The organism is Burkholderia sp. JKS000303, assembly GCF_002563755.1.
In the GTDB taxonomy this organism is placed as follows: Bacteria; Pseudomonadota; Gammaproteobacteria; order Burkholderiales; family Burkholderiaceae; genus Burkholderia; species Burkholderia anthina_B.
The window spans coordinates 1,780,017-2,002,830 of record NZ_PDBZ01000001.1; the positions used below are offsets into that span (position 1 = coordinate 1,780,017).

The 222,814-nt window shown below is 67.3% G+C and carries 213 protein-coding genes, 1 tRNA gene and 2 pseudogenes (1 of these 216 running past the window's edge); 114 read left to right on the forward strand and 102 right to left on the reverse strand.

Annotated elements, in window-relative coordinates:
* From BX604_RS08625 to BX604_RS39475, 11 genes are all read right to left on the reverse strand, one after another.
* Positions 1 to 154, reverse strand: the 5' end (the start) of a protein-coding gene (locus BX604_RS08625; RefSeq protein ID WP_098550375.1) for an NAD(P)/FAD-dependent oxidoreductase. It extends 1,148 nt beyond the left edge of the window; the window shows 154 of its 1,302 coding nt (coding positions 1–154); it begins with the start codon at positions 152 to 154; the stop codon falls past the left edge of the window.
* A 25-nt stretch (positions 155 to 179) separates the two neighbouring features.
* Positions 180 to 1,484 carry an NAD(P)/FAD-dependent oxidoreductase gene (locus BX604_RS08630; RefSeq protein WP_098552769.1) on the reverse strand — a complete coding sequence of 435 codons (1,305 nt, stop codon included), beginning with the start codon at positions 1,482 to 1,484 and terminating at the stop codon, positions 180 to 182.
* Positions 1,485 to 1,596: 112 nt separating this feature from the next.
* Positions 1,597 to 3,171, reverse strand: a complete 1,575-nt coding sequence (locus tag BX604_RS08635) for a DUF3138 family protein (RefSeq protein WP_098550376.1) — start codon at positions 3,169 to 3,171, stop codon at positions 1,597 to 1,599.
* Between the two features lie 101 nt (positions 3,172 to 3,272).
* Positions 3,273 to 4,112, reverse strand: a complete 840-nt coding sequence (locus BX604_RS08640) for an ABC transporter permease subunit (RefSeq protein ID WP_098550377.1) — start codon at positions 4,110 to 4,112, stop codon at positions 3,273 to 3,275.
* Complete coding sequence (locus BX604_RS08645) at positions 4,109 to 5,095, reverse strand: ABC transporter permease subunit (RefSeq protein WP_098552773.1); 987 nt, start codon at positions 5,093 to 5,095, stop codon at positions 4,109 to 4,111. The genes BX604_RS08640 and BX604_RS08645 overlap by 4 nt, the downstream gene beginning before the upstream one ends.
* 10 nt (positions 5,096 to 5,105) lie before the next feature.
* Complete coding sequence (locus BX604_RS08650; protein WP_098550378.1) at positions 5,106 to 6,260, reverse strand: ABC transporter ATP-binding protein; 1,155 nt, start codon at positions 6,258 to 6,260, stop codon at positions 5,106 to 5,108.
* A 190-nt stretch (positions 6,261 to 6,450) separates the two neighbouring features.
* On the reverse strand, positions 6,451 to 7,566 hold the full coding sequence (locus tag BX604_RS08655; RefSeq protein ID WP_098550379.1) for a polyamine ABC transporter substrate-binding protein: 1,116 nt from the start codon (positions 7,564 to 7,566) through the stop codon (positions 6,451 to 6,453).
* A gap of 62 nt (positions 7,567 to 7,628) precedes the next feature.
* Entirely contained in the window at positions 7,629 to 9,056 is a 1,428-nt protein-coding gene (locus BX604_RS08660; protein WP_098550380.1) for an aspartate aminotransferase family protein, read from the reverse strand.
* Between the two features lie 37 nt (positions 9,057 to 9,093).
* Positions 9,094 to 10,431, reverse strand: coding sequence for a glutamine synthetase family protein (locus BX604_RS08665; protein WP_098550381.1), 1,338 nt, complete (start codon positions 10,429 to 10,431; stop codon positions 9,094 to 9,096).
* A gap of 29 nt (positions 10,432 to 10,460) precedes the next feature.
* A complete protein-coding gene (locus BX604_RS08670; RefSeq protein ID WP_098550382.1) occupies positions 10,461 to 11,246 on the reverse strand; it encodes a gamma-glutamyl-gamma-aminobutyrate hydrolase family protein in 786 nt (261 codons plus the stop codon).
* A 282-nt stretch (positions 11,247 to 11,528) separates the two neighbouring features.
* Positions 11,529 to 11,711, reverse strand: a complete 183-nt coding sequence (locus tag BX604_RS39475) for a hypothetical protein (protein ID WP_006488040.1) — start codon at positions 11,709 to 11,711, stop codon at positions 11,529 to 11,531.
* Positions 11,712 to 12,167: 456 nt separating this feature from the next.
* On the opposite strand from BX604_RS39475, the gene BX604_RS08680 reads away from it, so the two are divergent.
* The gene (locus BX604_RS08680; protein ID WP_098552776.1) at positions 12,168 to 12,719 is read left to right on the forward strand and encodes a cupin domain-containing protein; all 552 of its coding nucleotides are present in this window, start codon (positions 12,168 to 12,170) and stop codon (positions 12,717 to 12,719) included.
* 86 nt (positions 12,720 to 12,805) lie between these two features.
* On the forward strand, positions 12,806 to 14,296 hold the full coding sequence (locus BX604_RS08685; protein WP_098550383.1) for an aldehyde dehydrogenase: 1,491 nt from the start codon (positions 12,806 to 12,808) through the stop codon (positions 14,294 to 14,296).
* Positions 14,297 to 14,341: 45 nt separating this feature from the next.
* Here BX604_RS08685 and BX604_RS08690 read toward each other — a convergent pair whose 3' ends face one another.
* Both BX604_RS08690 and BX604_RS08700 read right to left on the reverse strand, forming a co-directional pair.
* Positions 14,342 to 14,542, reverse strand: coding sequence for a heavy-metal-associated domain-containing protein (locus BX604_RS08690; RefSeq protein ID WP_044849094.1), 201 nt, complete (start codon positions 14,540 to 14,542; stop codon positions 14,342 to 14,344).
* 169 nt (positions 14,543 to 14,711) lie between these two features.
* Positions 14,712 to 15,572: an alpha/beta fold hydrolase gene (locus BX604_RS08700; RefSeq protein WP_098550385.1), complete on the reverse strand. Its 861-nt coding sequence runs from the start codon at positions 15,570 to 15,572 to the stop codon at positions 14,712 to 14,714.
* 350 nt (positions 15,573 to 15,922) lie between these two features.
* On the opposite strand from BX604_RS08700, the gene BX604_RS08705 reads away from it, so the two are divergent.
* The 10 genes from BX604_RS08705 (at position 15,923) to BX604_RS08750 (ending at position 25,071) form a co-directional block, all read left to right on the forward strand.
* Positions 15,923 to 17,119 carry an acetyl-CoA C-acetyltransferase gene (locus tag BX604_RS08705; protein WP_098550386.1) on the forward strand — a complete coding sequence of 399 codons (1,197 nt, stop codon included), beginning with the start codon at positions 15,923 to 15,925 and terminating at the stop codon, positions 17,117 to 17,119.
* A gap of 77 nt (positions 17,120 to 17,196) precedes the next feature.
* The gene (locus tag BX604_RS08710) at positions 17,197 to 18,087 is read left to right on the forward strand and encodes an MBL fold metallo-hydrolase (RefSeq protein ID WP_098550387.1); all 891 of its coding nucleotides are present in this window, start codon (positions 17,197 to 17,199) and stop codon (positions 18,085 to 18,087) included.
* A 114-nt stretch (positions 18,088 to 18,201) separates the two neighbouring features.
* On the forward strand, positions 18,202 to 19,113 hold the full coding sequence (locus BX604_RS08715) for a LysR substrate-binding domain-containing protein (protein WP_098550388.1): 912 nt from the start codon (positions 18,202 to 18,204) through the stop codon (positions 19,111 to 19,113).
* A gap of 348 nt (positions 19,114 to 19,461) precedes the next feature.
* Complete coding sequence (locus BX604_RS08720; protein WP_098550389.1) at positions 19,462 to 20,139, forward strand: 3-oxoacid CoA-transferase subunit A; 678 nt, start codon at positions 19,462 to 19,464, stop codon at positions 20,137 to 20,139.
* Positions 20,140 to 20,162: 23 nt separating this feature from the next.
* Positions 20,163 to 20,825, forward strand: coding sequence for a 3-oxoacid CoA-transferase subunit B (locus BX604_RS08725; protein WP_098550390.1), 663 nt, complete (start codon positions 20,163 to 20,165; stop codon positions 20,823 to 20,825).
* A gap of 61 nt (positions 20,826 to 20,886) precedes the next feature.
* Positions 20,887 to 22,176 carry an MFS transporter gene (locus tag BX604_RS08730; RefSeq protein WP_098550391.1) on the forward strand — a complete coding sequence of 430 codons (1,290 nt, stop codon included), beginning with the start codon at positions 20,887 to 20,889 and terminating at the stop codon, positions 22,174 to 22,176.
* Positions 22,177 to 22,229: 53 nt separating this feature from the next.
* Positions 22,230 to 22,568, forward strand: a complete 339-nt coding sequence (locus tag BX604_RS08735; RefSeq protein ID WP_096508908.1) for a 4-methylmuconolactone methylisomerase — start codon at positions 22,230 to 22,232, stop codon at positions 22,566 to 22,568.
* Positions 22,565 to 23,440 carry an acyl-CoA thioesterase domain-containing protein gene (locus BX604_RS08740; protein WP_098550392.1) on the forward strand — a complete coding sequence of 292 codons (876 nt, stop codon included), beginning with the start codon at positions 22,565 to 22,567 and terminating at the stop codon, positions 23,438 to 23,440. The genes BX604_RS08735 and BX604_RS08740 overlap by 4 nt, the downstream gene beginning before the upstream one ends.
* A gap of 46 nt (positions 23,441 to 23,486) precedes the next feature.
* On the forward strand, positions 23,487 to 23,762 hold the full coding sequence (gene catC / locus BX604_RS08745; protein WP_098550393.1) for a muconolactone Delta-isomerase: 276 nt from the start codon (positions 23,487 to 23,489) through the stop codon (positions 23,760 to 23,762).
* A 58-nt stretch (positions 23,763 to 23,820) separates the two neighbouring features.
* Entirely contained in the window at positions 23,821 to 25,071 is a 1,251-nt protein-coding gene (locus BX604_RS08750) for an acetyl-CoA hydrolase/transferase family protein (RefSeq protein ID WP_098550394.1), read from the forward strand.
* A gap of 336 nt (positions 25,072 to 25,407) precedes the next feature.
* Here the strand turns inward: BX604_RS08750 and BX604_RS08755 are convergent, their stop codons facing one another.
* The 9 genes from BX604_RS08755 to BX604_RS08795 form a co-directional block, all read right to left on the reverse strand.
* Positions 25,408 to 25,626, reverse strand: a complete 219-nt coding sequence (locus BX604_RS08755; protein WP_096508904.1) for a hypothetical protein — start codon at positions 25,624 to 25,626, stop codon at positions 25,408 to 25,410.
* Positions 25,626 to 26,111 (reverse strand): hypothetical protein, encoded by a 486-nt coding sequence (locus tag BX604_RS08760; protein WP_098550395.1) that lies wholly within the window; start codon positions 26,109 to 26,111, stop codon positions 25,626 to 25,628. The genes BX604_RS08755 and BX604_RS08760 overlap by 1 nt, the downstream gene beginning before the upstream one ends.
* A gap of 89 nt (positions 26,112 to 26,200) precedes the next feature.
* Positions 26,201 to 26,521: a helix-turn-helix domain-containing protein gene (locus tag BX604_RS08765; RefSeq protein WP_098550396.1), complete on the reverse strand. Its 321-nt coding sequence runs from the start codon at positions 26,519 to 26,521 to the stop codon at positions 26,201 to 26,203.
* Entirely contained in the window at positions 26,514 to 26,879 is a 366-nt protein-coding gene (locus tag BX604_RS08770) for a type II toxin-antitoxin system RelE/ParE family toxin (protein WP_098550397.1), read from the reverse strand. The genes BX604_RS08765 and BX604_RS08770 overlap by 8 nt, the downstream gene beginning before the upstream one ends.
* Positions 26,880 to 27,009: 130 nt before the next feature.
* Positions 27,010 to 28,827, reverse strand: coding sequence for a glutamine--fructose-6-phosphate transaminase (isomerizing) (gene glmS, locus BX604_RS08775; protein WP_098550398.1), 1,818 nt, complete (start codon positions 28,825 to 28,827; stop codon positions 27,010 to 27,012).
* A gap of 54 nt (positions 28,828 to 28,881) precedes the next feature.
* Positions 28,882 to 30,243, reverse strand: a complete 1,362-nt coding sequence (gene glmU, locus BX604_RS08780) for a bifunctional UDP-N-acetylglucosamine diphosphorylase/glucosamine-1-phosphate N-acetyltransferase GlmU (protein WP_098550399.1) — start codon at positions 30,241 to 30,243, stop codon at positions 28,882 to 28,884.
* Positions 30,244 to 30,378: 135 nt separating this feature from the next.
* Positions 30,379 to 31,374: a tRNA 2-thiocytidine(32) synthetase TtcA gene (ttcA, locus tag BX604_RS08785; protein ID WP_098550400.1), complete on the reverse strand. Its 996-nt coding sequence runs from the start codon at positions 31,372 to 31,374 to the stop codon at positions 30,379 to 30,381.
* Positions 31,371 to 31,775: a dihydroneopterin aldolase gene (locus tag BX604_RS08790; RefSeq protein ID WP_098550401.1), complete on the reverse strand. Its 405-nt coding sequence runs from the start codon at positions 31,773 to 31,775 to the stop codon at positions 31,371 to 31,373. Before BX604_RS08790 ends, ttcA begins: the two co-directional genes overlap by 4 nt.
* Before the next feature lie 78 nt (positions 31,776 to 31,853).
* Complete coding sequence (locus BX604_RS08795; RefSeq protein WP_098550402.1) at positions 31,854 to 32,597, reverse strand: SDR family oxidoreductase; 744 nt, start codon at positions 32,595 to 32,597, stop codon at positions 31,854 to 31,856.
* A 13-nt stretch (positions 32,598 to 32,610) separates the two neighbouring features.
* Between BX604_RS08795 and BX604_RS08800 the strand changes: the two genes are divergently transcribed.
* Both BX604_RS08800 and BX604_RS08805 read left to right on the forward strand, forming a co-directional pair.
* Positions 32,611 to 33,801: a class I SAM-dependent methyltransferase gene (locus tag BX604_RS08800; protein ID WP_098550403.1), complete on the forward strand. Its 1,191-nt coding sequence runs from the start codon at positions 32,611 to 32,613 to the stop codon at positions 33,799 to 33,801.
* 13 nt (positions 33,802 to 33,814) lie between these two features.
* Positions 33,815 to 34,009 (forward strand): DUF2905 domain-containing protein, encoded by a 195-nt coding sequence (locus BX604_RS08805; protein ID WP_098550404.1) that lies wholly within the window; start codon positions 33,815 to 33,817, stop codon positions 34,007 to 34,009.
* Positions 34,010 to 34,062: 53 nt separating this feature from the next.
* On the opposite strand, the gene BX604_RS08810 is transcribed toward BX604_RS08805, so the two are convergent.
* From BX604_RS08810 to BX604_RS08835, 5 genes are all read right to left on the reverse strand, one after another.
* The gene (locus BX604_RS08810; protein ID WP_060110715.1) at positions 34,063 to 34,284 is read right to left on the reverse strand and encodes a hypothetical protein; all 222 of its coding nucleotides are present in this window, start codon (positions 34,282 to 34,284) and stop codon (positions 34,063 to 34,065) included.
* 98 nt (positions 34,285 to 34,382) lie between these two features.
* Complete coding sequence (locus tag BX604_RS08815) at positions 34,383 to 35,291, reverse strand: carbohydrate kinase family protein (RefSeq protein ID WP_098550405.1); 909 nt, start codon at positions 35,289 to 35,291, stop codon at positions 34,383 to 34,385.
* Positions 35,288 to 36,571: an AGE family epimerase/isomerase gene (locus tag BX604_RS08820; protein WP_098550406.1), complete on the reverse strand. Its 1,284-nt coding sequence runs from the start codon at positions 36,569 to 36,571 to the stop codon at positions 35,288 to 35,290. The genes BX604_RS08815 and BX604_RS08820 overlap by 4 nt, the downstream gene beginning before the upstream one ends.
* Positions 36,568 to 37,587, reverse strand: coding sequence for a LacI family DNA-binding transcriptional regulator (locus BX604_RS08825; protein ID WP_098550407.1), 1,020 nt, complete (start codon positions 37,585 to 37,587; stop codon positions 36,568 to 36,570). The genes BX604_RS08820 and BX604_RS08825 overlap by 4 nt, the downstream gene beginning before the upstream one ends.
* Positions 37,588 to 37,940: 353 nt before the next feature.
* A complete protein-coding gene (locus tag BX604_RS08835) occupies positions 37,941 to 38,984 on the reverse strand; it encodes a bile acid:sodium symporter family protein (protein WP_098552779.1) in 1,044 nt (347 codons plus the stop codon).
* 346 nt (positions 38,985 to 39,330) lie between these two features.
* Here BX604_RS08835 and BX604_RS08840 point away from each other — a divergent pair, with 346 nt between their 5' ends.
* From BX604_RS08840 to BX604_RS08850, 3 genes are all read left to right on the forward strand, one after another.
* Positions 39,331 to 39,816 (forward strand): peptide-binding protein, encoded by a 486-nt coding sequence (locus tag BX604_RS08840; protein WP_098550409.1) that lies wholly within the window; start codon positions 39,331 to 39,333, stop codon positions 39,814 to 39,816.
* A gap of 345 nt (positions 39,817 to 40,161) precedes the next feature.
* Entirely contained in the window at positions 40,162 to 41,238 is a 1,077-nt protein-coding gene (locus BX604_RS08845; RefSeq protein WP_098550410.1) for a porin, read from the forward strand.
* Between the two features lie 167 nt (positions 41,239 to 41,405).
* Entirely contained in the window at positions 41,406 to 42,368 is a 963-nt protein-coding gene (locus BX604_RS08850) for a LysR family transcriptional regulator (RefSeq protein WP_098550411.1), read from the forward strand.
* A 114-nt stretch (positions 42,369 to 42,482) separates the two neighbouring features.
* On the opposite strand, the gene BX604_RS08855 is transcribed toward BX604_RS08850, so the two are convergent.
* The gene (locus BX604_RS08855) at positions 42,483 to 43,442 is read right to left on the reverse strand and encodes an NAD(P)H-dependent flavin oxidoreductase (RefSeq protein WP_098550412.1); all 960 of its coding nucleotides are present in this window, start codon (positions 43,440 to 43,442) and stop codon (positions 42,483 to 42,485) included.
* 278 nt (positions 43,443 to 43,720) lie between these two features.
* Here BX604_RS08855 and BX604_RS08860 point away from each other — a divergent pair, with 278 nt between their 5' ends.
* On the forward strand, positions 43,721 to 44,617 hold the full coding sequence (locus BX604_RS08860; protein ID WP_098550413.1) for an alpha/beta fold hydrolase: 897 nt from the start codon (positions 43,721 to 43,723) through the stop codon (positions 44,615 to 44,617).
* Between the two features lie 38 nt (positions 44,618 to 44,655).
* On the opposite strand, the gene BX604_RS08865 is transcribed toward BX604_RS08860, so the two are convergent.
* On the reverse strand, positions 44,656 to 45,147 hold the full coding sequence (locus BX604_RS08865) for an Lrp/AsnC family transcriptional regulator (RefSeq protein WP_098550414.1): 492 nt from the start codon (positions 45,145 to 45,147) through the stop codon (positions 44,656 to 44,658).
* Positions 45,148 to 45,260: 113 nt separating this feature from the next.
* On the opposite strand from BX604_RS08865, the gene BX604_RS08870 reads away from it, so the two are divergent.
* Positions 45,261 to 46,163 (forward strand): DMT family transporter, encoded by a 903-nt coding sequence (locus BX604_RS08870; RefSeq protein ID WP_098550415.1) that lies wholly within the window; start codon positions 45,261 to 45,263, stop codon positions 46,161 to 46,163.
* A 283-nt stretch (positions 46,164 to 46,446) separates the two neighbouring features.
* Here the strand turns inward: BX604_RS08870 and BX604_RS08875 are convergent, their stop codons facing one another.
* From BX604_RS08875 to BX604_RS08895, 5 genes are read right to left on the reverse strand one after another with little or no spacing between them, the layout of a single operon-like run.
* Positions 46,447 to 46,653: a DUF1289 domain-containing protein gene (locus BX604_RS08875; RefSeq protein WP_098550416.1), complete on the reverse strand. Its 207-nt coding sequence runs from the start codon at positions 46,651 to 46,653 to the stop codon at positions 46,447 to 46,449.
* Positions 46,650 to 47,156 (reverse strand): YbaK/EbsC family protein, encoded by a 507-nt coding sequence (locus BX604_RS08880; RefSeq protein WP_098550417.1) that lies wholly within the window; start codon positions 47,154 to 47,156, stop codon positions 46,650 to 46,652. The genes BX604_RS08875 and BX604_RS08880 overlap by 4 nt, the downstream gene beginning before the upstream one ends.
* Positions 47,157 to 47,180: 24 nt before the next feature.
* On the reverse strand, positions 47,181 to 48,113 hold the full coding sequence (locus tag BX604_RS08885; protein WP_098550418.1) for a hydroxymethylglutaryl-CoA lyase: 933 nt from the start codon (positions 48,111 to 48,113) through the stop codon (positions 47,181 to 47,183).
* Between the two features lie 29 nt (positions 48,114 to 48,142).
* The gene (locus tag BX604_RS08890; protein ID WP_098550419.1) at positions 48,143 to 49,084 is read right to left on the reverse strand and encodes a 2-hydroxyacid dehydrogenase; all 942 of its coding nucleotides are present in this window, start codon (positions 49,082 to 49,084) and stop codon (positions 48,143 to 48,145) included.
* 4 nt (positions 49,085 to 49,088) lie between these two features.
* Positions 49,089 to 49,526, reverse strand: a complete 438-nt coding sequence (locus BX604_RS08895; RefSeq protein WP_175721280.1) for a VOC family protein — start codon at positions 49,524 to 49,526, stop codon at positions 49,089 to 49,091.
* 245 nt (positions 49,527 to 49,771) lie between these two features.
* On the opposite strand from BX604_RS08895, the gene BX604_RS08900 reads away from it, so the two are divergent.
* On the forward strand, positions 49,772 to 50,395 hold the full coding sequence (locus tag BX604_RS08900) for an RBBP9/YdeN family alpha/beta hydrolase (protein WP_098550420.1): 624 nt from the start codon (positions 49,772 to 49,774) through the stop codon (positions 50,393 to 50,395).
* 54 nt (positions 50,396 to 50,449) lie between these two features.
* On the opposite strand, the gene BX604_RS08905 is transcribed toward BX604_RS08900, so the two are convergent.
* From BX604_RS08905 to BX604_RS08915, 3 genes are all read right to left on the reverse strand, one after another.
* Positions 50,450 to 52,570 carry a phosphocholine-specific phospholipase C gene (locus tag BX604_RS08905; protein WP_098550421.1) on the reverse strand — a complete coding sequence of 707 codons (2,121 nt, stop codon included), beginning with the start codon at positions 52,568 to 52,570 and terminating at the stop codon, positions 50,450 to 50,452.
* A gap of 49 nt (positions 52,571 to 52,619) precedes the next feature.
* The gene (locus BX604_RS08910; RefSeq protein ID WP_098550422.1) at positions 52,620 to 52,901 is read right to left on the reverse strand and encodes a hypothetical protein; all 282 of its coding nucleotides are present in this window, start codon (positions 52,899 to 52,901) and stop codon (positions 52,620 to 52,622) included.
* A 221-nt stretch (positions 52,902 to 53,122) separates the two neighbouring features.
* Positions 53,123 to 54,043 carry a LysR substrate-binding domain-containing protein gene (locus BX604_RS08915; protein ID WP_098550423.1) on the reverse strand — a complete coding sequence of 307 codons (921 nt, stop codon included), beginning with the start codon at positions 54,041 to 54,043 and terminating at the stop codon, positions 53,123 to 53,125.
* A 112-nt stretch (positions 54,044 to 54,155) separates the two neighbouring features.
* Between BX604_RS08915 and BX604_RS08920 the strand changes: the two genes are divergently transcribed.
* A complete protein-coding gene (locus BX604_RS08920; protein WP_098550424.1) occupies positions 54,156 to 54,794 on the forward strand; it encodes a glutathione S-transferase family protein in 639 nt (212 codons plus the stop codon).
* Positions 54,795 to 54,868: 74 nt separating this feature from the next.
* Here the strand turns inward: BX604_RS08920 and BX604_RS08925 are convergent, their stop codons facing one another.
* Positions 54,869 to 56,146: an MFS transporter gene (locus BX604_RS08925; RefSeq protein WP_098550425.1), complete on the reverse strand. Its 1,278-nt coding sequence runs from the start codon at positions 56,144 to 56,146 to the stop codon at positions 54,869 to 54,871.
* A gap of 106 nt (positions 56,147 to 56,252) precedes the next feature.
* Between BX604_RS08925 and BX604_RS08930 the strand changes: the two genes are divergently transcribed.
* The 3 genes from BX604_RS08930 (at position 56,253) to BX604_RS08940 (ending at position 57,986) form a co-directional block, all read left to right on the forward strand.
* On the forward strand, positions 56,253 to 57,284 hold the full coding sequence (locus tag BX604_RS08930) for a LysR substrate-binding domain-containing protein (RefSeq protein WP_098550426.1): 1,032 nt from the start codon (positions 56,253 to 56,255) through the stop codon (positions 57,282 to 57,284).
* A gap of 112 nt (positions 57,285 to 57,396) precedes the next feature.
* A complete protein-coding gene (locus BX604_RS08935) occupies positions 57,397 to 57,606 on the forward strand; it encodes a hypothetical protein (protein WP_098550427.1) in 210 nt (69 codons plus the stop codon).
* A complete protein-coding gene (locus tag BX604_RS08940) occupies positions 57,606 to 57,986 on the forward strand; it encodes a type II toxin-antitoxin system VapC family toxin (RefSeq protein ID WP_098550428.1) in 381 nt (126 codons plus the stop codon). The genes BX604_RS08935 and BX604_RS08940 overlap by 1 nt, the downstream gene beginning before the upstream one ends.
* Positions 57,987 to 58,041: 55 nt before the next feature.
* Here BX604_RS08940 and dapA read toward each other — a convergent pair whose 3' ends face one another.
* Entirely contained in the window at positions 58,042 to 58,935 is an 894-nt protein-coding gene (gene dapA / locus BX604_RS08945; protein ID WP_098550429.1) for a 4-hydroxy-tetrahydrodipicolinate synthase, read from the reverse strand.
* Here dapA and BX604_RS39480 point away from each other — a divergent pair.
* The 3 genes from BX604_RS39480 to BX604_RS08960 all read left to right on the forward strand — a co-directional run bounded on the left by BX604_RS39480 (position 58,934) and on the right by BX604_RS08960 (position 61,557).
* On the forward strand, positions 58,934 to 59,056 hold the full coding sequence (locus tag BX604_RS39480) for a hypothetical protein (RefSeq protein WP_257146286.1): 123 nt from the start codon (positions 58,934 to 58,936) through the stop codon (positions 59,054 to 59,056). The two genes, dapA and BX604_RS39480, sit on opposite strands and share 2 nt — an antisense overlap.
* A gap of 339 nt (positions 59,057 to 59,395) precedes the next feature.
* Positions 59,396 to 60,415, forward strand: coding sequence for a sulfate ABC transporter substrate-binding protein (locus BX604_RS08955; RefSeq protein WP_098550430.1), 1,020 nt, complete (start codon positions 59,396 to 59,398; stop codon positions 60,413 to 60,415).
* Between the two features lie 173 nt (positions 60,416 to 60,588).
* A complete protein-coding gene (locus BX604_RS08960) occupies positions 60,589 to 61,557 on the forward strand; it encodes an ion channel (protein WP_098550431.1) in 969 nt (322 codons plus the stop codon).
* Between the two features lie 74 nt (positions 61,558 to 61,631).
* Here BX604_RS08960 and BX604_RS08965 read toward each other — a convergent pair whose 3' ends face one another.
* Positions 61,632 to 62,246, reverse strand: a complete 615-nt coding sequence (locus BX604_RS08965) for a glutathione S-transferase family protein (RefSeq protein ID WP_096508290.1) — start codon at positions 62,244 to 62,246, stop codon at positions 61,632 to 61,634.
* 446 nt (positions 62,247 to 62,692) lie between these two features.
* Here BX604_RS08965 and BX604_RS08970 point away from each other — a divergent pair, with 446 nt between their 5' ends.
* Together BX604_RS08970 and BX604_RS08975 are read left to right on the forward strand one after the other, a co-directional pair.
* On the forward strand, positions 62,693 to 63,250 hold the full coding sequence (locus tag BX604_RS08970; protein ID WP_098550432.1) for a sugar O-acetyltransferase: 558 nt from the start codon (positions 62,693 to 62,695) through the stop codon (positions 63,248 to 63,250).
* Between the two features lie 1,799 nt (positions 63,251 to 65,049).
* Entirely contained in the window at positions 65,050 to 68,622 is a 3,573-nt protein-coding gene (locus BX604_RS08975) for an indolepyruvate ferredoxin oxidoreductase family protein (protein WP_098550433.1), read from the forward strand.
* Between the two features lie 90 nt (positions 68,623 to 68,712).
* Here BX604_RS08975 and BX604_RS08980 read toward each other — a convergent pair whose 3' ends face one another.
* Complete coding sequence (locus BX604_RS08980; protein ID WP_098550434.1) at positions 68,713 to 70,380, reverse strand: Na+/H+ antiporter; 1,668 nt, start codon at positions 70,378 to 70,380, stop codon at positions 68,713 to 68,715.
* Between the two features lie 289 nt (positions 70,381 to 70,669).
* Between BX604_RS08980 and BX604_RS08985 the strand changes: the two genes are divergently transcribed.
* The 4 genes from BX604_RS08985 (at position 70,670) to BX604_RS09000 (ending at position 73,717) form a co-directional block, all read left to right on the forward strand.
* On the forward strand, positions 70,670 to 71,956 hold the full coding sequence (locus BX604_RS08985; protein ID WP_098550435.1) for a sensor domain-containing phosphodiesterase: 1,287 nt from the start codon (positions 70,670 to 70,672) through the stop codon (positions 71,954 to 71,956).
* A gap of 156 nt (positions 71,957 to 72,112) precedes the next feature.
* The gene (locus BX604_RS08990; RefSeq protein ID WP_098552784.1) at positions 72,113 to 72,496 is read left to right on the forward strand and encodes a hypothetical protein; all 384 of its coding nucleotides are present in this window, start codon (positions 72,113 to 72,115) and stop codon (positions 72,494 to 72,496) included.
* The gene (locus BX604_RS08995) at positions 72,493 to 72,897 is read left to right on the forward strand and encodes a hypothetical protein (protein ID WP_098550436.1); all 405 of its coding nucleotides are present in this window, start codon (positions 72,493 to 72,495) and stop codon (positions 72,895 to 72,897) included. The genes BX604_RS08990 and BX604_RS08995 overlap by 4 nt, the downstream gene beginning before the upstream one ends.
* A gap of 94 nt (positions 72,898 to 72,991) precedes the next feature.
* Positions 72,992 to 73,717, forward strand: a complete 726-nt coding sequence (locus BX604_RS09000; RefSeq protein WP_098550437.1) for a copper homeostasis protein CutC — start codon at positions 72,992 to 72,994, stop codon at positions 73,715 to 73,717.
* A 115-nt stretch (positions 73,718 to 73,832) separates the two neighbouring features.
* Here the strand turns inward: BX604_RS09000 and bioB are convergent, their stop codons facing one another.
* The 9 genes from bioB to aceK form a co-directional block, all read right to left on the reverse strand.
* On the reverse strand, positions 73,833 to 74,852 hold the full coding sequence (bioB, locus tag BX604_RS09005; RefSeq protein ID WP_098550438.1) for a biotin synthase BioB: 1,020 nt from the start codon (positions 74,850 to 74,852) through the stop codon (positions 73,833 to 73,835).
* Positions 74,853 to 74,897: 45 nt separating this feature from the next.
* Positions 74,898 to 75,617 carry a dethiobiotin synthase gene (gene bioD, locus BX604_RS09010; RefSeq protein ID WP_098550439.1) on the reverse strand — a complete coding sequence of 240 codons (720 nt, stop codon included), beginning with the start codon at positions 75,615 to 75,617 and terminating at the stop codon, positions 74,898 to 74,900.
* Positions 75,614 to 76,888, reverse strand: coding sequence for an 8-amino-7-oxononanoate synthase (gene bioF, locus BX604_RS09015; RefSeq protein WP_257146287.1), 1,275 nt, complete (start codon positions 76,886 to 76,888; stop codon positions 75,614 to 75,616). Before bioF ends, bioD begins: the two co-directional genes overlap by 4 nt.
* Entirely contained in the window at positions 76,885 to 78,228 is a 1,344-nt protein-coding gene (gene bioA, locus BX604_RS09020; RefSeq protein ID WP_098550440.1) for an adenosylmethionine--8-amino-7-oxononanoate transaminase, read from the reverse strand. Before bioA ends, bioF begins: the two co-directional genes overlap by 4 nt.
* A gap of 537 nt (positions 78,229 to 78,765) precedes the next feature.
* On the reverse strand, positions 78,766 to 80,043 hold the full coding sequence (locus BX604_RS09030) for a dienelactone hydrolase family protein (RefSeq protein ID WP_098550442.1): 1,278 nt from the start codon (positions 80,041 to 80,043) through the stop codon (positions 78,766 to 78,768).
* A 107-nt stretch (positions 80,044 to 80,150) separates the two neighbouring features.
* Positions 80,151 to 80,588, reverse strand: coding sequence for a YchJ family protein (locus BX604_RS09035; protein WP_098550443.1), 438 nt, complete (start codon positions 80,586 to 80,588; stop codon positions 80,151 to 80,153).
* 39 nt (positions 80,589 to 80,627) lie between these two features.
* A complete protein-coding gene (locus BX604_RS09040) occupies positions 80,628 to 81,305 on the reverse strand; it encodes an SDR family oxidoreductase (RefSeq protein ID WP_098550444.1) in 678 nt (225 codons plus the stop codon).
* A 102-nt stretch (positions 81,306 to 81,407) separates the two neighbouring features.
* Complete coding sequence (gene can / locus BX604_RS09045) at positions 81,408 to 82,175, reverse strand: carbonate dehydratase (RefSeq protein WP_098550445.1); 768 nt, start codon at positions 82,173 to 82,175, stop codon at positions 81,408 to 81,410.
* A gap of 57 nt (positions 82,176 to 82,232) precedes the next feature.
* A complete protein-coding gene (aceK, locus tag BX604_RS09050) occupies positions 82,233 to 84,050 on the reverse strand; it encodes a bifunctional isocitrate dehydrogenase kinase/phosphatase (protein ID WP_098550446.1) in 1,818 nt (605 codons plus the stop codon).
* 315 nt (positions 84,051 to 84,365) lie between these two features.
* Between aceK and BX604_RS09060 the strand changes: the two genes are divergently transcribed.
* Entirely contained in the window at positions 84,366 to 85,445 is a 1,080-nt protein-coding gene (locus tag BX604_RS09060; protein WP_098550448.1) for an MBL fold metallo-hydrolase, read from the forward strand.
* A 15-nt stretch (positions 85,446 to 85,460) separates the two neighbouring features.
* Here BX604_RS09060 and BX604_RS09065 read toward each other — a convergent pair whose 3' ends face one another.
* The 6 genes from BX604_RS09065 to argS all read right to left on the reverse strand — a co-directional run bounded on the left by BX604_RS09065 (position 85,461) and on the right by argS (position 93,556).
* Positions 85,461 to 87,089, reverse strand: coding sequence for an ABC-F family ATP-binding cassette domain-containing protein (locus BX604_RS09065; RefSeq protein ID WP_098550449.1), 1,629 nt, complete (start codon positions 87,087 to 87,089; stop codon positions 85,461 to 85,463).
* 190 nt (positions 87,090 to 87,279) lie between these two features.
* Positions 87,280 to 88,875 (reverse strand): ABC transporter substrate-binding protein, encoded by a 1,596-nt coding sequence (locus BX604_RS09070; protein WP_098550450.1) that lies wholly within the window; start codon positions 88,873 to 88,875, stop codon positions 87,280 to 87,282.
* Between the two features lie 415 nt (positions 88,876 to 89,290).
* The gene (locus BX604_RS09075; RefSeq protein WP_098550451.1) at positions 89,291 to 90,064 is read right to left on the reverse strand and encodes an SDR family oxidoreductase; all 774 of its coding nucleotides are present in this window, start codon (positions 90,062 to 90,064) and stop codon (positions 89,291 to 89,293) included.
* Positions 90,065 to 90,083: 19 nt separating this feature from the next.
* Entirely contained in the window at positions 90,084 to 90,725 is a 642-nt protein-coding gene (locus BX604_RS09080; protein ID WP_098550452.1) for a thiol:disulfide interchange protein DsbA/DsbL, read from the reverse strand.
* Between the two features lie 69 nt (positions 90,726 to 90,794).
* On the reverse strand, positions 90,795 to 91,694 hold the full coding sequence (locus BX604_RS09085) for an SPOR domain-containing protein (RefSeq protein WP_098550453.1): 900 nt from the start codon (positions 91,692 to 91,694) through the stop codon (positions 90,795 to 90,797).
* Positions 91,695 to 91,774: 80 nt separating this feature from the next.
* Positions 91,775 to 93,556 (reverse strand): arginine--tRNA ligase, encoded by a 1,782-nt coding sequence (gene argS, locus BX604_RS09090; RefSeq protein ID WP_098550454.1) that lies wholly within the window; start codon positions 93,554 to 93,556, stop codon positions 91,775 to 91,777.
* Positions 93,557 to 93,757: 201 nt separating this feature from the next.
* Between argS and BX604_RS09095 the strand changes: the two genes are divergently transcribed.
* Positions 93,758 to 94,081, forward strand: coding sequence for a DUF1840 domain-containing protein (locus tag BX604_RS09095; protein WP_098550455.1), 324 nt, complete (start codon positions 93,758 to 93,760; stop codon positions 94,079 to 94,081).
* Between the two features lie 104 nt (positions 94,082 to 94,185).
* Here the strand turns inward: BX604_RS09095 and metH are convergent, their stop codons facing one another.
* The 5 genes from metH to BX604_RS09125 form a co-directional block, all read right to left on the reverse strand.
* Complete coding sequence (gene metH, locus BX604_RS09100) at positions 94,186 to 96,903, reverse strand: methionine synthase (RefSeq protein ID WP_175801546.1); 2,718 nt, start codon at positions 96,901 to 96,903, stop codon at positions 94,186 to 94,188.
* 46 nt (positions 96,904 to 96,949) lie between these two features.
* Positions 96,950 to 98,017: a homocysteine S-methyltransferase family protein gene (locus tag BX604_RS09105; protein ID WP_098550456.1), complete on the reverse strand. Its 1,068-nt coding sequence runs from the start codon at positions 98,015 to 98,017 to the stop codon at positions 96,950 to 96,952.
* A gap of 305 nt (positions 98,018 to 98,322) precedes the next feature.
* Positions 98,323 to 98,580 carry a BTH_I0359 family protein gene (locus BX604_RS09110; protein ID WP_006477667.1) on the reverse strand — a complete coding sequence of 86 codons (258 nt, stop codon included), beginning with the start codon at positions 98,578 to 98,580 and terminating at the stop codon, positions 98,323 to 98,325.
* A gap of 243 nt (positions 98,581 to 98,823) precedes the next feature.
* The gene (locus tag BX604_RS09120; RefSeq protein WP_098550458.1) at positions 98,824 to 100,089 is read right to left on the reverse strand and encodes a DUF3108 domain-containing protein; all 1,266 of its coding nucleotides are present in this window, start codon (positions 100,087 to 100,089) and stop codon (positions 98,824 to 98,826) included.
* A 135-nt stretch (positions 100,090 to 100,224) separates the two neighbouring features.
* The gene (locus BX604_RS09125; protein ID WP_098550459.1) at positions 100,225 to 101,088 is read right to left on the reverse strand and encodes an IclR family transcriptional regulator; all 864 of its coding nucleotides are present in this window, start codon (positions 101,086 to 101,088) and stop codon (positions 100,225 to 100,227) included.
* A 127-nt stretch (positions 101,089 to 101,215) separates the two neighbouring features.
* Between BX604_RS09125 and BX604_RS09130 the strand changes: the two genes are divergently transcribed.
* From BX604_RS09130 to rfaE2, 6 genes are all read left to right on the forward strand, one after another.
* Positions 101,216 to 102,208, forward strand: coding sequence for a fumarylacetoacetate hydrolase family protein (locus BX604_RS09130; protein ID WP_098550460.1), 993 nt, complete (start codon positions 101,216 to 101,218; stop codon positions 102,206 to 102,208).
* A gap of 127 nt (positions 102,209 to 102,335) precedes the next feature.
* Positions 102,336 to 103,163, forward strand: coding sequence for an enoyl-CoA hydratase/isomerase family protein (locus tag BX604_RS09135; RefSeq protein WP_096509057.1), 828 nt, complete (start codon positions 102,336 to 102,338; stop codon positions 103,161 to 103,163).
* A gap of 92 nt (positions 103,164 to 103,255) precedes the next feature.
* Entirely contained in the window at positions 103,256 to 104,023 is a 768-nt protein-coding gene (locus tag BX604_RS09140) for a PhaM family polyhydroxyalkanoate granule multifunctional regulatory protein (RefSeq protein ID WP_098550461.1), read from the forward strand.
* Between the two features lie 24 nt (positions 104,024 to 104,047).
* Complete coding sequence (locus BX604_RS09145; RefSeq protein WP_098550462.1) at positions 104,048 to 105,274, forward strand: patatin-like phospholipase family protein; 1,227 nt, start codon at positions 104,048 to 104,050, stop codon at positions 105,272 to 105,274.
* Between the two features lie 484 nt (positions 105,275 to 105,758).
* A complete protein-coding gene (locus BX604_RS09150; RefSeq protein WP_047899142.1) occupies positions 105,759 to 106,637 on the forward strand; it encodes a diiron oxygenase in 879 nt (292 codons plus the stop codon).
* 155 nt (positions 106,638 to 106,792) lie between these two features.
* A complete protein-coding gene (gene rfaE2 / locus BX604_RS09155) occupies positions 106,793 to 107,278 on the forward strand; it encodes a D-glycero-beta-D-manno-heptose 1-phosphate adenylyltransferase (RefSeq protein WP_098550463.1) in 486 nt (161 codons plus the stop codon).
* A 16-nt stretch (positions 107,279 to 107,294) separates the two neighbouring features.
* Here the strand turns inward: rfaE2 and BX604_RS09160 are convergent, their stop codons facing one another.
* The 3 genes from BX604_RS09160 to BX604_RS09170 form a co-directional block, all read right to left on the reverse strand.
* Positions 107,295 to 107,537: a hypothetical protein gene (locus tag BX604_RS09160; RefSeq protein WP_098550464.1), complete on the reverse strand. Its 243-nt coding sequence runs from the start codon at positions 107,535 to 107,537 to the stop codon at positions 107,295 to 107,297.
* A gap of 245 nt (positions 107,538 to 107,782) precedes the next feature.
* Entirely contained in the window at positions 107,783 to 108,571 is a 789-nt protein-coding gene (locus BX604_RS09165) for a type III pantothenate kinase (protein WP_098550465.1), read from the reverse strand.
* A complete protein-coding gene (locus BX604_RS09170; RefSeq protein WP_098550466.1) occupies positions 108,568 to 109,488 on the reverse strand; it encodes a biotin--[acetyl-CoA-carboxylase] ligase in 921 nt (306 codons plus the stop codon). Before BX604_RS09170 ends, BX604_RS09165 begins: the two co-directional genes overlap by 4 nt.
* Before the next feature lie 493 nt (positions 109,489 to 109,981).
* On the opposite strand from BX604_RS09170, the gene BX604_RS09175 reads away from it, so the two are divergent.
* From BX604_RS09175 to BX604_RS09185, 3 genes are all read left to right on the forward strand, one after another.
* Complete coding sequence (locus BX604_RS09175; protein WP_098550467.1) at positions 109,982 to 110,536, forward strand: hypothetical protein; 555 nt, start codon at positions 109,982 to 109,984, stop codon at positions 110,534 to 110,536.
* Positions 110,523 to 111,197: a M35 family metallo-endopeptidase gene (locus BX604_RS09180; RefSeq protein ID WP_179894789.1), complete on the forward strand. Its 675-nt coding sequence runs from the start codon at positions 110,523 to 110,525 to the stop codon at positions 111,195 to 111,197. Before BX604_RS09175 ends, BX604_RS09180 begins: the two co-directional genes overlap by 14 nt.
* Before the next feature lie 82 nt (positions 111,198 to 111,279).
* On the forward strand, positions 111,280 to 111,618 hold the full coding sequence (locus BX604_RS09185; RefSeq protein WP_179894790.1) for an OmpA family protein: 339 nt from the start codon (positions 111,280 to 111,282) through the stop codon (positions 111,616 to 111,618).
* Positions 111,619 to 111,685: 67 nt separating this feature from the next.
* On the opposite strand, the gene BX604_RS09190 is transcribed toward BX604_RS09185, so the two are convergent.
* The 3 genes from BX604_RS09190 to BX604_RS09200 form a co-directional block, all read right to left on the reverse strand.
* A complete protein-coding gene (locus tag BX604_RS09190; protein WP_098550470.1) occupies positions 111,686 to 112,231 on the reverse strand; it encodes a hypothetical protein in 546 nt (181 codons plus the stop codon).
* Positions 112,232 to 112,442: 211 nt separating this feature from the next.
* A complete protein-coding gene (locus tag BX604_RS09195; RefSeq protein ID WP_098552790.1) occupies positions 112,443 to 113,288 on the reverse strand; it encodes a tetratricopeptide repeat protein in 846 nt (281 codons plus the stop codon).
* 14 nt (positions 113,289 to 113,302) lie between these two features.
* On the reverse strand, positions 113,303 to 115,378 hold the full coding sequence (locus BX604_RS09200) for a bifunctional 2',3'-cyclic-nucleotide 2'-phosphodiesterase/3'-nucleotidase (protein ID WP_098550471.1): 2,076 nt from the start codon (positions 115,376 to 115,378) through the stop codon (positions 113,303 to 113,305).
* A 272-nt stretch (positions 115,379 to 115,650) separates the two neighbouring features.
* Between BX604_RS09200 and BX604_RS09205 the strand changes: the two genes are divergently transcribed.
* The 10 genes from BX604_RS09205 to BX604_RS09255 all read left to right on the forward strand — a co-directional run bounded on the left by BX604_RS09205 (position 115,651) and on the right by BX604_RS09255 (position 124,737).
* Positions 115,651 to 116,775 carry an MlaE family ABC transporter permease gene (locus BX604_RS09205; protein ID WP_098550472.1) on the forward strand — a complete coding sequence of 375 codons (1,125 nt, stop codon included), beginning with the start codon at positions 115,651 to 115,653 and terminating at the stop codon, positions 116,773 to 116,775.
* Positions 116,772 to 117,731 (forward strand): ABC transporter ATP-binding protein, encoded by a 960-nt coding sequence (locus tag BX604_RS09210; RefSeq protein WP_244109085.1) that lies wholly within the window; start codon positions 116,772 to 116,774, stop codon positions 117,729 to 117,731. Before BX604_RS09205 ends, BX604_RS09210 begins: the two co-directional genes overlap by 4 nt.
* A gap of 24 nt (positions 117,732 to 117,755) precedes the next feature.
* The gene (locus BX604_RS09215) at positions 117,756 to 118,685 is read left to right on the forward strand and encodes an MlaD family protein (protein WP_098550473.1); all 930 of its coding nucleotides are present in this window, start codon (positions 117,756 to 117,758) and stop codon (positions 118,683 to 118,685) included.
* Positions 118,686 to 118,723: 38 nt separating this feature from the next.
* The gene (locus tag BX604_RS09220; protein WP_098552793.1) at positions 118,724 to 119,338 is read left to right on the forward strand and encodes an ABC-type transport auxiliary lipoprotein family protein; all 615 of its coding nucleotides are present in this window, start codon (positions 118,724 to 118,726) and stop codon (positions 119,336 to 119,338) included.
* 19 nt (positions 119,339 to 119,357) lie between these two features.
* Positions 119,358 to 120,518 carry a VanZ family protein gene (locus tag BX604_RS09225; protein ID WP_098550474.1) on the forward strand — a complete coding sequence of 387 codons (1,161 nt, stop codon included), beginning with the start codon at positions 119,358 to 119,360 and terminating at the stop codon, positions 120,516 to 120,518.
* A gap of 147 nt (positions 120,519 to 120,665) precedes the next feature.
* A complete protein-coding gene (locus tag BX604_RS09230) occupies positions 120,666 to 120,986 on the forward strand; it encodes a (2Fe-2S) ferredoxin domain-containing protein (protein ID WP_098550475.1) in 321 nt (106 codons plus the stop codon).
* A 13-nt stretch (positions 120,987 to 120,999) separates the two neighbouring features.
* Positions 121,000 to 121,644 carry an alpha/beta hydrolase gene (locus tag BX604_RS09235; protein WP_098550476.1) on the forward strand — a complete coding sequence of 215 codons (645 nt, stop codon included), beginning with the start codon at positions 121,000 to 121,002 and terminating at the stop codon, positions 121,642 to 121,644.
* A 499-nt stretch (positions 121,645 to 122,143) separates the two neighbouring features.
* A complete protein-coding gene (locus BX604_RS09245; protein WP_098550478.1) occupies positions 122,144 to 123,454 on the forward strand; it encodes a D-alanyl-D-alanine carboxypeptidase family protein in 1,311 nt (436 codons plus the stop codon).
* 48 nt (positions 123,455 to 123,502) lie between these two features.
* On the forward strand, positions 123,503 to 124,429 hold the full coding sequence (locus BX604_RS09250) for a D-amino acid aminotransferase (protein WP_098550479.1): 927 nt from the start codon (positions 123,503 to 123,505) through the stop codon (positions 124,427 to 124,429).
* Positions 124,429 to 124,737, forward strand: coding sequence for an HP0495 family protein (locus BX604_RS09255; protein WP_098550480.1), 309 nt, complete (start codon positions 124,429 to 124,431; stop codon positions 124,735 to 124,737). Before BX604_RS09250 ends, BX604_RS09255 begins: the two co-directional genes overlap by 1 nt.
* On the opposite strand, the gene BX604_RS09260 is transcribed toward BX604_RS09255, so the two are convergent.
* On the reverse strand, positions 124,721 to 125,707 hold the full coding sequence (locus BX604_RS09260; RefSeq protein ID WP_098550481.1) for a transcriptional regulator GcvA: 987 nt from the start codon (positions 125,705 to 125,707) through the stop codon (positions 124,721 to 124,723). The two genes, BX604_RS09255 and BX604_RS09260, sit on opposite strands and share 17 nt — an antisense overlap.
* 102 nt (positions 125,708 to 125,809) lie before the next feature.
* Here BX604_RS09260 and BX604_RS09265 point away from each other — a divergent pair, with 102 nt between their 5' ends.
* From BX604_RS09265 to BX604_RS09290, 6 genes are all read left to right on the forward strand, one after another.
* On the forward strand, positions 125,810 to 126,136 hold the full coding sequence (locus BX604_RS09265; protein ID WP_098552795.1) for a DUF2917 domain-containing protein: 327 nt from the start codon (positions 125,810 to 125,812) through the stop codon (positions 126,134 to 126,136).
* A gap of 83 nt (positions 126,137 to 126,219) precedes the next feature.
* Positions 126,220 to 126,975 carry a lipoyl(octanoyl) transferase LipB gene (gene lipB / locus BX604_RS09270; RefSeq protein ID WP_098550482.1) on the forward strand — a complete coding sequence of 252 codons (756 nt, stop codon included), beginning with the start codon at positions 126,220 to 126,222 and terminating at the stop codon, positions 126,973 to 126,975.
* Positions 126,968 to 127,960 (forward strand): lipoyl synthase, encoded by a 993-nt coding sequence (gene lipA / locus BX604_RS09275; protein ID WP_059451537.1) that lies wholly within the window; start codon positions 126,968 to 126,970, stop codon positions 127,958 to 127,960. The genes lipB and lipA overlap by 8 nt, the downstream gene beginning before the upstream one ends.
* Positions 127,961 to 128,217: 257 nt before the next feature.
* Positions 128,218 to 129,234, forward strand: coding sequence for a taurine ABC transporter substrate-binding protein (gene tauA / locus BX604_RS09280; RefSeq protein WP_098550483.1), 1,017 nt, complete (start codon positions 128,218 to 128,220; stop codon positions 129,232 to 129,234).
* A gap of 48 nt (positions 129,235 to 129,282) precedes the next feature.
* Complete coding sequence (locus BX604_RS09285; protein WP_098550484.1) at positions 129,283 to 130,080, forward strand: taurine ABC transporter ATP-binding protein; 798 nt, start codon at positions 129,283 to 129,285, stop codon at positions 130,078 to 130,080.
* Entirely contained in the window at positions 130,080 to 131,045 is a 966-nt protein-coding gene (locus tag BX604_RS09290) for an ABC transporter permease subunit (protein ID WP_098550485.1), read from the forward strand. Before BX604_RS09285 ends, BX604_RS09290 begins: the two co-directional genes overlap by 1 nt.
* 53 nt (positions 131,046 to 131,098) lie before the next feature.
* On the opposite strand, the gene ggt is transcribed toward BX604_RS09290, so the two are convergent.
* Both ggt and BX604_RS09300 read right to left on the reverse strand, forming a co-directional pair.
* Positions 131,099 to 132,982 carry a gamma-glutamyltransferase gene (gene ggt, locus BX604_RS09295; protein WP_098550486.1) on the reverse strand — a complete coding sequence of 628 codons (1,884 nt, stop codon included), beginning with the start codon at positions 132,980 to 132,982 and terminating at the stop codon, positions 131,099 to 131,101.
* A gap of 70 nt (positions 132,983 to 133,052) precedes the next feature.
* The gene (locus tag BX604_RS09300) at positions 133,053 to 134,015 is read right to left on the reverse strand and encodes a LysR family transcriptional regulator (protein WP_098550487.1); all 963 of its coding nucleotides are present in this window, start codon (positions 134,013 to 134,015) and stop codon (positions 133,053 to 133,055) included.
* 270 nt (positions 134,016 to 134,285) lie between these two features.
* Here BX604_RS09300 and BX604_RS09305 point away from each other — a divergent pair, with 270 nt between their 5' ends.
* From BX604_RS09305 to BX604_RS09335, 7 genes are all read left to right on the forward strand, one after another.
* Positions 134,286 to 136,418, forward strand: a complete 2,133-nt coding sequence (locus BX604_RS09305; RefSeq protein ID WP_098550488.1) for a 3-hydroxyacyl-CoA dehydrogenase NAD-binding domain-containing protein — start codon at positions 134,286 to 134,288, stop codon at positions 136,416 to 136,418.
* Positions 136,419 to 136,447: 29 nt separating this feature from the next.
* Positions 136,448 to 137,653 (forward strand): acyl-CoA dehydrogenase family protein, encoded by a 1,206-nt coding sequence (locus BX604_RS09310; protein ID WP_098550489.1) that lies wholly within the window; start codon positions 136,448 to 136,450, stop codon positions 137,651 to 137,653.
* Positions 137,654 to 137,667: 14 nt separating this feature from the next.
* A complete protein-coding gene (locus BX604_RS09315; protein WP_098550490.1) occupies positions 137,668 to 138,804 on the forward strand; it encodes an acyl-CoA dehydrogenase family protein in 1,137 nt (378 codons plus the stop codon).
* A 30-nt stretch (positions 138,805 to 138,834) separates the two neighbouring features.
* On the forward strand, positions 138,835 to 140,040 hold the full coding sequence (locus BX604_RS09320; protein ID WP_098552796.1) for a CaiB/BaiF CoA transferase family protein: 1,206 nt from the start codon (positions 138,835 to 138,837) through the stop codon (positions 140,038 to 140,040).
* 364 nt (positions 140,041 to 140,404) lie between these two features.
* Entirely contained in the window at positions 140,405 to 141,694 is a 1,290-nt protein-coding gene (locus tag BX604_RS09325; protein WP_098550491.1) for a dicarboxylate/amino acid:cation symporter, read from the forward strand.
* Positions 141,695 to 141,698: 4 nt separating this feature from the next.
* Entirely contained in the window at positions 141,699 to 143,720 is a 2,022-nt protein-coding gene (locus BX604_RS09330) for a sensor histidine kinase (RefSeq protein ID WP_098550492.1), read from the forward strand.
* A gap of 89 nt (positions 143,721 to 143,809) precedes the next feature.
* Positions 143,810 to 145,165 carry a sigma-54-dependent transcriptional regulator gene (locus BX604_RS09335; RefSeq protein ID WP_098550493.1) on the forward strand — a complete coding sequence of 452 codons (1,356 nt, stop codon included), beginning with the start codon at positions 143,810 to 143,812 and terminating at the stop codon, positions 145,163 to 145,165.
* 94 nt (positions 145,166 to 145,259) lie between these two features.
* Here the strand turns inward: BX604_RS09335 and BX604_RS09340 are convergent, their stop codons facing one another.
* Entirely contained in the window at positions 145,260 to 145,796 is a 537-nt protein-coding gene (locus BX604_RS09340; RefSeq protein ID WP_098550494.1) for a peroxiredoxin family protein, read from the reverse strand.
* Between the two features lie 163 nt (positions 145,797 to 145,959).
* Here BX604_RS09340 and BX604_RS09345 point away from each other — a divergent pair, with 163 nt between their 5' ends.
* Positions 145,960 to 146,532: a hypothetical protein gene (locus tag BX604_RS09345; RefSeq protein WP_098550495.1), complete on the forward strand. Its 573-nt coding sequence runs from the start codon at positions 145,960 to 145,962 to the stop codon at positions 146,530 to 146,532.
* Between the two features lie 333 nt (positions 146,533 to 146,865).
* On the opposite strand, the pseudogene BX604_RS09350 reads toward BX604_RS09345, so the two are convergent.
* The 3 genes and pseudogenes from BX604_RS09350 to BX604_RS09355 form a co-directional block, all read right to left on the reverse strand.
* Positions 146,866 to 148,002 (reverse strand): annotated as a pseudogene (locus BX604_RS09350) (YifB family Mg chelatase-like AAA ATPase); the annotation flags it as partial.
* 89 nt (positions 148,003 to 148,091) lie between these two features.
* Positions 148,092 to 148,497, reverse strand: a pseudogene (locus BX604_RS39975) (magnesium chelatase domain-containing protein); the annotation flags it as partial.
* 315 nt (positions 148,498 to 148,812) lie between these two features.
* On the reverse strand, positions 148,813 to 149,064 hold the full coding sequence (locus BX604_RS09355; protein WP_006489451.1) for an accessory factor UbiK family protein: 252 nt from the start codon (positions 149,062 to 149,064) through the stop codon (positions 148,813 to 148,815).
* Positions 149,065 to 149,421: 357 nt separating this feature from the next.
* Here BX604_RS09355 and BX604_RS09360 point away from each other — a divergent pair, with 357 nt between their 5' ends.
* The 7 genes from BX604_RS09360 (at position 149,422) to ptsP (BX604_RS09390) (ending at position 156,821) form a co-directional block, all read left to right on the forward strand.
* Positions 149,422 to 149,760, forward strand: coding sequence for a P-II family nitrogen regulator (locus tag BX604_RS09360; RefSeq protein ID WP_098550497.1), 339 nt, complete (start codon positions 149,422 to 149,424; stop codon positions 149,758 to 149,760).
* 33 nt (positions 149,761 to 149,793) lie between these two features.
* Entirely contained in the window at positions 149,794 to 151,287 is a 1,494-nt protein-coding gene (locus tag BX604_RS09365; RefSeq protein ID WP_098550498.1) for an ammonium transporter, read from the forward strand.
* Positions 151,288 to 151,530: 243 nt separating this feature from the next.
* Positions 151,531 to 152,820, forward strand: a complete 1,290-nt coding sequence (gshA, locus tag BX604_RS09370; protein ID WP_098550499.1) for a glutamate--cysteine ligase — start codon at positions 151,531 to 151,533, stop codon at positions 152,818 to 152,820.
* Between the two features lie 25 nt (positions 152,821 to 152,845).
* Positions 152,846 to 153,802 (forward strand): glutathione synthase, encoded by a 957-nt coding sequence (gshB, locus tag BX604_RS09375; RefSeq protein ID WP_098550500.1) that lies wholly within the window; start codon positions 152,846 to 152,848, stop codon positions 153,800 to 153,802.
* A 231-nt stretch (positions 153,803 to 154,033) separates the two neighbouring features.
* On the forward strand, positions 154,034 to 154,504 hold the full coding sequence (locus BX604_RS09380) for a PTS sugar transporter subunit IIA (protein WP_098550501.1): 471 nt from the start codon (positions 154,034 to 154,036) through the stop codon (positions 154,502 to 154,504).
* A gap of 74 nt (positions 154,505 to 154,578) precedes the next feature.
* The gene (locus BX604_RS09385; RefSeq protein ID WP_006477716.1) at positions 154,579 to 154,848 is read left to right on the forward strand and encodes an HPr family phosphocarrier protein; all 270 of its coding nucleotides are present in this window, start codon (positions 154,579 to 154,581) and stop codon (positions 154,846 to 154,848) included.
* A gap of 200 nt (positions 154,849 to 155,048) precedes the next feature.
* A complete protein-coding gene (gene ptsP, locus BX604_RS09390) occupies positions 155,049 to 156,821 on the forward strand; it encodes a phosphoenolpyruvate--protein phosphotransferase (protein ID WP_098552797.1) in 1,773 nt (590 codons plus the stop codon).
* Between the two features lie 94 nt (positions 156,822 to 156,915).
* Here ptsP (BX604_RS09390) and BX604_RS09395 read toward each other — a convergent pair whose 3' ends face one another.
* The 3 genes from BX604_RS09395 to gpmA form a co-directional block, all read right to left on the reverse strand.
* Complete coding sequence (locus tag BX604_RS09395) at positions 156,916 to 157,668, reverse strand: HesA/MoeB/ThiF family protein (protein ID WP_098550502.1); 753 nt, start codon at positions 157,666 to 157,668, stop codon at positions 156,916 to 156,918.
* Between the two features lie 103 nt (positions 157,669 to 157,771).
* Entirely contained in the window at positions 157,772 to 159,313 is a 1,542-nt protein-coding gene (locus tag BX604_RS09400; protein ID WP_098550503.1) for a S41 family peptidase, read from the reverse strand.
* Positions 159,314 to 159,573: 260 nt separating this feature from the next.
* Positions 159,574 to 160,320, reverse strand: coding sequence for a 2,3-diphosphoglycerate-dependent phosphoglycerate mutase (gene gpmA, locus BX604_RS09405; protein WP_021164239.1), 747 nt, complete (start codon positions 160,318 to 160,320; stop codon positions 159,574 to 159,576).
* A 137-nt stretch (positions 160,321 to 160,457) separates the two neighbouring features.
* On the opposite strand from gpmA, the gene BX604_RS09410 reads away from it, so the two are divergent.
* From BX604_RS09410 to BX604_RS09430, 5 genes are all read left to right on the forward strand, one after another.
* Positions 160,458 to 160,880, forward strand: coding sequence for a rhodanese-like domain-containing protein (locus tag BX604_RS09410; RefSeq protein WP_098550504.1), 423 nt, complete (start codon positions 160,458 to 160,460; stop codon positions 160,878 to 160,880).
* Positions 160,877 to 161,137, forward strand: coding sequence for a glutaredoxin 3 (grxC, locus tag BX604_RS09415; protein ID WP_012364773.1), 261 nt, complete (start codon positions 160,877 to 160,879; stop codon positions 161,135 to 161,137). Before BX604_RS09410 ends, grxC begins: the two co-directional genes overlap by 4 nt.
* 106 nt (positions 161,138 to 161,243) lie before the next feature.
* Complete coding sequence (gene secB, locus BX604_RS09420) at positions 161,244 to 161,723, forward strand: protein-export chaperone SecB (RefSeq protein ID WP_098550505.1); 480 nt, start codon at positions 161,244 to 161,246, stop codon at positions 161,721 to 161,723.
* A gap of 26 nt (positions 161,724 to 161,749) precedes the next feature.
* Entirely contained in the window at positions 161,750 to 162,748 is a 999-nt protein-coding gene (locus BX604_RS09425) for an NAD(P)H-dependent glycerol-3-phosphate dehydrogenase (protein ID WP_098550506.1), read from the forward strand.
* 93 nt (positions 162,749 to 162,841) lie between these two features.
* Positions 162,842 to 163,366 (forward strand): O-acetyl-ADP-ribose deacetylase, encoded by a 525-nt coding sequence (locus BX604_RS09430; protein WP_098550507.1) that lies wholly within the window; start codon positions 162,842 to 162,844, stop codon positions 163,364 to 163,366.
* Positions 163,367 to 163,691: 325 nt separating this feature from the next.
* Here the strand turns inward: BX604_RS09430 and trmL are convergent, their stop codons facing one another.
* The gene (trmL, locus tag BX604_RS09435) at positions 163,692 to 164,162 is read right to left on the reverse strand and encodes a tRNA (uridine(34)/cytosine(34)/5-carboxymethylaminomethyluridine(34)-2'-O)-methyltransferase TrmL (protein ID WP_098550508.1); all 471 of its coding nucleotides are present in this window, start codon (positions 164,160 to 164,162) and stop codon (positions 163,692 to 163,694) included.
* Positions 164,163 to 164,270: 108 nt separating this feature from the next.
* Positions 164,271 to 165,050 carry a ComF family protein gene (locus tag BX604_RS09440; protein WP_098550509.1) on the reverse strand — a complete coding sequence of 260 codons (780 nt, stop codon included), beginning with the start codon at positions 165,048 to 165,050 and terminating at the stop codon, positions 164,271 to 164,273.
* A gap of 82 nt (positions 165,051 to 165,132) precedes the next feature.
* On the opposite strand from BX604_RS09440, the gene BX604_RS09445 reads away from it, so the two are divergent.
* The 8 genes from BX604_RS09445 to BX604_RS09480 all read left to right on the forward strand — a co-directional run bounded on the left by BX604_RS09445 (position 165,133) and on the right by BX604_RS09480 (position 172,191).
* Positions 165,133 to 166,098 carry a methyltransferase domain-containing protein gene (locus BX604_RS09445; RefSeq protein WP_098550510.1) on the forward strand — a complete coding sequence of 322 codons (966 nt, stop codon included), beginning with the start codon at positions 165,133 to 165,135 and terminating at the stop codon, positions 166,096 to 166,098.
* Between the two features lie 195 nt (positions 166,099 to 166,293).
* Positions 166,294 to 166,818 carry a DUF2244 domain-containing protein gene (locus BX604_RS09450; RefSeq protein ID WP_098550511.1) on the forward strand — a complete coding sequence of 175 codons (525 nt, stop codon included), beginning with the start codon at positions 166,294 to 166,296 and terminating at the stop codon, positions 166,816 to 166,818.
* Positions 166,819 to 166,875: 57 nt separating this feature from the next.
* Positions 166,876 to 168,462: a cytochrome c oxidase subunit II gene (gene coxB / locus BX604_RS09455; RefSeq protein ID WP_098550512.1), complete on the forward strand. Its 1,587-nt coding sequence runs from the start codon at positions 166,876 to 166,878 to the stop codon at positions 168,460 to 168,462.
* A 43-nt stretch (positions 168,463 to 168,505) separates the two neighbouring features.
* Positions 168,506 to 170,113 carry a cytochrome c oxidase subunit I gene (ctaD, locus tag BX604_RS09460; RefSeq protein WP_098550513.1) on the forward strand — a complete coding sequence of 536 codons (1,608 nt, stop codon included), beginning with the start codon at positions 168,506 to 168,508 and terminating at the stop codon, positions 170,111 to 170,113.
* An 80-nt stretch (positions 170,114 to 170,193) separates the two neighbouring features.
* A complete protein-coding gene (locus tag BX604_RS38930) occupies positions 170,194 to 170,334 on the forward strand; it encodes a cytochrome oxidase small assembly protein (RefSeq protein WP_027789063.1) in 141 nt (46 codons plus the stop codon).
* A gap of 35 nt (positions 170,335 to 170,369) precedes the next feature.
* Positions 170,370 to 170,978 carry a cytochrome c oxidase assembly protein gene (locus BX604_RS09470; protein WP_098550514.1) on the forward strand — a complete coding sequence of 203 codons (609 nt, stop codon included), beginning with the start codon at positions 170,370 to 170,372 and terminating at the stop codon, positions 170,976 to 170,978.
* 16 nt (positions 170,979 to 170,994) lie between these two features.
* Complete coding sequence (locus tag BX604_RS09475; protein ID WP_098550515.1) at positions 170,995 to 171,195, forward strand: DUF2970 domain-containing protein; 201 nt, start codon at positions 170,995 to 170,997, stop codon at positions 171,193 to 171,195.
* A 138-nt stretch (positions 171,196 to 171,333) separates the two neighbouring features.
* Positions 171,334 to 172,191 (forward strand): cytochrome c oxidase subunit 3, encoded by an 858-nt coding sequence (locus BX604_RS09480; protein WP_098550516.1) that lies wholly within the window; start codon positions 171,334 to 171,336, stop codon positions 172,189 to 172,191.
* Between the two features lie 177 nt (positions 172,192 to 172,368).
* Here the strand turns inward: BX604_RS09480 and BX604_RS09485 are convergent, their stop codons facing one another.
* Positions 172,369 to 172,578, reverse strand: coding sequence for a twin transmembrane helix small protein (locus BX604_RS09485; protein ID WP_098550517.1), 210 nt, complete (start codon positions 172,576 to 172,578; stop codon positions 172,369 to 172,371).
* Between the two features lie 84 nt (positions 172,579 to 172,662).
* Here BX604_RS09485 and BX604_RS09490 point away from each other — a divergent pair, with 84 nt between their 5' ends.
* The 5 genes from BX604_RS09490 to BX604_RS09510 are packed head-to-tail and all read left to right on the forward strand — an operon-like array spanning position 172,663 to position 176,745.
* A complete protein-coding gene (locus tag BX604_RS09490) occupies positions 172,663 to 173,373 on the forward strand; it encodes an SURF1 family protein (RefSeq protein ID WP_244109089.1) in 711 nt (236 codons plus the stop codon).
* 60 nt (positions 173,374 to 173,433) lie between these two features.
* Complete coding sequence (locus BX604_RS09495; protein WP_098550519.1) at positions 173,434 to 174,060, forward strand: SCO family protein; 627 nt, start codon at positions 173,434 to 173,436, stop codon at positions 174,058 to 174,060.
* Between the two features lie 25 nt (positions 174,061 to 174,085).
* The gene (locus BX604_RS09500) at positions 174,086 to 175,198 is read left to right on the forward strand and encodes a COX15/CtaA family protein (protein WP_098550520.1); all 1,113 of its coding nucleotides are present in this window, start codon (positions 174,086 to 174,088) and stop codon (positions 175,196 to 175,198) included.
* Between the two features lie 8 nt (positions 175,199 to 175,206).
* Positions 175,207 to 176,109 (forward strand): heme o synthase, encoded by a 903-nt coding sequence (gene cyoE / locus BX604_RS09505; protein ID WP_098550521.1) that lies wholly within the window; start codon positions 175,207 to 175,209, stop codon positions 176,107 to 176,109.
* 18 nt (positions 176,110 to 176,127) lie between these two features.
* Positions 176,128 to 176,745, forward strand: coding sequence for an SCO family protein (locus BX604_RS09510; protein WP_098550522.1), 618 nt, complete (start codon positions 176,128 to 176,130; stop codon positions 176,743 to 176,745).
* 160 nt (positions 176,746 to 176,905) lie between these two features.
* Here BX604_RS09510 and BX604_RS09515 read toward each other — a convergent pair whose 3' ends face one another.
* Positions 176,906 to 177,196, reverse strand: coding sequence for a YciI family protein (locus BX604_RS09515; protein WP_039321616.1), 291 nt, complete (start codon positions 177,194 to 177,196; stop codon positions 176,906 to 176,908).
* Between the two features lie 211 nt (positions 177,197 to 177,407).
* Between BX604_RS09515 and BX604_RS09520 the strand changes: the two genes are divergently transcribed.
* Positions 177,408 to 179,045 (forward strand): methyl-accepting chemotaxis protein, encoded by a 1,638-nt coding sequence (locus BX604_RS09520; RefSeq protein WP_098552800.1) that lies wholly within the window; start codon positions 177,408 to 177,410, stop codon positions 179,043 to 179,045.
* Positions 179,046 to 179,322: 277 nt separating this feature from the next.
* Complete coding sequence (locus tag BX604_RS09525; protein ID WP_098550523.1) at positions 179,323 to 180,138, forward strand: MetQ/NlpA family ABC transporter substrate-binding protein; 816 nt, start codon at positions 179,323 to 179,325, stop codon at positions 180,136 to 180,138.
* Between the two features lie 106 nt (positions 180,139 to 180,244).
* Here BX604_RS09525 and BX604_RS09530 read toward each other — a convergent pair whose 3' ends face one another.
* Positions 180,245 to 180,553 carry a VF_A0006 family four-cysteine protein gene (locus tag BX604_RS09530; RefSeq protein WP_098550524.1) on the reverse strand — a complete coding sequence of 103 codons (309 nt, stop codon included), beginning with the start codon at positions 180,551 to 180,553 and terminating at the stop codon, positions 180,245 to 180,247.
* A gap of 333 nt (positions 180,554 to 180,886) precedes the next feature.
* Between BX604_RS09530 and BX604_RS09535 the strand changes: the two genes are divergently transcribed.
* From BX604_RS09535 to nagE, 11 genes are all read left to right on the forward strand, one after another.
* A complete protein-coding gene (locus BX604_RS09535) occupies positions 180,887 to 181,852 on the forward strand; it encodes an ABC transporter substrate-binding protein (protein ID WP_098550525.1) in 966 nt (321 codons plus the stop codon).
* Positions 181,853 to 181,988: 136 nt separating this feature from the next.
* On the forward strand, positions 181,989 to 182,885 hold the full coding sequence (locus BX604_RS09540) for an ABC transporter permease (protein ID WP_096507390.1): 897 nt from the start codon (positions 181,989 to 181,991) through the stop codon (positions 182,883 to 182,885).
* A gap of 1 nt (position 182,886) precedes the next feature.
* Positions 182,887 to 183,681, forward strand: coding sequence for an ABC transporter ATP-binding protein (locus BX604_RS09545; RefSeq protein WP_098550526.1), 795 nt, complete (start codon positions 182,887 to 182,889; stop codon positions 183,679 to 183,681).
* A 286-nt stretch (positions 183,682 to 183,967) separates the two neighbouring features.
* Positions 183,968 to 184,675, forward strand: coding sequence for a translesion DNA synthesis-associated protein ImuA (gene imuA, locus BX604_RS09550; RefSeq protein WP_098550527.1), 708 nt, complete (start codon positions 183,968 to 183,970; stop codon positions 184,673 to 184,675).
* Positions 184,608 to 186,095, forward strand: coding sequence for a Y-family DNA polymerase (locus tag BX604_RS09555; RefSeq protein ID WP_098550528.1), 1,488 nt, complete (start codon positions 184,608 to 184,610; stop codon positions 186,093 to 186,095). The genes imuA and BX604_RS09555 overlap by 68 nt, the downstream gene beginning before the upstream one ends.
* 6 nt (positions 186,096 to 186,101) lie before the next feature.
* Positions 186,102 to 189,320, forward strand: coding sequence for an error-prone DNA polymerase (locus BX604_RS09560; protein WP_098550529.1), 3,219 nt, complete (start codon positions 186,102 to 186,104; stop codon positions 189,318 to 189,320).
* Between the two features lie 318 nt (positions 189,321 to 189,638).
* Entirely contained in the window at positions 189,639 to 190,373 is a 735-nt protein-coding gene (locus BX604_RS09565; protein ID WP_098550530.1) for a GntR family transcriptional regulator, read from the forward strand.
* 97 nt (positions 190,374 to 190,470) lie between these two features.
* The gene (gene nagA, locus BX604_RS09570) at positions 190,471 to 191,574 is read left to right on the forward strand and encodes an N-acetylglucosamine-6-phosphate deacetylase (RefSeq protein WP_098550531.1); all 1,104 of its coding nucleotides are present in this window, start codon (positions 190,471 to 190,473) and stop codon (positions 191,572 to 191,574) included.
* Entirely contained in the window at positions 191,567 to 192,574 is a 1,008-nt protein-coding gene (locus tag BX604_RS09575) for an SIS domain-containing protein (RefSeq protein ID WP_098550532.1), read from the forward strand. Before nagA ends, BX604_RS09575 begins: the two co-directional genes overlap by 8 nt.
* Positions 192,575 to 192,589: 15 nt before the next feature.
* Positions 192,590 to 195,172 carry a phosphoenolpyruvate--protein phosphotransferase gene (gene ptsP / locus BX604_RS09580; protein ID WP_098550533.1) on the forward strand — a complete coding sequence of 861 codons (2,583 nt, stop codon included), beginning with the start codon at positions 192,590 to 192,592 and terminating at the stop codon, positions 195,170 to 195,172.
* An 87-nt stretch (positions 195,173 to 195,259) separates the two neighbouring features.
* Positions 195,260 to 197,023 carry an N-acetylglucosamine-specific PTS transporter subunit IIBC gene (gene nagE, locus BX604_RS09585; RefSeq protein WP_098550534.1) on the forward strand — a complete coding sequence of 588 codons (1,764 nt, stop codon included), beginning with the start codon at positions 195,260 to 195,262 and terminating at the stop codon, positions 197,021 to 197,023.
* A 191-nt stretch (positions 197,024 to 197,214) separates the two neighbouring features.
* On the opposite strand, the gene cydX is transcribed toward nagE, so the two are convergent.
* The 5 genes from cydX to rpoH all read right to left on the reverse strand — a co-directional run bounded on the left by cydX (position 197,215) and on the right by rpoH (position 201,671).
* Positions 197,215 to 197,337, reverse strand: coding sequence for a cytochrome bd-I oxidase subunit CydX (gene cydX / locus BX604_RS09590; protein ID WP_098550535.1), 123 nt, complete (start codon positions 197,335 to 197,337; stop codon positions 197,215 to 197,217).
* Positions 197,338 to 197,391: 54 nt separating this feature from the next.
* Entirely contained in the window at positions 197,392 to 198,528 is a 1,137-nt protein-coding gene (gene cydB, locus BX604_RS09595; RefSeq protein WP_098550536.1) for a cytochrome d ubiquinol oxidase subunit II, read from the reverse strand.
* A gap of 31 nt (positions 198,529 to 198,559) precedes the next feature.
* A complete protein-coding gene (locus BX604_RS09600; protein WP_098550537.1) occupies positions 198,560 to 200,137 on the reverse strand; it encodes a cytochrome ubiquinol oxidase subunit I in 1,578 nt (525 codons plus the stop codon).
* The gene (gene cydP, locus BX604_RS09605; protein ID WP_098550538.1) at positions 200,127 to 200,405 is read right to left on the reverse strand and encodes a cytochrome oxidase putative small subunit CydP; all 279 of its coding nucleotides are present in this window, start codon (positions 200,403 to 200,405) and stop codon (positions 200,127 to 200,129) included. Before cydP ends, BX604_RS09600 begins: the two co-directional genes overlap by 11 nt.
* Before the next feature lie 330 nt (positions 200,406 to 200,735).
* Positions 200,736 to 201,671: an RNA polymerase sigma factor RpoH gene (gene rpoH / locus BX604_RS09610; RefSeq protein ID WP_098550539.1), complete on the reverse strand. Its 936-nt coding sequence runs from the start codon at positions 201,669 to 201,671 to the stop codon at positions 200,736 to 200,738.
* Positions 201,672 to 202,031: 360 nt separating this feature from the next.
* Here rpoH and BX604_RS09615 point away from each other — a divergent pair, with 360 nt between their 5' ends.
* Both BX604_RS09615 and BX604_RS09620 read left to right on the forward strand, forming a co-directional pair.
* Positions 202,032 to 202,601: an acyloxyacyl hydrolase gene (locus BX604_RS09615; protein WP_098550540.1), complete on the forward strand. Its 570-nt coding sequence runs from the start codon at positions 202,032 to 202,034 to the stop codon at positions 202,599 to 202,601.
* Positions 202,602 to 202,647: 46 nt separating this feature from the next.
* On the forward strand, positions 202,648 to 203,031 hold the full coding sequence (locus BX604_RS09620; RefSeq protein WP_098550541.1) for a nuclear transport factor 2 family protein: 384 nt from the start codon (positions 202,648 to 202,650) through the stop codon (positions 203,029 to 203,031).
* A 143-nt stretch (positions 203,032 to 203,174) separates the two neighbouring features.
* Here the strand turns inward: BX604_RS09620 and leuA are convergent, their stop codons facing one another.
* Both leuA and ybiB read right to left on the reverse strand, forming a co-directional pair.
* Positions 203,175 to 204,821 (reverse strand): 2-isopropylmalate synthase, encoded by a 1,647-nt coding sequence (gene leuA, locus BX604_RS09625; protein ID WP_098550542.1) that lies wholly within the window; start codon positions 204,819 to 204,821, stop codon positions 203,175 to 203,177.
* Between the two features lie 381 nt (positions 204,822 to 205,202).
* The gene (gene ybiB / locus BX604_RS09630; protein ID WP_098550543.1) at positions 205,203 to 206,177 is read right to left on the reverse strand and encodes a DNA-binding protein YbiB; all 975 of its coding nucleotides are present in this window, start codon (positions 206,175 to 206,177) and stop codon (positions 205,203 to 205,205) included.
* A 200-nt stretch (positions 206,178 to 206,377) separates the two neighbouring features.
* Here ybiB and maiA point away from each other — a divergent pair, with 200 nt between their 5' ends.
* Entirely contained in the window at positions 206,378 to 207,022 is a 645-nt protein-coding gene (gene maiA, locus BX604_RS09635; RefSeq protein WP_098550544.1) for a maleylacetoacetate isomerase, read from the forward strand.
* Between the two features lie 79 nt (positions 207,023 to 207,101).
* Here the strand turns inward: maiA and ftsY are convergent, their stop codons facing one another.
* Positions 207,102 to 208,247, reverse strand: a complete 1,146-nt coding sequence (gene ftsY / locus BX604_RS09640) for a signal recognition particle-docking protein FtsY (protein WP_098550545.1) — start codon at positions 208,245 to 208,247, stop codon at positions 207,102 to 207,104.
* A gap of 201 nt (positions 208,248 to 208,448) precedes the next feature.
* Here ftsY and rsmD point away from each other — a divergent pair, with 201 nt between their 5' ends.
* From rsmD to BX604_RS09655, 3 genes are all read left to right on the forward strand, one after another.
* Positions 208,449 to 209,063, forward strand: coding sequence for a 16S rRNA (guanine(966)-N(2))-methyltransferase RsmD (gene rsmD, locus BX604_RS09645; protein WP_098550546.1), 615 nt, complete (start codon positions 208,449 to 208,451; stop codon positions 209,061 to 209,063).
* Positions 209,064 to 209,174: 111 nt separating this feature from the next.
* On the forward strand, positions 209,175 to 209,672 hold the full coding sequence (coaD, locus tag BX604_RS09650) for a pantetheine-phosphate adenylyltransferase (protein ID WP_014895999.1): 498 nt from the start codon (positions 209,175 to 209,177) through the stop codon (positions 209,670 to 209,672).
* Positions 209,673 to 209,731: 59 nt separating this feature from the next.
* The gene (locus tag BX604_RS09655) at positions 209,732 to 209,998 is read left to right on the forward strand and encodes a YfhL family 4Fe-4S dicluster ferredoxin (RefSeq protein ID WP_098550547.1); all 267 of its coding nucleotides are present in this window, start codon (positions 209,732 to 209,734) and stop codon (positions 209,996 to 209,998) included.
* 91 nt (positions 209,999 to 210,089) lie between these two features.
* On the opposite strand, the gene hisC is transcribed toward BX604_RS09655, so the two are convergent.
* From hisC to BX604_RS09695, 8 genes are all read right to left on the reverse strand, one after another.
* Positions 210,090 to 211,157, reverse strand: coding sequence for a histidinol-phosphate transaminase (hisC, locus tag BX604_RS09660; protein ID WP_098550548.1), 1,068 nt, complete (start codon positions 211,155 to 211,157; stop codon positions 210,090 to 210,092).
* 129 nt (positions 211,158 to 211,286) lie between these two features.
* On the reverse strand, positions 211,287 to 211,886 hold the full coding sequence (gene pth, locus BX604_RS09665) for an aminoacyl-tRNA hydrolase (protein ID WP_096507367.1): 600 nt from the start codon (positions 211,884 to 211,886) through the stop codon (positions 211,287 to 211,289).
* Between the two features lie 120 nt (positions 211,887 to 212,006).
* The gene (locus tag BX604_RS09670) at positions 212,007 to 212,612 is read right to left on the reverse strand and encodes a 50S ribosomal protein L25/general stress protein Ctc (protein WP_098550549.1); all 606 of its coding nucleotides are present in this window, start codon (positions 212,610 to 212,612) and stop codon (positions 212,007 to 212,009) included.
* A 163-nt stretch (positions 212,613 to 212,775) separates the two neighbouring features.
* Positions 212,776 to 213,738: a ribose-phosphate pyrophosphokinase gene (locus tag BX604_RS09675; protein ID WP_059233164.1), complete on the reverse strand. Its 963-nt coding sequence runs from the start codon at positions 213,736 to 213,738 to the stop codon at positions 212,776 to 212,778.
* Positions 213,739 to 213,782: 44 nt separating this feature from the next.
* A tRNA-Gln gene (locus BX604_RS09680) sits at positions 213,783 to 213,859 on the reverse strand.
* 53 nt (positions 213,860 to 213,912) lie between these two features.
* Complete coding sequence (ispE, locus tag BX604_RS09685; RefSeq protein WP_098550550.1) at positions 213,913 to 214,794, reverse strand: 4-(cytidine 5'-diphospho)-2-C-methyl-D-erythritol kinase; 882 nt, start codon at positions 214,792 to 214,794, stop codon at positions 213,913 to 213,915.
* A 27-nt stretch (positions 214,795 to 214,821) separates the two neighbouring features.
* Entirely contained in the window at positions 214,822 to 215,442 is a 621-nt protein-coding gene (gene lolB / locus BX604_RS09690) for a lipoprotein insertase outer membrane protein LolB (protein ID WP_098550551.1), read from the reverse strand.
* Positions 215,442 to 217,265, reverse strand: coding sequence for a tetratricopeptide repeat protein (locus BX604_RS09695; protein ID WP_098550552.1), 1,824 nt, complete (start codon positions 217,263 to 217,265; stop codon positions 215,442 to 215,444). The genes lolB and BX604_RS09695 overlap by 1 nt, the downstream gene beginning before the upstream one ends.
* Positions 217,266 to 217,351: 86 nt before the next feature.
* Here BX604_RS09695 and mutM point away from each other — a divergent pair, with 86 nt between their 5' ends.
* A complete protein-coding gene (gene mutM / locus BX604_RS09700; protein ID WP_098550553.1) occupies positions 217,352 to 218,179 on the forward strand; it encodes a bifunctional DNA-formamidopyrimidine glycosylase/DNA-(apurinic or apyrimidinic site) lyase in 828 nt (275 codons plus the stop codon).
* Between the two features lie 36 nt (positions 218,180 to 218,215).
* Complete coding sequence (gene mutY / locus BX604_RS09705; protein ID WP_098550554.1) at positions 218,216 to 219,316, forward strand: A/G-specific adenine glycosylase; 1,101 nt, start codon at positions 218,216 to 218,218, stop codon at positions 219,314 to 219,316.
* 111 nt (positions 219,317 to 219,427) lie between these two features.
* Here mutY and BX604_RS09710 read toward each other — a convergent pair whose 3' ends face one another.
* The 4 genes from BX604_RS09710 to BX604_RS09725 all read right to left on the reverse strand — a co-directional run bounded on the left by BX604_RS09710 (position 219,428) and on the right by BX604_RS09725 (position 222,685).
* The gene (locus BX604_RS09710) at positions 219,428 to 220,063 is read right to left on the reverse strand and encodes an LON peptidase substrate-binding domain-containing protein (protein ID WP_098550555.1); all 636 of its coding nucleotides are present in this window, start codon (positions 220,061 to 220,063) and stop codon (positions 219,428 to 219,430) included.
* A gap of 27 nt (positions 220,064 to 220,090) precedes the next feature.
* Positions 220,091 to 220,999 carry an RNase adapter RapZ gene (rapZ, locus tag BX604_RS09715; protein WP_096507360.1) on the reverse strand — a complete coding sequence of 303 codons (909 nt, stop codon included), beginning with the start codon at positions 220,997 to 220,999 and terminating at the stop codon, positions 220,091 to 220,093.
* Positions 221,000 to 221,074: 75 nt separating this feature from the next.
* Positions 221,075 to 222,043 carry an HPr(Ser) kinase/phosphatase gene (gene hprK, locus BX604_RS09720; protein ID WP_006483133.1) on the reverse strand — a complete coding sequence of 323 codons (969 nt, stop codon included), beginning with the start codon at positions 222,041 to 222,043 and terminating at the stop codon, positions 221,075 to 221,077.
* Positions 222,044 to 222,172: 129 nt separating this feature from the next.
* Complete coding sequence (locus BX604_RS09725) at positions 222,173 to 222,685, reverse strand: PTS sugar transporter subunit IIA (protein WP_059451610.1); 513 nt, start codon at positions 222,683 to 222,685, stop codon at positions 222,173 to 222,175.
* Positions 222,686 to 222,814: the final 129 nt, after the last annotated feature.

The window sequence follows — 222,814 nt, forward strand, 5'->3', positions numbered from 1 at the left end:
CGAGGTTGAGCGCGGCGGACAAGCCGGTGAGGCCAGCGCCGATCACGCACACGTCGGCGTCGGTTGCGCCGGCGAGCGGCGCATGGCGGGTCGTATCGTTGACGGTCGCCGCGTAGTACGACGCGACGTGCGGCTGGTTGGCGAATGTCTGCATGATCGGGAAAACAGAGAAAGAGGGCTCAGAACAGCTCGCGCACGCGGTGATACAGCATCCCGAGTTCGAGCGCGGGTTGTCGCCACGCGTCGCCGCCGGGAAAGCGCCGGTGGCGCAGCCGGGCGAACAGGTCGAACGCATGCGTGTCGCCGGCGATCGCGCCGGCGACCGTGCGGCCGGCGATGCCGGTCAGCGCGACGCCGTGTCCGCTGAAGCCCTGGACGTAGAAGAAGTTGGCGTCGAGCGCACCGAAGTCCGGCGCGCGATTGCGCGTGACGTCGACGAAGCCGCCCCATGCGTGGTCGACCCGCACGTCGGCGAGTTGCGGGAACACGCCGACCATGCGCTGCCGGATCGTTTCGGCGAGCGTGTCGGGCGACGCGCCGGCGGAGTTCGCGCGGCCGCCGAACAGCATCCGGTGGTCGGCGGACAGCCGGAAGTAGTCGAGAAAGAAGTTGTTGTCGCACACCGCTTCGCGCTGCGCGATCAGCGCGTCGGCGCGGGCGCGGCCGAGCGGTTCGGTCGCGATGATGTACGACGCGATCGGCGCGATGCGCGCGGCGGTCGCGGCCGGCAGCACGCCGCCCGGGCCCGCGTTGCAGCACGATACGACGAAGCGGCAGCGCACTTCGCCCGACGGCGTGCGCACGACGGGGCGCGTGCCGCGCACGACGTCGAGCGCGGGCGTGTGAGCGTAGAGTGCGACGCCTTCGCGGCGCGCGGCATCGGCAAGGCCGAGGCAATACTTGAGCGGATGCAGGTGGCCCGACAGCGGATCGTAGACGCCTGCCAGATAGCGCGTCGACGCGATGCGCGCGCGGATTTCGGCGGTGTCGAGCCACGATAGCGACGGATGACCCCAGCGCGACGTCGCCGCGTCCATCCAGGTGCGCAGATCGTCGATCCGGCGCGGCTTGGTCGCGACCGTCAGGTAGCCGCGCGTGAAGTCGCAGTCGATGCCGTAGCGCGCGATGCGCTCGGCGATCAGCGCGACGCCGTCGAGCGACAGCGACCAGGCGGCGCGCGCGCCGTTCGCGCCGAGCTGCCGTTCGATCACCTCGTCCTTCGCGAACCCCGTGATCGCCTGGCCGCCGTTGCGGCCCGATGCGCCCCAGCCGGGCCGGTGCGCGTCGATCACGGCGACCGACAGCCCGCGCGAGCGGCATTCGAGCGCCGTCGACAGGCCCGCGAAGCCCGCGCCGATCACGCACACATCGACGTCGATCGTCTCGTCGAGCACAGGATCGTCGACCAGCGCTCGCGTGGCCGTCGCTTCGTAGTACGAGTCGCGCGCGAGCGCGTCGGCGCGGCGGGTGAAAGACTGCGTCATCAAACCGACTCCCTCGAAGACGGCCGGCGCCGGTGCGCGATGCACCGCCATCCGGCCGGATGAAACGGCGCGGGACACCGTGCGTGCGGCACGGCGTCCCGCGCGGCCAGCGTCAGAACGAATAGATGAACTGCGTCGCGAGCAGGTCGTTGGACTTGCTGTACGAACCGTCGTCGCGCAGGAACACCTTGTTGTTCGCCCAGTCGTGCCGGTATTCGACCTTCACTGTGATCTGCTGGGTCGGATAGAACAGTAGGTCGAGCGCGACGTCCTGACGGATCGCGCCCTTGCAGTCGAAGCCCAGGCCGCCGTTCGCCTTCGACGTCGCGAGGCAGTTCGCATCGACGCCGAAGCCGTTGTACGGATCCATCCCGTTGCCGTTCAGCGCGATGCCGCCACCGCCGCCGCCGTTCTTGCTGTTGACCAGCGCATCGTAGCGCAGCGTCACACCCATGCGACCGACCACCGGCGCGTTGAACTTGCGGTGCGCGAGCAGCGACAGACCGTACCATTGCGCCAGGCCGCCGTTGTACGCCGCATGCTGCTGCTGGCCATAATCAAGCTCTGCGTTGTACTGAATATCGGCCAGCGTGTAAGTTGCGTCGGCTTCCGCGAAGAAGAACGTGCCGTATGCGTTCGGTGCCGCGCCGCCCGGGCCATAGTGTACGTTGCCCTGGTCGTCGATCGCGCTCGACAGCGTCTGCCGGCCGATGTTGAACGACGCGCCGAGGTCGAGCGCGCTGGACCACGTATAGTCGGCGCGCGCGGTGAAGGTCGGCACCTTGTTGCTGGTCGTGATCGGATCGCCGAGCGCGTTGGTGCCCGTCTGCGTGACCGAGCCGTACGTGCGGTACTGCTCGTTGCCGACGAAGAACTTCCACGCCCAGTTGCCCTTCGTGTAGTTCGCGCCCGCACCGATGTAGCTGCCCGGATCCGAGAAGTCGTACAGCAGGTTGTGCGTGAGCGTGAGCATCTGGTTCGACTGCTGCACCTCGTAGCCGCCGAAGCTCGGGATCAGGCCGGCGACGAGCGTCGTTTCGGCGGTGATCGGCACGTTGACGACCGCGGTGTTCAGCAGGTTGTCGGTGATCGAGCCGCGCGAGTTCTGCAGCAGCGTGATGCCGTTGCCGCGGTTCGGCATCAGCGTGATTTCGGCCGACGGCGCCATCGGGCCGACGCCGAAGGTCTTCTTGATGTCGAGGTAGAGATCGCCGAACGTGCTGTTGAAATAGTTGTACGCGTTCTCGTGGTTCGCGAACAGGAACGACGACGTGCCGGCCGCGCGGTTGTAGATGTAGGTCGGGTCGATGTAGCCCGTCACCGACAGGCCCGCGAGCGGTCCGGTGTTGGCCGCGTCCGTCAGCGAATCGACCTTCAGCTGCTGGTTCGCGATCTGCTGCTTCATGTCGCTGACTTCGTCGTTGGTCAGCGTGGCTTGCGCACGGCCGTAGTCAGGCGACGACGGATCGGTGGCCACGACGGCCGGCTTCGCCGCGGCACTCGTGCCGGCCTGCGCGAGCGGGGCGCCGCCCGGCTTCGCGGTGAGCTGCGCCTGCATGGCCTTCATCTGCTTCTGCAGTGCCGCGACCTGCGCCTGCAGCGCCTTGATCTCGGCGGATGTCGAGTCGGCCAGCGCGATGCCCGGTAACGCGCCGGCCACCAGCAGGCAGATCAGTTTCTTCTTCATTGCGAATTCTCCTTGTCGTGCGCCTGTCAATGTGCGGTTCGGTGGCGCGCCGCATCCCGCGGCGCGCCGGTCTTGTTGTCAATGGATAGGAAAGAGGGGATTCAGGCCGCCGCGAACGCCGCCTTCAGGTCGGCCACACGACGCCGCTCGCGCGCGATCATGGCCTGGTTCACGACGATCACGCCGATCGTCACGGCCGAGATGAACAGCGTCGCCAGTGCGTTCATCTCCGGGTTCAGCCCGAGCCGCACGCGCGAGAACACCACCAGCGGCAGCGTCGTCGACCCCGGCCCGGAGAGAAACGCCGACAGCACCAGATCGTCGATCGACAGCGTGAACGACAGCAGCCACCCCGACAGCAGCGCCTGCGAGATCAGCGGCAGCGTCACCACGAAGAACACCTTCAGCGGCGTCGCGCCCAGATCCAGCGCGGCCTCTTCGAGCGACTTGTTCATCTCCTTCACGCGCGACTGCACGATGATCGCCACGTACGACACGCAGAGCATCACGTGACCGATCCAGATCGTCACCATCCCGCGACCCTTCGGCCAGCCGAACATCTGCTCCAGCGCCACGAACAGCAGCAGCAGCGAGATCCCCTGGATCACCTCCGGAATCACCAGCGGCGCGTTGATCATCCCCGTGTACAGCGTGAAGCCCCTGAAGCGGCCGAAGCGCGCGAGCACGAAACCGGCCCACGTGCCGATCACGACCGATGCGGTCGCGGTCAGCAGGCCGATCTTCAGCGACAGCCACGCCGCGGTCAGCAGCTCGTCGTCCTGCCACAGCGCCGCGTACCACTTCAGCGAGAAGCCCGACCACACCGTCACCAGCTTCGACTCGTTGAACGAGTACACGATCAGGCTGATGATCGGGATGTACAGGAACAGAAAGCCGAAGGCGAGAACGCCCGTCGACAGCGGTTTGCTCGGCTTGATCATTTCGCTTCCTCCAGTTCCTTGACCTGGTAGTACTGGAACAGCGCCATCGGCACCAGCAGCAGCAGCACCATCGCGACCGTCACCGCGGACGCCATCGGCCAGTCCATGTTGTTGAAGAACTCGTCCCACATCACGCGGCCGATCATCAGCGTGTCGGCGCCGCCCAGCAGCTCCGGAATCACGTACTCGCCGACCGCCGGAATGAACACCAGCAGGCTGCCGGCGATGATCCCGTTCTTCGACAGCGGCAGCGTGATGCGCGTGAACGCGACCCACGGCTTCGCGCCGAGGTCGTACGCGGCCTCGAGCAGCGTCAGGTCCATCTTCACGAGGTGTGCGTAGAGCGGCATCACCATGAACGGCAGGTACGAATAGACCATGCCGATATAGACGCCCGCATCGCTGTGATACAGCCGCAGCGGCGTGTGGATGATGCCCAGCGCGATCAGCGCGTGGTTCAGCAGGCCGTCATCCTTCAGGATGCCGATCCATGCGTACACGCGGATCAGGAACGACGTCCAGAACGGCAGCATCACGGCCATCATCAGCACGTTGCGTCGCGCCGGCTCGGCGCGCGCGATGTAGTACGCCATCGGGTAGCCGATCAGCAAGCAGAGCAGCGTCGACACGGCGGCCATCTTCAGCGAGCTGAGGTAGGTCGCGATATACAGGTCGTCCTGCAGCAGGAACGCGTAGTGTCCGAGTTGCAGCGCGAAGTGCACGACGCCGTCCTTGAACTCGACGAGCGACGTGTACGGCGGGATCCCCATCACCTGGTCGGCGAAGCTGATCTTGAACACCAGCACGAACGGCAGCGCGAAGAAGACCGTGAGCCACAGGAACGGCACGCCGATCGCGACGCTGCGGCCCGACGGCAGGAAGCGCGACAGCAGCGCGAAGCGGCCCGGGCGAGCGCGGCCCGAGCCGGCGCTTGCGGCGCCGGTCGACACCGGCGCGGACGGAGTGGAAGCGGAGGTTCTCATCATGTCGTCCTCACTGCGTCAGCACGACGCCGCTGGCCGGCGACCACGACACGAACACGTCGTCGTTCCACGACGGCGCGCTGTCATGCATCAGGTGCGAGCTGGACAGGTTCGACACGACCGTCTTGCCGCTCGGCAAGCGCACGTGATACAGCGAGTAGCTGCCCATGTACGCGATGTCGGTCACCACGCCGCGCGCCCAGTTGTGCTGCGAGCCGGGCTTGTCGCGCGACACCTGCACGCGCTCCGGGCGCACCGAGATGCCGACCGGCATCCCGAGCGGGCCGGACACGCCGTGGCTCACGTACATCCTTGCTTCGAGATCGTCGCTCTCGACGAAGATGTGGTCGGGCTCGTCCTCGACCACGCGCCCTTCGAACAGGTTCGTCGAGCCGATGAACTCGGCCGAGAAGCGGCTGTTCGGGTATTCGTACACTTCGCCGGGCGAGCCGATCTGCACGATCTTGCCCTCGCTCATCACCGCGAGGCGGCTCGCCATCGTCATCGCCTCTTCCTGGTCGTGCGTGACCATCACGCAGGTCACGTCGACCTTCTCGATGATGTTCACGAGTTCGAGCTGGGTCTTCTGGCGGATCTTCTTGTCGAGCGCGGACATCGGCTCGTCGAGCAGCAGCAGCTTCGGGCGTTTCACGAGCGAACGGGCGAGCGCGACGCGCTGCTGCTGGCCGCCCGACAGCTGATGCGGCTTGCGCTTCGCGTACTTGCTCATCTGCACGAGCGCGAGCGCATCGGCCACGCGCTCCTTGATCTCGTTCTTCGGCGTGCCTTCCTGCTTCAGCCCGAACGCGACGTTCGACTCGACCGACATGTGCGGGAACAGCGCGTACGACTGGAACATCATGTTCACCGGGCGGCGGTACGGCGGCAGCGACGCGAGATCTTCACCGTCGACGAAGATCTTGCCGGAGGTGGCCGTCTCGAGCCCGGCGAGCATGCGGAGCAGCGTCGACTTGCCGCAGCCGGAGCTGCCGAGCAGCGCGAACAGTTCGTTCTTCGCGATCGTCAGGTTCACGTTGTCGACGGCCGTGCTGTCGCCGAATTTCTTCACGACGTTTTCGATGCGCACGAACGCGTCGTTCGTCGAACGGGCCGCGGCGGCCGGTTGGGTATGGCGTGCGGCAGCGGAAGAGGGTATCGATTGCATGGGAGTCACCATTCGTTCTTCACGGATTGCAGGCGTGAGCGTCCCCGCACGAGGCGCGCAACGCGACTCGCGGACAACGGCTCGTGCCGGATGGAACAGGGGTGCGCGGTGTGCGCGGGCGGACCTTCGTCCGCGGATCCCGGGCGGGCAGGCGTTCAGCCGATGCCTGCGCCGCCGTGACGGGTTGCGATCAGTGGCCGGTCTTCAGTTGCGCCCACAGACGGTTCTGGAGGCGCAGGATGTCGGCCGGCATCGGCTTCATCAGCACCATCTTCTTCAGCACGTCTTCAGGCGGGTAGACCGTCTGGTCCTGTGCGACGGCCGGCGTGACGAACTGGTGCGCGGCCTTGTTCGCGGTCGGGTAGAACACCGTGTTGGTGATCGCCGCGTTGACCTTCGGATCGGACACGTAGTTGATCCACTTCATCGCGGCCTCGGGGTGCGGTGCATCCTTCGGGATCACCATCACGTCGAACCACAGCAGACCGCCTTCCTTCGGGTTCGAGAACTTGATGTCGTACGAGCGCTTCGCTTCGGCCGAGCGGCGATGCGCGATACCGACGTCGCCCGACCAGCCGAGCGCGACGCACACGTCGTTGTTCGCGAGGTCGTTGATGTAGCCGGACGAGTTGAATTGGGTGATGTACGGGCGGACTTTCTTCAGGACTTCGAAGGCAGCCTGGTAGTCGGCGGGGTTGGTGCTGTTCGGGTTCTTGCCCATGTATTGCAGCGTCGCGGCGAACACGTCGACGGCCTGGTCGAGGAACGACACGCCGCAGCCTTTCAGCTTTTCCATGTTGGCAGGGTCGAACACCAGCGCCCAGCTGTCGACCGGCGCCTTGTCGCCGAGCGCCTTCTTCACGGCCTGCGCGTTGTAGCCGATGCCGTCCGTGCCGTACGCCCAGGGCACCCCGTACTGGTTGCCCGGATCCGCGTCGCCGATCATCTTCATCAGCAGCGGATCGAGGTTCGCGAGGTTCGGGATCTTCGATTTGTCGAGCTTCTGGTACACGCCTGCCTGGATCTGCTTGGCCATGTAGTTCGAGGTCGGCACGACGATGTCGTAGCCCGAGCTGCCTGCCAGCAGCTTCGCCTGCAGCGTGTCGTCGCTGTCGTAGTTGTCGTACTTGACGTGGATGCCCGTCTGTTTCTGGAAGTTCGGGATCGTGTCCGGTGCGATGTAATCGGACCAGTTGTAGACGTTCAGGTCTTCGGCGTGTGCCGACGGACTGGCGACCGACGTGAACGCAGCCACTGCGGCAAGGGCCGCAACGGAACAGGCTTGGCGAAGAAAGCAGGCACGCATGGTGGAATTCCCTTGGGTTATGGTGGCGTGCGGCGCCCGCCGCACGCCCGTAGGCAAAGCCGTTACGAAAGGCCCAGTTGCTGGGCGGTCGCATCGACGGCCTTCTTCGCCTTCGATACGAGTTCATCGATTTCCTGACGCGAGACCACGAGCGGCGGCGACAGCAGCATCCGGTCGCCGGTCGCACGCATGATCAGGTTCCCGTTGAAACAGAAGTCGCGGCAGATCGTGCCGACGTCGCCGCCGTTCTTGAAGCGACGGCGTTCGGCCGGCGATTCGGCGAGCTGCAGGCTTGCGACCATCCCGTGGCCGTGCACTTCGCCGACGATCGGATGGCGCGCGAAGGTCTCGCGCATCAGCGCCTGGAAGTACGGGCCCGTGTCGGTCTTCACGCGCTCGACGATCCCTTCGTCACGCAGCAGCTTCAGGTTCGCGACCGCGACGGCCGCGGCAACCGGGTGGCCCGAGTACGTGAGGCCGTGATTGAATTCGCCGTTGTCGATGATCGGGCGCGCGATGCGCTCGTGAATGCCGACCGCGCCCATCGGCACGTAGCCCGACGTCAGGCCCTTGGCCATCGTGATCAGGTCCGGTTCGAAGCCGAAATGCTGGTGTGCGAACCATTCGCCGGTGCGGCCGAACCCGCCGATCACTTCGTCCGCGACCAGCAGGATGTCGTACTTGCGGCAGATCCGCTGGATTTCCGGCCAGTACGTCGACGGCGGGAAGATCACGCCGCCCGCTCCCTGGAACGGCTCGCCGATGAACGCGGCGACGTTCTCCGCGCCCAGTTCGAGAATCTTCGCTTCGAGCTGCTGCGCGCGTGCCAGGCCGAATGCTTCGGGCGTCTCGCCGGCCTGCGCTTCGCCGAAGAAATACGGCTGGTCGATGTGCACGATGTGCTCGACCTTCGACGGCATCTGCTCGTGCATGTAGCCCATCCCGCCGAGCGTGCCGCCGGCGATCGTCGAGCCGTGGTAGCCGTTCTTGCGCGAGATCACGTATTTCTTCTGCGGCTTGCCCTGCACGCGCCAGTACTGGTGCACGAGACGCAGCACGGTGTCGTTGCCTTCCGAGCCGCTGTTGCAATAGAAGAAGTGGTTGAAGCCGGCGGGTGTGACTTCGGCGAGCATCGCCGACAGCTCGATCACCGGCGGGTGCGTGGTCTTGAAGAACGTGTTGTAGAACGGCAGTTCCTGGATCTGGCGATACGCGGCGTCGGCGAGTTCCTTGCGGCCGTAGCCGACGTTCACGCACCAGAGTCCGGCCATCCCGTCGATGACCTTGTTGCCGTCCGAGTCCCACAGATAGACGCCGTCGGCCTTCACGATCACGCGGCTGCCCGCGCGGTTCAGTGCGCCCATGTCGGAAAACGGGTGGATGTGGTGCGCGGCGTCGAGCGCGCGGTATTCGGCGGTCGAGCGTGCCTGCGTCGTGCGGGCCGCGGGTGCGGCGGGCTGGATCCACGCGGATTCGTTGCGGTAAGTCATGTTTCCTCCGTATTTCGGTAGTGCGTTGTGCGCGCGCTTAGACGTGCAGCAGCAGATGACGGCGTTCCCACGAGCTGATCACGCGGAAGAACGCTTCGTATTCGGTTTCCTTCAGCGCGAAATACGCCTTCAGGAACTTGTGGCCGAGAATCTCGCCGAGCGGCTCGCACGCGGCCATCAGCGTGAGGCCTTCCTCGAGGTTGCGCGGCAGCTGGTAGGGCAGCTCGTAGCCGTCGCTGACGAGCGGCTCGGTCGGCTCCAGACGCTGCGTCATGCCGAGATAGCCGGCCGCGAGCGTGGCCGCCAGCGCGAGGTACGGGTTGCAGTCGACGCCCGGGATCCGGTTCTCGATGCGGCGTGCGGCCGGCCCCGAGTGCGGGATGCGGAAGCCGACCGTGCGGTTGTCGTAGCCCCACTGCACGTTGATCGGCGCGGCCATGAAGCGCGACAGCCGGCGGTACGAGTTGATGTACGGCGCGAAGATCGGCATCAGTGCAGGCGTGTACTTCTGCAGGCCGGCGAGGTAGTTGTAGAACAGCGACGTCGCGCCGCCCGTTTCCGGCGACGTGAACAGGTTGCGGCCCGTTTCCTCGTCGACGATGCTCTGGTGCACGTGCATCGCGGAGCCCGGCTCGTTTTCCATCGGCTTGGCCATGAACGTCGCGTACATGTTGTGACGCAGCGCTGCTTCACGCACCGTGCGCTTGAACAGGAACACCTGGTCGGCCAGCGACAGCGCGTCGCCGTGCATGAAGTTGATCTCCATCTGCGCGGCACCGACTTCGTGGATCAGCGTGTCGATGTCGAGGTTCTGCGCGTCGCAGTACTCGTAGATGTCCTCGAACAGCGGGTCGAACTCGTTGACGGCCTCGATCGAATACGACTGGCGGCCCGTCTCGGGGCGGCCCGTGCGGCCGACCGGCGGACGCAGCGGCAGATCCGGGTCCTTGTTCATGTCGACCAGGTAGAACTCGAGTTCCGGCGCGACGACCGGCTTCCAGCCCTTCGCCTTGTACAGGTCGAGCACGCGGCGCAGCACGTAGCGCGGCGAGATCTCGACCGGCGAGCCGTCGAAGTGCACGCAATCGTGGATCACCTGCGCGGTCGGGTCGACGGCCCACGGGATCAGGCGGATGGTCGACGTGTCGGGCACGCACACCATGTCGGGATCGGTCACGCCGGTGAGCGAGCCGTCTTCCGGATACTCGCCGGTGACGGTCTGCACCATCACGGCTTGCGGCAGCCGCATCGATTCGCCGGACGTGAACTTGTTTCGCGGCGTGATCTTGCCGCGCGCGATGCCGGCCATGTCGGGAATGATCGCTTCGATCTCGGTGATCCGGTGTTGCTTCAGAAAGTCTTCGATGTCTTGCATGTCTGTTCTCGTTATGTGGGTCGGTGCGCTCAGGCGAGCGCGGCGGCGGCCGTGGCGCGCGTGCGGGCATCGCGGCGGGCGCGGCAGGCGTCGCCGAAGGCGCGGAAGATCGCGCTCGACAGCGGGTCCTGTGCATGCCGCCATTCCGGATGCCATTGCACGGCGAGGGCGAACGCCGGGGCATCGACGACGCTGACGGCTTCGATCAGGCCGTCCGGCGCGACGGCCTCGACGGCGAGGCCGGAGCCGAGTTGCGCGATGCCCTGCTTGTGCAGCGAGTTCACGTGCACGTCGTCGCGGCCGCCGGCGAGCGTGTGCAGCACGCCGCCGGGCGTCAGCCGCACCGCGTGCGCGGGGCCGTATTGCGTGTCCATCGGTGCGTCGTCGTCCTCGCGGTGATCGGCGAGGCCCGGCACGTCGTGCACGCGCTGATGCAGCGTGCCGCCGCAGACGACATTCAGCTCCTGGAAGCCGCGGCACACGGCAAGCACGGGCACGCCGGCGGCGATCGCCGCGCGCAGCAGCGGCAGCGTGGTCGCATCGCGTGCGGGGTCGTGCTTCGTGCCGGGCGCGCTCGGCTCGCCGCCGTACAGGTGCGGCTCGACGTTCGAATAGCTGCCGGTAAACAGCAGCCCGTCGACCGTCTCGAGCACGTCGTCGACCGACTGGCGATCGCCGAGCGCGGGCAACACCATGGCGAGCGCCTGCGCGCCGTCGACGATCGCGGCGACGTACTTGTCGCCGACCGTATGCGACGCGTGTGCACCGATCTGCGTGAGGTCGGCAGTGATGCCGACGAGGGGTTTCCTTTCCATGACGTCAATCAGTTGTCCATAGGGCTGTCGCGTGCATCGTGCGGAAGACGGCAAAACGCAGGCGCGACTTGACCCCGCAGCCTGGCGAGAAGCGCAAGGCCGCTGATGAATGGGCGCAACGGGACGGTGTGGCGATCCGCGCTGCGCGCGACGGTCAGGCTGTCGTTCGTTTCATTGCGCGCGCCGCGGCGACGCATGCGCGAACGCGTTCCGTCAACGCGCGGACGATGCGCACCGACGAACGGGCAACGGAAACGAACGACGAGAAAAGGGGGAGAGGCGCTATGGCAGCAGCGACGCGACTTCGTCGGTATCGACGGCCACGAATGCGCGTGCGGAAACGGCGTTGTGACGCCGAACGGAACGACGGGACAGGATGGTGTAGATCGACAGGTGCAGCAGGCGAGGACTATGCCAGCCGCAACTGCCATCGGAAGCGGGAACAGCGCTGCGCAAACTTCGCACATCGCCTCGATCCCACCTCACCAGAGGGCCACGGACTCTCACGATTACACTCGACTGGTTTGTTGAAAGTATTGAACACCTGATCGTTTCAGCGCGCTGGGCGTTTAAAATAATCGAGGCGCCAGATCTGCGTCACTTACATTGATCGGCATCAATTGGTGCGTTGCGATAACGTTTTCTGCTGCCGATGAATGGTCAAAACGCTGACCTGAGAGCCAGCATATACGAGCCAAAAACGGCGTCAAATGTTTTTTGAGACTCGCGTGTCAGGGCTTTCCCGAGCACTGCGAACAAAATATTCGTAAATGGAATGACGCATCGGGTGTTCATTATTTCGAACACCTTGCAGGGTTTTCCCTTCTGATGCGCGGGATAAAGTGATTAGAATATTCAACGGCTGCCTAATGCGTCGTTTCACTTTTTCACCGCACTACTATCGTGTCCGAAACCGAATCGATGTCCACCGAAGTCGCCGAGCGCCTGCGTTTCGTGCGCAACAAGCATGGCCTGTCGCAGCGTGAACTCGCGAAGCGGGCCGGCGTGACCAACGGCACGATCTCGCTGATCGAACAGGGCCGCGTGAGCCCGTCGGTCGGCTCGCTGAAGAAGCTGCTCGAATGCATCCCGATGAGTCTGGCGGAGTTCTTCACGTTCGAGCTGGTCGAATCGCGCTCGATCGTGTCGCGCCGCGACGAGATGCCGAACCTCGGCAACGACGCGCTCGCCTTCCATCTCGTCGGCGCGGGCGTGAAGGATCGCAACATGTGCATCATGCGCGAGGTCTATCAGCCGCTTGCCGATACCGGCCCCGAGATGCTCGTGCATGCGGGGCATGAGGGCGGCGTCGTCGTATCGGGCCGGCTCGAGCTGACCGTCGACGGCGCAACGTGGCTGCTCGACCCCGGAGACGGCTACTACTTCGAAAGCCGTTTGCCACACCGTTTTCGCAATCCCAGCGCGGAACAGCTCTGCGAGGTCGTGTCGGCCAATTCGCCGGCGACCTTCTGACCGCGCATCCCCGCATTCGCCGCCGGCCGTGTTGCCGTTGCGCGGCATGCCGCAGCGCGAATGACACAACCATTGAGGCATCCTGAATGAACAAGTTGACTTTGGCTGACTGGCAGGACAAGGCGGCGTCGCTCGAGATCGAGGGGCGTGCATTCATCGACGGCGCGTCGCGTGACGCGCACGGCGGCAAGACGTTCGACTGCGTGAGCCCGATCGACGGCCGCGTGCTCGCGAAGGTGGCCGATTGCGGCGAAGCCGATGTGAACGCGGCCGTCGCCGCCGCGCGCCGTGCATTCGATGCGGGCGTGTGGGCCGGGCTCAACCCGCGCGCGCGCAAGGCCGTGCTGCTGCGCTGGGCCGCGCTGATGCGCGAGCATCTCGACGAACTGTCGCTGCTCGAAACGCTCGACGCGGGCAAGCCGATCGGCGACACCACGACGGTCGACGTGCCGGGCGCCGCGTATTGCGTCGAGTGGTTCGCCGAGGCGATCGACAAGGTCGGCGGCGAAGTCGCGCCGGCCGATCATCATCTGGTGGGGCTCGTCACGCGCGAGCCGGTCGGCGTGGTGGCGGCCGTCGTGCCGTGGAACTTCCCGATCCTGATGGCCGCGTGGAAGTTCGGCCCGGCGCTGGCGGCCGGCAACAGCGTCGTGCTGAAGCCGTCCGAGAAATCGCCACTGACCGCGATCCGCGTCGCGCAGCTCGCGTACGAGGCCGGCATCCCGGCCGGCGTGTTCAACGTCGTGCCCGGTGCGGGCGAGCCGGGCAAGCTGCTCGCGCTGCATCGCGACGTCGACTGCATCGCGTTCACCGGTTCCACCGCGGTCGGCAAGCTGATCATGCAGTATGCCGCGCAGTCGAACCTGAAGCGCGCATGGCTCGAACTCGGCGGCAAGTCGCCGAACATCGTGCTGCCCGATTGCCCGGATCTCGACCGCGCCGCACAGACCGCGGCCGGCGCGATCTTCTACAACATGGGTGAGATGTGCACGGCCGGTTCGCGCCTGCTCGTGCATCGCGACATCAAGGATGCGTTCATCGAGAAGCTGGTCGCGGCCGCACGTGCGTACGTGCCCGGCAATCCGCTCGATCCGTCGGTGTCGATGGGCGCGATCGTCGACGGGATCCAGCTCGAGCGCGTGCTCGGCTATATCGACGCGGGGCGTGGCGAAGGCAGGCTGGTCACGGGTGGCACGCGCGTGAAGCAGGAGACGGGCGGCTTCTACGTCGAGCCGACGGTGTTCGAGGTGAAGCCCGATGCGAAGATCGCGCGCGAGGAGATTTTCGGGCCGGTGCTGTCGGTGATCGTGTTCGACGACCTCGACGAAGCGGTGCGGATCGCGAACGATACCGAGTACGGGCTGGCGGCGGCCGTGTGGACGTCGAACCTGACGACCGCGCACGAGGTGTCGCGCCGGCTGCGCGCGGGCACGGTGTGGGTGAACTGCTACGACGAGGGGGGCGACATGAACTTCCCGTTCGGCGGCTACAAGCAGTCGGGCAACGGCCGCGACAAGTCGCTGCACGCGCTCGAGAAGTACACCGAGCTGAAGTCGACGCTGATCCGGCTGCGCTGAGGCAGCGTGCGGGCGCGGCGCCGGCCGGCGATGCGCCCGCGTGCGTCAGGCGGTGCGCAGCGCCGGGTGGAAGCCCGCGGCCTCGATGATCGACTGCACGCGCTCGGCGCCTTGTGCCGATTCGACCTTGACGGTCTTCGCGGCAACGTCGATATCGAGCTTCGCGGCGGGGTCGGCGGCCGTCACGGCGCGCGTGATCGCGTTGGCGCAGCCGCCGCAGGTCATGTCCTGGACTTCGAATTCCATCGTGTTCTCCTGAGTTGACGATTGACGAACAGACCCAGCATGAAGCTTGCCATGGTGGGAAGGTCAAGCGCATTCGTGCCGGTTCGGACGGCTGCGCGGTGAAGGGGGACGTATTGTCCGACGCACGATGTTTCGACATGCGTGCTCCCGTACCCGGCCCGGCGGCACGTCAGGCGCAGTGCTGAACGAGCCCGCACCTGTTACGGTCATCGGCCATGAACGCTCGATACATCCCGGCGCCGTCGCTGCCGAACGAGTCGAACTGCCGGATGAGCGTTGCGACCCATTTCGGGCTCTGTATATGCATGAAGTGACCGGACCCGACGTGAATGGACTGGACGCCGGGTGCCAGGCGGGCGAGCCGATCGATTTCGGCCGGTGGGCGCAATCGGTCGAATGTGCCCGCGACGAGTACGCTCGGTGCCGGAAGCCTTGCGATGTCGTCGTCGAGATTCATGTTGGCCAGCATTGCGAAGATGCCGGCAAAACTCGCGGGATCGCCGGTCAGCCATCGATTCCGAAACGTCCGGTATCGCGCTGTGTCGGTCTGTAGCTGGACAGGCCAGGTCAGTTCGAGCAGTGCGGGAAGCAGATCGCGCAGCCCTTCCTTCCGGAGCGCACCGGCGCGAGCGAGGGTGTGTTCCCGTGTGTCGGGCGCGACGCCGCAAGCAGGTGCCATTGCGATCAGCGAGCGAACCCGATGCGGATAGCGGGACGCGAAGCGGATGGCTATGCCGGCGCCGACGGCCACGCCTGCCAGCACTACCGGCTCGGCGATTCCTGTCGCGTCGAGAAGGGCGACCAGATCATCGACATGCGTATCGATGTCGGGGGCTTCCAGCAGTTTCTCCGACAGGCCGGCGCCACGCGTGTCGTAGCGCAGTAACGTCCGGTCGGCGGGAAGGAGCGACCAGACGAGATCCCAGCTTTCCAGTGCGCCGCCCATCTCGTGAATCAACACGATGGGCCGGAAATCGCCTTCGCGAAGTTCGTATCTGAGAACGGTTCCGTTGACTTCGAGCCAGTCCAAGAGAGGTCTCCCAGGTTTTGTCAGTCGATAACGCGCGGACGCGGCGGCGGCTTGCGCCTTGTCACGCTGCCGGTATGTTGGGCAGCGCCGGCGCGATTGACAATCGACGTTTCCAAAAGGGGACTTTGCCGAAAACTAAAGGTCCGCGAGACGTGACGGGGTCGACCGGTAGGGCGGCAACCGGTCCGCCGACCGGCGAGCGGATGCGCGGCAAGGTCGATGCGTGGCGAGGTTCGAATGCCGGCCGTCTTAAAGCCGCCGAAAGGGCGCTTTTGCAAAGCAAAATTGGCCTGGCGGATCATCCCGGTCATGCTGGGGACCCGAAGAAATCGACCGGACCGGATTTGCCGATGCGCGACGCCCTGATTGTTTCCCCCCTTCGAACGCCGATAGGCAAGTTCGGCGGCGCGCTTGCGCCGCTTACCGCGGACGTGTTGGCCGCAGAAGTCATCAAGGCGCTGGTGGCCCGCACCGGGATCAGCCCTGACACGCTGGACGAGGTGATCGTGTCGCAGTCGTACGCGTCCAGCGAAGCGCCGTGCATGGGCCGCTATGCGGCGCTGCTGGCCGGATTGCCCGTCACGGTGCCCGGGTATACCGTTGACCGCCGCTGCGGGTCCGGCCTTCAGGCGCTGATCAATGCCGCCACGGCCGTGCAGACCGGTATCGCGGATGCCGTGCTTGCGGCGGGGGTGGAAAGCATGAGCAACATCGAGTACTACACGACCGACATGCGCTGGGGCGCGCGCAGCTGGTCGGTGACACTGCACGACCGGCTCGAGCGCGGGCGGGAGCGCTCGCAACCGGCGTCCCGATTCGGGCGCATTTCGGGCATGCCTGAGACCGCCGAAAATCTGGCCGTTGACTACGGCATCACCCGTGAAGATTCGGACAAGCTCGCGGTACTCAGTCATCAGCGTGCGGCTGCAGCCTGGCGCGATGGACGTTTCGATGCCGAGGTGATCGCCGTCGACGTGAAAAGGAAAGGGGGCGTCGAGCGGGTCCGGCAGGACGAAGGCGTGCGTGCCGATGTATCGATGGAGCGCCTGCAGGCGCTGAAGCCTTTGCTGCCGGGTGGCGTCACGACCGCCGGCAACGCCAGTCAGCAGAACGATGCGGCGGCCGGGTGTCTGGTCGTCAGCGAAGACTATGCAAGACGTAACGGCCTCCGGCCGCTTGCCCGGCTGGCGGGCTGGGCGGCCGCGGGTTGCGATCCCGCACGCATGGGGATCGGCCCCGTGCCGGCCGTCGGGAAGCTCCTCGGGAGATTGCGGCTCACATTGGGCGACGTCGACCTGATCGAGGTGAACGAGGCCTTCGCCGCGCAGGTGCTCGCCGTCCTGCGTCAATGGCGCATCGACGACCTTTCGAATATCAACGTCAACGGCTCGGGCATTTCTCTCGGTCACCCGATTGGCGCGACCGGCCTGCGTATCATGACGACGCTGCTGCACGAAATGTCGCGGCGCGGCAGTCGATACGGGCTGGAGACGATGTGCGTGGGCGGTGGCCAGGGCGTGGCGGCGCTGTTCGAGCGCGTCGAGTGATTTGAGCGTGCACGGCCTGCCGGGCGCGTGACCCATACGACAGACAATTCGCAGCAGCGAATCAAGGAGACAGGAATATGATGCAGTCCCGCATGATTGGCGACCTGAAAGTCACGCGTATTCTCGAATACGCCGGCCCGACTCACGATCCGGCATTCCTGTTTCCCGATATCGACCGTTCGGTGCTGGACGATCACGCCGCACTGATGTCGCCCAATCACTGGATCGCGCACATGAACAAGCTGATCGTGACCATTCAGTTCTGGGTCGTTCATGCCGGCGGCAATATCATCGTCATCGATACGGGCGTAGGCAATTTCAAGCCCCGGCCCGGAATCGCGCGAATGAACATGCTCAATACGCTGGTCAAGGAGTGGATGGTCGCGGCGGGTGCGCCGCCGGAAAAGGTCACTCATGTGGTGATGACGCACCTGCATGCGGACCACGTCGGCTGGAACACCACGTGGCAGGATAACCGGTGGGTGCCTACGTTTCCGAACGCACGCTATTACCTGCCGAAGGACGACTTCGTCTTCTGCGACGAAGGGCGCAACAAGGAACCGGGTGTCGTCGATGTATTTGGCGAGTCGTTCTTCGATAGCGTGATGCCGGTCGTCAATGAAGGGCTCTCGGAAATGATCGATCCGGCTCGCGAGATTGCGGATTGCCTGATCGTCGAGCCGGCGCCGGGGCACAGCCCGGGACAAGTCGCGTTCCGCGTGCGCTCGCGCGGCGAAGAGGGCATTTTTTGCGGCGACATTTTTCATAGTCCGCTGCAGATCGTGCGTCCCGATGTGAATTCCGGATATTGCATCTGGCCTGACATTGCGCGCCAGACTCGCCTCGCATGTCTGAACCGTGCCGCCGACCGGGAAGCGCTTCTGCTGCCCGTCCACTTCGGCGAACCGCATTGCGGCTATATTCGCCGCGAGGGGCAGGGGTTCCGGTTCGAACCGGCGGCCTGGTGATTCCGGCTCGTGCGTGGCGTCGCACGCGGCCGGTGGCAACGTCGTGCGCAATGCGCGGTGCCTTCGGTGTCCCGTTATGATGACGGCTCCGGAAGCTGAAACCGAGACACAAAGATGGCCGTATCGTTTGATATCACCGATTTCCGCCTGTTCGTCAATGTTGCGGAAACCCGCAGCCTGACACGCGGCGCGGAGCGGTCGTTCTTGTCGGTGCCCGCGGTCAGCAATCGGATCAAGAATCTCGAGGACACGCTCGGCATTCGCCTGCTCGAACGTTCGCCGCAAGGCGTTGCGCTCACCGATGCCGGCCAGGTTTACCTGCAGCATGCGCGCGTCGTGCTCTCCGAGCTGGAGAAGCTGACAGGCGACCTGCAGCGGTTCGCGCCGGGGCTGACGGGCCATCTTCGGCTCGTCGCGAATACGACGGCCGTCACCGAATATCTGCCGCCGGTCATCGGCGATTACCTGAAGGCTCATCCGGATATCCATATCGACGTACGCGAGCGTCTGAGCGATGAGATCGTGCGCATCGTGCGCGAGGGCGCTGCCGATCTCGGCATCATTTCCGGCAACGTGACGACCGACGGTTTGCAGACCGTACCGTTCGTGTCCAGCACGCTGGTCCTGATTGCCCCGTTGGGGCATCCACTTCTGGAGAACACGGAAGTATCGTTCGAGGAAGCGCTCGCTTATTCGTTCGTTGCGCTGATGGAAGGAAGCGCAATCCAGATATTCCTGAACCGGGCTGCGTCGGTGGCGCACAAGCCGATGACGATACGCGTCCATGTCGCGAGCTACGATGCAATCTGTCGTATGGTCGGCGCGGGAGCGGGAATCGCGATCGTTCCGCAGGCCGCCTTTGTGCGACTGAAAGGAGACCAGCCGATTGGCTCGTGTGTGTTGCGCGATCCATGGGCGCTGCGAACGTTTCAGGTGTGCGCCCGCGATCTCGACGGCCTGTCGGCTTTCGCGCGCGAGTTCGCGCATCGCCTGATCGAACGCTACTCCGCGAACGGCTCCGTCTGACGGCATACGCGAGAGCCGCGCGTCGTCGTCGACGCGTGTCTTGCGGGACCGGTGCAGGGTACCTATCTTTCCGGCAGCGAGGCCGGGAAGGGCCTGCAGCAATCCGGAAAACGTCCGGTTTTCCACGCATTCCAAACATGGCCTGAATCCGTCGCTCGCATGCGTTGGCGAGCGGCGGACAGCGCATTTCCCGCCCCTCGGATTGATCCGGCGGAGGGTCTTAACCACAGCTTAATGGTGCTTGTGGAACCCCAAATTGTGAGTGGATAAAGCGCGTGGCACGCTACGTGGGTCGAGCGTCGCGAATTACCGTAGCGCTCCTGCCACAGGCCGAGAGAATCGACGGACATGATCAACAAGATATGCAGCACGGCATTGGACGCCGTTCATGATGTACCCGACGGCGCGACGATCGCGGTCGGCGGCTTCGGCGGGGCCGGCATGCCCGACGAACTGATCGATGCGTTGATCGAGCAGGGCGCGAAGGAACTCGTGGTGGTCAGCAACAACGCAGGCAATGGCGATTCCGGGCTGGCGGCATTGCTGAAGGCGCGCCGCGTCCGCAGGTTGCTGTGCTCGTTTCCCCGTCAGAAAGACGCCTACGTTTTCGAGGAGTTGTACCGCGCCGCACGCATCGAACTGGAGGTCGTTCCGCAAGGCAATCTTGCGGAACGCCTGCGGGCCGCCGGTTGCGGAATCGGTGCGTTTTATACGCCGACCGGTTTCGGAACGATGCTGGCAGAGAACAAGGAAACGCGCCGGATCAACGATCGCGACTTCGTTCTCGAATATCCGATTCACGTCGATTTCGCGCTGATCAACGGGAAGGCCGCCGACCGGTGGGGCAACCTGGTCTACAACAAGACGGCTCGCAACTTCGCTCCCGTGATGGCAATGGCGGCGAAGACCACGATTGCCGCGGTGGAGCAGGTGCGCGGACTCGGCGAACTGGATCCGGAAACGATTGTCACGCCCGGCATCTTTGTCAGCCGCGTAGTGGTTCGCGGCGACGGCCACACGCATTGAACGTAGCGAAGACGGAGAACGAAATGAATCGAGAAGCGCGGAATCTGCTGGCCGCTCGCGTCGCGCGCGACATTCCCGACGGCGCTTACGTGAACCTCGGCATCGGCCTTCCGACGCTCGTCGCCAATCATCTCGGGCGCGACAAGGAGGTGATCCTGCATAGCGAGAACGGGGTTCTAGGTCAGTGGGCCGCGGCAGAGCCGGGACAGGAAGACTGGGACCTGATCAATGCCGGCAAGGAAGCGATCAGGCTCGGACGTGGTGCGGCGTTCTTTCACCACGCCGATTCTTTCGGGATGATGCGTGGCGGCCATCTGGATTTTTGCGTGCTGGGTGCTTTTCAGGTGTCGGCAAATGGCGATCTCGCGAATTGGCACACCGGTGAAGAGGACTCCATTCCGGCCGTTGGCGGTGCAATGGATCTGGCGATCGGCGCCAAGCGGGTCTTCGTGATGATGGACCACCTGACCAAAGACGGAAAAAGCAAACTGCTGCCCCGCTGCACGTATCCGCTGACGGGTCTGGGTTGCGTGAGCCGGGTCTATACCGATCTCGCCACACTCGAGATTCGCGAGGACAGCGTATTCGTGATCGAAATCGTCGACGGCCAGACGCCGTTGACCCTTCAGGCGGCGACTGGAATCCCGCTCGATTTCTCGTTATTGGACGCGTCGCAGCCTGCATAGGATAGGACGACCTCTGCCGGAGACGGCGCAGAAAATATAACGACTGCAATGGAGACGGAAAATGTTTGAATGGTACAGACGCGGTACGCCGCAGCAGAAGAAGACATTCTGGGCATGTTATTCAGGATGGGCGCTGGACTCGTTCGACATGCAGATGTTCAGCTTTCTGTTGCCTGCGCTGATGGCGACGTGGGCGCTGAGCAAGGGCCAGGTCGGACTCATCGGCACCGTGGCGCTGGTGGTCACGGCTATCGGTGGATGGGTCGCCGGCATCATGAGCGATCGCTACGGGCGGGTCCGTGTACTGATTTTCACGATCCTCTGGTTCACGTTCTTTGGCGTGCTGGCCGGCTTCGCCCAGTCATACGAGCAATTGCTGGTCGCTCGCACGCTTCAGGGGCTTGGATTCGGCGGCGAGTGGGCCGTAGGGGCCGCGTTGATGGCCGAAGCGTCCAGCCCGCAGTACCGCAGCAAGGCGATGGGCTTCGTGCAATCCGGGTTTGCGCTCGGCTGGGCGCTTGCCGTTCTGGTCGCCACGATCCTGCTGACGCATCTGCCGAAAGAGATGGCCTGGCGCGTCGCGTTCTGGAGCGGTGTCATTCCTGCAAGTGTCGTGCTGTTTATCCGGCGCAACGTAAAGGAGTCGGAACTGTTCGAGCAATCCAGGCATACCACGGCTCCGCGCGCTTCGCTGTCTTCGGCGTTCGATCCGCAGTATCTGCGGTCGACCATTCTGGCCAGTCTGCTGGTGATCGGGCTGCAGGCCGGATGCTACGCGATCCTGGTCTGGCTGCCCTCGTTGCTGATCGAGCGCCATGTTGCACCGGGGTCGCTCATCACGACCATTCTGATCATGGCGTTTGGTTCCTTCTGCGGATTTGCGGTGTCGGCATATCTCGCGGACAAGGTAGGGCGGCGTCCCACGCTGATCGTGCTGTCGCTTGGCAGCTGGATCGTGACGGTCTGCTATATGTTCGTGGCGCTTAGCCCGGCGCTCGCCAGCATCATGGGATTCTGGGTCGGGTTTCTGTCCATCGGTATGTTTGCCGCACTCGGGCCGTATTTGAGCGAACTGTTCCCGACGAATGTTCGAACCACTTGCATGGGCTTCGCATACAACGTCGGCAAGTCCGTGGGCGCGAGTGCGGTGGCGGGCGTCGGCATCCTGTCGGCGCGCACCGGATTGGCCACGGCCATCGGCCTGTTCTGCCTCGGGTCATACGCGATCTCGGTGCTCGCGATCCTGATGTTGCCCGAGACTCGCGGCGTCAAGCTCGACGAACTGGACACGAGCCTGAGCGGCGCCGGTGTCGCACGGCAGGCCGGCGCCATGGCCCACGGCGGTGACTGATGTCATCGACGCGGTGTGCTTGCGGCATACCTGTTTTCAAAGAGGGAAAAGAAATGATCCGGATGCTCTATCTGCTCGTCAAACCCGAAGGCATGTCGAACGAGCAATTCAGGCGCGAGTGCGCGCGGCACGATGAAATGTCCCGCGACGTACCCGGCCTGTTGAAATACGAGGTGCGGTACGTGGCCGAACAGCCTGCCGATACGCATGTGCCGTTCTTCGACATCGGTCACGTCGACGCCATCGGCGAATGCTGGTTCGAGAACGACGCCGCCTACCGGCAATATCTCGATTCGGATATTCGCCGGGCCTGGTTTGAGCACGGGAAGACCTTTATCGGCAAGCTCAAGCCGTTTCGCACCGAACCGGTCCTGCCGCAGCCGGACGAATGATTCGCGGGCACAGCGTCATGCACGAATCATGCGATCACCCGTTTGCCTCGTCGGGATATGACGATCTGACGATCCTGCTGCCCGTGTCCAGCACAGGTGAGCGTTCTTATCGAAGCTGCTTCGTTCATTTCGAGTCCCGCCCGATGTTCGGCGCCGGCCTGATGGCGGGTCAGGGAGTATGGGCCGCGGCCCAGTCGATCGGGAGTCGTCGTGTACGCGCGCTGGAACTGAGCATCTCGGGAGAGCCTCGTTCGGGCGAGGGGCTGGAGTACGCGGTCGAGTCTGCCGGCGCGAAGGCCGGCAACGTGTGTCGGGACGTCTATGCCGTGCAAGGGCTGGATATGCTGGGCCGCATGCAGGTGATTTTCGCGGAGACGGAAGCATGCGCGGCGGCATGCGGGACGGCCTATGCGGAAGACGCGTCGAGCGATGCGGCGGTTGCAGGGCCGTCGCCGATGGACGCCACGCGCCGCGGTGAACGCCACATGCCGTTCGCGGAAATCCGTGAATGGATCGCGACCCTGCCGGAGCCCGGCGAGGCTGGCAATGTCCGACTGCGTGTCTGGTGTCGGCTCAGGCATCCATTGCCGGCTGGGGGCGCGTGGTGTGCGGCTGCATTGACGTATATCGCGGTCAGCCATACACCCGTCGCCGTCGAGACCGGCCGGACGCCGGCCGAAGCCGTGAGCTTCGAACCCGGTTCGGGCGAATTCTCGATGCGGTTTCACCGTGGTTCGTTCGACGTTAACGACTGGATGTTGCTCGATAGTGCGATCACGCGTTCGATGACCCGAAGGTATTCGGTGGAAACGAACATCTTTTCGCGTAGCGGCGTGCTTGTCGCGACCAGTTTGGGGAAGAACTCGCGCTGATGTCGATGCTGGCGAATTTCAGATTCATTCGAACAGGAGACGAAAAATGCTGTTTTGCGTAGAAATGCAGGTCAACATTCCAGCCACGCTCGATGCGAACCGCGTGGAGGAGATCAAGGTGGCGGAGAAGGCGAAAGCAATCGAGATTCAGAAATCGGGCAAGTGGCCGCACCTGTGGCGGGTCGTCGGCCGGTATTCCAATATCAGCATCTTTGATGTCGAGGGTAACGACGAGCTGCATCAGTTGCTGTCTTCGCTGCCGCTGTTTCCGTATATGACGATTCAGGTGACGCCGCTGGCGCGTCATCCGTCGGCCATCTAGGGCCTGTTACGGGCGCACGGCGTTGCCGTGTGCCTGCCGCTTTTCGGCCGAAGGTTCGATGACACATTATCTGGTTCAGGAGTCGTTCGATCTCGCGACATGGGTGCGGGAAGGCGACACGGTGTTGTGGGGGCAGGCCAACGCGGAACCATTACCGCTTACGCGTGCGTTGATGGCGCAGCGAGAACGGATCGGGCGATTCCGCGTGGTATTGGGAATCGCGTCGAGCGACGCGTGCCGCGCGGAGCATGCCGATTATGTCGAATTCGTCAGCTATGGCGGATCAGGGGCGAATCGTGCGTTGGCCAATGCCGGGGTGCTTGACGTGCTTCCATGTCATTACTCTCAACTGCCTGCATTGCTGCGGGACGGTGCGTTGCGCGTCGACGTGTTGCTGCTGCAGGTGGCGGGACCTGACGAGGCGGGGCGCTACAGCCTCAGTCTCGCTCATGAATATTTGCTGCCCGCTCTCGACAGTGCACGAGTCGTGATCGCCGAAGTTAACCGGCAGGCGCCATGGGTCTACGGCGAGCGGTCGCTGGCGCTCGACCGGTTCGACGCGGTCCTGCTGTCTGATCGACCGGTGCTGGAGCAGGCACGCACTGCGCCCACATCCTGCGATGAACGGATTGCCCGGCACGTGGCCCGATACATCGAGGATGGCGCGACCCTGCAGACGGGCATCGGTTCGATTCCCGATGCCGTGCTTGGCAGCCTGACCGCGCATCGCGACCTCGGCGTGCACTCCGGGAGCATTGGCGATGGCGTGGCCAGACTGATGAATTGCGGTGTGATTTCCAATGCGCGCAAGTCGATTGACAGAGGCAAGACTGTTGCGGGGGTCCTGATAGGAAGCGATGTCCTGCATCGCTTTGCTCATCGCAATCCCAATTTGCTGATGCGCTCGACGGACTACGTCCATCATCCGGACGTGTTGTCCCGCATCGATCGATTCGTCGCGATCAATTCCGCGATTGAAGTCGACTTGACGGGGCAGGTGAACGCCGAGGTCGCGAATGGCACCTATCTTGGCGCAGTGGGCGGCGCGGGTGATTTCTTGCGCGGCGCCGCCCGCTCACGAGGCGGGGTGCCGATTATCGCATTGCCGTCCATGAGTAAGGCGCGGAGCCGAATCGTTGCGCAACTGAACGGTCCGGTCAGCACCTCACGGAGTGACGTTGGCCTGATTGTGACGGAGTTCGGGGCGGCCGACTTGCGCGGACTGAGTTTGAAACAGCGTGTCAGCCGAATGGTCGATATTGCTCATCCCGACGTTAGGGATGAGCTCGCTTGCGCGGGACGGATATGATTGGTCTTCCTGAACGGCCCCGGATTGGTGGAGGCTCCAACTTTTGAGAGAAGGGAGCCATGAACATGGGTGGTCAAAGAGCGCAGATGGGCTGCACCCATGCCTCCATAACGTTCCAGTAGGTCGGTACGGTGATAGGCCGCTTCAACCGGATTCCAGCCAGATCGGACGAAGCACGCTGAGCTTGCCCCGAAAAACGAGTCTCTTGCCGGGTGATTAAACTCAAGCAAGGAGGGTCAAGGCGATGAAGGGTGATGCAAGGCGGCGGGCAGCGGAGCGCCGCCGCGACAACGTGAAAAGGCGGGAAGGGCGGCGCCGGCCCGCGCCGCGCGAGGTTCAGCGGTGGTTGTCGATCCACGCGCGGGCCCATTCGAGCCCCGCTTCGCGTGCGTCGTCCTCGGTGTCGAACACGCCGAGCACGCCCGACGCTTCGACGAGCCGGTTGTTCTGCGTGATCGTGCCGCTCGCCGCGAAGCGTTCGGGTTGCAGGATCTCGTCCTGCTGCAGGATCGCGTGGCCCCAGATCTGGTAGCCGAGATAGGTCTGCGCTTCCATTATCGAGTCACCTCCGCGGAACGGTTGCCCGTGCCGACCCGCAGCACGTTGCCGTCCGGCGTGTATTGCCGCGGGATATTGGAGAAATTGAGTGCGTGCGGCGTGTCGGGCGTGGCGGGCTGCATCACCGTGAGCCGGCCCGGTGTGGGCTGCGCGACCGGACGCGGCGCGCTTGGCGCTTCCACCGTGGCGGCGGGCGGGTGATGTGGCACGACTTTGACGGCCTGCGCGACGCGGCGCTTGTGCGGTTTCACGACGGCTTTCGGCTGCACGCTCGCGTGTTTTTCCGCGGCCTTGCTGCCGGCATGCGCGTCGGCGCCCGTGTGCGCGGCCGGCGTACGGGCGTCCGGCGTACGGGCATCCGGCGTGTGCGGTGCCGGCAGCCGTGCCTCGGGCGGGTTCCAGACCTCGACGTAGTGCTCGGCGGCCCAGCCCGTCGACGCGAACGTCAGCGCCAGCAATCCGCATCCAAACAGTCTTACCATTGTCTCTCCGTCATATTCCTTGCGGCTCGCACGCGTTGCGATGCCCGGTGCGGGGCGCGGCCGCTCATGCGCATTCGGGGAATGCCGGCTCAGGAGAACACCTCGAGCCCGTGTTTCTCGACGATCTGCAGCATGCGCGCGGCGATGCCGCTCGGCCGCTTGTCGCCCTGTTCCCATTGGCGGATCGTCGAAGTCGTGGTGTTCAGGTAGAGCGCGAACACGCTCTGACTGACGTTGACCGACTTGCGGATCCGGGCGATCGCTTCCGGATCGAACTGCGGCGCGGCTTCGATGCAGAGCTCGTCGTACTCGCGCATCGTCTTCTTGTCGATCAGTTGCGCGCGATAAAGGCCCGACGCGGCGCTGTGGATCGCCTCCGTCGCGTCGCTCTTGAATCGACTCTTAGCCATTGCAAATCTCCACCCACTCTTTCAGGGTAACCAGCGTCGCGATGTCGCTGTCGGTGTGTCGGCCGACATCCGCGGCGAGCTTTCTGAAGACACGCAGTTCACGGGCGTCGATGTTGTCGCGGTCGCATTTCGCGAACAGGAACACGAACACCCACGTGTCCCCGATCCTGCCCAGCACGATTGCGCGCTGGCGATTCCCGTCGAGGCGCTTCTTCCAGACGTTGCCGCCGAGATCGACGCCCTGGCCGCGGGCCAGCTCCCGCACCGCGCGGCAGAGTTCGCCATCGGCGATTCCCGCTTTTCCGGCTGCCTTGTGAAACCACTTCGTCTTGAAGACGCGTCGTACGGAAGCAGACATGTCGAGCCAGTCGAGTTAGCACAGGATTATATACCACTACGTGGTATATATTTCGACCTGGCCAAACGGCCGGCTGCACACCGATACGACGTTCGGACGGGCCGGCGACGGCCCGTCCGGCCAGGCAGCCTTACTCCACCGTCACCGACTTCGCGAGATTCCGCGGCTTGTCGACGTCGGTGCCGCGCGCGCACGCCGTGTGATACGCGAGCAGTTGCAGCGGCACGACGTGCAGGATCGGCGACAGTTGCCCGTAGTGCTCCGGCATCCGGATCACGTGCAGGCCGTCGTCGTTGACGATCTGCGTGTCGGCGTCGGCAAACACGTACAGCTCGCCGCCGCGCGCGCGTACTTCCTGCATGTTCGACTTCAGCTTCTCGAGCAGCGTGTCGTTCGGCGCGACCGTGACGACCGGCATCGCTTCCGTGACGAGCGCGAGCGGCCCGTGCTTCAGTTCGCCGGCCGGATACGCTTCGGCGTGGATGTACGAGATTTCCTTCAGCTTCAGCGCGCCTTCGAGCGCGATCGGGTAGTGCAGCCCGCGGCCGAGGAACAGCGCGTTTTCCTTGCGCGCGAACTCCTCCGACCACGCGATGATCTGCGGCTCGAGCGCGAGCACGCTGTTCAGCGCGGCAGGCAGGTGGCGCAACTGCTTCAGGAATTCCGCTTCCTGCGCGGCATCGACGTGCCCGCGCAGCTTGCCGAGCGTCGCGGCCAGCACGAACAGTGCGACGAGCTGCGTCGTGAACGCCTTCGTCGACGCGACGCCGATCTCGGTGCCCGCGTGCGTGAGGAACTGCATCTCGGTGAGACGCACCATCGCGCTCGTCGCGACGTTGCAGACCGCGAGCGTATGCGTGTGGCCGAGCGACTGCGCGTGCTTGAGCGCGGCGAGCGTGTCGGCCGTCTCGCCCGACTGCGAGATCACCAGCACGAGCTGGCGCGGATTCGGCACCGATTCGCGGTAACGATATTCGCTCGCGATCTCGACCTGGGTCGGGATCTTCGCGATCGATTCGAGCCAGTACTTCGCGGTGAGGCCCGAGTAGTAGCTCGTGCCGCACGCGAGGATCAGCAGGCTGTCGATGTTCGCGAACGCGGCGGGGGCCGCCTCGCCGAACAGCGTTGCGTCGAACGCTTCGGTTTGCGGCACCGTGTCGCCGATCGCGCGCGGCTGCTCGAAGATTTCCTTCTGCATGAAGTGGCGATACGGGCCCAGTTCGACTGCGCCGCCGTATGCGCTGACGACGCGAATCTCGCGCTGCGCGAGCGCGCCGTGGCGGTCGACGATCTTCACGCCGTCGAGCGACAACTCGCACACGTCGCCTTCCTCGAGGAACGTGAAGCGGTCGGTGCTGCCGGCCAGTGCGAGCGCGTCGGACGCGAGGAAGTTCTCGCCGTCGCCGTGGCCGACCACGAGCGGCGAACCCTGGCGCGCGCCGACGACCGTGTGCGGCTGGTCCTTGTGGATCACGGCGATCGCATACGCGCCGTGCAGCTGGCCCACCGCTTCGCGCACCGCGTCGAACAGGTTGCCGCGATACAGGCTGTGCACGAGGTGGGCGATCACTTCGGTGTCGGTCTGCGACACGAATTCGTAGCCCTTCGCGCGCAGCGCTTCGCGCAGCGATTCGAAGTTCTCGATGATGCCGTTGTGGACGAGCGCGAGCGCGTTCGACGAGAAGATCGGGTGCGCGTTGTGCGTGACGGGCGCGCCGTGCGTCGCCCAGCGCGTGTGCGCGACGCCCGTCGTGCCTTCGAGGTGCGATTCGCGCACCTGCGCGTCGAGATCGGCGACGCGCGCGACGCTGCGCGCGCGCTTCGGTGCGCCCGGCTCGAGCACGGCGACGCCGCACGAGTCGTAGCCACGGTATTCGAGGCGCCGCAATCCTTCGATCAGCACCGGAACGATATTACGCTGCGCAACTGCGCCGACAATGCCGCACATGAATGGTCAATCCTGTAAGTCGACGCGGACGCCGCTCGGGCGTCCGCAAAAGGTTCAGCTCTTCTTCTTGACCGGGCGGACGTAGCCGCTCTTCGCGGTCTGCGTCTTCTCGTTCAATGCGAGAACGCCGTCGGCGACGTCCTTCCAGATCGTCGTGCCGGCCGCGATCGTCACGCCGCGGCCGACGCGCACCGGCGCGACGAGCTGCGTGTCCGAGCCGACGAACACGTCGTCCTCGATCACGGTGCGGAACTTGTTCGCGCCGTCGTAGTTGCAGGTGATCGTGCCCGCGCCGATGTTCACGCGCGCGCCGATGTCGGCGTCGCCGATGTAGGTGAGGTGGTTCGCCTTCGAGCCGTGGCCGATCACCGCGTTCTTCACCTCGACGAAGTTGCCGACGTGCGCTTCGTCCGCGAGCTGCGCACCCGGGCGCAGCCGTGCGTACGGGCCGATCACGGTGTTCGCGCCGAGCTCGGCGCCGTCGATGTGCGTGAACGCGTCGATGCGCGTGCCCGCGCCGATCGACGCGTTGCGGATCACGCAGTTCGCGCCGATCGTCACGTTGTCGGCGAGCGTCACGTTGCCTTCGAACACGCAGTTCACGTCGATCGACACGTCGCGGCCGCAGCGCAGTGCGCCGCGCACGTCGATGCGGGCGGGATCGGCGAGCGTGACGCCGTCGACCAGCAGCGCATCGGCGACGTTGCGCTGGTGGATGCGCTCGAGCTCCGCGAGCTGCGCCTTGCTGTTCACGCCGAGCGTTTCCCACGCTTCGTCGGGCTGCGACGTGACGATCTCGAAGCCGGCCTCGATCGCCAGTTCGACGACGTCGGTCAGGTAGTACTCGCCCTGCGCGTTCTCGTTCTTCAGCGCGCCGAGCCACATCGACAGCTGGGCCGTCGGCGTGACGATGATGCCGGTGTTGATCTCGGCGATCTTCAACTGCTCGGGCGATGCGTCCTTCTGTTCGACGATGCGCGTGACGAAGCCGGACGCGTCGCGCACGATGCGGCCGTAACCGGTCGGATCGTCGAGCGTGACGGTCAGAATCCCGTAGCGGCCCTCGCGCGCGGCGTCGATGAGGCGCTGCAGCGTGGATGCGCGGGTGAGCGGCACGTCGCCGTACAGCACGAGCGTCGGTTGCGCGGGATCGAGCAGCGGCAGCGCCTGGCGCACCGCGTGGCCGGTGCCGAGCTGTTCGGCCTGCACCGCGAACTGGACGTCGGGCGCGGCGACCGCGGCCTGGACCTGCTCGGCGCCATGACCGACGACGACGACGAGCCGCGACGGCTGCAGCGTGCGCGCGGTGGCGATGACGTGGGAGAGGAGCGGCCTGCCGGCCAGGGGATGAAGCACTTTCGGCAGCGCGGAACGCATGCGCTTGCCGGTGCCTGCCGCCAAAATCACGATATTCATGGCGCCAGCTTGTCAGAGGAGTTCGAAGCCGTCCATTTTAGCATGCGGCCCCTGTCGTACCGGGCCTGTCGCGGCGGGGCGACAGCGCCGGAACGGGGCCTTGCGCGCCCCTTCCGGCGGGTGTTCGGGCCCTGCTTACAGGTCGTCGAACTGGACGATCGAGATCGGTTTCGCGGCGCCCGGCGCGGCGGTGTCGTCGCCCGACGCGCACGGTTCCTCGTCGAACGCGATGTCGCCCTGCGGATCGGCCTGGCCGGTCGCGCGCAGCGACGCGAACGGGAACTGGGTCGTATCCATCAGGTGCGACGGCACGACGTTCGACAGCGCGCTGAACATGTTGTCGACGCGGCCCGGGAAGCGCTTGTCCCATTCGCGGATCAGCGCCTTCATTTCCGCGCGCTTCAGGTTCGGCTGGCTGCCGCACAGGTTGCACGGAATGATCGGAAATTCGCGCAACTCCGCGTATTTCTCGAGATCGGTTTCCTTCACGTACGCAAGCGGGCGGATCACGATGTTCTTGCCGTCGTCCGACTGCAGCTTCGGCGGCATCCCCTTCAGCTTGCCGCCGTAGAACATGTTCAGCAGCAAGGTTTGCAGGATGTCGTCGCGGTGGTGGCCGAGCGCGATCTTGGTCGCGCCGAGCTCGCCGGCCACGCGATACAGGATCCCGCGGCGCAGCCGCGAGCACAGCGAGCAGGTGGTCTTGCCTTCGGGCACGAGCCGCTTGACGATGCTGTAGGTGTCCTGGTTCTCGATGTGGAACGGCACGCCGACCTGCGTCAGGTACTCGGGCAGCACGTGCTCGGGGAAGCCCGGTTGCTTCTGGTCGAGGTTGACCGCGACGATGTCGAAGTCGATCGGCGCGCGCTCGCGCAGGCGCAGCAGCACGTCGAGCATCGCGTAGCTGTCCTTGCCGCCCGACAGGCACACCATCACCTTGTCGCCCTGCTCGATCATGTTGTAGTCGCCGATCGCCTGGCCGACCTGGCGCACGATCCGCTTGAACAGCTTGTTGTTCTCGTACGCTTCCTTCTGCTCGCGGCGCGTCAGCGCGGGGCGGCCGGTATCGGCGACGGTGGCTTCGATGGCGGCGCCTTCGGCCGCCGTGTCATTCATGTGGGGGGCGTTCATGCGCGCTCCTCGTCCTTGATGCGAAAGACTTCGACGCCGACGGCGTCGCAGTCCGGATAGGCGTCCGGTTTCTCGGTACAGACGCGTACCGCGCGCACGGTGTCGTGCGCCAGCAGGTGCGCGGCGATCGCGTCGCACAGCGTTTCCTGCAGATGGATGTGGCCGCGCGCCACGCACCGCGTGACGCTCTGCTTCATCAGGTCGTAGTCGACGACTTCGTGCAGCCGGTCGTCGACGGGGGTGGACAGCGCGAGCGGCACGAACAGGTCGATGTTGATGACGACGCGCTGCTCGCCGCGCTTCTCGTGTTCGAAGGCACCGATGTTGATGTGCACCTCGTAGTCGCGCAGGTAGAGCCTGCGGCAATCCGCGAGGCGGGGGTGCAGGAGAGCGGAAAACATGGTCGTCCCAGTCAAATTGGCGTGCGCGCACGCAAAGCGGCGCGGGCGGCGGTGATCAGGCCGCGCGATCCGCGCGGTTCATTCATTCGGGCCGGCGGCGGGCGGCACGAGGTGCTCGCCGCCGTCGACGGTCAGCGTCGCGCCCGTCACGCCGGGCGCGCTCGCGAGATAGCAGGCGGCCGCCGCGATGTCGTTCGCGTGCGGTGCGTGGCCGCGCACGAGCGCCGCGACCCGCACCTTCGGCGCGAGCGCCAGCGCCAGCGCGGACGTCGCGCGGTTCAGCGCGGCCTGCATCAGCGCGTGCGACAGCTGCGCCGGTGCCGGTTGAAACAGGGCCTGATCCAGTACGTGGATCGCGCATGCACGCAGCGCTTCGTCGTCGCGCGCGGCGTCGGGCGTCGCATCGGCGAGCGCGCGGGCCAGCGCGAGCGGCGCCGTCACGTTGCGCGCGAGCGCGCCGGCGAGCGACGCGCCGTCCACCGTGTGCGCGTCGTCGGTGCCGGCGCACGCGCTCACGAAAACGGCGCACGCGGGCCGGCCCAGCGCCGCGCGGCATGCCGCGACGAGCGCGGTCGCATCGGCTTCCAGGGCCAGATCGGCGTCGAGCACGACGGCGCGGCGGCCCAGCGCGGCGACGTCGGCGACGAGGGCGTCGGCGGCCGCACGCGGCGTGCCGGGGCTGCGCTGCAGTGCGACGTCCCAGCCGCGCCGGGCGAATTCCGTCGCGAGTGCCCGACCGATCGACGCGGCGTCGGCCGCGCTGCCCAGTGCGCCTGCGACGAGCGCGATGCGCGGGGGCGACGTATCGGCTGAAACGGTCATTTACAATGCCGGGATGAACCCGAAAGCTCACGAACCCGCTAGTTTACCTGCTCCCGGCCCTGACGCGCTTGCGCAGTCCGAAACCCTTGCCGCGCAATTGCGCGACGAGATCGCGGCGGCAGGCGGCTGGCTGCCGTTCGACCGCTTCATGGAGCGCGCGCTGTACGCGCCCGGCCTCGGCTATTACAGCGGCGGCGCGCGCAAGTTCGGGCGCCGCGCCGACGACGGCAGCGACTTCGTGACGGCCCCCGAGCTGTCGCCGCTGTTCGCGCAGACGCTCGCGAATCCCGTCGCGCAGGCGCTCGCGGCGAGCGGCACGCGCAGCGTGATGGAATTCGGCGCGGGCACCGGCAAGCTCGCGGCCGGCCTGCTGGCGGCGCTCGACGCGCTCGGCGTCGAGCTCGACGAATACCGGATCGTCGACCTGTCGGGCGAGCTGCGCGAGCGGCAGCGCGACACGATCGCGGCCGCTGCCCCGGCGCTGGCGGACAAGGTGCGCTGGCTCGACGCGCTGCCCGAGCGTTTCGACGGCGTCGTGGTCGGCAACGAGGTGCTCGACGCGATGCCGGTGCGGCTGTTCGTGAAGGCGGGCGGTGCGTGGCTCGAGCGCGGCGTCGCGCTCGACGCGCAGCGCGCGTTCGCGTTCGACGACCGGCCCGCCGGGCCAGCCGGCCTGCCGACGGTGCTCGCGACGCTCGACGTCGACGATGGCTACGTGACCGAGACGCACGAAGCCGCGCTGGCGTTCACGCGCACCGTGTGCACGATGCTCGCGCGCGGCGCGGTGCTGCTCGTCGACTACGGCTTTCCCGCGCACGAGTACTACCACCCGCAGCGCGACCGCGGCACGCTCATGTGCCACTACCGGCACCATGCGCACGACGACCCGTTCCTGTACCCGGGCCTGCAGGACATCACCGCGCACGTCGAATTCACCGGCATCTACGATGCGGGCGTCGGCACCGGCGCGGATCTGCTCGGCTACACGTCGCAGGCGCGCTTCCTGCTGAACGCGGGCATCACCGACGCGCTGGCCGCGATCGACCCGTCCGACATCGCCAGCTTCCTGCCGGCCGCGAACGCGGTGCAGAAGCTGATCTCGGAGGCCGAGATGGGCGAGCTGTTCAAGGTGATCGCGTTCTCGCGCGGAATCGACGGCACGCCCGACGCGTTCGCGCGCGGCGACCGCTCGCACGCGCTCTGACGGGGAGCCCCGCATGCTGCGCTGGCTGATGATGTCGTTCGTCGCGGTGATGATCCTGACGCGCTGCTGGCCGTGGCTCGGCAAGCTCGGCATCGGGCGGATGCCGGGCGACGTCACGCTGACGCTCGGCGGGCGGCGTTACCCGTTCCCGTTCATGTCCACGCTGGTGCTGACGATGCTGGTGTCGATGGTGGCGCGGCTGCTCTGAGCCGCGCGGCGCGTCGCTGGCAGGCCGCGGCGCGCGCGTGACGGTTCTGCGCGTTACAGTTCGATTTCGCCGAGGATCCGGTGCGCGAGCGCCTTCGCCTCGTCGAACGCCTCTTCCTCGCTCGGACTCGTGGTGTGGACGTCGTAGCGCATGTTCTCCGTCTCGTCGCCGTCGTCCCGGGCGAGGATCACATAGCCCTGGAACTGCCCGTTGCCCGCGTGCTGCGTATGCGCCTTGGCCGTGTAGATACCCTTGGTGAACGTGTTCGTGTCCATCGTGCCTCTCCCGCAAAAGGACACTTCATCGTAGCACTGCGGCGCAGCATGTACAGCACCGCTAATCGGCGACCGATCAGCGCGCCGTCATCATTCCGTCACCGTTCGAGCAGCGCGACGACTTCGTCGAGCGTCGGCGCGTGCGCGCCCGTGTGCCGGCACGCGGCAGCGCCCGCGGCGAGCGCGAACGCGAGATGCTCGGGCCACGCGCGGTGCGGCGCGGCCATCAGGCTGAACAGCATCCCGCCGATCGACGCGTCGCCGGCGCCAACGGTGTCGACTACCTCGACGCGCGGCGGGCTGGCCTCGTGCACGCCGCCGTCCGCGTGGAGCGTCGCCGCCTGTGCGCCGCGCGTGACGAACACGGCTGCCCGCGGGTTCAGCGCGCGCACGGCGTCGACCGCGTCCGGGCCGTCGCCGCCGAACAGGTGGCGCAGGTCCTCGTCGGACACCTTGATCAGGTCGGCGAGGCTCGCCATCTTCTCGAGCGTCGGCCGGTACGCTGCCGTCATCAGGTTCCGGTAGTTCGGATCGAAGCTGATCTTCACGCCACGCCCGTGCAAGTCCTCCGCGAGCGCGACGAGCGTGCCCGCGAGCGGCTCGCGCACGAGGCTGATGCAGCCGAAATGCGCCCATTTCACGTGCTCGGTCCAGCCGGCCGGCAGCCGCGCCGGGTCGAACGCGAGGTCCGCGCTCGCGTCGCCGATGAAGAAGTACGCGGGTGGCCGCGTCTCGTGGACGATCGCGAGCAGCGGTGCGCGCGGCACGCGCTGCAGGAAGCGCAGGTCGAGCCCGGCCGCTTCGCTGGTGCGCCACAGCACGTCGGAGAAGCAGTCCTCGCCGATCGCGCCCGCGAGCGCGCTCGGCAGGCCGAGTCGCGCGACCGCGCGCGCGACGTTCCAGCCGGCGCCGCCCGGCACCGACGTCCACTGCGCGTCGCCCGCACGCACCATGTCGGTCAGGATGTCGCCCGCCGACACGAAAGCCGGAAATGCGCCGCCGCTCATTGCGTCGACTCGCTGCGCGCCGCCAGGCGCGCGAGGGTCGCGAGCACGTCGTAGCACGCGCCCATCGTGTGATAGTCGGTCTTGCCGGCCGGGCTCTTCTCGTCGCTGTACTTGCGGTTGTCGCACGTGAGGATGCGGTACCACGCGCCGTAGCGGTGATCGACGAAATGCGCCCAGCTGTAGCGCCAGATCTCGTCGTACCAGTCCCAGAAGCGTTCGCTGCCGGTGCGCGCGCCGAGCATCGCGGCGGCCGCGAAGGTTTCCGCCTGCACCCAGAAATACTTGTTGTGGTCGCAGACGGTGAAATCCGGGCCGAAGCCGTAGCAGAGGCCGCCGTGATCGGCGTCCCACGCGTGCGTGAGCGCCGCGTCGAACAGCTCGGCCGCGCGCGGCACGAGCCAGTCGAGCGGGCGGTGCCGCTCGAGGATCAGCAGCAGCTTCGCCCATTCGGTCTGGTGGCCGGGCTGGAAGCCCCACGGACGGAAGATGTTCGAGCTGTCTTCCTTGTTGTAGTCCCAGTCGATCGACCAGTCCGCGTGGTAGTGCTCCCACACGAGGCCGCCGGACAGCGCGGCCTGGCGCTGCGTGATGTGGGTCGCGAGTTTTTCCGCGCGGTCGAGGTAGGTGACGTGCCCGGTCGCCTCGTAGGCTGCGAGCAGCGCTTCCGTCATGTGCATGTTCGCGTTCTGGCCGCGGTACGACGACACGATCCAGTTCGGCGTCGCGTCGTCCGCGTAGAGGCCCGCGGCCGCATCCCAGAAGCGGTGTTCGGCGAGTTCGTAGGTCGACGCGATCAGCGCGCGCGCCTCGTCGATGCCGGCCATCGTCGCGTGCGCGGCGGCCAGCAACACGAACGCGAGCCCGTAGCAGTGACGCGTGCCGTCGAGCGTCGCGCGCTTCGCGCCGTCGCGCCAGTCGAGCTCCCAGTCGTAGCCCTGCAGCGCGTCGTCCCAGTGCGCGTCGCGCAAAAAGCGCAGGCCGTGGCGCGCGTAGTCGAGATGGCGCGGATCGCCGAAATGCCGGTACGCCATCGCGTAGTTGAAGACGAACCGGCAGCTGCTGACCAGATGTCGCGACGTGCGGTTGTAGATGCTGCCGTCGTCGCGGAAGTAGTGGTAGAAGCCGCCCGTCGGGTCGAACGCGTTCGGCGCGTAGAAGCGCAGCGTGTCCTCGACGTGCGACAGCAGGAACGACGGATCGCGGAAGTTCTCGACGAACGGCGCCGCTTGCGCGTGGCTGGCCGGCGTGGCCAGGCAGGATTGGACCGGGGGCATGTTCATGATTCGGTGACCGTGGCGGTATCGAGCGCCGGTGAGCTGGCGGGCTGACTGCTGGCCCGCACGATCAGCTCGACGGGCAGGGAGATCTCGGTGCGCTCGGGCGACTCGGCGAGCAGCAATTCGACACCGCGGCGGCCGAGCGCTTCCTTGTCGACGGCGAGCGTCGTGAGCGGCGGATTCGCATGCGCGGCGGCCGGGATGTCGTCGAAGCCGACGATCGCGATGTCTTCCGGAATCCGCACGCCGCGCGCGACGCACACGCGCTGGGCGGCCAGCGCGGCCGCGTCGTTGTACGCGAATACGGCGTCGGGGCGCAGGCCCGGCGCGTCGAGCAGTTGCTGCATCGCGCGGGCGGCGCCCGTGTCGGGGTCGAGCCCGGCGTCGATCGTCACTTCGTAGGCCGGGTCGAACAGCCGGCCGGCCTCGAAGAACGCGCGCCGGTAGCCGATCGCGCGCTGCGCGAGGCTGTAGTGCGCGCCCGGGCCGCCGATGAACGCGATCCGCGAGCGGCCGGTGGCGAGCAGGTGGCGCATCGCGAGCGCCGCGCCTGTCGCGTTGTCGATGTTCACCGAGCGCAGGCCGGGCGCCCACAGATCGATCAGCACGAGCGGGCGGCCGGTCGCGGCGAGCGCCTCGATCGTCTCGGGCTCGATGAAGCCGGCCACCGCGATCGCGTCGGGCGCGTGCGGGCGCATCTGGCGCAGCACGTCGTCGTTCGGGCCGACCGTGAGCAGCGTCGGCACGATGCCGCGCTCGCGGCACGCGTCCTCGACGCCGTGCAGCACGTGCGAGAAGAACGGGCTGGCGGGAAAGCGGTTGTGCTGACGGTGCAGCAGGAAGGTGAGCCGGCGAATCCGGGGCCGCAGCTGGGCCGGGTCGTAGCCGAGCCGTTGCGCGATCTCGACGATGCGCGCCCGCGTGGCCTCGGACAGGCCCGGCTGGTTTTTCAGCGCGCGGGAGACGGTGCCGATCGAGACCTCTGCCGCCCGCGCTACGTCGCGAATGGTGGTGCCCATCGTTCGGGGTCCGGTTTGTTTAGGGTGACGGCGATTGTATAGTAAAAAACATCGCGTAATTCGGGCCGGATAACCGGGGAATACCCGGAAATAGCGGGTTTTTAAGCGCTAATCTGCGAAAACGCCGTTACTAAAAATACTAAACAAAACGCGAAAAAGGCAAGGTGATCGCGACGAAGCGGCGGGCGGGGGAGTGGCGGGACGTTGGCGGGGCTGGGGGATGGGGATGGCCGACATGGATCGGCGCACCAGGCCGTCGTCAGACCGCGTGAGGGACGGTGGAGAGGCGGAAAGGCGAGGGCCGGAGGACCAAAAAGGGCGCGGCCAGCCACAGCCGCCACGCCTTCATCCGATCAGCGCTTGCCCGCGTTCAGCGCCCCGCCCCCGCGGGCGGCGCCGGCCGCGCCCTCGCGGCCGTCCTGCTCGCCGCTCAGGTCGCGCGCCCCCCAGCGCTGCGCGAGTGCCGCGCACACCATCAGCTGGATCTGGTGGAACAGCATCAGCGGCAGCACGATCGCGCCGACCGCCTGTGCCGAGAAGATCACCTTCGCCATCGGCACGCCGGCCGCGAGGCTCTTCTTCGACCCGCAGAAGATGATCGTGATCTGGTCGGCGCGGTTGAAGCCGAGCCGCTTGCTGACGAACATGGTCAGCACCAGCGCGATCGCGAGCAGCACGATGTTGACGACCAGCAGGCCGCCGAGCGCGCGTGCCGGAATCTGGTGCCACAACCCCTGGTTCACGGCCTCGCTGAATGCGACATAGACGACGAGCAGGATCGAACCCTGGTCGACGAAGCGCAGCACGCCGCGATTGCGCTCGATCCAGCCGCCGATCACGGGCCGCAGCAACTGGCCGGCGATGAACGGCACGAGCAGCTGCATCACGATGCTGCCGACGGTGCTCCACGGCGACGCGGCCGCGCCCGACTGCGACGTGATCATCAGCCCGACGAGCGCCGGCGTCACGAAGATGCCGAGCAGGCTCGACGCGGACGCGGCGCACACGGCGGCCGGCACGTTGCCCTTCGCGATAGACGTGAACGCGATCGACGACTGGACCGTCGACGGCAGCGTGCACAGGAACAGCACGCCGGCGTACAGCGTCGGCGTGACGAGCGGCTGCAGCACGGGTTTCAGCACGAGGCCAAGTATCGGGAACAGCGCGAACGTGCTGAGCAGCACGACCGCATGCAGCCGCCAATGCGTCGCGCCCGCGACGACGGCTTCGCGCGACAGCTTCGCGCCGTGCAGGAAGAACAGCAGGCCGACGGCGATGTTGGTCGCCCAGTTGAACGCATGGGCGGCCGGGCCGCGGCACGGCAGCAGGCTCGCGAGCACGACGGTGCCGACGAGCGCGAGCGTGAAATTGTCGGGAAGGAAACGGGGACGGGCCATCTGGAACTCGATTCGGAAACGGTGCGCGCGCACCGCGCGCGCGAACGTCGCCATTGTCCCGGCGGATCATTCAATAAACAAATTCATTGTGTGAATTGATTCATGAGTCAGGTGCATATCTGGGCGCCCGTTCGCACAGGCCGTCGGTGCGCACAACGGCAGAAGAATGTTCTGTCGCGATCGGCCCGGGAAGTGAAAAAACCTAGCAGTAACATGGTGTTACACCGATGCCCGCGACATAACACTTTTTGGCTCGACACCGTTTCGGGCCGCTCATAAATTACTGCTGAAAGGCTTGCGTTGGCCGGGAACAGCCGACAGCGCACCGCAACAGGCACTGAATGTGATGATGGAACGGGTGAAACTGAAGGTCGGACGATGGGTGGCAGGTGCGCTGTGCGCGCTGCTGATGCCGCTCGCGCTCGCACAGCCGCCGCACGGCGGCGGTCGCGGGTTTGGCGGCCACGGTTTCGGCGGCGGCGACATGCACGCGTACGGCCAGTCGGCCGGCGGTGCACAGGTCTGGCGCCGCGCGGTGCCGCCGGGCGGCGCCCGCGCCGGCAGCGTGAACGGCTACGGTTCGCGCTGGGGCCTGCGCCCGACGCCGTCCTACGGCCACTACGCCGCACAAAGCCCGTATCGCCCGATCAGCGCCGATTCGCGCCAGATGCCGCGCCCGCCGGGCGGCGGCAACGTACCGCTGCGCGCCGGCTCGATCCGCGCCGACGTCGCACGCTACAACGAGGAGCGCGGCGGCCGTCCGATGCCGCCGCCCCGCTCGCAGGAAGAGCCTGCGCACTCGCCGTTGTTCTCCCCGTTCTACCGAAACTGAGCGCCCCGCGCGCTCGTCCCTCCGCCGGCTGATGCGAATTCGCCACAGTCGCGCATAGATTTCCGCTGATTTTCCCGCCGCATTGCGCTATCTTTCGCGCCCGGCCCGCGCACGCCAGGCGGCCGTCCCGTCGCGTGCCCGCCCCGCGCGGGGCCGCTGCGTCGCGTCGGGTCATGCAGGAATTCCGCGAAGTTAATGCTGCCGCTATACCCGCAATAAGTGTGCGCAATTTTGACCGGACCAATGATCCGTAAAGATGGCTGCGCCCCATACGACGCAAGCACTCGGCTCCAAAAAACAACGCTCGCGCCACTTATCGACAATTCGACAAAACCTGGAGATCCCATGAAAGCATTCGCTCGCCGTGCATCGCGCACGTCCGTCAAGCTGATCGCCGCGGCCGCCTGCGTGGCGGCAACCGCACCCGTTTACGCGCAGTCGAGCGTGTCGCTCTACGGTCAGGTCGACGAATGGGTCGGTGCGACCAAGTTCCCGGGCGGCGATCGTGCCTGGAACGTGGGCGGCGGCGGGATGTCGACGTCGTACTGGGGCATGCACGGTGCCGAGGATCTGGGCGGCGGCTACAAGGCGATCTTCACGCTGGAGAGCTTCTTCCGCGCGCAGAACGGCCAGTACGGCCGCTTCCAGGGCGACACGTTCTTCGCGCGCAACGCGTACGTCGGCATCGATTCGCCGTACGGCACGGTGAAGGCCGGCCGCCTGACGACGCAGCTGTTCCTGTCGACGATCCTGTTCAACCCGTTCTACGATTCGTACACCTTCTCGCCGATGGTGTACCACGTGTTCCTCGGCCTCGGGACGTACCCGACCTATCCGAGCGATCAGGGCGCGGTCGGCGATTCGGGCTGGAACAACGCGCTGTCGTACACGTCGCCTTCGTTCGGCGGCCTGAATTTCGGTGCGATGTACGCGCTCGGCAACACGGCCGGCGACAACCGCTCGAAGAAGTGGAGCGCGCAGTTCAACTACGCGAACGGCGCGTTCGCGGCGACTGCCGTCTACCAGTACGTGAACTTCAACAACGGCCCGCAGGATCTGAGCGCGCTCGTGGCCGGCATGAAGAGCCAGGGCATCGGCCTGGTCGGCGCGACCTACGACCTGAAGTACGTGAAGCTGTTCGGCCAGTACATGTATACGAAGAATGACCAGATCGCGGGCAGCTGGCACGTGAACACCGCGCAGGGCGGCGTGTCGGTGCCGTTCGGCGTCGGCAACGCGATGGCGTCGTACGCGTATTCGCGCGACGCCGGCGGCCTCGACCAGACGCGCCAGACCTGGGCCGTCGGTTACGACTATCCGCTGTCCAAGCGCACGGACGTCTACGCCGCCTACATGAACGACCACATCAGCGGCCTGTCGAGCGGCAACACGTTCGGCGCCGGCATCCGCGCGAAGTTCTGACGATTCGTCCGCCGTGCGCGCGCCTCGCGCGTTCGGTCCGACGGTACGCTGCCCGAAACGGCGCCGCTATCCGCGGCGCCGTTTTGCCTTTGTTGACCTTTTTATTTCCTCGCCTTTGTTACCCTATCTCGTAATTGGATGATTCCCCGGAATTGCGAGCTAGTTCGATGGATACCCTCGTCAGCATGAATGTGTTTCGCTACGTCGTCGAAGTGGGCAGCTTCGTCGGCGCGGCCGAGCGCATGCAGATGTCGGCCGCGATGGCGAGCAAGCACGTGATGCATCTCGAGCAGCAGCTCGGCGCGCGGCTGCTGCATCGTACGACACGACGTGTCGCGCCGACCGAGGCGGGACGCGAATACTATGAGCGCCTCGTGCAGGCGCTGTCTGAACTCGACGAAGCCGGACAGGCAGTCGGCGCCGCGAGCGTCGTGCCGCAGGGCCGATTGCGGGTGACGTCGTTGTCCGCGTTCGGCTTGCGACACGTGATGCAGGCGGTCACCGATTACGCGGGCCGCTTCCCCGACGTGACCGTCGACATGACGCTGTCCGATCGCGTGGTCGACCTCATCGAGGAGGGCTACGACGTCGCGGTCCGCGCGGCGCCGAACGGCCTGAAGTCGTCGTCGCTGGTCGCGCGGCAGATCGCGACCGCGCACATCCTGCTGGTCGCGTCGCCCGAGTATCTCGAGAAGCACGGCACGCCTCAGACGATTGCCGATCTCGCGCACCACAATTACCTGCGTCGCGATTCGAATTCGACGATGCTCGATTCGCTCGTGATCGACGCGGCTGCCGCGTCGCGCGTGAACCTGAACGGCAACCTGATCGTGAACCATCTCGAAGGGCTGCGCGCGGCCGTGCTCGCGGGCGCGGGCATCGCGCTGCTCGGCACCGAGGTGGTCGGCGACGACATCGAGTCGGGCCGGCTCGTGCCGGTGCTGCTCGACGCCGTGCCGCCGCACGAGGCGCCGATCTATGCGGTGTACGCGAGCCGCCGTCACGTGTCCGCGAAGGTGCGTTCGTTCGTCGACTTCCTCGCCGCGCGTTTCGAAGGGCAGTCGCTGTGCCCGTCGATCGAGTCGCGCCTGCGCGTGCTGCCGATCACGCGGATCAAGCGCGCGGGCTGACTGGCGCCGGCCGCCTGCGAGCGGACATGAAAAAAGCGCGAGCCGTTTCGGTTCGCGCTTTTTTGTTGGGTCGGGCCGCGTGCGCGGCGGTGGCGCAACCCGCCGCCGCTTGCGTCAGCGCGGGATCCCGAGCCGCGCCTTCGCGTCGTCGTATTCGCGCTTGAGCCGCTCGACGAGCGCGCCGACGCTCGGCAGGTCGTCCATCAGGCCGACGCCCTGGCCGGCACCCCAGATGTCCTTCCACGCCTTGGCCTTGTCGCCGCCGAAATTCATCTTCGACTTGTCCGATTCCGGCAGCGCTTCCGGATCGAGACCGGCCTTTTCGATGCTCTCGCGGATGTAGTTGCCGTGCACGCCGGTGAAGAGGTTCGTATAGATGATGTCGGACGATTTCGCGTTGACGATCGCGTGCTTGTAGTCCTCGACCGCGTGCGCTTCCTGCGTCGCGATGAAGCGCGTGCCCATGTACGCGAGGTCGGCGCCCATCGCTTGCGCGGCGAGGATCGAGCCGCCGTTCGCGATCGAGCCGGACAGCACGATCGGGCCGTCGAACATCTTGCGCACTTCGCCGACGAGTGCGAACGGCGAGGTCGTGCCCGCGTGGCCGCCGGCGCCGGCCGCCACCAGGATCAGCCCGTCGACGCCCGCTTCGAGCGCCTTCTGCGCGTGGCGCAGGTTGATCACGTCGTGCAGCACGATGCCGCCGTAGCTGTGCACCGCGTCGACGATCTCGCGCGCCGGCGCGCGCAGGCTCGTGATGAAGATCGGCACCTTGTGCTCGACGCACACGCGCACGTCATGCTCGAGCCGCACGTTGGACTGGTGGACGATCTGGTTGACCGCGATCGGACCGATCACCGCATCCGGGTGCTTCGCCTGGTGGTCGGCGAGCTCGGACTGGATCTGCGTGAGCCACTCGTCCAGCAGTTCGGCGGGACGGGCGTTGAGCGCGGGGAACGAACCGACGATGCCCGCCTTGCACTGCGCGAGCACGAGTTCGGGGTAGCTGACGATGAACATCGGCGATGCGATGACGGGCAGCGTCAGGTTCTGCAGGACGGCGGGCAATGCCATGGAATGTCTCCAGTCTCGAGGGGCGGCCGGACGTGGCGCGGTCGCGCCGACGCCGGCTTCATGCTTGGCGATCGAACGGTATATCGAGTGTAGCGGTACGACGGTGCGTTCATATTAATACGAACGGTCGTGCGATTCTACGCGAGCTTAACAAAATGCGCGGTAGGGCGACAATCGAGGGAGTGTTCTCTTTCTAGGTTTTAGGGCATCTACCGCGCGCTGAACCGGGCCGGGCGCTCCTACAATAATCGCCATAACAGACCAACGAGAAACAAACCATGTCGTTTGAGGCGTTTGCACCGTTTCGCGTGACGGTGCAGGACACCGACATCTTCGGTGTCAAAGGAGGCGCGGGGCCGCCGCTTCTGTTGCTGCACGGCCATCCGCAGACCCACATGATCTGGCATCGCGTCGCCGCGACGCTGGCCAACCATTTCACGGTGATCGCCACCGACCTGCGCGGCTACGGCGCGTCGGGCAAGCCGCCGAGCGACGCGCGGCATGCGCCGTATTCGAAACGCGCGATGGCGGCCGACCAGGTCGCCGTGATGCGGCATTTCGGTTTCGGGCAATTCCACGTGTGCGCGCACGATCGCGGCGCGCGCGTGGCGCACCGGCTCGCGCTCGATCACCCGGCGGCCGTCGAGCGGATGATGCTGCTCGACATCGCGCCGACGCTCGCGATGTACGAGAAAACCGACCGTGCGTTCGCGACCGCGTATTTCCACTGGTTCTTCCTGATCCAGCCGGAGCCGCTGCCCGAATCGCTGATCGAAGGCCGCACCGATGCGTACATCGAGCGCGTGATGGGCAACCGTTCGGCCGGGCTCGCGCCGTTCGCGCCGGAGGCGCTCGCCGCTTATCGCGCCGCGCTCGCGCAACCGGGCGCCGTGCATGCGATGTGCGAGGACTACCGCGCGTCGGCGACGATCGATCTCGAACACGATCGCGCGGATCTCGAGCGCGGCAACAAGATCGCGTGTCCGCTGCGCGTGCTGTGGGGCGCGAACGGGATCGTCGGGCGGTGCTTCGATCCGCTCGACGAATGGCGGCGGGTCGCGCGCGACGTCAGCGGCCGCGTGCTCGAGTGCGGGCACTACATTCCGGAAGAGGCGCCGGTCGCGCTGATCGACGAACTGCTCGCGTTCTTCGAGGCGCGCGACGCGGCCGCGTAAGCGGCGTCGGCGAAGCCCCGGCGGCGCGCACCCGGCGTTCAGCGGTGCGCGGTGTCGTCTTCGGCGAGCGGCGGCAGGCGGCGCGGCACGGGCGTCGATTTCACGATCGCCGTGCTCGTTTCCGCCCGTTCCGTCACCTTCGCGAGGATGTCGTCGAGGTGCGCGATCGTGCGCAGGTAGAGCCGGCAGATGAAACAGTCGTCGCCGGTCACCTTGTCGCATTCGACGAATTCCGGAATCCGGCGCAACACCTCCTCGACCAGGTGCAGCTGCCCCGGCAGCGGCTTCACGCGGACGATCGCCTGCAGCGTGTAGCCGAGCGCGCGCGGGTCGAGCTCGACGGTGAAGCCCGCGATCACGCCTTGCGCTTCGAGCCGCCGCACGCGCTCGGCGGTGGCGGGCGCCGATAACCCGATCTGCCGCGCCAGTTCGCTGGTTGCGATGCGAGCGTCTTCGGCGAGGGCGGCGAGGATCGCGCGGTCGGTTGCGTCGAGCGACGCGACGGCGGGCGGGGAAAGGCGTTTCGGCATGATCGCTTTGCTTTTGAAGGTGAATCGGTTGTTTCGCTTCAGTTTAGCCGTGGAAGCGCGGAAGGCAAGTTTCTAGAATCGAAGTCATCCTCTCTCGTCCAACGGAGTCCATGATGGCCTCGAACGAAACCCGCCGCGGCGCCGCCGAGATGGTCGTCGCGATGCTGATGTCCGGCACGATCGGCTGGCTCGTGATGTCGTCGCAGCAGCCGCTCACCAATGTCGTGTTCTTCCGCTGCCTGTTCGGGGCGGCGACGCTCGCGATCGTCTGCGCGGCGCTCGGCTTCCTGCGCCGCTCGCTGTTCTCGCCGCGCATGCTCGCGCTCGCGATGCTCGGCAGCGTCGCGATCGTCGCGAACTGGCTGCTGCTGTTCGCCGCGTATTCGCGCGCGTCGATCTCGATGGCGACCGCCGTCTACAACACGCAGCCGTTCATGCTCGTCGCGCTCGGCGCGATCGTGTTCCGCGAACGGATCAGCGCGTCGACGATCACGTGGCTCGCGCTCGCCTTCGTCGGGCTCGTGGGCGTGGTGCGCGTCGAGCCGGCCGTGCTCGCGGTGCCCGGCGAATACCTCGAAGGCGTCGCGCTGTCGCTCGGCGCGGCGTTCCTGTACGCGGTGTCGTCGATCGTCACGAAGCATCTGAAGGGCACGCCGCCGCATCTGCTCGCGCTGTTGCAGGCCGGCCTCGGCATCGTGCTGCTCGCGCCGTTCGCGCATTTCGGCACGTTGCCCGCCACGCCCGCGCAGTGGCTCGATCTCGTCGTGCTCGGGGTCGTCAACACGGGGCTGATGTATGTGCTGCTCTACGGCGCGATCCAGAAGCTGCCGGTCGTGATGACCGGCGCGCTGTCGTTCATCTATCCGGTCGTCGCGATCATCGTCGATCGTGTCGCGTTCGGGCAGACGCTCGCGTGGACGCAGGTGCTCGGCGCGCTCCTGATCCTGCTCGCGGCGGCCGGCGTGAACCTCGGCTGGCGCATCGTGCCCGCGCGTCGCGCGGCGGTCCGCAACTGATACGCGTGTGTGGTTCGGTTTGCCGCTACGGCTCACCGCTGCGGGGCACCGCTACGGCCCGTCGGCACGGTGTGTCGGGGCTGCGGCCGGGTATGGCGATTGCGCGCGCAGGGGGGCTGCGCGCGTGCGTGAAAAATGCCGTAAGAAGTTGTAGGGAAACACCCGATGCGACGCTGCAGCGTCGCTCGTATGATGCGGGCTGTGACGTTGATCACGTTCACAGGATTCCGATCTCGATGCCGTTCGCCCGTGAGGCTGAACGGCTTTTTTTTATGCGTCGCTTTTATGCGCCGCTTCTCGCGAGCAGGCGCCGCCGCGCATCGAGACGCGCGAGCAGCACGCGCCTCGCGTCGTCGTCCGACGCTCGCCACCCCTTGATTTCGCCGCGCGTGCGCAGGCAGCCCGCGCACCAGTCGGTACGCGGGTCGATCCTGCATACGTCCGTGCACGGCGAGGCGACCGTGCCGACCGTTACCGGTGCGTCGCTCATGCGTCGTTGCGCAGCGCGACGTCCGCGACCGGCGCGCCTGTCAGCGACACCAGTTCGGCCGGCGACAGGTTGAACACCGCATGCGGATGGCCGGCGGCCGCCCACAGGCTGTCGAGCTCGAGCAGGTCGGCGTCGATCAGCATGACCGGTTCGACCAGATGGCCGATCGGGCACACGCCGCCGATCGCATAGCCGGTGTTGTCGCGCACGAACTTCGCATCCGCGCGGCCGACGGCGCCGACCTGCGCGGCGACTTTCTTCTCGTCGACACGGTTCACCCCGCTCGCGACGACGAGCACCGGCGCACCGTCCGACTCGCGGCGAAACAGGATCGACTTCGCGATCTGCGCGACCGAGCAGCCGAGCCCGGCTGCGGCCTCGGCCGAGGTCTTGCCGGTTTCGGCGAGCATCACGATGCCTTTCGCATGGCCGCGCTCGCGCAGCAGCAGCGCGACGCGTCGCGCGGAATCGGGGAGGGAGTCGAATGAAGCAGGTGTCGTCATGGGATCAATCCGTGAAAGTCGGAGTCAGACGCAGCTCGCCGCGTCGGCCGCGCTCTGGGCCTTGGCGAGCAGCGCGCGACCGGCGCGCGACACGTTCGCGCGGCCGATCGCGTTCGAGATGAAGTCGCCGGCGGCGACGACTTGCGCGAGATCGATGCCGGTATCGATGCCGAGGCCCTGCATCAGGTACAGCACGTCCTCGGTCGCGACGTTGCCGGTCGCGCCCTTCGCGTACGGGCAGCCGCCGAGGCCGGCCACCGATGCGTGGAAGATTTCGATCCCTTCGAACAGCGCCGCATAGATGTTCGCGAGCGCCTGGCCGTAGGTGTCGTGGAAGTGGCCCGACAGGCGTTCGCGCGGGAACACGCGCGTGACGGCGGACAGCACTTCGCGCGTGCGCTTCGGTGTGCCGACGCCGATCGTGTCGGCGATGTCGATCTCGTCGCAGCCGAGCGCGGCGAACCGTTCGACGACGTCGACCACCGATGCGATCGGCACCTCGCCCTGGTACGGGCAGCCGAGCGTGCACGACACGCTGCCGCGCAGCCGCACGCCGGCATCCTTCGCGGCTTTCGCAACCGGCTCGAAGCGCGCGATGCTCTCGGCGATGCTGCAGTTGATGTTCCGCTGCGAGAACGCTTCGCTCGCCGCGCCGAAGATCACCACTTCGTCCGCGCGGGCGGCGATCGCATTCTCGAAGCCCTTCAGGTTCGGCGTGAGCACCGAATACACGGTGCCCGCGCGGCGCTCGATGCCGGCCATCACGTCGGCGCCGTCGGCCATCTGCGGCACCCATTTGGGCGACACGAACGACGCGGCCTCGATATTGCGGAAGCCCGCATGCGACAGGCGGTCGACGAGCGCGATCTTCACATCGGTCGGCACGAAGGTCTTTTCGTTCTGCAGCCCGTCGCGCGGGCCGACTTCGACGATCTTGACGGCGGTGGGGAACGTCATGGTTGTCTCCGGTTCTATGTAGGACGAATTCAGTAGCCGCGCGCGTAGTCGACGACACCGCCGACGCGCTCGCCGCGCGCCAGTGCGCGGATCTTGCCGGCGATCTGCTCGACGGCTTCGTCGCGCAGCGTCTCGGCCGAGCTGTGCGGAGTGATCGTGATGCGCGGCGCGTGCCAGAACGGATGATCGACCGGCAGCGGCTCGTGCTGGAACACGTCGAGCGTCGCGGCGGCGATCTGGCCGCTCGCGAGCGCGTCGAGCAGGTCGGCTTCGACGAGATGCGCGCCGCGCGCGACGTTCACCACGTACGCGCCCGGGGCGAGCCGCGCGAAGGTGCGCGCTGACAGGATCCCGTCGGTATCGTGCGTGCTCGGCAGCAGGTTCACGAGCACCTTCGCGCCGTCGAGGCACGCGTCGAGCGCGCCGTCGCCGGCGAAGGTTTCGATCCCGTCGAGCTGCTTCGGGCTGCGGCTGTAGCCGCGCACCGGCAGGCCGAGCGCCGCGAGCGCCTGCGCGACCTGCGCGCCGAGCACGCCGAGGCCGAGCACGGCGACGGTGAAGCCCGCCCGCGGATGCGGCGCAAGCGCCTGCCAGCGGCGCTCGCGCTGCAGCGTTTCGTATTCGTCGAAGCGGCGCAGGTAGCGCAGCACGGCATGCGCGACGTATTCGATCATCTGCTGCGCCATGCCGGAATCCTCGAGGCGCACCAGCGGCACGTCGCGCGGCAGCGTGCCGGGATGCTCGCGCTCGAGCGCGAGCAGCGCGTCGACGCCCGCGCCGAGGTTGAAGATCGCGCGCAATCCGTCGCGCGGCGTGAAGAACTCGCGCGGCGCACGCCACACGAGCGCGTAATCGGCGGGGGCCGTGTCGCCCGGCTGCCACGCGCGCAACTCGGCCTCGGGCAACGCGTGCGCGATTGCGTCGCGCCATGCGGCGACTTCCTGGTGCGGTGAATGGAACAGGATCTTCATGCGCTTACTTCGCGAACAGCTGGCCGATGTCGGCGAACGCCTTGAATTCCAGCGCGTTGCCGCACGGGTCGAGGAAGAACATGGTTGCCTGCTCGCCGACCTCGCCCTTGAAGCGGATGTGCGGCTCGATCACGAAGCGCGTGTGCGCGGCCTGCAGTTTCCCGGCGAGCGCATGCCACTCGTCCATCGACAGCACGACGCCGAAATGGCGCACGGGCACGTCGTCGCCATCGACCGGGTTTACCGCGCTGGCGCCGGTTTCGTCCGGCGCGAGGTGCGCGACGAGCTGGTGCCCGAAGAAATCGAAGTCGACCCAGTGCTCGGAGCTACGGCCTTCGGGGCACCCGAGCAGGCCGCCGTAGAAGGCGCGCGCGTCGACGAGGCTCGACACGGGAAAGGCGAGATGGAACGGGCGCAGCGCGCCGGCGGGCGTAGCGGACATCGGGCGTCTCCTGTCGATCGGCACCGGCGCGGCAGCGCCCGGCCCGATCCGATGCATGGCAAGCGGGAAGCCCACATTCTACGGTCTCGCGGCGCGTTGCGCCGTCATCACGCCGCCGGCCCGATCCGCACGGGCCGGGCGCGCGGCGATCGGTGCAAAAGCAAAGCACAAAATATTGGTTCGGCCTCCGTGCGCGGCGCGCCACAATCGAAGCTCGTCTCCAAGCAAAGCAAGCGAGGGCAATCATGCGCGCATGCAGCAAATCGGCGTGGCCGCCGCGGCTCGTGACCGTTCCGGGCCTGCACGGCAGCGAAGGCGCTCACTGGCAGACCTGGCTGGAGCGACAGTTCCCGCGCTCGCTGCGGGTCGAGCAGGCCGACTGGGATGCGCCCGACCTCGCGGGCTGGGCGCAGTCCGTCCGTGCGTTGCTCGAGCGCGAGCGCGGCCCGTTCGTGCTCGCCGCGCACAGCTTCGGCTGCCTCGCGGCCGCGCATGCGCTCGCGCAATGGCCGCACGTGGCCGATGTCGCGGGCATCCTGCTCGTCGCGCCCGCCAGCCCGAAGAAATTCACGTTCGCCGGGCCGTTCGACGCGCGCCGGCTCGCGGTGCCGTCGATCGTGATCGGCAGCGAAACCGACCCGTGGATGCCGCTCGCCGATGCGCGCACGCTCGCGCAGCGGCTCGGCAGCGCGTTCGTGAACCTGGGCGACGCGGGACACATCAATACCGCGGCCGGCTTCGGGCCGTGGCCGCGCGCGAAATACTTCATCGACACGCTGGTGCATTGCGCGGCGCCGCTGCGCTTTCGCGACGCGGACGAGCACTTCGACGCCGCGCTCGTCGATCGCGCACTCGCGTACGCGACCTGACGCCGGCCGGCACACGCCGCGCGGCTCGCACCGCGCAACGGCGTGCCGCCGCGCTTACGACGCGGACACGGGCTGCACCGCGGCCGGATCCGAGTAGCTCGGCCGGCCGTTCTCGACGTGGCCCGCGAAGCGGCGCGAGAACGTGCCGTTCGCGCCGTCGCTCACCGTGACGTCATACCAGTGGTGGCTCGACGCGAGCGCCCATTGCTCGACGTGCTCGTTGCCGCCGTGCAGCGTCACCTGGCGCGCCGGCGCGCCGTACGCGTTGTCGGTCAGCGTCAGCGTGACGTGGCCCGCGCCGTGGTTGCGCAGCTTCAGGTACAGGTTGCCGTTCGCGATGTCGTAGCCGGCCTTCACTTCGGGCTGCGCCTGGTTGCGGCTGCGCGCGGTCGCGGCCGACACGTTGCCCGCGAACATCCGCACGAAACCGTTCGGGCCATACACCGAGAACGCATACACGCCGTTCGTCGCCGTCAGGTCGAAATCCGCATGCAGCACGCGGCGCGCGCCAACCGTGTAGCGCCACGGGCCGTCGGTGCGGTTCGTCGAATACACGTGGAAGTGCGCGCCCTGGTTGCCGCGGTTCGCGAACTCGATGCGCAGCGTGTTGCCGCCGTAGAGGCTCGCGTTCACGTGCAGTTCGTACGGCAGCGCCCGCGCGGGCCGCACGCCGGGCTCCTGCGGCTCGACCGGCGACGGCGTCGCGGGCACGGTCGGCGCGGGCTGCGACGTGCACTGCTGGTCCGCGATCGAGCGGTACTGGCTCGTGTCGGGCAGCGTCGGGAACGTCGCGTCGGACGAGCGGAAGTCGAACGCGGCGGTGAGGTCGCCGCAGACGGTGCGACGCCACGGCGTGATGTTCGGCTCGTCGATGCCGAAGCGCTCGCCGATGAAGCGGATCACCGACGTGTGGTCGAACACCTGCGAGCACACGAAGCCGCCCTTCGACCACGGCGACACGACCGTCATCGGCACGCGCGGCCCGAGGCCGTACGGCAGCCCGTCGGCCGTGTAGCTGCCGCCGCGCCCGGGGTTCACGACCGTGTGCAGCTCGCCGTCGGTCGTCACGGTCGACACGCCCTGCGTGGCCGACGTCGGCGGCTGCGGCGGCACGATGTGATCGAAGAAGCCGTCGTTTTCGTCGTACATGATGAACAGCACCGTCTTCGCCCATACGTCCGGATTCGACGTGAGTGCGTCGAGGATCTGCGACGTGTAGTTCGCGCCGTACGCGGGCGTGTATTTCGGATGCTCGGAGAACGCGGCGGGCGGGCACAGCCACGACACCTGCGGCAGCCGGTCGTTGATCACGTCGTCCTTCAGGTTGTCGAGCGTGCGCACCGTCTGCGCGCGCTGGTACAGCGACGAGCCCGGCTTCGCGTTGATGAAGTTCGCGAAGTTCTGCAGGATGTTCGTGCCGTAGTTGCCGTTGTACGGATCGTTGCCGGTCGTACCCTGCTGGTAGATCTGCCACGACACGCCGTGCGCTTCGAGGCGCTCCGGGAAGGTCGTCCACGACAGCAACTGGTACGCGGGCGGCACGTCGCCGTCGACGTAGTCGCTGTTGTCGAGCAGTGGGCCGCCGAACTTGCCGGTCGGGTCGACGGTGCCCGTCATCAGGTACGAACGGTTCGGGTGCGTCGGCCCCGGCAGCGAGCAGAAGTAGTTGTCGCACACGGTGAACGCATCGGCGAGCGCGTAGTGGAACGGAATGTCCTCACGCACGTGATAGCCCATCGTCATGTCGGTCTTGTTCGCGGGCCACTGATCGTAGCGGCCGGCGTCGATCGCCGCGTGCGTCTTGTACCACGAGTGATCGAGGTCGCCCACGCACTGCGCGCTCGTGGTCAGCGTGTTCAGGCGGAACGGCAGCACGGGCTTGGCCGGGTTCGCTTTCGACGGTTGATACCACACCGGCTGGCCGTTCGGCAGCGGAATCGGGAAGCGGTCGTTGTAGCCGCGCACACCGCGAAGGTGTCCGAAGTAATGGTCGAACGAACGGTTTTCCTGCATGAACACGACGATGTGCTGGACATCGCGGATCGTGCCGGTGCCGCGCGCGGCGGGAATTGCGAGCGCGCGGCGGATCGATTCGGGGAAGGCGTTGAGCGCGACGGCGGCGCCCGCTGACTGTGCGACGGTGTGCAGGAAACGGCGGCGGCTGGATGACGTCATGTTATTTCACCTCGGTTCTGCGATCGGGGGACAGGGACGGGAACGCGGATCAGTGCGGCGACGACGCGACGTCAGGCGCGGCCGCGGTCGTCGCGGACTTCGCGTCGTCGTCGTCGTCGGGCGGGTAATGGATGACGGGCGGTGCGAGCGGTGCGGCATCGGACGCGGCGACGTTCGCGCTCGCATCGTTGTTGAATGCGCTGGCGGAGCCGGACGATGCGTGCGCCTGTTGCGGGGCGTCGGTCGCCTGCGCGTCGTGCGATGCGTCGTCACTGCAGGCGGCGGTGACGACAGCGGCACACAGTACGACGACGAGGGCAACGCGATGCATGACTTCTCTCCAGGCAGGCTGACGGGAAACGTTTTCGAGTATGCCGATGCCGTGCGACGTTTCAGTGAATCGTTTGCGACCTCGATGTGATCGCAAAATGCTTTCGCAAACCTGACTAATTGCTTTCGTGTGGAGCGGCTTGCATCGCGGCGAGCCGTCGCGGCGCGATCCGCCGATCACGCTCGACAAGACGACCATGCCGACGCGCGCCTGAGCGTGCGTCAGCGGCGCGGCGTCCTGCGTCGCACTTCGCTGCGCAGCCAGTCGAGCCACGTTCGGATCGCGGCATCGTGCGGATGATCGGGGCGCCACACCACGTAGTGCGCATACACGTCGGTCACGCGCACCGTCGATACGCGCACGAGCGTGCCGGCCGCGAGTTCGGGCTCGATCAGCGAGCGGCGTGCGAGCGCGACGCCGCGTCCTTTCAGCGTCGCGTCGATCAGCGCATTCGCATCAGTGAAGTGCGGCGCGCGCGAGGATTCGGTGAGGTCGAGCCGCGCGGCCTGGAGCCACGGCTCCCACGGCTGCGCGGGATGGCGCAGCAGCGTCGCGCGCACGAGATCGGCCGGCGTGCGCGGCGCGATGCCGTCGCGATTGCGGTACGCGGGGCTCGCGACCGGAAAGACCGTCTCGTTCATCAGTTTCTCGGCGACGACACCCGGCCACGTGCCGGGCCCGTAGCGCAGCGCGACGTCGATGCGATCGCGCTTGCGCAGCGGCGCGAGTGCCGCGTCCGGATGCAGCGCGATCGCGATGTGCGGATGCGCGGCCATGAAACGCGGCAGGCGCGGCGCGAGCCAGCGCTCGGCGACGCTCGGCAGCACGCTCACGTTCAGCGTGACGTCGCAGGTGCGCGGGCGATGGCGCCCGGCGAGTGCCGGCTCGAATGCACGTTCGAGCACGCTCAGGCCCTGGCGCACCTGCAGCACGAGTGCGTGCGCGGCATGGGTCGGCGTCGCGCCGCTACGTTCGCGCGTGAACAGCAGATAGCCGAGCTGCGCTTCGAGCGTGCGGATGTGCTGGCTGATCGCGCCTTGCGTGAGCGCGAGTTCGTCGGCGGCACGCGTGAAGCTCTGCAGCCGCACGGCGGCTTCGAACGCGCGCAGCGTCTGCAGCGGGGGGAGATGGAGGCGTCGCATCACGCATTAGTATCACTCATGCCCGAGCACGACAATTCATCGTTTGCGGCGGCGGGCCCTGCGTTCCTACACTCGGTTCCGTCTTTCAACAGGCCCGCCGGGCAACACCGTCATGAACGCATATCGTCTCTATCTTTCGCCGGGCGCATGTTCGCTCGCCGCCCACATCGCGCTCGAGGAAACCGGCGCACCGTTCGACGTCGAGGTCGTGTCCGTGCGCGAGCAGCAGAATCTCGACGCGCGCTATCTCGCGATCAACCCGAAGGCGCGCGTGCCCGTGCTCGCGATTCCCGGCGAGCCGCGCGTGCTGACCGAAACGCCCGCGATCCTCACGTATCTCGCGCGCCGCTATCCGGACGCGCGACTGCTGCCGCTCGACGATCCGCTGCGCGAGGCGCGCTGTCACGAATGGCTCGCATGGCTGGTCGGCTGGGTGCACGGCGTCGGCTACGGCACGCTGTGGCGGCCCGGGCGCTTCATCGGCGAGCCGGCGCTGCACGGCGCGATCAGCGAACACGGGCGCGCGCTGATCGATGCGGCGAACGCGTCGATCGAAGCGGTGCTCGCCGACGGTCGCGCGTGGGCCGAGCCGGGCGGCCATTCGATCGTCGATCCGTTCCTGCTCGTGCTGTATCGCTGGGGCGTTGCGATCGGGCTCGACATGACGAAGCATCCCGCGTGGAGCGCGCATGCGCAGCGCGAGGCCGAACGGCCGGCCGCGCGGCGCGCGCTGGTGCGGGAGGCGGTGTGACGGAGTGACCGGGTGACGATGCGCGAGCGTCGCGGCCAGCAACGGCCGCGACGTTCGCGCCCGTCGGGCATTCGCTATCGCGCAAACAGCGGATAGGTCGCGCCCGCGATCAACGCAGCCGCGAGCCACACCACGCTCCACGAACTCACGGCGAGCAGCGGCGGAATCGCGAGCGGCGTCGCGAACAGCCCGAGATACACGATCGTGTTCGCCATGCCGAGCGCGGTGCCCGCCTGGTCGGCGCCCGCGAGCGTCGCGAGTTCGGTGTACGCGACGCCGTGCCACGCCGACACGCAGATGCCGGCGAACACGAGAATCGCGACGATCGCGGCGAGCGGCACGTGCGGGCTGCCGGCGGTGGCGGCTGCGAGCAGCGCGAACGAGCCGGCCGCCACGCATACCGACCCGCGCAGGTACGCGCGCCGGTTGCCGTGCCGGTCGGTATGGCGGCCGCTCCATACGCGCATCGCCATCGCGCCGAGTTGCAGCGTGACCATCGCCGTGCTGATGCCCGCGAGGCCGAGCCGGCCGAAATCGTGCAGGAACACGGTCGCGAACGTGAGCACCGCGAACTGCGGCGCGCAGAGCGCACCGATGCCGAGCACGATGCGCCAGACGGCGCCGCTTGCGAGCGGATTGCGCGCGTGCCGCGCCGGCGGTTGCAGTGCGCCAGGGCAGTTCGTCGCGACGCGCACGGGCTGCGCTGCGGCCGGCGCGTCAGGCGGCTCGTGCAGCCAGCGCCACGTCAGCGCGGCCGATCCGGCGCACAGCAGCATCAGCGCGCCATACACCGCGGCGAAGCCCGCATGCGACGCGAGCGACGGCAGCAGCGCCGCGCCGACGCCGCCGCCGAGCGGCACGGCCGTCTGGCGGATGCTCATTGCGAGCCCGCGTTCGCGCTCGCCGAACCAGCGCATCACCGCGCGTCCGCTCGACCCGTTCACGCTGCCGCCGAGCAGGCCGACGCAGCACATTGCGGCGACGATGTGCATGAGCGGCGGCACCGCGTGCGCGGTCGGGACGATCGTGGCGACCATCAGTGCCAGCATCGCGGCGGTTGCGACGAGGCCGGTGAGCAGCACGCGGCGGTCGCCGAAGCGGTCGGCAGCCATGCCCCACGGCAGCTCGGACAGCGCGACGCCGAAGCCGAGCGCACCCAGCACGAGGCCGAGCGCACCGTTGTCGAGGTGATAGGCCGAGCGCATCCAGACGGCGGTGGTCGGGATGCCGGCCGCGGCGGCGGAAAAGCTCATGTTCGCGGCGACGCCGGCTGCGAGCACGCGCCAGCGATGGGCCGGCCCGCGCGCGTCGCGCGTGGCCGGGGACGGAGAGGCGAGGCAGGAGGTATCCATGGCGACGGAGTCCGGTGGAAATTGACATCGCCAGTGTGGCGACCTACATTCATCCTGAAAATCGGAAAGTTTTTGATGAATCGTTCGATAAAACAGGATGGTTGAGATGTCCGGACACGACAATGACCCGGGCGCGGCGGCCGACGCCGCGCTGGCCCGGCCGAACTTCGACGTGGCCGCGTTGCGCAGCCTCGTCGCCGGCGTGGATCTCGGCAGCTTCGCGAAGGCGGCCGATCGCGTCGCGCGTTCGTCGTCGGCGGTGAGCGCGCAGATCCGCAAGCTCGAGGAACAGGCCGGCACGCCGCTGTTCGTGAAGGCCGGGCGCGGGCTCGCGCTGACCGACGCCGGCGATGCGATGCTGCGCTACGCGCGGCGGATGATCGAGCTGAACGACGAGGCGGCCGCGGCCGTGCGCGGCGTGAATCTCGACGGCTGGGTGCGGGTCGGCCTGCAGGAGGATTTCGGCGAGGCGATCCTGCCCGACGTGCTCGGGCGTTTCGCGCGTGCGCATCCGAAGGTGAGGATCGAGGCACGCGTCGCACGCAATGCCGACCTGCTCGACCGGCTGGATGCGAACCAGCTCGATCTCGCGTTGGTGTGGGGCGATCCGGCATCGGCGGCGCTGATCTCGCGGGCCGGCATCGACAGCGACGTGATCGCGCAGGTGCCGATGCAGTGGATCGCGGCGGTGGGCGCGGGCGGTTTCGGTGTGCCGGACGGCGGTGGGCAGACCGAGGCTGCGGACGACTGCGACGCGGACATGCGTGCCGTGCGTGCGTCGGGCGAGCCGCTGCCGCTCGTCGTGTTCGACCGGCCGTGCCGCTTCTTCGGCGCCGCGACCGATGCGCTCGACCGCGCGGGCGTGCCGTGGCGCGTCGCGTTCACGACGCCGAGCCTGGCCGGGCTGTGGGCCGCGGCGGCGGCGGGCCTCGGGCTGACGGTGCGCTCGCACTACGGATTGCCGGCGTCGGTGCGGGTGCTCGACGCGGCGTCGTTCGGGCTGCCGGCGCTGCCGAGCCTGCCGCTGATGCTGCTGCGGCGCACGTCGTCGGTCACGCCGAGCGTCGAGCGGCTCGCGCGGATCGTCGCGCAGGCGGTGCGGGAGGCGACGGAGGAGGCGGTGGCGCTCGCGGCGTGACGGAACGGCCAGGCGTAGCAGCCGGTTGCGCGGGCATTCCTCTCCCGATTGGCCGAATGGAGCGATCGCGCGAACCCGACTACAGTGATGGTCACCTGAAACGGAGGTCATCATGCAAAACGCCAGGCTGTTTGAAGGTGCCGCGATCGATCCATCGCATCGCGGCGACGCGTCGATTCCCGCTGACGGGGCGACCCCCGATCGGCTCGGGCCTGCGAAGTCACCCGTTCGGTTCGGCGTCCTGCAAGGGCAGGCCCGCATCGCAGACGACTTCGACGCCCCGCTGCCGGACTATCTGCTCGACGCTTTCGAAGGGCGCTGATGCGACTGTTGCTCGATACGCACATCTTTTTGTGGATCGTGACCAACGACCGGAGGCTCAGCGCACGGGCGCGCAAGCTGATCTCGGGCGCCGACGAGCGCTTCGTCAGCAGCGCGAGCATCTGGGAGGCCGCCATCAAGGCCGGCCTGGGGAAGCTCGACATCGACGTGGGCAGGTTGGTCCGCTCGATGGGCCCAAGCGGGATTCGCGAACTGCCGGTCAGCGCCGTGCATGGGGCGGTGGTGCGCGATTTGCCGCACCACCATCGCGACCCGTTCGATCGCTTGCTGGTCGCGCAGGCTCGGCATGAACCGCTGCAACTCGTGACGGCCGACGCCCAGCTTGCGCGCTACGGCCTGTCTGTCGTTCTGACGGTTTGAAACAATCTGGCGACAAGGATTCGCCCGTTGCCCGAGCCGCGCGTCGCGTCGCTGCCTATGCTGCCGCGGCGTCCAGCGCGATTTCGCCGAGCGCGGCAAGCACGGCGGTCAGCCTCTCCCGCAACGCGTCGCTCGCCGGCACGAACGGCAGCCGCAAGCCATCCTCGCACCACCCCTGCGCCGCCAGCACCGCCTTCACCGGCGCCGGATTCGGCTCCGCGAACAGCGCGGCAACCAGCGGCTGCAGTGCGACCGACAACCGTCGCGCATCGGCGAGCCGGCCGTCGCGCAGCAGCGCATGGATATGCACATGCCATTCGGGCAGCACGTGCGCGCTGCTTGCGATCGCACCGTGCGCGCCGGCGCACAGTGCCGCGAAGTTCTGGTTGTCGTCGCCGGAGAAGATCGCGAGCGGCGTGTCGTGCACGAGTCGGCTCATCCGGTCGAGCGTGCCGCCGCATTCCTTGATGCCCGCGACCCGCGGATCGCGCGCGAGCGCCTGCAGCGTCTCGAGTTCGACGTTCACGCCCGTGCGGTACGGGATGTTGTAGACGAGGACGGGCAGATCGGCCGCGTCGACGATCGCCTCGACGTGGCGGCGGATGCCATCCTGGGTCGGCCGCACGTAGACGGGCGGCGTGACGAGCAGCCCGTCGGGCCGCAGCGCAGCCAACTCGCGCGCACGGGCGGCCGCGAAGTGCGTCGCGCTTGCGGTGAGCCCGACGACGATCGGGCACCCGGGCACCGCATCGCGCAGCGTCGCGAACACGGCGTCCTGTTCGCGTGCGTCGAGCAGCACGCCTTCACCGGTCGTCGCGCCCGCGACGAAGCCCGCGATGCCCGCCGCCGCATAGTGACGGGCGAGTCGCGCAAGTGCGCCGTGATCGACTTCGCCGTGGTGGAACGGCGTGATGATCGGGAGCCAGATACCTTCGAAACGTGTGTGCATGCAAAACCTCATGGTGGAAACGGAGTGGGAAAAAACCGTTCCGCCGGCGGAGTGCCGGATCGAGGCGTGCGAGCAAGGAAAAAGAAACGACCTGCGGGCATCCCGTCCGGCATTCGCCTGACGGGACGCGACGTCCCCGTCAGTCGAGGCGTCGTTTTTTGAGTTTCAGCCCGGCCGCGCGCGCACCTGCCGCGATGGCGGCAAGAATCGGGAGCGAGCGCAGGGCAGCGGACATGAATGAACCGGGAAACCGGGAAAAGGGCTGAGCGGCGATCTTAACACCGGATCCGGCGCATACGCGAGCGGTGCGCGCCGTTTAGCAGGATTCGAGATTTGCTTTGCATGACAGATTGGAAAGCGCGTCGCGCCCGGCCGCTAGAATGCCCGCTTACGTTTCGATGACAGCGCGTACGCGTGCCGTCACGCACATTCACCACCACTGGAAACGGGGCATATCACGATGGCAAGCATCAAGGGGATCGGCCGCTGGCTGCATACGGGCACGGCGGCGGCGCTGGTCGTGGCGGCGACGGCCGCGCACGCGGACACGTCGATCCTGAACGTGTCGTACGACGTGACGCGCGAGCTGTACAAGGACATCAACACGAGCTTCGCCGCCGCCTACAAGCAGCAGACCGGCGAAACGGTGACGATCAAGCAGTCGCACGGCGCGTCGAGCGCGCAGGCGTTGTCGGTGCTGCAGGGGTTGCAGGCCGACGTCGTGACGATGAACCAGCCGAACGACATCGACCTGCTCGCCGAGCGCGGTCAACTGCTGCCGAAGGACTGGCGCGCGCGCTTCCCCGACAACAGCTCGCCGTACTCGACGACGATGGTGTTCCTCGTGCGCAAGGGCAACCCGAAGGCGATCAAGGACTGGAGCGATCTGGCGAAGCCGGGCGTGCAGGTGATCATCGCGAACCCGAAGACGTCGGGTAACGGCCGCTACGCGTATCTCGCCGCATGGGGCTACCAGAAGCAGAAGGGCGCGACCGACCAGCAGGCGCTCGACTTCGAGAAGGCGATCTTCCGCAACGTGCCGGTGCTCGACTCCGGCGGCCGCGGCGCGACGACGACGTTCACGCAGCGCGGCATCGGCGACGTGCTCGTCACGTTCGAAAACGAAGTCGCGCTGATGGACTCGGGCGCGTCGGGCGCGGAATTCGACGCGGTGTATCCGTCGGCGAGCATTCTCGCGGAGCCGCCGGTGGCCGTGGTCGACAAGGTCGTCGACAAGAAAGGCACGCGCAAGGTTGCGCAGGCGTATCTCGACTATCTGTACACGCCGCAGGCGCAGGAGATCATCGCGCAGCACCATCTGCGCCCGCGCGACGCGAACGTCCTGAAGAAGCATGCGGCCGAGTTCAAGCCGCTGAAGACGTTCAGCGTCGAGCAAGTTTTCGGAAGCTGGGCGAACGCGCAGAAGACCCACTTCGCCGACGGCGGCACGTTCGACCGCGTGATCGTCGACCGGAAGTAAGCCGGCGCGGCGCCTGCCGCGCGCGTGCGACCAGGACGACTGCGAAGCCGGCCGCTCATGCGGCCGGCTTTTTTTCGGGGTGGCGCGGCGGATCATGGCTACGCATCGGCGCGCATTCCCGGCCGCCGTCGCGCGTGCTACGCTCATCGCCTTCCTGCTTCAGGCATCGCGCGATGAACCTCGATCCGTCTTCCCCGGCATCCCGCGGCCGTGGCCGCAAGATCTGGTCGGGCACGCGCCCCGTGATCGCATACGGGATGCCGCCGCTCGGCTGGCGCGACCTCTATCACCGGGCGCTGACGGTGAGCTGGCCCGTGTTCTTCCTGTCGCTCGCGATGCTGTTCCTGCTGCTCAACGGCGGCTTCGCGACGCTCTACCTGCTCGGCCATGCGCCGATCGCGAACCAGTCGCCGGCCGGATTCGGCGGCGCGTTCTTCTTCAGTGTCGAGACACTCGCCACCGTCGGCTATGGCGACATGCATCCGCAGACCGTCTATGCGCACCTCGTCGCGACATTCGAGATCTTCATCGGGATGTCGGGCATCGCGCTGGCGACCGGCCTCGTGTTCGCGCGGTTTTCGCGGCCGCAGGCGAAGATCCTGTTCGCGCGCTACGCGATCGTGCGGCCGCTGAACGGGCGGATGACGCTGATGGTGCGCGCCGCGAATGCGCGCCAGAACGTGATTGCCGAAGCGCAGGCGAAGCTGCGGCTGATGCGCGTCGAAGGCACGCACGAGGGCTATACGCTGCGCAAGATCCACGACCTGCCGCTCGTGCGCAGCGAGCATCCGATCTTCCTGCTCGGCTGGAACCTGATGCATGTGATCGACGAAGCGAGCCCGCTGTTCGACGAGACGCCCGAATCGCTCGCCGCGCGCGACGCGTCGCTGCTGATCACGATCGAGGGTTCCGACGAGACGACCGCGCAGGTCATGCAGGCGCGCTACTCATGGGCGCATGCGGACATCCGCTGGCGTCACCGTTATGTCGACCTGATGCACGACGAAGGCGGCATCACGCACATCGACTACACGCATTTTCACGAGGTCGTGCCGGTCGATACCGATACCGACGAACGCGGTTCGCCGGGCGCGGTGATCGACGCCGGCGCAGCGGCGCAGGCGCCCGGGCCGGCTGCATGACGCGGGTGGCCGGCACGGCCGGGCGCCGGCAGTCGGGTGCGGTTGCCGCCCCCGGATGCCGCGTCGCTCACGCGTCACGCATGCAGCAGGCGCGCCGCTTCGCGTTGTTCGACGGCGACCGCGCGGCGATAGCCGTCGCGGTCCTCGGCGCGCGCGACATAGTCGCCGAGCACGCCTTCGTGCGGCAGCAGGTGCGCGTCGAACGCGATCTTCAGCGTGCTGGCGAGCAGCAGGTCGGCCGCGGTGAAGCGGTCGCCGACGAGCCAGCGGCTATGGGCAAGCGCCTGCGAGAGCGCACGCTGCACGCGCGTGATGTTGCCCCAGCCGAACGCGACCGGGTTGCCCGACGCGCCGGTGAATTTCTCGGCCATCGCAGGCTCGAGGCAGGTGGGCGTGAAGAACATCCACTGCAGGAAGCGGCCGCGCAGCGGATCGTCGGGCGCAATGCCGAGCCTCGCGCCCGGACAGCAATCGGCGAGATAGAGCAGCACGGCGCCGGATTCGGCGAACGGTTCGCCGCCGTCGTCGAGCGCGGGCAGCTTGGCCATCGGATTGACCTGGACGAATGCGTCGCTGCCCTGTTCGTGCGACCGCAGGTCGATCGGCACGAGCTCGTAGACGGCGCCGATTTCCTCCAGCATCCACAGCGCCCGGAATGCCCGGGTTTTCGGCCAGTAGTAGAGCTTCATCGCGCCTCCGCGTCTGATGTGCGTGTCGGTTCGGTGGATGCTCAAGCGTACCCGAGCGGGCGAGGTTCGGACAGAGGGGCGAGCGGCAGGGTGACGGCGCGGCGGTGCATAGGGATCGACGGTGAATCTCGCGCAAAGCCAGTCTGCACGGTAGGTCATAGTGAAACTAGTTATAAATTAACTAGTATTAAATTATCTGCTTGAGGCTTGCGCCAAGCGGGGCATCCCTACACTGTTTCGCCGACGTTGCCGTGGTGTCGCAACCCGTCGCGCGAGCATTCGGCGATGCCTGTCGATCTGCTGCGAAACGCGGAAGCCGGGCCGCCGTATCCAGGGCTGCCCGATCATGGAAGTCGAACTCGAAGCGAGGCGATCGCACCCGGTGAATCAGGCGCTCCGATCATGCGCCGAATGCCGGTTCGATTGCGTACGGACAGGGGGCACGAATGGCGAACGACGATCGCACCAGAATCATTCCCCGAAGAACGCCGGAGTCGGCGGCGATGCGTGCCGACCTCGAGCGGACGATGGCCATTACCGCGCGGCTCAACCGTCTGACCTTCGACGATGCGGACGAAGTCCGTCGATTGTTCGGTGAACTGATCGGCAAACCGATGGACGACGGATTTCTTTTGATCCCGCCGTTCTACGCGACAGGCGGCGCCGATACCCGGATTGGCCGCAATGTCTTCGTCAACCAGAACTGCACGTTCTACGATCTCGGCGGCCTCGACATCGGCGACGACGTGATGATCGGGCCGAACGTCAGTCTCATCACGTCGGGGCATCCGGTCGAACCTTCGCGCCGGCGCGACTTCGTCGTGGCCCGGCCGATCGTGATCGGCAGAAACGCGTGGATCGGCGCAGGGGCGACGATCGTCGGCGGCGTGACGGTCGGCGAGAATTCGGTGGTCGCCGCGGGCTCCGTCGTGACCCGCGACGTTCCGCCGGACACGCTCGTCGGCGGAAACCCGGCGCGGGTCATCCGGTCGATTGCGGAGTGAGAGCGTTCGAGGTGACCGGCGCGCTGGATCGGCCGTTGCAGGGCGGATGTGGACAACCCGCCTCTTCGCTCACTCGAAATGCTGTGAATCCGAATGGTGAGCGCCGGCCCGGAGGCCGAATCGGCGGGGCTTTCCGGCATTGGGTGAGCATCATGGGCAGACGCGGGAATCGACCCGGCCGATGTGTCGGCGGCGAATCTTCACGCAATTGCGGGTGTGGATAACCCGGCATCGAAACCACTCGGTACGCTGTGCGTTCGACAGGTGAGGGTAACCGAATGCGGCAGGATACGAGGCAACGGGTGTGGATAACCGGCACGCACAACGACGAAAAATGCTGTGCTTTCGGATGGTGAGTGCTGACGTCCGATTGCCTGAGGGGCTTGTCCGGCGCGGATTTCCGCGCCTTCCGCGTGAATTCGGAGCGTCGCGCATTCTAACGGCTCGTGCGGATTCGCGATAGGTTCGGGTGGGTGTCGCGGTGTGGATATCCGGCCCCGGAAGCGACTCGACGCGCTGTGTATTTCAGCGGTGAGCGTAAGCGCCTGATCGAACCACGCGCCCGCTTCCTGTACGTTGGCATGGCCCGACGCGTCGCGCATTCTAACCGCACTCGCGCATGCGTGTTCCGTTCCGATGGGGATATCCGGCTTCCCAGGCGACTCGTCACGCTGTGCATTTCATGGGTGAAGGTGAGTGCGCGTTCGGCCGGGAGCCAGTACCAGCGCGGCTGACGGCGAGATTCGCGACGCGTCGGGTCGCGCGTCGCTCGGGCCTGTCCACGCTCGAATCAGCATCCTTGTTCGATCGAACGCTTGATGCTCACCATTGGAATGCACAGCATTTCGAGTTGCTGAGGATCGGCCGGCTCATCCCCCTCGATTGGCTCGCGCGTGCGACCCAATGCCAACGCTCACCATTCGGATTCACAGCGTTTCGAGTTGTCGTGGGTTGGGCTATCCACAACCCGATCGGCATCGTCCCGAGATCGTGCGCAGGCGCTCACCATCGAAATTCACAGTGTTTTGAGTGGCTCTGGGTCGAGCTATCCACAACCGGATCGGTGCCGCTTTGCATGCGGGTGTCGACAGCTCGCCACTGAAATTCACGGCATTTCCGGCGTTTGCGGGCAGGAGATGTCGGGTCCGGGCGGCATACGCATGGTGGACAAGGGGCGCTCCCGATATGTGCCGAATGGTGAGAACGCCCGTCGTATCGACGAAACGGGAATGAATCGATGTGGATATCTCTCGCCGACATCCAGTCGTCGCGCTGTGAATTTCAACGGTGAGCCTCGCCCCCGAGCGAACTGCGTACCGATTGCGGTGTGGAAATCCCGGTCCCGACGCCAGTCGAAACCCTGTGCAACCGAAAGGTGAGGGTGCGCATCCGATTGCCCGGGCAGTCCGCAGATGTGGACATCCCGCATCTCCGACCAGTCGGAACGCTGTGCATTTCATCGGTGAGCGCACCCGTCATCAGTCGCTCAAACCCTTGCCACACGGGGCGCGAGCGCCCGTCACCCGGCGCGCCGCCCGCTCGCTGCGCATCCTCGCCGTTTCACGACCATTCATCCGAGCGCCCCGACACGCCATCAACCGCCCGCCAGCACCCCGCGCGAAAACTCTCTCAAATCCCGCCCAAAACCTGCGCAGTTTTTCTCGCTATCGCCCCGCCCGAGCAAGATGAGAAAAAACTTTCTCGCCTCTCCGCGAAAAAATAGAGCTATCCAGCTGCCACGGCCGGCGTCGCCCGACGCCCCCGCGCAGCCCAGAACAGCACAATCCGGAGACATCCCCATGACCGCTCGCCTGCCCGTCGATGGCACGCCCGCACTATCCGACTACCGTCTGACCGACAACCTGACCGCCACGCGCGGCCGGATCTTCCTGACCGGCACGCAGGCACTGGTTCGCCTGTTGCTGATGCAGCGCGCGTCCGACACCGCGCAAGGGCTGAACACGGCCGGCTTCGTCAGCGGCTATCGCGGCTCGCCGCTCGGGATGGTCGACCAGCAGCTGTGGAAGGCGAAGAAACTGCTCGACGGCAGCGGCGTGCGCTTCCTGCCCGCGATCAACGAGGAACTCGGCGGCACCGCGGTGCTCGGCACGCAGCGCGTCGAGGCCGACCCGGAGCGCACCGTCGATGGCGTGTACGCGATGTGGTACGGCAAGGGCCCGGGCGTCGACCGCGCGGGCGATGCGCTCAAGCACGGCAACGCCTACGGTTCGTCGCCGCACGGCGGCGTGCTGGTGGTGGCGGGCGACGACCACGGCTGCGTGTCGTCATCGATGCCGCACCAGAGCGACTTCGCGATGATGGCGTGGCACATGCCGGTCGTGAACCCGTCGAACATCGCCGACATGCTCGAATTCGGCCTGTACGGCTGGGCGCTGTCGCGCTACTCGGGCGCATGGGTCGGCTTCAAGGCGATCTCGGAGACGGTCGAATCGGGTTCGACCGTCGATCTCGACGCGCTGCAGACGCAGTGGCCGGCGCCCGCGGGCTTCACGCCGCCGGCGGGTGGCCTGCACAACCGCTGGCCGGACCTGCCGAGCCTCACGATCGAGGCGCGCCTCGCCGCGAAGCTCGACGCGGTGCGCCATTTCGCGCGCACCCACAGCATCGACAAGTGGATCGCGCCGGGCGCGCAGGCGAACGTCGGCATCGTCACCTGCGGCAAGGCGCACCTCGACCTGATGGAAGCGCTGCGCCGCCTGGATCTGACGGTCGCCGATCTCGACGCGGCCGGCGTGCGGATCTACAAGGTCGGCCTGTCGTATCCGCTCGAGATGACGCGCATCGAGACCTTCGTCGACGGGCTTGCCGAAGTGCTGGTGATCGAGGAGAAGGGCCCCGTCATCGAGCAGCAGATCAAGGACTACCTGTACAACCGCGCGGACGGCGCGCGCCCGCGCGTGCTCGGCAAGCACGATGCGGCTGGCGCGTGTCTGCTGTCCGAGCTTGGCGAACTGCGCCCGTCGCGGATCCTGCCGGTGTTCGCCGACTGGCTCGCGCGCCACAAGCCGGCGCTCGATCGCCGCGAGCGCGTCGTCGATCTCGTCGCGCCGCAGATCCTGTCGAACGAGGCCGATGCGGTGAAGCGCACGCCGTATTTCTGCTCGGGCTGCCCGCACAACACGTCGACGAAGGTGCCGGAAGGCTCGATCGCGCAGGCCGGCATCGGCTGCCATTTCATGGCGTCGTGGATGGAGCGCGACACGACCGGCCTGATCCAGATGGGCGGCGAAGGCGTCGACTGGGCCGCGCACGCGATGTTCACCAACACGAAGCACGTGTTCCAGAACCTCGGCGACGGCACTTACTTCCACTCGGGCATTCTCGCGATCCGCCAGGCAGTCGCCGCGAAAGCGAACATCACGTACAAGATCCTCTACAACGATGCGGTCGCGATGACGGGCGGCCAGCCGGTCGACGGCAGCATCTCGGTGCCGCAGATCGCGCGGCAGGTCGAGGCGGAAGGCGTGTCGCGCTTCGTGGTCGTGTCCGACGAACCGGAGAAGTACGACGGCCACCACGGCCAGTTCCCGACCGGCACGACGTTCCATCACCGCAGCGAGCTCGACACCGTGCAGCGCGAACTGCGCGACACGCCGGGCGTCACCGTGCTGATCTACGACCAGACCTGCGCGGCCGAGAAGCGTCGCCGCCGCAAGAAAGGCGAATTCCCCGACCCGGACAAGCGCCTGTTCATCAACGACGCGGTGTGCGAAGGCTGCGGTGACTGCGGCGTGCAGTCGAACTGCCTGTCGGTCGAGCCGCTCGAGACGCCGCTCGGCCGCAAGCGCCGCATCGACCAGTCGTCGTGCAACAAGGACTACTCGTGCGTGAACGGCTTCTGCCCGAGCTTCGTGACGGTCGAAGGCGCGGCACTGAAGAAGGCCGCGGGCGCGGCATTCGACGAGGCGGCGCTCGCCGCGCGCGTCGACGCGCTGGCGGTGCCGGCGACGCATCTCGACGCGGCGCCGTACGACATGCTCGTGACGGGCGTGGGCGGCACGGGCGTCGTGACGGTCGGCGCGCTGATCAGCATGGCCGCGCACCTCGAAGGCAAGAGCGCGTCGGTGCTCGACTTCATGGGCTTCGCGCAGAAGGGCGGCTCGGTGCTGTCGTTCGTGCGGATCGCGTCGAGCGACCGGTGGCTGAACCAGGTGCGCATCGACACGCAGCAGGCCGACGTGCTGCTCGCGTGCGACATGGTGGTCGGCGCGAGCGCCGAGGCGCTGCAGACGGTGCGCCACCAGCGTTCGCGGATCGTCGTCAATACGCACCGGATTCCGAATGCGTCGTTCGTGCAGAACCCCGACGCGAACCTGCATGCGGACGCGCTGCTCGAAAAGATGCATCACGCGGCCGGCGACGGCTACCTGTCGAGCTGCGACGCGCAGGCGCTCGCCGCGAAATTCCTCGGCGACCCGATCGGCGCGAACATCCTGATGCTCGGCTACGCATGGCAGCTCGGCCTCGTGCCGGTGTCGCTCGCGGCGATGATGCGCGCGATCGAGCTGAACAACGTCGCGGTGCCGATGAACAAGCTCGCGTTCTCGATCGGCCGGATGGCGGCCGGCGACGCGGCCGGTCTCGACGCATTGTGGAATGCGCGTCACGCGGTGGCCGCGCAGGCCGCACCGCAGACGCTCGCCGAGCTGATCGCCGATCGCGAGGCGCGTCTCGATGCCTACGGCGGCGCGCGTTACGTCGAACGCTACCGGGCGCTCGTGAACGCGGCGCGTGCGAAAGGCGACGACGCGCTGACGCGTGCGGTCGCGACGACGTTCTATCGGCTGCTCGCGGTGAAGGACGAATACGAGGTCGCGCGACTGTACGCGGATGGCACGTTCCGCACCGCGCTCGAAGCGCAGTTCGAAGGCGTGCCGGGGCAGGACTATCGCGTGAAGTTCAACCTCGCACCGCCGACCGTCGCGAAGGCGGGCAGCGACGGCAGCGTGCCGAAGAAACGCGTGTTCGGCCAGTGGATGTGGCCGGTGCTCGGCACGCTCGCGCGCGTGCGCAACCTGCGCGGCACGTGGCTCGATCCGTTCGGCCGCACGGTCGAGCGCAGGATGGAGCGTGCGCTCGCGGACGACTACGAGACGACGCTCGCGCGCGCGCTCGCCGTGACGAATGCCGGCAATGCGGCGCAGGTCGCGCAACTGGCCGACCTGCCCGCCCGCGTGCGCGGCTTCGGTCACGTGAAGGTGCGCAATCTCGCCGGCGTGAAGCGCGCGGAGCGCGAACTCGCGCTGCAGCTCGGCATCGACGCGGCGACCAGCGCGGCCGTGCAGCACGCCGTCGACGAGCTGAAGGGCGCCGGGATGCTGAAGGGGATTCCGGTCGTCGTCGCGAAGTAACGCGAACGAGCGGTCGATGTGAAAACGGCGACGCTCGCGCGTCGCCGTTTTTTTATGGCCGGCCGGGCAACGGCACCGCGTGCGCCGGGTTCAGACGATGCCTTTCTTGCGCGTCGACAGCGCGGTTTCCGACAGGTCGATCTCGCGGATCAGCTTGGTCAGCGTCTCGTCCGAAATCTTGCTTTCGCTGCGCAGCCGGTACAGCACCGAACGTTCCGCGCGCACGGCGGCGATGCGCATCTGCAGTTCCATCGTTTCGGCCTGCTTCGCTTCCGCGCGCGGCGTCGGACTGTCCTCGGCGAGTGCGGCGAGGCGGCGGCGGTACTGGTCCATCACGCGTGCGGAGATGTCCGCGCAGCGGGCGGCGCCCGATTCGTCGAGATCGACCGAGATCGCGTCGTGCGACGAATCGATCGCGCGGATCGCGGCCTGCGCGGCGGCCGCGCGGGCGGTGCGCTCCTCGTCGGCGAGCGGGTTGCGCGTCGAGCGCACGCCGCGCAGCAGCAGCGGCAGGCCGATCACCGCGACGATCAGCGAACCGAGAATCACGGCCGACGCGATGAAGATCGCGGTGTCGCGCCCGGGTAGCGGCGCGCCGTCGGACAGCGCGACGGGAATCGACAGCACGCCCGCGAGCGTGACCGCGCCGCGCACGCCGCCGACCGTCATCACCGCGATCGTGCGGATGCCGGCCATCGTGCCCGCGAGGCCCTGGCGTGCGGCGCGACGGCTCGCGATCCAGCGCAGCAGCCACACCCACGTGAAGCGGATCGCATACAGCGCGAGCATCATCGCGCACACGTTGAAGATCATCCGGCCGACGAGCGCGTCGCTCGTGTGGTGCGCATCGACCAGCGCACGGCCGATGATGTGCGGCAACTGCAGCCCCAGCATGATGAACACCATGCCGTTGAACACGAACTCGATCATCGCCCACGTACTTTCGGCGCGCACGCGCGACGCGACCGTGCTTTTACGCGAGAAGCTCGTGTAGTTCATCATCATCCCGGCCGACACCGCCGCGAGCACGCCCGACAGGTCGAGGTGCTCGGCGAACAGATAGGCGGCGAACGGCACGAGCAGCGTCATCACGATGCCCGGGGCCGGATCGCCTTCCTGCTCGGCGTTCAGGAAGCGCGTCGACAGCGCGCTGAACACCCACGACACGACCGCGCCCGTCGCGAGCCCGCCGGCCGCGACGATCACGAACGTGACCGACGCTTCGCGCAGCGAGAACATGCCGGTGAGCGCGGCCGCGACCGCGAACTTCAGCGCGACGAGGCCGGACGCGTCGTTCATCAGCGCCTCGCCTTCGAGGATGTGCATCAGCTGCGGCGGGATGCGGCCTTTGCCGGCGATCCCCGACAGCGCGACCGCATCGGTCGGCGACAGCACGGCCGCGAGCGCGAACGCGATCGGCAGCGGCAACTCGGGTATCAGCCAGTGCGCGAAGTAGCCCACTGCGAGTACCGTCATGAACACGAGCCCGAACGCGAGCATCAGGATCGCGCGGCGCTGCAGGTACAGCTCGCGCTTCGGAATCCGCCAGCCGTCCGCGAACAGCAGCGGCGGGATGAACAGCAGCATGAAGATTTCGGGATCGAACGTGACGTGCAGGTTGAGCTTCGGCCACGCGAGCATTGCGCCGAACGCGATCTGCATCAGCGGCAGCGGGAGCCGCAACGGCAGCAGGCGCGTGATTGCACCGGACAGCGCGACGGTGAGCAGCAGGATCAGGACGGTGAAGACGATTTCCATCGATACGGCAAGTGTGGGAATGAAACGATCGTACGGAGTGTAGCGTGACAGCGTGACAGGTGCGCTCGAGTGCCCGGTGCGCGTGCACGAAAACGGTGCATCGCGGGTGCGCCACGATGGTGCGACGGGGCCGCACACGAGCGCGGCGCCCGTATTCACGGCTTGCACGGAGCTTGCTTGATGCTTGTCTGCCGTCCGGCACGGGCCGGGCAACCGAGGGCTACACCATGACATTGCGCGCGCCGTTTCGAACGCCTGCCGCATTCGACTGCATCACGAGGAGGAAGGTATGACGATCGAGCAACAGGAGCGTCCGGCCGCCGCGTCGCCGTACCGTTTCGAGCTGGAGATGAGTTCCGGCCTCGAACGTCTGGCGACGCAGTATCGCGACCTGACGCTCACGACTGTGTTCCAGCCGATCTTCAGCCTGTCGCACCAGCGCGCGGTGGGCTACGAGGCGCTGTTGCGCGCGCATGACGGGCTCGATCGCGCGGTGTCGCCGCTCGACGTGTTCGGCGAGGCCGCGCGCCGGGGCGAGCTGCTGCAGTTCGACCGGCTCGCGCAGGCGCTGCATCTCGAGAACTTCGGGCTGCTCGGCGCGGAGCGCGAGTGGCTGTTCCTCAACGTGCATCCGGAGGTGCTGACCGATCCGTTCCAGGCCGCCGCGCTGCTCGCGAACCTGAAGCGGCTCGGCATGCCGCCGCGCCGCGTCGTGCTCGAAGTGCTCGAACAGCGCGCGGACGACGTCGAGCGGCTTGCCGACGCCGTGCGCGAATTCCGCGCGCAGGGCTTCCTGATCGCGCTCGACGATTTCGGCGCGGGGCACTCGAACCTCGAGCGGATCTGGCAACTGAATCCGGACATCGTGAAGCTCGACCGCATCATGCTGTCCCACGCGGCGCACCGCACCGGGCTCACCGCGATCCTGCACGGGCTCGTCACGCTGCTGCACGAGGCCGGCAAGCTCGTGCTCGTCGAAGGGATCGAGACCGAGCACGACGCGCAGATCGCGCTGTCGTGCGAGGCCGATTTCGTGCAGGGCTATTACTTCGGCCGTCCGGCGCCCGGGCTGCCCGACAGCGCGGCCGCGACCGGCTGCATCGGCGAGCTGACCGAGCGCTTCCGTCTGCAGACCGATGCGCGCGAGCGGCGCGACGCGCAGCGGCTCGCGCCGTACCTGCGCGCGTTCGAGCGCGCGGCCGAGCGGCTGGCGGCCGGCGAACCGCTCGACGAGGTGTGCTGGAATTTCCTCGCGCTCGACGATGCGGCACGCTGCTTCCTGCTCGACGCGCGGGGCCGCCAGTCGGGCCGCAACGTCGTGCTGCGCGCGGACCGCGCGCTCGCCGAGGCGCGCTTTTCGCCGCTCGCGGATGCGCAGGGGGCGAACTGGCTGCGCCGGCCGTATTTCCGCACGGCGATCGCCGAGCCGGGGCGCGTGCAGGTGACGCGCCCGTACCTGTCGATCAACGAGGCGCAGCCGTGCGTGACGCTGTCGGTGGCCGTGCGCATCGGCGATGCGCAGCACGTGCTGTGCGGCGATATCGACTGGGGCGACGACGCAGCGGACGCCGGCTAGCGCCGCGCGTACCGCCGGCGGTGAGCGGGGCGAGCGGCGCGTACCGGCCGTTGCGTTCGCCGCGCGCTTCCCAGACAATGGCCCGACCGCGGCCATCGTGACCGCGAGCGCGCCGTCCCGGGGGCCACCATGGCGGCGAATAACAAGGAAAACACAATGAAAAGACCGATTTCGCTGACCATTCTCGCGTGGATCATCATCGTGACCAACGCGATCACGTGCATCTATACGCCTTTCACGATCGGCATGCCGACCACCCAGGCGCTGCTGTCGCACTACCTGCTGCCCGTCTGGGCGACGCTCGGCATCAGCGTGATTCTCGAAGTCGTGAACATCGTGATCGGCATCGCGATCCTCAAGGGCCGCGAATGGTCGCGCAAGACCTACATCGCGGTATCCGTGTTCAGCTTCGCGTTCTCGTTCGTCAACATGCCGGCGTCGATGTACGCGGTGCTGATTCCGGGCGTCCTGCTGTTCGCGCTGTTCGTCTACCTGATGTTCCGGCGCCCCGCGACCGCGTATTTCCAGGCGAACGCATGACTGTCGTGCGCAACGCGCTGGCGATCGTGCTGTTCACGATCGCGGGCATGTGCGTGATCACCGCGCAGACACTGGCGTTCCTGAAGCTCGGTCATGCGGGGGCGATGCTCGTGTTCGTCACCGTGCTGTGCGTGTTGTCGGCCGTGCTCCTGGCCGTGGGCGCGTTTGCCGGCGCGTTCCGGCCACGCGCGCGCGGCGCGGGCATCGCGCTTCTCATCGCGACCGCGACCACCGCGTTCGGGATGATCGGCTGGGTGACGCTGCTGTTGGCGCCGGGACTCGTCGAGGTGATGCAGCAGCAGGGCGTGGACGTGAACGCGCGGATGTTCCGGTTCGCGCCCGGCGCCGTGATGACCGGCCTGTCCGCGCTCGTCGGCGTGTGGCTCGCGCGGCGCGGCTGACGACGTGACTCACGGCGCGGCGGCCGGCACGCTGGCGTCCGTCACGCGGCTCGGCTAGGATGCGCGAATTGTCCTGACGATTCGCGGGCCGCCCATGAACCGAAACGCCGCCTCTTCCGTCCTCCTCGAAGTGATCGCCACGACCGTCGGCGATGCGAAGGCCGCCGCCCGCGCGGGCGCAGACCGGCTCGAACTCGTCACCGCGATCAGCGAAGGCGGGCTCACGCCGAGCGTCGGCCTGATCGAGGCCGTCGTGGCCGCCGTGCCGATTCCCGTCAACGTGATCGTGCGCCCGCACAGCCGCGCGTTCGTCTACGACGCCGACGACCTGCGCGTGATCGAGCGCGACGTTCGTGCGGCCGTTGCTGCTGGCGCGAACGGTGTCGTGTTCGGCGCGCTCGATGCGCGCGGCGACGTCGATCTCGACGCGCTCGCGCGCATCGCCGCCGCCGCGAACGGGCGCGACCTGACGTTCCATCGCGCGTTCGACGTGTCGCGCGATCTGAATGCCGCGTTCGACGCGCTGCTGCGCGTGCCGGCCGTCACGTCGGTGCTGACCTCCGGCGGCCATCCGTCGGTGCTCGACGCGGCCGCGACGATTACGCGCCTGGTGCGGCAGGCCGCCGGCTCGACGTGCACGGTGCTGGCCGGCTCGGGGCTCACGGTCGATGCGGTCGGCGATTTCGTGCACGCCACCGGCGTACGCGCGGTGCATTTCGGCTCGGGCGTGCGGCCGCGCGGCGAGGTGCTGGCGCCCGTCGACGCGCAGCAGGTCGCGCGCGTGCGGGCCGCACTCGACGGCGCGGCGGCGCACGTGTGACGCGCACGCGCGCGGCCCGCGCAACGTGCCGCGCAACCCGGTTCAGACGGCCGGATGAAAAAAAGCCGGGGCATGCCCCGGCTTTTTCGTCTGCGCGCCAAACGCGATACCGTGCTTACGCGTTCTCCGCCAGCCCGTCCGCCTGGCTCGAGCGGATGCCGAGGCGTTCGAACAGCGCGCGGTCGCGCTGCGTCTGCGGGTTGCTCGTCGTCAGCAGCTGATCGCCGTAGAACATCGAGTTCGCACCCGCGAGGAAGCACATCGCCTGCATCGCGTCGTCGAGCTGCTCGCGGCCGGCCGACAGGCGCACGACGGCCTTCGGCATCGTGATGCGCGCAACCGCGATCGTGCGCACGAACTCGAACGGGTCGAGCGGCGCGGTGCCTTCGAGCGGCGTGCCTTCGATCGCGACGAGGTTGTTGATCGGCACCGATTCCGGGTACGGGTTCAGGTTCGCGAGCTGCGAGATCAGGCCCGCGCGTTCGCGGCGCGATTCGCCCATCCCGATGATGCCGCCGCAGCACACGTTGATGCCCGCATCGCGCACGCGGTCGAGCGTGTCGAGGCGATCCTGGTACGTGCGCGTCGAGATCACCTGACCGTAGAACTCCGGCGACGTGTCGAGGTTGTGGTTGTAGTAGTCGAGGCCGGCGTTCGCGAGCTGCTGCGCCTGCTCATCCTCGAGCATGCCGAGCGTCATGCAGGTTTCGAGGCCCAGCTCCTTCACGCCGCGCACCATCTCGGTCAGCGCCGGCATGTGACGCTCCTTCGGATTACGCCACGCCGCACCCATGCAGAAGCGGCTCGCGCCGTTCGCCTTGGCCGCGCGCGCGGCGTCGAGCACCGTATCGACGTCCATCAGCTTCTCGGCCTTCAGGCCCGTGTCGTGATGCGACGACTGCGAGCAGTAGCCGCAATCTTCCTCGCAGCCGCCCGTCTTGATCGACAGCAGCGTCGACAGCTGCACCGCGTTCGCGTCGAAGTGCTCGCGGTGCACCTGCTGCGCGCGGAACATCAGGTCGTTGAACGGCAGCGCGAACAGCGCGACGACGTCCGCGACGCGCCAGCGCTGCGACGTCGGTGCGGCCACGGGGATCGCGTCGGGTTGCACGGCGGCGGTCTGGGCTTGGGTCATGGTGGTTTTCCTGTCGTGGATTCGTGGATTCGGGGATGGGGGGCGTCAATGCTGCGCGTGGCGCAGCGTATCGACGAGCGCGGCGATGTCGAGCATCGCCGCGGCGGATTCGGGGGCGGCCGGGCTCATGTGCGGAATGCGGCCGAGCAGCGGCGCGCGGTGCTCGCGCGCGAGCCAGTCGCGGATCGTCGCGACGTTCTCGTCGGCGTACGACATGGCCGGATCGACGTGGTTCGCGACCCAGCCCGCGAGCGTGAGGCCGCGCTGGCGAATCGCGTCGGCGGTCAGCAGCGCGTGGCTGATGCAGCCGAGCCGCACGCCGACGACGAGCACGACGGGCAGGCCGAGCGCGACCGCGAGATCGGCCGTGTCCTGCGTATCGTTGAGCGGCACGCGAAAGCCGCCGACGCCTTCGACGACGACGATATCCGCGCGCGTCAGCGCTTCGCGGTGGCTCGCGACGATCGTGCCGATGTCGAGCGTCACGCCTTCCTGCGCGGCGACGATGTGCGGGGCCGCGGGCGCCTTCAGCAGGAACGGCGTGCGCAGTTCGGGCGGCAGCACGACGTTCGCGGCCGCATCGAGCTGGTCCGCGTCTTCGTTGCGCCACACGCCGTCGCGTTCATATGCGCCGGCCGCGACGGGTTTCAGCGCGGCCGCGCGCAAGCCGTGGCGCGCGAAGCCATGCAGCAATGCGGCCGAGACGAAGGTCTTGCCGATCTCGGTGTCGGTGCCGGTGACGAACAGGGAAAGGGGGGCGTTCATGCTGCCTGCTCGCTGGCTTCGGTGAGCGCGATTGCAAGCCGCGCGAGATCGTCGAACGAATGCGCGGCCGACAGCGAGATGCGCAGGCGCGACGTGCCGGCCGGCACCGTCGGCGGCCGGATCGCGGGCACCCACAGGCCGTGCGCGTCGAGCGAGCGCATCGCGGCGAGCGTCGCGTCGTTGCTGCCGATCACGAGCGGCTGCACGGCGGTGTGCGAATCGACCGGCTGCCAGCGCGTCGTGCGCAGCAGCACGCGCGTGCGCTCGATCAGCGCGGCCAGGTGCGCGCGCCGCGCGTCGCCTTCGTCGCCGCCGATCACCTTCAGGCTTGCCGATACCGCATGCGCGACGGCCGGCGGCGCGGCCGTCGTGAAGATGTAGCTGCGCGCGCGCTGGATCATCCATTCGATCACCGTCTCGTGCGCGATGACGAACGCGCCCGCGACGCCGGCGGCCTTGCCGAGCGTGCCGACGTACACGAGGTTCGGCGAGCGCAGCGCGGCGGCCGCGAGCGCGCCGCGCCCCTGCGGGCCGAGCACGCCGAAGCCGTGCGCGTCGTCGACGACGAGCCACGCGCCGTGGCGCTCCGCCAGCGCGACGAGTTCGGCGAGCGGCGCGATGTCGCCGTCCATGCTGAACACGGTATCGCTGACGATCAGTTTCGTTTCCGCATCGGACGCGTCGAGCAGTGTGGCGAGCGCGGCGGTGTCCGCATGCGGGTAGACCTGCACGTTCGCACGTGACAGCCGGATACCGTCGATCAGCGATGCATGGTTCAGCGCGTCGGAGAAGATCGTCGCGTCCTTGGCCGTCAGCGCGGTCATCGCGGCGAGGTTCGCCATGTAGCCGGTGCTGAAGTACAGCGCGCGCGGCGCATCGGAGAAGCCGCCCGCGAAGCCGGCGAGCTCGTCCTCGAGCGTCGCGTGCGCGCGCGAATGGCCGCCGAGCAGATGCGAGCCGCCGCTGCCGGAGCCGTAGCGCTGCGCGCCTTCGGCGAACGCGGCGACGAGCGCCGGGTGCGCGGCGAGGCCGAGGTAGTCGTTGCTCGCGAAGCCGATGATGTCGCGGCCGTCGACGCGCATGTGCGCGTCGCACGCGGTGTCGGCGGTGCGTCGCACGCGGCGCAGCCCTTGCGTGTCCAGTTCGGCGAGGCCGCGCTGCAGCGTGTCGAGCAGGGGGGGCGTTGCCTCCCGCCGGGCCGCCCCAAGGGAGGCAGCCGCCCCCTCGGGGGGCAGCGAACGAAGTGAGCGTGGGGGCTGTTGTGTCGTCATGTTGCCTCCGCGAGCGTCGCGTCGAGCGTGTCGCGCGTGCGTTGCGCGAGCCACGCGATGTCGTCGTCGCTCATCACGTACGGCGGCATCAGGTACACGGTCGTGCCGATCGGGCGCAGCAGCAGTTCGCGTTCGAGCGCCCGTTCGAAGAAGCGCCGCGAGAAGCCGCGTGCCGCATCGCCGTCGAGCGCGACGTCGAACGCGAACAGCGTGCCGCGTTCGCGCAGGTGGCGTACCTGCGGGTGCGCGTCGAGCGGCGCGAGTGCGGCGCGCAGCGCCGCCGATTTGCGCGTGTTGGCCGCGAGCACGTCGTCGCGGGCGAACAGGTCGAGCGTTGCGACCGCCGCGCGGCACGCGAGCGGGTTGCCGGTGTACGAATGCGAGTGCAGGAAGCCGCGCGTCATGTCGTCGTCGTAGAACGCCGCGTACACGTCGTCGCGCGTGAGCACGAGCGACAGCGGCAGATAACCGCCGCTGATCCCTTTCGACAGGCACAGGAAATCGGGCCAGACGCCGGCCTGCTCGCATGCGAAGAAGGTGCCGGAGCGGCCGCAGCCGACCGCGATCTCGTCGGCGATCAGGTGCACGCCGAATTCGTCGCACAGCGCGCGCAGCCCACGCACGTACGACGGATCGTGCATCGCCATGCCGGCCGCGCACTGCACGAGCGGCTCGACGATCAGCGCGGCGATCCGGTCGGCGCGTTCCGTGAACAGGCGCCGCACGTCGTCGAGCGCGCGGCCCGCCACATCCGCGGCCGTCTCGCCCGGCAGCGCGCCGCGCGCGTCGGGCGACGCGACCACGTGCGCATTGCGGATCAGCGGGTCGTACGCGTCCTTGAACAGCGCGACGTCGGTCACGCCGAGCGCGCCGATGGTCTCGCCGTGATAGCTGTTCGCGACGCACACGAATTCGCGTTTGTCCGCGCGGCCGCGGTTGCGCCACGCGTGGAAGCTCATCTTCAGCGCGATCTCGACCGCCGACGCGCCGTCCGACGCGAAGAACGCATGCCCGAGCGTGCGCGCGGTGAGCGCGTGCAGGCGCTCGGCGAGCTCGATCGCCGGCTCGTGCGTGCAGCCCGCGAGCATCGCGTGCTCGAGCGTGTCGAGCTGGTCCTTCAGCGCTGCGTTGATGTCCGGGTTCGCATGGCCGAACAGGTTCACCCACCACGAGCTGATCGCATCGAAGTAGCGGCGCCCGTCGCGGTCGTATAGCCATACGCCCGCGCCGCGCGCGACGGGAATGAGCGGCAGGCGCTCGTGGTGCTTCATCTGGGTGCAGGGATGCCAGACCGCGCGCAGGCTGCGCGCGACCCAGTCGTCGGTGGCTGGCGTACTCAAGGCAACTCCGGGGGTAAAACGGCGGCGGGTATCGAACGCGATACCGCGCGGCGACAGACGAAAACGCGCTGAGATTAGCGTGTTCCGCGGCCCGTTGCACTACTGGTTACAAACGCCGCAAAGCCTTGCCGGACGGGAGTTCGGCGCAGATCGGAGGCGCTCGGAACGGTACGCGCCAGATATCCCGAAATGACCGCAGATGACGACGTTCGAGTGACACCCCCCGACAGAAAAAAATCGTGAGGCAGGCGGGCGGCCGACGGTGAAAAATGGGGGCGGGAAGGAGAAAAGGGGGGGCGAAACCGCGCGGAATGCGTGCCGCGATGGGCGAATGGTGTGTTGAATCTGGCGCCGCAGCCGTTCGGGAAGGGCGCCGAGGCCGGCCCGCGCAAGTCGTCGCAGGAGGCGCATGGGCGGCTCATATGGCACCGGGCGGGTGCGAGCGTCGTCGCGGGTTGAACGCGAGCGTTCGCGAAACGGAGAAGGGGAAGGCAGACGGAGAAAAGACGCGCGCGGAAGGGCGCCGCGCGTCCCGGATCAGCGCGAAGCCAGCGCGCGCGTATCGGCGTCGTGCTGCGGATTGCCGTCGCCGTTGTCGGCCGTCTGCGTCGCGGTCGCGTTCCACACGACACGCTCGTTGACCGCATACAGCCGGCATGCGCCCGCACCCTGCTTCGCGCAGTTGTCGAGCGCGAGCGCCATCGGGTCGTCGCCGCCTTCGGCCCACGACCAGGCGCCTTCGGCCGACACCGCGAACGCGCGGCTCGGGTGCTGGCTCAGGAAGTGGCGATAGCCATCGCGGCCGGCCTGGTCGAGGAACGGCACCGCGTCGACTGCATCGATCGATGCGTAGCCGGTCGCATTCGGCTCATGCGGGTTGGCGACCGCGTAGCGGACCGAGGTCGGCAGGTTCAGTTCGGCGAGGAACGCATGCACGGCCGGCCACCACACGGGCACGCCGTCGCGGTCGACGATCAGCCGGTGCGCGTCGTCCTTGTAGCGGCCGTAGTCGATGAATTGCGCCTGGGTGCCATGCGACACGTACGCATCGTGCATCTGCGCGACGAGCGCCGGCGTCCACACCGAATCGTTGTCGCCGTACAGCCACAACGAGCGCACGGCCGTATGCGCGCCGTACTGGTCGAACGCGTCGACCAGATTGCGCTGCCAGCCGTCGCAGAGATCCTGGCGCAGCCCGCCGGAGAAGTTGATGATGCCGCGCACGCCGGGCGCCGCTTCGGTGCCGTACGCGACCGACACGAGGCCGCCGTGCGACGTGCCCGCGACGACGATGCGCGACGGGTCGATGTACGACTGGCGAGACATGTAGCGGATCGTCGCGGCGACGTCGGAGGCCTGTGCGAGGCCGTTCTTCTCGACGTTGCAGCCTTCCTGCTGGTACGTGCCGCCCGAACCGGCGAAGCCCTGGCGGTTCGGCGCGATGACCGCATAGCCGCGGCGCACGAATTCGCGCGCGAACGCGACCGGGCGGCTGCGCGGCTGCTGATGCAGATCGCCGGTGTTCTTGCCGTGGTTGAAGACGACGAGCGGGAACGGGCCGGGGCCGTTCGGCTTGAACAGCGTGGCCTCGAGCATCACGGAGCCCGACGCATCGGCCGGAATGCTGATGATCTGTTCGTTGAGGTTCGCGGCGACCTGCGGGAGGCCCGAATCGCCGTAGTCGAAACGCTCGGCATGGGCGAGCGAGCCGTTTGCCGCGGATGCGTCGGCATTTGCGTTCGGCAGCGTACCGGCCTGAGCGGCCGACAGCGCACAGGCCGCCATCCATCCCACCAATACCTTGCTGAACGCCATTCGTAAGCCCTGCCATGCAACATGACCAATCTGACGGTCATCGTAGCCCGACAAATTCGGGTTGTGCAATGCGGGAATTACCCGGCGTCTGACACAGCAACTATTTGTCAGCGTTCACTTACTTCGCCGTCAACGTAGCGCCAGAAACCCTGCTCGTCGCGCTCGAAACGGCTGGTTTCATGAAGCCGGTACGCGCGTCCGCCGACCTTGTAGCGGGCCACGAATTCGACCTCCGCGTGCCGTTCGTCGAGCGGCGCATGACGCTTGACGGCGAGGCCGAGCCAGCGCGGTGCGTCGGGCGCATTGGGGTCGGCATCGAGATCGGCCGGGCAGGTGCGCGCCGCCCAGGTCGCGCGCAGGTAGCCGGTCGCGCCGAGCACGTACGCGCTGTACCGCGAACGCATCAATTCGAGCGCGGTGGGGGCGGTTTCGCCGCCGTCGATGAAGCGGCCGCAGCAGGCCGCATAGCGCGGGGCCGGCGCTTTGCCGGCAGGCGCGGGGGACGCGCCGCCGCACGGGCACGCGTCAGGTCGGTTCAAAGTCATGCGAATCGTGAATTAACGACGCCGGGTTGTGAATCCGGCTTACCAGCTCAGCTCGACGCCGTCGTACTGGAAGAATCGGCCGTTGGCCTGCGATATGTCCGCGCCGGCTTCGGCGATCACGCGGCGCATGCCGGTCACGCTCGTTTCCGGATCGATCGCGGCCTGCGAGCCGCCCATGTCGGTGCGCACCCAGCCCGGATGCAGCGAGATGCACGCGGCGTGGCGCGTCTGCAGCGACGCGATGCGCAGCACGTCGTTCAGCGCCGCCTTGCTCGCGCGATACAGCCAGCCGGTCGTGCCGGTCGCCTCGGCGATGCTGCCCATCCGGCTCGACATGACGGCCAGCACGCCGCGCGCGTCCTCGACGAGCGGCAGCAGGACCGGCAGCAGCTGCATCGGCCCGCGCACGTTCGTATGCATGACCGCGTCGAAATCCTCGGCGGCGATCGTTTCGACGCCTTCGGTGCGCGGCCCGTAGACGCCGGACACGACCACCGCCGCGTCGAGCCGTTCGCCGTCGAGCGTCCAGCCGAGCGCCGCGATCTGCTCGGGCTGCGCGATGTCGAGCGCATGCGCGTGCGCGCCGAGCTCGCGCAGCGCGACGAGCGACGCGTCGTCGCGCGCGGTGGCGATCACGTTCCAGCCGTCGCGCCGGTATTGCCGGACGAATTCGCGTCCGAGGCCGCGCGACGCGCCGACGATCAGTACGGTTTTCATGTTCGCCGCTCCTTTTCGTTGCACCGCCGGGGTGGCGGTACCGGTGTCAGATCAGTTCATGCCCGTGGGGATCGCCGCGCGCCGCGTCGGCATCCGTGCCGGTTACTTCGCGTCATCGCACGGCTTCAGCGTCGCGGCGACCGCCTGCGCGACGCCGTCGAGCCGTGCCGCGTCCGCGGCGACCATGTCGTTGTCGGGCGCATGCTGGCCGCGCGCGGTGAGCGCCGCGACGCAGCGCCGATAGGTCGAATCGAGCGCGTCGAAGCTCGACACGGACATCCCGAGGTTGCGCATGCGCCCGTCGTGCACGCCGTACACGAGCCCGTGCACGGTGAGCGACTGGCCGCGCGCCCATGCGTCGTTGACGATCGTCGTGCGGCACACGTTGACGACCTGCTCGATCGAGTTCAGCTCGATCAGGCGGCGATAGCGCGCTTCGCCGACCGGCCATTCGTCGAGCAGCGCCGCGTGACGCTCGCGCACGTCCTGCACGTGGTGCAGCCAGTTGTCGGCGAGGCCGACGCGCCGGTTGTGCAGCGCCGCGTTCACGCCCGAGCAGCCGTAGTGGCCGACGACCATGATGTGCTTCACGCGCAGGATGTCGACCGCGAACTGGATCACCGACAGGCAGTTCAGGTCGCTGTGCACGACGACGTTCGCGATGTTACGGTGAACGAACACTTCGCCCGGCGGCAGGCCGATGATCTGGTTCGCGGGCACGCGCGAATCCGAGCACCCGATCCACAGATATTCCGGCGCTTGCTGGTCGGCCAGACGCGCGAAGAACTCCGGATCGTCGGCGAGCTGGCGCTTGACCCAGGCGTCGTTGTTGTCGAACAGGTGTGAAAGCGGATTGTCTTGGGTATTCATCGGTGTGGATTCCGTTGGCGGAAATCGGGTCGATAACGGGTTCGAGGTGCTCGGGCGTCAGGCGGCGCGCTGCGCGTCGCCTTCGCCGTCATGGGCGTCGGTCGCGTCGAAGCGCTCGGGGTAGCGCACGCGAAAGCGTATCGACACGTCGTACGGGTAAAAATCGGGCAACTCGCCCTGCAGCAGCTTGTCCTTGCTCGCCTGCCACAGCGCGGGTTCGAAAAAGTCCGCGTGATGCTTCATGAACACCGAGCGCACGCGCGGGTCGCCGAGCAGGAACGGTCCGTAGGTTTCCGGAAAGATGTCGTGCGGGCCGACGGTATACCACGGTTCGCCGGACAGTTCGTCTTCCTCGTTGCGCGGCGGCGGCACGCGCCGCACGTTGCAGTCGGTCAGGTATTCGATTTCGTCGTAATCGTAGAACACCACGCGGCCGTGGCGCGTGACGCCGAAATTCTTGTACAGCATGTCGCCGGGGAAGATGTTGGCCTTCATCAACTCCTTTACCGCGTTGCCGTACTCCTTCACGCCGTGCTCGATGTCCGCATCGGTGCCGTTCTGCAGGAACAGGTTCAGCGGCGTCATCCGGCGCTCGATGTACAGGTGCTTGATCACGAGGTTGCCGTCCTCGTATTCGAGCAGCGACGGCACTTCCTTTTCCAGTTCGCGCACGAGCGCATGGTCGAGCCGCGCGATCGGCAGCGCGACGCTCGAATACTCGAGCGTGTCGGCCATCCGCCCGAGGCGGTCGTGGCGCTTCACGAGCTGGTACTTCTCCATGATCTGCGCGCGCGTCGTTTCCTTCGGCGGCGGGAAGTGATCCTTGATGATCTTGAACACGTACGGGAACGACGGCAGCGTGAACACCAGCATCACGAGGCCCTTGATCCCGGGCGCGATGATGAAGCGGTCGCTCGAATGCGACAGATGGTGCAGCAGGTCGCGGTAGAACAGGTTCTTGCCCTGCTTCTGCAGCCCGACCGACGTGTAGATCTCGGCCTTCGGCTTGCCCGGCATGATCGTGCAGAGGAACTCCACGTACGCGGACGGCACGCCCATGTCGACGAGGAAATACGAGTGCGAGAAGCTGAAGACGATCTGCAACTGGTCGCGGCGCAGCAGCACGGAGTCGAGCGCGAGCACGCCCGGTCGCACGTGGCGGATCGGCACCGCGAACGGCAGCACGCGATCGGCGTTGATGATGCGGCCGACGATGTACGCGCTCTTGTTGCGGAAGAACAGCGACGACAGCACGTGGATCTGGAAATTCGGCGCCGCTTCGAACTGGCCGAATTCGTCGGTGATCGCCTGCATCACGCAGCCGATGTCGCGCGCGAGATCCTCGAACGGCGGCTCCAGCTGGAAGTTCGTGACGATGCGCTCGAGCGTGGCGGCGAGCCCGTCGGTGGCCGGGTAGTACGCGCGATAGGTCGGCTTCGCGGCCGGCTCGTCGTTCTCGAGATACTCGGTCGAGATCGCGGGCCGCACGAAGATGAAATCGTTGCTGAAATACGAGCGGTGCAGGATCTTGCAGCACACCGAATTGAAGAACGTTTCCGCGCATTCGGGCTGCCGGTGCGACGTGAGCAGGCCGATGTAGTGCAGCTTGATCTGCTGCCACACCTCGTCGTCGATGTCTTCCGCGTCGTATTCGTCCTGCAGCACCTCGACGCATTCCTTCACGCGATCGTCGTACGACGTGATCCGCTCGCGCGCCAGCCGCTGCAGCCCGTGCCAGTCGGTGCGCTCGTATAGCGTCTTCGCTTCGACGGCAGCCTCCCGGAAGATCCGGTAGTGGCGGTCGAAGTATTCGAGCATCGTCTGCGCGACGTCGAAACCGATCTGCGACGACAGCAGTTTGGGGAAGTGATTCATTGCGTGCAGGCTCGTTCAAGAGGGGCTGTAAGCAGTCGCCATTTTAGCGCCCAAGTCGGCGATTCCATGACTTTCGCAGTGCGGCACCGATCGTCGCCAATGTGCAGGTTATTCGCCGTTGGGTGCCGTTCGATGCATCTTCGCGTAAAGATACGGGTACGGAACGGATTCTGGCACGAACTTTTTTTGACCGGCGAGCGCACGCCGGGCACGCGTTTCGCGCGACGGCGATAGAATCGACGCGATGCCCGCCGCGGCGCTTTCGCATCCGCACCGGCAACCGTACCGCAACGATAACGACGAGACACCCCACCGATGAACGCCCTGGAACACCAACTCGACTACCCCTTCGCCGACACGCTGCCCGCCGCGGGCGACACGTTCGAGGTCGCGCCCGGCGTGCGCTGGCTGCGCATGCCGCTGCCGTTCTCGCTCGACCACATCAATCTCTGGCTGCTGCGCGACGAGATCGACGGGCAGGCCGGCTGGACGGTCGTCGACTGCGGGATCTCGTCGGACGCGATCCGCACGCACTGGGAACAGATCTTCGACCAGCATCTCGACGGGCTGCCGGTGCTGCGCGTGCTGGTCACGCACTGCCACCCCGATCACTTCGGTCTCGCGAACTGGCTGTGCGAAGGCGGCGACAAGGGCCGCTGGAACGTGCGGCTGTGGATGACGCTCGGCGAATACATGTTCGGCTGCCTGATGGCGGCCGGCAACGGCTCGAACGCGGGCGGCGCGGCCGCGGCCGATCACTTCGCGCGTCACGGGCTGACCGATCCCGCCGCGCTCGACAAGCTGCGCAGCCGCCGCAGCTACTACGCGGATCTCGTGCCGGCCGTGCCGCCGCGCTACCGGCGCCTGCGCGAAGGCGATACGGTGAAGATCGGCGCACGCACGTGGCGCGTCGTCACCGGCTACGGCCATTCGCCTGAGCACTGCGCGCTCCACAGCGAAGCGGACGGCGTGCTGATCTCCGGCGACATGGTGCTGCCGCGTATTTCGACGAACGTGTCCGTGTTCGATCTCGAACCGGAATCGAATCCGCTCGCGCTGTATCTGGAATCGCTCGGCCGTTACGAGACGATGGCGCCCGACACGCTCGTGCTGCCGTCGCACGGCAAGCCGTTCCGCGGCGTGCGTACGCGCATCGCGCAACTGCGCGCCCATCACGACGCGCGGCTCGACGAAGTGCGCGTCGCGTGTGCGGAGAAGCCCGCGAGCGCAGCCGACATCGTGCCGATCATGTTCCGTCGCCGCGAGCTCGACATCCACCAGATGACGTTCGCGCTCGGCGAGGCGCTCGCCCACCTGAACCTGCTGTGGCTTGCGGGCGAGCTCGTGCGCGAGCAGGGCGACGACGGCGTGCTGCGGTTTCGCACCGCGCGCTGAGCGCGCGGCGTCACGTCACGCGACGGGTTCGTAACGCCACCCGTCGCGCTGCCAGTGCATCGTGTGTGTCGGCTCGAGCGCCGCGAGAAACGCGGCGTCGTGCGACGCGGCCACGATCGCACCGGGAAAGCCTGCCAGCGCGGCTTCGATCGCGCGCACCGATTCCAGATCGAGGTGATTGGTCGGCTCGTCGAGCAGCAGCAACTGCGCCGGCGTGCCGCGCCACAACGCACACGCGAGCGCGGCCTTCAGCCGTTCGCCGCCGCTCAGGCGCTGCACCGGCTGCGTCGCGCGCGCGGCGTCGAGCTGCAGCAGCGCGAGCCGGCTGCGCAGGTCGCCTTCGGCGAGCGGCGTATCGCAGCGTCCCAACTGCTCGACGATCGAGCGCTCGGGATCCAGCAGCGCGAGCCGCTGGTCGAGATACGCGGCGCTCACGTGCGTCGTGCAGGTGCCCGAACGCGGCGCGAGTTCGCCGGCGAGCATTCGCAGCAACGTCGATTTTCCGCAGCCGTTCGGGCCCGTCAGCGCGATGCGAACCGGGCCGCTGGCCGACCACGTGATCGCGTCCGCGCACCACGGCAATTGCGCGCGATCGAGCGTAAACAGCTGACGGCGCGCGCTGACCTCGGTGCCTGGTAACGACACGAGCACCGGCGCCTCGGCTTCGACGCGCGCGGCGGCCTCCTGTACGCGCGCGTCGAGCGTCGCCTTGAAGTCGTTCTGATGACGCCGCACCGTCCCCATGATGCCGCGCGCCGCACCCTTGCGGCTCTGACGGGCGCCCGACGACAGGTTGGCCGTCTTCGCCTCGCGCAGCGAACCGGCCGCGTGGCGCTGGATCGTGTCGTGTTCCTGCTCGAGCCGGCGCCGCACGCGTCCGCGCTCGGTGCGGGCATGCTCGAGCGCGGCCTGCGCGGCATCCTGTTCCGCGTCGCGCTGCGCACGATACAGCGCGTAGTTGCCGCCATACGCGCGCGCGCCGTGCGGCGTCAGCTCGACGATGCGCTGCACGTGCGCGAGCAGCGCGCGGTCGTGGCTGACGATGACGACGCCGCCGCGCCAGCCGTCGAGCGCCGCGCGCAGCCATGCACGGCCCGGTGCATCGAGGTGGTTGGTCGGTTCGTCGAGCACCAGCAGTCCGGCGTCCGACAGCAGCGCGCCGATCAGCGCGACACGCGCGAGCTGGCCGCCGCTCAGCGTGTGCGCGGGCGTGTCGGCGCGCACGTCCGGCAGGCCGGCTGCGTCGAGCGCGGCACGCAGACGCTCGGCCAGATCCCAGCGCTCGCCGATCAGGTCGAAGTCGGGTGCATTCGCGTGGCCGTCCGCGACGCGGGCGAGGGCGGCGAGCGGCGCATCGAGCGCGGCGATTTCGGCGACGGTTCGCGTGTCGTTCGGCGCGTCGTCGTGCTGTTGCGCGACGTAGGCGACCGGCGTGTGCCGCTCGATCGTGCCCGTGTGCGGCGTGCGCCGGCCCGCGATCAGTTGCGCGAGCAGGCTCTTGCCGACGCCGTTGCGCCCGACGATGCCCGTGAGCGTGCGGTCGATGGCGAGGTCGAGCGAATCGAACAGCGTGACGCCGTCGTCGAAGCGGAAGGAAACGTGATGAAGCGCGACGAGCGCGCCGGTCGGCGTGGCAGCAGCCATAAGCACCTCCGAAAATGTGTGAAACCCTTCGCGCGGCGTGCGTGGCACGGCGGCGAAAACATTTTTGGGAAGGCTTAGTGGTTCACTTTGGCTGGCGTCCGGTATGAGGAATGAGCGCGCAGTGTAGCAAGCGCGGCGCGCGAGCCGCAAGCGAACGGCGATGAAGCCGTCGCTTGCGCGCTACGCGCGGTTACTGCACGGAGACCGTCGTGAAGTTCTGACGGCCGAACGGGCTGACGTGGTAGCCGCTCACGTTCGAGCGCGTGAGCGCCGCCGCGGTCGGGTAGCCGAGCGGAATCCACAGCGCCTGGTCGTGGATGATCTTCTGCGCCGTTTCGTACAGCTTCGCGCGCTTCGCCTGGTCGGCGGTCGACTTGCCGTCGGCGATCAGCTTGTCGAGCTGCGCGTCGCAGAAGCGCGCGAAGTTGATGCCCGACTTCACCGCGTTGCAGCTGAACAGCGGCGACAGATAGTTGTCCGGATCGCCGTTGTCGCCGGCCCAGCCCATGAACAGCATGTCATGCTGGCCGAGCTTCGCCTGCTTGATCAGCTCGCCCCACTCGATCACCTTCACTTCGGCCTTCACGCCGATCTTCGCGAGGTCGGCCTGCAGCAGTTCCGCGCCGGCCTTCGGGTTCGGGTTCAGCACGCTGCCGGTCGGGCGGGTCCAGATCGTCGTCGGGAAGCCGTTCGGGTAGCCTGCCTGCGCGAGCAGCTGCTTCGCCTTCGCGGGGTCGTACGGATACGGCGCGATGTCCTTCGCGTAGCTCCACGTGTTCGGCGGATACGGGTTGTTCGCGGGCGTCGCGGTATTGTCGAACACCACCTTCAGGTAGGTCGCACGATCGAAGGCGAGGTTCAGCGCCTCGCGCACCTTGTCGTTGTCGAGCGGCTTCTTCTGCGTGTTCAGCGCGACGAACGCGGTCATGAACGCGGGCGTCTGCACGACCTTCAGCGCGCTTTCGCCCTTCGCGGCGAGCACGTCCTGCGGCTTCGGCGACAGCGCGATCTGGCATTCGCCGGCCTTCACCTTCTGCATGCGGACCGACGCGTCGGGCGTGATCGCGTAGATCAGCCGGTCGACCTTCGGCTTCGCGCCCCAGTACGTCGGGTTCACGTCGTAGCGGATCAGCGCGTCCTTCGTGTAGCTCTTCAGCACGAACGGGCCCGTGCCGATCGGCTTCGCGTTCAGGTCGGCCTGCTTGCCGGCCTTCAGCAGCTGGTCCGCGTATTCGGACGAGTAGATGGACGCGAAGCCCATCGTCAGGATCGGCACGAACGTCGCGTTCGGCTCGTTCAGCACGAACTTCACCGTGTTGTCGTCGACCTTCGTGACCGACTTCACGAGCTTCACGAGGCCCATCGACTGCGCGTGCGGGAAACCGCTCGCGCCGGCGACCTTGTGCCACGGGTTCGAATCGTCGAGCATCCGCGTGAACGTGAACACGACGTCGTCCGCGTTCAGCGGGCGGCTCGGCTTGAAGTAGTCGGTGGTCTGGAAGGCGACGTTCGGGCGCAGGTGGAACGTGTACGTCAGGCCGTCGGCGCTGGCGTCCCATTTGTCGGCGAGCGCGGGCACGACTTTCTTCGCGGCTTCGTCGTACGACACGAGCGTGTTGAAGATCACGTCGGCCGACGCGTTGGTCGTCACGAGCGAGTTGTATTGCACGACGTCGAAGCCGTCCGGGCTCGATTCCGTGCAGACGGTGAGCGGCTTCGCGGCGACGAGGCCGGGAGCGGCGAGGGCGGCGGCGACCGCGGCCGCGGCGAACAGCTTGACGTGCATAGGATCTCCCACGTGGCTTGTGTTTTTTGCTGGGTGACGGGATGCGGGCGCGGCCAGGAAGCGAGCGGGGCCGGCGCGGCTGGCGAATAGCATACCGTCAAAGCGCGCGACGCGTGAAAAAAGGCGCCGGAACGCGGTGAGTTGACCGAGAAACGGCTGCGTTCGCTGCGGAATGCATGTTGGGGCGGCGGGATGGCGGCAGATGCGGGTGCGGCGGGGTGGCGAGCGACGGCCGGTCGGTCAACGCGAGGGCATCAGTGGAGACAGGCGGGATCGACGCGGGGGCGGCGAAATTGCCGGGATCGCAGCATCGTCGAGCGACGATTGTGTGTGGCTGGAAGGTGGCACGACGGCGCGGACGAATCCGGCTCGGTGCCGACAACGGCGCACCGGGTGCCCGGTGCGCTCGGGGCGTTCAGTGTGCGCCGGCCTTCGGCTTGCGCGGCGCCTTCTCGAACAGGCGGTCGTAGAGCCAGCGCGGCAGCACGTGCAGCACCTTCGCGACCACGCCCATCTGCCACGGAATCACGCGAAACGCATGCTGCCGTGCGATCGCCTGTGCCGCGCGCGCGGCGAAGCGGTCGGCGTCCATCAGGAACGGCATCCGGTACGGGTTGTGCGCGGTCATCGGCGTGCGGATGTAGCCGGGCGCGATCGTCACGACGCCGACGCCAGCCGGGCGCAGCTCGACGCGCAACGCCTCGAGATACTTGATCGCGGCCGATTTCGACGCGCTGTATGCGCCGGAGCCGGGCAGGCCGCGCACGCCGGCGACGCTCGCGACGCCGACCAGCGTGCCGTGCCGCGCGGCCGTCATCGGGCCGACGAACGGCTCGAACGTCGCGACCATCCCGTAGTAATTGATGTCCATCACGTCGCGGAACGCGGCGAGATCGCCCTGGCCCGTGACGGCGCCCTGGCTGATGCCTGCATTTGCGATCACGACGTCGGGGCAGCCGTGCGCGGCGCTGAACGACGCGGCGGCCGTGGCGAGCGCATCGGCGTCGCGCACGTCGGCGGAATAGACGGAGATCGACAGCTTCGGGAAGCGCCGCGCGAATGCATCGAGCACATCGGTGCGGCGCGCGATGAGGGCGAGCGTGGCGCCCTGGCGGGCGTATTCCTCGGCCATCGCGAGGCCGAGGCCGCTCGACGCGCCGGTGATGAAGACCTTCAGCGGAGTAGTCATGCCGGCGCGCGGGCGGGGATCAGAGCTTCTTGTCCTGAACCTGCTTCACGAGATAGTCGAGCACTTGTGCGGTGCCCGGGATGCTGTTCGTGTAAGCCGGGCCCGTCTTGTACTTGCCCTGGACGACGACCGTCGGCACGCCGTCGATCGCGTAGTTCTTCAGCAGCTCGGCCGATTGCTTCACCTCGCCCTGCACGCTGAACGAGTTGTAGGCATCCATGAACTGCTTCTTGTCGACGCCTTGCGTCGCCAGGAAGTCGGCCTGCGCCTGCGGCGTCAGCAGATAGTTCTTCTGCTTGTGGATCGCGTTGAAGATCGCCGGCGTGACCTTCTCCGAGATGCCGAGCGCCGACACCGCGTAGTACAGCTTCGAGTGCGGGATGAAGTCGTCGCGGAATGCCACCGGCACGCGCTTGAAGTCGATGTTGTTGCCCTGCTTCTTCACCCAGGCCTCGATCGTCGGCTCGAATTCGTAGCAATGCGGGCAGCCGTACCAGAAGAACTCGATCACTTCGACCTTGCCGGCCGGCGCGGACACCGGCTGCGGCGACTTCATCACCTCGAAGTCCTTGCCGGACACGGGGGCGGCGGGCGAAGCCTGGGCGAAGCCGGCAGCAGCCAGGCCCAGGGACAGAAGAAGCGTGCTAAGCAGTTTTTTCATGTTGTGAACGTCGAATCAGTTGCTCGGGTTACGGAACGTAACGGGTTCTGCGTGGGCGCGGCCGGCTGCTTACTGCTTCGAAAAGCGGATCACCGCCGTGTCGACACCTGCATCGGACAGGCGCTGACGGGCCGAGTTCATCTCCTCGAACTTCGAGAACGGGCCGACGCGCACGCGGAAATACGTCACGCCGCTGACATCGCGCTTCGACACCTTCGACTCGAAACCCTGGAAGCCCAGGCGTGCGCGCTGCTGCTCGGCGTCGCCTTCCGTCTTATACGCGCCGACCTGCAGGAAGTAGCCGGTGTTCGCGTCGGCCGCGGTCGGCGGCTTCGCTGCGGCGGCAGCCGTCGTGGACGACGTCGGCTTCGCCGTGTTGGCGGCTTGCTGCTGTTTCTGCGCGGCGGCCTGTTGCGCCTGCTTCTGCGCCGCGAAGCGTGCGAGATCGTCCTCGCCGCCTTGCTGCTGCTGTTGTTGCTGCGCCTGCTGCGTCTTCTTCGGCGGCGGCGGCGTGTTGTCGGCTGGCTTCGGCGCGACGGCGACGCCGTTACCCGACGATGCATTGTTCGACGCGTTCGTGCCGCTCGTGCTGTTCGAGCCGCTGGAGCCGTTCGCGTTGCCCGACGGCGGCACTTCGACGATCTGCGGTTCGGGCAGCAGGCCGCCCTGGGTCTGGTTCGCGGCCTGGCCGGGTGCGGTATTGGGCGGCGCGGGCTGCGCGGCCTGCGGCACCGGCTGGCCGGGTGTCTTGCCCTGCAGGGCGCGGTTCGGGTCGAACTGCTGCGGCTGGCTCGCGCCGTTGTCGGCCGGCGGCGGTGCGACCTTCGACACGAACGGCGACGGCGAACGCGTGATATAGAGCGCCACGACCACTGCGATCGCGAGGCCGACGATCAGGCCCAGCACGATTCCAAGAAATGTTCCTCCGGCTTGTTTCGATTGCTTCGAAGTTCGGCGTGGTTGTGCCATTGCTTGAGTCACCTGCAAAAAGAATCGTGAAAAGGCCGCAGCGGCGCTGCCGCGGCCATTCGCTGCCCGGTTCGGGCCGCTTACATCTTGGCGGGCGCGGACACGCCGAGCACCGCCAGACCATTCTCGAGCACCTGCCGGGTCGCGGCGAGGAGCGCGGCGCGCGCATTGCGCGGCGCTTCGTCGTCGACCAGCACGCGCTCCGCATTGTAGAACGAGTGGAATTCGCCAGCGAGGTCGCGCAGATAGAACGCAACAGCGTGCGGTGCCAGTTCGTTTGCCGCGTGCGTGAGCATGTCCGGATATTCGGCGAGCTTCTGCATCAGCGACACGGCCTGCGGGCTCGTGAGCTGCGTCAGGTCGGCGCCCGGCAACTGCGATGCGTCGACGTTGTAGCGCGACTTCAGTTCGTTGAGCACCGAGCAGATCCGCGCATGCGCGTACTGGACGTAGTAGACCGGGTTTTCGTCGTTCTGTTTCAGCGCGAGGTCGATGTCGAACACGAACTCGGTATCGGCCTTGCGCGAAATCAGGAAGAAGCGCACTGCGTCGCGGCCGCGCGTGATGGTCGCCTCGTCGATCAGGTCCGGGGCCGCTTCCTGGCCCGGCACCGCGCCGCCCGACCATTCGATCAGGTCGCGCACCGTCACGTAGCTGCCCGCCCGCTTCGACAGCTTCACTTCCTGGCCGTCGCGCATCACGGTGACCATCTTGTGCAGCACGTAGTCGGGATAGCCCTTCGGGATGCCGACGTGCAGCCCCTGCAGGCCGGCGCGCACGCGCGCGATCGTGCCGTGGTGGTCCGAGCCCTGGATGTTGATCACCTTCGTGAAGCCGCGCTCCCATTTCGTCACGTGGTACGCGACGTCCGGCACGAAGTACGTGTACGTGCCGTCCGACTTGCGCATCACGCGATCCTTGTCGTCGCCTTCGTCGGTCGTGCGCAGCCACAGCGCGCCGTCCTGCTCGTAGGTCATGCCGGCCTTGATCAGCGCGTCGACCGTCTTCTCGACGCGGCCTTCGCTGTACAGCGACGACTCGAGGTAGTACTGGTCGAACTTCACGCCGAACGCCTGCAGGTCCATGTCCTGCTCGTGACGCAGGTACGCGACCGCGAACTTGCGGATCGCGTCGAGATCCTCGATGTCGCCCGCGCCGGTGACCGGCTCGCCATCCTTCGCGGCGACCGTTTCGCGGTTCAGGTAGTCGTGCGCGATGTCGGCGATGTATTCGCCGTTGTACGCGGCTTCCGGCCAGCCCGCGTCGCCCGGCTTCAGGCCGCGCGCGCGCGCCTGCGTCGAGATCGCGAGGTTGCCGATTTGCACGCCCGCGTCGTTGTAGTAGAACTCGCGGTGCACCGCGTAGCCCTGGCTCGCGATCACGTTCGCGAGCACGTCGCCGAGCGCCGCCTGGCGGCCGTGGCCGACGTGCAGCGGGCCGGTCGGGTTGGCCGACACGAATTCGAGCAACACTTGTTTGCCTTTTTCGCGGTCCGACGTGCCGAATGCGCGGCCCTGGTCGAACACGGCGGCGATCACCGCCTGCTTCGAGGCGGCCGTCAGGCGCAGGTTGATGAAGCCGGGGCCGGCGATTTCGGCCGCCTCGACGAGCCCTTGCGCGGCCGGCTGGGCCGTGAGCGCGGCGACGATCTGTTCGGCGAGCTGGCGCGGGTTCGTGCCGAGCGGCTTGGCGAGCTGCATCGCGACGTTGCACGCGACATCGCCGTGCGCGGCGGCCTTCGGGCGCTCCAGCGTGATGGCGGGGGCGACAAAGGAAGTGTCGGCGCCTTTCAGCGCGTGTGCGACCTGCGTGACGCTATCCGCGAGCAGGGCTTCGAGGGTCTGTTTGTGTGCTGGCAGCATGCTGGTAGAAGGCTTCGTTGGTGGCGGCCGGAAACGCCGGCCTGCCGGCGCGTTTTTCGGGCGCGCGTTTCAGGGATCGCAGAATTTTAACAGGTGCTAATATGCCGATCAGGCGCCCCGCGTCCGCGAAGGCCGGACGCCGGCCTGCCGGCGTTCCCCAACCGCGCCGCGCGGGCACAACAAGATGAAAAGGGATTTGTCATGATTACGTTCAAGAGCAAGGCGGCACAGGATCTCGATGTGCTGAAGGATTTCGCCGTGTACGTGCTGAGCCTCGTCGGCAAGCAGCTGGGCGAACGCGGCGTCATTACGCACGACGAACTGGACGGCGCGATCGCCAAGCTGGAAGGGGCGGTCGCCCAGGCCAAGCAGGAGCGCGCCGAGCACGCCGGCCATTTCCACGAGGACGACGCCGACCACGCGCACCACGAACTGCCGCCGAACCTGGCGCAGCGGGTCGCGCCGTTCCTGATGATGCTGCGCGAAGCGAAGGCCGGCCAGGCCGATGTGCACTGGGGCTTCTGAGCCCCGCTGCCCGCGGGACGCAGGTTCGCACCGCAGAAAAAAGCCCGCTCTCGAGCGGGCTTTTTCTTTTTGTCTGACCAAACGGGCGACGGCCCGGGGAGCGATCAGAGCTGCGGCGCGAGCGCGCGGCGCGCGTCGTCGAGCGACAGCTGCATCCGCTGCGCGTAGTCGTCGAGTTGATCCTGCCCGATTTTCCCGACCGAGAAATACCGGCTGTCCGGGTGCGCCAGATAGAAGCCCGACACGCTCGCCGCCGGCAGCATCGCCAGCGAATCGGTCACGCTCATTCCGATTTCCTCCGCATGCAGCGCGGCGAACATGTCGCGCTTCACGAGGTGGTCGGGGCAGGCCGGGTAGCCCGGCGCCGGGCGGATGCCCGCGTACTTTTCCGCGATCAGCGCGTCGTTGTCGAGCGTCTCGCCGCTCGCGTAACCCCACAGCTCGCGGCGCACGCGCGCGTGCATCGCTTCGGCGAACGCTTCCGCGAAGCGGTCCGCGAGCGCCTTCAGCATGATCGCGCTGTAGTCGTCGTGGTCGGCTTCGAACTGCTTCTCCTTCACGTCGACGCCGAGGCCGGCCGTCACCGCGAACATCCCGATGTAGTCGGCCACCCCCGACTCCTTCGGCGCGATGAAGTCGGCGAGCGAGCGGTTCGGGCGCATCACGCCGTCGACCACCGGACGCACGCTCTGCTGGCGCAGGTTGCGCCACGTGAGCAGCACTTCCGAGCGCGAGTCGTCGGTGTAGATCTCGATGTCGTCGTCGTTGACCGTGTTGGCGGGCAGCAGCGACAGCACGCCGTTCGCGGTCAGCCAGCGGCCCTGGATCAGGCGCGCGAGCATCGACTTCGCGTCGGAGAACACGCGCCGCGCCGATTCGCCGACGATCTCGTCGTTCAGGATCGCCGGGTACGGACCCGCGAGATCCCACGTCTGGAAGAACGGGCCCCAGTCGATGTAGTTCGCGAGCTCGTTCAGGTCGTAGTTCTTGAACACGCGGCGGCCGATGAACTTCGGCTTGACCGGCGTGTAGCCGGCCCAGTCCACCTTGGTCTTGTTCGCGCGCGCGTCGGCGAGCGTGACCATCGGCTGCTGCTTGCGGTTCGCGTGCTGGTCGCGGATGCGTTCGTAGTCGGACTTCAGCTCGTCGAGATACTTCGTCGCGCCTTCGTCCGACAGCAGGTTCGATGCGACCGATACCGAGCGCGAGGCGTCCGGCACGTAGACGACCGGGCCTTCGTAGTGCGGCGCGATCTTCACGGCGGTGTGCACGCGCGAGGTCGTCGCGCCGCCGATCAGCAGCGGGATCTTCTTCACGCGGAAGTAGTCGTCGCGCTGCATTTCGGACGCGACGTAGGCCATTTCCTCGAGGCTCGGCGTGATGAGGCCCGACAGCCCGATGATGTCCGCGCCCTCGACCTTCGCCTTCGCGAGGATCTCGTTGCACGGGACCATCACGCCCATGTTGACGACTTCGAAGTTGTTGCACTGGAGCACGACCGACACGATGTTCTTGCCGATGTCGTGCACGTCGCCCTTCACGGTCGCGATGACGATCTTGCCCTTCGCGCGCACGTCGCCGCCCGCTTCCGCGAGCAGGCGCTTTTCTTCCTCGATGAACGGGATCAGGTGCGCGACGGCCTGCTTCATCACGCGCGCCGACTTCACGACCTGCGGCAGGAACATCTTGCCCTGGCCGAACAGGTCGCCGACGATGTTCATCCCGTCCATCAGCGGGCCTTCGATCACGTTGATCGGCCGGCCGCCGGCCGCGGCGATCTTCGCGCGTACCTCTTCCGTATCCTCGACGATGAAGTTCGTGATGCCGTGCACGAGCGCGTGCGAGAGCCGCTTCTCGACCGGCTGGTTGCGCCACTCGAGGTTCTCTTCCTTCTTCGCGCCGCCCGCCTTGAACTTGTCGGCGATTTCGAGGAGCCGGTCGGTGGAATCGTCGCGGCGGTTCAGGATCACGTCCTCGACGCGCTCGCGCAGTTCCGCGTCGAGATCGGCGTACACGCCGAGCTGGCCCGCGTTGACGATGCCCATGTCCATCCCCGCCTGGATCGCGTGGTACAGGAACACGGTGTGGATCGCCTCGCGCACCGGATCGTTGCCGCGGAACGAGAACGACACGTTCGACACGCCGCCGCTTACCTTCGCGTACGGCAGGTTCTGCTTGATCCAGCGGGTCGCCTCGATGAAGTCGACCGCGTAGTTGTTGTGCTCCTCGATGCCGGTCGCGACCGCGAAGATGTTCGGGTCGAAGATGATGTCTTCCGGCGGGAAGCCGACTTCATTCACGAGGAAGTCGTACGAGCGCTTGCAGATCTCGGTCTTGCGTTCGTAGGTATCGGCCTGGCCCGTTTCGTCGAACGCCATCACGACCGCCGCCGCGCCGTAGCGGCGGATCAGGTTCGCGTGGTGGCGGAACGCGTCCTCGCCTTCCTTCAGCGAGATCGAGTTCACGATCGCCTTGCCCTGCACGCATTTGAGGCCGGCCTCGATCACTTCCCACTTCGACGAGTCGATCATGATCGGCACGCGCGCGATGTCCGGCTCCGACGCGATCAGATTCAGGAAGCGCACCATCGCCGCCTTCGAATCCAGCATCGCCTCGTCCATGTTGATGTCGATCACCTGCGCGCCGTTCTCGACCTGCTGGCGCGCGACGGCGAGCGCCTCGTCGAACTGGCCGTTGAGGATCATCCGCGCGAACGCCTTCGAGCCGGTGACGTTGGTGCGTTCGCCGACGTTGATGAAAAGCGTCCCGGATGTGACGTTGAACGGCTCGAGGCCGGCAAGGCGCATCATGTGATCGGTCATGGCGGTGCGAATTCGTATGAAGTAGGGCGGGCGTTGAGGCGGTCGGTCAGGCGGCGTCGCTGTACTGGCTCGGCCAGCGGCGCGGTTTCACGTCGGCGAGCGCCTTCGCGATCTCGGCGATGTGCTCGGGCGTCGTGCCGCAGCAGCCGCCCGCGAGGTTCACGAGCCCGGCTTGCGCGAATTCCTTCAGGAGGCCCGACGTGACGTCCGGCGTTTCGTCGAAGCCGGTGTCGCTCATCGGGTTCGGCAGGCCCGCGTTCGGGTAGCACGACACGTAGGTGTCGCACAGCTTCGCGAGCTCGGCGATGTACGGGCGCATCAGCGCCGCGCCGAGCGCGCAGTTCAGGCCGAACGTGAGCGGCTTCGCGTGGCGCAGCGAATTCCAGAACGCTTCGACCGTCTGGCCCGACAGGATGCGGCCCGATGCGTCGGTGACGGTGCCCGAGATCATGATCGGCAGGCGTTCGCCGGTGTCCTCGAACAGTTCGTCGAGCGCGAACAGCGCGGCCTTCGCGTTCAGCGTGTCGAAGATCGTCTCGACCAGGAACAGGTCGACGCCGCCGTCGAGCAGCGCCTTCGCCTGCTGGTAGTACGACGTGCGCAATTCGTCGAACGTGACGTTGCGCGCGCCCGGGTCGTTGACGTCCGGCGAGATGCTCGCCGTCTTCGGCGTCGGCCCGATCGCGCCCGCGACGAAGCGCGGCTTGTCGGGCGTCGAGTATTTCGCAGCCGATTCGCGCGCGAGCTTCGCCGATTCGATGTTCATCTCGACGACGAGATCTTCCATCCCGTAGTCGGCCTGGGCCACCGTGGTCGCGCCGAACGTGTTGGTTTCGACGATGTCGGCGCCGGCCGCGAAATACTGGTCGTGGATCTCGCGGATGATCTGCGGCTGCGTGAGCGACAGCAGCTCGTTGTTGCCCTTGATGTCGCGTGCGAAATCCTTGAAGCGCTCGCCGCGATACGCGGCCTCGTCGAGCTTGTAGCGCTGGATCATCGTGCCCATCGCGCCGTCGAGGATCAGGATGCGCGATTTCAGCAGCGCAGGCAGTTCGGCGCCGCGCGTGTAGGGCGCGTCGAGCGGGGCGGAAGCGGCGAGAGGGGTCGCAGACATGGCGGGAGACCGGCGAAGACGGGAAAACCGTCATTGTAGCCGGTGCGCCGGGGCGCCGCCCGGCCTCGCGCGGCGTGGCACGCGGGTTGCGCATGCCGTCGACGCGGATGCGGATGCCGTGGCGGTGGCACGGCGCATGCGCGCGAGCGTGGCCTTTGCAACGAGGCCGCGGCTTCGCCGCGTGCCGGCCGCACCAAACGAAAACCCCCGCCCGGCGAACCGGACGGGGGCGTGGATTGGAGTGCTCGCGGCACCGCGCCAGCGGCGCGGTGAATGGCCCGGCGCCGTGCCGGGCCGCTCAGTGTTCAGTGCAGGACGACCGGCATCATCATCAGGCTGTCGAACTGTCCGAGGAATTCGTCCACTTCGTCGAGCGACGGTTCATCCTCGATCAGCTGTTTCACGTGTGCGCGGAATCGCTCGGCAAGCTCGCCGTCGATGAAGATCTCGCGCTGCGCATTCTTGTCGACGATTTCGTATCCGCCGGCATTCATCAGATGGTGACCGGCCTGCGGCGCAAATTCGACGACGCAGTAGTTGGGGCTGTTGTAGATCATTTGCATGGCGGCACTCCTCTTCGCAGTGGCATCTGGCCTTGTTGTCCCATAAGTGGGGCAGGCCTTGCCGGTTTCAAGGGGCTTGCGCTGCACACCCCGTTCTCCCGTTTGCGTGGGGTGTATCGGTTAGAAGCCGATGTCTATCAAACGTTTCTTATTGTCGTCCGGTGTACTGAAATAGTTGTTAAAGAGTGTCATCGGCCATTTCCGTCAGCGCTTTAATCGGTCGAAATTGCCGATTCATCGCATTCACGGCCCGGCCGTCGATGACGCAGGCGTTGCAGCCGGTGGTGCGGGCGGTTGCCCGGCGGCCGGCGGCGCGGGTTGTGCGTCGGGTTGCGCCGGTTGCGCGGCCGGTGCGGCCGACGCCGGCGCACTCGCAGCGCCGCTCGTTGCGTCGCCATCGGCCCCAGTTCCAGAGGGTACACCCGGCGGTGCCAGCGTGCCGTGCCACAGCAGCTCGATTTGCGCGCCGTTCGGCTCCGTCTGGACGAGCCGCGCGGGCAGCCAGCCGAGCGACGGCGCGAGCCACATGTCGATGCGGCGCGTGTCGCCGTCGCGGCGCGGCAGGCGCATGAAGTGTCGTGCCCTGACGACACCGGTCTGGGTCTGCACGTCCTCGTCGCCGATCACGGTGATCGGCCAGGTTTCGCCGCTGTTGTTGTCGATCACGAAGAACTGCTGCGTGACGCCCGGCTTGTACGCGGACGGATTGCCGCGCACGAGCCCCGACAGCTGCATCAGCATGCTGAAGCGATCCTGCACGCCGTCGGGCAGCGGTGCGTTGTTCGGCGTGCGCGTGAAGACGACCTGATGGATCTCGCGGTTGAAGATCGCGATGTCCTCGGGGCGCCGGCCGCGCTTTTCGACGTAACGGTCGGGCGCGACGCCGAATGCGTCGATCCGGCCTTCGCTGCGATACGTGAACGGGCCGACGAACGGCACCGGCATCGACACCGCGAGGTCGTAGGTGCGTCCGTCGGTGCGCCAGTGGATCGTGCCGACCATGTTCTGCATCCCGTTGTAGAACGTGTCGTACTGCAGGTCGCCCGACGGCGGCGCGGAGAACTTCACGCCGCTCGTGGCGGGCCCCGGCGTCGCGGCGCCGCTCGCACCGCCGGCCGACGCCGCATGCGCGCCCGATGCGCCGGCCGTGCCGCTCGCGGCGGACGCCGCGGCCGGCGGCGGTTCGCCCTGCTCGGCCGTTTGTGTCGACGTGAGGACGGGTTCCCGCGCCGGTGCGGGCTTCGGTGCGGCGGGCGGGCGCTTCGCCGGCGCCGGTTCGGCCGGCTGCGCAGCCGGTTTCGGCGCAGGCTGGCGCTCGATCGGCTGCGGCTTGAGCAGTTCGATCTGCACCGGCACTTCGGCGGGCGCGGGCGGCGTGAAGGATTCGCGATTGCGCGTCAGCCACAATGCCGCGAGCGTGTGCAGCACCAGCACGACGACGAGCGCGACGCCCGCGCGCAGCCAGCGGCGGGGCAGGGCGTGACGAGGACGGGTGTCGGCAGGCGGCATCGGCGAATCGGAACAGGGTTGGGGCGGTCGTCGCGCACCGCGCGCGCTGCGCGGTACAGGAATCGGACCGCCGGATGCCCCGCGCGTTCGCGGCGCATCGCGCGGATTGCGCACGGGTGGCGTGCGCGTCGCGTGTCAGGCGTCGCGCGCGTCCGGACTATAGCCGAGTTCGTACGACAGTTTCTGCGCGCATGCGCGCAGCGCCGTATCCATCTCGCCGCCCCATGCGATGTCGAACGAGCCTTCCTGGCCGAGCGCGACGACGGCGAGCGCGAGTTCGCCGACGGCGTCGAACACGGGCATGCAGAACGCGTGGATGGTCGGCAGCAGCATCCCTTCGACGCGTGCGGCCTGATGCATGCGCACGTCGGCGAGCACCGCATCGACTTCGTCGAGCGTGCGCGGGCCGCCGTGATGCGGCGAGCGGCGCGTATCGGCGAGTTCGCGCTCGAGCATCGCGGCGGTCTTGCTGCGCGGCAGATAGGCGGCGAACAGCAGGCCGGTCGCGGAGCCGAGCAGCGGCATCACGTCGCCGAGCTTGAGCGACGCCTTCGCGGGGTGGCTCGATTCCATCCAGTGCACGATCGTCGGCCCCTGGTTGCCCCACACCGCGATGCCGACCGTCTGGTCGACGCGGTCGCGCAATTCGGTCAGCGCGATCCGCGCGAGCTTCACGCCGTCGACGCGTGCGAGCCGTGCAAGCCCCATCTGCAGCGCGAAGCCGCCGAGTTCGTAGCGGCCCGAGACGGGGTCCTGCGATACGACGCCGAGCCGCGAGAAGCTCACCAGATAGCGGTGCGCCTTCGCAGGGCTCATGCCCGCACGCTGCGCGAGGTCGCGCAGCATCATCGCGCGCGGCTCGCTCGTCAGCACGTCGAGCAGGCGAAAGCCGACCTCGATCGACTGGATGCCGGAGCGGACTTTTTCGCCGTCGCCGGAGCCGGCATCGTCGGTATCGGAGTCAGCGAGATCGTCGTCGGGAAGCGGGCTGGCGGGCATGGGCAACGGGGGCGCGAAAAGGCGGCAAGGGTCGGGACGAAAACGGCATGCACGATCGTGGCGCGCCGCATGGATTCACCATCGTAAAATAGATTCCCTCCATCGTCACTACAACGGCAGATACCCCATGAAACTTGCATCGCTGAAGGACGGCACGCGCGACGGCCAGCTGATCGTCGTGTCGCGCGACCTGCACACCGCGGCGATCGCCGATGCGATCGCGCCGACGCTGCAGCGCGTCCTCGACGACTGGGCGTTCTACGCGCCGCAACTGCGCGACCTGTACGACGCGCTGAACCACGGCCGCGCGCGCAATGCGTTCGCGTTCGACGCGGCGAACTGCATGGCGCCGCTGCCGCGCGCGTTCCAGTGGGCCGACGGCTCCGCCTACGTGAATCACGTCGAGCTCGTGCGCCGCGCCCGCGGTGCCGAGATGCCGCCGGAATTCTGGACCGATCCGCTGATGTACCAGGGCGGCAGCGACGACCTCCTGGGCGCACGCGACGATGTCGTGTGCCCGTCCGAGGAATGGGGCATCGATTTCGAGGCCGAGGTCGCGGTGATCACCGGCGACGTGCGGATGAGCGCGTCGCCCGACGACGCACTCAAGGCCGTGCGGCTCGTCACGCTCGTGAACGACGTGTCGCTGCGCAACCTGATTCCGGCCGAGCTCGCGAAGGGCTTCGGCTTCTTCCAGAGCAAGCCCGCCACCGCGTTCGCGCCGGTCGCGGTCACGCCCGACGAGCTTGGCGAAGCATGGCGCGAAGGCCGCGTGCACCGGCCGATGATCGTCCACTGGAACGGCAAGAAGGTCGGCCAGCCCGACGCCGGCACCGACATGGTGTTCCACTTCGGCCAGCTGATCGCGCACGCGGCGAAGACGCGCAACCTGCGTGCCGGCTCGATCGTCGGCTCGGGCACGGTGTCGAACAAGGACGCGAAGCGCGGCTACTGCTGCATCGCCGAGAAGCGCTGCCTCGAGACGATCGAGCACGGTGCGCCGCAGACCGAATTCATGCGCTACGGCGACACCGTACGCATCGAGATGTTCGATGCGGCGGGCAAGTCGATCTTCGGCGCGATCGAGCAGTCGGTCGCACCGTCCGACGGCGCGGCCTGATGCCCATGCGAAACCCGGCCCCGGCCCGCGCGCCGGGTTTCGCCCGATGTTTGCCCGCGCGGGCTTGGCTACACTCGACTCAGACGTTTCAAACGTTCGACGCATTTCAGGAACCCGGGAGCTGCGCATGGCCGATCTCGCCGCATACGGCGGTTACGAAGCACTGAAAGTGACGCGCCGCGATCATGGCGTGCTCGACATCGTGATGAGCGGGGAGGGCGCGAACCGCAGCGGCCTCGCGACCGCGAACGCGCGCATGCATCGCGAGCTCGCCGACATCTGGCGCGACGTCGATCGCGATCCCGACACGCGCGTCGCGGTGATCCGCGGCGAGGGCAAGGGCTTTTCGGCGGGCGGCGATCTCGCGCTCGTCGAGGCGATGGCGAACGACTTCGACGTGCGTGCCCGCGTGTGGCGCGAGGCGCGCGACCTCGTCTACAACGTGATCAACTGCAGCAAGCCGATCGTGTCGGCGATGCACGGGCCGGCCGTCGGCGCGGGCCTCGTCGCCGGTCTGCTCGCCGATATCTCGATCGCCGCGAAGGATGCGCGCATCATCGACGGCCATACGCGGCTTGGCGTCGCGGCCGGCGATCATGCCGCGATCGTGTGGCCGCTGCTGTGCGGGATGGCGAAGGCGAAGTACTACCTGCTGCTGTGCGAGCCGGTGAGCGGCGAGGAGGCCGAGCGCATCGGCCTCGTGTCGCTCGCGGTCGAGCCGGCCGACCTGCTGCCGAAGGCTTACGAAGTCGCCGAGCGGCTCGCGCACGGTTCGCAGCCGGCGATCCGCTGGACCAAGTACGCGCTGAACAACTGGCTGCGCTCGGCCGGGCCGACGTTCGATACGTCGCTCGCGCTCGAATTCATGGGTTTCTCCGGGCCCGACGTGCAGGAGGGCATCCGCTCGCTGCGCGAACGGCGTCCGCCCGACTTCCGCGGCGACGCACCGTTCTGACGTGCCGTTCGGGTGCGCGCTATGATCGAACCAGAGGCGGTTGCGCGCCGCGCGACGGCCGCCTTGCTCCCCCAGTCAAACAGGATGCCCGTATGACCACCGATGCTTCCGGTTCCAATCCTTTCGCCGGCTTTGCCGGTTTCAAGCCTGCCGACATGCTCGACCGGATGTGGGACATGATGCGGATGTCGCCGTTCGGCGGCGGCATGGCGTCGTTTCCCGGCGCCGCATCGGGGCTGCCGCCGTCGCTGTCGAGCATGTCCGACATGATGGCGCCGCTCACGAGCGTCGAGGAGCTCGACAAGCGGATCACCGATCTGCGTGCGGTCGAGCAATGGCTCAAGCTCAATCTCGGGATGCTGCAGTCCGCGATCCAGGCGCTCGAGGTGCAGCGTGCGACGCTCGCGACGCTGCGCGCGTTCGGTGCATTCGCGCAAACCTCGATGTCGGCGGCTGAAGAAGCCGCCGCCGCGGCCGCGCAGGCGGCGTCCGCGCCGCGCGCCGATGCACGGCCCGCGCCGGATGCGGCTGCGGCGGCTGGCGCCGCGGATGCGTCGCCCGCAGGCGATGCCGCGCAGCAGGCGTTCGATCCGTCCGGCTGGTGGAACCTGCTGCAAGCGCAGTTCAACCAGCTCGCGAGCCTCGCGATGACGCAGCCGGGCGCGCAACCCGCCGCGGCGGGCGAAGCGCCGGCGGCGGCTTCGGCCGCAGGCCCGGCGCAGGCCGAGCCGCCTGCACCGGCCGCGGCGGCTGCGCCGCGCAAGCCCGCGGCGAAGCGCGCGAAGCCGGCCGGCTCGGCCGCGGCACGCGCGGCGGCCGCTTCGTCGCCCGCAACCCGTCCGCCGAAACGCTCGACGTGACGCGAACCCGGTAGCAGGTCGATCATGCGGCTCGCGCTCGTTCTGATGGGAGGAGGCGCACGCGCCGCCTACCAGGTCGGCGTGCTGAAGGCGCTGGCCGAGATTGCGCGCGAGGCCGATCCGCACCGGCATACGCTGCCGTTCGCGGTCGTGTGCGGCTCGTCGGCCGGCGCGATCAACGCGACGTCGATCGCGAGCCACGCGGACGATTTTTCGCACGGCGTGCGCCGTCTGCTCGAATTCTGGGAGCCGCTGCGCGCCGACTACGTGTATCGCACCGACTGGCTCGGCATCGCGCTGGCCGGCGCGCGCTGGCTGGCGGCGATGACCTTCGGCTGGGCGGCGCGCCGTTCGCCGCGCGGGCTGCTCGACAACGCGCCGCTCGCGCACCTGCTGCAGCGCGAACTGAGTTTCCACCGGATCGAGCAGATGCTCGAGAGCCGCCTGCTGCACGCGCTCTCGATCACGGCGCTCAGCTATTCGAGCGGCCGGCACCTGACCTTCTACCAGGCCGCCGAACCGATCCAGGCGTGGCGGCGCGCGCAGCGCACCGCGCGGCTCGTCGACCTGTCGGCGTCGCACCTGCTCGCGTCGTCGGCCATTCCGTTCGTCTTCCCGGCCGTGCCGCTCGTGCTCGACGGACAGATCGAGTATTTCGGCGACGGGTCGATCCGCCAGGTCGCGCCGCTGTCGCCGGCGATCCACTTCGGCGCGGACCGGATCGTCGTGATCGGCGCGGCCGATCCGCGTCCCGAGATTCCCGCCGGGAACGGCTCGGGGCTGGTGCGCGGCTATCCGACGCTCGCGCAGATCGGCCAGCAGGTGCTCGCCAGCGTGTTTCTCGATTCGATCGGCTCGGACATCGAGCGGATCGAGCACATCAACCGGATGATCGAGCACCTGCCGCACCAGGTCGAAGTGGACAGCGGCTGGCGGCACGTCGACGTGCTCGCGATCGCGCCGTCCGAGCGCATCGAGCTGATCGCCGCGAAACACCTGAAGCAGATGCCGGCGACGATGCGCGGGCTGCTCGGCGCGATCGGCGGCAGCCAGCCGGCCGGCGCGTCGTTCGCGAGCTATCTGCTGTTCGAGGAGGCATTTACGCGCGAGCTGATCGAGCTCGGCTATCGCGACGGGCGTGCGCAGCGCGAGACGCTCGCCGGCTGGATCGCGCATGCCGACGGCGGCAGCGCGGCGGCGGCCGGCATGTCGCCGGAAGGCGGTCACGCGGCCGGCGAAATGCGGGTGTGACGCATGCCGAATGCACCCATAGGACGCCATGCTTACAGACGGGTTGCATTTTTGCTACGGTTGCCCGCGACCGATCGCCGCACCGAGGTTGGCGGCGTGCGACCGGGCGGGCGTCTCGGAACGGTCATGCGCGCGTGCTATTATGGCCGCCGCCGTATATACCATATCGAGCAGCCCGCCGGTCCGGCTGCCGCACGGGAACCCGTCCGGGAACCGCGTGGCGCAGGGACGGGCTCGCCAATGAGCCGGCTTGCGCCGGCCCCCACATCAGGCACGCGCGGCCGGTTCCGTTCGAGTGGAGCGGGGCTGCGGCGTGTCACAAGGCGGCAGCGCGGCCGCCCGGCTGCCGGACGCGGAATCCACGTCCGGGGGCGAATTCACGCGTAAAATTAGAGTCTTGGCTGCAAAAAGCGCGCTCGCGCGCCCACGCGGCAACAGTCACGTTTAGAGAAGTCGCATTGCGCAGAACAGGGGTGGGACCATCATGAACACCATGCTTTATCCGGAACTTTACAGGTCGCTCGAAGCTGTCCGCTGGGACATGGAGAAGGACATTCCGTGGGACAAGTTCGACGCTTCACTGCTCACCGACGAGCAGGCGAAGACGATCAAGATGAACGCGATCACCGAATGGTCGGCGCTGCCCGCGACGGAGATGTTCCTGCGCGACAACCAGCATGACAGCGACTTTTCCGCGTTCATGAGCGTCTGGTTTTTCGAAGAGCAGAAGCACTCGCTCGTGCTGATGGAATACCTGCGCCGCTTCCGCCCGGAAATGGTGCCGACCGAGGAAGAACTGCACGCCGTGCGCTTCCAGTTCGATCCGGCGCCGCCGCTCGAGACGCTGATGCTGCACTTCTGCGGTGAAATCCGCCTGAACCACTGGTATCGCTGCGCGGCCGACTGGCACACCGAGCCGGTCATCAAGCAGATCTACGAAACGATCTCGCGCGACGAAGCACGTCACGGCGGCGCGTACCTGCGCTACATGAAGAAGGCGCTGAACAACTGCGGCGACGTCGCGCGTGCGGCGTTCGCGAAGATCGGCGTGCTGATGGCGTCCGCGCGTCGCACCGAGAAGCCGCTGCACCCGACCAACCTGCACGTGAACCAGGCGCTGTTCCCGCGCGACACCGTGCAGTCGCGCCTGCCGGATCCGGAATGGCTCGAGCGCTGGCTGGACGAGCAGATCCGCTTCGACGGCGAGTGGGAAAAGAAGGTCGTCGAACGGATCCTGCACAACCTGTCGATCCTGTTCGAGCGCACCTTCGCGACCGCGCAGGAACTGAACCGCTACCGCAAGGAAGTCACCGGCCGCCTGCAGGCCGAAAGCGGCCCGTCGTCGGCCGCGCAACCGGCCTGAGGCCGACAGGCATCGCACCCGGCGTGACGTCGCGCCGGTCGCGAGTGCCGCGCTGCATCCCTGCATGAAGCCCGCCCGGCCATCCGGCGGGCTTTTTATCTGGCGCGGCCGTGTTTCGTCACGACGCGCATCGCTTACTTCACCCGACCTCCGTCATGTCCGCTACCTTCGAACGCAAGCTGATCACCCGCGACGCCCTCGTTGCCCTGCGCGCGTCGCTGACTTCGCCCGTCGTGTTCACGAACGGCGTGTTCGACATTCTGCATCGCGGCCACGTCACGTATCTGGCCGACGCGAAGGCGCTCGGCGCGTGCCTGATCGTCGGCGTGAACAGCGATGCGTCGGTGCGCATGCTCGGCAAGGGCGACGACCGTCCGATCAACCGAGAGGAAGACCGGATGGCGCTGCTCGCGGCGCTGGAAAGCGTCGACTGGGTCGTGAAGTTCGAGGAGAAGACGCCCGTGTCGCTGATCGACGCCGTTCGTCCGGACATTCTCGTGAAGGGCGGCGACTACGACATGGACGCGCTGCCGGAATCGGCGCTGGTGCGCGGCTGGGGCGGGCGGGCGCTCGCGATTCCGTTCGAGCACGATCGCTCGACCACGGCGCTGCTGAAGAAGGTGCGCGCGCAGCAGTCCTGACGCGGGGGGCGCGCCGTCAGCGCGCGGAGGCCGGGAGCGGCTCGGCCGTGACGGCCGGCGCGGCGATCGGGCCGCCGATCACGGGTTGATTGCTCGCCTGCGCGAGCGGCGTCGCACGCAGCGCGTCTGGCTGCACCTGCCGGGACAGCACGCCCGGTTCGCGCGGGCCCGCGGCCGGCAGCGGCCAGAACATGCCGCGCGCCAGCACGAACGCGAGCAGGTTGGCGAGAAAGAGAACAGCGATCAGCCAGCGCAGCATCGTCGACACTCCTCGTCGTTGGTCAGTCGTTCCACCATTCAGTCCAGTCGGGCCGGCCGTTTGGCCGGCTTTTTCATTGCGGCCGATGGATCGTTCGCAGCGGCCCGGCCGCGTGTGCGTGCGGCCGTCTGCATCCGTCTGCACGGGGGCAGGCCGCGATGCGGGCGGGGCGCGTCGTCATCGCGGCGAAACCCGCAGCACGGGCTTTCGGCCATGCGCGCCGGCGCGATGCCGGTCGCGCTCCGTCAATCCTGCGCCGCCGTTTCCGCGGCAATCAGCGCGAGCCCCGACAGGATCAGCGCGTCGTGCCGCGTATGCGGCAGCGTCAGCGCACGTGCGACGTCGTCGGCCGCACCGCCAGCCAGCACGAGCCGCACCGGAGCCTGCCATGCGTCGGCGAGATCGCGCCACGCGCGCTCGATCAGCCCCGCCTGCGCATACAGGCAGCCGGCCGACAGCGAGCGCGGCGTATCGACCTGGAACGGTTCGGCCTGCGCGCCCGCGAGCAGCCCGCTCGCGATATCGGTGGTGAGCGTCGGCAACTGCGCGGTGTGCGTGCCGAGCGCGCGCATCATCAGCGCCCAGCCCGGTGCGATCAGCCCGCCGGTGAAACGGCCGTCCGCGCGCAGCGCCTCGAGCGTCGTCGCGGTGCCGAACGTCGCAATCAGCACGTGTTCGTCCGGAAATGCCGCGCGCGCGCCGATCAGGCCGGCCCAGCGGTCGCTGCCGAGCTGTTCGGGCGTCGTATAGCCGTTCGTCACGCCACACTGCACGGGGCGCGAGCGTATCGTTGTGCGCGGCAGGCCTGGCCAGCGTGCGTCGAGCAAGGCGTTCAGCCGTGCAGCCACGTCGGCGCCCGCGACGTTGGAGATCCAGACCCCGCGCGGACGCGGCAGGCTCGACCAGTCGGGATCGGCGCCGCCGTCACGCGTATGGCCGAATGCGCCGGTGTCGACGAGCGTGCGCTGCGCGTCGGCGAGCGCCCACTTGATCCGGCTGTTGCCGGCGTCGATCAGCAGATGCGCGTCGCTCATTGCGCTTCGCGCAGCGACACGTCGCCTGCCGCGATCGCCTGCATGCCGTCCGGCGTGTCGAGCAGCAACTGGCCGGTCGCGTCGATGCCCGTCGCGATGCCGCGCACGCGTTCGACGCCCTGTTCGAGCAGCACGACTTCGCGCCCCGCGTACGCGTGCAGCGCATGCCAGCGCGGCAGGAACGGTGCGAGCCCGTCGGTCCCGAATTGCGCGAGCGCGGGTGTCAGCGCGTTCAATGCGGCGGCGAGCGTGTCGGTGAGGTTCGCCGAGGCGCACGCGGCCGACAGCGCGGCCGGCGGCAGCCCGCTCGCGAGCGTCGCTTCGCGCGCGCGCAGCGCATCGACCTGCGCGGCGACGGCTTCCGCGCCGCGCACGTTGATGCCGAAGCCGATCACGACGGCGGTCGCGTCGGCGGTGGTCCAGACGGTTTCGATCAGGATCCCGGCGAGCTTGCCGACGATGCGCGGCGTGCCGTCGTCGGTGGCCGTCAGCAGCAGGTCGTTCGGCCATTTGAGCGCGACGCGCGTGCGGGCGTCGAGCGGCAGCGCCGCGAGCCCTTCCGCGAGCGCGACGCCGATCGCGATGCTCAGGCCGCCGAGCGCGTCGACGGGGCGCGGCACGATGCAGCCGACCGAGCACAGCAGCGCGTTGCCGGGCTGCGCGAACCACGGACGGCCTTGCCGGCCGCGGCCGGCCGTCTGCTCGAACGCAACGCGCACGAGCGGCGCGGGCAGCGCGTTCGCGGTGCGCGGCAGCGCCTTGAGGCGGGTCGCGACGTCGGCGTTGGTCGAGCCGGTGGCGGCGACGATATCGAGCGGCCACGCGCGCGGCGCGGCATCCAGGTGCGCCTCGAGCCGGTTGCGCGCGATGTGCGCGTCGCCGGAATCGGGCGTGTCGGAGGAGGTGGGGGCGTTCATGGCGCCTATTGTAGCGACAGGGGGCGATGGCGCGCGTCGGCAAGTGGGGTAATGGTTATCTCCCCGGGAGGTAGGGGCCGATTGAAGTGCGACGCTTCGCGCGAATGTGCTCGTGCCGAATCGAGAGAAGTCGCATGCAGGTAGTTGTGCGCAAGCAAGGTGGAATCAATGTAGCTCCGAGATTCCGGTTGATCGATCTACGAAACATCGTCGACCGATATCGATCGGATGAGGATTTCGAATTCGTATGATGGATTTCTTTGTGCCGATCGTGCATTTTGGTGCGGTGAGATTTGCGCTGATAGCAACGAGAGGGAATCCGGATGAATGGTCGTGAGCAATGGTTATTCGAGTCTTCGTTGGCTGTTGTCGGCCGGTTGATGGCTAGCGGCGGTCGGTATGCCGCTGGCAGGCCGACCGTCGTCGGATGGGCGGGACCCGGTACTTTCACGGATGAGCGTTGCTCGGGCGCGATGAGCCGAGGTGACGCCGCATGATCCGCTATTTCCTCGCCAAGGGCGATCGGGGCGGCAGCGCGACGATCACCGAGGGACTGGAATGTGTCACGTGCTCCAATCCGCCGCCGCGTGTGCAGATCGCCACGCTCGACATGAAAACTTACTGCACGGCTTGCGAGCAGGTGGGGGTCGTCGCGCCGAGAGGCCCGCGCTTGCCCGGCAGGGCGCCGAATGGTCAGGGATGGGCGTTGAGTGGGGATATCAACGCATGCGGGTGCAGTCCGCCGCCTGTGTTCTATGCCGAGCGGGGCATGAGGATGCGGGTCGGTGACGGGGTGACTGAGCGGAAAGAACTGGGAGACGGTCATTCTCAGTCGCCCGTCGCCGGGGAGGAATGCGACGAGCAGTATGTATTGAAAAACGAGAAGACGGGGCAGCCCTTGGTAAGGGTGCCTTATCGAATATATACCAGTTCCGGTCGGGTCTTCAGCGGTATGACTGATCGTGCCGGGCACACACAGCGCGTAGCGACGCGTCATTCGGAGAAACTGCGAATTGAAATAGTGGAGCATGGCCATGCCGCACGATGACTACGAATACGTGACCGTACATGACTCGGCCATAACGAATACGACGCGTGGTTCGAAGGTTGAGCTTTTACTGGCAGTCGACGGGCCGCCCATCTGTAAAAACATGACCGATGCGGAATTTCGGAAGAAAGTCCTGACGTTGCGCGACGATGCGGTAAAAATAATCACGCAGAGAGTCGACGAACTCGATGTCTGGAGCGAGCCTGCGCGGGCGAGAGTCAGAGAGTGGTTCGGGGTCGCCGACGAGCTCACTCGCGGTGCGCTGACGAACGGATTGGTGGCGTTGATCACAGTCATGAACGGATTGACGGCAAGGAATTTCGTTCGCTCCGATCCCGACCTTGATCGGGCTCTCGGCTGTACGCCAAATACCAAAAATCTAGATGGCGAAGTTGCGCACGTTTGCGGCCCCGATACCGCCACGCACACGATATCGATTTCCCCGAAGTTCTGTGAGCTTCCGGATACGAGTGCGGGTACGTTTTCCTCGATGCAACTGACCATTGTTCACGAGTGTGTGCATTTTCGGGATACATTCGGAGCGATTGACTACAAGAACACCTATGGACAATTTCTCAGCAGGCGGCTCGCCAAAGAGGTCCCGACAATGGCGATCAGGAATGCGGACAATATTGCGTGGTATATCTTGTGCATCGATTAGCCTTGTGGGGCTTTGTGCTTCAGGCGTCGTGTTTGCTTGCAGCTTTTCCTTGCAATACGCAAGTAAGCTCGACCTCGGCGTCATGGCCATTTCGAATGCTGACCGGATTGCGCTCGCCAGCTTGTTGGTGACCGTTCGGAACAGTGCGGCCAACAATGGTCCCGTCGTGATCTACGGATATGCCGACGAGCACGAGCGCGACGCAATTTCGATCGCCCGTACTCGGGCCAATGCTGTCCGAGCGTATCTGCTCGATCTCGGCGTAGCAAAAGATCGGATTCACATGGACTCTAAAATCTGGCGAAGCAACTCCGTTGTTCCGTCGAGTAAACGCAATCAGATAGAGATAGAGTTTATTCCAGCGTGTTCATCGGAAGGTTGCGAGAATCCGTGCGGTACGGTCTTGCCGGAGCAGAAGTAACGACGCACGGTATTCGCATGCGAGATATCCCCGCAGTGGCGTTGCGTCGCGCCAGCGCTCCACCTCCTTAGCGCCGCATCTCAATCCGCTCCAGCGCCTTGATGTCCTCCTCGGACGTCATTTCGCAGGCCAGCAGCGTCTTGCCCTTCAGCGCCGGGCCCTGGCGGGCCGACACGAGGATCAGCGCACCGCCCGGGCTGCGGACCGTCAGCCGGCGCGAATAGCCGAGGGACGACGCGCCCAGCAGGTGGCCCTTCTCGAGGGTGAGCTGGTAGCGCTTCGCGAGCTGGTCGGCGACCTCGCCGTCCACGAGCACGCCGATCCCGGTACTGACGAACACGACCTGCTGCGTCGTGAAGCCGTCGCGGTGGATCGGCTCCGGCAGGCGATAGACCGCAGCGCCCAGCATCGACTCGTCCGGTTTCGGATCGGCTGCCTTGGCGGTGTTGTAGATCGAGTCCATCAGGTCCGACGTGAACGGCGGCTTGCAAAGCGCGGCGTTGAAGATGTCGGGCTGGGTGGGCGGCGCGGCGAGTGCGGTGAGCGGGGCGGCGGTGATGGCAACGGTGATGGCGACGGCAGCGGCACCACGCCAAGAAAGGCGATGGGACATGGATGCAGTTCTCTCAGGTTTTATTGTGAGGCTGCATGTTAATGCATTGCCGCGCGCCGAACGTCGGCATGGAGCGGCACGATGGCGGCAATGCAACCGGCGCGCGGGCCCACGCCCCGCGATCGATTCCGTGGCCGGGTGATCTATGCGCGGGGCGTCGGGGCATGCGCGTCATGCAGCCGGTGTGATGCCGGTGCGTGCGGACGAACCGTTACGGCGCGACGACCGGATGCTTCAGCGCGTGCGCGGTCTCGATCCACTGCGCATGGAACTCGTCAGCGTCGGGCTTGAGCCCGAGCTCGCCGTTGCGATAGGCCATCGCGAGCGTCTGCACAGCTTCCGGCAGCTCGTGCTCGGCGGCGCGGCGATACAGCGCCAGCGCGCGCGCCTCGTCGCGCGGCACGCCGCTGCCGTCGCGATACGCGTTCGCGAGCATGAAGTCCGCGGCCGGGATGTCTGCGCGCGACGCGACGTCGAACCAGTGCGCGGCCTGCACGGGATTGGCGGCGACACCGTAACCGCTGCGATAGATCAGCCCGAGGTAATACGCGGCGGCCGGGTCGCCCCGCGCGGCCGCTTCGCCGAGCAGCGTGCGGGCGCGTGCGTAGTCCTTCGGCATGTCGCTGCTGCCGAGCAGCAACGCCTTGCCGAGCGCGAGCTGCGCACGCCGGGCGGCCGGCGCGTCGGCCTTGCCGTCCGCCGCCGCGGCCGTTTCCAGCCAGCCGCGCCCCTCGTCGCGTAAGCCCGGCTCGTGCGCATCGACGAGTGCGATGCCGAGCGCCGCCTGCGCGTCGCCCGACCCGCGGCGCGCGAGGGTGCGCAACTGCGCGAGCGCGTGCGGCTCGACGGCCTGCGTGACCATTGCCTGCCACTCGTCGAGTTGCGCGGCGCTCGGCGCGGGGCCGGTCGCGCGCCAGCCGGTCGCCACGGCAGCGACCGCGACGGTCACGGCGGTTGCCGCGAGCAGCGCGGCCGGCGGGAGTTTCGCGCGCAGCAGGCGCCGCGCGGCAGCCGCGAAGCCGGCTTCGGCCGGCCGCATCGTCCGGATCGGTTGCATCACGGGTCTCATGGTCATCGCGTCAGGTCGAGCTCGTAGACGGCGAGGTTCTTGCCGGAGCCGTCGTCGGCCGCGACCTGCGTGATGCCGGTCAGGCCGGCTGCCGTGGCGTCGCCAAGCCGGTTCGGCGCCGACGTGAACTGCACGTGCGCGACCGAGCTCGCGAGCTTCGTGAAGCGCCAGCTGCGCTGCGCGCCGTCGGCCGTGCGCGTGATCTTGCCGCGTTGCTTCACGAACGCGATCAGCACGTCGCGGTTCGCGTCGGGCGACGCGAAGATCGTCTTGCTGCCGTCGAGACCCGGGAAGTTGCCGCCGCCGCTCGCGCGGTAGTTGTTGGTCGCGACGATGAACTGCGCGTTCGCGTCGATCGGCGCGCCCTTGTACGTCAGGTTCCTGATCCGGCTGCCGACGGGCTGCGTGACGTCGATCTCGTACGCGAGATCGGCGGACGTGAACATGTCGAAGTTGTAGCCGGGGAAGCTGCTGACGAGCGGCTGCACGGTCGCCTTGGTCGGGTCGATCGTGTTGAAGCGCTTCGCGGCCGTCTCGAGCCAGTTCTTCACGTCGGCGCCGCTCACCTTCACCGCGTACACGGTGTTCGGATACAGGTACAGGTCGGCCGCGTTGTTGATCGCGAGCGCGCCCGGCGCGACGTCGGTGTAGTCGCTGCCGCCGCCGAAGCCGCTCTTGAACGGGGCGCTGACCGACAGCACCGGCAGCGACGCGTATTGCGGCAGGTTCGCCTGCACGTAGGTCCGCACGTAGTCGGCCTGCGCCTCGTTGACGATCTGGATCGCGCCGGGATCGCCGACGTCCGCGAAGTACGAATTCATCCGGTAGTCGGTCGAGCCGATCGGCGTCTTCACGTAGTCGATGGTCGCCTGGTGTTCGGCGGCGATCGCGGCGGACACCGACGGGTCGGCTGCGACGTAGCTCTTGTCGGCGTTCTGGATCGGCCGCGCCTCGACGGTCGTGAGCGACTTGTCGACGCTCCAGGCCTTGCCGTCGAACTTCAGGCCGAGCTTGATCACGCCGAGATGCTTGCCCCAGTAGTTCGCCATCACGGTCGGCACGCCGTTGACGGTGCCCTTCACCTTGTCGACACCCGGCAGGTTGAACTGCGCGACGGTGCTGCTCGCGTCCGGGAACACCTGGTGCGAGTGGCCGATCAGCATCGCGTCGATGCCGGGCACCTTCGACAGCCACCAGCTGCCGTTTTCCATCGTCGGCGAATACGCGGCGTCGTCGAGGCCGCCGTGCGAGATCGCGACGACGAGATCGGCGCCCTTCGCGCGCATCTCCGGAATGTACTTCTCGGCCGCTTCCTTCAGGCCCGTCGTGTAGACCTTGCCGTCGAGCCAGCGCTTGTCCCAGCTCATGATCGCCGGCGGCGTGAAGCCGATGATGCCGACCTTCACCGGCGCGCTGACCGTCGTGCCGTCCGGCGCGACGGCCGTCACCGTGCGGGTCAGGATCGTGTACGGCGTGAACAGCGGCGCGTTGGTCTTCGCGCTGATCACGTTCGAGAGCACCTGCGGGAAGTTCGGGCCCGCGCACTTCTTCTGCTGCGCGGGGGCCGGCAGCCCGTCGACGTCGAATGTGTTGCCGGTCACCTGCGACAGGTACGGCAGCCCGTAGTTGAACTCGTGGTTGCCGATCCCGCCGCCGTCGAACTTCGCGGCGTTCATCACCTTGTAGATCGCGAGCGTCTGGTCGCAGCCGACCGGTTTCACGAGCGCCTGGTAGTCCGACAGCGCGGTGCCCTGGATCGTGTCGCCGTTGTCGAGCAGCAGCGTGTTCGGGTACTGCGCGCGCGCCTGCGCGATCAGCGTCGACACGCGTTCGAAACCGAGCGAGTTGTCCGCGGCGAGCTTGAAATAGTCGTACGACAGCACGTTGGTGTGCAGGTCGGTCGTTTCGAGCAGCGCGAGCGTGGCGGTCGTGCCGGCGGGCGCCTGGGCCTGCGGCTGGGGCGTCGACGACGACGGCGAGGTGACGTCGTCGCCGCCGCAACCGGCGAGGGCGAAGGCAAGGCTGGCGAGCGCGGCGGCGCCGGTCACGCGGCGGCGGGAAAGCGGGGGGAGACGCATCGATTGTCCTGTTCGGTGTTCTGTTCTATGAGTCGCGACGAATCGCGAGGCACGCAGCGAGATGGCGGCGCGGGCGCCGACGGCCTGAGGTGCGGCGCGTGAGAGTATCGAAAGGAAACGTGACGGAAGAATGAAAGGTGGGCGACTGGCGGGCGATGCGGCGGTTCGCGGCCCGCCACACCCGGCTGTGCGCCCCGGCGGAAATCCTCACGTCGCGGCGCCGGGCGGTTCGCTACAATGACCGCTGTCATCCTTTTGCAAACAACCCGCCTTTGGACTTCGAGACTCCTCCCGGCCTGTCGGTCGATGCCGGCGGTCAGGGCCAGACGGTGCGCCTGTACGGCCAATGGACTGCGCTCGCGCTCGCGCGCAATCGCGGCGCGGTCGCGCGCCGCGTCGCGGGCATCGCGCCCGGGCGCGTGAGCGAATGGGATCTGTCCGGTATCGAACGGCTCGACCACGTCGGCGGCCAGGCGCTGTGGCGCGTATGGGGCCGCAAGCTGCCGGCGGGTGTCGCGCTGAGCGCGACGCAGCGCACGATCTTCGAGCGCATCGAGCGCCTCGACAGCCAGCGCGAGGCGCCCGAGCGCATCGTGCGCGTCGATCCCGTCACCCGCCTCGGCCAGACGATCTTCTCGTTCGGCGAACACCTGCAGGGCGGCATCGCGATGTTCGGCCTCGTGATCCTCGACGCGCTGTCGGTGCTGCGCCGCCCGCAGACGATGCCGTGGAAGGAAACGTCGGCGAACATCTACAGCGCCGGCGCGCAGGCGCTGCCGATCACCGCGCTGGTCGCGTTCCTGATCGGCATCGTGCTCAGCTACCTGTCCGCGCAGCAGCTGCAGATGTTCGGCGCGAACCGCTACATCGTGAACATCCTCGGGCTGTCGGTGATCCGCGAGCTTGGGCCGGTGCTGTCGGCGATCCTCGTCGCGGGCCGCTCGGGGTCGGCGATCACCGCGCAGATCGGCGTGATGCGCGTGACCGAGGAGCTCGACGCGATGCGCGTGATGGGCATCCCGCACGGGCTGCGGCTGATCCTGCCGCGCGTGCTCGCGCTGGGCGTCGCGATGCCGCTGCTCGTGATGTGGACCAACATCATCGCGCTGACGGGCGGCGCGCTCGCCGCGAAGATGGTGCTCGGCATCGACGTCAATTACTTCGTGCGCTCGCTGCCGGGCGTCGTGCCGATCGCGAACCTGTACATCGGCGTCGGCAAGGGCGTCGTGTTCGGCATGCTGATCGCGCTGGTCGCGTGCCATTTCGGTTTCCGGATCAAGGCGAACTCGCAGAGCCTCGGCCAGGGGACGACGACGTCGGTCGTCACGTCGATCACGGTCGTGATCCTTGCCGACGCGGTGTTCGCGATCCTGTTCCAGAACGTGGGGCTCGGATGAACGCGTCGAAAGAAACGGCGGCCGATGCCGCGGCGGCCGGTGCCGCACCGGGTGGTGCCGCGGTTGCCCATGCCGCAGCCGTCGGCGCGGGATCGGTCGGCACGCCGCCGGCCGCCGCGGTGCACGGCGACGACCTCGTGATCGAGGTGCACAACCTGACCAAGCGCTACGGGCGCAACGTCATTCACCAGAAGCTCGATTTCGACGTGCGGCGCGGCGAGATCGTGTCGGTCGTCGGCGGTTCGGGCTCGGGCAAGACGACGCTGGTGCGGCAGATCCTCGGCCTCGAGCGACCCACGTCGGGCACGATCAAGGTGTTCGGCGAAGACACGTCGACGATCGACGACGCGAGCGCGCGGATGATGCGCACGCGCTCCGGGATGCTGTTCCAGCAGGGCGCGCTGTTCTCGTCGATGACGGTGTTCGACAACGTCGCGCAGCCGTTGCGCGAGCTCGGCCGCGTGCCGCCCGATTTGCTGCACGACATCGTGATGCTGAAGCTCGAGATGGTCGGGCTGCCGTGCAAGCACGCGTCGAAGATGCCGGCCGCGCTGTCGGGCGGGATGATCAAGCGGGTCGGCATCGCGCGCGCGATCGCGCTCGAACCCGAGCTGCTGTTTCTCGACGAGCCGACCGCAGGGCTCGATCCGCAGGCCTCCGACGAATTCGTCGAGCTGATCGCGACGCTGCACCGCACGCTCGGGCTGACGGTCGTGATGGTGACGCACGATCTCGACACGATGGTCGCGCTGTCGACGCGCGTCGCGGTGCTGGCCGACCGCAAGGTGCTGGTCGCGGCACCCGTCGAGGAGGTCGCGAACGTCGACCATCCGTTCATCCACGAATATTTCCTGGGGCTGCGCGGGCGCCGCGCGCTGCAGGCGCTGCCGCCCGAGCGGCGCGCGAAGCTGCCGAAGGCGGCCCTCGAACCGGCGCTGTCCAGCGTCGAGCTGTAACAGGCAAGGACAAGGAACCCTCTGATGGAAAACAAATCACATGCGTTCTGGGCCGGCCTGTTCACGATCGCGCTGACGCTGGCGATCGCGGGCACCGTGTTCTGGTTCAACGTCGATCGCACCGTGCGCGTGCCGTACGACCTGCTCGCGCGCACCAACGTGACGGGCTTGTTCCCCGATGCGGCGGTGCGCTTTCGCGGCCTCGACGTCGGCAAGGTGCAGTCGATCGGCTTCGATCGCACCCATCCGGGGCAGATCCGGATCCGGATCATGGTCGACCACGATGCGCCGATCACGCAGTCGACCTACGGCAGCCTCGGCTTCCAAGGCGTGACGGGCATCGCGTTCGTGCAGCTCGAGGATACGGGCCGCGACCTGGCACCGCTGCCGTCGTCGTCGAAGGCGATCGCGCAGATCCCGATGCGGCCGAGCCTGTTCGACCAGATCCAGGAGCGCGGCGACGTGCTGTTGCGCCAGCTCGAGCAGGCCGCGAAAAGCGCGAACGCGATGATGTCGCCGGAGATGCGCGAACAGTTGCGCGCGACGGCCGAAAGCCTGCAGCACGCGGCGGACGGCGCGGCGACGCTGTCGAAGCAGCTTGCGCCGGCGGTGGCCGCGCTGCCGGAGACGATGCACGAAGTGAATCGCACGATGGCATCGGCCAACACGCTGCTGCAGCCGAACGGGCCGCTCGTGTCGAACCTGAACAAGGCCGGCACGGCTGCGGAGCAGGTCGGCATCACGCTGAACGATCTGAACGCGCGCGTGCAGTACGACACGCTGCCGCGCTTCAACGCGCTGGCGGGCAGTGTCGGCGACGCGTCGCGGCAATTGAAGGACGTCGCCGGTGAACTTGGCCGCAACCCGAGCAGTCTGTTGTTCGGTTCGCCCGGCTCCGCGCCCGGGCCGGGCGAATCGGGCTTCGTCTGGCCGGGCGCAACGGCCGGGCAGTAACGCCCATCGAAACCGGAAACATCATGCAGGATCACGCCATGCCACGAATTCTTGATCGCGCGCTGCGGCCGGCCGCAGCCGTGCTGACGCTCGCGCTCGTCGCCGGCTGTGCCGGCAACAGTGCCGCGCTGTCGAACGTTCGCTACGACCTCGGCCCGACCTCGCCGGTCGTGACGGCCGGTACCGGCCCCGCGCTGAAGGTGCTCGACGTCGCCGCGCCCGACGGGCTCGACTCGAACAAGTTCGTCTACCGCCTCGCGTATGCGGATGCGCAGCGCATGGCCGTCTACCGCGACAGCCGCTGGACCGCGCCGCCCGCGCAGTTGCTCACACAGCGACTGCGCAGCGCACTGTCGTCGCGCGGCGCGGTGCTCGAAGGCTCCGACGGCGTACGCGCGCCGACGCTGAAGGTCGACCTGAACGAGTTCGAACAGGTGTTCGACGGGCAGTCGCAGAGTCACGGCGCGGTCACCGCGCGCGCGACGCTGATGCAGGACGGCAAGGTACTCGGCCAGCGCACGTTCGTCGCGCGCGCGCCGTCGAGCACGCCCGATGCGGCCGGCGGCGCGCGGGCGCTCGCGGCCGCGAGCGACGAACTCGTGTCGCAGATCGCCGCGTGGGTCGGCGTGCAGGCGTACGCGGGCACGCCGTGACGCGCGACGCGCGGTCGCGATGAACGTGCCGGACACGCCGGACACGCATCGCGCGTCGTCGCTGGCGCGCCAGGCGTTTGCCGCCTATGCGGCGCTCATCGTCTATGCGTCGCTGTATCCGTTCGAAGGCTGGGTGTCGCTCGGCATCGGGCCGTTCGACTACCTGTTCGCACCGATGCAGCGCTATGTGACCGCGTTCGACGTGGTCACCAACGTGCTCGGCTACATGCCGTTCGGCGCACTCGGCGTGCTGGCGCTGCACCCGCGCTGGCGCGGCGTGGCCGCGACGCTGATCGTCAGCGTGCTTGGGGTGCTGCTGTCGGGGTCGATGGAAGCGCTGCAGACCTACCTGCCGACGCGCGTCGCGTCGAATCTCGATCTCGCGGCCAACGCGCTCGGCGCGTTGCTCGGCGCGGCACTCGCGGCGCCTGCCACCGGTGCGCTGCTCGATCGCGGCGCACTGCGCCGGCTGCGGTTCGCGTGGTTCGAAACCGACGGCTCGACGCCGCTGCTGCTCGCGGGGCTGTGGCCGTTCGCGATCCTCTTTCCGTCACCGTTCCTGTTCGGCATCGGCGATTGGCCGGCCGCGCTGTGGGAGCGCGCCGACGGGTCGATGCAGGACGCGCTGCTCGCGTGGCTGCCGGCCGCGTGGCAGGTGAGCCAGTGGCCCGAGCGTGTCGATGGCTGGCTGTCCGATTCCGCATGGGAAGCCGCGCTCGGCGGGTTGATGCTGTTCGCCGCGCTGGCGATCGCGTCGCTCGCGATGCGCGCCGCCGCGCCGCGCGTGCGGCTGCTGATCGTGTTCGTCGTCGCGACGCTGGTGCTGAAGGCGGCCGCGACGTTCATGCAGTCGACCACCGGCCTCGTCGTCGTGTGGGCGACGCCCGGCGCGCGGCTCGGCATCGAGCTCGGCTTCGCGGCGGCGCTGATCGCATTGCGCGTGCCGGCCACGTGGCGCGCCATGCTCGCGGCGCTCGCGCTGCTGGCCGGCGTGGCGTTCGTCAACCTGCTGCCGGTCAATCCGTTCTTCGACTTCACGCTGTCGGGCTGGCGGCAGGGCCGCTACGTGCACTTCAACAGCATCGCGCGCTGGCTCGCGTGGATGTGGCCCTATGCGGCGCTGATCTGGCTCGGCCTGCGTGTCGAGCGCGCGTGGCTGCCTGCTGCGGTGCGGCGCTGACGCGGCGATCCCGGCGGCGCGGCCGCGGCTCGATCGCGGGCAGCGGCGCGCGGCGCTCGTTATAATCGTCCGCATCCCCGATTGCACGGCACCGCGGCAATCGCCCCTCCTTTCGCCCGGCACCGCGCCGGGCCGCACGTCACCATCATGGATTCCTCCTACTACCAGCACCACGTCTTCTTCTGCCTGAACCAGCGCGATCCGGGCGCCGAGCGTCCGAGCTGCGCGCAATGCGATGCGCAGACCATGCAGGAATACGCGAAAAAGCGCGTGAAGGAACTCGGCCTCGCGGGGCCCGGCAAGGTCCGCATCAACAAGGCCGGCTGCCTCGACCGCTGCGAGGAAGGGCCCGTGATGGTCGTGTATCCGGAAGGTACGTGGTACACGTACGTCGACCAGGCCGACATCGACGAGATCGTCGAATCGCACCTGAGCGACGGCAAGGTCGTCGACCGCCTGAAGATCTGAGCGGGCCGGCCGAATGAACGTTCATACGCAGAAGTCGCTGATTGCCGGCCCGGTCGGGCAGATCGAACTCGCGCTCGACGTGCCGGACGCCGTGCGCGAAGGCAGCGCCGCGCCGCGCGGCATCGCGCTCGTCGCGCATCCGCATCCGCTGTTCGGTGGCACGATGGACAACAAGGTCGCGCAAACCCTCGCGCGCACGCTGGTCCAGCTCAATTACGTGGTGTACCGGTCGAACTTCCGCGGCGTCGGCGCGACCGAAGGCGTGCACGACAACGGCATCGGCGAAGCGGACGACCTGCTCGCGGTGCTCGCGCACATGCGCGCGCAGCCGGCTTATGCGGACCTGCCGCTCGTGCTCGCCGGCTTCTCGTTCGGCACCTTCGTGCTGTCGCACGTCGCGAAGCGGTTGCGCGACGCGGGCGAGACGATCGAGCGGATGGTGTTCGTCGGTACGGCCGCGAGCCGCTGGCAAGTCGCCGACGTGCCCGAGAACACGCTCGTGATCCACGGCGAAACCGACGACACGGTGCCGATCGCGTCGGTGTACGACTGGGCGCGGCCGCAGGAACTGCCGGTCGTCGTGATCCCCGGTGCCGAGCATTTCTTCCATCGCAAGCTGCACGTGCTGAAGCGCATCATCGTCGACGCGTGGCGTTGAACGACTGAACCGCTGAGCCGCGGATCCGGGCGTGCGGCACCGGTGCCGCCGCCTGCTCGTCGCGCGGCGCGTTGCCCGACGGATGCACGCCGCACGGCAGCCGGTCGCACCGGCGCGCCGCCACGCGGCGCAACCCGACTTGCACACTGCCTGCGCATGCCTTTCGCACGGCTTCGATCGCCATCGCCGGCCATGAAGCCGCTATCCTCTGGAAGCCGATGCGCGGCCACCCGGCGCACGGTTCGCGAAAGTGCTGTTCGCGGCCACGTATAATGGCCGCATTTCGCGTCGCCCGCGGCCCGGCTGGGCCCATGCGGCGCTCGTTTCGCCGCCTGTCCGCCCGCTCGCGACGGCCGCGAACCGAACGCGTCCGCACGAGTCCAACCGGCGCGTTTCGCGTCGCCCGACGAAGTCGGGCGACTGGCCGAAACGCCCGCCGCCTTGCCGTTCAACCCTGCGCGTTTCGCGCCGCACTTTCTGCCATCAGCCTGAATCGATCATGCGTCTGTCACCCCAAGGCCTCAAGTCCCTCGCTTCTTCCATCGCCTTCGGCACCGCCGCGCGCAACGTCGCGCTGGGCGTGATGCTGCCTGTCGCGCTCGCGTCGACGATCGTCGTCGCCGAGGCGAAGCCGGCCGCCAAGGCCCGGGCCGCGCATGCGGCGCCCGCCGCCGAGCAGTTCACCGGCGCGCCCGCGACCTTCATGCCGGGGGCGGTGCCGCCGCCAGGCGTGAACGCGCACTCGTGGGTGCTTGTCGATGCGACGAGCAACACGGTGCTCGCGTCGGGCAATGCCGATGAACGCGTCGAACCCGCATCGCTGACGAAGCTGATGACGGCCTACCTGGTGTTCGAGGCGCTCGACAAGAAGAAGATCTCGATGGAGCAGATCGTCACGCCGAGCGATGCGGTGCGCCGCGTCGGCCGCGACGAGTCGCGCATGTTCATCGAGGCGAACAAGCCGGTGTCGGTGCACGACCTCGTGTACGGGATGATCATCCAGTCGGGTAACGACGCGGCGATCGCGCTGGCCGAACTGGTCGGCGGCAGCGAAGGGCAGTTCGTCACGATGATGAACGACGAGGCCGCGCGCCTCGGCATGAAGGGCACGCACTTCGCCGACGTGAACGGCATGCCCGACCCGAACCACTACACGACGGCCGGCGACCTCGCGAAGCTGTCCGCCCACCTGATCCGCGATTTCCCGCAGTACTACAGCATCTTCTCGGAGAAGGAATTCAAGTACAACAACATCCGCCAGGGCAACCGCAACCGGCTGCTGTGGCTGGATCCGACGGTCGACGGCCTGAAGACGGGCCACACGCAGGCAGCCGGTTACTGCCTGATCGCATCGGCGAAGCGCGCGATCCCGGGTGTCGACGGCCAGCGCCGTCTCGTGTCGGTGATGATGGGCGAGCAGAAGGAAGGCGAGCGCACGCAGGACAGCATGAAGATGCTGAACTACGGCTATAGCGCGTTCGACGCCGTGCGCCTGTTCAAGGGCGGCCAGGCGATGTCGACGCCGCGCATCTACAAGGGCAAGGAAAACACCGTGCAGGTCGGCGTGAAGAGCGACCAGTGGGCGACGGTGCCGCGCGGCCTCGGCGACAAGGTCAAGACGGAAGTCGACGTGAACGCACCGCTGATCGCGCCGCTCGCGGAAGGCCAGCAGGTCGGCACCGTGAAGATCGTCGCCGACGGCAAGACGCTGTCGGAGTTCCCGGTCGTCGCGCTGCAGGCCGTGCCGGAAGCGGGTATCTTCGGACGTATCTGGGACTCGATCCTGCTGATGTTCAGCAAGAAGAAGTAAGCACGACGGGCCTTTGTTTTTACGACTTCATCCCCATCTGGTATTGCTATGAGCCAAGCCGAATTCGAACCGATCGTCTACCTCAGCGTGTCGTCGCAGGAGGAACTGGTGCCGCTGTCGCAAGCCCGTGTCCCGGTGCTCGACCGCGGGTTCATCTTCGGCGATGGCGTGTATGAAGTCGTGCCCGTCTATGCGCATGCCGGCGCGCACGTGCCGTTCCGGATCGAGCAGCATCTGGAGCGGCTCGCGCGCAGCCTGAAGAAGATCGGCATCGACAGCCCGCACGACGCGGCCGGCTGGCGCGCGCTGATCGAGCGCGTGCTCGCCGCGAACGCGGAAGGCCTCGTCGACAGCAACGCGCTCGTCTACCTGCAGGTGACGCGCGGTGTCGCGAAGCGTGGCCACGCGTTCCCGCCGAATGCGGTGCCGACGGTGTTCGCGATGACGAGTCCGCTGCGCCTGCCGCCGGACGAAGAGCGCGCGCAGGGCGTGCGTTGCGTGACGGCCGAGGACCGCCGCTGGCTGCATTGCGACATCAAGTCGATCTCGCTGCTCGGCAACGTGCTGATGGCGCAGCATGCGGCCGAACGCGATGCGTTCGAGACGATCCAGCTGCGCGACGACAACCTGACCGAAGGCTCGTCGTCGAACGTGTGGATCGTGAAGAACGGCGAACTGATGGCGCCGCCGCGCAGCAACAAGATCCTCGAAGGGATCCGCTACGCGCTGGTCGAGCAGTTGGCGGACGAGTGCGGGATTCCGTTCGTTTCGCGCGAGATCAGCGAGGTCGAGCTGCGCTCGGCCGACGAAATCCTGATCACGTCGGCCACGAAGGAAATTTTGCCCGTCACGTCGCTCGACGACCTGCCCGTGCAGGGCGGCAAGCCGGGCCCCGTGTTCGCGGCGTTGTACGACGCGTACCAGCGTGCGAAGGCGCGCGAGTTTGAACAGTTTGACCTAACCCGGAGAAAGTGATGAGCGAACCGACCAAAACCGTCGAGGTCACCGGCGCGATCGATGCGCGGAAGGAGTCGCTGCTGGAGTTTCCGTGCGATTTCCCGATCAAGATCATGGGCAAGGCGCACCCGGAGTTCAAGGACACGATCTTCAAGGTCGTATCCGTCCACGACAACGAGATCGACGTCGAGAAGATCGAAGAGCGCGCGTCGAGCGGCGGTAACTACACCGGCCTCACGATCACCGTGCGCGCGACGAGCCAGGAACAGCTCGACGACATCTACCGTGCACTGACCGGCCATCCGATGGTCAAGGTCGTGCTGTAACGCCCTTCCATCCTCCTTCCTGCGCGCACTCGGCGGGGGTCTTCCCCGCCGCGCGCCGCGCGTCCAGCTCGTCGCACAGCAGCTTGAACTTGGCGACTTCCTCGAGAATCCACGTCCTGAACGCCTGCACGCGCGGTGTGTTCAGCAGCGGCGGCGGACACACGAAGAAATAGTGCCACGGGCTCGGCCCGTCGATGTCGAACAGGCGCACGAGGCGCCCGTCGAGCAGGTCGTGCACCGCGAGCGAGCGGCGTATCAGCGCGATGCCCTGGCCGTCGATCGCGGCCAGCAACAGGTTCGACGAATCCTGGTACAGAATCCCGCGTTTCGGCTCGGTCAGCGTGTCGAGCCCCGCCGCGTCGAACCACGGCCGCCACAGCTCGTCGTCCGAGCGCAGCAGGTTGTAGTGCACGAGATCGGCGGGCGTCTGCGGCAGCTTGCCGCCGTTCAGCGTTGGCGCGCACGCCGGAAAGAACACCTCTTCGAACAGCGGCTCGACATGCAGCCCCGGATAGCTGCCGAAGCCGAAGCGGATCGCGAGGTCGACGTCGTCGCGCGCGAAATCGGTCAGCGTGTTGGTCGACTGCAGTTCGACGTCGATTTCCGGATGCCGCTCGATGAACGTGCCGATGCGCGGCGTGACGAAGCGCGCGGCGAACGACGACAGCATCGACACCACCAGCCGCCGGTCGCGATCGCTCGCGCGCACTTCGCGCGTCGCGTCGGAGAGCATCATCAGCGCGGTGCGCACCTGCTGCGCGTAGCGCATGCCGGCGCCCGTCAGGCACAGCCGCTTGCCGTTGCGCGTGAACAGCTGAACGCCCAGTTCCTCTTCGAGCGCACGTACCTGGTGGCTGACCGCGCCGTGCGTGACGAACAGTTCGTCGGCGGCGCGCGAGAAATTCTCGTGACGGGCGGCGGCTTCGAACGCGCGAATCGCATTCAGTGCAGGGAGCTGGCGGAGGTCCATTTGCTAATTTTCCTCACATCGACGTGAAAATTGGTCGTTTGGTCGGGCGCCTTTAAGTGACTACGATTGTAGCCATCGAAGCACTTCTTGGCGGAGTCGATCATGCAAGAAATTTCCTCAAGCATCACGTTCGAAATCCCTGCAGGCGAAACCGTACCGATGCGGGTACAACGCAGCACGCGCCTGACGGTTCACTGCGGCCCTGTCTGGGCGACGCGCAGCAACGACGTCGAAGACTACTTCCTGGTCGACGGCGAGACGCTCAAGCTGCGCCGCGGCGAGCGGCTGTGGCTCAGCGCGGACAGCCCGCACAGCGCACACGTGGCGTTTTCGGTGTCGCGGCCGCCCGCGGAAGTCGCGCGCGGCGTGCTCGGGCGGCTGCGCAATCGCGTGAACGTGCTGCTTCACGGCGGCTGGCGCACCGTCTGACGGACCTTTCGTCCGACGGATACTCGCGATCAGTCCCCTTCCAAGGCCGGCGAGACGCATGGGTTTTCGGTAAACTACCGCCCATGTCCGTCTCGCCGGTTTCCATCGTGTCCACGCCTGTTGCCGTTTCCGAATCGCCCGCCGGGTCCCCGGTGCAGCCCGTGTCGCCGGTCACCGTGCGCTGGCGGGGCAGCGAGGCCTACGAGACGAGCTTCGATGCGATGCGCGCGTTCACCGACACGCGCACGGCCGACACCGGCGACGAAATCTGGGTCGTCGAGCATCCGCCCGTCTACACGCTCGGCCAGGCCGGCGACCCGGCCCACCTGCTGGTGGCCGACAGCGGCGTGCCGCTCGTGAAGGTCGACCGCGGCGGACAAATCACCTACCACGGCCCCGGCCAGATCGTCGTCTACCTGCTGCTGGACCTGCGCCGGCGCAAGCTGATGGTGCGCACGCTCGTGACGAAAATCGAGGAGGCCGTGATCGAAACCCTCGCGGCGTATAATCTCGCTTCGGTCCGCAAGGCGGGCGCGCCGGGAATCTACGTGGCATCCGGCGTGCACGAAGGCGCGAAAATCGCGGCCCTCGGCCTGAAGATCCGCAACGGCTGCAGTTATCACGGGCTGAGCCTGAACGTGAAAATGGATCTGCGCCCGTTTCTTGCGATCAACCCGTGCGGCTATGCCGGACTGGAAACCGTCGACATGGCGAGCCTCGAGGTTGCCGCCGACTGGAACGACGTCGCCCACACGCTGGTGGGTCGTCTGATTGCCAACCTCGATGGCGTATCCGCGGCCGCCGACAAGCCGCAGGCACTGGAACATTCGAATGACTGACGTTACCGCTTCCCCCGCACCGGCCGATTCGGCCGCGACCCCGGCCTACGACCCGACCGCCAAGCAGAAGGCGCAGGCGAAGACGGCGCGCATCCCGATCAAGGTCATTCCGATCGAGAAGCTGAAGAAGCCGGAGTGGATCCGCGTGAAGGCGGCCACCGGTAGCTCGCGCTTCAACGAGATCAAGACGATCCTGCGCGAGCACAACCTGCACACCGTGTGCGAGGAAGCGAGCTGCCCGAACATCGGCGAATGCTTCGGCAAGGGCACCGCGACGTTCATGATCATGGGCGACAAGTGCACGCGCCGCTGCCCGTTCTGCGACGTCGGCCACGGCCGTCCCGATCCGCTCGACGCCGACGAACCGAAGAACCTCGCGCGCACGATCGCGGCGCTGAAGCTCAAGTACGTGGTGATCACGAGCGTCGACCGCGACGACCTGCGCGACGGTGGCGCGGCTCACTTCGTCGAGTGCATCCGCGAAGTGCGCGAGCAGTCGCCGGAAACGCGTATCGAAATCCTGACGCCGGACTTCCGCGGCCGCCTCGACCGCGCGATCTCGATCCTGAACGCGGCGCCGCCCGACGTGATGAACCACAACCTCGAAACGGTGCCGCGCCTGTACAAGGAAGCGCGCCCGGGTTCGGACTACGCGCACTCGCTGAAGCTCCTGAAGGACTTCAAGGCGCTGCATCCGGACGTCGCGACGAAGTCGGGCCTGATGGTCGGCCTCGGCGAGACCGAAGAGGAAATCCTGCAGGTGATGCGCGACCTGCGCGCGCACGACGTCGACATGCTGACGATCGGCCAGTACCTGCAGCCGTCGGAGCACCACCTGCCGGTGCGTGCGTACGTGCATCCGGACACGTTCAAGATGTACGAGGAAGAGGCGTACAAGATGGGCTTCACGCACGCGGCCGTCGGCGCGATGGTGCGGTCGAGCTATCACGCCGATCTGCAGGCGCATGGGGCCGGGGTGGTCTGAGCACCGCATTCGCCTTCATCTGCCGAAGTCCCGCAGTCGAAAAAAGCCCGCAGCGATGCGGGCTTTTTCGTTGGCGCAGCGAGTGCGTGCGTATCCGCATGGCAATCGCCATCCGACCGGACGCGCGATCCAATCGAGCGCGAAAAGCAAAGCTGAAACGGCGTCGATAGCTTCGCAGGATAAGTTCGCTCCCGTCGCGCATAAAGCTCGTAAAGTCGGCTCTCCCGCAGCAATGCCCGCATTCGAAGGAGAGCCGCATGTCCCGTTTCAACTTCATCCGCCGCGCCGTCGTCGCGCTGACCGCCTTTGCCGCGTTCGGCGCGGCGCACGCCGAATCGCGCGAAGTCGTGATCGCGTACCAGGACATGGTCGTGCCGTGGCGCTACGCGCAGGCGAGCGGTGAAGTCGAAAAGGCGACCGGCTACAAGGTCACGTTCCGCAAGCTCGACAGCGGTGCCGACGTGATTCGCGCGCTCGCATCGGGCTCCGTGCAGCTCGGCGAAGCCGGCTCCAGCCCGATTGCGGCCGGCCTGTCGCAGGGGCTCGACATCTCGCTGTTCTGGGTGCTCGACAACATCAACGACGCCGAGGCGCTCGTCGCGCGCAACGGCTCGGGCGTGACCAGCATCGCCGCGCTGAAGGGCAGGAAGATCGGCGTGCCGTTCGTGTCGACGTCGCATTTCCATACGCTCGTCGCGCTGCAGGCCGCGGGCGTCAATCCGAACGACGTGAAGATCGTCAACCTGCGTCCGCCTGAAGTCGCGGCGGCCTGGGCGCGCGGCGACATCGACGCGACCTACATCTGGGATCCGGTGCTCGCGAAGGTCAAGCAGTCGGGCACGGTGCTGACAACGTCGGGCCAGGTCGCGAAGGAAAGCGGCAAGGCGACCTTCGACGGCTTCGTCGTGAGCCGCAAGTTCGCACGCGAGAACCCGGCGTTCGTCGCGGGCTTCGTGAAGGTGCTCGCCTCCGCCGACGCCGATTACCGTGCGCACGCGGCGGCGTGGAAGGTCGGCTCGCCGCAGGTCGCGGCGGTCGCGAAGGTATCGGGCGCGAACGCGCAGGACGTGCCGGCGAGCCTCGCGCTCTACGCATTCCCGACGCCGGCCGAGCAGGCATCGCCGACGTGGCTCGGCGGCGGCGCGCAGTCGGGCGCCGCGAAGTCGCTCGCGGCCACCGCCGCGTTCCTGAAATCGCAAGGCACGATCCAGACGGTGCTCGCCGACTACTCGGTCGGCGTCGATCCGCAGTTCGTGCAGAAGGCCGCGCACTGAGCGCGGCCACCCGGACCACTCAGGAAACGCATCGCGGAGCCCACGATCATGAGCACGCTGGAAGTCCGTCAGGTATCGGTCGATTACCCGGGCGAGCGCGGTCGGCCGACGACGCAGGCGCTCGCGCGCGTCGACCTGCGCATCGATGCCGGTGAATTCGTCGTCGCGCTCGGCGCGTCCGGGTGCGGGAAGACGACGCTGCTGAACTGCATGGCCGGCTTCGTCGCGCCGACGACGGGCGACGTGCGCGTCGACGGCGTGCCGGTCACGGGCCCCGGCGCCGATCGCGGCGTCGTGTTCCAGAAATATGCGCTGCTGCCGTGGCTCGACGTGCTCGAGAACGTCGCGCTCGGGCTGCGCTTCGCGCGCGTGTCGAAGGCCGAACGCGACGCACGGGCGCGCGAGATGCTCGCGCTCGTCGGCCTCGAGCGCCATGCGCATGCGCGCGTGTACGAACTGTCCGGCGGGATGCAGCAGCGCGTCGGCATCGCGCGGGCGCTCGCGAGCGATCCGCGCGTGCTGCTGATGGACGAGCCGATGGGCGCGCTCGACGCGATGACGCGCGGCACGATGCAGGCGCTCGTGCTCGACGTGTGGGCGCGCACCGGCAAGACGGTGTTCTTCATCACGCACGACGTCGAAGAGGCGTTGTTCCTCGCGACGCGTCTCGTCGTGATGACGCCCGGCCCCGGGCGCATCGCGGAGACGTTCGAGCTGCCGTTCGCGCGGCGCTACGTCGAATCGCGCGATGCGCGCGCGGTGAAGTCGTCGCCGGATTTCATCGCGTGGCGCGAGCGGCTGATCGCGTATCTGCATCGCGACGAGCCGGTCGGGGAGACTGCGTGATGCACGAGTTCGCGCGGCAGGGCGCGTCCGTCGGGCGCGGCCGGATCAGTACTTTGCACAGGCAGGACGACATGAGCACGCAGGATTCGTGGGCGGCCGATCGAACGGCCGCGGGGTTCGGAGAAGGTGAGCGCGGCACGCAGCGGCGCGATGCAACGCGTTCGGTGCGTGCGTCGCATCGCTACCGGTTGCCGGGGCAGGGGAAGACGGCCGCCTTGAGCGCGGCGACGGTCGCGGCGCTGGTCGTGCTGTGGTGGGTCGCGACGCATCTGCAGTGGCTGCCGCCGCTGTTCCTGCCCGCGCCGGAAGCGGTGTGGGCGGCGTTCGTCGACGCGTGGCACGGCCGCATCCAGGGCGGCCTGCCGTTGTCCGAGCATCTGATGTGGAGCGCCGCGCGCGTGTTCGGCGCGTTCGCGCTCGCGACCGCGATCGGCGTGCCGGCCGGCATCCTGATGGGCGTGAGCCGCATCGCGCGCGGGGTGCTCGATCCGCTGCTGGAGTTCTACCGGCCGCTGCCGCCGCTCGCGTACCTGCCGCTCGTGGTGATCTGGTTCGGCATCGACGAAACGGCGAAGCTGGTCGTGATCTTCCTCGCGTGCTTCGCGCCGATCGCGATGGCGGCGCGCGCCGGCGTGCGCGCGGCGACGGTCGAGCAGATCAACGCCGCGTATTCGCTCGGCGGCAGCTTCGCGCAGATCGTGCGCCACGTCGTGCTGCCGGCCGCGCTGCCGGAAATCCTCACCGGGCTGCGGATTGCGATCGGCTTCGGCTGGACGACGCTCGTCGCGGCCGAGATGGTCGCCGCGACGGCCGGGCTCGGGCAGATGGTGCTCAATGCATCGAGCTTCCTGCGCACCGATATCGTCGTGATGGGAATCCTGATCATCGGCGCGATCGCGTGGCTGTTCGATCTCGCGATGCGCTGGGTCGAGCGGCGGGTGGTGCCGTGGAAGGGGCGTGGGTGATGCAGAAGCGGGGCGGCGCATGCGCGCCGTCTCGGCCAGCCCGGCCTGTCACCTCAATCCCCCATCGCCACGCCTTCGCGCCGCGGGTCCGCACCACCGAACCACACCGTCTGCCCCTGCACGTTCAACCGCTGAATCCCCTGCAGTCCCGAGTTCATCTCGACGAGCTGCACGTCATGCCCGCGGCCCTTCAGCCCGTCGATGAGCGCATCCGATACGCGTCCGCGCTCGAGCTGCGTCGGCCCGTTCATCGACCCGAAGTTCGGCAGCGCGATCGCCTGCTGCATCGTCATCCCCCAGTCGAGCACGCCGATCAGCGCCTTCGCGACGTGGTTGATGATCGCGGGGCCGCCGGCTGAACCGACGATCATCGTCACCTGCTTCGTCTTCTGGTCGAACACCAGTTCCGGCGACATCGCCGAGCGCGGCCGCTTGCCGGGCTGCACGCGGTTCGCGACCGGCCGGCCGTTCTCGCTCGACACGAACGAGAAATCGGTGAGCTGGTTGTTCAGCAGGAAGCCGCGCACCATCAGCCGCGAACCGAACGCGTCTTCGATGCTGGTCGTCATCGACAGCGCCTGGCCGTAGCGATCGACGATCGCGATGTCGGACGTCGACGGCAATTCGGGGCTGTGGTCGTCGGCCATCGCGAGCGTCGCGCCCTGCGGCGTGCCGGCCTGCGCGATGCCCATGCTGTTGTCGCCGATCAGGCGCGCGCGTTGCGCGAGATAGGTCTTGTCGGTGAGGCTCGCCCAGTTGCCGCCCGGCAGCGGCACGAAATCGGGATCGGCGACGTAGCGCGCGCGGTCCGCATACGCGAGGCGGCCGGCCTCGCTGAACAGGTGCGCGGCGAACGGCGTCGGCTCGTAGCCGAGCTCGGTGCGGACCGGCTTCTGCACACCGATCTGCTGCCAGTCGGGCATCGCCTGGAGGATGCCGAGCATCTGCGCGATCGCGAGGCCGCCCGACGACGGCGGCGGCATCCCGCAGACGACCGAGCGCCGGTAATCGGTACACAGCGGCGCACGCACCTTCGTCTTGTAGCGCGCGAGATCCTGCAGCGACAGCAGGCCCGGATTGGTCGGATGCTTGCGCACTTTCGCGACGATGTCGCGCGCGATCGCGCCGGTGTAGAACGCATTCGCGCCGCGGTCGGCGACCTGGCGCAGCACGGTCGCGAGCGCGGGGTTCTTCAGCACCGTGCCGGCCGCCTTCGGCGTGCCGTCCTTGTTGTAGAAGTACGCACGCGCGGCCGGATCGTTCATCAGGTACTTGTCGTTCGCGATCAGCATCGCCAGGCGCGGGCTGATGGTGAAGCCGTGCTCGGCGAGCCGGATCGCGGGCTGGAACAGCCGGCGCCACGGCAGCTTGCCGTGCGCGCGGTGCGCGGCGTCGAGCATGCGCAGCACGCCCGGCGTGCCGACCGAACGCCCGCCGACGACACCTTCGTAGAACCCCATCGGCTGGCCGGTCGGGCCGTAGAACAGGCGATCGGTCGCGGCGGCCGGCGCGGTTTCGCGGCCGTCGTACGCCTGCGTCGCACGGCCGTCGAAGTACAGCATGAACGCGCCGCCGCCGAGCCCCGACGATTGCGGTTCGACGAGCGCGAGCACCATCTGGGTTGCGATCGCCGCGTCGATCGCGGTGCCGCCGGCCTTCAGCATGTCGTAGCCGGCCTGCGTCGCGAGCGGGTTCGCGGCCGCGATCATGAAGTGCTGCGAGGTCCAGCCCGGCTTGTCGGTCCAGCCGGACGACAGTTCGGGCGCGTGAACGCCGGGCAGCGGCACCGCGGCGCCCGACGCGGCGGCAACCGGGACGACGGCGCCCGACGGTGCGGACGGCGACGTGCAGCCGGCGTTGAACGTGACGAGCGCGACGAGCGCGAGCGCGGCGACGAGCGTCGGGGGACGCGAATGCGGACGAATCCGGTCGAACATGGAACCCTCGGCAACGGTGAATTCGAAGGCGGCGGCGTGTGCGCGGCACGCGCTCCGCACGGGCGGCGGGCTATTGTCGCCGCGCGGCCGGCGGATTGTCACCCGACAGGAAACCCTGACGGATCCCGCCGGGCCCGCCCCGGCCGGTCTTTCCGGCCTGTTCGAGGATGAACTCTATGAACGTCGAGGTCGCGCGCGTGTGGTGCCGGTTCGGCATGTACAGCATGTACATGTGCGTGCCGAAGATGCTGAGACGGTATGCGTCGAGCGACGTGACGACCGCGCCGCGCCGGATGTCGTCCTGCATCACGTAGTCGGGCACGATGCCGACGCCGATCCCGGCGAGGATCGCCTGACGCAGGAACAGGAAGTTCTCCGAAATCAGCGTGGGCTCGAGCAGCACCTCGTGGCGCTCATCGCCGAGATACGCGGCGATCCGCAGATGCCGCCCCAGCACCGTCGCGGTGACGACCGGCGAGGCAGCCAGCGCGTCGAGGCTCGCGGGCATCCCGTGCGCGGCTGCGAACGCGGGCGACGCGCACGCGATGTAGCGCACCGTGCCCATGTCGCGCGCGACGAGATTCTGCGGCGGCTCCGACATCACGCGGACCGCGATGTCGACTTCGTCGCGCATCAGGTCCTCCACGCGATTCTCGAACACCACGTCGAGCACGATGCCCGGATGCAGCCGCTTGAACGCGAGCAGCCATTCGGACATCACCATCTGCCCATAGCCGCTCGGCACCGACAGCCGCACGCGGCCCTGCAGGTCCTGGCCGAGCGTCGTCACCGATTCCTGCGCGGCGAGCAGTTCGTTGCGGATGCGCCGGCCGTGCTCGTACAGCTTCAGCCCGATCTCGGTCGGCTCGATGCGCCGCGTCGTGCGCCGCACGAGCTGCTGGCCGATCGAGCGCTCGAGCTGGTTCAGCCGGTAGCTGACGTTCGCGCGGCTCATCTTGAGTCGCTGCGCGGCCTTGCTCAGGTTGCCCGCGTCGAGGATCTCGACGAGCAGCGTCAGCGCGTTCAGGTCCATGCGGGTGTCTCCTGATCCGTCCCGTTTAACGATCCAACACGATCTGAAACGGTCCGAAAGCATTCAGTGTCAAGTCGGACTTGACAGCTTGTAAAGGCGTGCGGGAATTGTCAATAAATCTCGATCAATCGAGAATCGAGTCATGCCCGGCGTATCGCCGGATCTTGGCCCGCTTCGTGCGGGACCGGGGCAGGTGCCCCGGCGCCGTGCGCGTGGCCGCGAGGTCCGTACCCGGCGCCGGCGCACCCGCCGCCGCGTCAAGGAGACACGATGAACTCACCCGCTTTCCCCGCAACTCCGGCCGGCACCGTCACGCGCGAACGGCGCGACAAGGTGCTCGTCGTCACGATCGACCATCCGCCCGTCAATGCGCTGTCCGCCGATGTGCGGCGCGGCCTCGCCGACGCGCTCGACGCCGCGCAGGCCGACGACGCGATCCGCACGGTGCTGATCGTCGGCGCCGGCCGCAACTTCATCGCGGGCGCCGACATCCGCGAATTCGGCAAGCCGCCGGTGCCGCCGTCGCTGCCCGACGTGTGCGAGCGGATCGAGTCGAGCGCGAAGCCGGTCGTGGTCGCGCTGCACGGCGCGACGCTCGGCGGCGGCCTCGAGGTCGCGCTCGCCGCGCATTACCGGCTCGCGGTGCCCGGCGCGAAGCTCGGGTTGCCCGAAGTCACGCTCGGCCTGCTGCCCGGCGCGGGCGGCACGCAGCGCGCGCCGCGCCTGATCGGCGCGACGGCCGCGCTCGACCTGATGCTGACGGGGCGCCACGCGAGCGCCGACGAAGCGCTCGCGCTCGGCCTCGTCGATCGCGTCGCGCACAGCGACGACACGCTTGCCGAAGGGCTCGCCTACGCGCAGGAACTCGTGTCGCTCGGCGCACCGGTGCGGCGCACGCGCGACGCGCAGGGTCTTGCCGATCGCGTGGCCGCGCAGGCCGCGATCGACGCGGCGCGCGCCGAACTGCCGAAGAAGTCGCGCGGGTTGTTCTCGCCGGCAAAGATCGTCGACGCGGTCGAGGCCGCGCTCACGCAGCCGTTCGACGCCGGGATGAAGCTCGAACGCAGCCTGTTCCTGCAATGCATCGACAGCCCGCAGCGCGCGGGCCTCGTGCACGCATTCTTCGCGGAACGCGAAGCCGCGAAGGCGCCCGAGGCGCGCCGCGCGAGCGCGCGTCCGGTCGAGCGGATCGGCGTGGTCGGCGGCGGCACGATGGGCGCGGGCATCGCGGTCGCGGCACTCGACGCCGGGCTGCCGGTGACGATGATCGAACGCGACGAAGCGTCGCTCGCGCGCGGCCGTGCGCATGTCGAGAAGGTGTACGACGGCCTCGTCGCGAAGGGGCGCATGACGCCGGCCGCACACGCGGCGCGGCTCGCGCGCTTCAAGGGCAGCACGTCGTACGACGCGCTCGCGCAGGCCGACGTCGTGATCGAGGCCGTGTTCGAGGACATGGCCGTGAAGCAGGCCGTGTTCGCCGAACTCGCGCGCGTGTGCAAGCCGGGCGCGGTGCTCGCGACCAACACGTCGTATCTCGACATCGACGAACTGGCGGCCGGCACCGACCGGCCCGGCGACGTGATCGGCCTGCACTTCTTCTCGCCGGTCAACGTGATGAAGCTGCTCGAAATCGTCGTGCCGGCGCGCGTGAGTGCGGACGTCGTCGCGACCGCGTTCGCGCTCGCGAAGCAACTGAAGAAGACGCCGGTGCGCGCAGGCGTGTGCGACGGCTTCATTGGCAACCGGATCCTCGCCGTCTACCGCACCGCGGCCGACTACCTGATGGAAGACGGCGCGTCGCCGTACCAGATCGATCGCGCGGTGCGCGCATTCGGCTTTCCGATGGGGCCGTTCCAGGTCGTCGACCTCGCGGGCGGCGACATCGGCTGGGCGACCCGCAAGCGCCGCGCGGCGACGCGCGATCCGCGCGCGCGCTACGTCGAGATATCCGACCGGCTGTGCGAGCGCGGCTGGTTCGGGCAGAAGACCGCGCGCGGCTATTACCTGTACCCGGACGGCGCGCGGGTCGGCACGCCGGATCCGGAAGTCGACGCGATCGTCGCCGACGAGCGCGCGAAGAAGGGCGTCACGCCGCGCGAATTCAGCGACGAAGAGATCCTGCGCCGCTACCTCGCCGCGATGATCAACGAAGGCGCGAACGTCGTGTACGAAAAGATCGCGCTGCGCCCGCTCGACGTCGACGCGGTGTTCCTGTACGGCTACGGCTTCCCGCGCTATCGCGGCGGCCCGATGCACTACGCGGACACCGTCGGCCTCGCGAACGTGCTCGCCGACATCCGCGCGTTCGCGCAGGAGGATCCGCTGTTCTGGAAGCCTTCGCCGCTCATCGTCGAACTGGTCGAGCGCGGCGCGGATTTCGCGAGCCTGAACCGCGTCGACTGAACGCCAACCGCATTCGCAACGGACTCACGATGGACCTCAATTTCACTCCCGAAGAGGAAGCGTTTCGCACCGACGTGCAGCGCTTCCTGCAAGCCGAACTGCCCGAGCGCACTGCGCGCAAGGTGAAGGGCGGCCTGCATCTGACGCGCGACGACATGCGCGAATGGCACGCGATCCTCAACGCACGCGGCTGGCTCGCGAGCCACTGGCCGCGCGAATACGGCGGCCCCGGCTGGAGCGTCGCGCAGAAGTTCCTGTTCGACAACGAATGTGCGCTTGCGGGCGCGCCGCGCATCGTCCCGTTCGGCCTGAACATGCTCGGGCCCGTGCTGATCAAGTACGGCAACGACGCGCAGAAGCGTCACTGGCTGCCGCGCATTCTCGACGGCACCGACTGGTGGTGCCAGGGATACTCGGAGCCGGGCGCCGGTTCCGATCTCGCATCGGTGAAGACGAGCGCGGTGCGCAATGGCGACCATTACGTCGTGAACGGCCAGAAGACGTGGACCACGCTCGGCCACTACGCGAACATGATCTTCTGCCTCGTGCGCACCGCGACCGACGTGCGCAAGCAGGAAGGCATCAGCTTCCTGCTGATCGACATGAACACGCCGGGCGTCGAAGTGCGCCCGATCATCACGCTCGACGGCGAACACGAGGTGAACGAAGTGTTCTTCACCGACGTGCGCGTGCCGGTGGAAAACCGGGTCGGCGAAGAGAACCGCGGCTGGACCTACGCAAAATACCTGCTCACGTACGAGCGCACCAACATCGCCGGGATCGGCTTCTCGACGGCCGCGCTCGACCGGCTGCGCGCGGTCGCCGCGAAGGTGACGAAGAACGGCCGGCCGCTCGCGGACGATCCGTTCTTCGCGGCGCGCGTCGCGCGCGTCGAGATCGAGCTGGAGAACATGCGCACGACCAACCTGCGCGTGCTGGCGGCGGTCGCGGGCGGCGGCGTGCCGGGCGCGGAAAGCTCGATGCTGAAGATCCGCGGCACGCAGATCCGCCAGGAGATCACCGCGCTGATGCGCCGCGCGATGGGGCCGTACGCGCAGCCGTTCGTCGACGATGCGCTCGATGCCGACCATGCGGACGGCCGCGGCGAGCCGGTCGGCCCGGACGAGGCCGCGAGCGCCGCGCAGCAGTACTTCAACAACCGCAAGCTGTCGATCTTCGGCGGCTCGAACGAGATCCAGAAGAACATCATCGCGAAGATGATGCTCGGGCTGTAACGAGGGACGCGACGATGGATTTCCAGCACACAGAAGACCGCCGGATGCTGGCGGACACGTTGAACCGCTTCATCGCCGAACAGTACGCATTCCCGGTGCGCGATCGCATCGCGCAGTCGGCCGAAGGCTTCGATCGCATGATGTGGCAGCGCTTTGCCGAGCTCGGCGCGGTCGGCGCGCTGTTTCCCGAAGCCGACGGCGGCTTCGGCGGCGCGGGCTTCGACATCGCCGTGGTGTTCGAATGCCTCGGGCGCGGGCTCGTGGTCGAACCGTTCCTCGGCGCGCTGCTCGCGGGCCGGGCGCTGTCGCTCGCCGGCGGCGCCGCGCATGCGGACAAGCTCGCGGCGCTGATCGACGGCAGCGCGAGCGCCGCGTTCGCGCACGACGAACCGGGCTCGCACTACGAACTGACCACCGTGCGCACGCGCGCCGAGCGCACGGCCGACGGCTGGGTGCTGACGGGCGCGAAGGGCGTCGTCGACCAGGCCGCGCAGGCGGCGTTCTTCGTCGTCAGCGCGCGCGTGTCCGGCCACGACGACGACGCGGCCGGCATCGGCCTGTTCGTCGTGCCTGCCGACGCGCCGGGCGTGTCGCTGCGCGACTACCGGAAGATCGACGGCGGCCGCGCGGCGGAAGTGCGCTTCGAGCGCGTCGCGCTGCCGGCCGATGCCGTGCTCGGCGAGCACGACGGAGAGGCCGGCGCTGCGCTGCTGGAACGCGTGCTCGGCTACGGGCTGCTCGCGCTGTCGGCGGAGGCGCTCGGCGCGATGGACGTCGCGAAGGAGGCGACGCTCGAGTATCTGCGCACGCGCAAACAGTTCGGTGTCCCGATCGGCAGCTTCCAGGCGTTGCAGCACCGGATGGCCGACCTGCTGCTCGAAATCGAGCAGGCGCGCTCGGCCGTGATCAATGCGGCCGCGCAGCTCGATGCGCCGCGCGCGGTGCGCGAGCGCGCGCTCGCGGCGGCCAAGTTCAGCATCGGCCGGATCGGCACGCTGGTCGCCGAGGAGAGCATCCAGTTGCACGGCGGGATCGGCATGACGTGGGAGCTGCCGCTGTCGCACTACGCGAAGCGGCTCGTGATGATCGATCACCAGCTCGGCGACGAGGATCATCATCTCGCGCGCTATATCGCGCTGTCGAAACAGTAAGCGCACGCCACGCGAATGGAGGCGACAGGCATGACGAACGAACCGCGCGCGTTACCGCTGGCCGGTGTGAAGGTGCTGGATTTCTCGCGCGTGCTCGCGGGACCGTGGAGCGCGATGGTGCTCGCCGATTTCGGTGCGGAAGTGATCAAGGTCGAGCATCCGGCGCGCGGCGACGACACGCGCGACTGGGGGCTGCGCGTCGGCAATACCGAGACGACGTACTTCAACAGCGTGAACCGCAGCAAGCGGTCGATCTGCGTCGACCTCCAGACCGAAGCAGGGCAGCGCATCGCGCGCGAGCTGGCCGCGCAGGCCGACGTGCTGATCCACAACTTCAAGTCCGGCGGCGCGGAAAAGCTCGGGCTCGGCTACGACGCGCTGGCCGAGCTGAATCCACGGCTCGTCCATTGCGCGATCTCGGGCTACGACCGTTCGGGCCCGGAGGCCGCGCGGCCCGGTTACGACCTCGTCGTGCAGGGCGAGGCCGGGCTGATGGCGCTGAACGGCGAGGCCGGCCAGCCGCCGCTGAAGTTCGGTGTCGCGGCGGTCGACCTGTTCACCGGCATGTATTCGGCGCAGGCGGTTCTCGCCGCGCTGTACGAACGTCATGCGACGGGGCGCGGGCGTCGCATCGAGATGGCGCTGTTCGACTGCGGGCTGATGATTACCGCGTACTACGGACTCGACGCGCTGCTCACGGGTGAGGATCCGCCGCGCTACGGCAACGCGCATCCGTCGATCGTCCCGTACGGCGTGTTCGACGCGGCCGACGGTCCGCTCGTGATCACGGTCGGCAACAACACGCAGTTCACGCGCTTCTGCGACGTGATCGAGCGGCCCGACCTCGCAGCCGACGCGCGCTTCAAGACCAACCTCGGCCGCTCGCAGAACCGCGCCGACCTGCTGCCGGAGATTCGCGGCGAACTCGCGCGCCGGCCGCGCGCGACGCTGCTTGCGGCGCTCGCCGAAGCGGGCATTCCGTGCGGCGAAGTGCTCGGGCTGCACGACGCGCTGACGTCGGAACGCGCGACGCGCGCGGGGCTCGTCACGCGGCAGCCGCATCCGGTCGCGGGCGGCGTCGACGTGCTGGCGCCGCCGTATCGCTTCGACGGCGCGCGGTTGCCGGTGCGGAGTGCGCCGCCGGTGCTCGGCGCCGATACGGACGACGTGCTGGGCGACTGGCTCGGGCTGTCGGCGGACGAGCTGGCGCGGCTGCATGCGGACCGGATCGTGTAGATCGACCGGGCCGTTCGTCTGAGGAAAGCATGAATCCGTCCGGATCACCGGACGGATGTTTTCCGGAAATCCGGAATCCCGGATTTTCTTGCCTGCCGCATTATGAGAAATTCAATAAAAACAATGGCTTGATGGCTTCCGGAGACCTGGCATCGACCTTGCAATATGAAAAGCACGGCCATCCCCCGGCCTGACTATTAAACCAAGGAGACAATCGATGACCACTGCCTTCCTCCCCCTCCGGACGTCCTGAGGCATCGCTTGTTGCGGCACGGCAGCCGCGCGGGCGGGTGCTTCTTCCCCGACATTCGTCCGCGCGCGTGACGCCGTTTCCACCGGCTCATCTACTTCAGCAGGAACCATCGTGAAGAAGAAACCCATCTACAAAGTGCTCTATGTGCAGGTGATCTTCGCCATCATCGTCGGCGTGATCCTTGGCCACTACTACCCGTCGATCGCCACCGACATGAAGCCGCTCGGCGACGGCTTCATCAAGCTGATCAAGATGGTGATCGGCCCGATCATCTTCTGTACGGTCGTCACCGGCATCGCCGGCATGGAGGACATGAAGAAGGTCGGTCGCGTCGGCGGCAAGGCGCTGCTGTACTTCGAGATCGTGTCGACCTTCGCGCTGCTGCTCGGCCTCGCGGCCACGCACATCCTGCGTCCGGGCGTCGGCTTCAACATCGACCCGGCGACGCTCGACAGCAAGGCCGTCGCGTCGTACGCGGCGAAGGCGCACGGGCAGTCGACGGTCGACTTCCTGATGCACATCATCCCGAACACGATGGTCGATGCGTTCGCACAGGGCGAAATCCTGCAGATCCTGCTGATCGCGATGCTGTTCGGCAGCGTGCTCGCGCACCTCGGCGAGCGCGGCAAGGTCGTCACCGACTTCATCGACGGCCTCACGCGCGTGCTGTTCGGCATCGTGCACATCGTCACGAAGCTGGCGCCGATCGGTGCATTCGGCGCGATGGCGTTCACGATCGGCAAGTACGGCGTCGGCTCGCTGGTGCCGCTGCTCAAGCTGATCGGCACGTTCTATCTGACGTCGGTGGTGTTCGTGCTGGTGGTGCTCGGTACGATCGCGCGCTTCACGGGCTTCTCGATCATCCGCTTCGTGTCGTACATCAAGGAAGAGATGCTGATCGTGCTCGGCACGAGCTCGTCGGAAGCCGCGCTGCCGCAGCTGATGGAAAAACTCGAGAAGGCCGGCTGCTCGCGTTCGGTCGTCGGCCTCGTCGTGCCGACCGGCTACTCGTTCAACCTCGACGGCACCAACATCTACATGACGATGGCCGTGCTGTTCATCGCGCAGGCGACCAACATCGAACTGACGTGGATGCAGCAGCTTACGCTGCTCGCGGTTGCGATGCTGACGTCGAAGGGCGCGAGCGGCGTCACGGGCGCGGGCTTCATCACGCTCGCCGCGACGCTCGCCGTCGTGCCGACGATCCCGCTGTCGGGCATGGTGCTGATCCTCGGCATCGACCGCTTCATGAGCGAATGCCGCGCGCTGACCAACATCGTCGGTAACGGTGTCGCAACCGTCGTCGTGTCGGCGTGGGAGAAGGAGCTCGACCGCAACAAGCTGCGCCAGGCGCTCAAGGGCGGTGGCGAGGTCACGACGACCGAGACGGCCGGCGTCTGACATCATGAAGGAGCAGGCGGCGGCACCGCCCGCCGGCGGCGCGCCGCGCGGCGGCCAGAGCGGCGATGCGGAGCCCTATGACACAATAGGTGATCCGCATCGCCAGGAAGTCTCGTCCGTGAAGCGCCGTCTGCTCATCCTCGTCATGCTTGCCGCCGCGCTCGCCGCGGCGTGCGCGCTGACGTGGACCATCACGTGGCGGCGCGGCGTCGCGGAGCTGCAGCGCAACGCCGCGGTGCGCGTCGATCGCACCACCAACGCGCTCAAGAGCACGCTCGATCGCTACGAATCGCTGCCTTATCTGCTCGGCAGCCATCCGTACGTGCAGGATCTCCTCGCCGAGCCGAAGCGCGCCGATTTCACCGCGCGCGCGAACCGCTATCTCGAAGACCTCAACGAACACGCGCACGCGACCGTCACCTACGTGATCGGCGCGGACGGCCTGTGCGTGGCCGCCAGCAACTGGCGCGCGCCCGACAGCTTCGTCGGGATCGAATATCGTTTCCGTCCTTATTTCATCGACGCGATGAACGGCCAGGTCGGCCGCTTCTTCGGCATCGGCACGATCTCGCGCGATCCGGGCTACTACATCTCGCAGCCGGTGTGGCGCGACGGGCGGATCGCGGGCGTGGTCGTCGTGAAGCTCAATCTCGAATGGTTCCAGGGCGCCGATGCGTCCGAGCCGCTCGTTGTCGCGGACGATCACGGCGTCGTGTTCCTGTCGTCCGTGCCTGCATGGAAATACCACACGCTGCATCCGTTGACGGGGCCGGTCGCCGCGTCGATCTACGAGACGCGCCAGTACGCGCAGCAGCCCGTCACGCCGCTGCCGCTGCGCGTCGAGCAGGTGCTCGGCCCCGATGCGGAGATCGTGCGGTTCGGCCCGGGCCTCGGTGCGCCACGTTTCCTCGCGTCGAAGCGGCGTATCGGCGAGCCCGACTGGCTGCTCGTCACGCTCGCGCCGATCGCACCGGTGGACGCCGACGCGCGCAACGCGACGATCGTCACGGGCTTCGGCTTCGTGTCGGTCGCATTGCTCGCGTTCTACTGGCGGATGCGCCGCGCGCGCGTGCGCGAGATGATCCGCGGCCGTGCGCTGCTGCAGCAGGCGTATGCGCAGTTGAACCGGCGCGTCGAGGAGCGCACGGCCGACCTGTCGGAAGCGAACGAGCAATTGCAGAAGGAAGTCGGCGACCGGATCCGCGCGGAACAGGAGTTGCGCGCCGCGCACGACGAACTGATCCAGGCGAGCAAGCTCGCCGCGCTCGGCCAGATGGCCGCCGGCATCACGCACGAACTGAACCAGCCGCTCGCGGCGCTGCGCAGCTTCTCGGACAACACGCGCGTGCTGCTCGATCGCGGCGAGCAGGCGGCCGCGCGCGAGAACCTCGAGGCGATCGCCGCGCTGACCGAGCGGATGGGCAAGATCACCAATCAACTGAAGCTGTTCGTCGGCCGCGCGAAGCCGCGCAACGAGCAGGCGCTCGTCGTGCGCGCGCTGCGCAGCGTGCTGTCGCTGCTCGGCGAGCGCCTGCGCGGCGTCGCGCTCACGCTGACGTTGCAGGATGCGACGGTGTCGCCCGCGCAGGATGCGCCGCTCGACCTGGCGCAAGACTATCCGCAGCTCGTCGCCCGCTGCGAGGACCTGCGCCTCGAACAGGTGCTGATCAACCTGCTCGGCAACGCGCTCGACGCGGTGGCGAGCGCGGGTGTGACGACCCCGGCACCGGCGATCGAGGTGACGATCGCGGTGTCGGTCGCGACGCTGTCGATCGAGGTGCGCGACAACGGCCCCGGCATCGCGCCCGAACTGCTGCCGCGCCTGTTCGAACCCTTCTTCACGACGAAGGAAATGGGGCGCGGGCTCGGGCTCGGCCTCGCGATTTCGTCGTCGATCGCGAGCGACGCGGGCGGTACGCTGACCGCGCGCAATGCGCCGTCCGGCGGCGCGCTGTTCGTCTTGACGCTGCGGCGCGCGCGCACGCATCATCCGGACTCCGTGTCCGAGCCGGCGGGCTCGCACTAGGGCCCGCCGCAGACCCGGTCGCACGACCGCATCAACGAGAGCCGCGCGCGCAACCCCGCCGCGTAGCCCGTCAGGAGCAAGTGACTACGATGGCCAACCGGCTGCAAGTGATCTATATCGAAGACGACGCGCTCGTTCGCCGGGCGAGCGTGCAAAGCCTCCAGCTCGCGGGGTTCGACGTCATCGGGTTCGAATCGGCCGAAGCGGCCGACAAGGCAATCGTCTCTGAAAACGCCGGCGTGATCGTCAGCGACATCCGCTTGCCCGGCGCGAGCGGACTCGACCTGCTCGCGCAGTGTCGCGAGCGCGTGCCGGACGTGCCGGTGATCCTCGTCACCGGCCACGGCGACATCTCGATGGCCGTGCAGGCGATGCGCGACGGCGCGTACGACTTCATCGAAAAGCCGTTCGCGGCCGAGCGCCTGATCGAGACGGTGCGCCGCGCGCTGGAGCGGCGCGAGCTCGTGCTCGAGAACCATGCGTTGCGGCGCGAACTGGCCGGGCAGAACATCGTTGCACCGCGCATCATCGGCCGGAGCCCCGCGATCGAACAGGTCCGCAAGCTGATCGCGAACGTTGCGCCGACCGACGCGTCGGTGCTGATCAACGGCGACACCGGCGCCGGCAAGGAACTGATCGCGCGCAGCCTGCACGAGCTGTCGCCGCGCCGCGACAAGCCGTTCATCGCGGTGAACTGCGGCGCGCTGCCCGAGCCGATGTTCGAGTCGGAAATGTTCGGCTACGAGCCCGGTGCATTCACGGGCGCGGCGAAGCGCCGTGTCGGCAAGCTCGAATACGCATCCGGCGGCACGCTGTTCCTCGACGAAATCGAAAGCATGCCGCTCGCGCTGCAGGTGAAGCTGCTGCGCGTGCTGCAGGACGGCGTGCTCGAGCGGCTCGGCTCGAACCAGCCGATCCGCGTGAACTGCCGCGTCGTCGCGGCCGCGAAAGGCGACATGAGCGAGCTCGTCGCGGCCGGCACGTTCCGGCGCGACCTGCTGTACCGGCTCAACGTCGTGACGATCGCGCTGCCGCCGCTCGCCGAGCGCCGCGAGGACATCGTGCCGTTGTTCGAGCACTTCATGCTCGACGCGGCCGTGCGTTACGGGCGGCCCGCACCGGTGCTGACCGACCGGCAGCGCGCGAGCCTGATGCAGCGCGACTGGCCCGGCAACGTGCGGGAGCTGCGCAACGCGGCCGACCGCTTCGTGCTCGGCGTCGCCGACATGCCGCAGGACGCCGGCGCGAACGGCGACGACGCGGAGAGCGACCAGACGCTGAAGGAGCGCATCGAACAGTTCGAGCGTGCGGTGATTGCCGAGGCGTTGAACCAGACGGGCGGCGCGGTCGCCGCGACGGCCGACCGGCTGCATGTCGGCAAGGCGACGCTGTACGAGAAGATGAAGCGCTACGGGTTGTCGGCGAAAGGCGAAACCGAGCGCTGAAAAAGATACGGACCGCAGAACCGGGCTGTCCGGTCGTGCGGTCCGTTCGACGGAGCAGGGCGCGGTGGGCCCTGCGAGCCGTGTCGGGCGGCGCTCAGGCCGCGTTGCTGTCGAGCGCCTTCTTGAGCAGCGCGTCGAGTTCCGCGAATTGCGGTGCGCCGACGTAGCGCTTCAGGATCTTGCCGTCCTTGTCGACGACGAAGGTCGTCGGCGTGAGCTGCACGTTGCCGAACTGCTTCGCGACGCTGCCGTCGTCGAGTGCGACCTTGAACGGCAACTGGCGCGTCTGCGCATAGTTCGCGACGTACATCGGCGAGTCGTAATTCATCGCGACCGCGACGAATTCCAGCCCCTGGCCCTTGAAGCGATTATAGGTATCGACCATCTGCGGCATTTCCTGCATGCAGGTCGCGCAGCTCGTCGCCCAGAAGTTCACGAGGTAGACCTTGCCCTTCAGGTCGCCGGCCGTCGACACCTTCTGGCCAGACAGCAGCGTGAACGTGGCGTCCGGCGCGGTGGACTTGCCGTTGAACGCGAGGAAGCCGGCAACGGCGATGGCCGCGACGATGACGGCCGCGACGATATAGCGGACGGGGCCGGTGCGGCGCTGGGCGGGAGGCGTGGTGTTCATCTGCGGTGCTCTCGGAGTCGGTCGATGACGCGGGTCGATGCAAAGGACGTCGAAATTCGGCGCTTATTTTAGCGCGAATGCGGCCCGTGCATCGGTGGCCGCCACACATCCCGACCGTCAGGTTCAGCGGATAATGGGCGTTTTGCCTGTCCCCATCACTGCCATGCCGAAGGAAGTCCTCGAATCGTTGCGTCCCCTTTTTCGTCCGCTGCGACACTTCGCCGCGCTCGCGTGCGTGAGCGCGGCGCTGGCTGCGTGCTCGCCGTCATATGACTGGCGTACGCTGCACAACGATGCCGGCTACACGATCGACTTGCCGGCGAAGCCGACCGTCGAGAACCAGCCGGTGGCGGTGGGCGGCGCGTCGATGCCGATGCGGATGCAGGCCTCGCACGTCGACGGCGCCGTGTTCGCGGTTGGCACGCTGACGCTGCCGGACGACCGCGACGAGACGCGCCGCGCGGCGCTCGACTTCCTGCAGGCGGGGCTGTCGCGCAATCTCGAAGGCACGCCGCAGACCGCATCGGTGCCCGTGCCGCTCGCGGCCGGCGGCACGGTGAACGGGCTCGAGCTGCGCATTGCCGGCGCAGCCAGCGGCGGCGACCATACGCGCAAGACGATCATCGCGCGGTTCGTCGCGCGCGGCCGTCACGCGTACCAGGCCGTCGTGATCGCCGACGGGCCACTCGCGCAGGAGCAGCTCGACCAGTTTTTCGGCTCGTTCAAACTCGACTGATACCGGCCGGCGAGGGCGCTCAGACACTCTGTGACAATTGAAAGTTCATTCGCAGCTTTCGACGCTAATCGCCGGATTTTGCGGGGATTTTTCGGCTATCCACAGCGCATGTGGATAACTTTGTTGAAAAGTCTGCCGAATTCGCCGCAAAGCCATGCCGGACGGCCTTTCGGTACATTTGACAGCTCGCGCACCGTTTGAGAAAGACCAATAAAAACAAAGGGATAGTAATTCCGCAACGAGAGGGCGCCCGCGCGAGTCAATCCGGGGCCGGATTCGTGGAATTGTGCATAAGTCAAGTCTTGACAGTCTAATTTTGTCCTCCGAGGGCGTTTACAGTGCCGTAAGCGCGCGCCGGTAGCGGATCGCTTCGGCGATCTGCGCGGCTGTCGGCACCGGGTCGCCGGCCAGGTCGGCGATCGTCCGCGCGACTTTCAGCACGCGGTAATACGCGCGTGCCGACCAGCCGAAGCGCTCGCCGGCCTCGCGCAGCAGCCGCTCGCCGTCGTCGGTCGGTCGGCACAGATCATCGGTCTCGCGGCCGCTCAGCATGTGATTCGTCTTGCCCTGCCGCTGGAGTTGCAGCGCACGCGCCTGCGCGACCCGCGCCGCCACCGCGGCGCTCGGCTCGCCGGGCGCCGACGCGCGCGTCGCCAGCTCGGCCGGCGACAGCGCGGGCAGGTCGATCTGGATGTCGATGCGGTCGACGAGCGGCCCCGACAGCTTGCGCAGGTAGCGCGCGGCGACGTCCGGCGAGCAGCGGCAGCGTCCGGACGGATCGCCGTGCCAGCCGCACGGGCAGGGGTTCATCGCGGCGATCAGCTGGCACGCGGCGGGGAAGTCGGCTTGCTGCGCCGCGCGCGAGATCGTGATGCGGCCGGCCTCCAGCGGCTCGCGCAGCATTTCGAGCACGTGCCGGTCGAATTCCGGTAGTTCGTCGAGGAACAGCACGCCGAGGTGCGCGAGCGTGATCTCACCCGGTTGCGGCGGGTTGCGGCCGCCGACCAGCGCGGCGGCGCTCGACGAGTGATGCGGTGCGCGGAACGGCCGCCGGCGCCACTGCGCGGGCGAGAAGCCAAGGCGGCTCGCCGAGAGGAGCGCGGCCGAGGTCAGCGCCTCGTCGTCGGTCAGCGGCGGCAGGAGGCCCGGCAGCCGTGCGGCCAGCATCGACTTGCCGGCCCCCGGCGGCCCGACCATCAGCATGTGATGGCCGCCCGCGGCCGCGACTTCCAGCGCGCGGCGGGCGCCGCGCTGGCCGACCACATCGGCGAGATCAGGGGCGGCCGGCATCGGCAGGCCGTCGAGGCACGGCGCCGCGACTGGCGTGAGCCGCCCGTCAGGCGCACCGGCGAGGTGCGCGCACAGCGCGGGCAGGTCCGGCGCACCGAACACGGTGACGCCCGGCACGAGCGCGGCCTCGGCGGCGCTGGCGAGCGGCAGGTACAGCTCGGGGGCGCTCGACGGGGTGGCGTCGCTCGAACCCGGACCAGGCCACCCGCCACCGTTGCCCGAATCGGAAAGTGTGCCGGCGCGCAAACCGGAAGCCGCGCCGCTCTCCGCGGCCTGCCAGTCCCGCGCCACCCCGCACGCCATCGCGAACGCGCCGCGCATGGGCCGCAATGCGCCCGTCAGCGACAGCTCGCCGGCGAATTCGCGGCAGGCCAGCGTGTCGGCCGGGATCTGGCCGTTCGCGGCGAGGATGCCGAGCGCGATCGGCAGGTCGAACCGCCCCGACTCTTTCGGCAGGTCGGCCGGCGCGAGATTGACGGTAATGCGCCGCACGGGGAATTCGAAGCCGCAGTTCTGCAGCGCGGCACGGACGCGCTCGCGGCTTTCGCGGACTTCGAGATCGGGCAGGCCGACGATCGAGAACGACGGCAACCCGTTGGCGAGATGGACTTCGACGGTGACGTCCGGCGCGCGGCCGGAGGCGGGCGCGCGACTGCGCACCACGGCGAGCGACATGGCGAGGCTCCTGTAAGCAAGACGGACGGGCGACGGCCGTTCGGGGCCGCATGCCGCGGGAATCGGAGAATCGGTGCGCGCTTGCCGGCGTGGCGCGAGGAAAGAACGAGGGACTGCGGAACGACGGACAGCGAAGAGCGACGGACAGCGAAGAGCGACGGACAGCGAAGAGCGACGGACAGCGAAGAGCGGGGGACTGCGGAGAACGACGGACGACGAAGAGCGGGGACGACTTCCGTACTTCAGTGCTTCGGGGGCGGCGGGGGCGGGCCGCACGAGGCGGCCCGCCCCCGGACCTTGCGGCCGGGTGGGGCGTCAGGCTTGCGGCGCGGCGAGCTTCTGCTCGAGTTCCGCGACGCGCTTCTCGAGTTCCTCGAGACGCACGCGGGTGCGGGCGAGCACCTGGGCCTGCGTGTCGAACTCCTCGCGCGTGACGAGATCGAGTTTCGAGAAGCCTTGCGACAGCATGGCCTTCACGTTGCGCTCGACATCCTTGGCCGGCGAATTTTTCAGCAGGTCGCTGACGCGCGACTGCAGGTCGTTGAAAACGTCGCTGGGTTGCTTCATGTGATTACCCTTCCTTGCACAAAAAATGTGCATCTTCAGTTGCATACGTGCCCATGATGCACGCATGACCGGAAATGGTGCGCCGATGGCGCGAATTCCGGGCATGGCGCCCGCATGGGTGAATGGCCCGGTGATTCGGGACGTGCGTGCACTCTAGCAACGATCCTTTCGCCGCGCCAGCAAACCTGGCCCACATTGGCCGTTCGGCCGGGCTCGCGCGCCTTTCAGCGTGCGATGCGACCCCGCTTCCAGGCCGTTCGAGACGGCGCTCTCGCGAACTTGGCATGCGAGTTGCTGAGAAGAGAACCGTTACAGCATTCCAACCAGGTCGACGGGACATCCCAGCGAGAGGACTTCATGAAACTGATTACCGCAATCATCAAGCCGTTCAAGCTCGATGAGACGCGCGAAGCGCTCTCCGCGCTCGGCGTCTCGGGCATCACCGTGACGGAGGTGAAGGGGTTCGGGCGCCAGAAGGGGCACACCGAGCTGTACCGGGGCGCCGAATACGTGGTCGATTTCCTGCCGAAGATGAAGATCGAGGCGGCCGTGTCCGAGGATCTCGTCGACCAGGCGGTCGAGGCGATCGAGCGGGCCGCACGCACCGGCAAGATCGGCGACGGGAAGATCTTCGTCACGCCGATCGAGCAGGTGATCCGGATCCGCACCGGGGAGACAGGCGCGGACGCGCTGTAACAGACAAAGACAAGCGACAAGAGGAAACCCGAGATGCGCAAACTTCTGATGTCCCTGCTGATGGCCGGCTCGCTGATCGCGGCCGGCGTCGGCTCCGCGCTCGCCGACGACGCGGCGTCCGCCGCGGTTGCGTCCGCGCCCGCCGCCACGGCGCCCGATGCATCCGCTGCCGCCGCGCCTGCCGCTTCGGCGCCGGCCGCCACGGACGCTTCGGCACCAGCCGCTGCCGCCGCCGCACCCGCTTCGGGCGCCGCCGACGCATCGGCTGCCCCCGCCGCGCCGACCGCGCCGTTCTCCGTCGATTCGTCGAAGATCAGCGCCGGCGATACCGCGTGGATGCTTACGTCCACCGCGCTCGTGCTGTTCATGACGATCCCCGGCCTCGCGCTGTTCTACGCGGGCATGGTCCGCAAGAAGAACGTGCTGGCCACCGTGATGCAGAGCTTCGCGATCACCGCGCTGATCACGGTGCTGTGGACGGTGATCGGCTACAGCCTCGCGTTTACGCCGGGCAACGGCTTCATCGGCGGGCTGTCGCGCGTGTTCCTGCACGGGATGACCTACATCAAGGGCGACAAGGCGACCACGCTGACCGTCAGCCACCTGGCGCCGACGATTCCGGAATCGGTCTACTTCGTCTACCAGATGACGTTCGCGATCATCACGCCGGCCCTGATCTGCGGCGCGTTCGCGGACCGGATGAAGTTCTCGGCGATGCTCGTGTTCATGACGCTCTGGTCGCTGCTGGTCTACGTGCCGATCGCGCACATGGTGTGGGAGCCGACCGGCTGGCTGTCGTCGGACGGCGTGCTCGACTTCGCGGGCGGCACCGTGGTGCACATCAACGCCGGTATCGCGGGCCTCGTGTCGTGCCTGATGCTCGGCAAGCGCGTCGGCTTCGGCCGCGAATCGATGGCGCCGCACAACCTGGTGCTGACGATGATCGGCGGCTCGATGCTGTGGGTCGGCTGGTTCGGCTTCAACGCGGGTTCCGCGGTCGCGGCAGACGGCCGTGCCGGCTTCGCGATGCTGACGACGCAAGTGGCCACGGCCTGCGCGGCGCTCGGCTGGATGTTCGCCGAGTGGGTGGCGCACGGCAAGCCGTCGGTGCTCGGCATCGTGTCGGGTGCGGTCGCGGGCCTCGTCGCGATCACGCCGGCCGCGGGTTTCGTCGGCGTGACGGGCGCACTCGTGATCGGCATCGCGGCCGGCGTCGTGTGCTTCTGGTCGGCGACGTGGCTCAAGTCGAAGCTCGGCTACGATGATTCGCTCGACGCGTTCGGCGTGCACGGCATCGGCGGGATCCTCGGCGCGTTGCTGACGGGTGTCTTCGCGGTCAAGGATATCGGCGGCGCCGACGGCAGCCTGCTGCTGCAGGCGAAGGGCGTGCTGATCACGCTGGTGTACAGCGGCGTGCTGAGCTTCGTGCTGCTGAAACTGATCGACCTGACGATCGGCCTGCGCGTGACCGAAGAGGAAGAGCGCGAAGGTCTCGACGTGGTGCTGCACGGCGAGCATGTCGAATAAGTCATAAGGATGAACGGCGGGCCGCCGCGACGACGGCGCCCGCTCCGAATGAGCGCAGCGATTTCGGCCCGCCCACCCGGCGGGCTTTTTTTCTCCTGCCGGCTGCTGTCGCAGCGCATAACCCTTCGACCTATCGGGTCAATAGCCGAAAACTTCCTCCAAACCCTTGTGAAGCCGGGAACAATCCCCAAATGGGCAAGGCAATTGCTCTACAATCTTCATTCTCCCGCTCGCGAGTGATTCATGGTTCCCCACCTCGTTACCGCGTTGAACGGTCCGCTGCTCGAACTCGAGCAGAAGATCCTCGACGCGACGCCTGCGATCGAACGCTGGTTCAGGCTCGAATGGCAGGAACACACCCCGCCGTTCTATTGTTCGGTGGACCTGCGCAACGCCGGCTTCAAGCTGGCGCCCGTCGACGCGAACCTGTTCCCCGGCGCGTTCAATAATCTGCCGTCCGAAGTGCTGCCGCTCGCCGTCCAGGCCGCGATGGCCGCGATCGAGAAGATCTGCCCGGACGCGAAGAACCTGCTCGTGATTCCCGAGCTGCCGACCCGCAACGCGTTCTACCTGGAAAACGTCGCACGGCTTGCGACGATCATGCGTCAGGCCGGCCTGAACGTGCGCTTCGGCTCGCTCGACCCGAGCATCACCGACATGACGCCGATCACGCTGGCCGACGGCCAGAAGATCGTGCTCGAGCCGCTCGAGCGTTCGCAGCGCCGTCTCGGCCTGAAGAATTTCGATCCGTGTTCGATCCTGCTGAACAACGACCTGTCGGCAGGCATCCCGGCCGTGCTGGAAAACCTGCATGAGCAGTATCTGCTGCCGCCGCTGCACGCGGGCTGGGCCGTGCGTCGCAAGTCGACGCACTTCTCGTGCTACGACGACGTCGCGAAGAAGTTCGCGAAGATGGTCGGCGTCGATCCGTGGATGGTGAATCCGTATTTCGCGCACGTCGAAGGCGTCGACTGGCAGGCGCATGAAGGCGAGCAGGCGCTCGCCGACGCGATCGACGGCGTGCTGAAGAAGATCGCGCGCAAGTATCGCGAATACGGGATCAGCGAAAAGCCGTACGTCGTCGTGAAGGCCGACGCGGGCACCGCCGGGCGCGGCGTGATGACCGTGCACGACGCGGCCGAGATCGGCCGCATGTCGAAGGCCGAGCGCGCGCAGATGGCCGAGTCGAAGGCCGGCCTCGCGGTGCGCGACGTGATCGTGCAGGAAGGCGTCTATACGTTCGAGCGCGTCGGCGACGAAGTCGCGGAGCCCGTCGTGTACATGATCGACCGCTACGTGGTCGGCGGCTTCTACCGCACGCACGGCGGCCGCGAGCGCGACCAGAACCTGAACGCCCCCGGCATGCACTACGTGCCGCTCGGCTTCGAGCACACCGCGCTGCCGGATGCCGGCGCGAAGCCGGGCGCCGCGCCGCCGAACCGTTTCTACATGTACGGCGTCGTCGCACGGCTGTCGCTGATCGCGTCGGCGATCGAACTGGAAAAGACCGATCCCGAAGCCATCCAGGTGTAACGGCTTCGCTACGTACAGGACCCGCATGGACATTCTCTTTATCGCCGACCCGCTCGAGCGCTTCAAGATCTACAAGGATTCGACCTACGCGATGATGGCCGAGGCCGCGCGGCGCGGGCATGCGGTGTACGCGTGCGAGCCGGCTCACCTCGCGTGGACGGGCTCGGCCGTCGAGGCCGACGTGCGGCGCATCACGTTCGTCGGCGAGCTGGACGACCTGCATCGCGAGACCTGGTTCGACGCGGGCCCGGTCGATGCGCGCCGTCTCGAATCGTTCGGCGCCGTGCTGATGCGCAAGGATCCGCCGTTCGACATGGAATACGTGACGTCGACGTGGCTGCTCGAGCTGGCCGAGCGTGCCGGCGCACGCGTGTTCAACAAGGCGCAGTCGATCCGCGATCACTCGGAGAAGCTCGCGATCGGCGAGTTTCCGCAGTTCGTCGCGCCGACCCTGGTCACGCGCGACGCGAAGCGGCTGCGTGCCTTCCACGCCGAGCATGGCGACGTGATCCTGAAGCCGCTCGACGGCATGGGCGGGATGGGCGTGTTCCGCGTGAAGCCGGACGGCATGAACCTCGGCTCGATCGTCGAGATGCTGAGCCACGACGGCACGCGTTCGGTGATGGCGCAGAAGTTCATTCCCGAGATCAAGGCCGGCGACAAGCGCATCCTGCTGATCGGCGGCGAGCCGGTGCCGTATTCGCTCGCGCGGATTCCGCAAGGCAGCGAGGTGCGCGGTAATCTCGCGGCGGGCGGCCTCGGCGTCGCACAGCCGCTCACGCCGCGCGATCGCGAGATCGCCGAGACGCTCGGCCCCGTGCTTGCTGCGCGCGGGTTGCTGCTGGTCGGCCTCGACGCGATCGGCGACTGGCTGACCGAGGTGAACGTGACGAGCCCGACGTGTTTCCGTGAAATCATGGAGCAGACGGGTTTCGACGTCGCCGCGATGTTCATCGACGCGCTGGAGCGGGCGGCCGCGTAGCCCGTTTTCCGCGCAACCCCGGCGGCGGCCGCGCAGGTCCCCCGTCGCCGGAGCGGTTCGACCGGCCTGCTACAATGCCCGCTTGCCCGGTGCCGCGACCAGCGCGCCGAAGGCCCGGCGGTCGGGCCGAAACCGTTGCAAGGCTGAACATGAAACGTTTCCCACACTCGCTACGCTCATTGCCCCGTCGCGGGGTATCGGCCCGCCAGGGGCGGCCGGGAGCGGTCTGACATGGCCGGGATTCTGATCATCGCGCATGCCCCGCTCGCCACCGCGCTGCGGGACTGTATCGCGCACATCTACGGCGGCGTGCCCGCCCGCATCGGCTGTATCGACGTGATGGCGGACAGCGACCCCACCCAGGTGATGGCGTTCGCGCACGCGGAGCTCGCGCGGCTCAGGGAAGAGAACGGCGTGGTCGTGCTGACCGACATGTACGGCGCGACGCCCGCGAATATCGCGGGGCAGCTGGCGAAGCTCGAGAACGTGCGCGTGCTGGCAGGCGTGAACCTGCCGATGCTGGTGCGGGCCGTCTGCTACCGCACGGTGCCGCTCGACAAGCTCGTCGACAAGGCGCTGTCCGGCGGCGCGAAGGGCGTCCACGAGGTGTCGTCCGGTACGCCGCCGCCGCCGTCGGAAACCGGCTGCGGCCAGTGCGCGCCGATTCCGCCCGAGCCGCAACCGCGCACCGAATCGCACTGACCGTCCCGTTTTCCGTTTTAGACTGACCCGCCGACGCCCGTCGCCGGCGGCCTCGACCGACCCGACCGAGAATCATGCTTCAACAAGAAACCACCATCGTCAACAAATTGGGGCTCCATGCACGCGCATCGGCCAAGCTTACGCAACTGGCCGGCAACTTCCAGTCGGAAGTCTGGATGACGCGCAACGGGCGCAAGATCAATGCGAAGAGCATCATGGGCGTGATGATGCTCGCGGCGGGCATCGGCAGTACGGTGACGATCGAGACCGAGGGGCCGGACGAACGCGAAGCGATGGACGCCCTGCTGAAGCTGATCGCGGACAAGTTCGGCGAAGGTCAGTGATTCCACGCGGGATCACTACCGTTTCGAATCGGAATGCCGCGTTTTTCGCGGCATTTTTTTCGTCTGAAGCATTGATACGTAAAGCGTAATGCTGCGCTGCATGCAGTCAGCATGAAGGGACGGAATTTATAATCGCTAACCGGGGTCATAAGCGCATCGCAGCAGTGTGCCGCGGCTTTACATGTACAGAGGAGGTGCGCGTGTCCTTCACGCTGCATGGCATTCCCGTCTCACGTGGTATCGCGATCGGGCGAGCGTACCTGATCGCGCCGGCGGCGCTCGACGTCGCCCATTACCTGATCGAAGCGAACCAGATCGATGCCGAGGTCGAGCGTTTCCGCACGGCGCTCGACACCGTGCATCACGAACTCGAAGCGCTGCGCGCCGACCTGACCGACGACACCCCGACCGAAGTGGGTGCGTTCATCGACGTGCACGCGATGATCCTGAGCGACGCGATGCTCGTGCAGGAAACCATCGACCTGATCCGCACGCGGCGCTACAACGTCGAATGGGCGCTGACCGAGCAGCTCGAACTGCTCACGCGCCACTTCGACGACATCGAGGACGAATACCTGCGCGAGCGCAAGGCCGACATCGAGCAGGTGGTCGAGCGCGTGCTGAAGGCGCTCGCCGGTGCGCCGTCCGCGTCGCAGGCGCTCGATCGCGCGGCCAAGAACGGCACGAACGAGATGATCGTCGTCGCGCACGACATCGCGCCGGCCGACATGATGCAGTTCAAGTCGCAGTCGTTCCAGGCGTTCGTCACCGATCTCGGCGGCCGCACGTCGCACACGGCGATCGTGGCGCGCAGCCTCGGCATTCCGGCCGCGGTCGGCGTGCAGCACGCGAGCGCGCTGATCCGCCAGGACGACCTGATCATCGTCGACGGCGATCAGGGCATCGTGATCGTCGATCCGGCGCCGATCGTCCTCGAGGAGTATTCGTACCGCCAGTCCGAGAAACTGCTGGAGCAGCGCAAGCTGCAGCGCCTGAAGTTCTCGCCGACGCAGACGTTGTGCGGCACCAAGATCGAGCTGTACGCGAACATCGAGCTGCCCGACGACGCGAAGGCGGCGGTCGAGGCCGGTGCGGTCGGTGTCGGGCTGTTCCGCTCGGAGTTCCTGTTCATGCATCAGAAGGAGATGCCCGAGGAAGAGGAGCAGTTCGCCGCGTACAAGCGTGCGGTCGAGTGGATGAAGGGCATGCCGGTGACGATCCGCACGATCGACGTCGGCGCGGACAAGCCGCTCGAGGCGCTCGACGAAGGCTACGAGACGGCACCGAACCCGGCGCTCGGGCTGCGCGCGATCCGCTGGAGCCTGTCCGAGCCGCAGATGTTCCTCACGCAGTTGCGCGCGATCCTGCGCGCGTCCGCGTTCGGGCAGGTGAAGATCCTGATCCCGATGCTCGCGCATGCGCAGGAGATCGACCAGACGCTCGACCTGATTCGCGAGGCGAAGCGCCAGCTCGACGACGCGGGGCTCGCATACGACCCGAACGTGCGGGTCGGCGCGATGATCGAGATCCCGGCTGCCGCGATCGCGCTGCCGCTGTTCCTGAAACGGGTCGATTTCCTGTCGATCGGCACGAACGACCTGATCCAGTACACGCTCGCGATCGACCGCGCGGACAACGCGGTCGCGCACCTGTACGACCCGCTGCATCCGGCGGTGCTGCACCTGATCGCCTATACGCTGCGCGAAGCGAAGCGCGCGGGCGTGTCGGTGTCGGTGTGCGGGGAGATGGCGGGCGATCCGGCGCTCACGCGCCTGCTGCTCGGGATGGGACTCACCGAGTTCTCGATGCATCCGAGCCAGTTGCTGGTGGTGAAGCAGGAGATCCTGCGCGCGCACCTGAAGGCGCTCGAGAAGCCGACGGCCGACGTGCTCGCCGCGTTCGAGCCGGAAGAAGTGCAGGCGGCGCTCAAGCGCCTGGCGGTTGCCGAGCCGCGCGCCGACGCGGCCGCCTGAGCGGCAGCGGCGCAGGCCGCGCCGCGAAACCATCGTCGCGAAATCGTCGCGAAACGTCACGCATGCGCCGCCCGGCGCATGCATCCGACGCGTGTCAGTGCCGACCGCCGCACACCGGGCAGTCGGCCTGGCGCGCGATCTTCATCGTCGTCCATTCCATCCGCAGCGAATCGAGCATCATCAGCCGGCCGTTGAGCGTCGTGCCGATTCCGCCGATCACGCGCAGCGCTTCGGCGGCCTGCATCGCACCGATGATCCCGACCGTCGGCGCGAACACGCCCATCGTCGAGCACGCGACTTCCTCGAACGGCTGGTCCTCCGGAAACACGCACGCGTAGCAGGGCGCGCTCGGGTCGCGGAAATCGAACGTGCTGATCTGGCCGTCGAAGCGCAGCGCGGCGCCCGACACGAGCGGCACGCCGTGCGCGACGCACGCGCGGTTGATCGCGTGGCGCGTCGCGAAGTTGTCGGTGCAGTCGAGCACGACGCTCGCGCGCGGCACGTGTTCATCGAGCCAGGCATCGTCGACGCGCGCCGCGACCGCGTGCACCATCACCTCGGGATTCAGTTGCGCGAGCGCGTCGCGTCCCGATTCGACCTTGCTGCGGCCGACCGAGGCCGTCACATGCAGGATCTGCCGCTGCAGGTTCGTGAGGTCGACCGTGTCGGCATCGACCAGCGTGATCGTGCCGACGCCGGACGCCGCGAGATACATCGCGGCCGGCGAGCCGAGGCCGCCGGCGCCGACGACGATCGCATGCGCGTCGAGGAAGCGCTGCTGCGCCTCGATGCCGATTTCGTCGACGAGGATGTGACGGGAGTAGCGAAGGAGTTGATCGTCGTTCATGGGGAAGTCGTGGGCGAGGCGGACCTGCTGGCTATTCTAGGCGCGCATGAAAAACGGGCCATCGCGGTCTTCCCGCGATGGCCCGTCGGATGCCGGCCGGCGCTTACTGCGGTGCCGACGCGGGCTTCGGTGCGACGGCCTTTGCGCCCGACGCCTTCGCGGCGGACGCGGCCTTGGCTGCCGGGCTCTTCGTCGTGCTCTCGGCGAGCAGCGACTTCGATTCCTGCACCGGCTTGCCTTCGAGCTTGTTGAGCGCCTGCTGCATCATGAAGTCGTCGGCGCTGCCGAACTCGATCGGCTTGCGATCGCGGTCCTTCTGGCGTTGCTCCGGCGTCTTCTTGTCGTTCTGCTCTTCGAGGATGCGCAGCTGATCCATCCGGCGCTGCTCGCGCTCTTCCTGTTCCTTCTTCTCGTTCGGATCCTGCGTGTTCGCGAGGTGGTTCGAGTAATCGACTTCACGCGTCACGAGCACGTCGTCCGGATCGCCGTCCGCGTACTGATCGACCGGCACGTCAGGCGTGATGCCCTTGTTCTGGATCGAACGGCCGCTCGGCGTGTAGTAGTACGCGGTCGTCAGGCGCAGTGCGGTGTCGGCCGTCATCGGGCGGACCGTCTGCACCGAACCCTTGCCGAACGTCGTCTTGCCCATGATCAGCGCGCGCTTCGAATCCTGCAGCGCACCGGCGACGATTTCCGACGCGGACGCCGAATACGCGTTCGTCAGCACGATCATCGGCACGGTCTTGAAGACCGGCGGCAGGTTCTTCAGCGGATCGCCGTCGAAGGACGGCAGGCGATAGTTGTCGTAGGTGTCGCGGTAGACCTGCTTCGAATCCGGGATCTGGCCGTTGGTCGACACGACGACGGAGTCGGGCGGCAGGAACGCGCCGGCGACGCCGACTGCGCTCTGCAGCAGGCCGCCGCCGTTGTTGCGCAGGTCGACGATCAGGCCCTTCAGGTTCGGCTGCTGGCGTGCGATGTCCTGCAGCTTCGCGGCCAGATCGGGCGTCGTGCGCTCCTGGAAGCTCGTGATCCGGATGTACGCGTAACCCGGGTCGAGCATCTTCATCTTCACGCTCTGGACCTTGATGATCGCGCGCGTGACCGTGACCGGGAACGTGCGGTCGTCGCTCTTGCGGAAGATCGTCAGCGTGACCTTGGTGCCCGGCTCGCCGCGCATCTGCTTGACGGCCTTGTCGAGCGTCATGCCGCGCACCGGCTTGTCGTTGATGCGGGTGATCAGGTCGCCCGGACGGATGCCGGCGCGGAACGCGGGGGTGTCCTCGATCGGCGAGATCACCTTGACGAGGCCGTCTTCCTGCGAGATCTCGATGCCCAGACCCGCGAAGCGACCCTTCGTCTGCTCCTGCAGTTCATCGTAGTCGGTCTTGTCGAGGAACGACGAGTGCGGGTCGAGGCTCGACACCATGCCCTTGATCGCCGCCGTCAGCAGCTTCTTGTCGTCGACCGGCTCGACGTACTCGCGCTTGATCTGGCCGAACACTTCAGCGAACAGGCGAAGCTGGTCGAGGGGAAGCGGGGCCGTGGCGTTCTGCTCTGCCGATGCCGAAACCTGCAGCGTGGCGAATACGCCCGTGGCGAGGCCCGCGGCAATCAGGCCGATGTTCTTCAATTTCATTCGCATAGAGATCTGGTGCGGTCGGGAAGCGCGTGGCGGTAGCGGGGATGTAGCGGACAAGTATAACTGTTCGTCCGATTACTCAGTGCAACGGTGCGAAAAGGTCGCGTGCCCCGGGCTTCGGGCCCCGGCAGGGTGCCGCCGGACGCGCGACGGGTTCGAAAGCGGATTCGACAGCATCGGAGCCGCGAAGGTTCGCGCCGCGCACCGGAAAGGCCGGGCAGGGCCGGACGCACCGAAGGCGGCCCGGCCCTGCCCGACGGGCGTCAGCCCGCCTTGCCCTGTTTCGCGACGGCGGCCTGCGCCTGCGCGATCGCGTCCTGGTCGCCGAGGTAGTAGTGCTTGATCGGCTTCAGGTTCTCGTCGAGTTCATACACGAGCGGCACGCCGTTCGGGATGTTCAGGCCGACGATGTCGCTGTCCGAGATGCCGTCGAGGTACTTGATCAGCGCGCGCAGCGAGTTGCCGTGCGCGGCGATCAGCACCTGCTTGCCGGCACGGACGGCCGGTGCGATCGACTCGTTCCACAGCGGCAGCACGCGCGCGACCGTGTCCTTCAGGCACTCGGTCAGCGGCAGTTGCTCGCGCGGCACCTTCGCATAGCGCGGGTCGTTGAACGGCGCGCGTTCGTCGGTCGGCTCGAGCGCGGGCGGCGGCGTATCGTAGCTGCGGCGCCACACGAGCACCTGGTCGTCGCCGAACTTGGCGGCCGTTTCCGCCTTGTTCAGGCCCGACAGCGCGCCGTAATGGCGCTCGTTCAGGCGCCACGAGTGGACGACCGGCAGATACATCAGATCCATCCGGTCCTGCACGTGCCACAGCGTGCGGATCGCGCGCTTGAGCACCGACGTGTACGCGATGTCGAACGTGTAGCCGGCCTCCTTGAGCAATTCGCCGGCCTGGTAGGCCTCGTTGCGACCCTGTTCGGTCAGGTCGACGTCGACCCAGCCGGTGAAGCGGTTTTCCTTGTTCCACGTCGATTCGCCGTGGCGGATGAGAACGAGTTTGTACATGGATCTTGCGGTCGGTAGTGATAGGGAAGCGGGGCGCGTCGCACGGTGCCCGGTTCGGGGCCCGCCATCGCGCAAGACGGTTATTTTATAATGGCAGGATTGTCCTTTTCCGATTTCTCTTTTTCCGGCGGAATTCCGTGACGTTCTTTACCAATTACACCAACCTGGCCCTTATCGCGATCCTGGTGGTTTCCGGCGGTCTGCTTGCATGGCCCGTCCTGCGCCGCGGCCGCGGTGGCCTGTCGGCTGCAGAGGCAACGCAGCTCATCAATCGCCGCAACGCGGTCGTGATCGACGTGCGTGCCGCGTCCGACTTCGCTGCCGGCCACCTGCCGTCGGCGCGTCAGGTCGCCGCCAGCGAGATCGGCGCGAAAATTGCGCAGGTCGCAAAGAACAAGAGCACCCCCGTGCTGCTCGTCTGCCAGAACGGCCAGCAGTCGCAGAAGGCGGCGCGCGAGGTCGAGGCGGCAGGCTATGCCGAGGTACACGTGCTCGAGGGCGGCGTCGCCGCCTGGCAGCAGGCCGGGATGCCGGTCGTCAAACAAGGAGTGGCGAAGTGAGCAAGGTTTTGATGTACAGCACGCAGGTGTGTCCGTATTGCATTCAGGCCGAGCGCCTGCTGAAGCTGCGCGGCGTCGAGCAGATCGAAAAGGTGCTGATCGACCGCGATCCGGCCCGCCGTGAGGAAATGATGACGCGCACGGGCCGTCGCACGGTGCCGCAGATCTATATCGGCGACACGCACGTCGGCGGCTACGACGATCTGTCGAAGCTCGACCGCGAAGGCGGCCTGCTGCCGCTTCTGCAAGCGGCCTGATTAGGGCAGAATGGCCGCCGGCCGCGCTGCGGCTGAGCGCGCAGGATTCAACCGGGGCGGCCGGCGTGAAGCCGGGCCGCCCCGTCACCACTTTTAGGGAAACACCATGTCCGACGTCGAAAACCAACCGTTCTTCAACATCCAGCGCGTCTACCTGAAGGATATGTCGCTCGAGCAGCCGAATTCGCCGGCGATCTTCCTCGAGCAGGACATGCCGTCGGTTGAAGTCGAAGTCGACGTCAAGGCCGAGCGCCTTGCCGAAAGCGTGTTCGAAGTCGTCGTGTCGGGTACCGTCACCGCGAAGGTGAAGGACAAGGTCGCGTTCCTGATCGAAGCGAAGCAGGCCGGCATTTTCGACATTCGCAACATTCCCGACGAACAGCTCGACCCGCTCGTCGGCATCGCTTGCCCGACGATCCTGTTCCCGTACCTGCGCTCGAACATCGCCGACGCGATCACGCGTGCGGGCTTCCCGCCGATCCACCTGGCGGAAATCAACTTCCAGGCGCTGTACGAGCAACGTCTCGCGCAGCTTCAGGAGCAGGCCGGCGCAGCAGGCGCGCCGAACGGCACGACGCTGAACTGACGTTTCACTCCGGACCGGTGCTGGGTATGAAAGTAGCCGTTCTCGGCGCCGGTGCCTGGGGCACCGCGCTCGCGGGCCATTTGGCCGCGCGGCACGATACGCTTCTCTGGGCGCGCGACGCCGCGCTGATCGCCGGGCTGCAGGCCCGGCACGAAAATTCCCGCTATCTGGACGGCATCGCGCTGCCCGATGCGCTGCGCTACGACGCCGATCTCGACGTCGCGCTCGCGCACGGCGCCGCGGACGACGCGCTGTGCGTGATCGCCGCGCCCGTGGCCGGGCTGCGCACGCTGTTCGGTGCGATGCGCGACGCGGGCTGCGCGCCCGCGCACGTCGTGTGGGTCTGCAAGGGCTTCGAGGCCGACACGCACCTGCTGCCGCATCAGGTGATCGCGGCGGAGTTGCCCGGGCAGCACAGCAACGGCGTGCTGTCGGGGCCGAGCTTCGCCCGTGAAGTCGGGCTCGCGCTGCCGGTCGCGCTGACGGTCGCGAGCGCGTCCGCCGAATGCCGCGAGCGCACGCTCGCCGCGTTCCATCATGGCGCGATGCGGATCTATACGGGCGACGACGTGGTCGGTGTCGAGGTCGGCGGCGCGGTCAAGAACGTGCTCGCGATCGCAACCGGCATCGCCGACGGCCTCGGGCTCGGGCTGAACGCGCGCGCCGCGCTGGTGACGCGCGGCCTCGCCGAAATGTCGCGCCTTGGCGTCGCGCTCGGCGGCCGCGCGGAAACCTTCACCGGGCTCACGGGCCTCGGCGACCTGATCCTTACCGCGACGGGCGACCTGTCGCGCAATCGTACGGTCGGCCTGCAACTCGCGGCAGGCCGCTCGCTGAACGACATCCTCGGCGCGCTCGGCCATGTGGCCGAAGGCGTGCGCTGCGCGCAGGCCGTGCTCGCGCTCGCGCGCGCGCAAGCGATCGAAATGCCGATCACCGAAGCCGTGTGCGGCGTGCTGTTCGACGGCGTGGCGCCGCGCGATGCGGTCAGCGGCCTGCTGCGGCGCGACGCGCGCGCCGAATAACGCCGATTTGCCGGCGCCGCACGCGCCCGCGCAATGCGCGCGGCGCCAAAGCGCACTACGCTTGAACCGTCTCCGGCGTTTCGGGAGGGTGTCATGCTGCAGATCGGTTCCACCACGTTCGACGCGCAAGTCGTCGACATCACGACGCTCGACGTCGACGCGATCGTCAATGCCGCGAACGGCTCGCTGCTGGGCGGCGGCGGTGTCGACGGCGCGATCCATCGCGCGGCCGGCCCCGGCCTGCTGGCCGAGTGCCGCACGCTGGGCGGCTGCGACACCGGCGACGCGAAGCTCACGCGCGGCCACCGGCTGCCGGCGCGCTACGTGATTCATGCGGTCGGCCCCGTGTGGTACGGCGGCGGGCGCGGCGAGCCCGAGTTGCTCGCGTCGTGCTACCGGCGCGCGCTCGAACTGGCCGAGGACGTCGCGGCGACGTCGATCGCGTTTCCCGCGATCAGTTGCGGCATCTACCGCTATCCGGCCGCCGAGGCCGTCGACATCGCGGTCGGCACGGTCGTGGAAACGTTGCCGCAGGCGCCGAATCTCGCACGCGTGGTGTTCGCGTGCTTTTCCTCCGACATCTACGACCTGTATCGCGCGCGGCTCGCGCGCAGCTAGGGCCTGTTCACGCTAATAACGGGCTTGCGAACGCGCCTTTCCGCCCGTATGGCAAGGAGAGAGGAGGCGCAATAGCCGTAGCTATTGCAACGACGAACGACGCCGCCATGCGGGCGGAAAGGCACGTTCCCCTGTTTGGGAAAATTCATTCGTGGGGCTGGCCACCAGAAGGGCCGATCGCCGCGTCATGCTCCTCGCGAATACGTCGAGTATTCGCTTCGTCGCAATCCTTGCGCTCGGCCCTTCTGGTGGCCAGCGCAAACCCGTTATTAGCGTGAACAGGCCCTGGCGGGGCAGGCCGCGCGGTGCGCGAGCCGTTGCGGCGTCAGGCGCCGCCTTCGAAGCCGGCCTGGCGCCACGCTTCGAACACGACCACCGCGACCGTGTTCGACAGGTTCAGGCTGCGGTTGCCCGGCCGCATCGGCAGGCGCACGCGCTGCTCGTTCGGAAAGCGCTCGAGCACGTCGGCAGGGAGCCCGCGCGTCTCCGAACCGAACACGAACCAGTCGCCCGGCACGAACGCGTGATCGTGGAAGCGGCCCGAGCCGCGGGTCGTGAACGCGAACATCCGCGCGGGATCGGGCGTTTCGGCCGCGACGAAGGCGTCCCAGTCGCGGTGCACGCGCATTTCCGCATATTCGTGATAGTCGAGCCCGGCGCGGCGCATCTTCGCGTCGTCGAGCGGAAAGCCGAGCGGCTCGATCAGATGCAGGCGCGCGCCGGTGTTGGCGCACAGGCGGATCACGTTGCCGGTGTTCGGCGGAATTTCGGGAGCGACGAGGACGACGTTGAACATGGTTGGGTCTGGCTGGGCCGGCCGGGACGGAATGACGTGCATTCCTTCCCGGCCGGCCGGTTCGTGACGGCCGTGGCCGCGTTCGCGGCGGCCGGCCTCTCTATCTAATTAATCCCTGGCGGTGCGCAGCGCAACCAGATTCGTCACGCGCGCGGCGCCCGCGGCCTTCAATGCGTGCGCGGCCGCTACGAGCGTCGCGCCGGACGTCATCACGTCGTCGACGAGCGCCACGTGGCGACGGGCGACGTCGCTGGCCACCGCAAACGCCGCGACCATGTTGTTCCGCCGCGCGCGCCGGTCGAGCCGCGACTGCGGCGCGGTTTCGGTCACGCGTGCGAGCAGCGTCGCATCGGCGCGCACGCCGAGCCGGTGCGCGAGCGGACGCGCGATCGCCCACGCCTGGTTGTAGCCGCGCGCGACAAGCCGCCCGTGCGACAGCGGCACCGGCGCGACGACGTCGAAGCCGCCGGCGCACTGCATGGCGTTCGTATCGTCGATCCGCTGCGCGAGCCGGGCCGCGAATTCCGCGCCGAGCGCGAGCCGCGCGTGAAACTTCAGGCCGCGTGCGAGTCCGTCGAGCGGCGCACTGTAATCGGCGAGCGCGAACGTCGCGTCGAACGGCGGCGGCGTCGCGCGGCACGCGTCGCACCGGTAATCCGCCGCGTGCGAACCCGGCCGCGCGGTGCCCAGCGGCACGGCGCAGACGTCGCACCGCAAGCGCGCTTCATTCCAGTACGCGGCATCGCAGGCGGCGCAAATCACGCTGCGTGACAAATTGCCGCACAGCGCGCATTGGTTCGGCAACGCGTGCGCGACGATGCGTGCAAGCAACACACCGGCCTGCGACAAAACGACGCGCATCGCATGCGGAGCGGAACTGCGATCCATCGGGAACACTCCGGATGGCCCGCCTCGATGAAGGCTGCGAGGCGAGCGAGTATACTTCGGGCTCTTCGCCAGTGTGCCCGACATGTCCTCAGCTTCGACTTCAACCGGCCGTCCGGCCAATGACGCCCGGCGTTTGCGGCGGATCTTCGATCGCCGTGCCGCCTCGTTCGACGCAGTCGCATTCCTGCCGCGCGAGATCGCGCAGCGGATGAACGAACGCCTCGAGTACATCAAGGTGAGCCCGGCGGCCGTGCTCGATGCGGGCTGCGGGCCGGGCGACGACCTGCCGGCACTGCGCGCGCGCTTTCCCGAGGCCCCGGTGTTCGGCGTCGACCTGTCCGGCGCGATGCTCGCGCAGGCGGGTCAGCGCGAGGTCGAGCAGACGAACTGGCGCCGCTGGCTGCCGGCCTCGCTCGGCCGGGCGCTGGGCCAGCGCGGCCCGCGCGTTGCGCAGGCCGACTTCTCGATGCTGCCGTTCGCGGCCGGCGCGTTCGACCTGATCTGGTCGAATCTCGCGCTTCACTGGCATTCGCGTCCCGATGCGGTGTTCCCCGAATGGCAGCGCGTGCTGTGCGTGAACGGCCTGCTGATGTTCAGCACGTTCGGCCCCGACACGCTGCGCGAGCTGCGCGCCGCCTGCGCGGACACCGAAGCCGCGCTCGGCATCGCGCCGCCCGCACCGCGCGTCATCGATTTCGTCGACATGCACGATCTCGGCGACATGCTCGTCGAGAGCGGCTTCGAGATCCCGGTGATGGACCAGGAAGTCCTCACCGTCACCTACAAGACACCCGATTCCCTGCTGGCCGACGTGCGCCGCTGGGGCGCCTATCCGTTCGAGCGCGCGGCGCCGCAGCGCGCGACGCGGCGCTTTCGCGCGGCGCTCGGCGACGCGCTGGAGGCGCGCCGGCGCGCGGACGGCACGATTGCCCTGACGTTCGAGGTGGTCTACGGCCACGCGTGGAAGGCCGTGCCGCGTACGACTGCCGAGGGGCACGGGATCGTGCGTATCGAAGATATCGGCAAGGGGCGTCCGAAGAATCGGTAAAGCGGTAAAGAGCTGTTTTGTTATGTCTGAAATTAGCGGCGCAAAGCGGGGTCGAATTAGCGGCAAAAATGGCCGGGAAGCTTGTGGCGCTTGGCTTGCGGGCCGATAGGCGCTTGCTTGTGGATGCCATTGAACCCGCCTATAATGCGTCAGCTTGTCGTCCTGGGGTCCCCGCAATACGGGGCGGCGAGTCCGATGCAGGCATGCATCGCATGCCATTCGCGTGAGGCGGCGATGGAAGCAGCGAGGGTTTTGGCGGAGACGACGAACAATGAACCGGTCATCGCTGACTGGCTCATGAAACGTAATTGTTCGGTGTCGCCGCGCCAGTTCGTGCTGTTTTACGCGTCACTCGCGGGCTTCTCGCTGGTGATCGCGGCATTGCTGATGTGGCGGGGGGCTTGGCTCGTCATGCCCTTCACCGGAATCGAGTTGCTTGTAGTGGGTGTCGCATTTGCGATTTATGCTCGCCATGCAGTCGATTACGAACGCATCAAGCTGTTTCCGCACCGGCTCGTGATCGAGCGGATGGATGCGGAGCGGCTCACGCAGATCGAATTCAACCCGCGCTGGGTGCGGGTCGAGCCGGGTGCGACGCCACGCGATCCGGTTCGACTGGTATCGCGCGGGCAGACCGTCGTAATCGGGCAGCATCTCGCGCAGTACAAGCGTGCGCAGTTCGCCGACGAACTGCGCGTGTCGCTCAGGCGCTGCGGCTGACGAGGCGCGGGCACCGGCCGCAAAGAGGCCGGCGTCTGGCGACGGGGGAGGGTTTGAATGGAAATTTTGGGTAAGGATGCTATGAAAACAATCAAGCGAGCCCTCACGGGCGTGCTGGCATGCAGTGGGTTGCTCTTTGCCGGCGCTGCTCTGGCGGTCGGTGATAGCCCGGGCGGCCCCCGCGTCAACGAGATCAACTTTCAGCCGCCTGTCACGAAGATCGCCGAGGAGCTCTACGACCTCCACACGATGATGCTGATCCTGTGTACGGTGATCTTCGTCGGCGTGTTCGGCGTGATGTTCTATTCGATCTTCGCGCACCGCAAATCCAAGGGCTACAAGGCCGCCAATTTCCATGAAAGCACGACCGTCGAAATCATCTGGACGATCGTGCCGTTCATCATCGTCGTATTGATGGCGCTGCCGGCGACGAAGGCTGTCGTCGCCATGAAGGACACGACCAACGCCGATCTCACGATCAAGGTCACCGGCTACCAGTGGAAGTGGGGCTACGACTACGTGAAGGGCCCGGGCGAGGGCATCAGCTTCCTGTCGACGCTCAGCACCCCGCGTGACGAAGTGATGGGCAAGAAGCCGATCACCGACACCTATCTGCAGGAAGTCGACAACCCGCTCGTCGTGCCGGTCAACAAGAAGATCCGCATCATCACGACCGCGAACGACGTCGTCCACTCGTGGTACGTGCCCGCGTTCGGCGTGAAGCAGGATGCGATCCCCGGCTTCGTGCGCGACACGTGGTTCAAGGCAGACAAGGTCGGCACGTTCCGCGGCTTCTGTACTGAACTGTGCGGCAAGGAACACGCGTTCATGCCGGTCGTAGTCGTTGTCCTGTCGGAAGACGACTACGCGAAGTGGGTCACGGCGCAGAAGGCCAAGCTGGCCGGCGCGGCGGTCGATCCGAACAAGGTTTACACGATGGCCGAACTCGTCTCGCACGGCGAAGACGTCTACAAGGCGAACTGCGCGGCGTGCCACCAGGTGAACGGCAAGGGCCTCGGCGCATTCCCGGCAATGGACGGCAGCCCGATCGTGAACGGCCCGATCGCCGGCCACCTCGAGCGCGTGCTGCACGGCAAGGGTGCCATGCCGTCGTGGGCGTCGCTGTCGGACCTCGACATCGCATCGGTCATCACGTACGAGCGCAATTCGTGGGACAACCACAAGAACGATCTGCTGCAGCCGAAGCAAGTAGCTGACGCGCGCAACGGCAAGATGCCGGAAGACACGGCAGGCGCGGCAGCGCCGGCAGAAGCCGCGTCGGCGCCGGCGCAAGCCGCGTCGGGCGCAGCCGAGCAGCCGGCGGCATCGGCCGCACTGTCGACGATTTACTTCGAGACGGGCAAGAGCGTGCTGCCGGCGGACGCGAAGGCAGCGATCGCCGCAGCGGCCGACTATGCGAAGGCACATCCGGACGCGAAGCTCGCGCTGTCGGGCTTCACCGACAAGACGGGCTCGGCCGACGCGAACGCCGAACTGGCCAAGCATCGTGCGCAAGTCGTGCGCGATGCGCTGAAGGCAGCAGGCGTGGCGGAAGACCACATTATTCTCAAAAAGCCGGAAACGATCACGGGCGGGGCTGACGCGAAGGAAGCCCGGCGTGTCGAGATCGGCCCGGCGGCTTGACGTGTCGCTGAGTTAGTCGACGTATTCGCATTAGGAGATTCTCATGTCTAGCATCGGGCACGACGTAGCCGCGGACCACGCGCACGACGACCACGCGCACGAAACACCGCACGGCTGGCGGCGTTGGCTGTTCGCCACCAACCACAAGGACATCGGTACGCTGTACCTGCTGTTCTCGTTCATCATGTTCCTGTCGGGCGGCGTGATGGCACTCGGCATCCGTGCCGAGCTGTTCGAGCCGGGCCTGCAGATCATGCGTCCGGAGTTCTTCAACGAACTCACGACGATGCACGGTCTGATCATGGTGTTCGGCGCGATCATGCCGGCATTCGTCGGTTTCGCGAACTGGATGATTCCGCTGCAGATCGGCGCATCCGACATGGCGTTCGCACGGATGAACAACTTCAGCTTCTGGCTGCTGCCGGTTGCAGCCGTGCTGCTGGTCGGTTCGTTCTTCGCGCCGGGTGGCGCGACGGCTGCCGGCTGGACGCTGTACGCACCGCTGTCGACGCAGATGGGCCCGGGCATGGACTTCGCGATTTTCGCGGTCCACTTGATGGGTGCATCGTCGATCATGGGCGGGATCAACATCGTCGTGACGATCCTGAACATGCGCGCACCGGGCATGACGCTGATGAAGATGCCGATGTTCGCATGGACGTGGCTGATCACGGCGTACCTGCTGATCGCCGTGATGCCGGTTCTGGCAGGCGCGATCACGATGGTGCTGTTCGACCGCCACTTCGGCACGTCGTTCTTCAACGCGGCAGGCGGCGGCGACCCGGTGATGTACCAGCACATCTTCTGGTTCTTCGGGCACCCCGAGGTGTACATCATGATTCTGCCGGCGTTCGGGATCGTGTCGCAGGTGATCCCGGCGTTCGCACGCAAGACGCTGTTCGGCTATAGCTCGATGGTGTACGCGACGGCTTCGATCGCGATCCTGTCGTTCATGGTCTGGGCGCACCACATGTTCGCAACGGGCATGCCGGTCACCGGTCAGCTGTTCTTCATGTACGCGACGATGCTGATCGCCGTGCCGACGGGCGTGAAGGTGTTCAACTGGCTCGCGACGATGTGGCGCGGTTCGATGACCTTCGAAACCCCGATGCTGTTCGCGATCGGCTTCCTGTTCGTGTTCACGTTCGGCGGTCTGACGGGCCTGATGCTGGCGATGGCGCCGCTCGACATCCAGTACCACGGCACTTACTTCGTGGTGGCGCACTTCCACTACGTGCTGGTGGCCGGGTCCCTGTTCGCGCTGTTCGCGGGCTGGTACTACTGGTCACCGAAGTGGACGGGCTGGATGTACAACGAGACGCGCGGCAAGATCCACTTCTGGGCGTCGATGATCTTCTTCAACCTGACGTTCTTCCCGATGCACTTCGTCGGTCTCGCGGGCATGCCGCGCCGCTATGCGGACTACCCGGCGCAGTTCACGGACTTCAACCAGGTCGCGACGATCGGCGCATTCGGCTTCGGCCTCGCGCAGGTGTACTTCCTGTTCGCAGTCGCGCTGCCGGCCTACCGTGGCGGCGGCGAGCTGGAAAAGGCGTCGGACAAGCCGTGGGATGGCGCGACGGGCCTCGAGTGGACGGTGCCGAGCCCGGCTCCCTTCCATACGTTCGAGCAACCGCCGCACGTCGAATAAGTTTCACCGAGCGCTCCGCCGCTGCCTGCCGCGCAGGCAGGCGCGGCGGGCGCCGAATTGAAATTTCAGCGAAGTTTCAGATGAACCGGAATCCACAACAAAGACGTACGCCCGAGCAGATTCGCGCGGGCAACAAGCGGCTCGGCCTCATCCTGCTCGTCATCGCCGCCGTTTTTTTTGTGGGTGTCGTGATCAAGCAGTGGTGGTTGTCCACACACTGATGCAGTAACTGACGCAGTAGCGAGGAAGCAGTCGTATGTCGAAGCCGGAAGAGGGCGCCGTCGATCGCGCATTCAATCGTTCGATGCTGGTGAAGCTCTTCGTCGTGGCCGCACTGATGTTCGGGTTCGGCTTCGCGCTCATTCCGATGTATCGCGCGATTTGCCAGGTCACAGGTATCAACAACCTGGTGCAGCGCGACGTCAGCGAACGTGAGGCGAAGAATTCGCAGGTCGACTACAGCCGTACGGTGTCGGTGGAATTCGATGCGAATGCACGCGGCCCGCTCGGCTTCAAGCCGGAGCACAACAGCCTCGACGTGCATCCGGGCGAACTGACGACGATCATGTACGACGTGACGAACGGGCAGGGCCGGCCGGTGGTCGCGCAGGCGATTCCGAGCTACGCGCCGAAGCAGGCGACGGAGTTCTTCAAGAAGATCGAGTGCTTTTGCTTCACGCAGCAGACACTGGCCGCGAACGAGTCGCGCAGGATGCCGGTGGTGTTCGTGATCGATCCGAAACTGCCGAAGGACGTGAAGACGATCACGCTGTCGTACACGTTCTTCGAACTGAATACACCGGCCGCGTCGGTGCCGGCGCAGCGCAGTACGGCGGCGCAGGGCGCGACGACGCCGGGCGCATGATGACGGAGGCGGCGAGATGACGGAGACCAGGCGGAACGGCACGTTCGGCCAGGCGCTGAAGGCGGTGTTGTGGTCGTTCTTCGGCGTGCGCAAGCGGCGCGACCTGGAGGCCGATGCAACGCAGCTCAATCCGCTGCACGTGCTGCTGGTCGCGTTGATCGCGGCCGGCGTGTTCATCGGCGTGCTGATCCTGATCGTGCGCGCGGTCGTGGGCTGACGCCCGCGGCCACGAAAGAATGCAGTGCGCAGCGCCTCGGCGCTGCGTGCGGGAAAGAGCGGCGGCGGTCGTGCCGCGCAAGAAATAAAGCCGGAGCGGTTTCCGGTACACAAATTGGACTGAAGTGGAGAATCAAGCATGAGCGGTCAAAACCAGACCCCGTACTATTTCGTGCCGCATCCGTCGCAGCATCCGATCAGCGCGGCCATCGGCCTGCTGGTCATGCTCGGGTCGGTGGCGCTGTGGATCAACGGTCACGACTGGGCTCCGTACACGGCGCTGCTCGGCCTGCTGTGGTTGCTCTTCACGCTGTACCACTGGTTTGGCGACGCGATTTCCGAGTCGGAAGGCGGTCATTACGGCAAGAACGTCGACAAGTCGTACCGCTGGAGCATGAGCTGGTTCATCTTCTCCGAAGTGATGTTCTTCGGCGCATTCTTCGGCGCGCTGTTCTATGCGCGTGAAATCGCGCTGCACCAGCTCGGCAGCCTCGACTACAAGCTGATCTGGCCGGACTTCTCCGCCGTGTGGCCGAACGAAGGCCCCGCCGCGCTCGCCGGTCACTTCAAGACGATGGGCCCGTGGCCGATCCCGACGCTGAACACCGCATTCCTGCTGTCGTCGGGCGTGACGCTGACGATCTCGCACCACGCGCTGCGCGACGATCATCGCAAGAAGGCGATCGCCTGGCTGGCCGCGACGCTCGTGTTCGGTATCTGCTTCCTGTTCCTGCAGGGCTTCGAGTACTACCACGCGTACAACGAACTGAACCTGACGCTGAATTCGGGCGTGTACGGCTCGACGTTCTTCCTGCTGACGGGCTTCCACGGCTTCCACGTGTTCCTCGGCGGTACGATGCTCGCGGTGGTGCTGGTGCGGATGATTCGCGGCCACTTCACGCCCGATCATCACTTCGCATTCGAAGGCGCCGCGTGGTACTGGCACTTCGTCGACGTCGTCTGGCTTGGCCTGTACGTCGTCGTCTACTGGCTGTAAATGCAACAACGGCCCGCGCAGCGATGCGCGGGCCGTTTTCATTGGCGGGGACGGAGCAGCGGCTGGCTGCTTGTGCTCAACGCCAACCCGGCGCCGCCACGACTCAGTCAGGCGGCGCTTTTGCTTGGTGGCGCCGCTATGCGGCGAAATGTCACAGTGGCCGCTGCGGCGCGCGCATCAACGCCCGACTGGCAGGCCGGTCGAATGGATCCAGCCCATCCAGTTCGCGAGCAGGATGAACAGGAACAGCGAGACCGACAGCCCGACGCGGGTGGCGAGCGACCAGGCCATGCGTTTCGTGTGGCCGCGGTCATGCATCATGAAGTAGAGCGCCGAGCCCATGCTGGCGATGATGAGGACGAAGGCAATAGGAACGAGTATGTGCATGACACGAACCGGACGACGGCAATTCGGAAGGAAGAGGATAATTATCGCACTTCGCTTTCGCGAATGCGCCTGGCGGGCGGCATGATGAAGATCCGTTTGCTGCCTGCGCTGCTGATCCTCATCGTCGTCGCGGTCACGATCCGTCTCGGGTTCTGGCAGCGCGACCGCGCGCACCAGAAGGAAGCGCTGCAGGCGAATATCGTCCGCTACGAGCACGCGGCGCCCGTCGATGTCGGTGCGCAACCGATGCCGCTGGCGTCGATCGAGTTTCACCGCGTGCGGGCCACGGGCCGCTTCATGCCGGAGCAAGCGGTGTTCCTCGACAATCGGCCGTATAACGACCAGCCGGGTTTTTACGTCGTGATGCCGTTTAAACTCACGGGCGGTGGCGTCGTGCTGGTCAATCGCGGCTGGCTGCCGCGCAACATCTCCGATCGCACAGCGATCGAGCCGTTCCCGACGCCCGCCGGCGAAGTCGAGATCGAAGGGATCGCGCGCGCCGACGCGTCGCGGGCGTTCGAGCTCGGCGAAGGCGGCTCGGCCGCGCACCAGAAGATCCGGCAGAACCTGGACGTCGGCGCGTATGCGAAGGAAACGGGGCTGCCGTTGCAGCCGTTCGTGATCCAGCAGACGAGCGATGACGGCGACAAGCTCGTGCGCGACTGGCCGGCGGCGACGCTCGGCGTCGAGCGCAATTACGGTTACATGTTTCAGTGGTGGGCCATGGCGGCGGCCGCGCTCGGTTTCGGTCTGTACGCCGCGCGGCGTGCGGCGAAGAAGTCGGCCGGCGCGTGAGCGCAGTGCCCGGACGCGGCGACGGTGCCGCGGGTTCGTTTCGAGAGGTTTGATTTGTCCATGCAATCTTCCCGTCAGGGTTCGGCCACGGCGCCGGTTTCACCGGCGGCCCGCAAGCGCGGCCGCTGGATGCTCGTGCTGCTCGGCCTTGTGTGCGCGGCGCCGATACTCGCGTCGTACTTCACCTATTACGTGATCAAGCCGAAGGGCGGTTCGACCAACTACGGCACGCTGATCGAGCCGCAGCGGCCGATTCCGGCCGATCTGCAGGCCACCGACGAAACCGGCAAGACGGTCCCGCTGTCGTCGCTGCGCGGCGTGTGGCTGTTCGTGATGACCGACCCCAGCGCGTGCGACGACGCATGCGCGGAAAAGCTCTATTTCATGCGCCAGATCCGCGTCACGCAGGCGGGCGAGCGGCACCGGATCACGATGGTGTGGCTGCGCAGCGATGCGGCCGCGATTCCGCCGAAGGTGCTGGAAGCCTATCCCGACACGCGTCGGCTGGTCGCCGATCCGGCCGCGATCGCCGCGTGGCTGCCGGCCGACGCCGGCACGAAGGACACCGACCATATCTACATGGTCGACCCGAACGGCAACCTGATGATGCGTTTCCCGAAGAACCCGAACCCCAGCAAGATCAAGACGGACGTCACGAAGCTGCTGAAGTGGTCGAGCATCGGTTAAGGCGAGACAACGAGGCAAACATTCGATGTCGTATCTACTGCAACTCGGCCTGATCGGCTTCTGTATCGCGCTGCTGCCGCTGTCGTACGTGTGGGTGAAGGCCGACGACAACAAGTTCCGCAAGCTGGTGTGGATCACCACGTTCCTGACCCTCGACCTGGTGATGTTCGGCGGCTTCACGCGGCTGACCGATTCGGGCCTCGGTTGCCCGGACTGGCCGGGCTGCTACGGCACGTCGTCGCCGTTCATCGCGCATGCCGCGATCACGGCCGCGCACCAGGCGATGCCGACCGGCCCCGTCAGCATGTCGAAGGCGTGGATCGAGATGATCCACCGCTATTTCGCGATGGCGATCGGCGTGCTGATCATCGCGCAGGTCGTGATCGCCTGGACCGCGCGGCTGCGCCGCCGGCCGCTGCACGTGTCGCCGTGGTGGCCGACGAGCCTGTTGCTGCTGATCGTCGTGCAGGGCGTGTTCGGCGCGTGGACCGTCACGATGAAGCTGCAGCCCGTGATCGTCACGACCCACCTGCTGCTCGGCTTGACGCTGCTCGGCACGCTCGGCTGGCTCGCGGCGCGGCAGACGCCGCTGCCGTCGCATGATCCGGAGGCCGGCCGCTACCGCGCGGCCGCGCTCGCGGCGCTCGTGTTGCTGGTCGTGCAGATCGCGCTCGGTGGCTGGGTGAGCACCAACTACGCGGTGCTCGCGTGTACCGATTTCCCGACCTGCAACGGCCAGTGGATCCCGCCGATGAACTTCAGTCAGGGCTTCCATCTTTGGCGCGCGCTCGGGATGACGCAGGACGGCGAGGCGATCACGCAGGACGCGCTGGTCGCGATCCACTGGACGCACCGCACGTTCGCGTTCGTCGTCGTCGCGTATCTGGCTGCGTTCGCGCTGAAGATGCGCCGCTTCGAGTCGCTGCGGCGGCCTGCGAACGGCGTGCTGCTGGTCGTGCTGCTGCAGTTCGTGACGGGCCTGACCAACATCGTGCTGCAATGGCCGCTGCCGGTGGCCGTCGCGCACAACGGCGGCGCCGCGATCCTGCTGCTGCTCGTCGTCATGTTAAACTTTCGCATCCTTTCAAGCCGCCCCGGCCGTGTCGTGCAGCCCGCGCGCGACGCCGCCCCGGCGTGACCGTCCCCATGCAAAGCACCCTTTCCCAATCGCCCGGTAGCCGGTTTTCGCAGTACATGGCGCTGACGAAGCCGCGTGTCACGCAGCTCGCAGTGTTCTGCGCGGTGATCGGCATGTTTCTCGCGACACCGGGCATGGTGCCGTGGCATGTGCTGATCGGCGGCACGGTCGGCATCTGGCTGCTGGCCGGCGCCGCGTTCGCGATCAACTGTCTCGTCGAGCAGAAGATCGACGCGATGATGCGCCGCACCGCGTGGCGCCCGTCCGCGCGCGGCGAGATCACGACGCCGCAGATCCTGCTGTTCTCCGCCGTGCTCGGCGGCGTCGGCGCATGGACGCTCTATACGTTCACGAATCCGTTGACGATGTGGCTGACGATCGCGACGTTCGTCGGCTACGCGGTCATCTATACGTTGCTGCTCAAGCCGATGACGCCGCAGAACATCGTGATCGGCGGTGCGTCGGGCGCCATGCCGCCGGCGCTCGGCTGGGCCGCGGTCACCGGCGCGGTGCCGGGTGACGCGTGGATCCTCGTGCTGATCATCTTCGTGTGGACGCCGCCGCATTTCTGGGTGCTCGCGCTCTATCGCCGCAAGGACTACGAGAACGCGGGCCTGCCGATGCTGCCCGTCACGCACGGCGAGAAGTTCACGCGGCTGCACATCCTGCTGTACACGGTCATCCTGTTCGCGGTCACGCTGATGCCGTTCATCTCCGGGATGAGCGGGGCCGTCTATCTGACGAGTGCGGTGCTGCTCGGTGCGGTGTTCCTCGCCTATGCGTGGAAGATCTACCGCGATTACTCGGATGAACTCGCCCGCAAGGCTTTCCGCTACTCGATCGTCTACCTGTCGCTGCTGTTCGCCGCGCTGCTCGTCGATCACTACGCACGTCCGCTGCTCGGCGTGTAACTGCACGGTTTGAACGCAATGCTCCATTCACGGTTCGGGCGCCGCGCGCGCCAAGGCTGGATGCTGGCGTGCGCATTTTCGGCAGCCCTGCTGCTCGCCGGATGCGACAACGCGCCGAAATTCCAGAATCTCGACATCACCGGCAACACGCAGTTCGGCACCGATTTCTCGCTGCCCGACACGACCGGCAAGGTACGTACGCTGGCCGACTTCAAGGGCCGTGCGGTCGTGATGTTCTTCGGCTATACGCATTGCCCGGACGTCTGTCCGACGACGATGGCCGAGCTGTCCGAGGCGCTGAAGCAGCTCGGGCCGGATGCCGCGAAGCGCGTGCAGGTGCTGTTCGTCACCGTCGATCCGGAGCGCGATACGCCCGCGCTGCTCGGCCAGTACGTGCCCGCGTTCGATCCGTCGTTCATCGGCCTGCGGCCGGCCGACGAGGCGCAGCTGAAGAAGATCACGAAGGATTTCCGCGTGTACTACGCGAAGGTGCCCGGCAAGACGCCCGGCAGCTACACGATGGATCACACCGCCGCGAGCTACGTGTTCGATCGCGACGGCAAGCTGCGCCTGTTCGTGCGCGACGGCCAGGGCCCCGGCCCGTGGGTCCACGACCTGAAACTGCTGGTCGACTGAGCGGCGCGCGCCGCCTGATCGCCCGGGCGCTCGCCCGGCGATACGCGTGACGGCCTCGACGTGCCGTCACGCATGCTTCCTGCTTCCCCCTCAAATTGCCTGCACCGCCTCGTCGCGCGGCGTGCACGCGCACGCGCACGCACATTCGCGCCCGGGCGCGTTACGGCAGCGCCGGTACGTTGAAGCCCTGCGCGGCGCGCGTGATCCTGAATTCGGTCACGCGATAGGTCGCGAGCCCTTCGGTCACGAACGGATCGGTCTTCAGGATCGCGTCCAGTTCGTCGCGATCGATGCGGGCCGCGAGGATCACGCCGCCTTCGCGCGGCACCTTCGGCCCTGCCGCGATGAAGATGCCGCGCTCCAGCAGCGGCTGCAGATACGCGCGATGGCGTTCGAGCGCGTCGTCGATGCGCTCGAGCGACGCGGTGTAGTGGATGTCGATGACGTACATGGATGGCCCTGGAATGTCGCCGGCGCGGTGCGTGCCGGCCAGCCGGTCTTTGTAGCACAGCGGCCGTTCGGTGTCGTGCCGGGCATTGCGCGCCGGATGCGTGTATTCAAGTTGTAAGTGTCGCTGCCGTAAATATGGAAGCAACCGTTTGCGTGCGGTCGAGACCCTCGCGCGCGCATTCCGGGCATCGACATCGACTAGAGGCATGCAGATGAGCAGAATGAGTTTGAACCGCAAGCTGTGGCTCGCGCTTGCGCTGGTATGGATCGGCCTTCTCGGCGTCGGCGCATGGAGTGCGTACGAGACGCGCGCGACGATGCTCGCCGAACGCAAGGAAGGCATCGCGAACCTCGTCGACTCGGCGGCCGGCATCGTGAGCGCGTATCACGCGCTCGCGCAGAACGGCACGCTGCCCGAGGCCGACGCGAAGCGCGATGCGCTCGCGAGCCTGGCCGCGATGCGCTACGGCGATTCGGGCTACGTGTTCGTGATGGACTCGAAACCCGTCGTGCTGATGCACCCGACGTTGCCGAAGCTCGTCGGCACGCAGGTCGGGGACTATCTCGATCCGGACGGCAAGCCGCTGTTCGTCACGATCCTGAATGCCGCGAAGGCGACCGGCAGCGGCTTCGCCGAGTATCGCGGACGGCTGCCGCACAGCGAGACGGCCGTGCCGAAGATCAGCTACGTCACGCGCTTCGCGCCGTGGGACTGGAACATCTCGAGCGGCGTGTTCCTGAAGGACATTGATACCGTCTACTACCGGACGCTGTTCGGTCACCTCGCGGTCGTGTTCGTGATCGGCTTCGTGATCAGCGCGGCGATGCTCGTGATCATCCGCAACGTGCGCGGCAGCCTCGGCGGCGAGCCGGACGAAGCGGCCGCGCTGGCGACCCGTATCGCGCAGGGCGACCTGAGCCGGCCGGTGCCCGTGCGCGACGGCGACAGCACGAGCATGATGGCCGCGATGCGCGACATGCAGGCGCGCCTGCAGGCGACGATCGGCGGGATTCGCCAGTCGGCCGAGTCGATCGCATCCGCGAGTCGCGAGATCGCGTCCGGCAACGACGACCTGTCGCAGCGTACCGAGGAGCAGGCCGCGTCGCTGGAAGAAACGGCCGCGAGCATGGAGCAGCTGACCGCGACGGTGAAGCAGAACGCCGACAACGCGCGGCAGGCGAGCGGGCTCGCGAACAACGCATCGGAGATCGCGCGCGCGGGCAACGACGTCGTGAGCCGCGTGATCGGCACGATGGGCGAGATCGACGACAGCTCGCGCAAGATCGCCGACATCATCGGCGTGATCGAGGGCATTGCGTTCCAGACCAACATCCTCGCGCTGAATGCGGCGGTCGAGGCCGCGCGCGCCGGCGAGCAGGGGCGCGGGTTCGCGGTGGTCGCGGGCGAGGTGCGCTCGCTCGCGCAGCGTAGCGCGACGGCCGCGAAGGAGATCCGCGAGCTGATCGTCGACTCGGTCGAGCGCGTGCGCAACGGCTCGACGCTGGTCGGCCAGGCCGGCACGACGATGGGCGAGATCCTGCAGGCGGTCGCGCGCGTGACCGACATCATGGGCGAGATCGCGGCCGCGTCCGAAGAGCAGGCGAGCGGCATCACGCAGGTCGGGCGCGCGGTCACGCAGATGGACCAGGTCACGCAGCAGAACGCGGCACTCGTCGAGGAGGCCGCCGCGGCGGCCGCGTCGCTGCAGGAGCAGGCCGGGCGGCTGCGCGACGCGGTTGGCGCATTCCGGGTCGGCGGTGCCGGTGGTGGCAATGGTGGTGGCGCGTCGCATCGCGCCGGCGAACCGGCGTTCGGCGTGCGTCCCGCGGAAGAAACGGTCGCCGTGTAACGATCGCGGCACGCTGCGGTCGACGAGGGCGGGCGCGACGTCATGAAGCATCGCGCCCGGCCGGCAGTCTGGACGGGAAGGCTGTCCTTCCGTCTCATGAAACGCAACTAACGGCCGACTCGCGCCATCCCCGCCAGCACCGCCGCGGTGCATACCCATATGAGCGGGATGTATTTCACTTCCGGCGCGTCCTGTGACACCATTTGCCCCTTCCTGCGAGTCGGGGCATACCCGCATCGCGCCCCCATTTTTCAGTTAGCAAGAAAGCGAGAAACAGATGAAGCGTCGCAGTCTCCTGAAGGTATTTTCCGTGCTGGCCACCGGTGCCGCACTGACGCTGTCGGCTGGCGCGCACGCCGAAGACAAGGTGATCAAGGTCGGTACGGTTGCCGGTCCGGATTCGGAAGTGTGGCAAGTCGTGCAGAAGGTCGCGAAGGAGAAGGAAGGCCTGAACGTGAAGGTCATCGAGTTCAACGACTACGTGCAGCCGAATGCGGCGCTCGACGCGGGTGACCTCGACGCGAACAGCTTCCAGCACCAGCCCTACCTCGACAGCCAGGTGAAGCAGCGCGGCTACAAGATCGTGACCGCGGGCCTGACCTACATTTCGCCGATGGGCGTGTACTCGAAGAAGTTCAAGTCGCTGAAGGATCTGCCGCAAGGCGCGAAGCTCGCGGTGCCGAACGATCCGTCGAACGAGAACCGCGCACTGCTGCTGCTGCAGGCGCAAGGCGTGATCAAGCTGAAGACCGGCGCTGCCACGGGCGGCAACAACGCGACGGTGCTCGACATCGTCGACAACCCGAAGAAGCTGAAGATCTCCGAGCTCGACGCCGCGCAACTGCCGCGCGTGCTGTCGGACGTCGACGCCGCCGTGATCAACACGAACTACGCGATCGCCGCGAACCTGCAGCCGACCAAGGACGCGATCGCGCTCGAATCGCTGACGAGCCCGTACGCGAACGTGATCGCCGTGCGCGCGAAGGACAAGGATCAGCCGTGGGTGAAGAAGCTGGTCAAGGCGTACCAGTCGCGTGAAGTGAAGGAATTCATCAACAAGCAGTTCAAGGGCTCGATGGTCGCGTCGTTCTGAGCGCCGCACCGATCCGACCGTTGAAACGAAAGGGCCTGCATCGCGCAGGCCTTTTTTCATTGGCGCGGCTGCTTACGACTCGCGGCCGCGCGGCGGTTGCGCCGTCTCACATCTCGCCGCGCCGCGAGCAGATCGCCATGATCTGCTGGATCGCGTAGTTGTCGCGCACGCCCGGCAGCGACTGCACGACGCACTCGTGATAGCGCCGCTCGCGCGGCAGCAGCATCGCGTTGTTGCGGTACAGCGCGTCGCACGAGCGCTGGATCAACTGGGCCGCCGCGCCGTTGCGGCTCTCGCGCAGCGCGTTGAGCATGCAGTCGTCGTAGGGTGCATTGCCGTCGGTCAGCGCGAATGCCGCGCCCGGCTGCAGCAGCGCGACGGCCGCGAAGGCGGCGGCACGGATCCCCGGTTTCATCTGCCCTCCGCTGGAGTGGACTGGGTCGGTCGACAGGATAACGTAAAGCCGAGACGGCGGCTGACGCGTTGCGCCGACCCTGGCGCAAACTGCCGCCGGCCAAGCGTCTCGCGCGTTTCGACGCGGCATGCAACCGGTGTGCGCCGGCCGGTTGCGCGAAAGCGCGGAGTCAGGCGGTGGTCTGCGGAAATGGTATTCTCATGCGTTCGCCGCCGCGCGCCTTCCCGGGGCCCGCGCGAGGCCGGTGCCGCTGCATTGCGCGCGCCGGCACCTGCACGACGACGGCGGGAATCCATCATCCAGAACCGACACAAATACGGGGGAGACTCACCCATGAAGCGTTTCAAGACTTTCGCGATCCGTTCGATCACGGCCGGCGTGGCCGCACTCGCACTGGCCGGTGCTGCGCACGCGCAGACGGTCAAGGTGCTGTCGATCGTCGACCATCCGGCACTCGACGCGATCCGCGACGGCGTGCGCGCCGAACTGAAGGCGGAAGGCTACGGCGACGACAAGCTCAAGTGGGAATACCAGAGCGCGCAGGGCAACACGGGCACGGCCGCGCAGATCGCACGCAAGTTCGTCGGCGACCAGCCCGACGTGATCGTCGCGATCGCGACGCCGGCCGCACAGTCGGTCGTCGCGGCGACCAAGAGCGTGCCGGTCGTCTACTCGGGCGTGACCGATCCGGTTGCCGCGCAGCTCGTGAAGGGCTGGGGCCCGTCGGGCACCAACGTGACGGGCGTATCCGACAAGCTGCCGCTCGACCGCCAGGTCGCGCTGATCAAGCAGGTCGTGCCGAAGGCGAAGACGGTCGGGATGGTCTACAACCCGGGCGAGGCGAACTCGGTCGTGGTCGTGAAGGAACTCAAGGAGATCCTCGCGAAGCAGGGCATGACGCTGAAGGAAGCGGCCGCGCCGCGCACCGTCGACATCGGCCCGGCCGCGAAGAGCCTGATCGGCAAGGTCGACGTGATCTACACGAACACCGACAACAACGTCGTGTCCGCGTACGAAGCGCTCGTGAAGGTCGCGAACGAAGCGAAGATCCCGCTCGTCGCCGGCGACACCGACAGCGTGAAGCGCGGCGGCATCGCGGCGCTCGGCATCAACTACGGCGACCTCGGCCGCCAGACCGGCAAGATCGTCGCGCGCATCCTGAAGGGCGAGAAGCCGGGCGCGATCGCGTCGGAGACGAGCAACAACCTCGAACTGTTCGTGAACACGGGCGCGGCCGCGAAGCAGGGCGTGACGCTGTCGCCGGAGCTCGTGAAGGAAGCGAAGACGGTCATCAAGTAAGCGGCCCGACCGCCGCGCTTGCAGGCCCGATCCGGGCCTGGACAACCTCGCCGGACGGGCGGCTCCCACCCGGGGCCGCCCGTCCGCTTCGCCCGGCCGTACACGTCCGGCCGGGAAGCAACAGGATTTCCCCATCATGTCTCTGTTCTCGTTTCTGGGCGCCCTGGAGATCGGCCTGATCTTCAGTCTCGTCGCCCTCGGGGTGCTGATCTCGTTTCGCATCCTCAACTTCCCCGACCTGACCGTCGACGGCAGCTTTCCGCTCGGCGGCGCCGTCGCCGCGACGCTGATCTCCGCCGGCTACGACCCGTTCACGTCGACGGTGATCGCGATCGTCGCGGGCGCGCTGGCCGGTTTCGTCACCGGCTGGCTCAACGTGCGCCTGAAGATCATGGATCTGCTCGCCAGTATCCTGATGATGATCGCGCTCTACTCGGTGAACCTGCGGATCATGGGCCGGCCGAACGTGCCGCTCATCACCGAGCCGACGATCTTCACCGTGCTGCAACCCGACTGGATGCCCGACTACGTGCTGCGCCCGGCGCTGCTCGCGATCGTCGTGGTGGTCGCGAAGCTCGGCCTCGACTGGTTCTTCTCGTCGCAGCTCGGCCTCGCGATGCGCGCGACCGGCGCGAACCCGCGGATGGCGCGTGCGCAAGGCATCGCGACGGGCCGCGCGACGCTCGCCGGGATGGCGCTGTCGAACGCGCTCGTCGCGCTCGCCGGGGCGCTGTTCGCGCAGACGCAGGGCGGCGCCGACATCTCGATGGGGATCGGCACGATCGTGATCGGGCTGGCCGCCGTGATCATCGGCGAGACGCTGCTGCCGGCGCGCCGGCTCGTGCTGACGACGCTCGCCGTCGTGCTCGGCGCGATCGTCTACCGATTCTTCATCGCGCTCGCGCTGAACAGCGAATTCATCGGCCTGAAGGCGCAGGACCTGAACCTCGTGACGGCCGCGCTCGTCACGATCGCGCTGGTGTTGCCGGCGACGCGCAAGAAGCTGTTCGCGCGCAAGAACGGAGGGGCATGACATGCTGTCCGCACAAGACCTGAAACTCACGTTCAACCCCGGCACGCCGATCGAAACGCGCGCGCTGCGCGGACTGTCGCTTGAGATTCCCGACGGCCAGTTCGTCGCGGTGATCGGCTCGAACGGCGCCGGCAAGTCGACCTTCCTCAATGCGGTCAGCGGCGACCAGCGCGTCGATGCGGGGCGCATCGCGATCGACGGCACGGACGTCACGCGCCAGCCCGCGTGGGACCGCGCGCACCTCGTCGCGCGCGTGTTCCAGGACCCGATGGCCGGCACCTGCGAGGCGCTGACGATCGAGGAAAACATGGCGCTCGCGATGGCGCGCGGTGGGCGGCGCGGCTTTCGCGCGGCGCTCGACCGGCCGTCGCGCGAGCTGTTCCGCGACAAGCTGCGTCTGCTGAACCTCGGGCTGGAAAACCGGCTGACCGACCGGATCGGGCTGCTGTCGGGCGGGCAGCGGCAGGCGGTGAGCCTGTTGATGGCATCGCTGCGGCCGTCGCGGATCCTGCTGCTCGACGAGCACACGGCCGCGCTCGACCCGAAGACGGCCGCGTTCGTGCTGGAGCTGACCGCGCGCATCGTCGCCGAGAGCAAGCTGACGACGATGATGGTCACGCACAGCATGCGACAGGCGCTCGACTATGGCGACCGCACGGTGATGCTGCACCAGGGGCAGGTCGTGCTCGACGTGTCGGGCGACCAGCGCAAGGGGCTCGACGTGCCGGACCTGCTGCAGATGTTCGAAAAGGTGCGTCACGAGCAGCTCGACGACGACGCGCTGCTGCTCAGCTGACGCACGACAGGCGGATCGGCGCGGTGTGCGGTGCAGGCATCGTGCCGGTTCGCCTGCAGGCCCGGCGGCGCGATCCGGTTTCGCCGGCGTCGCGTCGGGGCCGGGTGGTTGCCGTGGGCGTTCGGCCGGTGCGAGTCGGCCACGCCCGGGCCGGTTCGCCGTAACATGACGAGCACGCCGGTTTTTCTTCCGCGTCTCATCTGACAAAAGGCTGGTTTCGTACCAGCACTGTGCGATGCGAGCGCATTGCCATATACTGTATATCCATACAGTTGTGGGTGGCGTCATGCTCGCATCCTCCATTTCTCCCGAATCCCTCCATCCGTCGCTGTGGCGTGGTTCGCAGCTCGCGCGCGGCAGTCAGCGCACGATCGACACGGGCTTTGCGCCGCTGTCGGCCGAGCTGCCGGGCGGCGGCTGGCCGGTCGGCGGGCTCGTCGAACTGCTGGCCGCGCAGCCGGGCAGCGGCGAGATGCGGCTGCTCGCGCCGGCACTCGCGCACACCGTCAGCGCGCGGCGTCCGCTCGCGCTCGTCGCGCCGCCGCAGTCGCCGCATGCGACCGCGCTCGCCAGTCTCGGCGTGCCGTCCGATGCGCTGCTGTGGCTGCGCGCCGGCAACCGCACCGATGCGTTGTGGGCCGCCGAGCAGGCGCTCAAGACGGGCTGCTGCGGCGCGCTGCTGCTCTGGCAGGACGCGCGCCCCGATGCATTGCGGCGCCTGCATCTCGCGGCCGCACGCACCGGCGACACGCTGTTCGTGATGCTGCGTCCGCTGTCGGCCGCACGCCAGCCGTCGCCGGCCATGCTGCGCGTCGCGCTGTATCCGGTGCCGGGCGGCGTGTCGCTCGACATCGTCAAGCGTCGCGGGCCCGCGCGCAGCGAACCGCTTACGCTCGATTTGCCGTCGCCCATCGTGGAGAGCCGCTATGCGCGTCTTGCTCGGCATCCATCTGCCGCGCCTGCCGCTCGACGTGTGCGCCCCGCCGCCGTCTGACGCAGCGGCCGGCGATGCCGGCTGCGCGGTGCTCGAACAGGGCGTCGTGCTGATTGCCGACGCACCGGCGCGCCGGCAGGGCGTGCGCGCGGGCATGAAGCGCGGCGGCGTGCTGACGCTCGCGCCCGACACGCGGCTCGTCGAACGCGATCCCGCGCGCGAGGCCGATGCGCTGCGCGCGGTCGCGCTCGCGTTGCTGCGCTTCTCGCCGTGCGTCGCGCTCGACGACGAAGCCACGCTGATCGTCGACGTCGGCCCGAGCCTGCGCCTGTTCGGCGGCCTGCCGTCGCTGTGCCGCCAGGTGCGCGCGACGCTCGCGGCGCTCGGCTATGCGGCGCGCCTGTCCGCCGCGCCGACCGGGCGCGGCGCGTGGCTGCTCGCGCGCGTGTCGGCGCGCGCCCGCATCCGGCGTCGCGTGGCCGCGCCGGCCTCGCTCGTTCGTGTGCTCGATCGCTTGCCGTGCGTGCTGTTGCCCGAGGCGCGCCCGTATGCGGGCTGGTTCGACGGCCTCGGCTGCCGCACGCTCGCCGATCTGCGCGGCTTGCCGCGCGCGGGGCTGCAGCGCCGCTGCGGTCCGGCGTTGCTTGCCGCACTCGATCGTGCGTACGGCGACGCGGTCGAGCCGCTTGCGTGGATGGCGGTGCCGCCCGTGTTCGACGTGCGGTTCGAATTGCCGGAGCGCGTCGAATACGCGGAGGCCGTGCTGTTCGTCGCACGGCGGCTCGTCGTGCAGTTGTGCGGGTGGCTGGCCGCGCGACAGTTGTCGCTGGCCGCGATGACGTTCGATCTCGAGCACGAGCGCGGCCGTCAGGCCGTGCCGCCGACGCCGCTCGAGCTCGCGTTCGCGGCCCCCGTGCGTGACGAGGCGCATTTCGTGCGGCTGCTCGGCGAGCGGCTCGCGCGCGTCGAGTTGCCGGCCGCGGTGATCGCCGTGCGTCTGAAGGCCACGCGCGTCGAATCGGTCGCGCCGCCGGCCGACGATCTGTTCCCCGAACCGGGCGGCACGCGCGAGACGCGCGCGCGGCTGTTCGAGCTGCTGGTCGCGCGGCTCGGCGCGGACAACGTGCTGCGCGCGGCGCCCGTCGCCGATCACCGGCCCGAGGCGGCGAACCGCTGGCTGCCGCTCGATGCGCAGGCCGGCAAGCCGGCTGCCGGGCCGCCGGCCGTGCCGCCGAGGCCCGCGTGGTTGCTGGCGGAGCCGCTGCCGTTGTTGATGCGCGGGGAGCGGCCGGTATTTCATACGCCGCTGAGGATGATGTCGTCGGTCGAACGGATCGAGGCCGGGTGGTTCGACGGCCAGCTCGCGGCACGCGATTACTGCGTCGCGCAGGACGAGGCCGGTGCGTGCTACTGGGTGTTCAAGGAGCGGGCGGGCAGCGAGGCCGAGCCGCGCTGGTTCCTGCACGGCCTGTTCGGGTGAACGGTGATGGTTGCGGAATTCAGCTGGCTGCCCGATTACGCGGAGTTGTTCTGCCGTTCGAACTTTTCGTTCCTGCATGGCGCGTCGCATGCGGAGGAACTGGTCGAGCGTGCGGCGGAACTCGGCTATCGCGGGATCGCGATCACCGACGAATGCTCGCTTGCAGGCGCGCCGCGCATGCACGTCGCGGCGAAGGCGAAAGGGCTGCCGCTCGTCATCGGTTCGTATTTCGACATCACGCCGGACGAAGTCGCACCCGGCCACGATCCGGGCCCCGGGGCGTTCGGGCTCGTGTTGCTTGCGCAGAACCGCGAGGGCTACGGCAACCTGTCCGAATTGATCTCGTGGCGGCGGATGGCATCGCCGAAGGGCACTTACAAGCTGACGTCGCGGATGCTGTCGGCGCCGCCCGCTGGGTTTGCACACTTGCGCGCCATGCCTGACTGCTTCGCGATTCTCGTGCCGACGTATCCGGTGCGTGCCGATGTACTCGATGCGCAGGTCGCGTGGTTTCGCGCGACGTTCGGCGAGCGGGCGCGGCTCGGGCTCGTGCAACTGCAGCGCGCGCTGGACGGTGCGCAGCGCGAGGAGATTCGCGCGGCTGGCGAGCGGCGTGGCGTACGCATCGTCGCGCTCGGCGACGTGACGATGCACCGGCGCTCGTGCAAGGAGTTGCAGGACGTGATGACGGCGATCCGCGTCGGCATGCCGGTTTCCGAGTGCGGGTATGCGCTTGCGCCGAATGCGGAACAGCATTTGCGTGGGCGGAACCGGATCGGGAATCTGTTCTCGCCGGAGGAGATTGCGGAGACGTGCGCGATTCTCGATGCGTGTCCTTTCGAACTGGACTCGCTTCGCTACGAGTATCCCGACGAGATCGTGCCGAAGGGGCATACGCCGACGAGTTACCTCAAGCAGGAGACCCGGGACGGTGCGCTTCAACGTTACTCCGGCAAGATACCCGGGCACGTGCAGGAGCGGATCGACTACGAGCTGGCGCTGATTGAGAAGCTACATTACGAACCATTTTTCCTGACCGTCTACGACATCGTCAAATACGCGCGCAGTCAGAACATCCTGTGTCAGGGCCGCGGCTCGGCAGCGAACTCGGTCGTCTGTTATTGCCTCGGCATCACCGAAGTGAATCCGGAGCAGAGCACGATGCTGTTCGAGCGCTTCATTAGCGAGGAGCGCGGCGAGCCGCCCGATATCGACGTCGACTTCGAGCACCAGCGTCGGGAAGAAGTCATTCAGCATATCTACCGGAAATACGGCCAGGATCGCGCCGCACTCGCGGCGGCCGTGTCGACGTATCGTCCACGCGGCGTGCTGCGTGAAACCGGCAAGGCGCTCGGCGTCGATCCGATGCTGGTCGACCGCGTCGCGAAAGGGCATCGCTGGTTCGACGGCAGTCGTGATCTGCTGCAGCAATTTGCGACGACCGGGCTCGATCCCGCGACGCCGATCATTCAGGCATGGGCCGAACTGGCGGGGCGGCTGCTCAATTTCCCGCGCCACCTGTCGCAGCATTCGGGCGGCTTCGTGATCAGCCGCGGCAAGCTCACGCGGCTCGTGCCGGTCGAGAACGCGGCGATGGACGGGCGGCGCGTGATTCAGTGGGACAAGGACGATCTCGAAGCGCTCGGCCTGATGAAGGTCGACGTGCTCGCGCTCGGCATGCTGTCGGCGCTGCATCGCGCATTCGACATGCGCACCGCGTGGCGCGGGCCGCCGGAGCCGGGCGGCGAACCGTTCACGCTGAAGCACATTCCTCAGGATGACGATGCAACCTACGACATGATCTGCCGCGCCGATACGGTCGGCGTGTTCCAGGTCGAATCGCGCGCGCAGATGTCGATGCTGCCGCGGCTGAAGCCGCGCAACTACTACGACCTCGTCGTCCAGGTGTCGATCGTGCGGCCCGGCCCGATCCAGGGCGGCGCGGTGCATCCGTATCTGAAGCGGCGCAGGATCGTGGCCGGCGAAGAAGAGGGCGAGGTCACGTACCCGAGCGATGCGCTCAAGGCCGTGCTCGAACGCACGCTCGGCGTGCCGATCTTCCAGGAACAGGTGATGCAGATCGCGATCGTCGCGGCGGGCTTCACGCCCGGCGAGGCCGACGAATTGCGCCGGGCGATGGCCGCGTGGAAGCGCAAGGGCAACCTCGAGAAGTATTACGACAAGATCGTCGACGGGATGCTCGAACGCAACTACACGCGCGAGTTCGCCGAGCAGATCTTCGAGCAGATCAAGGGCTTCGGCGAATACGGTTTCCCCGAAAGCCACGCGGCCAGCTTCGCGAAACTCGCGTACGCGAGCAGCTGGCTCAAATGCCACGAACCGGCGATCTTCCTCGCCGCGCTGCTGAACAGCCAGCCGATGGGTTTCTACCCGCCGTCGCAACTCGTGCAGGACGCGAAGCGTCACCGCGTGACGGTGCTGCCGATCGACGTCACGCAAAGCGGCTGGGAAGCGTCGCTCGAAGCGCCGCCGGGCCAGCCGCCGCCGCATGGCCAGCCGGCGGTGCGGCTCGGCCTGTCGCTCGTGAGTAGTCTCGGCGAAGCGGCTGCGCGGCGCATCGAGGCCGCGCGCGCGGCCGGCCCGTTCGAGAGCGTCGATGCGCTCGCGCGTCGCGCGCAACTCGAACGGCGCGATCTCGAAGCGCTCGCCGCCGCGAACGCGCTCGCGACGCTCGCCGGCCATCGCCGCGATGCGCTGTGGCAGGCCGTCGCCGCGGCGCCGGAGCGCGACCTGCTCGCCGCCGCGCCGATCGACGAAGCGGAGAAGCCGGCGCTCGGCGCGCCGTCGGAAGCCGACGATATCCTCGCCGACTACGACACCACCGGTCTCACGCTGAACCGCCACCCGGTCGCGCTGCTGCGGCCCGCGCTGCGTGCGCAGCGGCTGTCGTCCGCGGCCGAGTTGCGCGACCGTCCCGACGGCCGGCTCGCGCGCGCGTGCGGGATCGTGATCGCACGACAGATGCCGGGCACCGCGAAGGGCGTGATGTTCATGACGCTCGAGGACGAAACGGGCTGCGTGAACGTGATCGTGCGGCCCGAGCTGCTCGCGCGGCAGCGCCGCGAAACGCTCGATTCGCGGCTGCTCGCGGCGTCGGGCGTGTGGCAGGTCGTCAGCGACGTGAGGCACCTCGTCGCGCAGCATTTCGAGGATCTGACGCCGCTGCTCGGTGGCCTGCGCACGTCGAGCCGCGAGTTCCATTGACGCGGCGTGCCGGCATGCGTGCGGCGGCCGCGCTCCATGCATACCAGTTGGCCGAACTGGTTCTATCCAGGTATCGTTTTCAGCCCCGCCAAGCCGCCGAATCCGGCGTCTTAACTGTCCCCTTGCATACCAATTCGGGTAAATCCCTATCTCGTATCACGTTGTAAACAAAGGCTTTACGGCTACTAAAACACTTGCCTGGCAAGGCTTTCGGCGATTTTCGCACCGCTAGTACCAGTTCGTTGACTGGTATTGTTGTGGTTATATAATGCGTTCACTTTCGACGGTCCGAGATCGTCGTCCGACACCCGGAGGCACATGGAAACCGGCTGGTCCGAACTGGCGCCCGATCCCGTCAACGACACGCCGCTGTATCTGCAGCTCGCCCGCAACCTGGCGAGCGCGATTCACGCCGGCGCGTGGCGAGCCGGAGAGGCGCTGCCGTCGGAGCGGTTGTTGTCGGTGTCGGTCGGTGTGTCGCGGATCACGGCACGCCGTGCGCTCGCGCTGCTGGTCGAGCAGGGGCTGATCAAGCGGGCGCGCGGGGCGGGCAGCTTCATCACGCCGCGTGTCGCCGATCCGCTGTCGCGTCTCGTCGGCTTCACCGCGAAGATGCAGCAGCGCGGCTTCATGCCTGATTCGGTGTGGCTGTCGCGCAAGCTGCGCGCCGCGAACCGCGACGAGATCACGCGTCTCGGCCTCGCGCCCGGCGCGACGGTTGCGCGGCTCGAACGGCTGCGTCGCGCGGACGGCATCGTGATGGCCGTCGAGCATTCGACGCTGCCGGCTGCGGTGGTGCCGGATCCGCAGGTGCTCGGCGCGTCGCTGTACGAATACCTCGAAGCGCGCGGCATGACCGTCGTGCGCGCGCTGCAGCACTTTCGCGCGGCCAACGCGACGCACGAGATCGCGAAGTGGATGGCCGTGAAGCCGGGCTCGGCCCTGCTGGTGATCACGCGCATCGGCTATGGCGCCGACCAGCGCGCGATCGAAGTGACCGAAACGTATTGCCGCGACGACTACTACGACTTCGTCGCCGAACTGAAACGCTGACGCGCGAGACTGCCCGCGTGCCACGCGCAACGAAACGCAACGGATTTGCAAATCGCGACGCGGATGTCCGCGTCACCAGATCATCAAGAGACACGTCATGCTGACTGGAAACATCCTTACCCCCGATGGCTGGATTCACGGTTCGCTCGATAGCGTGAACGGCCGCATCACCACGCTCGACGGCACGCCCGCCGACCCCGCGAAGAACGACGCGCCGTACATCCTGCCCGGCTTCATCGACCTGCACGTGCACGGCGGCGGCGGCGCCGACGTGATGGAAGGCGGCGATGCGATCGAGACGATCGCGCGCACGCACGCGCAGTTCGGCACGACAAGCCTGCTCGCGACGACGATGACCGCGCCGCGCGACGAACTGATGGAAGTCGTAGCGAACCTCGGCACCGTCGCGCGCACCCGTACGCCGGGCGGCGCGCGCGTGCTCGGCGTGCACCTCGAAGGGCCGTACATCAATCCCGGCAAGCTCGGTGCGCAGCCCGACGCGGCCGTGTCGGCCGTGCTCGACGAAGTGCTGAAGTACCTGTCGATCGCGCCGATCCGCGTCGTCACGCTCGCACCGGAAATCGCCGGCCACATCGAGATCATCGGCGAGATGGCCGCGCGCGGCGTGCGCGTGCAGCTCGGCCACTCGCTTGCGACCTACGACGATGCGGTGGCCGCGCTCAAGCACGGCGCGTGCGGTTTCACGCACCTGTTCAACGCGATGTCGCCGCTGCATCACCGCAACCCGGGCCTCGTCGGCGCCGCGCTCGCGCATGCCGAGTACGCGGAAATCATCCCCGATCTGCTGCACGTGCACCCGGGCGCGATTCGTGCGGCGCTGCGCGCGATCCCGCGCCTGTACGTCGTGACCGACAGCACGTCGGCCACCGGCATGCCCGACGGCGAATACCGGCTCGGCAGCCAGCACGTGACGAAGTGCCTCGGCGGCGTGCGCCTCGCCGACGGCACGCTCGCCGGCAGCACGCTGACGATGGACCAGGCGCTGCGCAACCTCGTGTCGCTCGGCCTGCCGATCGCCGACGTGTCGAACCGGATGTCGCGCTATGCGGCCGACTACCTCGGTGTCACCGATCGCGGCCGCCTCGAGCGCGGCGCATGGGCCGATCTCGCGGTGTTCGACCGCGACCTGAACCTCACCGCGACCTACGTCGAAGGAGAATCGATTGTCGAATATGCTTAAGGAAGCGCGCGAGTCCGCCCAGGTCGTCGCCGCGCAACTCGCCGACACCACGCGCGTCGAAGCGCTCGCCGGCCAACTGCGCGATCACCCGCCGGCCGTCGCGCTGACGGTCGCGCGCGGCAGCTCCGATCACGCCGCCAGCTACTTCGCGAGCCTGACGATGAGCCGCCTCGGCGTGCCCGTCGCGTCGCTGCCGATGTCGGTCGCGACGCTGCAGCAGGCGCCGCTGAAGGTGCAGGACCAGCTCGCGATCGCGTTCTCCCAGTCGGGCAAGAGCCCCGATCTCGTCAACACGATGGCCGCGCTGCGCGAAGCCGGCGCGCGCACCGTCGCCGCCGTGAACGTGCTGCCGTCGCCGCTCGCCGACGCGTGCGAGCACCCGTTGCCGCTGCTGGCCGGCCCCGAACTGTCGGTCGCCGCGACCAAGAGCTATATCGCGATGCTGTCGGCATCCGCGCAGATCGTCGCGCACTGGCAGCGCGACGCCGAGCTGATCGCCGCGCTGCGCGGCCTGCCCGACGTGCTCGCGCAAGCCGGCCAGCTCGACTGGTCGCCGGCCGTCGCCGCGCTCGCGGGCATCGAACGGATGATCGTGATCGGCCGCGGTCTCGGCCTGGCGATCGCGCAGGAAGCCGCGCTGAAGCTGAAGGAAACCTCGGGTATCCAGGCCGAGGCGTTCTCGAGCGCCGAAGTCCGTCACGGCCCGATGGAGCTGATCGACCGCGACTATCCGCTGCTCGTGTTCGCGCCGCCGGGGCCCGAGCAGGCCGGGCTGCTGCAGCTCGCGCAGGACATGCGCGCACGCGGTGCGGCCGTGTTGCTCGCGGCGCCCGCCGGTACGCCCGGCGCGACCTTGCCGCTCGCGCAGTCCGCCCATTCGGCGCTCGACCCGATCGCCGCCATTCTTTCGTTCTACGTAATGGCGGCGGATCTCGCCGTCGCGCGCGGCCGCAATCCCGACACGCCGCGCCACCTGAACAAAGTCACCGAAACGCACTGATAGCCGAGACAGCCGATGAGACGCGCCGAGGAGTCCCAGTTGAAGAGTTCCACCCATGATCAGATCGCTCTGCTTGCCCCGTTGACGGGGCCGATCGTTGCGCTGGCCGACGTGCCCGATCCGGTGTTCTCCGGCGGGATGTTCGGCGACGGCATCGGCATCGATCCGCTCGCAGGCAAGCTCGTCGCGCCGTGCGCCGGCATCGTGTCGCATCTCGCGCGCACCGGCCACGCCGTGACGATCACGACGCCGCAAGGCGCGGAAGTGCTGCTGCACATCGGCATCGACACGGTCGAGCTGAACGGGCAGGGCTTCACGGCGCACGTCGAGGCCGGCGCGCGCGTCGAAGCGGGCGACCTGCTGATCGAGTTCGATCAGGATGCGGTCGCCCGCAGCGCGCATTCGCTGGTGTCGGTGATCGCGATCGCGAACTCCGACGCGTTCGACGTCGTCGAGCGCGCGAGCGGTTTCGCGACGGCCGGCAAGACGCCGCTGCTCACGCTGCACGGCAAGGGCGAAGCCGCCGCGCAGGCGGCGCAGGCCGGTGCGGCGGCGATGAACGAAGTGCGCCGCGAGATCGTGCTGACGCAGCCGGGCGGCCTGCATGCGCGGCCGGCCGCGCGGGCGCGCGAAGCCGCGCGCGGGCTCGACGCGCACGTCGAAGTGCATTTCGACGGCCGCAAGGCGTCGATCGAAAGCGTGGTTGGCCTGCTCGGTCTCGGCGCCGGCGAACGCGCGACCGTCGAGCTCGTCGGTCGCGGCGCGCACGCGCAACAGGCGGTCGATGCGATCGCGAACGAACTGCTGCGCGAAGCGCACGGCGAGGCCGAGGAGAAGCCCGCCCGGCTGCGCTCGCCCGCGCCGCAGGCGAGCGTGCGCAACGCCGGCGCGCCGCTCGCCCCGAACACGCTCGCAGGCGTATGCGCGGCGCCCGGCATCGCGGTCGGCGCGCTGGTGCGTCTCGACGATGCCGACATCGTGCCGCCCGAACAGGCAGCCGGCACGCCTGCCGCTGAAAGCCGCCACCTCGACCAGGCGCTGAAGTCGGTCGACGCCGATCTCGACGAGACGGTGCGCAACGCGTCCGCGCGCGGCGCGGTCGGCGAGGCGGGGATCTTCGCGGTGCATCGCGTATTGCTCGAAGACCCGACGCTCGTCGATGCGGCGCGCGACCAGATCAGCCTCGGCAAGAGCGCGGGCTTCGCGTGGCGCGCGACCATCCGCGCGCAGATCGACACGCTGTCGAAGCTCGACGACACGCTGCTCGCCGAGCGCGCGGCCGATCTGCGCGACATCGAAAAGCGCGTGCTGCGCGCACTCGGCCACACGAGCGGCGCGACGCGCACGCTGCCCGACGAGGCCGTGCTTGCCGCCGAGGAATTCACGCCGTCCGACCTGTCGTCGCTCGATCGCCAGCGCGTGACCGCGCTCGTGATGGCGCGCGGCGGCGCGACCTCGCATGCGGCGATCATCGCGCGTCAGCTCGGCATCCCGGCGCTCGTCGCGGTCGGCGACGCGCTGTACGCGATTCCGGACGGCACGCAGGTCGTCGTCGATGCGAGCGCGGGCCGTCTCGAACACGCGCCGACCGCGCTCGACGTCGAGCGCGCCCGGCACGAGCGCCAGCGCCTGGACGGTGTGCGCGAAGCGAACCGGCAGATGGCCGGCGCGGCCGCGGCGACCATCGACGGCCGTGCGATCGAGATCGCCGCGAACATTGCGACGCTCGACGACGCGAACACCGCGGTCGACAACGGCGCGGACTCGGTTGGCCTGCTGCGCACCGAGCTGATGTTCATCCATCGCCAGGCGGCGCCCACCGTCGTCGAACACCAGCAGAGCTACCAGTCGATCGTCGACGCGCTGCAGGGCCGCACCGCGATCATCCGCACGCTCGACGTCGGCGCGGACAAGGAAGTCGATTACCTGACGCTGCCGCCCGAACCGAACCCGGCGCTCGGCCTGCGCGGCATTCGCCTCGCGCAAGTGCGCCCGGACCTGCTCGACGATCAGCTGCAGGGCCTGCTCGCGGTGAAGCCGTTCGGCGCGGTGCGCATCCTGCTGCCGATGGTGACGGACGCGGGCGAGCTCGTGCGGATCAGGAAGCGCATCGACGAATTCGCGCAGGCACAAGGCCGCACCGAGCCGATCGAGGTCGGCGTGATGATCGAGGTGCCGTCGGCGGCGCTGCTGGCCGACCAGCTCGCGCAGCATGCGGATTTCCTGTCGATCGGCACCAACGACCTCACGCAGTACACGCTCGCGATGGACCGCTGCCAGGCCGATCTCGCCGCGCAGTCCGACGGCCTGCATCCGGCCGTGCTGCGCCTGATCGACATCGCGGTGCGCGGCGCTGAAAGGCATGGCAAGTGGGTCGGCGTGTGCGGTGCGCTGGGCGGCGATCCGCTCGCGGTGCCGATCCTCGTCGGCCTCGGCGTGACCGAACTGTCGGTCGACCCGGTATCGGTGCCGGGCATCAAGGCGCGCGTGCGCCGTCTCGATTACCAGCTGTGTCGCCAGCGTGCGCAGGATCTGCTCGCACTCGACTCGGCACAGGCGGTAAGGGCAGCAAGCCGCGAAGTCTGGCCGCTCGACTGAACGTCGACGGCGGGCGCGCGACCCGTTTCACTACGAAAGCAATTAGGTCAACGACGATTAATGACGAGACATGGATTGGAGGACTGAATGGACGGGAATCCGTTTCTGAAAATACAGGGTCTGGGCCGGGCCCTGATGCTACCGATCGCGGTATTGCCGGTCGCCGGCATCCTGCTGCGACTCGGGCAACCGGATGTGTTCAACATCAAGATGATCGCCGACGCCGGCGGCGCGATCTTCGACAACCTGCCGCTCCTGTTCGCGATCGGTGTGGCGGTCGGTTTCGCGAAGGACAATAACGGCGTGGCGGCACTCGCGGGCGCGATCGGCTACCTGATCGAAACCGCGATCATGAAGGACATCGATCCCAAGCTGAACATGGGCGTGCTGTCGGGGATCATCGCGGGCGTAGTCGCGGGCTTGCTGTACAACCGCTACAAGGACATCAAGCTGCCCGACTACCTCGCGTTCTTCGGCGGCAAGCGGTTCGTGCCGATCGTCACCGGGCTGGTGTGCGTGATACTCGGCATCGCATTCGGATACGTGTGGCAGCCGGTCCAGCATGCAATTGATACGGCCGGCCAGTGGCTGACGACGGCGGGCGCGATCGGTGCGTTCGTGTTCGGCTTCCTGAACCGCCTGCTGCTCGTCACGGGCCTGCACCACATCATCAACTCGCTCGCGTGGTTCGTGTTCGGCAACTTCACGCCGCCCGGCGGCGGCGAGATCGTGCACGGCGACCTGCACCGCTTCTTCGCGCACGACCCGACCGCGGGCACCTTCATGGCCGGCTTCTTCCCGATCATGATGTTCGGCTTGCCGGCCGCGTGTCTCGCGATGCTGCACGAAGCGCCGAAGGAGCGTCGCGCGATGGTCGGCGGCCTGCTGCTGTCGATGGCGCTCACGTCGTTCCTGACCGGCGTGACCGAGCCGATCGAATTCAGCTTCATGTTCCTCGCGCCGGTGCTGTACGTGATCCACGCGGTGCTCACGGGGCTGTCGCTCGCGATCTGCCAGTTGCTCGACGTGAAGCTCGGCTTCACGTTCTCGGCCGGCGCGATCGACTACGTGCTGAACTACGGGCTGTCGACGAAGGGCTGGATCGCGATTCCGCTCGGCATCGCGTACGCCGTCGCGTACTACGGGCTGTTCCGCTTCTTCATCCGCAAGTTCAACATGGCGACGCCGGGCCGCGAACCGGCGTCGGCCGATGCGGCGACCGAGTCGTATGCCACGGGTGGTTTCGTCGCGCCGGCGGCCGGTGCTGCCGCGGCCGCGCCGCGCGCGCAGCGCTACATCGCCGCGCTCGGCGGGGCGGGCAACCTGACGGTCGTCGACGCATGCACGACGCGTCTGCGGCTGACCGTCGTCGATCCGGAGAAGGTGTCGGAGCCGCAACTGAAGTCGATCGGTGCGCGCGGCGTGCTCAAACGCGGCGGCAACAGCGTGCAGGTGATCATCGGGCCCGAAGCCGACATCATTGCCGACGAAATGCGCTCGGCCATCGGCAGCGGCGCGACCGGCGCGGCGGCGACCGCCACGGCCGCCGCCGCGCAGCCGGTCACGGGCGCAGCGGCCGGCCCGCTCGATCCCGATCCGCTGCGTTGGCTTGCCGTGTTCGGCGGTGCGACCAACGTCGCGTCGCTCGACGCGATCGCGACCACGCGCCTGCGTGTCGTCGTGCGCGATGCGTCGGCGGTCGATCGCGATCGTCTCGGCGCGCTCGACGTCGCCTGGGTGTCGACGGATACGTTCCACATCGTGTGCGGCAACGCAGCCGCGCGCTATGCCGAACAGCTCGGCGCGCGGGTGCCGCCGGCGGGCGGCGGCGCGGCCGCGCAACCGGCCTGATGCGGACTGCTGCGATGAGGCCGGCCTGACCCGCGCGGCGGAGTCGGGCGGGCCGACACAACGAAACGGCTTGCGAGTGCATCGCAAGCCGTTTTTCTTTGGTGTGGTCGGTGCGCGGACGAAAAAAAACCTCGCGCGAAGCGAGGTTCGTTGCGGCGGGCGGCGGCGGAACGAACCGCCGCGCCCATCGTTCAGTCGCGCCGTGCGCGCACCGGCACTTCCGGCGATTTCTGCCGCGCTTCGAGCCACATCGCGTTGACGATGCCGAACGACAGCGCGACGCCGATACCGAGAATCCAGCTGAAATACCACATGATCCGACTCCTTGCGAAACGGGAGGGCAGGGCGCGTGCGCGCCCCGGCCGGGTTCAATACATCGAGTGCTTGTTTTCTTCGAGCGTCTGACGCGTGACCTTGCCGCGCATCACGCGGTAGACCCAGCTCGTGTAGATCAGGATGATCGGCAGGAACACGATCACCGCGAACAGCATCACCTGCAGCGTCTTCTGGCTCGACGTCGAATCCCACACGGTCAGGCTGCTGCGCGGATCGAGCGACGACGGCATGATGAACGGGAACATCGAGAAGCCCGCGGTCAGGATCACGCCGGTGATCATCAGGCCGGTGCAGAAGAACGCCGTCTTTTCCTGCTTCGAGCCAGCAAGCAGCAGCGCGAGCAGGCCGCCGGCGATGCCGACGACCGGCGCCGCGATCATCCACGGATACTCGCTGTAGTTCGCGAGCCAAAGCCCCGAGCCGGCGGCGACGTCCTTGAGCAGCGGGTTCGCGACCGAGTCGGTCGGCGCGGCGTGCGTGATGTGGAAGCCGCCGATGGTCGACGCGATCAGCACGCCGGCCAGCACGAACAGCACGACCGCGAGCAGCGCCGACACGCGCAGCGCGATCGACGCGCGGCGGGCGATCACGCCGTCGGTCTTCATCTTGATGAACGCGGCGCCGTGCGCGACGAGCATCGTGAGGCTGACGAGCCCGCAGAGCAGCGCGAACGGGTTCAGCAGCGCCCAGAAGCTGCCGTAATAGGTCACGCGCAGGTCGTTGTCGAACTGGAACGGCACGCCCTGCAGCAGGTTGCCGAACGCGACGCCGAACACCAGCGCCGGCACGAAGCCGCCGACGAACAGGCCCCAGTCCCAGCCGGCGCGCCAGCGCGGATCAGGGCGCTTGCTGCGGTAGTCGAAGCCGACCGGCCGGAAGAACAGCGCGAACAGCACGAGCAGCATCGCGAAGTAGAAGCCGGAGAACGACGCGGCGTAGACGAGCGGCCACGCGGCGAACATCGCGCCGCCGGCCGTGATCAGCCACACCTGGTTGCCTTCCCACGTCGCACCGACGGTGTTGACGATGATGCGGCGCTCGTCGTCGGTCTTGCCGAGGAACGGCAGCAGCGCGGTGGCGCCCATGTCGAAGCCGTCGGTGACGGCGAAGCCGATCAGCAGCACGCCGACGAGCAGCCACCAGATCAGCTTGAGAGTTGCATAGTCCATAGCGATTCCTTGTTCCGTTGCAGGGGCGTGCTCAAACCGCCGCGCGCTCGCCGGCGGCGAGTTCGTGGTGATAGCGGCCGGTGTGCAGCGACGACGGGCCGAGGCGCGCGTACTTGAACATCAGCTTGATCTCGATGACGAACAGTGCGGTGTAGAACAGGATGAAGCCGGCGAGGCTCAGGTACAGGTCGCTCGGCTGCAGGCTCGACGCGGATAGGTGAGTCGGCAGCACGCCCGCGATCGTCCACGGCTGGCGGCCGAGCTCGGCGACGATCCAGCCGAATTCGATCGCGATCCAGGGCAGCGGGATCGCCCACACCGCATAGCGCAGGAACCAGCGACGGTTGTCCTGCAGCAGCTCGCGGCGCGCGCAGAACCAGAACGCGGCCACGAACGTCGCGACGAACAGGAAGCCGAGGGCCACCATGATCCGGAACGAGAAGAACACGGGCGCGACCGGCGGGATCGTCTTCTTCGCGGCGGCCTTGATCTGCTCGGGCGTGGCGTCGACCACGTTCGGCGTGAACTGCTTGAGCATCAGCCCGTAGCCGAGATACTGCTTGTGCTGGTCGAACAGCGCGTGGGTGGCTTCGCTCGTGTCGCCTTCCTTGATCTTCTGCAACGCGCCATACGCGATCATCCCGCTCTGGATGTGTTCCTCGTTATGCCTGGCCAGCTCGCGCAGGCCGATCACCGGTTCGTCGATCGAGCGGGTTGCGATCAGGCCGAGCGCGTACGGGATCTTGATCGCGTAGTCGGTGCGCTGTTCCTCCTGGTTCGGAATGCCGATCAGCGTGAACGGGGCCGGCGCAGGCGCCGTTTCCCATTCGGATTCGATCGCGGCGAGCTTCATCTTCTGCACTTCGCCGGTCGTATAGCCCGATTCGTCGCCGAGCACGATCACGCACAGCGTCGCCGCGAGGCCGAAGCCGGCCGCGACCGCGAACGAGCGCAGCGCGAAGTCGACGTCGCGCTTCTTCAGCAGATACCACGACGACACGCCGAGCACGAACATTGCCGCCGACACGTAGCCGGCCGACACGGTGTGCACGAACTTCACCTGCGCGACCGGGTTGAACAGCACGTCGAACAGGCTCGTCATCTCCATGCGCATCGTCTGGTAGTTGAACTCCGCGCCGACCGGGTTGTTCATCCAGCCGTTCGCGACCAGGATCCACAGCGCGGACAGATTCGAGCCCAGCGCGACGAGGAACGTGACGATCAGGTGCTTGACCTTCGACAGGCGGTTCCAGCCGAAGAAGAACAGGCCGACGAACGTCGATTCGAGGAAGAACGCCATCAGGCCTTCGACCGCGAGCGGCACGCCGAAGATGTCGCCGACGTAGTGCGAGTAGTACGACCAGTTCGTGCCGAACTGGAATTCGAGCGTGATGCCGGTCGTCACGCCCATCGCGAAGTTGATCCCGAACAGCTTGCCCCAGAACTGGGTCATGTCCTTGTAGACCTGCTTGCCGGTCATCACGTAGACGGCTTCCATGATGACGAGCAGCCAGGACAGGCCGAGCGTCAGCGGCACGAACAGGAAGTGGTAGAGCGCCGTGATGCCGAACTGCAGACGCGACAGATCGACGACTTCGCTACTTATCATGGTGGTCTCCCTCGGTAGAGGCGGGTGCCGGCACCGAAAGCAGTCTTTCGGCGACGACGGCGGGCGGCAGCGACATGTGCTCGGCCTGCGGATGATTGAAGAACGCGTATTTGAGCGACATCAGGAGGATCAGCTTGACGATCAGCACCAGCGTGATGTCGCGCACGAGCGTGGGTCCACGGGCCCACGCGGCGATGCGGGCGCGCCAGCCGATCGCACCGGCGGCCGGCGGGGGGGGCGGCGCAGGCTCTTTATTGATCGAGATCAAGGCGATAATCCTGAATCGATTTGCGTTGGTTTTGGGGCGACTTTACGTCGGATTTATGACGGCAGTGAAGCTGTTATTAATCCTTTTATGCCGACATACCGATTTTAAAATGCCGGCTTCCCGATGCCGAGTGCTGCGCTGCGGCAGACCGTCGCGAAATGCGGGTAAAAACTTGAGGTAGATCAAGGTTATGCGGAAGGGGCCGCACGCCGCCCAATACCCGATCAATAAGGTCGATTAATAAGTGAAGCGACTGGCGGGCAAACAGGCGAAAAAAAACCGCTGCCGGAGAGGCAGCGGTTTTGGGTGAAGCGCTCTAAATCGCCGGGCTTATGCGTATTCGGCGAGTGCGGTGCGCATCTTTTTCATGGCGCTCGCTTCGATCTGGCGGATGCGTTCCGCGGACACGCCGAATTCGGCGGCGAGATCGTGCAGCGTCGAGCCGCCCGAGCCGTCGTCGTCGACGTGCAGCCAGCGCGCCTCGATGATCCGGCGGCTGCGCGCGTCGAGCGCGTCGAGTGCTTGCGAGATGCCGTCCGTCTGCAGCATGTCGCGCTGACGCGCGGCCAGCACGGCGGTCGGCTCGTTGTGCGAGTCGGCCAGATAGGCGATCGGCGCGTACGACTCCTCGCCGTCCTCGACTTGCCCTTCGAGCGCGATGTCGCCGCCCGACAGGCGCGTTTCCATCTCGGACACGTCTTCACGCTTGACGTTGAGCTCCTGCGCGAGGCCGTCGATTTCCTCGGGCGTCATCGCCTGCATGCTCTTCTTGTGGCTGCGCAGGTTGAAGAACAGCTTGCGCTGCGCTTTCGTGGTCGCGACCTTCACCATCCGCCAGTTGCGCAGGATGTACTCGTGGATTTCGGCCTTGATCCAGTGGATCGCGTACGACACCAGACGCACGTTTTGCGCCGGGTCGAAGCGCTTCACGGCCTTCATCAGGCCGATGTTGCCTTCCTGGATCAGGTCGCCGTGCGGCAGCCCGTAGCCGAGATAGTTACGGGCGATCGACACGACGAGCCGCAGGTGCGACAGCACCAGGCGACGTGCCGAGTCGAGGTTGTTGTTGTCGCGGAATTCGGTTGCGTACTGGCGTTCTTCTTCAGCGGTCAGCAGCGGGATGCGGTTGACGGCCTGGATATACGCGTCGATGTTGCCAAGCTGGCCCGGCAACATCGATTGAGTTGCGAGCGCCAGCGAGCCTGCCGATTCGGCCTTGGCCGGCGTCGGGCTCAGGGTATTCGGAAGGGTCAAAGCGTGGCTCACTAAAAAACTCCTTTGGAATCAGGGACAAACCCTGGTCTCGGACGAGACTCCGAGGCCAATCTTAGCACTCCCACAATCCGAGTGCTAATTCCTTAGAGCGCACGTGGGCATCGGAGTTCCCGGTTTTTCTATCGGATTAGTCGAGTCGATAGTCTAAAGTGCGACCCAGCCGAAGCGACGGAGTTCCGTAAGCCGTTGTTTCTGAGGGGAATCAGTAGACGATTTCGATTTTTGTAGTTTTAGAAGCAAACCATTTCGCTTCGCGATGCCGATCAGAAAAGTCCTTTACCATACCATTCAGTTCGCTCGGGCCCGGCCGCTGCGGCAGGCTCCATTCAACCCAAAAAGTTGGAGTGTCAGATGAACAATAAAAAAAATCGCCGGCCCCGCAGCCGGCTTGCGCTGCATGCGATGCTCGCCGCGTCATTACTTGGCGGATCGACAGCAGCATTCGCGGATCGGTGGGGAATCCAGGCGGGCGGCGGGTTTTCCGATCGTCACGGGATCGACAAGGGCGATCTCGGAGTGGTCTGGGATCCGGGCTGGAACTGGTGGGCAATCGGCGGCTGGCACTTCGCGTTCGTGGTCGAAGGGCACGCAGGCTACTGGCACACGGGCGGCAACGTCCACAGCAGCATCGGCGAATTCGGCCTGACGCCGATGTTCCGTTTCATCAAGAGCGCAGGGGCGATACGGCCGTACATCGAGGCCGGCGGTGGTCTTCGGCTACTGACGCATCCGACGATCTCGAACAATTTCTCGGTGTCGACCGCGTTCCAGTTCGCGCCGACCGCGGGGGTGGGCGTGCAGTTCGGCCAACGGCAACAGTATCAGGTTGGCTACCGTTTCGAACATGTGTCTAACGCGGGTATCAAAGAGCCGAATCCTGGTATAAATTTCCACCAGTTCTACGTACAGTACAACTTCTGATCCGTACTACGCCCGCATGGCGGGCGCGTTGCCGAGGAGTCAGGCGATGGCGAAGGTAGTCGATGCGATCCGCGCGCTCGAGCGCGATCGGTTCCGGGCGATGGTGGACGGGGACGGCGAAGCGCTCGAAGCGCAATTGTCGGACAAGGTGTTCTTCGTGCACACCAACGGCAAACGCGAAACCAAGCAGCAGTTCATCGACGCCATCGTCGCCGGCCGCCGCCGCTATCGCCAGATCGAAATCCAGTCGCAGGATCTGCTGCCGGTCGGCGACGCCACCTGCGTCGTCACGGGGCGCGCGTTGATCGAGATGGAAACGAACAACGGCGGGCTCGTGTTCCCGATCGCCTACACCGCCGTCCACACCCACGAGCAGGGCCACTGGCGCCTGCTGGCGTGGCAGGCGACGCGGTGTGCGACCGAGACGTGAGCGCAGGTCGCGCCCGTTTTCATGTCCCGACCGAAGCGGCCTTCTGGGCCGCTTTTTGCTGCCCCGTGCGGCGCGGATCGCGCGGCGCACGGGCGGTCACACACCGCTCGCTGACGTTCAGACCTCGAGGCGAAACCCGGTAGTCAGGCTGCCGCGCGGCGGTCGGCGCACTGCCACGCCGAGCGGTTGATCGCGCTCGCGACCGCGTCGAGCGCGGCGCTCGCCGCATCGTCGTGCAGCCCGACGCCATGCCGCAGCGGCGCATCGCCGACCCGGCAGCCGACCGATACCGCGATCCGGCCGTCCGTCGTGCGGACGTGTTCGCACGACGCGACGTCGATCGTCACGCCGGCCGCCGCCGCGAACGCCGCGGCCGCGTGCTGCACGGCGTCCTCGGGCGTCGCGTCGGCCGGCGGCGTGCCCGCGATCTCGCGGTGCTGCCAGCGTGCGGCGTTGCCGTGGCGCGCGGCCGGGCCATCCGTCTCGAAGAATTCGCGTGCGAACAGCGCGCAGATCGCGTCGCCCGTCACTTCCTCGCCGGATGCGTCGGCGAGCGTCTGCACCGCGGCGCTGAACTCGATCTGCACGCGGCGCGTGGGCGTGAAGCCCATCCCGCGTTCGAGCAGGAACGTCGCGCCGCCCTTGCCGGACTGGCTGTTGACGCGAATCACCGCGTCGTAGCTGCGGCCGAGGTCGGCCGGGTCGATCGGCAGATACGGGACTTCCCACACCGCGTCGGGGCGCTGCTGCGCGAAGCCTTTGCGGATCGCGTCCTGATGCGAGCCCGAGAACGCGGTGAACACGAGGTCGCCCGCGTACGGATGGCGCGGATGCACGGGAATCTGGTTGCAGCGCTCGACCACGCGGCGCACCGCGTCGATGTCGGAGAAATCGAGGCCCGGGTCGATGCCCTGCGTATAGAGGTTCAGCGCGAGCGTGACGAGGTCCACGTTGCCGGTGCGCTCGCCGTTGCCGAACAGGCAGCCTTCGATGCGGTCGGCGCCCGCGAGCAGCGCGAGTTCGGCGGCCGCGACCGCGGTGCCGCGATCGTTGTGCGGATGCACGGACAACACGATGCTGTCGCGATATGCGAGGTTGCGGTCCATCCACTCGATCTGGTCGGCGAACACGTTCGGGCTCGCGGCTTCGACGGTCGCCGGCAGGTTCACGATCATCTTGTGATCGCGGGTCGGGCGCCACGTCTGCGCGACCGCATCGCACACTTCGCGCGCGAACGTCAGCTCGGTCATGCTGAAGGTTTCCGGCGAGTACTGATAGGTCCACTGCGTGTCCGGGCGAGCGGCCGCGTGTTCCTTGATGATTCGCGTGCCCTCGACCGCGAGCGCCTTCACGTCGGCCTTCGACATCCCGAACACGATGCGGCGGAACGACGGGCAGACCGCGTTGTAGAGGTGCACGATCGCGCGCGGGACGCCTTCGAGCGCATCGAACGTCCGGGCGATCAGGTCTTCGCGCGACTGCACGAGCACTTCGATCGTCACGTCGTCGGGGATGCGCTTCTCGTCGATCAGCTTGCGGACGAAATCGAAGTCGGTTTGCGACGCCGACGGAAAACCGACTTCGATCTCCTTGAAACCGATCGCGACCAGCATGTCGAAGAATTCCAGCTTCTGTTCGATGCTCATCGGCTCGATCAGCGACTGGTTGCCGTCGCGCAGGTCGGTGCTCATCCAGACCGGCGCACGTTCGATGGTGCGGGTCGGCCAGCGGCGGCCATGGAGGCGGACGGACTCGAACGGGCGGTACTTGTCTTGCGGGTTGCGCTTCATCTTCTGGACCTCGGGTCTCAAGTCGCGAGCGAAGACGGGCGGCATGGGCGACGGTTGGCGCTGCCTCGCACCGTGGCGCCGGATAGCGCTACGGATACGGATGATCTTCGCGAATCGACCGACGGATAGACGGACGAATGCTGACGACTTCGGGTTGTAAAAACTGCGAGAAGGGTGCTGCGAGGAACTGCTGGGAGGGACCGTGCGAACAGCACACGGCGCTACGACAGCCTTAGGCTAGTCGTAGCGATAGCGGCCGCGCTAGGCGGCCGGAGGTAATTCGGAGGGTGTTCGGAAAGGAACGCATGTCGGCAACTCTATGCCAGGATGCGGGCGCGTGTCAAATGGTCGGCGGAAATATCGGCGCGAAGCCCGCGGCGGTCAGGGCGCGATCCGGGCGATCCGCACGATCGTTTCGACCTGTCGCGCGAGCGTGTCGGGCACCGGGATTTCGCCGCGCAGCACGGCATCCGTCCATGCGGCCGTCGTCGCCGCGTCGCGCGATTCGGGTAGCGCGACGGGGGCTGCGTCGGTCGACGAGCGCTCGGCTTCGATCAGCGTGTCGCACACGCCGTCGTGCAGCCAGTCGACCTGCACCTGGCGCCGCGTGTCGGCCACCGCCTCGCCTTCGGTGCCGCGCGCGAGCAGCGCGCCGCCGAGCGCGGCGTCGGGATGGTCGCGGAACAGTTGGGCGAGGCTGTCGCGGTACGGCGGATGCGTGTAGTTGACGAGCCGCAGGCCCGTCGGCGCGAACGGCTGCAGGATCTTGACGAGCGTATGCGTGGAGTTGCGCACGCCGAGCACTCCGCGCAGCGCCAGCAGGCGCGCGAGGCGCGGCGCCAGCGCGTCGATCGGCGCGAATGCGACGCGGCGTTCGGCGAGCGTGTCCTCGATCGCGTCGTGCGACGTCGACGACGCGATCGACAGCGCGGAGAAGATCTCCGCGCTCGTCACGCGGCCCGGATCGCGCTCCACGCCGTGCACGAGCACCGGCACGCCTTCGCGTGCGAGCAGCAGGGCGAGCAGCGGCACCAGGTTCGGCTGCTTGCGCGCGCCGTTGTAACTCGGGATCGACACCGGGCGGAACGCCGCATCCTGCACGCGAATCGGCTCGAACGACACCTGTGCGGCGGCGAGCATGGCGGCCAGCTCGTCGGCGGTTTCGCCCTTCAGGCGATAGGCGATCAGGACCGCGCCGAGTTCGACGTCCGATACGCGCGCATCGAGCATCGCGCGATAGAGCTCGAACGTGTCTTCGGCGGACAGCGCGCGCGCGCCGTGCGGACCGCGGCCGATTTCCTTGATGAAGCGGGCGCAAGGGAACGGCGAGGCTGCGGAGTCTTGGGGAGCGGTCATCGGAGCGTGGGGCGGGCGGCCGGCATCGGGCCGCGCGGTGAACGGTGAGGAATGCCCCGAGTATCGCACGGGCGCGACTCGCCCAAGCGAGCGGCCGCGCGCGCCGCCGCGGCGTGGCGCGCTAAACTCTGGTTCCCGGCGGTGTCGCGCGCGTGCCGCGCATGCCGATGCGGGCAGAATACGACCACGAGAGACATCCCATGAAGCTCTACAGCTATTTCCGCAGTTCCGCGTCGTACCGCGTGCGGATCGCCCTGAACCTGAAGCAGCTGCCGTACGAGACCGTCCCGGTGCACATGTTGCGCGACGGCGGCGAGCAACTGAAGGACGCATACCGCGCGGTGAATCCGGATGCGGTCGTGCCGTCGCTGGTCGACGGCGATGCGACGCTGCAGCAATCGCTCGCGATCATCGAATATCTCGAGGAAACGCATCCCGAACCCGCGCTGCTGCCGAAGCAGCCGCTCGACCGCGCGTATGTGCGGGCGATTGCGCTGCAGGTCGCATGCGAGATCCATCCGCTGAACAACCTGCGCGTGCTGAAGTACCTGAAGCACACGCTGAAGGTGCCCGAGGAAGCGAAGAACGCGTGGTATCGGCACTGGATCGAGGCCGGTTTTGCATCGCTCGAGACGCGTCTCGCGAACGATCCGCGTACCGGCAAGCTGTGCTTCGGCGACACGCCGACGCTCGCCGATATCTGCGTCGTGCCGCAGGTGTTCAACGCGAACCGGTTCTCGATCGACACGACGCGCTTCCCGACGATCCAGCGGATTACCGACTACGCATCGACGCTCGACGCGTTCAAGGCCGCCGAGCCCGGCGCGCAGCCCGACGCCGAGTGACGTGTGGCGCCCGCCGGCAGGCGGCCGCGCATGAAAAAGGGCGCCCGAAGGCGCCCTGTGCGGTGCAGGCCGGCGGTGCTCAGCCGAGCAGCGCGTCCGCGAATTCCGCTGCGTTGAACGGCTGCAGGTCTTCCACCTTCTCGCCGACGCCGATGAAGTAGACGGGCACCGGACGTTGCCGCGCGATCGCGGCGAGAATGCCGCCCTTCGCGGTGCCGTCCAGTTTCGTGACGATCAGGCCGGTGAGGCCGAGCGCATCGTCGAATGCCTTCACCTGCGTGAGCGCGTTCTGGCCCGTGTTCGCGTCGATCACGAGCAGCACCTCGTGCGGCGCGCCGTCGTGCGCCTTCGAGATCACCCGCTTCACCTTCTTCAGCTCTTCCATCAGGTGGAGCTGCGTCGGCAGGCGGCCGGCCGTGTCGGCCATCATCACGTCGATCTTGCGCGCGCGCGCGGCGCTGACCGCGTCGAAGATCACCGCGGCCGGGTCGCCGCTTTCCTGCTGCACGACCGTCACGTTGTTGCGCTCGCCCCAGACCGCCAGCTGTTCGCGCGCGGCCGCGCGGAACGTGTCGCCCGCGGCCAGCAGCACCGACTGGTCGAAGCTCTGCAGATGCTTCGCGAGTTTGCCGATGCTGGTCGTCTTGCCCGCGCCGTTCACGCCGGTGATCATCATCACGAGCGGCTGCGCGCGGCCGAGCATCAGCGATTTCTCGAGCGGCGCCAGCAGCTCGACGAGCAGGTCGTGCAGCGCGCTCTTCACCTGCTGCGGGTCGGTCAGCCGGCCCACGCGCACCTTTTCGCGCAGCGCGCCGAGCAGGTACTCGGTCGCATCGACGCCGGCGTCGGACATCAGCAGCGCGGTTTCGAGCTCTTCGTACAGATCCTCGTCGATCTTCGTGTTGACGAACACGCCGGTGATGCTCGAGCCGGTCTTTGCGAGCCCGGTTTTCAGGCGGGCGAGCCACGACTTCTTCGCGGTCGCATCCTGCGTGGGTGGCGGCACGATCTCGACCGCTTCGACGACCTCGTCGCTGCCGTCGCTGGTCGGCGTGACCGTCATCACGACGGCCGGCGCGACCGGCTGCGCGGGTGCCGGCGGGGCCTCGGGCGCGGGCGCTTCAGGCGCTTCGAGCGTCTCGTCCGGTTGCGGCGCGTCGGCCGATTGCGATTCCGCGGAGTCGGACTCCTGCGTTTTCTTGAATCGTTTGAAGAAGCTGAACATGGTCTGGCGTCGGGAAGAGGGCGGGCGCCGCCATGGCGGAGCGCCGGAGGGGCCGTCCTGCGTGCGCACGGCGGCCGAAACCGTGCATTTTATCAGTGCGGCGGGGCGCTCGCGTCAGTGCGCGCCGCCGCTGTGGTAACGTGCGCCTGTTTGGCGGTGCGCCCTCGTGCGCACCCGGTCCCTCCGTTGTCGATATTCCGTATGTCCCGTTCCTCTTCCGGCCGCGCTGCGGCCCCCTCTGGCCGCGGCAAGCCGCACACGATCCGCATCATCGGCGGTGACTGGAAACGCACGCCGCTCGCCGTGCTCGATCTCGACGGCCTGCGGCCGACGCCCGATCGCGTGCGCGAGACGCTGTTCAACTGGCTCGGCCAGGATCTCGACGGATGGCGCTGTCTCGACCTGTTCGCGGGCACCGGTGCGCTCGGCTTCGAAGCCGCGTCGCGCGGTGCGTCGAGCGTCGTGATGGTCGAGCGTCATCCGCGCGCCGCGCAGCAGCTGCGCGCGATCAAGGACAAGCTTGGCGCACGCTCGGTCGAGGTCGCGGAAGCCGACGCGCTGAGGCTCGCGGCCGGTCTGACGCCGGGCGCGTTCGACGTCGTGTTCCTCGATCCGCCATTCGGCGAGCAGGCCGTGCTCGATCGTGCGATCGCGCTGTCGGCATCGCTCGTCGCGCCGGGCGGCGCGTTGTACGTCGAGACGGGCGCGGAGCTCGACACGGCCGCGCACGAAGCGCTCGCGGGCTGGCAGGTGGTGAAGCACGGCAAGGCCGGTGCGGTTCACTATCATTTGCTGCGGCGCGAAAATGATGAATAATGCGCGTTCCATACGAGGCGGCGCGCCGCAAAGGCGACGCATGCCCATCTCGGCAGCGGTGTGCGGATTGCACGGCTGCCAACCCGTTTGCGTGATGACAGGAGGAGCGACATGGTAGTCGCCGTGTATCCCGGTACGTTCGATCCGCTGACGCGCGGGCACGAAGACCTCGTGCGGCGTGCGTCGAGCATTTTTGATACGCTGGTAGTCGGCGTTGCGGACAGCCGCGCGAAGAAGCCGTTCTTTTCGCTGGAAGAACGTCTGACGATTGCGAACGAGGTGCTCGGTCATTATCCGAACGTGAAGGTGATGAGTTTCACCGGTCTCCTGAAGGACTTCGTTCGCGTCAACAACGCACGCGTGATCGTGCGCGGCCTGCGTGCCGTGTCCGATTTCGAATATGAGTTCCAGATGGCAGGGATGAACCGCTATCTGCTGCCCGACGTCGAGACGATGTTCATGACGCCGTCCGATCAGTACCAGTTCATCTCGGGGACGATCGTGCGGGAAATCGCGCAGTTGGGCGGCGATGTCAGCAAGTTCGTGTTTCCGTCCGTCGAGAAGTGGCTGACCGAGAAAGTCGCTGCGATGGGAGGCCCGGCCGCGTGACGCGGCGCCGGCCGGTTTCGTCGTGAAGCCGGCCGCTGGCCTGAAGAAGTGAGATCAGTATGTCTTTGATGATTACCGACGAGTGCATCAATTGCGACGTGTGCGAGCCCGAGTGCCCGAACGGCGCGATTTCGATGGGCACGGATATCTACGTGATCGACCCGAACAAGTGCACCGAGTGCGTCGGCCATTTCGACGAACCGCAGTGCCAGCAGGTGTGTCCGGTCGAGTGCATTCCGCGCGATCCCCAGCATGACGAATCGCACGCGCAATTGATGGAGAAGTACCACGCGTTGATCGCCGCGAAGGGCGACGACGCGCAGTGACCTTGCGGTGACGCGCTGCGGCATGGCCGTGCGCGCGTCACGGTCATGGCGTCACGATTTCCGGCCGGCGCCTTTCGGCGCCGGTTCCGTTTCAGCCCAGCAGCTCGCGCAGTGCCGCGACGAGCGCGTCGCATTCGGCATCGGTGCCGACGGTGATGCGCAGATACTGGTCGATTCGCGGCGCGCGGAAGTGCCGCACGAAAATCTCCCGATCCTTCAGCTTTGCCGTGATCGCGCCCGCATCGTGCGCGGGATGGCGCGCGAACACGAAGTTCGCCGCCGACGGGATGACGTCGAAACCGAGCCCTTCGAGCGCGTGCGTGAGTCGTTCACGGCTGTCGATCACGCGCCGGCAGATCGCAGCGAAATAGTCGGTGTCTTCGTATGCGGCCTGAGCGGCGACCTGCGCGAGCCGGTCGAGCGGATACGAGTTGAAGCTGTCCTTCACGCGATTGAGCGCGTCGATCAACCCTGCATCGCCGAACGCGCAACCGACGCGCATGCCCGCGAGCGAGCGCGCCTTCGACGTCGTGTGCACGACGAGCAGGTTCGGATACCGGTCGATCAGCGTGATGGCCGATTGCGCGCCGAAATCCACGTACGCTTCGTCGATCACGACGACCGACGACGGGTTCGCGGCCACGATCCGTTCGATGTCCGCGAGCGGCAGCGCCCGACCGGTCGGTGCATTCGGATTCGGAAACAGCACGCCGCCGGCGTCGTCCAGATAGTCTTCGACCCGGATCGAGAAGTCGTCCGCGAGCGGCACGACGGTGGTTTCTATGCCGTACAGGCGTGCATAGGTCGGATAGAAGCTGTACGAGATGTCCGGGAAGCGCAGCGGCCGGTCGTGCTTGAGCAGCGCCTGGAACGCATGCGCGAGCACTTCGTCGGAGCCGTTGCCGACGAAGATCTGCTCGGGCTTGATGCGGTGATGGGCCGCGACCGTCTCGCGCAGCGCGCGCGCGAGCGGATCGGGATAGCGGCGCAGCGTGTCGCCGGTGTCGCCGAGTTCGCGTGCGATCGCCGCGACGACGCGCGGTGAAGGCGGATAGGGATTCTCGTTGGTGTTCAGCTTGACGGGGTGCGCGAGCGCGGGCTGTTCGCCCGGCACGTAAGGCACGAGTTGCTGAACGACGTCGCTCCAGTAACGGCTCACCGCTTGGCTCCTGACGGGCAAAACGACGAGATTACCGCATGTGGACGTTGCAGTGCGCAATTGCGTGGGAAGGGGCGGCCGCCCGGCGCAGCCGGACGGCATGATGCGCCATGCCGGTGCGATGCGCGTTCAGTTGCGATGCAGCTGCATCGTTGCGCGGTCGAGTTCGCCTTTGACCACCATCGGCATCACGGCGAGCGCGCGTTCGATCGACGCGTCGATCACGTCCTGCTCCTCGCGGCGCGGCGGCTTCAGCACGAAGTTCGCGACGTCGGGCTTCGCGCCGGCGCGCGCGCCTTCCGGAATCAGGTCGCGCGGATGGCCGATGCCGATCCGCAGCCGCCAGTACTGCTGAGACGACAGGTGCGCGGAAATGTCCTTGAGGCCGTTGTGGCCGCCGCTGCCGCCGCCGAGCTTCAGCTTCACGGTGCCGGGCGGCAGATCGAGCTCGTCGTGGGCGACGAGAATCTGGTCGGGCAGGATCTTGAAGAAACTCGCGAGCGCGACGACCGACTGGCCGGAGCGGTTCATGTAGGTTTGCGGCTCGAGCAGGTGGACTTCCTCGCCGTGCAGGCGCGCTTTCGCGTAGAAGCCGTGGAAGCGGCGCTCGTCGCGCAGCGTCGTGCCTGCTTCGCGGGCGAGCTGGTCGATCAGCCAGAAGCCGGCGTTGTGGCGCGTCGCGGTGTATTCCGCCCCGGGATTGCCGAGGCCGACGATCAGTTTGATCATGACGTTTCGTGGGCGGCAAGGGCCGCCTGGGCGCAGAAAAAGAAAAACCCGCCGGGCAAGCCGCGGCGGGTTGCGTCGACCGTTTCGTGAAACGGATCGAACGGGCGCATAGGCGACCGCTTAGGCAGCCGGCGTTTCGCCTTCTGCTGCGTCCGACACGGCACCAGCCGGGATCGTCGCCGATGCGACAACCGGGTTTTCCGCGTCGACGTGCGCGACCAGCGCGACGCCCTTCGGCAGCGTGATGTCCTTCGCGTGCAGCGATTGACCCGCTTCGATCTTCGACAGATCGACTTCGAGGAACTCCGGCAGGTCAGCCGGCAGGCACTCGATTTCGATTTCCGTCGCGACGTGCGAAACGATCGCGCTCGACAGCTTCACGGCCGGGCTGACTTCAGCGTTCAGGAAGTGCAGCGGTGCCTTCGTGTGCAGCTTCTTCTTCGCGTCAACGCGCTGGAAGTCAACGTGCAGCACCAGTTGCTTGAACGGGTGGTATTGCACGTCGCGCAGCAGAACTTGTTGCGCTTGACCAGCCACTTCGAGGTCGAGGATCGACGAGTGGAAGGCTTCCTTCTTCAGGGCGTGCCACAGCGCGTTGTGATCGAGTTCGATCTTTTGCGGGGCTGCTTCGCCACCGTAGACGATACCCGTGGTCTTACCAGCGTTGCGCAGGCGGCGGCTCGCACCCGTACCTTGCTCTTGGCGCTCGAAAGCGACGACTTTCATGTGATTCTCCAATAGCTGCCCGCGACCAGGCAGTAAAACGGGGCCGGCGAAATGGCGGCCCCCGATGAAGCGGACGGGGTTTCGTCTATCCCGTCCGATTGTGCAAAAAGCGAAACGTTGCCGCTTCGCTTTCTGCGCATTACTTTGTCGTGTCGTTCCGCGATCAGGATTCCGCGAACAGCGACATCACCGAATCGCCGCGGCGGATCCGCGAGAACGTTTCGGCCAGCAGGCTCGCGCTCGTCAGCGAGCGGATCTTCGAGCAGGCCAGCGATTCGGCCGACAGCGGGATCGTATCGGTGACGACCAGCTCGTCGAGTGCCGATGCAGCGATACGATCGGCGGCGCCACCCGACAGCACCGGGTGCGTCGCGTAGGCAAACACCTGCTTCGCGCCGCGATCCTTCAGCACTTGTGCCGCCTTGCAGAGCGTGCCTGCCGTATCGACCATGTCGTCCATGATCACGCAGGTACGGCCTTCGACTTCACCGATGATGTTCATCACTTCGGCGATGTTCGCCTTCGGACGACGCTTGTCGATGATCGCGAGGTCGCAGTTGAGCTGCTTCGCGAGTGCACGGGCACGCACCACGCCGCCGACGTCCGGGGACACGACGAGCAGATCCGAGTAGTTCTGCTTGCGCAGGTCACCCAGCAGGATCGGCGTTGCGTAGATGTTGTCGACCGGAATGTCGAAGAAGCCTTGAATCTGGTCGGCGTGCAGATCCATCGTGATGATCCGCTCGACGCCGGCGATTTCCAGCATGTTCGCGATGACCTTCGCCGAGATCGCGACACGCGCCGAACGCGGGCGACGGTCCTGGCGGGCATAGCCGAAGTAGGGGATGGCAGCAGTGATCCGGCCAGCGGATGCGCGCTTGAGCGCATCGACCATGATCATCAGTTCCATCAGATTGTCATTCGTCGGCGCGCACGTGGATTGCAGGACGAAGACGTCCTTGCCGCGCACGTTTTCCTGAATCTCGACCTGGATCTCGCCGTCGGAGAACCGGCTGACCATGGCTTTGCCAAGGGGGATTCCAAGGATATTGACGACTTCCTGGGCGAGCGCGGGATTCGCGTTGCCAGTAAAGACCATCAAGCCATCATGGCTGTGGCTGCTCATCGTGCACCTGCTTCAGGCTTAGGCGGGAAATGCGGGAAAATTTTTGGCAGGGGAGGAAGGACTCGAACCCTCGCATGCCGGAATCAAAATCCGGTGCCTTGACCAACTTGGCGACTCCCCTACACTTAACTGATAACTTTACCGGAGTTGTAGGCCATCCGATAAAGCAAAACTTCATGACGCGAAAGCGAAGAGCGGATGTTCGTTCAAGCTCTCGGCAACTGCACCGTTCCAACCGGTGGGCAACTTGGCTTTCGCCGCTTCTGCCTCATGTTTGCTGCGAAACGCTGCAAACACACTTGCTCCGGAGCCTGTCATCCTCGCGGGGGTCACATTATACAACCATTTGACCACCTGCGCAACTTCCACGTACTTACTTGCTACAACTTCCTGCATATCGTTCCGGCCGAAACTGTCTGGCCATCCCGCATCGCTGTTTTGCTGAGCAAGAAAGTCAGCAATTGTGACTGGCTTCGTATCCCTTGTCAACAATTTATCTGAAAAAATTTCAGCGGTAGGGACATGAACTCGCGGCGTCACAACCAGGAACCAGCGAGTCGGCAATTGTACCTCAGCTAATTCTTCCCCGATACCCTCTGCGAACGCATTTTTTCCAAAAACAAAAAACGGGACGTCTGCGCCGAGTTTCACCGCGAGCGATTGCAGCTCCGTGCGCGGCAGGTCGAGTTGCCACAGGCGGTTCAGCGCGAGCAGCGTCGTCGCCGCGTCGGAGCTGCCGCCGCCGAGGCCCGCACCCATCGGCAGGCGCTTGTCGATTTCGATGTCGACGCCGGCCGCGGTGCCCGTGTGGGCTTTCAGCAGGTTCGCCGCGCGCACGACGAGATCGCTTTCCTCGGGCACGCCCGGCACGTCCGTGACGCGGGCGACGCGACCGTCGTCGCGCAGCGTGAAGTGCAGCGTATCGCCCCAGTTCAGCAACTGGAACACGCTCTGCAGATCGTGATAGCCGTTCGGACGACGGCCGGTGATGTGCAGGAACAGGTTGAGTTTCGCGGGCGCGAGGCAATTGCGCAGCGAGCGGGTCGAATCGGTCATGCGTATGTCGGGGCTAGGTTCGCGTGCTTACTGGTCGAGCACGAGCTTGATGTCGAGCGGCGGAGTCGCGCGCACGAGGTTGACGCGTTTGACGCCGGTGGCCGGCGCATCCGCGTAGGCGAGGTAGTCGATCGTCCAGCCGTCCTGGCGAATCTGCTTGACGCGCGTCGCGTCGGCCGGGTCGCGCACCGTCTGCGCGGGCGTCGCGGGCGCGGGCGTCGGCAGCAGCCAGTAGCGCAGGCCGGCCAGCGGCAGCGAGAAGCCGAGCGCTTTCTGCATCAGCTCGCCGACGTCCGTCGCGTATTGCGGCTGGCGATTCGGCAGCTCGAGCGACGCGGCCTGCGGCGTCGATTTCACGATCGCGAGCGTCTGGCCGAGCGGGCTGCGCAATTCGAGCGATACGTCGTCGCCGTGCTCCTGCCAGTCGAAGTTGCCGTACACGTTCTGCTGCCTGCCGAGGCGGTCGTCGTACTGCACCGCGAAGCGGCCGTGGTACGCATGCGTTGCGGCCGTCTGCAGCACGGCGCCCGACGGCGCATTCGCCGACGGCGGCGTGCTCGCGCAGCCGGCAAGCGCGAGCGCCGCACCGGCCGCGGCCAGCGTGCGCAGCGCGCGGGAAGACGGGGAAAGCATCGGGAACATCCGCATCAGAGGCTGTTGATCTGGAAGCGCTTGAGCGTCTGCACGAGCGTGTCGTTGTCGGGCTCGAGCTTCTGCGCGGCACGCCATGCGGCGCGCGCGTCGTCCTGCGCGCCGCTCTTCCACAGCACTTCGCCGAGGTGCGCGCCGATCTCGGCGTTCGGCTGCAGGTCGTACGCCTGCCGCAGGATCTTCGCCGCGCCGGCCGTGTCGCCCATCCGGTACTTCACCCAGCCGAGGCTGTCCATGATGTACGCATCGTTCGGTGCGAGCGACATGGCCTTGTCGATCAGCTTGCTGGCCTCGGGCAGGCGCTGGTTGCGGTCGGCCAGCGAATAGCCGAGCGCGTTGTACGCCTGCGGATTGTCGGGCTGCGTGCGGATCAGTTCGCGCAGCTGCTTTTCCATCGTCGTGTAGTGGCCGGTCTTCTCGGCCGCCATCGCGTAGTCGTAGCGCAGGTCGGGATCGTCCGGGAAGTCCTGCACCGCCTGCGCGAGCCGCGCCTCGGCTTCCGGATAGCGCTTCGCGGTGAACAGGATCGACGCGTCGGTGCGTGCGACGACCGCGGCATCGCGCGGATCGCTGATCGGCAGGTCGTCGAGCACCTTGCGCGCTTCGTCGGTCTTGCCCTGTTTCTGCAGCAGCTGCGCGCGCGTGATCTGCGCGGGCAGGTAGTGCTGGCTCGTCTGGTCGACCTTGTCGAGCCATTGCGACGCCTGCGCGTCGTTGTTCTGCTCGATCGCGATCTGCGCGAGATAGATGTAGCCCTGGCCGACGTCGAGGTTCGGCTGCTTGTCGCCGAGCTGCACGTACTGCTTCAGGTACGCGCTCGCATCGTCGAGCTTCTTCTGCTGGATCTTGATCAGCGCGAGCGCCATCAGCGGCGTCGGATCCTTCGAGTCGAGCTTGTGCATCGTCTCGAACTGCTTCTGCGCGTCGTCCAGGCGATCGTCGGCGAGATAGAGCTGCGACAGCGCGAGCCGCGCGTCGCGCGATTTCGGATTCTGCTGAACATATTTCTCGAACGACGCGATGCCGGCCGCACGCTCCGCGGGGCCCATCTGCGACAGCATCAGCGCCGCCGGCAGGTAGTCCGGGCGGATCTGCAGCGCCTGCTTCAGCGACTGCGCGGCGCCGTCCTTGTCGTCGACCGCGAGCTGCTGCCGCGCGATCGCGAGCTGCGCCTCGGGCCGGTTCATGTCGTTCTTCAGCATGTCCTTCAGCACCGCGAGGCCGCCGACGCGGTCGGAGCCGCGCACCAGCAGCGCCTGCAGCGCGAGGATCGCGGGGCCGCGCGTTTCGCCGGTCGCGCGGGCCAGCTCGCGCGCGAGCATCGGTTCTGCGTCGGCCGGCTTGCCGGCGAGCACGAGCAGCGCGGCGTCGACCTGCGACGCGCGGTTCGAATCGGGGGCGTACTGGCGCCACAGGGACGCCGCGGACAGTGCATCGGCCGGGCTCTGCGCGCCGAGCGCGATCTCGGTCGCGCGTTGCGCCATGCGCGGATCGTGGGTGTCGCGGGCGAGTGCGAGATAGGTCTGGTAGGCCGGCGCGGGCTGGTTGCGCTGGAGCGCGACCTCGGCAGCCAGTACCTGATAGACGATCTGGCTCGTCAGCGGGACGCCGGGGAGATCCTTCTTCTCGTCCGGCATCACGTGCTCGAACGCGCCCTGCGAATCCGCGTCGTCCGATGCCGGATCCTGCGCGTGAGCCGGGAAGGCGGAGAGGGTCCAGGCGGCGAACAGCGCGGCGCCGAGCGCGCGGCGGACCGGGAACGCACGCGCGCCACGCTCGGCGGCGGGGCGCTTCAGAAGCAGCTTCGAGGGCAGGGTCATGGAAATCCGTTCGATGTTTCAACCGATTGTAACGCGCTCGCTACAATACACGCACGATAGTGAATCCAGCCTCAGACCCGCAAAATATGCCAGAGTTGCCAGAAGTCGAAGTCACGCGCCGGGGCATCGAGCCCTTTGTCGCAGGTCGCCGCGTCCAGCGTGTCGACGTCCGTACCGCGATGCTGCGCTGGCCCGTGCCGGCGGGGCTCGCGGAGCAACTGCGCGCGCGCGAGGTGCTCGCGGTCGAGCGCCGCGGCAAGTACCTGCTGTTCGAGGTCGACGCGGGCTGGTTCATCGTCCATCTCGGGATGACGGGCACGTTGCGCGTGCTGCCCGCGGCCGGCGTGCCGGTTGCCGCCAAACACGACCATATCGACTGGATTTTCGACGAATTCGTGCTGCGGTTTCGCGATCCGCGCCGTTTCGGTGCCGTGCTGTGGCACCCGCGCGAAGCGGGCGACGTCCATTCGCATCCGCTGCTCGCGAGCCTCGGCGTCGAGCCGTTTTCGCCCGCGTTCACCGGCGCGCTGCTGCACGCGCGCACGCGCGGTCGCACGGTGTCGGTCAAGCAGGCGCTGCTCGCGGGCGACATGGTCGTCGGCGTCGGCAACATCTATGCGTCCGAGAGCCTGTTTCGCGCCGGCATCCGGCCGACGACGGCCGCCGGCAAGGTATCGTTGCCGCGCTACGAGCGGCTGGCCGACGCCGTCCGGGCGACGCTCGCCGACGCAATCGAGCGCGGCGGCAGCACGCTGCGCGACTTCGTCGGCAGCAACGGCGAAAGCGGGTATTTCCAGCTCGACTGCTTCGTCTACGATCGCGCGGGCCTGCCGTGCCGCGTCTGCGGCACGCCGATCCGGCAGATCGTCCAGGGTCAGCGTTCCACCTATTACTGCCCGACCTGCCAGCGCTGAACCGCGCGTTGAAACCTTTTTCACAGATTCGAACACTTGAAGCCGCCTCGCACCGCCCCCGCCCCATACCCCGTCACGCCGCTGCACGGCACGTTCGCCTCGCGCCTCGTCGCGTGGCAGCGCGTGCACGGCCGCCACGACCTGCCGTGGCAGAACACCCGCGATCCGTACCGGATCTGGTTGTCGGAAATCATGCTGCAGCAGACGCAGGTATCGACCGTCATTCCGTACTACGCGCGCTTTCTCGAACGCTTCCCGACCGTCGTCGCGCTGGCCGACGCGCCGGCCGACGACGTGATGGCGCTGTGGGCCGGCCTCGGCTACTACTCGCGCGCCCGTAACCTGCATCGCTGCGCGCAGGTGGTCGCCGCCGAGCATGGCGGCGTATTCCCGTCGACGCCCGACGCGCTCGCCGAACTGCCCGGCATCGGCCGCTCGACGGCCGCGGCGATCGCGTCGTTCGCATACGGTGCGCGCGCGACGATTCTCGACGGCAACGTGAAGCGCGTGCTCGCCCGGGTGTTCGGCGTCGAAGGCTTTCCGGGCGAGAAGCGCGTCGAGAACGACATGTGGGCGCTTGCCGAATCGCTGCTGCCGGATGCCGCGAACCCGGCTGACGTGAGCGCGTACACGCAGGGGCTGATGGATCTCGGCGCGACGCTGTGCATGCGCGGCAAGCCGGATTGCACGCGTTGTCCGTTCGCGGGCGACTGCGTCGCGCAATCGACGGGACGGCAGCGCGAACTGCCTGCCGCGCGGCCGAAGAAGGCGGTGCCGACCCGCAAGACCTGGATGCTCGTGCTGCGCGACGGCGATGCCGTGCTGCTCGAGCGGCGGCCGCCGGCCGGCATCTGGGGCGGGCTGTGGTGCCTGCCGCAGGCCGACGGCGACGCCGCGCTCGCGGAACTCGCCCGCGGCTTCGGCGGTGGCGGCCCGGTGCCGCTCGCGCCGTTCACGCACACGTTCACGCATTTCCGGCTCGAGATCGAGCCGCGGCTGAGCGACATGACGGCCGGCGGACTGCCGCTCGCGCAGGATGCCGAAACGGCGTGGGTGCCGCTGAGCAGGCTCGACGCGTACGGGGTGCCGGCGCCCGTGCGCAAGCTGCTCGATGCACTGAGCGGGCCGCTGCTGTAACGAGAGGGGTGGTGCGCGGCACGGGCCGCGCGCGCTGCAAAACGCCGGGTTTTCAACCCGGCCGATGCGCTGCGCGGGAGGCCGTCACGAAGCGATGCGCGATGGGTGTGCTTACAGCCACCCGTGCCGGTCGAGCACGTGGTGGACGGCGTCGATGCGCGCACCGACGTCCGGAAACTCCATCAGCTTCTGCCGCGCGCGGAGGTCGAGCGGCAGCAGTTCGGCGAGGCGGTTCGACACCCAGCTCGGATCGTCGAGACGGAACGGTTCGCCGAACGGCATCTTGCCCGGTTCCGATTTCTTCAACGCTTCGATGATGCGCTCGAGCACCTCGGCGCACGAGCCGAATTGCGCGAGCGCCTGTTCGCCTTCGAGCGGGATGTCGTCGGGCAGCGGCTCCGCGATGCCGACCAGCAGCCCGTTGCCTTCGACGCGATGCGACAGCAGCTCGAAGCGCTGCGTGCCGATAGTCTGCAGGAACAGCATCCCGAATTCGCCGGTGTCGCACTCGGTGATGCGTGCCATGCAGCCGATGGTCTCGGGCACCGAGACGGCGCCGTCCTGGGCCACTTCGGGGCCGCTCTTCAGCAGGCACACGCCGAACGGCGCGTCATCGCGCAGGCAGGCCCGGGCCATGTCGAGATAGCGCGCCTCGAACACCTTGAGCGGCAGCCAGCCACCGGGGAACAGCACCGTGTGCAGCGGAAACAGCGGCAGGTCGATCAGGGTGGTCGATAGGGTAGACATGGCGCGCCGGCGAAAGGGCGGGGGTCGCTAAGGTCGGTCGACCTCGGTGACGAGCCGCGACGACGCGTCGACATCCACGGGCGCGTCACGATGCCGCACGATCACGTTCGCCTCGGGCGCGAGGCGCGCGGCGAGCGTTTCCGCGATGAACACCGAGCGATGCTGCCCGCCCGTGCAGCCAATGGCGACGGTCAGGTAGCTGCGGTTGTCTTCGCGAAAGTGCGGCAGCCATTTCATCAGGAACGCATGGATGTCGTCGATCATCTGGTGGACGATCGGCAGTGCGTCGAGAAAGGCGATGACCGGCTGGTCGAGCCCGGTGAGCGGGCGCAACTCATGGTCGTAGTACGGATTCGGCAGCGCGCGTACGTCGAACATCAGGTCGGCGTCGAGCGGCACGCCGCGCTTGAAGCCGAACGACTCGAACATCACCATCAGGTCGTTGTTCTTCTGCTCGATGAAGCGCTTGACCCACGTGCGCAGCACGTTTGCACGCAGCGTGCTGGTATCGATCTGGTGACCGAATTCGGCGAGCGGCGCGACGAGATCGCGTTCGCGCTCGATCGCTTCCTCGAGCGACGACAGCAGACCGACGTTCGCATCGTGCGACGGCGAGCCGGACAGCGGGTGGCGCCGGCGCGTTTCGGAGAAGCGCTGGATCAGTGCCTGCGTGCTCGCGTTCAGGAACAGCACGCGGACGTCGTGCTCGAGCGACAGCGCGCGGATCAGGCCGGGCATTTCGTCGAGCGACGCGCTCGAGCGCGCATCGATCGCGACCGCGAGCCGGTGCTGGCCTGCCTCGGCGAGGTAGCGGGCGAGTTCGGGGAGCACGTGCGGCGGCAGGTTGTCGACGCAGTAATAGCCTGCGTCTTCGAGCGCGTTCAGCGCGACGGATTTGCCTGAGCCGGAGATGCCGGTGATGAGGACGATGCGCATGGGAAGCAGAGAATCCTGACGTTTCATCATAGCACCGGCTCGACGCGTCGGCGCTGCGTGGCCGGCGCGGGGGAATTACACGAGCTTGCCGGGGAACTGACTGTCGGGATCTTGCATCGCGAGTCGTTGCCGATCCATGAAATCGCGCAACGTGTCGATTCCACGCAACTGCAGGATCGTGTTCCGCACGGCTGCCTCGACGAGCACCGCGAGGTTGCGGCCGGCCGCCACCTGGATCGTCACCTTGCTGATCGGCAAACCGAGCACGTCGACGGTCTGGCTTTCCAGCGGCAGGCGCTGGAATTCGCCGTCCGGGCGGCGTACGAGCTGGACGATCAGCTTCAGCTTCATTTTCCGACGCACGGCGGTTTCGCCGAAGATCGTCTTGATGTCGAGCAGGCCGAGGCCGCGCACTTCGAGCAGGTTCTGCAGCAGCGGCGGGCAGCGGCCTTCGACGAAATCGGGGCCAAGTCGGACGAAATCGACCGCGTCGTCGGCGACGAGGCCGTGGCCGCGGCTGATCAGTTCGAGGCCGAGTTCGCTCTTGCCGAGACCGGAGTCGCCGGTGAGCAGCACGCCCATCCCGAGGATGTCGAGGAACACGCCGTGCAGCGTCGCACGCGGCGCGAGGATGCGCGACATGTAGAGCCGCAGGCTGTCGATCACGGCCGCAGCCGACATCGGCGTCGTGAACAGCGGGGTGGACGAGCGCGTGCAGCGCAGCACGAGTTCGGGCGGCGCTGCGGCGCCGCCGGCGACGACGAGGAACGGCGGCTCGAGCGCGATCAGCTCGGCCATGTGGCGCGAGCGGTCTTCGTCGGTCTGCCGCTGGTAGTAGTCGATTTCGGCTTCGCCGAGCACCTGGATCCGGTTCGGGTGGATCAGGTTCAAGTGGCCGACGAGGTCGGCGCTCGACGTGGCGTTGCCGACGGTGTCGGCCGAAAAACCGCGCTCCCAGCCTTCATGCCCCGTCAGCCAGCTCAGCTTCAGCGTGGCTGCGTTGTCGTCGAAGATGCTCTGGGCGTTGATGCTGGACGTATCCATGACTCTCGTCACTCCAATGAGCCGGTGCACGCGCGCGGCGACGGGCGTCGCCATGCGGGGCCGGCGCCGGGCAGCCGTGGACGGCGGCGCGTGCCGCCTCGTTCGGGAAAATATTCCGCCCGGATCAACTCAAGGTTGCCACTGAGTGAGCAGGCGATGCAACTCGGCGATATCCGTTTCGTTGTGCAGACGCTCGCGCGCGTCGCGATCGGACAGCAGTTGCGCGATTTCCGACAGGATCTCGAGGTGTTGCTGAGTGGCTTGCTCGGGGACGAGCAGGAAAATCAGGAGACCGACCGGCTGGCCGTCGGGCGCTTCGAACGGGATCGCATCGGCGAGCCGCACGAACGCGGCGAGCGGGTGCTTGAGCCCCTTGATGCGCCCGTGCGGAATCGCGACGCCTTCGCCGAGCCCGGTCGAGCCGAGGCGCTCGCGCGCGAACAGGTTGTCCGTGACGGTGCTGCGGGCGATGCCGTTCTGATTCTCGAAGATCAGCCCGGCTTGTTCAAAGACGCGTTTCTTGCTGGTGACGGAGAGGTCGATGACGACGTTCTCTATGGGCAGGATTTTGGCTAGGCGATTCATGTTGGCAGGCGATTGGGCGGCCTGGGGTCTCCTTGCGGCGGCAGACTGATTTTCCATGTTCGGCGATATCAAGGCGTTCGGTATCGGCAACCTGCAAGGCAGCTACCGCACCAACGCCCCCCGGCGATAACCGGAACATTATAGAGCACAGCCGCGCGCGTGGCGCAGCATGGACGGACCGGTCGC

What these genes read in the sequence shown, in the direction of transcription:
- BX604_RS08630 (WP_098552769.1), bottom strand. Translation starts at nt 1,484, where the DNA reads ATGACGCAGTCTTTCACCCGCCGCGCCGACGCGCTCGCGCGCGACTCG.
- BX604_RS08635 (WP_098550376.1), bottom strand. Translation starts at nt 3,171, where the DNA reads ATGAAGAAGAAACTGATCTGCCTGCTGGTGGCCGGCGCGTTACCGGGC.
- BX604_RS08640 (WP_098550377.1), bottom strand. Translation starts at nt 4,112, where the DNA reads ATGATCAAGCCGAGCAAACCGCTGTCGACGGGCGTTCTCGCCTTCGGC.
- BX604_RS08645 (WP_098552773.1), bottom strand. Translation starts at nt 5,095, where the DNA reads ATGAGAACCTCCGCTTCCACTCCGTCCGCGCCGGTGTCGACCGGCGCC.
- BX604_RS08650 (WP_098550378.1), bottom strand. Translation starts at nt 6,260, where the DNA reads ATGCAATCGATACCCTCTTCCGCTGCCGCACGCCATACCCAACCGGCC.
- BX604_RS08655 (WP_098550379.1), bottom strand. Translation starts at nt 7,566, where the DNA reads ATGCGTGCCTGCTTTCTTCGCCAAGCCTGTTCCGTTGCGGCCCTTGCC.
- BX604_RS08660 (WP_098550380.1), bottom strand. Translation starts at nt 9,056, where the DNA reads ATGACTTACCGCAACGAATCCGCGTGGATCCAGCCCGCCGCACCCGCG.
- BX604_RS08665 (WP_098550381.1), bottom strand. Translation starts at nt 10,431, where the DNA reads ATGCAAGACATCGAAGACTTTCTGAAGCAACACCGGATCACCGAGATC.
- BX604_RS08670 (WP_098550382.1), bottom strand. Translation starts at nt 11,246, where the DNA reads ATGGAAAGGAAACCCCTCGTCGGCATCACTGCCGACCTCACGCAGATC.
- BX604_RS08680 (WP_098552776.1), top strand. Translation starts at nt 12,168, where the DNA reads ATGTCCACCGAAGTCGCCGAGCGCCTGCGTTTCGTGCGCAACAAGCAT.
- BX604_RS08685 (WP_098550383.1), top strand. Translation starts at nt 12,806, where the DNA reads ATGAACAAGTTGACTTTGGCTGACTGGCAGGACAAGGCGGCGTCGCTC.
- BX604_RS08690 (WP_044849094.1), bottom strand. Translation starts at nt 14,542, where the DNA reads ATGGAATTCGAAGTCCAGGACATGACCTGCGGCGGCTGCGCCAACGCG.
- BX604_RS08705 (WP_098550386.1), top strand. Translation starts at nt 15,923, where the DNA reads ATGCGCGACGCCCTGATTGTTTCCCCCCTTCGAACGCCGATAGGCAAG.
- BX604_RS08710 (WP_098550387.1), top strand. Translation starts at nt 17,197, where the DNA reads ATGATGCAGTCCCGCATGATTGGCGACCTGAAAGTCACGCGTATTCTC.
- BX604_RS08715 (WP_098550388.1), top strand. Translation starts at nt 18,202, where the DNA reads ATGGCCGTATCGTTTGATATCACCGATTTCCGCCTGTTCGTCAATGTT.
- BX604_RS08720 (WP_098550389.1), top strand. Translation starts at nt 19,462, where the DNA reads ATGATCAACAAGATATGCAGCACGGCATTGGACGCCGTTCATGATGTA.
- BX604_RS08725 (WP_098550390.1), top strand. Translation starts at nt 20,163, where the DNA reads ATGAATCGAGAAGCGCGGAATCTGCTGGCCGCTCGCGTCGCGCGCGAC.
- BX604_RS08730 (WP_098550391.1), top strand. Translation starts at nt 20,887, where the DNA reads ATGTTTGAATGGTACAGACGCGGTACGCCGCAGCAGAAGAAGACATTC.
- BX604_RS08735 (WP_096508908.1), top strand. Translation starts at nt 22,230, where the DNA reads ATGATCCGGATGCTCTATCTGCTCGTCAAACCCGAAGGCATGTCGAAC.
- BX604_RS08740 (WP_098550392.1), top strand. Translation starts at nt 22,565, where the DNA reads ATGATTCGCGGGCACAGCGTCATGCACGAATCATGCGATCACCCGTTT.
- catC (WP_098550393.1), top strand. Translation starts at nt 23,487, where the DNA reads ATGCTGTTTTGCGTAGAAATGCAGGTCAACATTCCAGCCACGCTCGAT.
- BX604_RS08750 (WP_098550394.1), top strand. Translation starts at nt 23,821, where the DNA reads ATGACACATTATCTGGTTCAGGAGTCGTTCGATCTCGCGACATGGGTG.
- BX604_RS08755 (WP_096508904.1), bottom strand. Translation starts at nt 25,626, where the DNA reads ATGGAAGCGCAGACCTATCTCGGCTACCAGATCTGGGGCCACGCGATC.
- BX604_RS08760 (WP_098550395.1), bottom strand. Translation starts at nt 26,111, where the DNA reads ATGGTAAGACTGTTTGGATGCGGATTGCTGGCGCTGACGTTCGCGTCG.
- BX604_RS08765 (WP_098550396.1), bottom strand. Translation starts at nt 26,521, where the DNA reads ATGGCTAAGAGTCGATTCAAGAGCGACGCGACGGAGGCGATCCACAGC.
- BX604_RS08770 (WP_098550397.1), bottom strand. Translation starts at nt 26,879, where the DNA reads ATGTCTGCTTCCGTACGACGCGTCTTCAAGACGAAGTGGTTTCACAAG.
- glmS (WP_098550398.1), bottom strand. Translation starts at nt 28,827, where the DNA reads ATGTGCGGCATTGTCGGCGCAGTTGCGCAGCGTAATATCGTTCCGGTG.
- glmU (WP_098550399.1), bottom strand. Translation starts at nt 30,243, where the DNA reads ATGAATATCGTGATTTTGGCGGCAGGCACCGGCAAGCGCATGCGTTCC.
- ttcA (WP_098550400.1), bottom strand. Translation starts at nt 31,374, where the DNA reads ATGAACGCCCCCCACATGAATGACACGGCGGCCGAAGGCGCCGCCATC.
- BX604_RS08790 (WP_098550401.1), bottom strand. Translation starts at nt 31,775, where the DNA reads ATGTTTTCCGCTCTCCTGCACCCCCGCCTCGCGGATTGCCGCAGGCTC.
- BX604_RS08795 (WP_098550402.1), bottom strand. Translation starts at nt 32,597, where the DNA reads ATGACCGTTTCAGCCGATACGTCGCCCCCGCGCATCGCGCTCGTCGCA.
- BX604_RS08800 (WP_098550403.1), top strand. Translation starts at nt 32,611, where the DNA reads ATGAACCCGAAAGCTCACGAACCCGCTAGTTTACCTGCTCCCGGCCCT.
- BX604_RS08805 (WP_098550404.1), top strand. Translation starts at nt 33,815, where the DNA reads ATGCTGCGCTGGCTGATGATGTCGTTCGTCGCGGTGATGATCCTGACG.
- BX604_RS08810 (WP_060110715.1), bottom strand. Translation starts at nt 34,284, where the DNA reads ATGGACACGAACACGTTCACCAAGGGTATCTACACGGCCAAGGCGCAT.
- BX604_RS08815 (WP_098550405.1), bottom strand. Translation starts at nt 35,291, where the DNA reads ATGAGCGGCGGCGCATTTCCGGCTTTCGTGTCGGCGGGCGACATCCTG.
- BX604_RS08820 (WP_098550406.1), bottom strand. Translation starts at nt 36,571, where the DNA reads ATGAACATGCCCCCGGTCCAATCCTGCCTGGCCACGCCGGCCAGCCAC.
- BX604_RS08825 (WP_098550407.1), bottom strand. Translation starts at nt 37,587, where the DNA reads ATGGGCACCACCATTCGCGACGTAGCGCGGGCGGCAGAGGTCTCGATC.
- BX604_RS08835 (WP_098552779.1), bottom strand. Translation starts at nt 38,984, where the DNA reads ATGGCCCGTCCCCGTTTCCTTCCCGACAATTTCACGCTCGCGCTCGTC.
- BX604_RS08840 (WP_098550409.1), top strand. Translation starts at nt 39,331, where the DNA reads ATGATGGAACGGGTGAAACTGAAGGTCGGACGATGGGTGGCAGGTGCG.
- BX604_RS08845 (WP_098550410.1), top strand. Translation starts at nt 40,162, where the DNA reads ATGAAAGCATTCGCTCGCCGTGCATCGCGCACGTCCGTCAAGCTGATC.
- BX604_RS08850 (WP_098550411.1), top strand. Translation starts at nt 41,406, where the DNA reads ATGGATACCCTCGTCAGCATGAATGTGTTTCGCTACGTCGTCGAAGTG.
- BX604_RS08855 (WP_098550412.1), bottom strand. Translation starts at nt 43,442, where the DNA reads ATGGCATTGCCCGCCGTCCTGCAGAACCTGACGCTGCCCGTCATCGCA.
- BX604_RS08860 (WP_098550413.1), top strand. Translation starts at nt 43,721, where the DNA reads ATGTCGTTTGAGGCGTTTGCACCGTTTCGCGTGACGGTGCAGGACACC.
- BX604_RS08865 (WP_098550414.1), bottom strand. Translation starts at nt 45,147, where the DNA reads ATGCCGAAACGCCTTTCCCCGCCCGCCGTCGCGTCGCTCGACGCAACC.
- BX604_RS08870 (WP_098550415.1), top strand. Translation starts at nt 45,261, where the DNA reads ATGGCCTCGAACGAAACCCGCCGCGGCGCCGCCGAGATGGTCGTCGCG.
- BX604_RS08875 (WP_098550416.1), bottom strand. Translation starts at nt 46,653, where the DNA reads ATGAGCGACGCACCGGTAACGGTCGGCACGGTCGCCTCGCCGTGCACG.
- BX604_RS08880 (WP_098550417.1), bottom strand. Translation starts at nt 47,156, where the DNA reads ATGACGACACCTGCTTCATTCGACTCCCTCCCCGATTCCGCGCGACGC.
- BX604_RS08885 (WP_098550418.1), bottom strand. Translation starts at nt 48,113, where the DNA reads ATGACGTTCCCCACCGCCGTCAAGATCGTCGAAGTCGGCCCGCGCGAC.
- BX604_RS08890 (WP_098550419.1), bottom strand. Translation starts at nt 49,084, where the DNA reads ATGAAGATCCTGTTCCATTCACCGCACCAGGAAGTCGCCGCATGGCGC.
- BX604_RS08895 (WP_175721280.1), bottom strand. Translation starts at nt 49,526, where the DNA reads ATGTCCGCTACGCCCGCCGGCGCGCTGCGCCCGTTCCATCTCGCCTTT.
- BX604_RS08900 (WP_098550420.1), top strand. Translation starts at nt 49,772, where the DNA reads ATGCGCGCATGCAGCAAATCGGCGTGGCCGCCGCGGCTCGTGACCGTT.
- BX604_RS08905 (WP_098550421.1), bottom strand. Translation starts at nt 52,570, where the DNA reads ATGACGTCATCCAGCCGCCGCCGTTTCCTGCACACCGTCGCACAGTCA.
- BX604_RS08910 (WP_098550422.1), bottom strand. Translation starts at nt 52,901, where the DNA reads ATGCATCGCGTTGCCCTCGTCGTCGTACTGTGTGCCGCTGTCGTCACC.
- BX604_RS08915 (WP_098550423.1), bottom strand. Translation starts at nt 54,043, where the DNA reads ATGCGACGCCTCCATCTCCCCCCGCTGCAGACGCTGCGCGCGTTCGAA.
- BX604_RS08920 (WP_098550424.1), top strand. Translation starts at nt 54,156, where the DNA reads ATGAACGCATATCGTCTCTATCTTTCGCCGGGCGCATGTTCGCTCGCC.
- BX604_RS08925 (WP_098550425.1), bottom strand. Translation starts at nt 56,146, where the DNA reads ATGGATACCTCCTGCCTCGCCTCTCCGTCCCCGGCCACGCGCGACGCG.
- BX604_RS08930 (WP_098550426.1), top strand. Translation starts at nt 56,253, where the DNA reads ATGTCCGGACACGACAATGACCCGGGCGCGGCGGCCGACGCCGCGCTG.
- BX604_RS08935 (WP_098550427.1), top strand. Translation starts at nt 57,397, where the DNA reads ATGCAAAACGCCAGGCTGTTTGAAGGTGCCGCGATCGATCCATCGCAT.
- BX604_RS08940 (WP_098550428.1), top strand. Translation starts at nt 57,606, where the DNA reads ATGCGACTGTTGCTCGATACGCACATCTTTTTGTGGATCGTGACCAAC.
- BX604_RS39480 (WP_257146286.1), top strand. Translation starts at nt 58,934, where the DNA reads ATGCAAAACCTCATGGTGGAAACGGAGTGGGAAAAAACCGTTCCGCCG.
- dapA (WP_098550429.1), bottom strand. Translation starts at nt 58,935, where the DNA reads ATGCACACACGTTTCGAAGGTATCTGGCTCCCGATCATCACGCCGTTC.
- BX604_RS08955 (WP_098550430.1), top strand. Translation starts at nt 59,396, where the DNA reads ATGGCAAGCATCAAGGGGATCGGCCGCTGGCTGCATACGGGCACGGCG.
- BX604_RS08960 (WP_098550431.1), top strand. Translation starts at nt 60,589, where the DNA reads ATGAACCTCGATCCGTCTTCCCCGGCATCCCGCGGCCGTGGCCGCAAG.
- BX604_RS08965 (WP_096508290.1), bottom strand. Translation starts at nt 62,246, where the DNA reads ATGAAGCTCTACTACTGGCCGAAAACCCGGGCATTCCGGGCGCTGTGG.
- BX604_RS08970 (WP_098550432.1), top strand. Translation starts at nt 62,693, where the DNA reads ATGGCGAACGACGATCGCACCAGAATCATTCCCCGAAGAACGCCGGAG.
- BX604_RS08975 (WP_098550433.1), top strand. Translation starts at nt 65,050, where the DNA reads ATGACCGCTCGCCTGCCCGTCGATGGCACGCCCGCACTATCCGACTAC.
- BX604_RS08980 (WP_098550434.1), bottom strand. Translation starts at nt 70,380, where the DNA reads ATGGAAATCGTCTTCACCGTCCTGATCCTGCTGCTCACCGTCGCGCTG.
- BX604_RS08985 (WP_098550435.1), top strand. Translation starts at nt 70,670, where the DNA reads ATGACGATCGAGCAACAGGAGCGTCCGGCCGCCGCGTCGCCGTACCGT.
- BX604_RS08990 (WP_098552784.1), top strand. Translation starts at nt 72,113, where the DNA reads ATGAAAAGACCGATTTCGCTGACCATTCTCGCGTGGATCATCATCGTG.
- BX604_RS08995 (WP_098550436.1), top strand. Translation starts at nt 72,493, where the DNA reads ATGACTGTCGTGCGCAACGCGCTGGCGATCGTGCTGTTCACGATCGCG.
- BX604_RS09000 (WP_098550437.1), top strand. Translation starts at nt 72,992, where the DNA reads ATGAACCGAAACGCCGCCTCTTCCGTCCTCCTCGAAGTGATCGCCACG.
- bioB (WP_098550438.1), bottom strand. Translation starts at nt 74,852, where the DNA reads ATGACCCAAGCCCAGACCGCCGCCGTGCAACCCGACGCGATCCCCGTG.
- bioD (WP_098550439.1), bottom strand. Translation starts at nt 75,617, where the DNA reads ATGAACGCCCCCCTTTCCCTGTTCGTCACCGGCACCGACACCGAGATC.
- bioF (WP_257146287.1), bottom strand. Translation starts at nt 76,888, where the DNA reads ATGACGACACAACAGCCCCCACGCTCACTTCGTTCGCTGCCCCCCGAG.
- BX604_RS09030 (WP_098550442.1), bottom strand. Translation starts at nt 80,043, where the DNA reads ATGGCGTTCAGCAAGGTATTGGTGGGATGGATGGCGGCCTGTGCGCTG.
- BX604_RS09035 (WP_098550443.1), bottom strand. Translation starts at nt 80,588, where the DNA reads ATGACTTTGAACCGACCTGACGCGTGCCCGTGCGGCGGCGCGTCCCCC.
- BX604_RS09040 (WP_098550444.1), bottom strand. Translation starts at nt 81,305, where the DNA reads ATGAAAACCGTACTGATCGTCGGCGCGTCGCGCGGCCTCGGACGCGAA.
- can (WP_098550445.1), bottom strand. Translation starts at nt 82,175, where the DNA reads ATGAATACCCAAGACAATCCGCTTTCACACCTGTTCGACAACAACGAC.
- aceK (WP_098550446.1), bottom strand. Translation starts at nt 84,050, where the DNA reads ATGAATCACTTCCCCAAACTGCTGTCGTCGCAGATCGGTTTCGACGTC.
- BX604_RS09060 (WP_098550448.1), top strand. Translation starts at nt 84,366, where the DNA reads ATGAACGCCCTGGAACACCAACTCGACTACCCCTTCGCCGACACGCTG.
- BX604_RS09065 (WP_098550449.1), bottom strand. Translation starts at nt 87,089, where the DNA reads ATGGCTGCTGCCACGCCGACCGGCGCGCTCGTCGCGCTTCATCACGTT.
- BX604_RS09070 (WP_098550450.1), bottom strand. Translation starts at nt 88,875, where the DNA reads ATGCACGTCAAGCTGTTCGCCGCGGCCGCGGTCGCCGCCGCCCTCGCC.
- BX604_RS09075 (WP_098550451.1), bottom strand. Translation starts at nt 90,064, where the DNA reads ATGACTACTCCGCTGAAGGTCTTCATCACCGGCGCGTCGAGCGGCCTC.
- BX604_RS09080 (WP_098550452.1), bottom strand. Translation starts at nt 90,725, where the DNA reads ATGAAAAAACTGCTTAGCACGCTTCTTCTGTCCCTGGGCCTGGCTGCT.
- BX604_RS09085 (WP_098550453.1), bottom strand. Translation starts at nt 91,694, where the DNA reads ATGGCACAACCACGCCGAACTTCGAAGCAATCGAAACAAGCCGGAGGA.
- argS (WP_098550454.1), bottom strand. Translation starts at nt 93,556, where the DNA reads ATGCTGCCAGCACACAAACAGACCCTCGAAGCCCTGCTCGCGGATAGC.
- BX604_RS09095 (WP_098550455.1), top strand. Translation starts at nt 93,758, where the DNA reads ATGATTACGTTCAAGAGCAAGGCGGCACAGGATCTCGATGTGCTGAAG.
- metH (WP_175801546.1), bottom strand. Translation starts at nt 96,903, where the DNA reads ATGACCGATCACATGATGCGCCTTGCCGGCCTCGAGCCGTTCAACGTC.
- BX604_RS09105 (WP_098550456.1), bottom strand. Translation starts at nt 98,017, where the DNA reads ATGTCTGCGACCCCTCTCGCCGCTTCCGCCCCGCTCGACGCGCCCTAC.
- BX604_RS09110 (WP_006477667.1), bottom strand. Translation starts at nt 98,580, where the DNA reads ATGCAAATGATCTACAACAGCCCCAACTACTGCGTCGTCGAATTTGCG.
- BX604_RS09120 (WP_098550458.1), bottom strand. Translation starts at nt 100,089, where the DNA reads ATGCCGCCTGCCGACACCCGTCCTCGTCACGCCCTGCCCCGCCGCTGG.
- BX604_RS09125 (WP_098550459.1), bottom strand. Translation starts at nt 101,088, where the DNA reads ATGCCCGCCAGCCCGCTTCCCGACGACGATCTCGCTGACTCCGATACC.
- BX604_RS09130 (WP_098550460.1), top strand. Translation starts at nt 101,216, where the DNA reads ATGAAACTTGCATCGCTGAAGGACGGCACGCGCGACGGCCAGCTGATC.
- BX604_RS09135 (WP_096509057.1), top strand. Translation starts at nt 102,336, where the DNA reads ATGGCCGATCTCGCCGCATACGGCGGTTACGAAGCACTGAAAGTGACG.
- BX604_RS09140 (WP_098550461.1), top strand. Translation starts at nt 103,256, where the DNA reads ATGACCACCGATGCTTCCGGTTCCAATCCTTTCGCCGGCTTTGCCGGT.
- BX604_RS09145 (WP_098550462.1), top strand. Translation starts at nt 104,048, where the DNA reads ATGCGGCTCGCGCTCGTTCTGATGGGAGGAGGCGCACGCGCCGCCTAC.
- BX604_RS09150 (WP_047899142.1), top strand. Translation starts at nt 105,759, where the DNA reads ATGAACACCATGCTTTATCCGGAACTTTACAGGTCGCTCGAAGCTGTC.
- rfaE2 (WP_098550463.1), top strand. Translation starts at nt 106,793, where the DNA reads ATGTCCGCTACCTTCGAACGCAAGCTGATCACCCGCGACGCCCTCGTT.
- BX604_RS09160 (WP_098550464.1), bottom strand. Translation starts at nt 107,537, where the DNA reads ATGCTGCGCTGGCTGATCGCTGTTCTCTTTCTCGCCAACCTGCTCGCG.
- BX604_RS09165 (WP_098550465.1), bottom strand. Translation starts at nt 108,571, where the DNA reads ATGAGCGACGCGCATCTGCTGATCGACGCCGGCAACAGCCGGATCAAG.
- BX604_RS09170 (WP_098550466.1), bottom strand. Translation starts at nt 109,488, where the DNA reads ATGAACGCCCCCACCTCCTCCGACACGCCCGATTCCGGCGACGCGCAC.
- BX604_RS09175 (WP_098550467.1), top strand. Translation starts at nt 109,982, where the DNA reads ATGATCCGCTATTTCCTCGCCAAGGGCGATCGGGGCGGCAGCGCGACG.
- BX604_RS09180 (WP_179894789.1), top strand. Translation starts at nt 110,523, where the DNA reads ATGCCGCACGATGACTACGAATACGTGACCGTACATGACTCGGCCATA.
- BX604_RS09185 (WP_179894790.1), top strand. Translation starts at nt 111,280, where the DNA reads ATGGCCATTTCGAATGCTGACCGGATTGCGCTCGCCAGCTTGTTGGTG.
- BX604_RS09190 (WP_098550470.1), bottom strand. Translation starts at nt 112,231, where the DNA reads ATGTCCCATCGCCTTTCTTGGCGTGGTGCCGCTGCCGTCGCCATCACC.
- BX604_RS09195 (WP_098552790.1), bottom strand. Translation starts at nt 113,288, where the DNA reads ATGCAACCGATCCGGACGATGCGGCCGGCCGAAGCCGGCTTCGCGGCT.
- BX604_RS09200 (WP_098550471.1), bottom strand. Translation starts at nt 115,378, where the DNA reads ATGCGTCTCCCCCCGCTTTCCCGCCGCCGCGTGACCGGCGCCGCCGCG.
- BX604_RS09210 (WP_244109085.1), top strand. Translation starts at nt 116,772, where the DNA reads ATGAACGCGTCGAAAGAAACGGCGGCCGATGCCGCGGCGGCCGGTGCC.
- BX604_RS09215 (WP_098550473.1), top strand. Translation starts at nt 117,756, where the DNA reads ATGGAAAACAAATCACATGCGTTCTGGGCCGGCCTGTTCACGATCGCG.
- BX604_RS09220 (WP_098552793.1), top strand. Translation starts at nt 118,724, where the DNA reads ATGCCACGAATTCTTGATCGCGCGCTGCGGCCGGCCGCAGCCGTGCTG.
- BX604_RS09225 (WP_098550474.1), top strand. Translation starts at nt 119,358, where the DNA reads ATGAACGTGCCGGACACGCCGGACACGCATCGCGCGTCGTCGCTGGCG.
- BX604_RS09230 (WP_098550475.1), top strand. Translation starts at nt 120,666, where the DNA reads ATGGATTCCTCCTACTACCAGCACCACGTCTTCTTCTGCCTGAACCAG.
- BX604_RS09235 (WP_098550476.1), top strand. Translation starts at nt 121,000, where the DNA reads ATGAACGTTCATACGCAGAAGTCGCTGATTGCCGGCCCGGTCGGGCAG.
- BX604_RS09245 (WP_098550478.1), top strand. Translation starts at nt 122,144, where the DNA reads ATGCGTCTGTCACCCCAAGGCCTCAAGTCCCTCGCTTCTTCCATCGCC.
- BX604_RS09250 (WP_098550479.1), top strand. Translation starts at nt 123,503, where the DNA reads ATGAGCCAAGCCGAATTCGAACCGATCGTCTACCTCAGCGTGTCGTCG.
- BX604_RS09255 (WP_098550480.1), top strand. Translation starts at nt 124,429, where the DNA reads ATGAGCGAACCGACCAAAACCGTCGAGGTCACCGGCGCGATCGATGCG.
- BX604_RS09260 (WP_098550481.1), bottom strand. Translation starts at nt 125,707, where the DNA reads ATGGACCTCCGCCAGCTCCCTGCACTGAATGCGATTCGCGCGTTCGAA.
- BX604_RS09265 (WP_098552795.1), top strand. Translation starts at nt 125,810, where the DNA reads ATGCAAGAAATTTCCTCAAGCATCACGTTCGAAATCCCTGCAGGCGAA.
- lipB (WP_098550482.1), top strand. Translation starts at nt 126,220, where the DNA reads ATGTCCGTCTCGCCGGTTTCCATCGTGTCCACGCCTGTTGCCGTTTCC.
- lipA (WP_059451537.1), top strand. Translation starts at nt 126,968, where the DNA reads ATGACTGACGTTACCGCTTCCCCCGCACCGGCCGATTCGGCCGCGACC.
- tauA (WP_098550483.1), top strand. Translation starts at nt 128,218, where the DNA reads ATGTCCCGTTTCAACTTCATCCGCCGCGCCGTCGTCGCGCTGACCGCC.
- BX604_RS09285 (WP_098550484.1), top strand. Translation starts at nt 129,283, where the DNA reads ATGAGCACGCTGGAAGTCCGTCAGGTATCGGTCGATTACCCGGGCGAG.
- BX604_RS09290 (WP_098550485.1), top strand. Translation starts at nt 130,080, where the DNA reads ATGCACGAGTTCGCGCGGCAGGGCGCGTCCGTCGGGCGCGGCCGGATC.
- ggt (WP_098550486.1), bottom strand. Translation starts at nt 132,982, where the DNA reads ATGTTCGACCGGATTCGTCCGCATTCGCGTCCCCCGACGCTCGTCGCC.
- BX604_RS09300 (WP_098550487.1), bottom strand. Translation starts at nt 134,015, where the DNA reads ATGGACCTGAACGCGCTGACGCTGCTCGTCGAGATCCTCGACGCGGGC.
- BX604_RS09305 (WP_098550488.1), top strand. Translation starts at nt 134,286, where the DNA reads ATGAACTCACCCGCTTTCCCCGCAACTCCGGCCGGCACCGTCACGCGC.
- BX604_RS09310 (WP_098550489.1), top strand. Translation starts at nt 136,448, where the DNA reads ATGGACCTCAATTTCACTCCCGAAGAGGAAGCGTTTCGCACCGACGTG.
- BX604_RS09315 (WP_098550490.1), top strand. Translation starts at nt 137,668, where the DNA reads ATGGATTTCCAGCACACAGAAGACCGCCGGATGCTGGCGGACACGTTG.
- BX604_RS09320 (WP_098552796.1), top strand. Translation starts at nt 138,835, where the DNA reads ATGACGAACGAACCGCGCGCGTTACCGCTGGCCGGTGTGAAGGTGCTG.
- BX604_RS09330 (WP_098550492.1), top strand. Translation starts at nt 141,699, where the DNA reads ATGAAGGAGCAGGCGGCGGCACCGCCCGCCGGCGGCGCGCCGCGCGGC.
- BX604_RS09335 (WP_098550493.1), top strand. Translation starts at nt 143,810, where the DNA reads ATGGCCAACCGGCTGCAAGTGATCTATATCGAAGACGACGCGCTCGTT.
- BX604_RS09340 (WP_098550494.1), bottom strand. Translation starts at nt 145,796, where the DNA reads ATGAACACCACGCCTCCCGCCCAGCGCCGCACCGGCCCCGTCCGCTAT.
- BX604_RS09345 (WP_098550495.1), top strand. Translation starts at nt 145,960, where the DNA reads ATGCCGAAGGAAGTCCTCGAATCGTTGCGTCCCCTTTTTCGTCCGCTG.
- BX604_RS09355 (WP_006489451.1), bottom strand. Translation starts at nt 149,064, where the DNA reads ATGAAGCAACCCAGCGACGTTTTCAACGACCTGCAGTCGCGCGTCAGC.
- BX604_RS09360 (WP_098550497.1), top strand. Translation starts at nt 149,422, where the DNA reads ATGAAACTGATTACCGCAATCATCAAGCCGTTCAAGCTCGATGAGACG.
- BX604_RS09365 (WP_098550498.1), top strand. Translation starts at nt 149,794, where the DNA reads ATGCGCAAACTTCTGATGTCCCTGCTGATGGCCGGCTCGCTGATCGCG.
- gshA (WP_098550499.1), top strand. Translation starts at nt 151,531, where the DNA reads ATGGTTCCCCACCTCGTTACCGCGTTGAACGGTCCGCTGCTCGAACTC.
- gshB (WP_098550500.1), top strand. Translation starts at nt 152,846, where the DNA reads ATGGACATTCTCTTTATCGCCGACCCGCTCGAGCGCTTCAAGATCTAC.
- BX604_RS09380 (WP_098550501.1), top strand. Translation starts at nt 154,034, where the DNA reads ATGGCCGGGATTCTGATCATCGCGCATGCCCCGCTCGCCACCGCGCTG.
- BX604_RS09385 (WP_006477716.1), top strand. Translation starts at nt 154,579, where the DNA reads ATGCTTCAACAAGAAACCACCATCGTCAACAAATTGGGGCTCCATGCA.
- BX604_RS09395 (WP_098550502.1), bottom strand. Translation starts at nt 157,668, where the DNA reads ATGAACGACGATCAACTCCTTCGCTACTCCCGTCACATCCTCGTCGAC.
- BX604_RS09400 (WP_098550503.1), bottom strand. Translation starts at nt 159,313, where the DNA reads ATGCGAATGAAATTGAAGAACATCGGCCTGATTGCCGCGGGCCTCGCC.
- gpmA (WP_021164239.1), bottom strand. Translation starts at nt 160,320, where the DNA reads ATGTACAAACTCGTTCTCATCCGCCACGGCGAATCGACGTGGAACAAG.
- secB (WP_098550505.1), top strand. Translation starts at nt 161,244, where the DNA reads ATGTCCGACGTCGAAAACCAACCGTTCTTCAACATCCAGCGCGTCTAC.
- BX604_RS09425 (WP_098550506.1), top strand. Translation starts at nt 161,750, where the DNA reads ATGAAAGTAGCCGTTCTCGGCGCCGGTGCCTGGGGCACCGCGCTCGCG.
- BX604_RS09430 (WP_098550507.1), top strand. Translation starts at nt 162,842, where the DNA reads ATGCTGCAGATCGGTTCCACCACGTTCGACGCGCAAGTCGTCGACATC.
- trmL (WP_098550508.1), bottom strand. Translation starts at nt 164,162, where the DNA reads ATGTTCAACGTCGTCCTCGTCGCTCCCGAAATTCCGCCGAACACCGGC.
- BX604_RS09440 (WP_098550509.1), bottom strand. Translation starts at nt 165,050, where the DNA reads ATGGATCGCAGTTCCGCTCCGCATGCGATGCGCGTCGTTTTGTCGCAG.
- BX604_RS09445 (WP_098550510.1), top strand. Translation starts at nt 165,133, where the DNA reads ATGTCCTCAGCTTCGACTTCAACCGGCCGTCCGGCCAATGACGCCCGG.
- BX604_RS09450 (WP_098550511.1), top strand. Translation starts at nt 166,294, where the DNA reads ATGCAGGCATGCATCGCATGCCATTCGCGTGAGGCGGCGATGGAAGCA.
- coxB (WP_098550512.1), top strand. Translation starts at nt 166,876, where the DNA reads ATGGAAATTTTGGGTAAGGATGCTATGAAAACAATCAAGCGAGCCCTC.
- ctaD (WP_098550513.1), top strand. Translation starts at nt 168,506, where the DNA reads ATGTCTAGCATCGGGCACGACGTAGCCGCGGACCACGCGCACGACGAC.
- BX604_RS38930 (WP_027789063.1), top strand. Translation starts at nt 170,194, where the DNA reads ATGAACCGGAATCCACAACAAAGACGTACGCCCGAGCAGATTCGCGCG.
- BX604_RS09470 (WP_098550514.1), top strand. Translation starts at nt 170,370, where the DNA reads ATGTCGAAGCCGGAAGAGGGCGCCGTCGATCGCGCATTCAATCGTTCG.
- BX604_RS09475 (WP_098550515.1), top strand. Translation starts at nt 170,995, where the DNA reads ATGACGGAGACCAGGCGGAACGGCACGTTCGGCCAGGCGCTGAAGGCG.
- BX604_RS09480 (WP_098550516.1), top strand. Translation starts at nt 171,334, where the DNA reads ATGAGCGGTCAAAACCAGACCCCGTACTATTTCGTGCCGCATCCGTCG.
- BX604_RS09485 (WP_098550517.1), bottom strand. Translation starts at nt 172,578, where the DNA reads ATGCACATACTCGTTCCTATTGCCTTCGTCCTCATCATCGCCAGCATG.
- BX604_RS09490 (WP_244109089.1), top strand. Translation starts at nt 172,663, where the DNA reads ATGAAGATCCGTTTGCTGCCTGCGCTGCTGATCCTCATCGTCGTCGCG.
- BX604_RS09495 (WP_098550519.1), top strand. Translation starts at nt 173,434, where the DNA reads ATGCAATCTTCCCGTCAGGGTTCGGCCACGGCGCCGGTTTCACCGGCG.
- BX604_RS09500 (WP_098550520.1), top strand. Translation starts at nt 174,086, where the DNA reads ATGTCGTATCTACTGCAACTCGGCCTGATCGGCTTCTGTATCGCGCTG.
- cyoE (WP_098550521.1), top strand. Translation starts at nt 175,207, where the DNA reads ATGCAAAGCACCCTTTCCCAATCGCCCGGTAGCCGGTTTTCGCAGTAC.
- BX604_RS09510 (WP_098550522.1), top strand. Translation starts at nt 176,128, where the DNA reads ATGCTCCATTCACGGTTCGGGCGCCGCGCGCGCCAAGGCTGGATGCTG.
- BX604_RS09515 (WP_039321616.1), bottom strand. Translation starts at nt 177,196, where the DNA reads ATGTACGTCATCGACATCCACTACACCGCGTCGCTCGAGCGCATCGAC.
- BX604_RS09520 (WP_098552800.1), top strand. Translation starts at nt 177,408, where the DNA reads ATGAGCAGAATGAGTTTGAACCGCAAGCTGTGGCTCGCGCTTGCGCTG.
- BX604_RS09525 (WP_098550523.1), top strand. Translation starts at nt 179,323, where the DNA reads ATGAAGCGTCGCAGTCTCCTGAAGGTATTTTCCGTGCTGGCCACCGGT.
- BX604_RS09530 (WP_098550524.1), bottom strand. Translation starts at nt 180,553, where the DNA reads ATGAAACCGGGGATCCGTGCCGCCGCCTTCGCGGCCGTCGCGCTGCTG.
- BX604_RS09535 (WP_098550525.1), top strand. Translation starts at nt 180,887, where the DNA reads ATGAAGCGTTTCAAGACTTTCGCGATCCGTTCGATCACGGCCGGCGTG.
- BX604_RS09540 (WP_096507390.1), top strand. Translation starts at nt 181,989, where the DNA reads ATGTCTCTGTTCTCGTTTCTGGGCGCCCTGGAGATCGGCCTGATCTTC.
- BX604_RS09545 (WP_098550526.1), top strand. Translation starts at nt 182,887, where the DNA reads ATGCTGTCCGCACAAGACCTGAAACTCACGTTCAACCCCGGCACGCCG.
- imuA (WP_098550527.1), top strand. Translation starts at nt 183,968, where the DNA reads ATGCTCGCATCCTCCATTTCTCCCGAATCCCTCCATCCGTCGCTGTGG.
- BX604_RS09555 (WP_098550528.1), top strand. Translation starts at nt 184,608, where the DNA reads ATGCGCGTCTTGCTCGGCATCCATCTGCCGCGCCTGCCGCTCGACGTG.
- BX604_RS09560 (WP_098550529.1), top strand. Translation starts at nt 186,102, where the DNA reads ATGGTTGCGGAATTCAGCTGGCTGCCCGATTACGCGGAGTTGTTCTGC.
- BX604_RS09565 (WP_098550530.1), top strand. Translation starts at nt 189,639, where the DNA reads ATGGAAACCGGCTGGTCCGAACTGGCGCCCGATCCCGTCAACGACACG.
- nagA (WP_098550531.1), top strand. Translation starts at nt 190,471, where the DNA reads ATGCTGACTGGAAACATCCTTACCCCCGATGGCTGGATTCACGGTTCG.
- BX604_RS09575 (WP_098550532.1), top strand. Translation starts at nt 191,567, where the DNA reads ATGCTTAAGGAAGCGCGCGAGTCCGCCCAGGTCGTCGCCGCGCAACTC.
- ptsP (WP_098550533.1), top strand. Translation starts at nt 192,590, where the DNA reads ATGAGACGCGCCGAGGAGTCCCAGTTGAAGAGTTCCACCCATGATCAG.
- nagE (WP_098550534.1), top strand. Translation starts at nt 195,260, where the DNA reads ATGGACGGGAATCCGTTTCTGAAAATACAGGGTCTGGGCCGGGCCCTG.
- cydX (WP_098550535.1), bottom strand. Translation starts at nt 197,337, where the DNA reads ATGTGGTATTTCAGCTGGATTCTCGGTATCGGCGTCGCGCTGTCGTTC.
- cydB (WP_098550536.1), bottom strand. Translation starts at nt 198,528, where the DNA reads ATGGACTATGCAACTCTCAAGCTGATCTGGTGGCTGCTCGTCGGCGTG.
- BX604_RS09600 (WP_098550537.1), bottom strand. Translation starts at nt 200,137, where the DNA reads ATGATAAGTAGCGAAGTCGTCGATCTGTCGCGTCTGCAGTTCGGCATC.
- BX604_RS09615 (WP_098550540.1), top strand. Translation starts at nt 202,032, where the DNA reads ATGAACAATAAAAAAAATCGCCGGCCCCGCAGCCGGCTTGCGCTGCAT.
- BX604_RS09620 (WP_098550541.1), top strand. Translation starts at nt 202,648, where the DNA reads ATGGCGAAGGTAGTCGATGCGATCCGCGCGCTCGAGCGCGATCGGTTC.
- leuA (WP_098550542.1), bottom strand. Translation starts at nt 204,821, where the DNA reads ATGAAGCGCAACCCGCAAGACAAGTACCGCCCGTTCGAGTCCGTCCGC.
- ybiB (WP_098550543.1), bottom strand. Translation starts at nt 206,177, where the DNA reads ATGACCGCTCCCCAAGACTCCGCAGCCTCGCCGTTCCCTTGCGCCCGC.
- maiA (WP_098550544.1), top strand. Translation starts at nt 206,378, where the DNA reads ATGAAGCTCTACAGCTATTTCCGCAGTTCCGCGTCGTACCGCGTGCGG.
- ftsY (WP_098550545.1), bottom strand. Translation starts at nt 208,247, where the DNA reads ATGTTCAGCTTCTTCAAACGATTCAAGAAAACGCAGGAGTCCGACTCC.
- rsmD (WP_098550546.1), top strand. Translation starts at nt 208,449, where the DNA reads ATGTCCCGTTCCTCTTCCGGCCGCGCTGCGGCCCCCTCTGGCCGCGGC.
- coaD (WP_014895999.1), top strand. Translation starts at nt 209,175, where the DNA reads ATGGTAGTCGCCGTGTATCCCGGTACGTTCGATCCGCTGACGCGCGGG.
- BX604_RS09655 (WP_098550547.1), top strand. Translation starts at nt 209,732, where the DNA reads ATGTCTTTGATGATTACCGACGAGTGCATCAATTGCGACGTGTGCGAG.
- pth (WP_096507367.1), bottom strand. Translation starts at nt 211,886, where the DNA reads ATGATCAAACTGATCGTCGGCCTCGGCAATCCCGGGGCGGAATACACC.
- BX604_RS09670 (WP_098550549.1), bottom strand. Translation starts at nt 212,612, where the DNA reads ATGAAAGTCGTCGCTTTCGAGCGCCAAGAGCAAGGTACGGGTGCGAGC.
- BX604_RS09675 (WP_059233164.1), bottom strand. Translation starts at nt 213,738, where the DNA reads ATGAGCAGCCACAGCCATGATGGCTTGATGGTCTTTACTGGCAACGCG.
- ispE (WP_098550550.1), bottom strand. Translation starts at nt 214,794, where the DNA reads ATGACCGATTCGACCCGCTCGCTGCGCAATTGCCTCGCGCCCGCGAAA.
- lolB (WP_098550551.1), bottom strand. Translation starts at nt 215,442, where the DNA reads ATGCGGATGTTCCCGATGCTTTCCCCGTCTTCCCGCGCGCTGCGCACG.
- BX604_RS09695 (WP_098550552.1), bottom strand. Translation starts at nt 217,265, where the DNA reads ATGACCCTGCCCTCGAAGCTGCTTCTGAAGCGCCCCGCCGCCGAGCGT.
- mutM (WP_098550553.1), top strand. Translation starts at nt 217,352, where the DNA reads ATGCCAGAGTTGCCAGAAGTCGAAGTCACGCGCCGGGGCATCGAGCCC.
- BX604_RS09710 (WP_098550555.1), bottom strand. Translation starts at nt 220,063, where the DNA reads ATGTCTACCCTATCGACCACCCTGATCGACCTGCCGCTGTTTCCGCTG.
- rapZ (WP_096507360.1), bottom strand. Translation starts at nt 220,999, where the DNA reads ATGCGCATCGTCCTCATCACCGGCATCTCCGGCTCAGGCAAATCCGTC.
- hprK (WP_006483133.1), bottom strand. Translation starts at nt 222,043, where the DNA reads ATGGATACGTCCAGCATCAACGCCCAGAGCATCTTCGACGACAACGCA.
- BX604_RS09725 (WP_059451610.1), bottom strand. Translation starts at nt 222,685, where the DNA reads ATGGAAAATCAGTCTGCCGCCGCAAGGAGACCCCAGGCCGCCCAATCG.